This is a genomic window from Olleya sp. Ti.3.14 (assembly GCF_038154885.1).
Lineage (GTDB): Bacteria > Bacteroidota > Bacteroidia > Flavobacteriales > Flavobacteriaceae > Olleya.
In genome coordinates, this window is the sequence record NZ_JBAKAO010000005.1 from 1 (window position 1) to 209,044 (window position 209,044).

At 31.4% G+C, this 209,044-nt stretch carries 197 protein-coding genes, 3 tRNA genes and 1 rRNA gene; 78 read left to right on the forward strand and 123 right to left on the reverse strand.

Going from position 1 to position 209,044, the window contains the following annotated elements:
• A 16S ribosomal RNA gene (locus V6251_RS08370) occupies positions 1 to 83 on the reverse strand; the annotation flags it as partial.
• A gap of 753 nt (positions 84 to 836) precedes the next feature.
• On the opposite strand from V6251_RS08370, the gene thrS reads away from it, so the two are divergent.
• The 5 genes from thrS to V6251_RS08395 all read left to right on the forward strand — a co-directional run bounded on the left by thrS (position 837) and on the right by V6251_RS08395 (position 5,025).
• A complete protein-coding gene (gene thrS / locus V6251_RS08375; RefSeq protein WP_341587855.1) occupies positions 837 to 2,771 on the forward strand; it encodes a threonine--tRNA ligase in 1,935 nt (644 codons plus the stop codon).
• A 70-nt stretch (positions 2,772 to 2,841) separates the two neighbouring features.
• A complete protein-coding gene (gene infC, locus V6251_RS08380) occupies positions 2,842 to 3,351 on the forward strand; it encodes a translation initiation factor IF-3 (protein WP_261375276.1) in 510 nt (169 codons plus the stop codon).
• A 61-nt stretch (positions 3,352 to 3,412) separates the two neighbouring features.
• Positions 3,413 to 3,610 carry a 50S ribosomal protein L35 gene (rpmI, locus tag V6251_RS08385; protein WP_090839495.1) on the forward strand — a complete coding sequence of 66 codons (198 nt, stop codon included), beginning with the start codon at positions 3,413 to 3,415 and terminating at the stop codon, positions 3,608 to 3,610.
• A gap of 100 nt (positions 3,611 to 3,710) precedes the next feature.
• Entirely contained in the window at positions 3,711 to 4,055 is a 345-nt protein-coding gene (rplT, locus tag V6251_RS08390; protein ID WP_028282920.1) for a 50S ribosomal protein L20, read from the forward strand.
• A gap of 163 nt (positions 4,056 to 4,218) precedes the next feature.
• Positions 4,219 to 5,025 carry an HAD family hydrolase gene (locus V6251_RS08395; protein WP_341587856.1) on the forward strand — a complete coding sequence of 269 codons (807 nt, stop codon included), beginning with the start codon at positions 4,219 to 4,221 and terminating at the stop codon, positions 5,023 to 5,025.
• Here V6251_RS08395 and V6251_RS08400 read toward each other — a convergent pair.
• The 12 genes from V6251_RS08400 to tgt all read right to left on the reverse strand — a co-directional run bounded on the left by V6251_RS08400 (position 5,018) and on the right by tgt (position 20,337).
• On the reverse strand, positions 5,018 to 6,100 hold the full coding sequence (locus V6251_RS08400) for an adenylate/guanylate cyclase domain-containing protein (protein ID WP_341587857.1): 1,083 nt from the start codon (positions 6,098 to 6,100) through the stop codon (positions 5,018 to 5,020). The genes V6251_RS08395 and V6251_RS08400 overlap by 8 nt on opposite strands.
• Positions 6,101 to 6,113: 13 nt before the next feature.
• A complete protein-coding gene (locus V6251_RS08405) occupies positions 6,114 to 6,383 on the reverse strand; it encodes an EF-hand domain-containing protein (RefSeq protein WP_341587858.1) in 270 nt (89 codons plus the stop codon).
• Positions 6,384 to 6,557: 174 nt separating this feature from the next.
• Positions 6,558 to 9,536, reverse strand: coding sequence for a LamG-like jellyroll fold domain-containing protein (locus tag V6251_RS08410; protein ID WP_341587859.1), 2,979 nt, complete (start codon positions 9,534 to 9,536; stop codon positions 6,558 to 6,560).
• 102 nt (positions 9,537 to 9,638) lie between these two features.
• Positions 9,639 to 10,307, reverse strand: a complete 669-nt coding sequence (locus V6251_RS08415; RefSeq protein ID WP_341587860.1) for a LytR/AlgR family response regulator transcription factor — start codon at positions 10,305 to 10,307, stop codon at positions 9,639 to 9,641.
• Entirely contained in the window at positions 10,300 to 12,000 is a 1,701-nt protein-coding gene (locus V6251_RS08420) for a tetratricopeptide repeat-containing sensor histidine kinase (RefSeq protein WP_341587861.1), read from the reverse strand. The genes V6251_RS08415 and V6251_RS08420 overlap by 8 nt, the downstream gene beginning before the upstream one ends.
• 1 nt (position 12,001) lies before the next feature.
• Positions 12,002 to 13,186 (reverse strand): asparagine synthetase B, encoded by a 1,185-nt coding sequence (locus tag V6251_RS08425; protein ID WP_341588009.1) that lies wholly within the window; start codon positions 13,184 to 13,186, stop codon positions 12,002 to 12,004.
• 144 nt (positions 13,187 to 13,330) lie between these two features.
• Entirely contained in the window at positions 13,331 to 14,365 is a 1,035-nt protein-coding gene (locus V6251_RS08430) for an AI-2E family transporter (RefSeq protein WP_341587862.1), read from the reverse strand.
• An 18-nt stretch (positions 14,366 to 14,383) separates the two neighbouring features.
• Positions 14,384 to 15,919 carry a replicative DNA helicase gene (gene dnaB / locus V6251_RS08435; protein ID WP_145000028.1) on the reverse strand — a complete coding sequence of 512 codons (1,536 nt, stop codon included), beginning with the start codon at positions 15,917 to 15,919 and terminating at the stop codon, positions 14,384 to 14,386.
• 255 nt (positions 15,920 to 16,174) lie between these two features.
• Entirely contained in the window at positions 16,175 to 17,128 is a 954-nt protein-coding gene (locus V6251_RS08440) for an acetyl-CoA carboxylase carboxyltransferase subunit alpha (protein WP_341587863.1), read from the reverse strand.
• Positions 17,129 to 17,237: 109 nt separating this feature from the next.
• Positions 17,238 to 18,146 carry a DMT family transporter gene (locus V6251_RS08445; RefSeq protein WP_341587864.1) on the reverse strand — a complete coding sequence of 303 codons (909 nt, stop codon included), beginning with the start codon at positions 18,144 to 18,146 and terminating at the stop codon, positions 17,238 to 17,240.
• Positions 18,133 to 19,206 carry an LptF/LptG family permease gene (locus V6251_RS08450; protein ID WP_292944291.1) on the reverse strand — a complete coding sequence of 358 codons (1,074 nt, stop codon included), beginning with the start codon at positions 19,204 to 19,206 and terminating at the stop codon, positions 18,133 to 18,135. The genes V6251_RS08445 and V6251_RS08450 overlap by 14 nt, the downstream gene beginning before the upstream one ends.
• Positions 19,207 to 20,337: a tRNA guanosine(34) transglycosylase Tgt gene (tgt, locus tag V6251_RS08455; protein WP_292944288.1), complete on the reverse strand. Its 1,131-nt coding sequence runs from the start codon at positions 20,335 to 20,337 to the stop codon at positions 19,207 to 19,209.
• A 211-nt stretch (positions 20,338 to 20,548) separates the two neighbouring features.
• Between tgt and V6251_RS08460 the strand changes: the two genes are divergently transcribed.
• The 3 genes from V6251_RS08460 to V6251_RS08470 all read left to right on the forward strand — a co-directional run bounded on the left by V6251_RS08460 (position 20,549) and on the right by V6251_RS08470 (position 23,152).
• A complete protein-coding gene (locus V6251_RS08460) occupies positions 20,549 to 21,394 on the forward strand; it encodes a transketolase (RefSeq protein WP_341587865.1) in 846 nt (281 codons plus the stop codon).
• A 20-nt stretch (positions 21,395 to 21,414) separates the two neighbouring features.
• Positions 21,415 to 22,368: a transketolase family protein gene (locus V6251_RS08465; RefSeq protein ID WP_145000041.1), complete on the forward strand. Its 954-nt coding sequence runs from the start codon at positions 21,415 to 21,417 to the stop codon at positions 22,366 to 22,368.
• A gap of 142 nt (positions 22,369 to 22,510) precedes the next feature.
• Entirely contained in the window at positions 22,511 to 23,152 is a 642-nt protein-coding gene (locus V6251_RS08470) for an outer membrane beta-barrel protein (protein WP_341587866.1), read from the forward strand.
• A gap of 66 nt (positions 23,153 to 23,218) precedes the next feature.
• On the opposite strand, the gene V6251_RS08475 is transcribed toward V6251_RS08470, so the two are convergent.
• The gene (locus V6251_RS08475) at positions 23,219 to 24,160 is read right to left on the reverse strand and encodes an FKBP-type peptidyl-prolyl cis-trans isomerase (RefSeq protein WP_145000044.1); all 942 of its coding nucleotides are present in this window, start codon (positions 24,158 to 24,160) and stop codon (positions 23,219 to 23,221) included.
• A gap of 79 nt (positions 24,161 to 24,239) precedes the next feature.
• Between V6251_RS08475 and V6251_RS08480 the strand changes: the two genes are divergently transcribed.
• Positions 24,240 to 24,614 (forward strand): RNA-binding S4 domain-containing protein, encoded by a 375-nt coding sequence (locus V6251_RS08480; protein ID WP_145000046.1) that lies wholly within the window; start codon positions 24,240 to 24,242, stop codon positions 24,612 to 24,614.
• 4 nt (positions 24,615 to 24,618) lie between these two features.
• A complete protein-coding gene (locus V6251_RS08485; RefSeq protein WP_145000048.1) occupies positions 24,619 to 25,122 on the forward strand; it encodes a phosphoribosyltransferase family protein in 504 nt (167 codons plus the stop codon).
• Here the strand turns inward: V6251_RS08485 and V6251_RS08490 are convergent.
• The gene (locus tag V6251_RS08490) at positions 25,114 to 25,629 is read right to left on the reverse strand and encodes a shikimate kinase (protein WP_341587867.1); all 516 of its coding nucleotides are present in this window, start codon (positions 25,627 to 25,629) and stop codon (positions 25,114 to 25,116) included. The two genes, V6251_RS08485 and V6251_RS08490, sit on opposite strands and share 9 nt — an antisense overlap.
• 125 nt (positions 25,630 to 25,754) lie before the next feature.
• Here V6251_RS08490 and V6251_RS08495 point away from each other — a divergent pair.
• The 7 genes from V6251_RS08495 (at position 25,755) to V6251_RS08525 (ending at position 30,989) form a co-directional block, all read left to right on the forward strand.
• A tRNA-Lys gene (locus V6251_RS08495) sits at positions 25,755 to 25,827 on the forward strand.
• A 65-nt stretch (positions 25,828 to 25,892) separates the two neighbouring features.
• Positions 25,893 to 25,965: transfer RNA gene (locus V6251_RS08500), tRNA-Lys, on the forward strand.
• Between the two features lie 187 nt (positions 25,966 to 26,152).
• Entirely contained in the window at positions 26,153 to 27,067 is a 915-nt protein-coding gene (locus V6251_RS08505) for a MerR family transcriptional regulator (RefSeq protein ID WP_341587868.1), read from the forward strand.
• Positions 27,068 to 28,531: a phytoene desaturase family protein gene (locus V6251_RS08510; RefSeq protein WP_341587869.1), complete on the forward strand. Its 1,464-nt coding sequence runs from the start codon at positions 27,068 to 27,070 to the stop codon at positions 28,529 to 28,531.
• A gap of 1 nt (position 28,532) precedes the next feature.
• Positions 28,533 to 29,372: a phytoene/squalene synthase family protein gene (locus tag V6251_RS08515; protein ID WP_341587870.1), complete on the forward strand. Its 840-nt coding sequence runs from the start codon at positions 28,533 to 28,535 to the stop codon at positions 29,370 to 29,372.
• A gap of 2 nt (positions 29,373 to 29,374) precedes the next feature.
• Positions 29,375 to 29,824 (forward strand): beta-carotene hydroxylase, encoded by a 450-nt coding sequence (locus tag V6251_RS08520; protein WP_341587871.1) that lies wholly within the window; start codon positions 29,375 to 29,377, stop codon positions 29,822 to 29,824.
• Between the two features lie 22 nt (positions 29,825 to 29,846).
• On the forward strand, positions 29,847 to 30,989 hold the full coding sequence (locus V6251_RS08525; RefSeq protein ID WP_341587872.1) for a lycopene cyclase family protein: 1,143 nt from the start codon (positions 29,847 to 29,849) through the stop codon (positions 30,987 to 30,989).
• Here the strand turns inward: V6251_RS08525 and V6251_RS08530 are convergent.
• The 9 genes from V6251_RS08530 to V6251_RS08570 form a co-directional block, all read right to left on the reverse strand.
• Entirely contained in the window at positions 30,986 to 31,552 is a 567-nt protein-coding gene (locus V6251_RS08530; RefSeq protein WP_341587873.1) for a TlpA family protein disulfide reductase, read from the reverse strand. The genes V6251_RS08525 and V6251_RS08530 overlap by 4 nt on opposite strands.
• 64 nt (positions 31,553 to 31,616) lie before the next feature.
• Positions 31,617 to 32,495: an anti-sigma factor gene (locus V6251_RS08535; protein WP_341587874.1), complete on the reverse strand. Its 879-nt coding sequence runs from the start codon at positions 32,493 to 32,495 to the stop codon at positions 31,617 to 31,619.
• Positions 32,496 to 32,784: 289 nt separating this feature from the next.
• Positions 32,785 to 35,055, reverse strand: a complete 2,271-nt coding sequence (locus V6251_RS08540; protein ID WP_341587875.1) for an aconitate hydratase — start codon at positions 35,053 to 35,055, stop codon at positions 32,785 to 32,787.
• Positions 35,056 to 35,245: 190 nt separating this feature from the next.
• Positions 35,246 to 36,391, reverse strand: coding sequence for an acyltransferase family protein (locus tag V6251_RS08545; RefSeq protein WP_341587876.1), 1,146 nt, complete (start codon positions 36,389 to 36,391; stop codon positions 35,246 to 35,248).
• Positions 36,392 to 36,409: 18 nt separating this feature from the next.
• The gene (locus tag V6251_RS08550; RefSeq protein WP_292944242.1) at positions 36,410 to 36,598 is read right to left on the reverse strand and encodes a GldL-related protein; all 189 of its coding nucleotides are present in this window, start codon (positions 36,596 to 36,598) and stop codon (positions 36,410 to 36,412) included.
• A gap of 1 nt (position 36,599) precedes the next feature.
• Positions 36,600 to 37,553: an AAA family ATPase gene (locus V6251_RS08555; protein ID WP_341587877.1), complete on the reverse strand. Its 954-nt coding sequence runs from the start codon at positions 37,551 to 37,553 to the stop codon at positions 36,600 to 36,602.
• 9 nt (positions 37,554 to 37,562) lie between these two features.
• Positions 37,563 to 39,011 (reverse strand): peptidylprolyl isomerase, encoded by a 1,449-nt coding sequence (locus V6251_RS08560; RefSeq protein WP_292944238.1) that lies wholly within the window; start codon positions 39,009 to 39,011, stop codon positions 37,563 to 37,565.
• Positions 38,974 to 39,825, reverse strand: a complete 852-nt coding sequence (locus tag V6251_RS08565) for a peptidyl-prolyl cis-trans isomerase (protein ID WP_292944235.1) — start codon at positions 39,823 to 39,825, stop codon at positions 38,974 to 38,976. The genes V6251_RS08560 and V6251_RS08565 overlap by 38 nt, the downstream gene beginning before the upstream one ends.
• Before the next feature lies 1 nt (position 39,826).
• Entirely contained in the window at positions 39,827 to 41,767 is a 1,941-nt protein-coding gene (locus V6251_RS08570) for a peptidylprolyl isomerase (protein ID WP_341587878.1), read from the reverse strand.
• 265 nt (positions 41,768 to 42,032) lie between these two features.
• Here V6251_RS08570 and V6251_RS08575 point away from each other — a divergent pair, with 265 nt between their 5' ends.
• The 6 genes from V6251_RS08575 to V6251_RS08600 all read left to right on the forward strand — a co-directional run bounded on the left by V6251_RS08575 (position 42,033) and on the right by V6251_RS08600 (position 46,911).
• Complete coding sequence (locus V6251_RS08575) at positions 42,033 to 42,485, forward strand: SRPBCC family protein (RefSeq protein ID WP_341587879.1); 453 nt, start codon at positions 42,033 to 42,035, stop codon at positions 42,483 to 42,485.
• Positions 42,486 to 42,487: 2 nt separating this feature from the next.
• A complete protein-coding gene (locus V6251_RS08580; protein ID WP_145000078.1) occupies positions 42,488 to 42,724 on the forward strand; it encodes a hypothetical protein in 237 nt (78 codons plus the stop codon).
• 215 nt (positions 42,725 to 42,939) lie between these two features.
• Positions 42,940 to 44,784 carry a cystathionine beta-synthase gene (locus tag V6251_RS08585; RefSeq protein ID WP_341587880.1) on the forward strand — a complete coding sequence of 615 codons (1,845 nt, stop codon included), beginning with the start codon at positions 42,940 to 42,942 and terminating at the stop codon, positions 44,782 to 44,784.
• 116 nt (positions 44,785 to 44,900) lie between these two features.
• Entirely contained in the window at positions 44,901 to 45,221 is a 321-nt protein-coding gene (locus V6251_RS08590) for a hypothetical protein (protein WP_341587881.1), read from the forward strand.
• 102 nt (positions 45,222 to 45,323) lie between these two features.
• The gene (locus V6251_RS08595) at positions 45,324 to 46,169 is read left to right on the forward strand and encodes an aldo/keto reductase (RefSeq protein WP_341587882.1); all 846 of its coding nucleotides are present in this window, start codon (positions 45,324 to 45,326) and stop codon (positions 46,167 to 46,169) included.
• A 166-nt stretch (positions 46,170 to 46,335) separates the two neighbouring features.
• Entirely contained in the window at positions 46,336 to 46,911 is a 576-nt protein-coding gene (locus V6251_RS08600) for a hypothetical protein (protein ID WP_341587883.1), read from the forward strand.
• Here the strand turns inward: V6251_RS08600 and V6251_RS08605 are convergent.
• From V6251_RS08605 to V6251_RS08645, 9 genes are all read right to left on the reverse strand, one after another.
• Positions 46,908 to 48,431 carry a GH3 family domain-containing protein gene (locus V6251_RS08605; protein WP_341587884.1) on the reverse strand — a complete coding sequence of 508 codons (1,524 nt, stop codon included), beginning with the start codon at positions 48,429 to 48,431 and terminating at the stop codon, positions 46,908 to 46,910. The genes V6251_RS08600 and V6251_RS08605 overlap by 4 nt on opposite strands.
• 199 nt (positions 48,432 to 48,630) lie before the next feature.
• Entirely contained in the window at positions 48,631 to 50,100 is a 1,470-nt protein-coding gene (guaB, locus tag V6251_RS08610; protein WP_341587885.1) for an IMP dehydrogenase, read from the reverse strand.
• Between the two features lie 73 nt (positions 50,101 to 50,173).
• Positions 50,174 to 52,600 carry a TonB-dependent receptor domain-containing protein gene (locus V6251_RS08615; protein WP_341587886.1) on the reverse strand — a complete coding sequence of 809 codons (2,427 nt, stop codon included), beginning with the start codon at positions 52,598 to 52,600 and terminating at the stop codon, positions 50,174 to 50,176.
• Positions 52,581 to 53,945 carry an HTTM domain-containing protein gene (locus V6251_RS08620; RefSeq protein ID WP_341587887.1) on the reverse strand — a complete coding sequence of 455 codons (1,365 nt, stop codon included), beginning with the start codon at positions 53,943 to 53,945 and terminating at the stop codon, positions 52,581 to 52,583. The genes V6251_RS08615 and V6251_RS08620 overlap by 20 nt, the downstream gene beginning before the upstream one ends.
• 59 nt (positions 53,946 to 54,004) lie before the next feature.
• Positions 54,005 to 55,102 carry an imelysin family protein gene (locus V6251_RS08625; protein ID WP_341587888.1) on the reverse strand — a complete coding sequence of 366 codons (1,098 nt, stop codon included), beginning with the start codon at positions 55,100 to 55,102 and terminating at the stop codon, positions 54,005 to 54,007.
• 85 nt (positions 55,103 to 55,187) lie between these two features.
• On the reverse strand, positions 55,188 to 56,396 hold the full coding sequence (locus V6251_RS08630; RefSeq protein ID WP_341587889.1) for a DUF4856 domain-containing protein: 1,209 nt from the start codon (positions 56,394 to 56,396) through the stop codon (positions 55,188 to 55,190).
• A 216-nt stretch (positions 56,397 to 56,612) separates the two neighbouring features.
• The gene (locus V6251_RS08635) at positions 56,613 to 57,476 is read right to left on the reverse strand and encodes a hydroxymethylglutaryl-CoA lyase (RefSeq protein WP_145000099.1); all 864 of its coding nucleotides are present in this window, start codon (positions 57,474 to 57,476) and stop codon (positions 56,613 to 56,615) included.
• A gap of 29 nt (positions 57,477 to 57,505) precedes the next feature.
• Entirely contained in the window at positions 57,506 to 58,132 is a 627-nt protein-coding gene (locus tag V6251_RS08640) for a LysE family translocator (protein ID WP_341587890.1), read from the reverse strand.
• Positions 58,133 to 59,167 carry a quinone-dependent dihydroorotate dehydrogenase gene (locus tag V6251_RS08645; RefSeq protein WP_341587891.1) on the reverse strand — a complete coding sequence of 345 codons (1,035 nt, stop codon included), beginning with the start codon at positions 59,165 to 59,167 and terminating at the stop codon, positions 58,133 to 58,135.
• Between the two features lie 107 nt (positions 59,168 to 59,274).
• Between V6251_RS08645 and pepT the strand changes: the two genes are divergently transcribed.
• The 5 genes from pepT (at position 59,275) to V6251_RS08670 (ending at position 64,070) form a co-directional block, all read left to right on the forward strand.
• Entirely contained in the window at positions 59,275 to 60,516 is a 1,242-nt protein-coding gene (gene pepT, locus V6251_RS08650) for a peptidase T (RefSeq protein WP_341587892.1), read from the forward strand.
• 11 nt (positions 60,517 to 60,527) lie between these two features.
• A complete protein-coding gene (locus V6251_RS08655) occupies positions 60,528 to 61,607 on the forward strand; it encodes an SMP-30/gluconolactonase/LRE family protein (protein ID WP_341587893.1) in 1,080 nt (359 codons plus the stop codon).
• Positions 61,608 to 61,777: 170 nt separating this feature from the next.
• Complete coding sequence (locus V6251_RS08660; RefSeq protein ID WP_341587894.1) at positions 61,778 to 62,998, forward strand: autotransporter outer membrane beta-barrel domain-containing protein; 1,221 nt, start codon at positions 61,778 to 61,780, stop codon at positions 62,996 to 62,998.
• Between the two features lie 212 nt (positions 62,999 to 63,210).
• Complete coding sequence (locus V6251_RS08665) at positions 63,211 to 63,570, forward strand: SET domain-containing protein (RefSeq protein WP_341588010.1); 360 nt, start codon at positions 63,211 to 63,213, stop codon at positions 63,568 to 63,570.
• Between the two features lie 122 nt (positions 63,571 to 63,692).
• Complete coding sequence (locus V6251_RS08670) at positions 63,693 to 64,070, forward strand: hypothetical protein (RefSeq protein WP_341587895.1); 378 nt, start codon at positions 63,693 to 63,695, stop codon at positions 64,068 to 64,070.
• Between the two features lie 175 nt (positions 64,071 to 64,245).
• On the opposite strand, the gene V6251_RS08675 is transcribed toward V6251_RS08670, so the two are convergent.
• Positions 64,246 to 64,327 (reverse strand) — tRNA-Tyr (locus V6251_RS08675).
• A 184-nt stretch (positions 64,328 to 64,511) separates the two neighbouring features.
• Positions 64,512 to 66,890 carry a TonB-dependent receptor gene (locus V6251_RS08680; protein WP_341587896.1) on the reverse strand — a complete coding sequence of 793 codons (2,379 nt, stop codon included), beginning with the start codon at positions 66,888 to 66,890 and terminating at the stop codon, positions 64,512 to 64,514.
• A 163-nt stretch (positions 66,891 to 67,053) separates the two neighbouring features.
• On the opposite strand from V6251_RS08680, the gene V6251_RS08685 reads away from it, so the two are divergent.
• On the forward strand, positions 67,054 to 67,656 hold the full coding sequence (locus V6251_RS08685) for a YdeI/OmpD-associated family protein (protein ID WP_341587897.1): 603 nt from the start codon (positions 67,054 to 67,056) through the stop codon (positions 67,654 to 67,656).
• Between the two features lie 51 nt (positions 67,657 to 67,707).
• Here the strand turns inward: V6251_RS08685 and yajC are convergent, their stop codons facing one another.
• From yajC to V6251_RS08705, 4 genes are all read right to left on the reverse strand, one after another.
• Entirely contained in the window at positions 67,708 to 68,004 is a 297-nt protein-coding gene (gene yajC / locus V6251_RS08690; RefSeq protein ID WP_145000117.1) for a preprotein translocase subunit YajC, read from the reverse strand.
• Complete coding sequence (locus V6251_RS08695) at positions 68,004 to 68,519, reverse strand: DUF1573 domain-containing protein (RefSeq protein WP_145000119.1); 516 nt, start codon at positions 68,517 to 68,519, stop codon at positions 68,004 to 68,006. Before V6251_RS08695 ends, yajC begins: the two co-directional genes overlap by 1 nt.
• Positions 68,520 to 68,605: 86 nt before the next feature.
• Positions 68,606 to 69,550 carry a transcription antitermination factor NusB gene (nusB, locus tag V6251_RS08700; RefSeq protein WP_341587898.1) on the reverse strand — a complete coding sequence of 315 codons (945 nt, stop codon included), beginning with the start codon at positions 69,548 to 69,550 and terminating at the stop codon, positions 68,606 to 68,608.
• A 112-nt stretch (positions 69,551 to 69,662) separates the two neighbouring features.
• Positions 69,663 to 70,766: a Glu/Leu/Phe/Val family dehydrogenase gene (locus tag V6251_RS08705; RefSeq protein ID WP_292944162.1), complete on the reverse strand. Its 1,104-nt coding sequence runs from the start codon at positions 70,764 to 70,766 to the stop codon at positions 69,663 to 69,665.
• Between the two features lie 145 nt (positions 70,767 to 70,911).
• Between V6251_RS08705 and V6251_RS08710 the strand changes: the two genes are divergently transcribed.
• Together V6251_RS08710 and V6251_RS08715 are read left to right on the forward strand one after the other, a co-directional pair.
• A complete protein-coding gene (locus V6251_RS08710) occupies positions 70,912 to 72,654 on the forward strand; it encodes an ABC transporter ATP-binding protein (RefSeq protein ID WP_341587899.1) in 1,743 nt (580 codons plus the stop codon).
• 86 nt (positions 72,655 to 72,740) lie between these two features.
• Positions 72,741 to 73,145, forward strand: coding sequence for a PUR family DNA/RNA-binding protein (locus tag V6251_RS08715; RefSeq protein ID WP_341587900.1), 405 nt, complete (start codon positions 72,741 to 72,743; stop codon positions 73,143 to 73,145).
• A 55-nt stretch (positions 73,146 to 73,200) separates the two neighbouring features.
• Here the strand turns inward: V6251_RS08715 and V6251_RS08720 are convergent, their stop codons facing one another.
• From V6251_RS08720 to V6251_RS08735, 4 genes are all read right to left on the reverse strand, one after another.
• Positions 73,201 to 74,229 carry a 1-acyl-sn-glycerol-3-phosphate acyltransferase gene (locus V6251_RS08720; protein ID WP_341587901.1) on the reverse strand — a complete coding sequence of 343 codons (1,029 nt, stop codon included), beginning with the start codon at positions 74,227 to 74,229 and terminating at the stop codon, positions 73,201 to 73,203.
• Positions 74,230 to 74,246: 17 nt separating this feature from the next.
• Positions 74,247 to 74,579, reverse strand: a complete 333-nt coding sequence (locus V6251_RS08725; RefSeq protein WP_445933618.1) for a tRNA-binding protein — start codon at positions 74,577 to 74,579, stop codon at positions 74,247 to 74,249.
• A 75-nt stretch (positions 74,580 to 74,654) separates the two neighbouring features.
• Positions 74,655 to 75,197: a YfiT family bacillithiol transferase gene (locus tag V6251_RS08730; protein WP_341587902.1), complete on the reverse strand. Its 543-nt coding sequence runs from the start codon at positions 75,195 to 75,197 to the stop codon at positions 74,655 to 74,657.
• Between the two features lie 107 nt (positions 75,198 to 75,304).
• Positions 75,305 to 76,237 (reverse strand): peptidylprolyl isomerase, encoded by a 933-nt coding sequence (locus tag V6251_RS08735; RefSeq protein ID WP_341587903.1) that lies wholly within the window; start codon positions 76,235 to 76,237, stop codon positions 75,305 to 75,307.
• A 126-nt stretch (positions 76,238 to 76,363) separates the two neighbouring features.
• Between V6251_RS08735 and V6251_RS08740 the strand changes: the two genes are divergently transcribed.
• A complete protein-coding gene (locus V6251_RS08740; protein WP_341587904.1) occupies positions 76,364 to 76,858 on the forward strand; it encodes a hypothetical protein in 495 nt (164 codons plus the stop codon).
• A gap of 39 nt (positions 76,859 to 76,897) precedes the next feature.
• On the opposite strand, the gene V6251_RS08745 is transcribed toward V6251_RS08740, so the two are convergent.
• Positions 76,898 to 79,078 (reverse strand): RecQ family ATP-dependent DNA helicase, encoded by a 2,181-nt coding sequence (locus tag V6251_RS08745; protein WP_261375214.1) that lies wholly within the window; start codon positions 79,076 to 79,078, stop codon positions 76,898 to 76,900.
• A 207-nt stretch (positions 79,079 to 79,285) separates the two neighbouring features.
• Here V6251_RS08745 and V6251_RS08750 point away from each other — a divergent pair, with 207 nt between their 5' ends.
• The 4 genes from V6251_RS08750 to lptB all read left to right on the forward strand — a co-directional run bounded on the left by V6251_RS08750 (position 79,286) and on the right by lptB (position 82,249).
• Positions 79,286 to 80,251 carry a KpsF/GutQ family sugar-phosphate isomerase gene (locus V6251_RS08750; protein ID WP_341587905.1) on the forward strand — a complete coding sequence of 322 codons (966 nt, stop codon included), beginning with the start codon at positions 79,286 to 79,288 and terminating at the stop codon, positions 80,249 to 80,251.
• On the forward strand, positions 80,251 to 81,087 hold the full coding sequence (gene tatC, locus V6251_RS08755) for a twin-arginine translocase subunit TatC (protein WP_145000147.1): 837 nt from the start codon (positions 80,251 to 80,253) through the stop codon (positions 81,085 to 81,087). Before V6251_RS08750 ends, tatC begins: the two co-directional genes overlap by 1 nt.
• A complete protein-coding gene (locus tag V6251_RS08760; protein WP_341587906.1) occupies positions 81,071 to 81,433 on the forward strand; it encodes a carboxymuconolactone decarboxylase family protein in 363 nt (120 codons plus the stop codon). The genes tatC and V6251_RS08760 overlap by 17 nt, the downstream gene beginning before the upstream one ends.
• 75 nt (positions 81,434 to 81,508) lie before the next feature.
• Positions 81,509 to 82,249: an LPS export ABC transporter ATP-binding protein gene (gene lptB, locus V6251_RS08765; protein WP_028282850.1), complete on the forward strand. Its 741-nt coding sequence runs from the start codon at positions 81,509 to 81,511 to the stop codon at positions 82,247 to 82,249.
• Positions 82,250 to 82,325: 76 nt separating this feature from the next.
• Here the strand turns inward: lptB and V6251_RS08770 are convergent, their stop codons facing one another.
• Entirely contained in the window at positions 82,326 to 83,150 is an 825-nt protein-coding gene (locus V6251_RS08770) for a TerC family protein (protein WP_341587907.1), read from the reverse strand.
• A gap of 8 nt (positions 83,151 to 83,158) precedes the next feature.
• The gene (locus V6251_RS08775) at positions 83,159 to 83,908 is read right to left on the reverse strand and encodes a CDP-alcohol phosphatidyltransferase family protein (RefSeq protein WP_341587908.1); all 750 of its coding nucleotides are present in this window, start codon (positions 83,906 to 83,908) and stop codon (positions 83,159 to 83,161) included.
• Between the two features lie 123 nt (positions 83,909 to 84,031).
• On the opposite strand from V6251_RS08775, the gene V6251_RS08780 reads away from it, so the two are divergent.
• On the forward strand, positions 84,032 to 85,099 hold the full coding sequence (locus V6251_RS08780; RefSeq protein WP_414692209.1) for a putative type IX sorting system protein PorV2: 1,068 nt from the start codon (positions 84,032 to 84,034) through the stop codon (positions 85,097 to 85,099).
• Between the two features lie 14 nt (positions 85,100 to 85,113).
• On the forward strand, positions 85,114 to 86,295 hold the full coding sequence (locus V6251_RS08785; RefSeq protein WP_341587909.1) for a lipoprotein N-acyltransferase Lnb domain-containing protein: 1,182 nt from the start codon (positions 85,114 to 85,116) through the stop codon (positions 86,293 to 86,295).
• On the opposite strand, the gene V6251_RS08790 is transcribed toward V6251_RS08785, so the two are convergent.
• From V6251_RS08790 to V6251_RS08955, 34 genes are all read right to left on the reverse strand, one after another.
• A complete protein-coding gene (locus V6251_RS08790; RefSeq protein ID WP_341587910.1) occupies positions 86,296 to 87,690 on the reverse strand; it encodes a sugar transferase in 1,395 nt (464 codons plus the stop codon).
• Positions 87,691 to 87,749: 59 nt separating this feature from the next.
• A complete protein-coding gene (locus V6251_RS08795) occupies positions 87,750 to 88,760 on the reverse strand; it encodes a glycosyltransferase family 4 protein (protein ID WP_341587911.1) in 1,011 nt (336 codons plus the stop codon).
• A gap of 6 nt (positions 88,761 to 88,766) precedes the next feature.
• Positions 88,767 to 90,356, reverse strand: a complete 1,590-nt coding sequence (locus V6251_RS08800; protein WP_341587912.1) for a hypothetical protein — start codon at positions 90,354 to 90,356, stop codon at positions 88,767 to 88,769.
• Complete coding sequence (locus V6251_RS08805) at positions 90,357 to 91,295, reverse strand: glycosyltransferase family 2 protein (protein WP_341587913.1); 939 nt, start codon at positions 91,293 to 91,295, stop codon at positions 90,357 to 90,359. It lies immediately after the preceding gene.
• On the reverse strand, positions 91,279 to 92,610 hold the full coding sequence (locus V6251_RS08810) for an O-antigen ligase family protein (protein WP_341587914.1): 1,332 nt from the start codon (positions 92,608 to 92,610) through the stop codon (positions 91,279 to 91,281). The genes V6251_RS08805 and V6251_RS08810 overlap by 17 nt, the downstream gene beginning before the upstream one ends.
• Positions 92,610 to 93,701, reverse strand: coding sequence for a glycosyltransferase (locus tag V6251_RS08815; RefSeq protein ID WP_341587915.1), 1,092 nt, complete (start codon positions 93,699 to 93,701; stop codon positions 92,610 to 92,612). Before V6251_RS08815 ends, V6251_RS08810 begins: the two co-directional genes overlap by 1 nt.
• 4 nt (positions 93,702 to 93,705) lie before the next feature.
• Positions 93,706 to 94,407, reverse strand: coding sequence for a class I SAM-dependent methyltransferase (locus tag V6251_RS08820; RefSeq protein WP_341587916.1), 702 nt, complete (start codon positions 94,405 to 94,407; stop codon positions 93,706 to 93,708).
• A gap of 3 nt (positions 94,408 to 94,410) precedes the next feature.
• Positions 94,411 to 95,541, reverse strand: coding sequence for a glycosyltransferase (locus V6251_RS08825; protein ID WP_341587917.1), 1,131 nt, complete (start codon positions 95,539 to 95,541; stop codon positions 94,411 to 94,413).
• Positions 95,541 to 96,539, reverse strand: a complete 999-nt coding sequence (locus V6251_RS08830; RefSeq protein WP_341587918.1) for a glycosyltransferase family 2 protein — start codon at positions 96,537 to 96,539, stop codon at positions 95,541 to 95,543. Before V6251_RS08830 ends, V6251_RS08825 begins: the two co-directional genes overlap by 1 nt.
• Positions 96,540 to 96,542: 3 nt before the next feature.
• Positions 96,543 to 97,571, reverse strand: coding sequence for a hypothetical protein (locus tag V6251_RS08835; RefSeq protein WP_341587919.1), 1,029 nt, complete (start codon positions 97,569 to 97,571; stop codon positions 96,543 to 96,545).
• A gap of 7 nt (positions 97,572 to 97,578) precedes the next feature.
• On the reverse strand, positions 97,579 to 99,117 hold the full coding sequence (locus tag V6251_RS08840; RefSeq protein ID WP_341587920.1) for a glycosyltransferase family 2 protein: 1,539 nt from the start codon (positions 99,115 to 99,117) through the stop codon (positions 97,579 to 97,581).
• Positions 99,114 to 99,986 carry a hypothetical protein gene (locus V6251_RS08845; protein WP_341587921.1) on the reverse strand — a complete coding sequence of 291 codons (873 nt, stop codon included), beginning with the start codon at positions 99,984 to 99,986 and terminating at the stop codon, positions 99,114 to 99,116. The genes V6251_RS08840 and V6251_RS08845 overlap by 4 nt, the downstream gene beginning before the upstream one ends.
• Positions 99,987 to 100,069: 83 nt before the next feature.
• Positions 100,070 to 101,227: a glycosyltransferase family 4 protein gene (locus V6251_RS08850; RefSeq protein WP_341587922.1), complete on the reverse strand. Its 1,158-nt coding sequence runs from the start codon at positions 101,225 to 101,227 to the stop codon at positions 100,070 to 100,072.
• Positions 101,228 to 101,234: 7 nt separating this feature from the next.
• Positions 101,235 to 102,314 (reverse strand): acyltransferase family protein, encoded by a 1,080-nt coding sequence (locus tag V6251_RS08855; RefSeq protein WP_341587923.1) that lies wholly within the window; start codon positions 102,312 to 102,314, stop codon positions 101,235 to 101,237.
• On the reverse strand, positions 102,314 to 102,985 hold the full coding sequence (locus V6251_RS08860; protein WP_341587924.1) for an FkbM family methyltransferase: 672 nt from the start codon (positions 102,983 to 102,985) through the stop codon (positions 102,314 to 102,316). Before V6251_RS08860 ends, V6251_RS08855 begins: the two co-directional genes overlap by 1 nt.
• 3 nt (positions 102,986 to 102,988) lie before the next feature.
• The gene (locus V6251_RS08865; RefSeq protein WP_341587925.1) at positions 102,989 to 104,383 is read right to left on the reverse strand and encodes a UDP-glycosyltransferase; all 1,395 of its coding nucleotides are present in this window, start codon (positions 104,381 to 104,383) and stop codon (positions 102,989 to 102,991) included.
• A 15-nt stretch (positions 104,384 to 104,398) separates the two neighbouring features.
• A complete protein-coding gene (locus V6251_RS08870) occupies positions 104,399 to 105,274 on the reverse strand; it encodes an N-acetylneuraminate synthase family protein (RefSeq protein ID WP_341587926.1) in 876 nt (291 codons plus the stop codon).
• Between the two features lie 8 nt (positions 105,275 to 105,282).
• Entirely contained in the window at positions 105,283 to 106,437 is a 1,155-nt protein-coding gene (locus V6251_RS08875; protein ID WP_341587927.1) for an acylneuraminate cytidylyltransferase, read from the reverse strand.
• Positions 106,438 to 106,531: 94 nt separating this feature from the next.
• Positions 106,532 to 107,386: a hypothetical protein gene (locus tag V6251_RS08880; protein ID WP_341587928.1), complete on the reverse strand. Its 855-nt coding sequence runs from the start codon at positions 107,384 to 107,386 to the stop codon at positions 106,532 to 106,534.
• Positions 107,387 to 107,436: 50 nt separating this feature from the next.
• Positions 107,437 to 108,876 carry an MBOAT family O-acyltransferase gene (locus V6251_RS08885; protein ID WP_341587929.1) on the reverse strand — a complete coding sequence of 480 codons (1,440 nt, stop codon included), beginning with the start codon at positions 108,874 to 108,876 and terminating at the stop codon, positions 107,437 to 107,439.
• Complete coding sequence (locus V6251_RS08890) at positions 108,877 to 109,761, reverse strand: glycosyltransferase family 2 protein (protein ID WP_341587930.1); 885 nt, start codon at positions 109,759 to 109,761, stop codon at positions 108,877 to 108,879.
• A complete protein-coding gene (locus tag V6251_RS08895) occupies positions 109,762 to 110,913 on the reverse strand; it encodes a glycosyltransferase family 4 protein (protein ID WP_341587931.1) in 1,152 nt (383 codons plus the stop codon). It abuts the gene before it with no gap.
• Positions 110,913 to 111,860, reverse strand: coding sequence for a glycosyltransferase family 2 protein (locus V6251_RS08900; RefSeq protein WP_341587932.1), 948 nt, complete (start codon positions 111,858 to 111,860; stop codon positions 110,913 to 110,915). Before V6251_RS08900 ends, V6251_RS08895 begins: the two co-directional genes overlap by 1 nt.
• Complete coding sequence (locus tag V6251_RS08905; protein WP_341587933.1) at positions 111,857 to 112,999, reverse strand: glycosyltransferase; 1,143 nt, start codon at positions 112,997 to 112,999, stop codon at positions 111,857 to 111,859. The genes V6251_RS08900 and V6251_RS08905 overlap by 4 nt, the downstream gene beginning before the upstream one ends.
• 30 nt (positions 113,000 to 113,029) lie before the next feature.
• Positions 113,030 to 114,070: a glycosyltransferase family 2 protein gene (locus V6251_RS08910; protein ID WP_341587934.1), complete on the reverse strand. Its 1,041-nt coding sequence runs from the start codon at positions 114,068 to 114,070 to the stop codon at positions 113,030 to 113,032.
• A 1-nt stretch (position 114,071) separates the two neighbouring features.
• Positions 114,072 to 114,998 carry an NAD-dependent epimerase/dehydratase family protein gene (locus V6251_RS08915; protein WP_341587935.1) on the reverse strand — a complete coding sequence of 309 codons (927 nt, stop codon included), beginning with the start codon at positions 114,996 to 114,998 and terminating at the stop codon, positions 114,072 to 114,074.
• 28 nt (positions 114,999 to 115,026) lie between these two features.
• Positions 115,027 to 116,142 (reverse strand): glycosyltransferase family 4 protein, encoded by a 1,116-nt coding sequence (locus V6251_RS08920; protein WP_341587936.1) that lies wholly within the window; start codon positions 116,140 to 116,142, stop codon positions 115,027 to 115,029.
• A 1-nt stretch (position 116,143) separates the two neighbouring features.
• A complete protein-coding gene (locus tag V6251_RS08925; RefSeq protein WP_341587937.1) occupies positions 116,144 to 117,031 on the reverse strand; it encodes a glycosyltransferase family 2 protein in 888 nt (295 codons plus the stop codon).
• A gap of 2 nt (positions 117,032 to 117,033) precedes the next feature.
• Positions 117,034 to 118,134 carry a glycosyltransferase family 4 protein gene (locus tag V6251_RS08930; RefSeq protein WP_341587938.1) on the reverse strand — a complete coding sequence of 367 codons (1,101 nt, stop codon included), beginning with the start codon at positions 118,132 to 118,134 and terminating at the stop codon, positions 117,034 to 117,036.
• Positions 118,135 to 118,839 carry a class I SAM-dependent methyltransferase gene (locus V6251_RS08935; RefSeq protein ID WP_341587939.1) on the reverse strand — a complete coding sequence of 235 codons (705 nt, stop codon included), beginning with the start codon at positions 118,837 to 118,839 and terminating at the stop codon, positions 118,135 to 118,137. It lies immediately after the preceding gene.
• 4 nt (positions 118,840 to 118,843) lie between these two features.
• On the reverse strand, positions 118,844 to 119,560 hold the full coding sequence (locus V6251_RS08940; RefSeq protein WP_341587940.1) for a TylF/MycF/NovP-related O-methyltransferase: 717 nt from the start codon (positions 119,558 to 119,560) through the stop codon (positions 118,844 to 118,846).
• Positions 119,561 to 119,608: 48 nt separating this feature from the next.
• Entirely contained in the window at positions 119,609 to 120,883 is a 1,275-nt protein-coding gene (locus V6251_RS08945) for an ABC transporter ATP-binding protein (protein ID WP_341587941.1), read from the reverse strand.
• 1 nt (position 120,884) lies between these two features.
• Positions 120,885 to 121,763 carry an ABC transporter permease gene (locus V6251_RS08950; RefSeq protein WP_341587942.1) on the reverse strand — a complete coding sequence of 293 codons (879 nt, stop codon included), beginning with the start codon at positions 121,761 to 121,763 and terminating at the stop codon, positions 120,885 to 120,887.
• Positions 121,764 to 121,910: 147 nt separating this feature from the next.
• Positions 121,911 to 122,168, reverse strand: coding sequence for a hypothetical protein (locus V6251_RS08955; RefSeq protein WP_341587943.1), 258 nt, complete (start codon positions 122,166 to 122,168; stop codon positions 121,911 to 121,913).
• Positions 122,169 to 123,020: 852 nt separating this feature from the next.
• Between V6251_RS08955 and V6251_RS08960 the strand changes: the two genes are divergently transcribed.
• Positions 123,021 to 123,770, forward strand: coding sequence for a hypothetical protein (locus tag V6251_RS08960; protein WP_341587944.1), 750 nt, complete (start codon positions 123,021 to 123,023; stop codon positions 123,768 to 123,770).
• 154 nt (positions 123,771 to 123,924) lie between these two features.
• Here V6251_RS08960 and V6251_RS08965 read toward each other — a convergent pair whose 3' ends face one another.
• Both V6251_RS08965 and V6251_RS08970 read right to left on the reverse strand, forming a co-directional pair.
• The gene (locus V6251_RS08965; protein ID WP_341587945.1) at positions 123,925 to 126,369 is read right to left on the reverse strand and encodes an exopolysaccharide transport family protein; all 2,445 of its coding nucleotides are present in this window, start codon (positions 126,367 to 126,369) and stop codon (positions 123,925 to 123,927) included.
• Between the two features lie 9 nt (positions 126,370 to 126,378).
• Positions 126,379 to 127,179 carry a polysaccharide biosynthesis/export family protein gene (locus V6251_RS08970; RefSeq protein WP_341587946.1) on the reverse strand — a complete coding sequence of 267 codons (801 nt, stop codon included), beginning with the start codon at positions 127,177 to 127,179 and terminating at the stop codon, positions 126,379 to 126,381.
• 217 nt (positions 127,180 to 127,396) lie between these two features.
• Here V6251_RS08970 and V6251_RS08975 point away from each other — a divergent pair, with 217 nt between their 5' ends.
• From V6251_RS08975 to V6251_RS09000, 6 genes are all read left to right on the forward strand, one after another.
• The gene (locus tag V6251_RS08975; protein WP_341587947.1) at positions 127,397 to 129,265 is read left to right on the forward strand and encodes an ABC-F family ATP-binding cassette domain-containing protein; all 1,869 of its coding nucleotides are present in this window, start codon (positions 127,397 to 127,399) and stop codon (positions 129,263 to 129,265) included.
• 334 nt (positions 129,266 to 129,599) lie between these two features.
• A complete protein-coding gene (locus tag V6251_RS08980) occupies positions 129,600 to 130,379 on the forward strand; it encodes an O-methyltransferase (protein ID WP_341587948.1) in 780 nt (259 codons plus the stop codon).
• A gap of 69 nt (positions 130,380 to 130,448) precedes the next feature.
• Entirely contained in the window at positions 130,449 to 131,021 is a 573-nt protein-coding gene (locus V6251_RS08985; RefSeq protein ID WP_341587949.1) for a cob(I)yrinic acid a,c-diamide adenosyltransferase, read from the forward strand.
• Positions 131,022 to 131,184: 163 nt separating this feature from the next.
• Positions 131,185 to 131,406, forward strand: a complete 222-nt coding sequence (locus V6251_RS08990; RefSeq protein WP_006989959.1) for a DUF2795 domain-containing protein — start codon at positions 131,185 to 131,187, stop codon at positions 131,404 to 131,406.
• 174 nt (positions 131,407 to 131,580) lie between these two features.
• Positions 131,581 to 134,937 (forward strand): preprotein translocase subunit SecA, encoded by a 3,357-nt coding sequence (gene secA, locus V6251_RS08995; protein ID WP_341587950.1) that lies wholly within the window; start codon positions 131,581 to 131,583, stop codon positions 134,935 to 134,937.
• Between the two features lie 104 nt (positions 134,938 to 135,041).
• Entirely contained in the window at positions 135,042 to 135,458 is a 417-nt protein-coding gene (locus tag V6251_RS09000) for a hypothetical protein (protein WP_341587951.1), read from the forward strand.
• 31 nt (positions 135,459 to 135,489) lie between these two features.
• On the opposite strand, the gene V6251_RS09005 is transcribed toward V6251_RS09000, so the two are convergent.
• Positions 135,490 to 136,965: a helix-turn-helix domain-containing protein gene (locus V6251_RS09005; protein ID WP_341587952.1), complete on the reverse strand. Its 1,476-nt coding sequence runs from the start codon at positions 136,963 to 136,965 to the stop codon at positions 135,490 to 135,492.
• A gap of 119 nt (positions 136,966 to 137,084) precedes the next feature.
• On the opposite strand from V6251_RS09005, the gene aceB reads away from it, so the two are divergent.
• The 3 genes from aceB (at position 137,085) to V6251_RS09020 (ending at position 140,975) form a co-directional block, all read left to right on the forward strand.
• Complete coding sequence (gene aceB / locus V6251_RS09010; protein WP_341587953.1) at positions 137,085 to 138,683, forward strand: malate synthase A; 1,599 nt, start codon at positions 137,085 to 137,087, stop codon at positions 138,681 to 138,683.
• A 73-nt stretch (positions 138,684 to 138,756) separates the two neighbouring features.
• On the forward strand, positions 138,757 to 140,388 hold the full coding sequence (locus V6251_RS09015) for an isocitrate lyase (RefSeq protein ID WP_341587954.1): 1,632 nt from the start codon (positions 138,757 to 138,759) through the stop codon (positions 140,386 to 140,388).
• Between the two features lie 176 nt (positions 140,389 to 140,564).
• Positions 140,565 to 140,975: an MFS transporter gene (locus tag V6251_RS09020; protein WP_341587955.1), complete on the forward strand. Its 411-nt coding sequence runs from the start codon at positions 140,565 to 140,567 to the stop codon at positions 140,973 to 140,975.
• Positions 140,976 to 140,978: 3 nt separating this feature from the next.
• Here V6251_RS09020 and V6251_RS09025 read toward each other — a convergent pair whose 3' ends face one another.
• From V6251_RS09025 to V6251_RS09040, 4 genes are read right to left on the reverse strand one after another with little or no spacing between them, the layout of a single operon-like run.
• The gene (locus tag V6251_RS09025; RefSeq protein ID WP_341587956.1) at positions 140,979 to 141,668 is read right to left on the reverse strand and encodes a peptidoglycan DD-metalloendopeptidase family protein; all 690 of its coding nucleotides are present in this window, start codon (positions 141,666 to 141,668) and stop codon (positions 140,979 to 140,981) included.
• A gap of 33 nt (positions 141,669 to 141,701) precedes the next feature.
• Positions 141,702 to 143,240 carry a hypothetical protein gene (locus tag V6251_RS09030; protein WP_341587957.1) on the reverse strand — a complete coding sequence of 513 codons (1,539 nt, stop codon included), beginning with the start codon at positions 143,238 to 143,240 and terminating at the stop codon, positions 141,702 to 141,704.
• A 19-nt stretch (positions 143,241 to 143,259) separates the two neighbouring features.
• Positions 143,260 to 143,841 (reverse strand): hypothetical protein, encoded by a 582-nt coding sequence (locus V6251_RS09035; protein WP_341587958.1) that lies wholly within the window; start codon positions 143,839 to 143,841, stop codon positions 143,260 to 143,262.
• On the reverse strand, positions 143,825 to 144,382 hold the full coding sequence (locus tag V6251_RS09040; RefSeq protein ID WP_145000263.1) for an RNA polymerase sigma factor: 558 nt from the start codon (positions 144,380 to 144,382) through the stop codon (positions 143,825 to 143,827). The genes V6251_RS09035 and V6251_RS09040 overlap by 17 nt, the downstream gene beginning before the upstream one ends.
• Before the next feature lie 184 nt (positions 144,383 to 144,566).
• Here V6251_RS09040 and V6251_RS09045 point away from each other — a divergent pair, with 184 nt between their 5' ends.
• Positions 144,567 to 145,115: a DUF2911 domain-containing protein gene (locus V6251_RS09045; RefSeq protein WP_339808227.1), complete on the forward strand. Its 549-nt coding sequence runs from the start codon at positions 144,567 to 144,569 to the stop codon at positions 145,113 to 145,115.
• A 51-nt stretch (positions 145,116 to 145,166) separates the two neighbouring features.
• Positions 145,167 to 146,237: a methylmalonyl Co-A mutase-associated GTPase MeaB gene (meaB, locus tag V6251_RS09050; RefSeq protein WP_341587959.1), complete on the forward strand. Its 1,071-nt coding sequence runs from the start codon at positions 145,167 to 145,169 to the stop codon at positions 146,235 to 146,237.
• A 94-nt stretch (positions 146,238 to 146,331) separates the two neighbouring features.
• Here meaB and V6251_RS09055 read toward each other — a convergent pair whose 3' ends face one another.
• A complete protein-coding gene (locus tag V6251_RS09055; RefSeq protein WP_341587960.1) occupies positions 146,332 to 147,273 on the reverse strand; it encodes an NAD-dependent epimerase/dehydratase family protein in 942 nt (313 codons plus the stop codon).
• Between the two features lie 94 nt (positions 147,274 to 147,367).
• On the opposite strand from V6251_RS09055, the gene V6251_RS09060 reads away from it, so the two are divergent.
• The 3 genes from V6251_RS09060 to V6251_RS09070 are packed head-to-tail and all read left to right on the forward strand — an operon-like array spanning position 147,368 to position 150,331.
• Entirely contained in the window at positions 147,368 to 148,081 is a 714-nt protein-coding gene (locus V6251_RS09060) for a glycosyltransferase family 2 protein (RefSeq protein ID WP_028282802.1), read from the forward strand.
• Positions 148,081 to 148,704 carry a lipid-A-disaccharide synthase N-terminal domain-containing protein gene (locus V6251_RS09065; protein ID WP_341587961.1) on the forward strand — a complete coding sequence of 208 codons (624 nt, stop codon included), beginning with the start codon at positions 148,081 to 148,083 and terminating at the stop codon, positions 148,702 to 148,704. Before V6251_RS09060 ends, V6251_RS09065 begins: the two co-directional genes overlap by 1 nt.
• Positions 148,697 to 150,331 (forward strand): ArnT family glycosyltransferase, encoded by a 1,635-nt coding sequence (locus tag V6251_RS09070; protein ID WP_341587962.1) that lies wholly within the window; start codon positions 148,697 to 148,699, stop codon positions 150,329 to 150,331. The genes V6251_RS09065 and V6251_RS09070 overlap by 8 nt, the downstream gene beginning before the upstream one ends.
• On the opposite strand, the gene V6251_RS09075 is transcribed toward V6251_RS09070, so the two are convergent.
• The 7 genes from V6251_RS09075 to mnmA all read right to left on the reverse strand — a co-directional run bounded on the left by V6251_RS09075 (position 150,332) and on the right by mnmA (position 157,286).
• On the reverse strand, positions 150,332 to 150,907 hold the full coding sequence (locus V6251_RS09075; RefSeq protein ID WP_145000283.1) for a phosphatase PAP2 family protein: 576 nt from the start codon (positions 150,905 to 150,907) through the stop codon (positions 150,332 to 150,334).
• A gap of 63 nt (positions 150,908 to 150,970) precedes the next feature.
• Entirely contained in the window at positions 150,971 to 151,198 is a 228-nt protein-coding gene (locus V6251_RS09080) for a hypothetical protein (RefSeq protein WP_145000286.1), read from the reverse strand.
• 28 nt (positions 151,199 to 151,226) lie between these two features.
• Complete coding sequence (locus V6251_RS09085; protein ID WP_341587963.1) at positions 151,227 to 152,609, reverse strand: MATE family efflux transporter; 1,383 nt, start codon at positions 152,607 to 152,609, stop codon at positions 151,227 to 151,229.
• A gap of 36 nt (positions 152,610 to 152,645) precedes the next feature.
• Positions 152,646 to 153,410, reverse strand: coding sequence for an FkbM family methyltransferase (locus tag V6251_RS09090; RefSeq protein ID WP_341587964.1), 765 nt, complete (start codon positions 153,408 to 153,410; stop codon positions 152,646 to 152,648).
• 24 nt (positions 153,411 to 153,434) lie between these two features.
• Positions 153,435 to 154,376, reverse strand: a complete 942-nt coding sequence (locus V6251_RS09095) for an NAD(P)H-dependent flavin oxidoreductase (RefSeq protein WP_341587965.1) — start codon at positions 154,374 to 154,376, stop codon at positions 153,435 to 153,437.
• Between the two features lie 63 nt (positions 154,377 to 154,439).
• Entirely contained in the window at positions 154,440 to 156,071 is a 1,632-nt protein-coding gene (locus V6251_RS09100; protein ID WP_341587966.1) for a S8 family serine peptidase, read from the reverse strand.
• A 24-nt stretch (positions 156,072 to 156,095) separates the two neighbouring features.
• Entirely contained in the window at positions 156,096 to 157,286 is a 1,191-nt protein-coding gene (gene mnmA, locus V6251_RS09105) for a tRNA 2-thiouridine(34) synthase MnmA (RefSeq protein WP_341587967.1), read from the reverse strand.
• Between the two features lie 181 nt (positions 157,287 to 157,467).
• Here mnmA and V6251_RS09110 point away from each other — a divergent pair, with 181 nt between their 5' ends.
• Positions 157,468 to 158,874, forward strand: a complete 1,407-nt coding sequence (locus V6251_RS09110) for a fasciclin domain-containing protein (RefSeq protein ID WP_341587968.1) — start codon at positions 157,468 to 157,470, stop codon at positions 158,872 to 158,874.
• A 104-nt stretch (positions 158,875 to 158,978) separates the two neighbouring features.
• Here V6251_RS09110 and V6251_RS09115 read toward each other — a convergent pair whose 3' ends face one another.
• From V6251_RS09115 to V6251_RS09125, 3 genes are all read right to left on the reverse strand, one after another.
• The gene (locus V6251_RS09115) at positions 158,979 to 159,668 is read right to left on the reverse strand and encodes a toxin-antitoxin system YwqK family antitoxin (RefSeq protein WP_341587969.1); all 690 of its coding nucleotides are present in this window, start codon (positions 159,666 to 159,668) and stop codon (positions 158,979 to 158,981) included.
• A gap of 141 nt (positions 159,669 to 159,809) precedes the next feature.
• Complete coding sequence (gene yidC / locus V6251_RS09120) at positions 159,810 to 161,714, reverse strand: membrane protein insertase YidC (RefSeq protein ID WP_341587970.1); 1,905 nt, start codon at positions 161,712 to 161,714, stop codon at positions 159,810 to 159,812.
• An 84-nt stretch (positions 161,715 to 161,798) separates the two neighbouring features.
• Positions 161,799 to 163,415 carry a CTP synthase gene (locus V6251_RS09125; protein WP_341587971.1) on the reverse strand — a complete coding sequence of 539 codons (1,617 nt, stop codon included), beginning with the start codon at positions 163,413 to 163,415 and terminating at the stop codon, positions 161,799 to 161,801.
• A gap of 302 nt (positions 163,416 to 163,717) precedes the next feature.
• Here V6251_RS09125 and V6251_RS09130 point away from each other — a divergent pair, with 302 nt between their 5' ends.
• The 3 genes from V6251_RS09130 to V6251_RS09140 all read left to right on the forward strand — a co-directional run bounded on the left by V6251_RS09130 (position 163,718) and on the right by V6251_RS09140 (position 165,716).
• The gene (locus V6251_RS09130; protein WP_051437470.1) at positions 163,718 to 164,236 is read left to right on the forward strand and encodes a Crp/Fnr family transcriptional regulator; all 519 of its coding nucleotides are present in this window, start codon (positions 163,718 to 163,720) and stop codon (positions 164,234 to 164,236) included.
• An 82-nt stretch (positions 164,237 to 164,318) separates the two neighbouring features.
• A complete protein-coding gene (locus tag V6251_RS09135) occupies positions 164,319 to 164,729 on the forward strand; it encodes a DoxX family protein (protein WP_341587972.1) in 411 nt (136 codons plus the stop codon).
• Between the two features lie 117 nt (positions 164,730 to 164,846).
• Entirely contained in the window at positions 164,847 to 165,716 is an 870-nt protein-coding gene (locus tag V6251_RS09140) for a cation diffusion facilitator family transporter (RefSeq protein WP_341587973.1), read from the forward strand.
• 33 nt (positions 165,717 to 165,749) lie between these two features.
• On the opposite strand, the gene V6251_RS09145 is transcribed toward V6251_RS09140, so the two are convergent.
• From V6251_RS09145 to bshC, 6 genes are all read right to left on the reverse strand, one after another.
• Positions 165,750 to 165,980 carry a DUF3820 family protein gene (locus V6251_RS09145; protein WP_145000324.1) on the reverse strand — a complete coding sequence of 77 codons (231 nt, stop codon included), beginning with the start codon at positions 165,978 to 165,980 and terminating at the stop codon, positions 165,750 to 165,752.
• A 1-nt stretch (position 165,981) separates the two neighbouring features.
• The gene (locus tag V6251_RS09150; protein ID WP_341587974.1) at positions 165,982 to 166,524 is read right to left on the reverse strand and encodes a DUF922 domain-containing protein; all 543 of its coding nucleotides are present in this window, start codon (positions 166,522 to 166,524) and stop codon (positions 165,982 to 165,984) included.
• Positions 166,525 to 166,545: 21 nt separating this feature from the next.
• Positions 166,546 to 168,489: an amino acid ABC transporter substrate-binding protein gene (locus V6251_RS09155; protein WP_341587975.1), complete on the reverse strand. Its 1,944-nt coding sequence runs from the start codon at positions 168,487 to 168,489 to the stop codon at positions 166,546 to 166,548.
• Between the two features lie 146 nt (positions 168,490 to 168,635).
• Positions 168,636 to 170,168 (reverse strand): glutamine-hydrolyzing GMP synthase, encoded by a 1,533-nt coding sequence (gene guaA / locus V6251_RS09160; protein ID WP_341588012.1) that lies wholly within the window; start codon positions 170,166 to 170,168, stop codon positions 168,636 to 168,638.
• An 80-nt stretch (positions 170,169 to 170,248) separates the two neighbouring features.
• A complete protein-coding gene (locus tag V6251_RS09165) occupies positions 170,249 to 171,622 on the reverse strand; it encodes a pyridoxal phosphate-dependent decarboxylase family protein (RefSeq protein ID WP_341587976.1) in 1,374 nt (457 codons plus the stop codon).
• Between the two features lie 3 nt (positions 171,623 to 171,625).
• Positions 171,626 to 173,227 carry a bacillithiol biosynthesis cysteine-adding enzyme BshC gene (bshC, locus tag V6251_RS09170; protein ID WP_341587977.1) on the reverse strand — a complete coding sequence of 534 codons (1,602 nt, stop codon included), beginning with the start codon at positions 173,225 to 173,227 and terminating at the stop codon, positions 171,626 to 171,628.
• Positions 173,228 to 173,357: 130 nt separating this feature from the next.
• Between bshC and V6251_RS09175 the strand changes: the two genes are divergently transcribed.
• Positions 173,358 to 174,617 (forward strand): carboxypeptidase-like regulatory domain-containing protein, encoded by a 1,260-nt coding sequence (locus V6251_RS09175; RefSeq protein ID WP_341587978.1) that lies wholly within the window; start codon positions 173,358 to 173,360, stop codon positions 174,615 to 174,617.
• 6 nt (positions 174,618 to 174,623) lie between these two features.
• Here V6251_RS09175 and V6251_RS09180 read toward each other — a convergent pair whose 3' ends face one another.
• The 3 genes from V6251_RS09180 to rimO form a co-directional block, all read right to left on the reverse strand.
• Complete coding sequence (locus tag V6251_RS09180) at positions 174,624 to 175,259, reverse strand: YiiX/YebB-like N1pC/P60 family cysteine hydrolase (RefSeq protein ID WP_341587979.1); 636 nt, start codon at positions 175,257 to 175,259, stop codon at positions 174,624 to 174,626.
• Positions 175,260 to 175,757 carry a DUF4878 domain-containing protein gene (locus V6251_RS09185; RefSeq protein WP_145000339.1) on the reverse strand — a complete coding sequence of 166 codons (498 nt, stop codon included), beginning with the start codon at positions 175,755 to 175,757 and terminating at the stop codon, positions 175,260 to 175,262.
• Positions 175,758 to 175,833: 76 nt separating this feature from the next.
• On the reverse strand, positions 175,834 to 177,141 hold the full coding sequence (gene rimO / locus V6251_RS09190; protein ID WP_341587980.1) for a 30S ribosomal protein S12 methylthiotransferase RimO: 1,308 nt from the start codon (positions 177,139 to 177,141) through the stop codon (positions 175,834 to 175,836).
• Between the two features lie 203 nt (positions 177,142 to 177,344).
• On the opposite strand from rimO, the gene V6251_RS09195 reads away from it, so the two are divergent.
• On the forward strand, positions 177,345 to 178,346 hold the full coding sequence (locus V6251_RS09195) for a fibronectin type III domain-containing protein (RefSeq protein ID WP_341587981.1): 1,002 nt from the start codon (positions 177,345 to 177,347) through the stop codon (positions 178,344 to 178,346).
• A gap of 111 nt (positions 178,347 to 178,457) precedes the next feature.
• On the forward strand, positions 178,458 to 179,534 hold the full coding sequence (locus tag V6251_RS09200; RefSeq protein ID WP_341587982.1) for a serine hydrolase domain-containing protein: 1,077 nt from the start codon (positions 178,458 to 178,460) through the stop codon (positions 179,532 to 179,534).
• A gap of 50 nt (positions 179,535 to 179,584) precedes the next feature.
• Here V6251_RS09200 and ftsY read toward each other — a convergent pair whose 3' ends face one another.
• The 8 genes from ftsY to V6251_RS09240 form a co-directional block, all read right to left on the reverse strand.
• Positions 179,585 to 180,559: a signal recognition particle-docking protein FtsY gene (gene ftsY / locus V6251_RS09205; RefSeq protein WP_341587983.1), complete on the reverse strand. Its 975-nt coding sequence runs from the start codon at positions 180,557 to 180,559 to the stop codon at positions 179,585 to 179,587.
• A 293-nt stretch (positions 180,560 to 180,852) separates the two neighbouring features.
• A complete protein-coding gene (locus V6251_RS09210) occupies positions 180,853 to 181,005 on the reverse strand; it encodes a DUF4295 domain-containing protein (RefSeq protein WP_145000347.1) in 153 nt (50 codons plus the stop codon).
• A gap of 34 nt (positions 181,006 to 181,039) precedes the next feature.
• The gene (gene rpmG / locus V6251_RS09215) at positions 181,040 to 181,222 is read right to left on the reverse strand and encodes a 50S ribosomal protein L33 (protein WP_028282775.1); all 183 of its coding nucleotides are present in this window, start codon (positions 181,220 to 181,222) and stop codon (positions 181,040 to 181,042) included.
• 27 nt (positions 181,223 to 181,249) lie between these two features.
• Positions 181,250 to 181,486, reverse strand: a complete 237-nt coding sequence (rpmB, locus tag V6251_RS09220; protein ID WP_028282774.1) for a 50S ribosomal protein L28 — start codon at positions 181,484 to 181,486, stop codon at positions 181,250 to 181,252.
• A gap of 82 nt (positions 181,487 to 181,568) precedes the next feature.
• A complete protein-coding gene (locus V6251_RS09225; RefSeq protein WP_341587984.1) occupies positions 181,569 to 182,819 on the reverse strand; it encodes a competence/damage-inducible protein A in 1,251 nt (416 codons plus the stop codon).
• Complete coding sequence (locus V6251_RS09230) at positions 182,819 to 183,160, reverse strand: Hpt domain-containing protein (protein ID WP_145000351.1); 342 nt, start codon at positions 183,158 to 183,160, stop codon at positions 182,819 to 182,821. Before V6251_RS09230 ends, V6251_RS09225 begins: the two co-directional genes overlap by 1 nt.
• Positions 183,161 to 183,163: 3 nt before the next feature.
• Positions 183,164 to 183,775 carry a fumarylacetoacetate hydrolase family protein gene (locus V6251_RS09235; protein WP_145000353.1) on the reverse strand — a complete coding sequence of 204 codons (612 nt, stop codon included), beginning with the start codon at positions 183,773 to 183,775 and terminating at the stop codon, positions 183,164 to 183,166.
• Positions 183,776 to 183,778: 3 nt separating this feature from the next.
• The gene (locus tag V6251_RS09240; RefSeq protein WP_341587985.1) at positions 183,779 to 184,552 is read right to left on the reverse strand and encodes a 3'-5' exonuclease; all 774 of its coding nucleotides are present in this window, start codon (positions 184,550 to 184,552) and stop codon (positions 183,779 to 183,781) included.
• Positions 184,553 to 184,624: 72 nt separating this feature from the next.
• Here V6251_RS09240 and V6251_RS09245 point away from each other — a divergent pair, with 72 nt between their 5' ends.
• The 3 genes from V6251_RS09245 to V6251_RS09255 are packed head-to-tail and all read left to right on the forward strand — an operon-like array spanning position 184,625 to position 186,040.
• Complete coding sequence (locus V6251_RS09245) at positions 184,625 to 185,263, forward strand: glutaredoxin family protein (protein WP_341587986.1); 639 nt, start codon at positions 184,625 to 184,627, stop codon at positions 185,261 to 185,263.
• A 48-nt stretch (positions 185,264 to 185,311) separates the two neighbouring features.
• Complete coding sequence (locus V6251_RS09250; protein WP_341587987.1) at positions 185,312 to 185,737, forward strand: hypothetical protein; 426 nt, start codon at positions 185,312 to 185,314, stop codon at positions 185,735 to 185,737.
• Between the two features lie 3 nt (positions 185,738 to 185,740).
• Positions 185,741 to 186,040 carry a hypothetical protein gene (locus V6251_RS09255; RefSeq protein WP_341587988.1) on the forward strand — a complete coding sequence of 100 codons (300 nt, stop codon included), beginning with the start codon at positions 185,741 to 185,743 and terminating at the stop codon, positions 186,038 to 186,040.
• Between the two features lie 87 nt (positions 186,041 to 186,127).
• Here the strand turns inward: V6251_RS09255 and V6251_RS09260 are convergent, their stop codons facing one another.
• The 5 genes from V6251_RS09260 to recR form a co-directional block, all read right to left on the reverse strand.
• Positions 186,128 to 187,441 (reverse strand): dihydrolipoamide acetyltransferase family protein, encoded by a 1,314-nt coding sequence (locus V6251_RS09260; RefSeq protein ID WP_341587989.1) that lies wholly within the window; start codon positions 187,439 to 187,441, stop codon positions 186,128 to 186,130.
• A gap of 112 nt (positions 187,442 to 187,553) precedes the next feature.
• The gene (locus tag V6251_RS09265) at positions 187,554 to 187,994 is read right to left on the reverse strand and encodes a hypothetical protein (RefSeq protein WP_341587990.1); all 441 of its coding nucleotides are present in this window, start codon (positions 187,992 to 187,994) and stop codon (positions 187,554 to 187,556) included.
• A 178-nt stretch (positions 187,995 to 188,172) separates the two neighbouring features.
• On the reverse strand, positions 188,173 to 188,751 hold the full coding sequence (locus V6251_RS09270) for a phosphoribosyltransferase (protein ID WP_341587991.1): 579 nt from the start codon (positions 188,749 to 188,751) through the stop codon (positions 188,173 to 188,175).
• Complete coding sequence (locus V6251_RS09275; protein WP_341587992.1) at positions 188,752 to 189,558, reverse strand: glycosyltransferase; 807 nt, start codon at positions 189,556 to 189,558, stop codon at positions 188,752 to 188,754.
• A gap of 8 nt (positions 189,559 to 189,566) precedes the next feature.
• On the reverse strand, positions 189,567 to 190,184 hold the full coding sequence (gene recR / locus V6251_RS09280) for a recombination mediator RecR (protein WP_191100004.1): 618 nt from the start codon (positions 190,182 to 190,184) through the stop codon (positions 189,567 to 189,569).
• Positions 190,185 to 190,353: 169 nt separating this feature from the next.
• On the opposite strand from recR, the gene V6251_RS09285 reads away from it, so the two are divergent.
• Positions 190,354 to 191,841: a sodium:solute symporter gene (locus V6251_RS09285; protein WP_341587993.1), complete on the forward strand. Its 1,488-nt coding sequence runs from the start codon at positions 190,354 to 190,356 to the stop codon at positions 191,839 to 191,841.
• Here the strand turns inward: V6251_RS09285 and V6251_RS09290 are convergent.
• A complete protein-coding gene (locus V6251_RS09290) occupies positions 191,825 to 192,187 on the reverse strand; it encodes a CoA-binding protein (protein ID WP_341587994.1) in 363 nt (120 codons plus the stop codon). The genes V6251_RS09285 and V6251_RS09290 overlap by 17 nt on opposite strands.
• A gap of 100 nt (positions 192,188 to 192,287) precedes the next feature.
• On the opposite strand from V6251_RS09290, the gene V6251_RS09295 reads away from it, so the two are divergent.
• On the forward strand, positions 192,288 to 194,732 hold the full coding sequence (locus tag V6251_RS09295; RefSeq protein ID WP_341587995.1) for an outer membrane beta-barrel family protein: 2,445 nt from the start codon (positions 192,288 to 192,290) through the stop codon (positions 194,730 to 194,732).
• 402 nt (positions 194,733 to 195,134) lie between these two features.
• Here V6251_RS09295 and V6251_RS09300 read toward each other — a convergent pair whose 3' ends face one another.
• Complete coding sequence (locus V6251_RS09300) at positions 195,135 to 196,145, reverse strand: 3-oxoacyl-ACP synthase III family protein (protein WP_341587996.1); 1,011 nt, start codon at positions 196,143 to 196,145, stop codon at positions 195,135 to 195,137.
• A 246-nt stretch (positions 196,146 to 196,391) separates the two neighbouring features.
• On the opposite strand from V6251_RS09300, the gene htpG reads away from it, so the two are divergent.
• The 13 genes from htpG to V6251_RS09365 all read left to right on the forward strand — a co-directional run bounded on the left by htpG (position 196,392) and on the right by V6251_RS09365 (position 208,729).
• Positions 196,392 to 198,308 (forward strand): molecular chaperone HtpG, encoded by a 1,917-nt coding sequence (htpG, locus tag V6251_RS09305; RefSeq protein ID WP_341587997.1) that lies wholly within the window; start codon positions 196,392 to 196,394, stop codon positions 198,306 to 198,308.
• Positions 198,309 to 198,449: 141 nt separating this feature from the next.
• Entirely contained in the window at positions 198,450 to 199,319 is an 870-nt protein-coding gene (locus V6251_RS09310; protein WP_341587998.1) for a DUF5694 domain-containing protein, read from the forward strand.
• Between the two features lie 111 nt (positions 199,320 to 199,430).
• Positions 199,431 to 199,769, forward strand: a complete 339-nt coding sequence (locus tag V6251_RS09315) for a PadR family transcriptional regulator (protein ID WP_028282756.1) — start codon at positions 199,431 to 199,433, stop codon at positions 199,767 to 199,769.
• Positions 199,766 to 200,197 (forward strand): GldL-related protein, encoded by a 432-nt coding sequence (locus V6251_RS09320; protein WP_145000387.1) that lies wholly within the window; start codon positions 199,766 to 199,768, stop codon positions 200,195 to 200,197. Before V6251_RS09315 ends, V6251_RS09320 begins: the two co-directional genes overlap by 4 nt.
• Before the next feature lie 22 nt (positions 200,198 to 200,219).
• A complete protein-coding gene (locus V6251_RS09325) occupies positions 200,220 to 200,405 on the forward strand; it encodes a hypothetical protein (RefSeq protein ID WP_341587999.1) in 186 nt (61 codons plus the stop codon).
• Positions 200,406 to 200,741: 336 nt separating this feature from the next.
• Positions 200,742 to 202,895 (forward strand): T9SS type B sorting domain-containing protein, encoded by a 2,154-nt coding sequence (locus V6251_RS09330; RefSeq protein ID WP_341588000.1) that lies wholly within the window; start codon positions 200,742 to 200,744, stop codon positions 202,893 to 202,895.
• A 364-nt stretch (positions 202,896 to 203,259) separates the two neighbouring features.
• The gene (locus V6251_RS09335) at positions 203,260 to 203,691 is read left to right on the forward strand and encodes a hypothetical protein (RefSeq protein WP_341588001.1); all 432 of its coding nucleotides are present in this window, start codon (positions 203,260 to 203,262) and stop codon (positions 203,689 to 203,691) included.
• A 270-nt stretch (positions 203,692 to 203,961) separates the two neighbouring features.
• Positions 203,962 to 204,579 carry an SIMPL domain-containing protein gene (locus tag V6251_RS09340; protein WP_341588002.1) on the forward strand — a complete coding sequence of 206 codons (618 nt, stop codon included), beginning with the start codon at positions 203,962 to 203,964 and terminating at the stop codon, positions 204,577 to 204,579.
• Entirely contained in the window at positions 204,580 to 205,230 is a 651-nt protein-coding gene (locus tag V6251_RS09345; RefSeq protein WP_341588003.1) for a hypothetical protein, read from the forward strand.
• Positions 205,231 to 205,471: 241 nt separating this feature from the next.
• Complete coding sequence (locus V6251_RS09350) at positions 205,472 to 205,867, forward strand: hypothetical protein (RefSeq protein ID WP_341588004.1); 396 nt, start codon at positions 205,472 to 205,474, stop codon at positions 205,865 to 205,867.
• Positions 205,868 to 205,873: 6 nt separating this feature from the next.
• The gene (locus V6251_RS09355; RefSeq protein ID WP_341588005.1) at positions 205,874 to 206,764 is read left to right on the forward strand and encodes a hypothetical protein; all 891 of its coding nucleotides are present in this window, start codon (positions 205,874 to 205,876) and stop codon (positions 206,762 to 206,764) included.
• Positions 206,765 to 207,023: 259 nt separating this feature from the next.
• Positions 207,024 to 207,458, forward strand: coding sequence for a hypothetical protein (locus V6251_RS09360; protein ID WP_341588006.1), 435 nt, complete (start codon positions 207,024 to 207,026; stop codon positions 207,456 to 207,458).
• Positions 207,458 to 208,729, forward strand: coding sequence for a DUF6575 domain-containing protein (locus V6251_RS09365; protein ID WP_341588007.1), 1,272 nt, complete (start codon positions 207,458 to 207,460; stop codon positions 208,727 to 208,729). The genes V6251_RS09360 and V6251_RS09365 overlap by 1 nt, the downstream gene beginning before the upstream one ends.
• A 42-nt stretch (positions 208,730 to 208,771) precedes the next feature.
• Here V6251_RS09365 and V6251_RS09370 read toward each other — a convergent pair.
• Positions 208,772 to 209,044 (reverse strand): transposase (locus V6251_RS09370; protein ID WP_341588008.1); only part of this gene is annotated, 273 nt, incomplete at its 5' end.

The following is a 209,044-nucleotide window of genomic DNA, read 5'->3' on the forward strand; positions in this document are numbered from 1 at the left end:
CAAGCTCCCTGCTACCCCTCGACTTGCATGTGTTAAGCCTGCCGCTAGCGTTCATCCTGAGCCAGGATCAAACTCTTCATCGTTAAATTTTAAGTCTTACGACTATGTTTTAACAATTAATAATGTTCTCAGTACTCAAAATGGTTTATTCTCGTTTGTTTAAATTAATCGTTTCCAATTAATTCTTACGCTGTCAATTCAATATGTTTATGAACTTTTTTCTTTATCTCTTAAGATGTTATTTCCTTAAGCGGGTGCAAATATAATTCGCTTTTTTTAATCCCACAAGCTTTATTTGAAAAAAAGTTTTTTTCTTTTTTTTAAACTTCACTTTCAATATATCTTAGAACGTTTTCCTTTACTCTCAGTAACATCAGTTACGTCGTTTTCGGGGTGCAAATATACAAGCCTTTTTGGTTCCCGCAACCCTTTTTTTTAATCTTTTTTTAATTTACAGGTAACATACGCCTTTAATCCTTTGTAATTAGCGTGTTACAGTATTATATTTTTTATTTTTATTTTAGGATTGAATTACCTCAAGATTACAAATGTTAGCTGTATCGAATATTGTTTATTGATTTGCAACACGTTAGGGATAGAACGGTCTGTTTGAGCTCTTTTTTTTATATACCCTATAGTATTATGACTTTTGATTATTTTAAATACTATAACATATATAAGGTATATGGTTTGTAAAAAAAAGCGAGTAGTGATAGCCCGACCCTTTGGGTAACGCCCTAATTATTTTAAAATGGCAGAATTTATTTAGTATTACTTAATACTTGTATTGCCAGTCTATTATTATCCTATTATATTTGTAGCTTAATTTGATATTGATGATAAAAATTACTTTACCTGATGGTAGTGTAAAATCTTTTGAAAAAGATTCTACACCTATGGATGTTGCTAAGAGTATTAGCGAGGGATTGGCAAGAAATGTTATTTCGGCAAGTTTTAATGGAACAACCGTTGAAACATCTACGAAATTAACAACGGATGGATCTTTGGTACTTTACACTTGGACTAATGATGAAGGAAAGAAAGCATTTTGGCATAGTTCTGCCCACGTATTAGCTCAGGCGATTGAGGAGTTATACCCTAATAGTAAATTAACTATTGGTCCTGCTATTGATAATGGTTTTTATTATGATGTTGATTTTGGTAATGACACCATTACTGATAAGGATTTTAAGACTATTGAAACTAAAATGTTAGAGATCGCAAGAGGCAAACATGAGTTTGCTATGCGATCTGTTACTAAAGCCGATGCTTTGTCTTTATATAAAGACAATGAATATAAGACTGAATTAATTGAAAATTTTGAGGATGGGACTATTACTTTTTGTGACCATTCTACTTTTACTGATTTGTGTCGTGGTGGACATATCCCAAACACAGGGATTATTAAAGCTGTAAAAATATTATCTGTTGCAGGTGCTTATTGGAGAGGTGATGAAAATAAACCTCAATTAACACGTGTTTACGGAACATCTTTTCCAAAACAAAAAGAATTAACTGAATACTTAGCATTATTAGAAGAAGCTAAAAAACGTGACCATAGAAAGTTAGGTAAAGAGCTTGAGCTTTTTACTTTTTCTCAAAAAGTTGGAGCAGGTTTACCTTTATGGCTACCAAAGGGTGCTGCTTTACGTGAGCGTTTAGAAGATTTTTTAAAGGCTGCTCAGAAAAAAGCAGGTTATGAAATGGTTGTTACTCCGCATATTGGACAAAAAGAACTTTATGTTACTTCCGGTCACTATGCTAAATATGGCGAAGACAGCTTCCAACCTATTACTACGCCAAAAGAAGGTGAAGAATTTTTACTAAAACCTATGAACTGCCCACATCACTGTGAAATATATAACAGTATGCAATGGTCTTACAAAGATTTACCGAAACGTTTTGCTGAATTTGGCACTGTTTATAGATATGAACAAAGTGGCGAATTACATGGTTTAACGAGAGTTAGAGGTTTTACGCAGGATGATGCACACATTTTTTGTACTCCAGATCAATTAGATCAAGAGTTTAAAAATGTTATTGATTTAGTGTTGTATGTATTTGGATCTTTAGGATTTGAAAACTTTACTGCACAAGTCTCTTTACGTGATCCAGAAAAGCCAGAAAAATATATTGGAAGTTTAGAAAACTGGGAAAAAGCAGAACAAGCTATTATAAATGCTGCCAAGGATAAAAATTTAAATTATGTTATAGAAACTGGCGAAGCTGCTTTTTACGGACCTAAATTAGACTTTATGGTTAAGGATGCTTTAGGTAGACAATGGCAATTAGGAACTATTCAGGTTGATTATAATTTACCAGAACGTTTTGAATTATCTTATAAAGGTAGTGATAATGAAACACACAAACCTGTAATGATCCATCGCGCTCCTTTTGGAAGTATGGAACGTTTTATAGCTATTTTACTGGAACATACAGGAGGAAATTTCCCGCTTTGGTTAATGCCAAATCAAGTTTCTATATTAACTCTTAGTGAGAAATACGAGAAATACGGCGAAAAAGTTTTAACTTTGCTAGAAAATCACGAAATTCGCGCACTTGTAGATAACAGAAGCGAGACCATTGGTAAGAAAATTAGAGAGGCTGAAATGAGTAAAACGCCTTATATGATTATCATTGGGGAACAAGAGGAAGCAGAAAACAAGATATCTGTACGACAACATGGTGGTGAAGATTTAGGCACGATTAGTGTAGATACCTTTGCAGAAATTGTTAAAACAGAGATAAATAAAACAAAAAGACAATTTTAAAATTAAGTTTAACTAAAATATATAAGTCATAGCAATACGTAGAAAAAGATCAAGAGGTCCGGCAAGAATCATTAAGGAAGATCAGCACAACATTAACGGTAAGATTAGAGCAGAGAAAGTGCGTCTAGTTGGAGAAAATGTTGAAGTAGGAATTTACACCACTAAAGAAGCAAGAGAATTTGCAAGAGAGCAAGAACTTGACTTGGTAGAAATTTCGCCTAAAGCAGATCCACCTGTATGTAAAATAATGGATTACAAGAAGTTTCTTTATGAACAGAAGAAGCGGGAAAAAGCATTAAAATCCAAGGCTACAAAAGTTGTTATCAAAGAAATTCGATTTGGTCCTCAAACAGATGACCATGATTACGAGTTTAAAAAGAAACACGCCGAGAAATTCTTAAAAGAAGGTGCAAAGCTAAAAGCTTTTGTTTTCTTTAAAGGGAGATCAATTGTGTTTAAAGAGCAAGGACAAATATTATTATTACGTTTAGCTCAAGATTTGGAAGAATTTGGAAAAGTAGAACAAATGCCAAGACTTGAAGGAAAGCGTATGACTATGTTTATTGCTCCTAAAAAGTAAATAGTATCCTTTATTAAGGACAAAAATATTATAAGCGAAATAATTAAAACTAGGAAACAAAATGCCTAAAATGAAAACAAAATCTAGTGCTAAAAAGCGTTTCAAGCTTACTGGTACTGGTAAAATTAAAAGAAAGCACGCTTTTAAAAGTCACATCTTAACAAAGAAGTCTAAAAAACGTAAGCTTAAGTTAACTCATGACGGTTTAGTACATAAAGCGGATGAGAACAATATTAAAGTAATGATGCGTTTAAAGTAACATTACCTTAATTGGTTACAAATTATTTATAAACCCTGGAGTTAGGCCTTTACAAAGTGTTAATTAATTAACCGCCTACTACAAAAAAACAATTTAAATTATGCCTAGATCAGTAAATTCTGTTGCCAAAAGAGCCAGAAGAAAAAAGGTGCTTAAACAAGCAAAAGGTTACTTTGGACGTCGTAAAAACGTTTGGACAGTAGCAAAAAACGCGGTTGACAAAGCTATGCAATATGCATACAGAGACCGTAGAAACAAAAAGAGAACTTTCCGTGCATTATGGATCACGCGTATTAACGCTGGAGCAAGATTACATGGAATGTCTTACTCACAATTTATGGGTAAAGTAAAAGCTAATAATATCGAATTAAACCGTAAGGTTTTAGCTGATTTAGCAATGAACAATCCAGATGCTTTTGAAGCAATTGTGAACAAAGTAAAATAAAGGGCATTTTGCCATTTGTATAACAATACTTCGCTTATAAAATAGAAAATCCGATTCTTAATTGAATCGGATTTTTTTATGCTATTTAATTATAACTTAACTATAATAATTGTTTTATAACAAACTTATCCACTAGCTTTACATTTTAAATATTGAATTGCACATGTCTTTAAGTCAAATTAAATTAATAGTATCCGATTTAGATGGAACTTTATTAAACACTAATCATCAAGTAAGTGATGAGTTTTTTGAATTATTTAAAATCTTAAAAGAAAAAAACATATTGTTTGTAGCTGCTAGCGGAAGACCTTATTATAGCATGCTTGAAAAATTAAAAGTTATTAAAGATGATATTATTATAGTATCAGAAAATGGTGGACTAGCAATAAAACAAGATCATTTACTAATTTCAAATACTTTTAAAAAAAACAGCTTAATTACAATTTCTAAATTAGTAGTTGGATTACAAGATACTCATCCTGTATTTTGTACAAAAAATAAAGCTTACGTAGTAAGTAAATCTGAAAAATTGTTATCACTTTTAAGTGAGTATTACTCAAATTACGACCTTATTGATGATGTGTCTGAAATTACAGAAGACGTTTATAAAATAGCATTATATCATGAAGAAAGCTCTGAAAAGTACATCTACCCTTCCGTTAAACATTTGGAACATAAATTTAAAGTAAAGGTATCTGCCAATCACTGGGTTGATATTTCAGAAAATATAGCTAATAAAGGCTATGCCATTAAACATATTCAAGAGCTATATAATATTACTGAATCTGAAACTATGGTTTTTGGAGATTATAATAATGATATAGAGATGCTAAAGTTAGGACACTATAGTTACGCTATGGATAATGCACATCCAAATGTAAAAACCATTGCTAACTACTTAACTAAATCAAATAATGAAAAAGGGGTAGAAATTGTAATCAAGCAGTTAATTGATAGTTTGATTAATTAAGTTTATTAATTGAAAATAACTTAAGTGTGCTTTCTTTACCTTTTAAAGTAATGTCACCCATTGATGTTAGCTTATATTTATGTAATTTAAGTTTTTGAAGTAATGATTCAGATATAAGAAGCGTTTCATCATACTTATTACACTCTCCTTGTATTCTTGCAGATGTATTTATAACATCTCCATGATAAGCAATTTCTTTTTTAATAGTCCCAACTTCTGTCACTATTAATGTTCCTCCATGCAATCCAGCTTTAAACTTAGGTATTAAACCAAACTGTTTGAGGTATAATTTTTCTTTTTTAACTAACTTATCTTGAAATTTATAAAATAATTCGACACAATTATTTTGTTTTACACCTTTATCAAAAGTCCAACTAATCACAGCCTCATCACCAACATATTGATATATATTTGCATCAAAATTATTTATTACCGAGTTAAGATCATAAAAGCATTGTTGAATCAATTGACTGTATTTATAGTGGCCTAATTGCTCTGCAATTGTGGTAGAAGATTGAAGATCTAGAAACATAAAAATACGACGTTCTTCTCTTGGTCTTTTATATTTTCCAATTAACTGATTTAATAAAACGCCATGACCAAAGTTTTCTATCGCAATTTTTAAAAAAGAAAATATTAAGGAGCATATATTAAAATACACAACTATTAGCCAAAACACTTTATTTTCCATCCACCAACCAGGTTCATTTGGAAGGTTTCTGTCTATTTGAACTTCTATTAAACCAACCACAAAACTTGTTGAAAGTATTAATAAAAGTAAATAAACTATTGTTTTAAGTAATATTAGTAAACCAGTAGAAAATTTGTACAGCAATAATTTATCAGAAATAAACTCGATTATCCCATAAAAAAAACCAACAACCACACCTATTAAAATGCTAAATTGTAACCATTGTGTTATTGGTATTACTTGGTCGTAGTTAGTTACAAATGCCTTTCCTCCTTCCGTGCCTATTTCAAAATAACGGATAGTAATAAATAAGCAAAACGATAATACCCAAAAAAGTATTGTAATGATTTGTAATTTTAGGAATTGAAGTATTGATTGTTTCAAAAAAAGAAAGAATTTAAAGTGCTATTTCGTCAATTGCAGTTTTAAATTCTGACCAACTTATTTGTTGATCTCCATCTAAATCATAACCTTCTATTAATTTTGAAGCGACTATACCTCTAATAAAACCACTAATTTCTGCTTCTTGCAATAGGTTTTTAATTTCTGATTTTGATAATTTTTTATCACCATCTTCGTCAAAAAAATCAAATGCATTTTTTGGAGATTCGAAGTGGTTGGTGATTAATATTTCAATTTTTTTTAAGATTTGATCTTTTGTTGACATTTTAAGACTGTTTTAGATTAACTGTAATGTAGTAAAAATAATATTCTTATATAATATTGTTTAGTTAAACAACTCTAAAAATTAATAATTTGCTATTAGTATCCGCTAATTATAAAGCAAAAAAAAGCAGTGTTGTAAATTACAACACTGCTTCTCGAACTTTACTAAACTTCCTTAGTGTTTAATAACTCGATTAATAGCTTCTTTTTGATTAATCTTAGTCTTAATAATATATATACCATTTTGATAATCTGTTAAATCTAATAAAAAAGCATCACTTCTGTTTTTTGTGTTTAAAAGTAATCTTCCGTTTAAGTCGTATACTGATATTTCAAAATCTTGTACTTTAGATAAAGTAACCTTAACGTTATCTGTTGTTGGATTTGGAAATACCTTTACTTCATTAATTAAAAAATTAGACACTGACAGTGTTTCATCTGTTACAGTAACTTCATTTGAAATAACATTACAACTAGCAGTACCATTCATTACAACTCTAAATTGTAAACCAACGATAAATGAAACATTATCTCCTGAAATTGTTAGCGTATTAGTTGTAGAACCCGAAACATCCGGATCTGTAAATGAATCGTCTAAAGGCATCCATGCACCACCTTCACCATCTTCGAAAAACACTTCCCATTGGTACGAGGTGACATTAGATGCTGAAACAGTAAAAACAACAGCAGTATCTGTTTCTGTAATAGTTTGATCCTGAGGTTGCATTGTAACTATAGGTGCTTCTCCAATAGGAGAACCAGCTAACCAATTACTAGTATTACCTGTTAAACTAAAGTTTATCAAATTACCATTGTATGCATTTGTTGTCGCATCTATTAAAGTTGTTACTGATGTATTATCTGTAGCATCTGTTCCTTGATTGAATTGATAGTATGCTAATAGGTTAGCTTCGTCACCTTGCAATTGACAATTACCTGTTGCATTAACATCGTCAATAGCTAAGGCTGTATTCCAAATTCTAACTTCATCTATTTCTCCTTCAAAATAAACTCCTGGAGTTAAATTACTTGCTCCTAGAACCATATATCCAAAATTTTGGTTAGAAAAACTAGTATCTGTTCCTATTAATGTACCATCCACATAAAGACGTCTTTCTGAAAAAGTAACAATCTCTGTAACATGATGCCAATTATTATCATTAAAAGTGGCTGTTGATGTGATATAATTTTCTGTATTGTTATAAACATAAGACACTAAGTTTCCGTTTTGTAAATAAATGGTTTTATTAAAACCTCCAGAGTTAGGCATTCCTGTATCGGAAAAGTTAAAAATTGTACTGTTAGCACTTGTAGTTTTAAACCAAAACTCATGTGTGTAGTTAAAGTTTTGAGTAGTAAATGTTCCTATGTTTATATTAACATAGTCGTCAATACCATCAAAATTTAAGTGTGTTGCTGGCTCTAATACATTTACGACAATTTCAGTTCTTTCACTTTCACATCCATTGGCATTTGTACTTGTTACCCAATATGAAGTAGCTCCAATAGTTGTAGTACTTGGTGTAGGTGCGGTTGTTGATCCAACTTGTCCAGTTTCTGCTGTATACCATACTAATTCTGATCCATTGGCTCCTAAAGTAGCAGTTAATGGCATTGCACTATCATTTTGAAAATAAATTACTGGACTACTAACAATTGCTTCAGAAGGAACAATTGATCCACTTACAACTGGAGAACCTGCTAACCAATTAGAGGTATTTCCTGTTAAAGCAAAATTATTTAACGACCCATTATTAGCATTGATAGTTGCATCATTTAGAGTTGTGAAAGCTGCATTTTCATTAGCATCAAGACCTTCATTAAATTGATAATAAGCAATAAGACCTGCTTCATCACCTTGTAACTCGCAATTTTTACTACCATTAATTTGTTCTTCTGTTCTTACGACATTCCAAATACGAACTTCATCAATAGATCCATTAAATAAGTTACTTGCATCATTATAAGAACCTATATGAATATCATTACCATTATTTGGTGCTGGAACATTATTATTTAAATCTATCAAAATTCCGTCTTTATATAATTTTAAAGTTTGAGTAGCGTAATCATAACTAACCACTACATGATACCAAGTATTTAGTGATAATACATTTGTATCTTCGACAGTATTCCAAGTACCATTATGACCAGCAGATAACACTCCATTAGGTACCCAAAAAGCATTTTGTCCAGAACTGTCTGAGCCTGAAATTATATTACTTGTCTGATTAATTGCATCTATAGAAATCCATGCCTCTTTTGTGTATGACTCTGGCAATATATTACCACAATCAATAAAATCATCCACTCCATCAAAATTTAAGTGTGTTGCTACTTGTGGTTGACCTATAGTACCAAAGCTTTGCCAAACTGACTCTGATTGATAAAGTGCCTCAGTGCCAACAGGAACATAAAGGGTTGCGCTTCCAATATTTACATTTTGAAAAACATTAGCATTTATAGCTAGTGGTGTTGACCAATTAACAGTAACTGTATTTAAATTAGAACAGTCTTGAAATACAGTATTAGAAATACTTGTCACTGAACTAGGAATTGTTACCGAAGTTAAACTTGAACAAGCTCTTATGGCATCTTGTCCAATACTAGTTACTGAGTTTGGAATATTTAATGACGTTAAACTAGTACAACCTGCAAATACATTAACTGACAAACTAGTTAACGAATTAGAAATTGTTAGAGAAGTTAAACCTGAACAACCAGCAAATCCATCAATACCAATAGAAGTAACTGAATCAGGTATTACAACAGAAGTTAAACTAGTACATGCGCCAAATGCCAATTGTCCTATACTTGTAACAGAATTAGGTATTATAACAGAAGTTAAATTAGTACAAAATCGAAATGCTCCATTACTTATAAAAGTTACAGTATTAGGGATTTCTATTGAAGTTAACGTTGTACTATTTTCAAAAGCACTATCTAAAATAGCAATTACAGTATAGTCAACACTTGCATTATTAACGGTTGGAGGTACTACTAATGCACCTTCAAAACTTGCAGATGACACCACACCAACAGTGCTGTCAGCTGCTGAAATGACATAATAATTAACGCCTCCTTCTTGAAAGGTTTGGGCTGAGAGAATACCAAAAAATAGGACAGCAAAAAAAGTAAAATAATTTTGTTTCATAAATAATAGATTAGATAGATTTGTTAAGGACGCCAAATCTAACTTTTAATCTATTATTTTTTACTGATATGGGACAAAGCGCATCACTTTGTATGTAAACTGCTATTTAAATTGTTTAGCATACGTCCTTGATAATGGAATATCCAAACCATTTATAACTACTGCGTTTGAAGTGACACGTTCTATCTTATTTTTGTTAACTATATAAGAGCGATGCGTTTGTTTAAAACTATCTGTAGGAAGTTTATCCATAACAGCCATTAATGATTGTCTAATAGTAAATCTTTTAGTTAGCGTATAAATATTTACATAATTACCTTCTGCAACAAAATATCTTATATCCGAAAAATTTAAATTAATAATATCGTATCCATCTTTAAATTGAAAGATTTGCGATTGCTTTTTATAAATCGCTAAATTTATGGTAGCTAAAAGGTCCAGTCTTTTAATTGGTTTAGTTAAGTAAGCTGCTGGATTAGATTTTAGTGCTTCATTCATTAATACTAAGTCATTTTGACCTGTAATAAAAACAACTGTTGCGTTGTTATTTTTAGATTTAGCTAACTGAATGCCCTCATTTTTCCCTTGTAAATTAATATCCATTAAAATAATATCAGGTAAAAAAACAGTCATTTTATTTAAAGCTGCTTCTTTATTATTCGAAATAGCTATGTTTGTAAATTGCTCTTCAAGTAATAACTCCTCTATGTAATCTGCTATAATAATCTCGTCCTCTACGATTAGGATTTTTGTGTCCTGTAACTTATTCATTATTTATTTTTTTAGACATCAAAAAATTAAAACCATTATCTGTATTTATATTATAATCCATTTCTAATTGACGACAAATTTTATCTACTAGTTTAGGTTTTATTGATTTATTAGCCAAGCTTATACCATTATCACTATATATAAATAATAGCAACCCATTATAAACCCTTAATGTAAAATCTATCACCTTATAATCTTGTTCATTAAAGGCATGTTTGATAGAATTAATTAATAACTCAGTTAGTAATAATCCAAAATACATTGCTTGATCTGTGGCTATTTCTAAAGAATTGACATCAAAATTAGTAGTAATATCATTTTCTTTAAACACATCAAAAAAACTAGTTTTTACATCTTTTAAGTAATTAGCAATATCTATAGTTTGTTTGTCTTCGTTTTTATATAAATGTTTATGTAAAGTAGAAATAGCTTCTACCTTTATTAAAATATTTTTTAGTTGAATTTTTTCTGTCTCTGAGGCTTTTTTTAGTTGATTATTAATAAGTATTACTACTAATTGTAAGTTATTATTAATCCTGTGGTTTGCTTCACTTAATAAAAATTCGTTTTCCGAAGACAGTATTTGTAATTGCTTATTGCTTTTTTTTGAGCGCTTAAGAAAATAAGCTATTAGGACTGCCACTGCAATTGAAAACACAAACAATACTAGTGCAATATATAAGTTAACCTTATTGGAGGCTAATGCTTTTTTTTGATTTATAATTTCCAAATTATTAATCTTAATCTGACTCTCCTTATCTGCTAACTTGTATTGTGTTTCTAGATTAAATAATAATTCTTCTTTTTTTATTTCATCATATTTTGTTGTTAACTCTAATCTTTGTTTTAAATACTCGTATGCTTTTTCGATATTATTTAGTCTAAAATATAAATTTTGAATATTTTGATAGAAGATAATCTCATTGTATAAAAACTTATTTTTTTTAGAAAAATCTGCAGCATAAAGTGACGCTTTTAATGCTTTTTCTAATTGATTGCTTCGTGCCAATACCATTACATAACTAATGTAAGCATCTGCTTCTTGCTGCTTCATATTATTGCTTTTAGCAAAATCTATAATTTCATCCAAATATTTTAGAGAAGTTTTATAATCCTTTTTACGCTCATAAACCCCAGAAATCTCTAATAATGAATAAAATATAGCATCATTATCCTTTATTTTTTTTGCAAGTAATAAGGATTTATTTGAATAATAAAGCGTGGAATCATTCAACTGGTAATGTTCTGTAAAAAGTGCGGCTTTACGATTGTAATACTTGGATAAGTATAAATCATTTATAGGCGTATTTTTTAATATAACTAACGCCTTATCTAACTCTTTTACTGCATCAATATGCATCGCTCTTTTTCTAAAAAACTCTGCTTTTTTTACATAGTACAAAAACTCTAATTGCTTGTCTTTAATTTTGCTTATCGTAATAAAAGACTGGTTGTAGTTTTCATTAGCATTAGTATAATCTAATTTTAATTTATAAGCATCTGCCAATCCAAAAAGTAAGTGTACCTGTTGTTTTTGACTGCTTGGTCTAAGCAAGTGCTTTTTGTAGTAAATTATGGCTGTATCTAATTTATTTTGATCAATTAAATTTTGACCGTAATCTTGAATGCTATCTGATTGAGCAAACGAAATTTGGAGAAAAAAGATAGAAATACATAGAAATAAATATTTCATATTACGTTTTCTGCTTTTTCTTTTTAGCAGCAGGAAATAAGACATTATTTAAAATAAGTCTATAACCAGGTGATGTTGGATGCAAGGATAACTCGGTTTTTGGATCACCAACTTGGTGCGTATAATCTTCTGGATCATGTCCACCATAAAAAGTAAAAAAGCCTTTTCCTTTTATACCATGAATGTATTTAGCTTCACCATTTGTTTTGTTTTCTCCCATAACTAAAACATTTGACTTAATTTGGTCTCTAGTAAAAGAGGTTGTTTGTCCCATAAAACCTTTTACTAAAGCTGTATGATTTTGACAAAGCATAGTTGGTATTGGATCCCATTTTGCGGAAAAATCCATTAATGAAAAATAATCTGTCTCTTTAGGGATTTTACGTTTCATAGTCATATCTATGCTAGAAAACTCATACACTAAAGGACTACGCTCTAAAGTATAATCTTTAAAAGCAAATGTTTTATCAAAATCAATTTTAGCTTGATAGTTACCATCACTTGAATCTCCATCAAACATAGGTTCGCAAATATCAATTCCATCTGCAGACAAGGCAATATCAAAGCTTTCTGTTGCGCTACACATGGCAAACATAAAGCCACCACCAACAACATAATCTCTTATTTTTAATGAAACGTCACGTTTCTCTTCAGATACTTTAGTGTAACCTAATTTAGTAGCTAATGCCTCTGCGTCTTTTTTTTCTTGAATATACCATGCTGCTTGGCGATATCTTCCATAAAATTTCCCAAATTGTCCTGTAAAATCCTCATGGTGAAGATGCAACCAATCGTACAACAGTAATTCGTCCTTTAATACTTCTTCATCGTAAATGGTTTCGTAAGGTATTTCGGCATAACTTAATACCATAGTTACTGCATCATCCCAAGGTAATTTACCTTGAGGTGTGTACACAGCTATTTTGGGTGCTTTTTCCAATACTACAGCTTCCATATTTTTACTTGGACTTGCTATTTCTTTTAAAATTTGCTCTGTCTTTAAGTCAGAAATAATTTCGAAACTAACACCTCTAATTTTACACTCACGCTGGATTGACTCACTATCAGGTAATAAAAAAGAACCACCTCTATAATTAAGTAACCACTTAACTTTAACGTCTTTTTCTAAACTCCAATACGTAATTCCGTAAGCTTTTAAATGATTTTTTTGGGTGTCAGCATCCATTGGTATTAAAATATAGGATGCAAACCCTTTAGAAACAAACAGAAAAAAGAATAGAAAGACTGTAAATTTATTCATTTAAAAATACTTTTTTATAACTTGAAAGATACTTAAAAAAGCAACTGTTATAAAAGGATTAATAATAAATTAACTGGTAGAGCCTGAGAGTAATTCTGAAATAATTTTTGTTCGAGGAAATTGTTCAAAAATAATTTTAAGAAATACTGTAATTGGAATAGCCATAATTAAACCAGGAATACCCCAAATATAACCCCAAAACATTAACATCACTAAAACAGCAATAACATTAATAGAAAAGGATTTACCCATAAATATGGGTTCTAGAATACTACCATATAATACTTGTGTTCCTGTTATTGAAATTATAAAAAATAATAATTTACTAGATGTTTCTAACTCGACAAATGCAAAAATAGATAGCAAGATTACTGTAATAAACGAACCTACCATTTGAACAAAATTAATTAAAAACGCAAATAAACCCCAAAATATTGGGAAACTTACATCAAAAAAGTAACATGCCACACCTGTAAAAACACCAGTTAAAAAACTTACTAAAAACTTAACTTTAATAAATTTAATCAAGTCTTTTTCTATTTTCATAAACGTTTTAATAGACGTATGCTTTTTTCTTAAAATGGTCCTATTAATTAATTTTTCCACATTAATAGACTCTGCTAACCATAAGACCACAAAAAACGTCGTCATTAATAAAGCTGTCAAAAATTTACTAATAAAACTAATTGTTGGTGATAAATTATCTAGCAAGGCTTCTTTATTAACTAACCTAGTTAAAGACCTGCTACCTTCTACTTTTTCTACACCAAAAAAAGCTTCGACATTATCAACTAGTGTGTTGATTTTTGTTTCTGCTTTAGCAAAAAATTGAGAATCTGATGCTAAAATTTCTCTACTTGATAGCTTTACTAATTCTACCCCAAGCTTTACACCTAAGGCTATAACTACTAATACAATAAAAACACTGACCGCTTTAGGCAATTTGCGTTTACGTAAAAAACGCATTAATGGTAAAAACAACAATGCTATAAACATTGAAAAAACCAGAGGTACAAATATAAATGACAGCACTTTTAATAAGTAAAATATTATAGGAATTACTATTATTAAAAGTAGGTAGTTAGTTGTTTTTATTTTATCCATTTAAATAGTTACTTATTATTAAAAAGGCACGTCGTTATCATCCTCTTCTGGTGCACCAAAAGCATCATTAGCTGACGGGAAATTGTCTGGAGCAAATGTATTATCATTTGCAGCAGCATTCATTTTACTATGAAATTCTTGACCAAATGGTGTATCAAAATCATCAAGATTATCAAACTTACCTAAATGACCGATAAATTTAAGTCTAATACTTTCCAATCCACCATTACGGTGTTTTGCAACTATAAACTCACCTTGACCTTCTGTAGGAGAGCGTTCTTCATCATCCCATTCGTCAATTTTATAATATTCTGGTCTGTAAATAAAACTTACAATATCGGCATCTTGCTCAATCGCACCAGATTCACGTAAATCTGATAGTAAAGGACGTTTACTTCCTCCACGTGTTTCTACCGCACGCGATAATTGCGACAGTGCAATTACAGGCAAACTTAACTCTTTAGCCAATGCTTTTAAGTTACGAGAAATAGTCGATATTTCTTGTTCACGGTTACCTCCAGATCCTGCAGCTGTCATTAACTGTAAATAATCAATCATGATCATTCTAATACCATGCTGTGAAGCTAAACGTCTAGCTTTTGCACGTAAATCAAAAATAGAAAGCGAAGGTGTATCATCAATAAAAAGTGGTGCTTTTTCTAACGCTTTTACTTTGACGTTAAGCTGTTCCCACTCGTGTTTTTCAAGTTTTCCAGTTCTTAATTTTTCTGAAGACAGTCCTGTCTCACTAGAAATTAAACGTGTAATTAACTGTACCGATGCCATCTCTAAAGAGAAAAAAGCTACTGGAATATTTGAGTTTACTGCAACGTTTCTAGCCATTGTTAAAGTAAAGGCTGTTTTACCCATACCTGGACGTGCTGCAATAATAATTAAATCACTTTCTTGCCAACCAGAGGTTAACTTATCTAGTTTATTAAAACCAGATGGCACACCACTCATTCCCTCTTTTTTGGAGATTTCTTCAATTTTTTTCTTAGCTTGAATTACTAAGTCTTGTGCAGTTTCACTGGATTTTTTTATGTTTCCTTGTGTGACTTCGTATAATCTAGATTCTGCTTTATCTAAAAGGTCAAATACATCTTGAGTTTCGTCGTAAGCTTCTTCAATTATTTCAGAAGAAATTTTAATTAAACTTCTTTGGATAAACTTTTGCAGAATTATACGAGCATGAAACTCGATATGGGCAGAAGAGGATACTTTTTGTGTTAAAGAAATTAAATAAAAATCTCCTCCTGCTAAATCTAATTTTGAATTTGTTTTTAATTGTGTCGAAACTGTTAATAAGTCAATTGGTTGACTTTCTTGAAACAACATAAATATCGCTTCAAAAATGTGTTGATGTGCTTCTTTATAAAAGGCATCAGCACTTAAAATGTCAATCACTTCATCAACCCCTTTCTTGTCAATCATCATTGCACCAAGTACTACTTCTTCCAGATCCAACGCTTGTGGTGGAATCTTACCTTTTTCAAGGTTTATAATAGTGCTCCTGTCAACTTGATAGCCTTTTATTTGATTGGGTTGCTTCATTTATTGAATATAGTTTTGAGTTATAACTCAGTAATTTATTGATTAAAAATTTTTAAAAAACCAGATGAAAATTCACCTAATTCTTGACTTAGCGAAAGTAAATAAATTGTTAAGAAATATTAGGATACAAAGTTACTCAATCTTAACAGGTCGTCAACATTTATACTGTTAATAAGTCTGTTTTTTTGTTAATAAGCATAAAAAAAACCTGAAGCATTACACTTCAGATTTTGTTAGCAAATGGTTTTATAAGGTCTACCCTTTAAAAACACCCATATCACAATATTTTTCTATACGCTTATTTACTAAATCTTTTGGTGATAAGTTTTTAAACTCGTCGTATGCACCAAGAATAGCTTCTGTTACAGATTTAAAAGTTGTTTCTCTATCAGAATGTGCACCTCCTAAAGGTTCTTTAATGATATCATCTACAATCTTCATTTTTTTCATGTCTGTAGCTGTTAACTTTAAAGCTTCAGCAGCTAATTCTTTATATTCCCAGCTTCTCCATAAAATTGAAGAACAAGATTCTGGAGATATAACAGAGTACCATGTGTTTTCTAACATCATAATCTTATCTCCTACACCTATACCTAAAGCTCCACCTGAAGCACCTTCACCTATTACTATTGTAATAATTGGCACTTTTAAGCGTGTCATCTCTAAAATATTTCTAGCAATAGCCTCACCTTGTCCACGCTCTTCAGCTTCTAAACCAGGATAAGCACCAGGCGTATCTAATAATGTTACTACTGGTATTCCAAATTTTTCAGCAGACTTCATTAATCTTAAAGCTTTACGGTAGCCTTCTGGATTAGCCATACCAAAATTACGGTATTGTCTAGTTTTTGTATTAAACCCTTTTTGTTGACCAATAAACATAAAGCTTTGGTCACCTATTTTACCTAGTCCACCAATCATGGCTTTATCATCTTTAAAGTTTCTGTCTCCATGCAACTCTAAAAACGACTCTCCACATATGGCTTTAATATAATCTAAAGTATAAGGTCTATCAGGATGACGTGACATTTGTACTCTTTGCCAAGGCGTCAGGTTTTTATATATATCTTTTTTGGTAGCAACAAGCTTTTTCTCGATTTGCTTGCAAGTTTGTGTCACATCTACATCACTCTCTTCTCCAATAACTTGACACTTTTCTAATTGCTCTTCCAGTTCTTTAATTGGTAATTCAAATTCTAAATATTCCATAGGGAACGATAGTTTTGTTTATATGTTAGCATGCAAAATTACATTTTTTTTACATCAAATTTTAGGATTATGATTAAAATACACAGATTTTAACGTTAAAATTTGATAATCAATTAGTTTGTTGAATTTTATTCTTTTTGAATTTTTTTAAATTTTTAAGGACTCCATTAAGTAATACAACCCCTAAAATTATAAATGCACCTATGTAAAATGAAGAGGACATGGTTTCTGATTCTGGAAATAGCATCAATGCCAAAATGATTCCGTAAATAGGCTCTAAATTATACGTTAATACTACTGTGTAAGGACTAATATATCGCATTACATAAACTGATGCAATAAAGGCATATGCTGTACAAACCGATGCTAATACAAATAACCACAAACCATCTGACAATGAGATATTAAAGTGATTTAGATTAAATCCTTCTCCAAAACATAAAATATACAGTGATATAAAAAACACACCACTTAAAAACTCGTAAAATGAAATTTTGGTTGCAGAATGCTCCTCTAAAAACTTTCCGTTTAGGACTGCAAATAATGAGGACAAAAATGCAGAAATAATTCCTAAAATCATTCCGTCAATATATTTAAACTCACTTTTCACAATTAAATACACACCTAAAATCACGATAAGACCAAAAACAATCTCATAAGCAATAATTTTACGTTTATATATTATAGGTTCTATAAAGGATGCAAAAAAAGCACCTGTAGAGAACATTGCTAAAGCAATAGAAGCATTAGCTACTTGTATGGCTCCAAAAAAAGTAATCCAATGTAACGCTATTATTACTCCTGCAATGGATAATTTAATCAATGATTTTTTGGTAATAGAAATATCGACTTTAGCAATCTTGATGTAAACAAACATTAAAACCGTAGCCATTAACATCCTATACCACACTAAACTAACAGCATTGATAGTTATTAATTTACCAATAATAGCAGTAAATCCAGCTATAAAAACTAGGACATGTAAGTGAAGGTAATTTTTTAATTTATCGTTTTGCATTGCGTAACAGGAAAAAAGCTAAAACCCCAAAAATTATATTAGGAAACCAAACTGCTAGCAATGGTGAAAAGTTAGACTGAGAGGCTAGTGTACCAAATATCTTATCAAAAAAGACAAAAACCATGGCTATGCAAATCCCAAACGCTAAATTGACTCCCATTCCGCCTCGACGTTTTCTAGAAGATACAGCTACTGCAATAATTGTAAGTATAAATACTGAAACTGGTAAACTCCATTTTTGATATTTAGCTAATTTGTAACGACCTATATATTTAGAGCCTCGTTTTTCTTCTCTATCAATAAATCTAACTAGCTCATCGTACCTTAAGGTTTCAGCTATGTAACTCTCAGGTGTTAAATCTTCTAAATCAAATGAAAAAATTGTGTCTTTTTTTCTTTGAATGTCCAACACATCATCGTTATCTCCAATGGTTCTTTTAAAGTAATTACGGAGTATGTAAGCTGAATCCTCTTCGATATATCTTAGGTTAGATGCACTAATTTTATAGGTCATTTTACCTTCTTCAAAATGCTCTAAAGTAAAATTCACTCCTGTTTTATTTTTTGTATCAAAGCTAGTAACGTAAATAATATCGTTATCATTAATCTGCTTTAATACATTGGTATTATTATTTTCTTTTTTACCTGAGAGGTATTTATATTTAAAATTATTAAACCCTTTACTAGCGTTAGGTGCTAGATATAATCCTAAAACAATGGATAATAAAGCAACAATTACGCCTCCAATTAAGTAAGGTCTTAAAAATCGTGTAAACGATACACCTGAGCTTAAAAACGCTACAACCTCTGTATTATTTGCTAATTTTGATGTAAACCAAATAACTGATAAGAATAAAAATAACGGAAAAAGTAAATGTGCAAAGTATATTGTAAAGTCTAACAAGTACTGCATGACTTCGCCGAAAGGCACATTGTTTTCTAGTATTTTACCAATTTTTTCTGCTAAATGCACTGTAATACCAATTGGTATAAACAACAGTAGCATGACCGCAAAAGTCATTAGATAACGTTTTAATATGTACCAGTCTAATATTTTCACTTATAGACGATTATTCATTTGTTTTACCATTTTATCTTTCCAAGCTCTAAAGTCGCCTGCTAAGATATGCTTTCTTGCTTCTCTAGTCAACCATAAATAAAAACCTAAATTATGTATGGTTGCGATTTGCTTACCTAATAATTCATTTGTATTAAATAAGTGACGTAAGTATGCCTTGCTATATTCCGTGTCTACGTAAGTAATGCCCATCTCGTCAATTGGCGAAAAATCGTCGCGCCATTTAAGGTTTTTAATATTTATCGATCCGTAGGCAGTAAATAACATTCCGTTTCTTGCATTTCGTGTTGGCATTACACAGTCAAACATATCTACACCTAATGCAATATTTTCTAGTATATTAATTGGTGTACCAACACCCATTAGATAACGTGGTTTATCCCATGGTAGTATATCTGTTACAACCTCTGTCATAGCATACATTTCTTCTGCTGGCTCACCTACTGACAAACCACCAATTGCGTTACCTTCTGCTCCAACACCTGCAATATACTCGGCTGATTGCTTACGTAAATCTTTATACGTACTACCTTGAACAATCGGAAAAAAGGATTGTGAGTAGTCGTACTTTAAAGGTGTTTTATCAAGATGTGTTAGGCAACGCTCTAACCAACGATGCGTCATGTGCATGGATCGTCTAGCATAGTTATATTCACATGGATAAGGTGTACACTCGTCAAATGCCATAATAATATCTGCTCCAATACTACGTTGGATTTCCATTACGTTTTCTGGCGTAAAAGTGTGGTAGCTACCATCAATATGAGACTTAAACTTAACACCTTCTTCTTTAATCTTGTTATTTCCTGATAAAGAGTAGACTTGATAACCTCCAGAATCCGTAAGTATATTACGATCCCAGTTCATAAATTTATGTAATCCACCTGCTTTTTCTAAAACATCTATTTGAGGTTTTAAATATAAGTGATAGGTATTACCTAAAATAATATCTGGATTAATATCGTTTTTTAATTCTCTTTGATGCACACCTTTTACAGTTCCAGCAGTACCAACAGGCATAAAAATTGGTGTTTCAATTACACCATGATCTGTAGTTATTACTCCTGCTCTAGCGTTACTTTGTGTGTCTTTTGCTTTTAAATCGAAAGTCATTATATCTCTTTAATCTTCAGCTAGCAAATATATGTAAGAAAAATGCAAAGGGTATTAAATACTTCCTAAAATTGAAAATTTTGTTAATACTTTTTTTAAAATGAATGAATTGTTAAGAAATCTAGCCATTTGGTTAATAAGTGTCCTCAATAATCTTGGTTGTGGGCTATTAAAATCCTAATTTTGGAACAAAATATTTAACCCATAAAACATGGCAAGCACACAACAATTAGAAGATTTAACCACACAGGTACGTAGAGACATTTTACGTATGGTACACAAAGTAAATTCTGGACATCCAGGAGGATCATTAGGTTGCGCAGAATTTTTAGTAGCTCTTTATGATAACATCATGGATAGAAAAGAAGGTTTTGATATGGATGGCATTGGAGAAGATCTTTTCTTTTTATCAAATGGACATATTTCACCTGTATTTTATAGTGTACTTTCTAGAACGGGTTATTTTCCTGTAGAAGAATTAAACACCTTTAGATTAATTAACACAAGACTACAAGGTCACCCAACAACACATGAAAAACTACCAGGTGTTAGGATTGCATCAGGATCTTTAGGTCAAGGTTTAAGTGTTGCTTTAGGTGCTGCCCAAGCAAAAAAATTAAATGGAGACAAACATTTAGTATATAGCTTACATGGAGATGGCGAAATGCAAGAAGGTCAAAACTGGGAAGCGATTATGTATGCATCTGCTAAAAAAGTAGATAACATTATTGCAACTATTGATCTAAATGGACAGCAAATTGATGGATCAACAGATACTGTATTACCAATGGGAAGTTTTAGAGCTAAATTTGAAGCTTTTGGATGGACAGTTATAGACATTGAAGCTGGTAATAATATTGATGCTATTTTAAAAGGAATGGCAGAAGCAAAAAGTGTAACAGGTAAAGGAAAACCTGTTTGTGTATTACTAAAAACAATAATGGGTAATGGTGTAGATTTTATGATGCATACACATGCTTGGCATGGTAAAGCTCCTAATGACGAGCAATTAGCTATTGGATTAGAGCAAAACCCTGAAACTTTAGGCGACTATTAATCAACTTGAATTAAGACAACATGAAAACATATACAAATACAGGAAGTAAAGATACAAGATCAGGTTTTGGAGACGGATTAACAGAGTTAGGAAGAACAAATCCAAATGTTGTAGCACTTTGCGCAGATTTAATTGGGTCTTTAAAAATGGATCAGTTTATTGAAGAAAACCCAGAACGTTTTTTTCAGATTGGAATTGCAGAAGCTAATATGATGGGTATTGCTGCAGGTTTAACTATTGGAGGCAAAATTCCTTTTACAGGTACATTTGCTAACTTTTCTACAGGTCGTGTTTATGATCAAATTAGACAAAGTATTGCATATTCTGACAAAAACGTTAAAATATGTGCATCTCACGCAGGTTTAACTTTAGGAGAAGATGGTGCAACACACCAAATACTTGAAGATATTGGATTAATGAAAATGTTACCAGGTATGACTGTAATAAACACTTGTGATTACAATCAAACCAAAGCTGCTACTATAGCAATTGCAAGTCATGAAGGACCAGTTTACCTACGTTTTGGACGTCCAAAAGTAGCTAACTTTACTCCAGAAGATCAAACTTTTGAAATTGGTAAAGCTGTACAATTACAAACAGGTACTGATGTAACAATTGTTGCTACTGGACATTTAGTTTGGGAAGCTTTAGAAGCTGCAAAAACCTTAAATGATAAGGGTATTTCTGCTGAAGTAATAAACATACATACTATAAAGCCATTAGATGCTAATGCTATTATAGAGTCTGTTAAAAAGACTAAATGTGTTGTTACTGCTGAAGAGCATAACCACTTAGGAGGATTAGGAGAAAGTGTTGCACGTGTTTTATCACAACATCAACCTACACCACAAGAGTTTATTGCTACAAACGATACTTTTGGTGAGTCAGGGACACCAGCGCAATTAATGGAAAAGTATGGTTTAAATGCTGATGCTATTGTTAAAGCAGCAGAAAAAGTGATTACAAGAAAGTAAAAATATTATCTCATTACATAGTAAAGCGTTTAAAACATAAGGTTTTAAACGCTTTTTTATTTTGTAAAACCCTGTCTATTAACCATTCAAATAATTTGGCATAATTATCGTTATAACTAGTGTTAATCAAAAAACGACAATTATGAACATTTTACAAAAATTTCAGAATGGCTTAGGTTATAATTCAAACGTAAGTAAAAAAGTAATTTTAGCATCTATTGGAATACTTATATTTTCAGCTTTAGGTTATGCTCAAAATGGAAATGGATTTGGTTTTAAAGGTGGTGTAAATTACAATGGTAATGGAGATTACTTTGAGTCTATTTCTAATAGTTACCAAAATCCAGACAGAAGCGTTGGCTACCACGTTGGTGTTTTTGGAAAAATAGGCACCAAAATATACTTTAGACCAGAATTGGTTTATACTACTACAAAAAGCGATTATACTGCTGGCGAATTTGAATTACAAAAATTAGACGCTCCATTGTTAATTGGCTTAAAAGTTTTAGGTCCTATACATGTTTTTGCAGGTCCATCTTTACAATATATAATGGATAGCGAATTTGAAAATGCTACAATTGACACTATACAAGATGACTTTTCTGTAGGATTAAATTTTGGAATAGGATTAAGCTTGGATAAGATTGGTATAGATTTAAGATACGAGAGAGGCTTTAATAATAACGAAGCGACTATTATTAATAATAATGCATCAGTATTAAATCCTAATAGATTAGATACGCGACCAGAACAACTAATACTTAGTATATCTGTTATGTTATAAATTTCAAACAATCATAAAAAAAAAGCCACTTTATAAAGTGGCTCTTTTTTTTGTAATATTTAATTTTTAGTTTGATAAATTAGTATCAAAATCTAAATAGTTTGGTATTCCGTCTCCATCAGTATCATCATTAGTTGGGTCTCCATCTTGATCGATATCTTCATCAATAGTTAATACACCATCATTATCATCGTCATTATCAATAAAGTTAGCCACACCATCACCATCAGTATCTTCATTTAAACCATCACCATCACCATCTAAATCTTCTAAATGTGAAGGGATTGAATCTAAATCATAATCGGTATCAATTCTAGTTAGTAATCCAAATGTAAAATTAATAGGAGAATAACTTGGTATAGATGTCGTTCCTGTTGAAAAATAACCTAACCCAGAAGGAATAAAAGCTGCTCCAATACCATAATTATGGTTTGTTGTAGTTCCATCACCATTTTCAGTATAGCCATCACGCATTCTAAATTCAACTAAAGCTTCTCTAAAACCATCAACTACTCCAAAAGAAGAACCTACAGATGATAAATTAAAAGTAAGACCATCAACATCTGCTCCATCAAACTCTGTCCCATCCAATAAAGTACCGTTATATGTTACATTTACTGCATCCAAAGGGTGTGTTGCTTGTCCTAAACCTTCTCTAACACTTAAATAATATAGTTTATAATCTACATCACCTTGAGTAACCGTTTTAAATAATAACTCTGGTCTATCTAGTAATGCTATCGCATCTAAATTGTTATTTGCTTCACTAATTGTATCAAAAACAATTTTAAACGTATCGTTAGCTAATGAGTATGGATTAGCAAAATCAAATTCATCATAATTATATGTATGTGTTGCTAAAAATGCCTCTATCTCAACAATGTTCTCATCATAAACCTCTTGGCTATCTCTAGGCACAAAAGTAAATGTATCTCCATCATCTGTACCACATGAAAATGCAGTAACTAACACAACTAATAACGCAAAAGTGATTTTTCTTAAATTCATTATTCTTATTTTTGATGTGCAAGATACATTTTAATATAATTTTGCACAATAACCTTAACGTCAATTTTAGATAATTTGTATGCGAGTAGATAAGTATTTATGGTGTGTTAGACATTTTAAAACAAGAAACATAGCAACGACTGCATGTAAAAAAGGCCACATTAAGGTAAATGGTAGTGTAGCTAAAGCTAGTAGAGAAGTTTATCCAACAGATATAATTGAACTTAGAAAAGACCAGGTTAACTATAAATTGACCGTTTTGGATATTCCTCCAAACAGGGTTGGTGCTAAACTTGTAGATATTTATCGTGTAGATAACACTCCAAAGTCCGCTTTTGAAGCACAAGAAATGCTTAAATTAGCCAAGGATTATTACAGAAAAAAAGGTGTTGGAAGACCAACAAAAAAAGACAGAAGAGATTTAGACAATTTAAACGCGGAAAACGAGCAATAGTATTATGAGTGTTTTAAAAGATGTAATATTAGATAATAGTGCCATTAACAATAAGTTAAGACGAATTGCTTTTCAAATATATGAGGCAAATATAAACGAGGAAGAAGTTGTCTTAGCTGGTATAGATGCAAATGGTTATATTTTAGCAAAAAAACTGAAAACCATTTTAGCAAAAATATCTCCAATCCAACCAACGCTTTGTAAAATATCCATAGACAAGAAAAACCCAAGAGACCTAATAAAGACCTCTCTGAAACCGGAACAATATCAAAACAAATCGGTTGTTTTAATTGATGACGTATTAAATTCAGGTACTACTTTAATTTACTGTGTAAAACACTTTTTAGAAGTCCCTTTAAAACAATTTAAAACTGCTGTTTTAGTAAACCGAAATCATAAAAAATTTCCGGTTAAAGCAGATTATAAGGGTATATCGTTGTCAACCTCGTTAAATGAGCATGTTCAGGTGGATCTAGAAGGTAAAGAGTGGAAAGCTTATTTAAATTAACTTTTTTAAAATATTATTTATTGTCTCTTCTTCATTATTAGTAGCTTCAACAACTACACTTGCCTGATTATAAAAATAAGAGCGCTCAAATAAATGTTTAGCAATAAAGTCTTTTAAAGCAACTTTAGTCTCTAGATGACTAATTAATGGTCTTGTTTTATTTAAAAATAAACGGTCTGTCAAAATATCTAAATTAGTTCTTAAATATACGGTCTTAAAATTATCTAGTTTATTTAACCATTCCATAGTATTGTAAAAACAAGGTGTACCTCCTCCTAACGCAATTATTGTTTGATCTGTATTGGAGGTTATTTGTTTTAAATAGGTCTGCTCAAGTTTTCTAAAATGTATTTCTCCTTTAGTTTTAAATATATCAGAAACACTCATTTTTTCACACGCCTCAATATAATCATCTAAATCAATAAATTTAAATCCCATTTTTTCTGCCATTTTCTGACCAATTGTTGACTTTCCGGAAGCCATATATCCAATAAAAATTAAATTCATTTTTAAGCTTATAAATTGATTATTAAAACCATACATATTTGAGAAACAAAAAAACAAAAAAAAAATCAAAAATAGCCTTGTATTATTAATAAAAGCTATTATATTTGCACCCTCGTAAAACAAATGACCAGATAGCTCAGTTGGTAGAGCATCTCCCTTTTAAGGAGATGGTCCTGGGTTCGAGCCCCAGTCTGGTCACTTATTTTCAAGCTATAGTTTGAATTTATTTTGTGACTATTACAAAATATAAAAATTGTTTTACTGACCAGATAGCTCAGTTGGTAGAGCATCTCCCTTTTAAGGAGATGGTCCTGGGTTCGAGCCCCAGTCTGGTCACAAAAAGCTAAGCATCTTGCTTAGCTTTTTTTTTTGCTTCACACCTAACTTTAGGAACCTATATACATTCTATTTCTTAAAAACATTTAATCTAAAACCGTGTTAAAAGATGCAGTTTGTTAATTATTTCAAAATGTTCACGTTTTTATAGCTAAAATTCATTTTGTTTAATTAATTTAGCTAAACAATGAACAATATAAAAACTAAATTTAGTATTAAAGATCTTGAGAATCTCTCAGGTATCAAAGCGCACACCATCAGAATATGGGAAAAGCGCTACAATCTATTTGAACCTAACAGAACAGAAACTAATATTAGATATTACAGCTTATCTAGTCTTCAAAAAATATTAAACATTAGCTATCTAAACAATAATGGTTACAAAATATCTAAAATAGCTAATTTGGATAGCAAAGATATACCAACTATTGTAAGACAAATTGCCGAGAAAAAAGAGGGTAATAACCATTACATTAATGCTTTAAAATTGGCTATGTTCAATTTTGATCAATCGTTATTTTTTACTACTTACGAAGATTTAAAAACAGAGTTAAGCTTTAGTGATATTTTCTATAAAGTATTTGTACCATTATTAGATGAAATTGGTATGTTATGGCAAACAGACACCATAACGCCTGCTCATGAGCATTTTATAGTAGAACTTATTAAACAAAAGATTGTTTATAACATTGAGACCTCTTTAAACAAAAAGAATCTAGTAGACAGTAGTGAAGTGTATGTGTTATTTTTACCAGATAACGAAGTACATGAATTAGGTTTATTATTTACCAATTACGAATTAATTAACAAAGGATTTCACTCAATATATCTAGGACAAAGTGTCCCTTTAGACAGTTTAGAGTTTTTAAAATCACAATACGATAGCATCACTTTTATTTCGTGTTTTACGGTTAAGCCCGAAAAAGACGACATAAACCAATATTTGGCTGATTTTAATTCCAAAATATTGAAAAACACAAACAACAAATTAATAATTTCAGGAAGAATGACTGCTTTTATAGACAATTCTTTTAACCCTAAAATAGCATCGTATCAATCCACTAAAGAGGTTCTTGAATCTTTACAACACGTTTTAGCATAAATGGGTAAAAATATCGCAATTATTGGATCTGGATTTTCAGCACTTTCAGCCTCTTGTTACTTAGCGCAATCTGGACATAACGTAACTATTTTTGAAAAAAATAGTACTGTTGGTGGTCGTTGTAGACAGTTAAAAAAAGAAGGCTTTACCTTTGACATTGGTCCAAGTTGGTATTGGATGCCAGATATTTTTGACAAGTTTTTTGCAGAATTCAATAAAAAGACATCTGACTTTTATCAATTAGATAAACTCTCGCCTGCATATAAAATATTTTTTAAAGATGACGAAATTACTATTGGTGATACCCTAGAAAAAATATGTGCCGAATTTGAACGTATAGAAAAAGGTAGTTCCGTTCCGTTAAAAAAGTTTATTAATAAAGCTGCCACTAATTATGATATCGCTATTAATAAAGTCGTATTAAAGCCTGGAATATCACCTTTAGAATTAGTTACACCAGAAACTATAATGCGTGTTGACCAATTTTTTAAAACCATTAGCAGAGATGTTAGAAAAAACTTTAAAAACCCTAAATTAATTTCAACTTTAGAGTTTCCGGTTTTATTTCTTGGTGCCAAACCAAACAAAACACCATCGTTTTATAATTTTATGAATTATGCCGATTTTGGTTTAGGTACATGGCATCCTAAAGGCGGAATGTATGAGATTATCAAAGCCATGTCATCATTGGCTAAAAGCTTAGGCGTTACTATAAAAACCGATAGTCCAGTAACTAAAATTAATGTGTTAAACAAAAAAGCAACAGCAATAATTGTTGGCAACCAAACACTTCAATTTGATGTAGTTTTAAGTGGTGCAGATTATCACCATTCCGAAACATTGTTAGACATACAACACAGACAATACTCAGAAAAATATTGGAGCAAAAAGACATTTGCGCCTTCATCTTTACTTTTTTACATCGGTTTTGACAAAAAATTAAACAATGTACAGCATCACAATTTGTTTTTTGATACAAATTTTGAGACACACGCTGAAGAAATTTACGACAATCCAAGTTGGCCAAAAGACCCTTTGTTTTATGCTAATTTTCCATCCATAACGGATCACAGTATGGCACCAAACGGTTGTGAGACTGGCTTCTTTTTAATACCAATAGCTCCAGGAATTGAAGATACTACTGAGATAAGAGAAAAATATCTAAATATTATTTTAAAACGTTTTGAGAAATTAACAAAACAAGATGTTAAAAATAATATTATCTTTAAAGAGTCCTTTTGTGTTAAAGACTTTATAAAAGAATACAATTCATATAAAGGTAATGCCTACGGAATGGCAAATACATTACTACAAACTGCCTTTTTAAGGCCTAATTTAAAAAGTAATAAACTGAAAAATCTCTACTTTACAGGACAATTAACAGTTCCTGGACCAGGTGTCCCTCCTGCTCTTATTTCGGGTAAACTAGTAGCAGAATTAATTAATAAACATCATAACGTTTAAAATGAAAACATTATTCGATTCTGTATCATACGACTGTAGCAAGATTGTTACGCAATCTTACAGTACCTCTTTTTCTTTAGCTACAAAAATGCTTGCCAATACTATAAGACAAGATATTTATAATATTTATGGCTTTGTAAGATTTGCTGATGAAATTGTAGACACTTTTCATGAGTACAATAAAAAAGAGCTTTTTAAGCGCTTTGAAGACGATTTAGAATTTGCACTTAGAGATAAGATAAGCTTAAATCCTATACTTAACGCTTTTCAACATACCTACCATAAATGTAATATTGACAAGCATATGGTTGACTCTTTCATGAAAAGTATGAGACTAGACCTGTCCAAAACTAAATATACTACTGATCAAGAGTATAAGGATTATATTTATGGATCAGCAGATGTTGTTGGGTTAATGTGCTTAAAAGTATTTGTAAAAGGAGATAACGAAAAATATGAAGCCTTAAAAAGCACAGCAATGTCCTTGGGTTCTGCTTTTCAAAAGGTAAATTTTTTAAGAGATTTAAAAGCTGACCACGAATTATTGGATAGAACCTATTTTCCAAACACAGACTTAACCAATTTAACTGAAGCGGATAAGCTATACATAATCAATGATATAGAGAACGATTTTAATGAAGGCTTAAAAGGTATAAAACAATTACCTATTGAAGCTAAGTTTGGAGTTTTTATGGCTTACCGTTATTACAATCAATTATTAAAAAAATTAAAGAAAACACCAGCTTTAGAAATCAAAAACACACGTATAAGAGTGCCAAATTATAAAAAAGCAGAACTCTTAACACGAAGCTATGTTAAATATCAATTAAACTTATTATAATAATGCATGCAATATATTGGATATTAGTTTTTATAGGAACTTTCACTGCAATGGAGTTTATGGCGTGGTTTACACATAAATATATCATGCATGGTTTTTTATGGAGTCTACACAAAGACCATCACCACAAAGATCATGACAGTTGGTTTGAGCGTAATGATGCCTTTTTTATATTTTATGCTATTGTAAGTATGACCTGTTTTTATCTGTGGAATTACGAAAACGTTTGGTATTGTTTACCAATTGGATTAGGTATCATGGCATACGGTGCAGCCTATTTTTTAGTTCATGACATTTTTATACACCAACGTTTTAAAATATTTAGAAACGCTAATAATTGGTACGCAAAAGGTGTAAGACGTGCGCACAAAATTCATCATAAACATCTAGGTAAAGGTGATGGTGAATGTTTCGGGATGTTATTTGTACCGTTTAAGTATTTCAAAAGATAAATTATTATATACTTTTTAAATAATGCCTAAAAACCATTATGACTATATTATTATTGGTAATGGTTTAGCAGGCTTACAACTTGCTTTAGCATTTAACAATGATAGCCATTTTACAAATAAACGCATCGCTTTAATAGACCCATCCACTAAAACAAGTAATGATAAAACTTGGAGTTTCTGGGAGCAAAATACAGGTTTATGGGAAGATATTATTCATCAAAAATGGTCAAAAGCCACTATTTTTGCGTCAAACAAAACTATTGATTTAAAGCTTAATCCTTACAGTTACAAAACCATTCGTGCTATTGATTTTTATTCGCATGCTTTAGCAATTCTTAAACAGAATAAAAATATAACATTTATAACCGAAACCGTAAACTCTGTAACGGATGACAGTATTATTACGGTTAATACTAATAAAAATTCGTATACTGCCAATCATGTATTTGATAGTCGCATAGCTAATGATGCATTATCAAGATTGGATCAATACACAACTATAACACAACATTTTAAAGGTTGGATAATAAAAACTAACACAGACGCTTTTGATCCTGACACTATTACAATGATGGATTATAGATTAAAGGATGGTGATCAAACCACTTTTAATTATGTATTACCTTTTACTAAACGTGAAGCTTTAGTAGAGTTTACTTACTTTACTGAACATACAGTAGAAGAACATGTTTATGATAGTTATATTAAAAAATACATAAAAGACTTTTTAAAAATTGAAGATTACCAAATTATTGAAACCGAAATGGGTCAAATACCAATGACCAATTTCCCTTTTGAGCAATCTAACACCAAAAACATTACTAAAATAGGAACAGCTGGTGGTTGGGTAAAAGGTAGTACAGGTTATTCTTTTAAGCTAACAGAAAAAAAAGTTGCGACAATAATTGCTAATATTAAAGCAAACAGTACACCATCAACAGACTTATTTACAGCAAAATATAAGTTTTATGATAAAATATTTTTAAAAGTTTTAAAGGACGAAAACCATAAAGGTGAATGGATTTTTGAAAAATTTTACTCTAAAAACTCAATACAAACTATGTTTAGATTTTTAGATGAAGACTCGTCGTTTAAAGAAGAATTACAAATTATGACCTCGTTATTTTCTTGGAGCTTTATAAAAGCATTTATTAAAACACTTTAGTCTTTAAGCAATTTATTAATAATTAATTTAACCGAATCACTATTCCAATTTGCTGCACCATTTTTATCGATTACAACTTCTCCCTTTTGATTAATTAAAAATGTTCTTGGAATGCTATTTACATTAAATAATTCTATGTTAGGTGCATCTAACGGACTAAAAACCTTAAAAGAATAATTGTTTTTTTTCATGAAGGCTTTAATGGTTTCAGGTTTTTCATTGGAAACAAAAACAAATTCAATTTTATCTTTATAGGTTTCATATAATTGTTGCATACTTGGTAGTTCTGCTATACAAGGTGGGCACCATGTAGCCCAAAAGCTGATCAACACGATTTTATTTTCCGCTCGACGGAAATTGTATACCTTATTATCTAAATCTATTAAATTCCAATTGTAATTAATAATTTGTACTCTATCTGTTTCATTTTCTACGTTTGGAGCAAACAAAGCTAACCCTTTGTGGATTTGAATTTGTACAAACTGTCTACTTGACGGAATTACTAATATTAAAACTATAGCTAAGTAAACTATATTTTTAAGCGAAAACAACGGTTTTTTCATGACTATAAAATAAAAAAAGCACCTAATAATTTAGGTGCTTCAAAAGTATCAAAACTATTTGTTTTTATCTGTTTACTGTTCCTGATAATGATTGTACAGGTCCTGTTCCCATTGCTATAGAGGTATGCACAGTTGCATCTGTTGCTACCGTTTTTAATAATGGTTTTAGCGTAAAAGGTGCTGTACTATTATCTGGACTAGGCTCTACTGAAATTACAATAGTTTTTCCTCTTAAATCAGTTGGAAACGTAAATCCTGTAGGTGCATTTTGTAAATAATCTTCACCTGGATAACCTGGTCCATTTCCTAAATCGCCTTTATAAGGTGATGATGCAGCGTTAGCATCAGCCATAGCAGGATCTGTAAATGTACCAGTACTTATTGGTGTACCATTAATTACAGCCCAACCTTCATAAACCCAACCGTCAGATAATGCTGGTAAATCTAATCCAGCAACAGCTGTTCCTGTAGTATTATCTAAAAACCAAACACCACTTTCTTCATTAGTATTATCAGCATCTGTAGGCGTTGCTAAAATAAATGTACCTGCTGCTGCAGAGAAATCTGCTACTAAATTAGAATTTACATTGGCTGAACTATCCACAAAGTCTCCTGCTAAAATTTTTGTTGCTGCTGGAGCTGGATCTAAATCTAAAGCTGGCTCGATGGACAACACAAATGTTGACGCTGATGCTAATTGAGCACTTAATACTTGAAAGGTTTTTGGAAACGTAACATCGCTAAATGTTCCTGTGGATACTGGAGATCCATCAACAATAATCCAACCTTCATACACAAAATCGTTACCCAACGCTTCTAAATCAGATAGGTTTAATGTTAACGTAGACGTTTCTGGTTGTTGTGCAGTTGCGTCGTCATCACTACTGCATGATACGCTTAATACTCCTAAAGCTAATACTGCTAAATACATTTTTCTAATCATAATCTTGGTTTTAATTAATTAATTTTTCTTTTAAAAGTCGATTAACAAATCAAAACCTTACGTTTTAATTAAAAAAACTGCAAATTACTTAGTAATTGTTTAAAATATCATAGCAATGCGCTAACTAATACTTAATAAACAAAGTAATTATTATCAAATGTACAAAACAACAAATCATCACTCTAAACCATTAATAATCAACGCTATATACAATAATACGCATTAAATTATGTTCATAAAAAAACTCCTGATAAAAATCAGGAGTTTTAAATTTATAAAAAATCAAAAATTATGCGTTATTCTCTTTTTTAATTAAGTTTAGCGCACTTCCTTCGTTATACCAAGCTATTTGAGCTTCATTATAAGTATGGTTTAATACAATTGTATCCTTGCTACCATCTGCATGCACTAACTCTAAAGTTAATGGTTTATTTGGCGCAAATTCATTTAAATCTATAAAGTTAAATGTATCATCTTCTTGGATTAAATCATAATCAGCTTCATTTGCAAAAGTTAATCCTAACATACCTTGTTTTTTAAGGTTTGTTTCATGGATACGAGCAAAAGATTTAACTATTACCGCTGCAACACCTAAGTGTCTAGGCTCCATAGCTGCATGTTCACGAGAAGAACCTTCACCATAGTTATGGTCTCCTACTACTACAGTTTTAATTCCTGCTGCTTTATATGCTCTTGCTGTGTCTGGCACTCCTCCAAACTCTCCTGTTAATTGATTTTTAACAAAGTTAGTTTTCATTCCAAATGCATTAACAGCTCCAATTAAACAGTTGTTAGAGATATTATCTAAATGACCTCTAAAACGTAACCATGGTCCAGCCATACTAATATGGTCTGTTGTACATTTTCCGAAAGCTTTAATTAATAATTTAGCACCAGAAATATCGTTACCAATTGGAGTAAATGGTGTTAATAATTGTAATCTTTCAGAGTCTGAAGCAACTTTAACTTCTACTCCACTTCCATCTTCATCAGGAGCTAAGTAACCGTTATCTTTAACTTCAAATCCTTTAGGTGGTAATTCCCATCCTGTTGGTTCATCAAACATCACTTCTTCTCCATTTTCGTTTAATAACGAATCTGTTAAAGGGTTAAAGTCTAAACGACCAGCAATAGCAATTGCTGCAGTAATCTCTGGAGAGGCAACAAAAGCGTGTGTATTAGGGTTACCGTCTGCACGCTTAGCAAAGTTTCTGTTAAACGAGTGTACTATACTATTTTTAGGTGCATTTTTAGGATCGCTATATCTTGCCCATTGTCCAATACATGGACCACAAGCATTAGTAAATATTTTAGCATCTAATTTTTCAAATATTCCTAAAATACCATCTCTATCTGCTGTATAACGTACTTGTTCAGAACCTGGATTAATTCCTAATTCTGCTTTCATTTTTATACCTTTATCTAAGGCTTGTTGAGCGATTGAAGAAGCACGAGATAAATCTTCGTAAGACGAGTTAGTACAAGAACCAATAAGTCCCCATTCTACTTGTATAGGCCATTCATTTTCAGTTGCTTTTTCTGTCATTGTTTTACCAACTGGAGTTGATAAATCTGGAGTAAAAGGTCCGTTTAATAATGGTCCTAATTCTGATAAATTAATATCAATTACTTGATCAAAATATTGTTCTGGATTTGCATAAACTTCTTCATCTGCTGTTAAATACTCTTTAACTTGATTAGCAGCATCTGCAACATCTGCTCTGTCTGTAGCACGTAAATAACGTTCCATAGACTCATCATAACCAAAAGTTGAAGTTGTTGCTCCAATTTCTGCTCCCATGTTACAAATTGTTCCTTTACCAGTACAAGACATAGCTTTGGCACCTTCACCAAAATATTCAACAATTGCACCTGTTCCTCCTTTTGCAGAAACAATTCCAGCAACTTTTAAAATAACGTCTTTTGGTGCAGTCCATCCAGATAATTTACCTGTTAATCTTACACCTATTAATTTAGGAAATTTAAGTTCCCAAGCCATACCAGCCATAACATCTACAGCATCTGCACCACCAACACCAATAGCTACCATACCTAAACCACCAGCATTTACTGTGTGAGAGTCGGTACCAATCATCATTCCTCCTGGAAATGCATAATTTTCTAAAACTACTTGGTGAATAATTCCTGCACCTGGCTTCCAGAAACCAATACCGTATTTATTAGAAACAGATTCTAAAAAATCAAATACTTCACTACTTACACTATTAGCGTGTTTTAAGTCAGTTGCTGCACCATCTTTAGCTTGGATTAAGTGATCACAGTGTACTGTTGTTGGTACAGCTACTTTATCTTTACCAGCTTGCATAAATTGCAATAAAGCCATTTGTGCAGTAGCATCTTGACATGCTATTCTATCTGGAGCAAAATCCACATAGTCTTTACCTCTTGTGAAGGCTGTATTAGGTGTTCCGTCCCAAAGGTGAGAATACAAGATCTTTTCAGAAAGTGTTAAAGGTTTACCTACAACTTTGCGTGCTGCGTCAACACGTTCTGTCATTTGGCTGTATACCTTTTTTATCATGTCAATATCAAATGCCATATAGTATGAATTTTAAGGGTTGTTAATTTGTTTTAAAGTCTTGCGAATTTACGAAAAATTGAAGCATTTTAAAAATATATAAGGAAATTGAATATTCATTGAATTAAATTCAATAAAAAAGAATAATAACTACTTAAATGTAGTAAAGTGATAAAATAAGATGCTATAAAATAATAAATTAACAAGAAATCTAATTTTCAAACCATCGCTTGTACCTTTTAGAATCTCTAAATTTTAGAATTGGATATTCAAAAAAGGTAAATAGTAGGTAGGAAAGCACAAAAGTAATAACTAAATATAAAAATAAAAGACCAAACTTACCTACATAAGTTAGTTCTAAGTTTTTAGTAAAATGTTGGATACTTAACAATACAATAGAGTAATTGATTAAATATATTGAATACGACCACAAACTAATATTAGTTATAGTTTTTGATAAAAATTTACTTGATTGCCAATTGGAAAACATAGGAAATGTAAGCAGTATACTTATGGATAAGAGCGATAAATAATAAACATTAAAAAACGTACTAAAACTATCTGGATTTAATTGATTAAATAGTATTGATAGATGAATTCCAATAAATAATAAGACACCAATTATAAAACTTATGTACTTGTAACGCATCCAAGTACTACTGTAATAAAAAGAAAAAAAAGCACCAATAAAGCCATAATAAATGCTATCTATCCTGTAAACCACGACTTTACGTAGCGACTTACTCCATGAAAAATCTTGAATAGCTATTGATGCTATATTATCAAACAAAAACCTGTGATAAATAGCACTTGCTATAATGATTAATGCAGTTAATAAAAACATCCATTTAGTCACCTTTTTAAAAATTACTCCTAATATAATAAGACAAAATGGTCCTATTATATAAGCAAATTCCTCGATTGTCAAACTCCAAGATTCAGTGAAAAAATCAGGTTGTTTTTGAGATAAATTTTGAAGAAAAAAGAAATATTTATATAATTGATTTGGAGGCTCCAAATTAAACAGGAATAACAACCCAATATTTATAATTAAAACCAGATAATAATTTGGCAATGTCCTTAACCAACGTCGTAACCAGAAATTAATAAAATCTTTAATAGAAGTTTTATTACGTGCTATATACTTTATTAAGATGGTACCAATTAAAAAACCACTTAAAACAAAAAATAAATCAACACCAATAGTTCCAAAAAACTGTATAGTTTTTATGATACTGGATTGAGAATCCGGAAATAATAGCAACGTGGCATGAGAGCAGATAATTAAAATAATAGCCAATGCTCTAACGACATCTAAACCAAATATTCTTTGTTTATATGTTGTTATAGTTTCCAATAAATAAAGGGTAAATAACTATTGTCTAGCTACTTTAATTAATTTAATAATACCTAAAAATATAGCGCAAAATTCTATAAAAGTACCTGCTGTTAATAATATACTACCATAAGGTTTATGTTGTATTTTAAACATGGCTCCTACTATGGTTAATATTATACCAATAACTAAAAGCACCAACGGAACTTTAAATTGCTTCAAACTCATATTAAAAAAGGCTTTTAATAATATGTTCGATGGTTACACCTTCGGCTTCAGCCTTATAGTTTTTAATCATTCTGTGACGCAATATACTTGTTGCTACAGCTTGAACATTTTCTATATCTGGAGAAAATTTACCGTTAATAGCAGCATGTGTTTTAGCTGCTAAAATTAAGTTTTGCGAAGCTCTAGGACCTGCTCCCCAATCTACATACTGTTTAACTAGGTCTGAAGCAGCTTCACTAAGAGGTCTTGTTTTTCCAACAATAGTTACAGCATACTCTATTACATTATCTGCCACAGGAATACGTCTAATTAGTTGCTGGAAATCTGTGATTTCTTGAGCTGTAAATAACGCATTAACTTTAGGTTTATGATCTGATGTAGTTGCTTTAACCACATCTACTTCTTCTTGAAAAGTAGGATAATCTAGGTTTATAGCAAACATAAAACGGTCTAATTGGGCTTCTGGAAGTGGATAAGTCCCTTCCTGCTCTATTGGGTTTTGTGTTGCTAAAACAAAATATGGTAAATCTAATTTATAATGATGTCCAGAAACGGTTACTGCACGCTCTTGCATAGCTTCTAGCAAAGCAGCTTGTGTTTTAGGAGGTGTACGGTTAATCTCATCTGCCAATATAATATTAGAAAATATTGGTCCTTTTATAAATTTAAATTGTCTGCTTTCATCTAGGATTTCGCTTCCTAAAATATCACTAGGCATTAAATCTGGTGTAAACTGTATGCGTTTAAAGTCTAGGCCTAGTGCTTGTGAAATTGTATTAACCATTAACGTTTTAGCTAATCCTGGAACACCTATTAATAAGGCATGACCACCAGAAAAAATAGAAATTAAAATCTGATTAACAACATCATCTTGACCTATAATAACTTTTGCTACTTCTTGTCTTAATGCGTTATATTTTGTTACCAGAGATTTTACTGCTGCAACGTCTGACATATGTTTTACTTATTTTTTTAACCAGTTACTACTAAAGTCACAATCTCTGTGAGATTCGCTAATTTTAATGTAAGTATCTAATATTTTTTCGTTTTGCCATTTACCGATAGCATCAAATTGCTTTTCGTTTAAAGCTAATTCTTTAATTTTCAAATAGTCACGTGCATAATCAGCATCATGCTCATCAATTCTATCCGTTACTGTTACTAACTTAAACTTGATATTACCTTGTCTGTCAGTATCTGTTAACACCTCACTAATTGTGTTGTTTTCTAGACCTTGTAATTGACCATATAATTCTGGATCCATTCTAGTTAGTTCAAAATTATAATCCTGAGTTTGTGGATTAATTAATTGACCTCCTTGGTATTTAGTTTCTTTTTCGTCACTAAACTCTCTTGCTGCGTCAGCAAAAGTATAATCACCTTTAGCTATGTCTGCTTTTATTTTTTCAATTTTTTCTTTGGCTTCTAAAATTTCTTCGTCAGATATTTCAGGAACTAATAAAATGTGACTTACATCATATTCTTGACCTCTAATTTTTTCTAAATAGATAATGTGGTATCCATAATCTGTAGCAAAAGGTTCTGATATTTCTCCTTCTTGTAAAGAAAACGCAACATCTCTAAACTCTTTAACCATTCTTGGTTTAGATCTATTCATTGGAGGTAATTTTCCTCCTGCTTTTTTAGAACCTGGATCTGCAGAATAAAAAGCTGCTCTAGATCTAAAACTTTTACCGTCTTCTTCTATTTCTCTCTTAAATTCTTTTAATCGATCTATAACACGTTGTTTTTCCTCATCGCTTACTTTAGGCTCCACAATAATTTGTGCTACTTTTAATTCTGTTCCAAATCTTGGACGTTCTTCCTTTGGTATTTTATTGAAAAACTGACGTACTTCTTCTGGAGTAACTTCTATATCTGCAATAATTTTCTTTTGCATCTCAGAAGCTAACTTATTGCTTTTGTTAATTTCAAACATTTCTTCTCTAAAACTAACTTCGTCTTCTTTTTTATAAAACTTAAGTAACTCATCCATGTTACCATTAGTTTGTTGTAAAAATTGTTGAACTTGTTGGTCTACGTATGAACGAATTTCGGCATCACTAATAACAATACTATCTTGGATGGCGTGATGTGCATATAATTTATCTTCTAATAATTTACCAAATAATTGACAACGTGATACACCTTGTATAGATGCACCTTGTGCTTTAAGTTGTAAAATCATTTTGTCAATATCACTATCTAAAACAATGTAATCACCTACTACTGCAGCAACACCATCTACTTTAAGTGCTCCACCTGTATTAGTGGTATCTTTAACTTGCTCTTGTGCTGTTTCGTCAATTATTTCTTGAGCCGAAGTAGCAAACGTTGCTAATAATATAAACGCTAAGGCATTTAACGTTTTACTTTTAATTGTAAATTTCAAATTGTTTGTTTTTAATGGCATCTTTAGTAATGTCCTTTTCTAATTGTTTTATTAATTCCAATTTTCGTTTGTTAACAACGATTTGGTTAATGGTTGGTCTAACGTACTCCAATGGAGCCGTATCGTTTCGTAACAACACATTATTTATTTGCATCAAATATAATCCTAATGAGTCTTTGAGTTGTATAAAATTAGATTTTTTTAACAATTCATTTTTGTTATCTAATGTCACGACAGGTATTTTATTAATAGCCTGATCAACCCTTATCCATAACGAATCTTTTAATGAATAAGATTTAAATTGTATTGAAATTGAATCTAACTCTTTTTTATCTGACTTATTAAAGCGTTTAAATTTGGTTTTAATTTTTTCTAAATCTAAGCGATTTGCTTCTACATTAATATATCTAAACTGAATTAAATCTTCATTTAACTTAAAGGCGTCTTTATTTAAATCATAATATGCAGCAGCTTCTGTTACAGATACTGTGGTGTCTAAGTTTTTAGATACCAAGGCTTCCACATAGGCTTTACTATACAAATCATTTTTGTATTGTTGTATTAACCTATCAAACTTTTCCAATTTTGCATCAGACAAATTAACTTGCGCATTTTGCACAAATAGTTGTTGTGTTGCCCATTTATTAATAAAGTTATTAGCAAAAATAGTACTGTCTGATTGGCTTAAATTTTCTGGCAAGGCCTTTTTTAAATCACTTGAATATAAAAAAACTTCTTCTACTCTAGCAATAGCATTTTCTTGTTGTGCAGGTTTAAAATAGTCACAAGACCATAAAACACCTAACATTATTAATATGTAGCTTAGTTTTTTCAATTTATTTTAGTTCTTCTTTTACTTGTTTTAATGCGTCCTTGCTTATTGTAACCTTATACTTTTTAGTTAATTCTAAAAGCCAGTCTTTTTCTTTTTGCTCCTGAAAATCTGATACTACGCTACCTTTAGCTTGCTCAAATGTTTTTTGAGTTTTAGGCAATATACTATTTACTTTAACGACACTGTAAGCATCATTATGCTTAAAGACTTTAGAAACTCCAGTTTTTAGACTCAACCCTTTTGGTAATGCTTGATGTGTTGTATCTAATGTATCGATGATAAAACTAACATTTATTTGGTTGTCCGCGTTAATTTGTTTTTTAATATTATCTGTAGCTATATTTTGCTCTAGTAATTTTGATACTTGTTTAATCACACTTTTTTTAGCAGAAGAGGCCACAATCGCATCAACTCTGGTGTCATAATAGTAATTAAATTTGTGTTGATTATAATAGTCTAACAGTCCTACTGAATCTTGTTTTGCAGCATTCCAAATTTGGTTTTCCATCAAATCAAACAACAACAATCCATCACGATATTCGCTTAACACTTGTGCATATTCTTGGTTTTCAGACTCTAGGTTTTCTTCTTGATACGCTTTTAAATTACTTTCAACAAAAACTTTAAAATTATCTTCTGCCAATTGTTTTAATGACACTTTAGCTTGTCGTCTACGTTGACTTTTAAATAAAAATTGAGCAAATTCAATTTCTGGTATTTGCTTTGTTCCTATAGTTAATAGTGTTTTTTCACCTTTAAATGTTGCAGGAATAGTCCAATTACTTGCAAAATAATCATCCGATAGGATATTAATAATAGGCGTTAAGTCTACTGTTGTCAAATCAACATTATATGTTTGTAACAAATTTTCAATACGCTTATCACTAATGACTTTAGATCTAGAATCACGTTTAATTTTATTTTTTAATTCCAATTCTAAAGCCTCAAAAGGTTGTATTCCATTTTTTTCTATCAGTTTAATAATATGGTAACCAAACTCTGATTTAAAAGGTTTAGACACATCACCAACGTTAGTTAAGCCAAATGCTTGTTCTTCAAATATTTTTGAACTTAATTGACCAGCTGAAAACGCATTTAATTTCCCACCATTACTACTTGAACTTTTATCATCAGAAAACTGTTTAGCTAAAGCACTAAAGTCTTCTCCTTGCTTTAGTCTTTTATAGATTTCGTTTATACTATTCTGGGCTGTTTGCTCTGCTTTATCATCCGTTAACATAATGTGTGCAACGGTAACATCACCTCTGTTTTTACGTTTGTTATTTACAAAAACTACATGGTAACCAAACTGCGTTCTAAAGGGTTGTGACCATTCTCCAACCGCTGTATTATATGCAGCATTTTCAAATGGATATACCATTTTAAAAGCGGTAAAAAAGCCCAACTCTTCTGCAAATAAAGTTTGACCATTATGTATGTCTTTTTTTACTGGCTCAAAGCCTTCTTTTATAGTTCGATCTCTTAGTTTTTTAATTTCTTGATAGGCTAACAATGTATCTTTTGGGCTTGCGTTTTCATCTATTTTAACCAAAATATGATTGGCATCCACTTCTGTTAAAAGTCTTTGGTAACCTTCTTCAATTAACTGATCTGTTACCTTACTATCATTTAAATAATTTTTAGCCAATTGGCTTTTATAGCTTGAAAACTCTCTTAAATAAGCTGGTTTTTGATCCATTCCTAAAGCCTTAGCTTCAGCAATTTTAAGTTTATACTTAACAAATAAATCTAAGTAATTATCAATATCCTTTTGAGAGTCGTCTTTGACTAAATCTAAGTTTTTGCTATATACACGCTTAAACTCTGTAGTGTAAACTGGCACATCATCTACTGTAAATAAAACGGTATTTGTTTGCGCATTTGCAAATAAACAGGTAAAGAAAAAAGAGAGGAATGTAATACGTAAAATATTCATTTTCATAATTAAGCCACATTTGTTAGCAATGTCTGCAAAAATAGTAATATTACACTATTAAACAATGACTTTTAAAACGATACTTTAAAGTAATTATTATAGTTATTATATTAGTTATTTTATAAAAAACTAAGTCCTCAAATTATTTAAAATTTTAGACTTTCTTTAAAAATTAATTTACAACAAAAAACTTATATTTACCATCAAACACATATTTATAGATTGTAATTATACAATTGCTTTTATTTAAGCTTACGTGTTATTTTTTTATATGAAATATACAATTACAGTATTAATAAGAAAACCTATTGAAGAATGCTTTAGGCTTTTACAAGACCATGAATCCAGAAAACATTGGCATCCTGGTTTAACTAGTTTTGAGCATTTAAGCGGTTTACCTAATGAAGTAGGTGTACAAATGAAACTAAACTACACTTTTGGCAAACGAAAATTGAGTGTTATAGAAACTGTAACTTATATAGAAAACAATAAAACGGTTCATTACAACTTTGATTCTGCAGGCATGCATAACATCCAAGAAAACCAATTTAAAGTCGTTGATGATAATAGCACATTATGGACATGTAACAACGAGTTTATACCAACTACGTTTTCTAAACGTCTAATGTTACTTTTAATGCCAAAAGCAATAAAGTTACAATCGGAAAAATATTTATACGATTTTAAAAATTATATAGAAATAGGAAAGTCTGTTAAAAATTAAACATGAGAAAACTTAAATTAATTTGGGACTTTAGAGGTCCTGATGCTTTAAAAATTGCCCAACACCACGAAATACATCTTAAAGAGTATATAACTTTAGAAAAAACTGAATTAAATATTACAGGTTTTGAAACACTTAGCGATATGCATAGCATTGCTTTTATGGTGGTTAATGAAACAGAAATGAAACCCATACGTGATGCATTAAAACCACATCGTGGACAAGTTTACGCAGAATAGTTATAAAATTAGTAATAGTACACCATAGTTTTAAGCTATTTAAAACATATTATATTAGTTAAATATTTATTAATTATAATGTTTCCTTTTTGATAGACAAAATACGCTTAAATCACCTATCATTACTTATGTATGCTAGGTAACAACACTGGCTATTCTTCTTTTAAAACAAATCTAATTATTGTACCTTGCACTCCTATTTTAAAGGAGAAATTATGAACAATAATAAAATGATAAATTATCTTAAAGATGTACTTCAAAACATGCCAACTGGCTGGTTGAATTTAACAACGCATCGCTTAGATATCTATAACGAAAAATTAGCTAAAACTGAATTTTTAAATCAATTTGAGAGTTTATATAATAACAATAATGCTGAAGCTTCCGCTTTAAACCAATTACCAACTGCTTACGATTATATTAGACTTGGTCATCCACTATCTTGTGTATTAGAATGGGTTATTGCTGATTTAAATAATTTAAAACCTGAAGCGGTTATAAGTTTTTCATCTAAAACAACTCCAATATTATCTGTTTTAAGAAAAAATCTTTTAGCGGATAAAAAAACACAAATCAACTACATTGGTCAATTACCAAGTATTTTTGATGCTGAAGTATTACGTAGTGTTTATGGTTATAATTTTGAATTAAAGCAAGTAGATTCTACTCAAGACATAACTGATTTTAATGGTAGTACCATCTTTATCAATCAACAAAACGATATATGTCATGCAAATTTAACCAGTAACATAGACTTTACGGTTAACTTACATAGTGATTTAGGAAGTGTATTATTAGTAAATGGTGCAAAAAACGAAGCTTATATTTCTGACATACAACATGTAAGACGACGAGAAACCATTGCAATGACACCTATTAATTGCTTAGCTGCTTTACAGGATTTAATTAACACAACAACATCAGACTATACAAGTAGCACACTACAGACAGATAAAGCTAAGGTCCTGGAAACTATTAAAGCCATTACAGGATCACCTTCTAAACCGTTAGTAGGCTCTAGTGGATTATCAATCCAGTATGCTATCATGATGGGACTTATACATGATGCGTTAATTAACCACAAAGGAAAAGACATTAAGTTTATTGTTCCTCCAAACTGTTATGGTGGTACTAACGATCAAGCTAGACGTGTTGCTGCATGTATTAACAATGTAGAAGTAGTAGATTTACCTGTGGATGGTGACAATGACATGGTAACAAGTATTGATACCGTTTTAAACACTATTGCAAGTCAAGATGCAGTACCTTATATTATTGCAGAAATTCCGACAAATCCTAGAGTTGAAGTTCCAGATCTTTTACAATTAAAAGCTGCATTAAGTAAAGTTAGACACACACCAAATGGTGATATAGCAATAGACCCAGTTTTTATTTTAGATCAAACCTTTTGTCCAAATGTTTTATTTTTAGGTGAAGATAAAATACTATCTAGCGTACGAACAATATCTTATGCAAGCGGATCAAAATTTCCTAGTGGTGGACATTGTACTGCTGGGTATTGTGTAGGTAATACTAAAACGCAAGATTTAATGGTTCACATAGAAAACCATTTAACCCTTTGCGATAATGAAGCGACTAATCTTCAATATGAAATTTTAGCAAAGCAATTACCTTCAATGAATCAAAGAATAAAAGACGCTTACAGCAATACACGTGAATTTGTTAATTTTATACACGATACGCTACCAGAAGCTAAAATCAATTTTGTATCAGAAGCACTTGCTGAGCAAGATTTTACACCTTCTGTTTTCTCGTTAGACCTTCCAACAAAAGGAAACACAGCACAAGAAAAAGAAGACTATAAACGCGCTTTAAACTTAAAATTAATTAACCTAATGATTACTCAAATTCCAGATGAGAGTAAATATTGCGTTAGTTATGGTCAATTAAATGGTTGCTACTGGACTATTCCTGCAACCTCAACACAAGGCACTACTAAAGAAGGTGATAAAGATTACATCGTACGTGCCTCTTTATCTCCAAATCTAGATTTAGAACTTCATAAAAAAGTTTTTCTAGACTTTGTAAAAAGTATGTAAACTCTTTTTCTTAAATAAAAAAAAGCACGACCTATAATCGTGCTTTTTTTTATACCAATTTTAAACTTTACTAAAATAGATTAACTTAGTATTAATCTAATTTAAAATTCCAATGTATGTCTCAAAATAAAAACAACATAATTTTACTTTTAAGCTTAATACTATTAACCTGGTCCTGTGCCAATACCAAAAACGACACTTCTAATTGCTTAAACAGTGTAAAAGGTACATTAGTTAATAAGACTGGTTTAGATGGTTGTGGTTGGATGATTGCATTAAAAGATGGTAAAACAGTAAATCCAACTAACCTAAATAGCTTTGATATAAAATTAATAGATAATACCAAAATCAAGTTTAGTTATATAGAAAAAAACGACCTATTTGATACTTGTATGTCTGGTAAAATTATTGAAATAACATGTTTAACCATAGACTAGCTAGTAAGGCTAAAACCTTGTTAAAACAGTATAAATAGTTTAAAAAAAACAACATTAATCTTACCTTTAAATAGTACTATTTAAAACATTAAAACTATTATTATGAAACAAATCCCCTTAAACGATGGTAATCAAATTCCACTAGTTGGATTTGGAACTTATAAATGCACAGAACAAGAAGGTATTAAATCCGTTTCTACTGCTTTAGCTAAAGGTTATCGGTTGCTTGATACAGCTGCTATTTATGGAAATGAAGAAGCAGTTGGAAAAGGCATTAAAGTTAGTGGTATTGACAGAAAAGACATTTACATTACCACCAAGCTTTGGCGAGAAAACTTAAGCTATCAATCGGCTAAAGACCAATTTAATAAATCGTTACAACGGTTAAATGTAGACTATATTGATTTATATTTAATCCATTGGCCTGCTAACGCTAAAAACTACGATAATTGGCAACACGCTAATGCAGAAAGCTGGCGCGCAATGGAAGAATTACAAGCTGAAGGTAAAATTAAATCCATAGGAGTTAGTAATTTTTTTCAAGAATATTTGGAAGCGTTATTTAAAACTGCAAAGGTTATTCCTGCTGTTAATCAAATCGAGTTTCATCCTGGGTATTGGCAACAAGAATTAACCGAATATTGTCAATCTAAAAATATAACTGTTGAGTCTTGGTCTCCTTTAGCACGAGGAAAAGTATTTGAAAATCAAACTTTAAACGACATTGCCAAAACACATCAAAAATCGGTTTCGCAAATATGTCTACGTTGGATTATTCAACATAACGTGGTAATTATTCCTAAATCTAATTCGCCAGAAAGAATTGAAGAGAATATTAATATTTTTGACTTTGAACTGTCTGAGGACGAAATGAAACAAATAAACAACCTACCAAAAATGGGGTTTAGTGGAGAGCATCCTAATTTTTGGCCTGACCGTATTAGTTAATTAAGATTAATGTGATGCTATACTATTTAAAGCACAATCTAAGCATTGTGCTTTTTTTTATCGTAATGTGTTAAAAAACATTAGTAAAAAGTTAAATCATTTTGACTTAAATTATTATCTGTTATCTTATTTAAATAAGATTAATTAACCCATTTTAATAATACTAATGACAAGCCTATTATATCCTAAAGCCATAATACCAAAAACAATAATAAATGAAGTAGAAACTGCTTTATCATACTATCCTGAATTAAAAAACACAGCAATAAACTTTGAATTTAAAAAGAATATAAAAAAATCTACTATGCAAGCACAACCAACTGCAAGTAGTTTTTTAAAAAGAAAAGGACAACGATCTTATAATATTTTTATAAGTGAAACTGTAAAAATTTCTGGTGAAGTTTTATACACAATAGATATGCCACAAGAGGTTTTAATTGGCTGGATTGGTCATGAGCTAGGTCATGTTATGGATTACAAAAACCGAAGCAACCTCAACCTGATTTGGTTTGGTGTAAAGTATTTATTATCCGACAATCATATTGCAACTGCAGAGCGTGCTGCTGACACATACGCTGTGCAATCAGGAATGGAACAATACATTTTAAAAACAAAGGACTTTATATTAAGTCAAGCAAATTTAGAGCAATCTTACATTGCACGAATTAAAAAATATTATTTATCTCCAGAAGAAATCATGGACATTATTAATCAAAGAGATGCAAAACTTTCTGAGTCTTAATTTTTAGCAACAAAGGCTTCCCAATCTTTAAACTTATCCTCTCCCATAACACGTTCCATTTTAACCTGACCTCCTTTTTTCTTATTAGCACCACTCCATTCTGCAAAAATCTCTGGACTAATTACTTCTACTTTTACGCCTTCTAAAGCTTTACCTCTTGCAACTTTGTAGTTTTTATTAGCATTTTTTAAAAACTCATCTAAAGCGTTTACAATACTACTATTTGTTTGGTTTAAACCTTCAGAACCTAAATACCAACTATGGTAAAAACCATCTTCAAAACGTTTAGCACATAAAGTATATTCTGGGATTGTAGTATTAAATTTTTCTTCTAAGTGCCCAATAGCATCATCCAATTTATTTACTGATAATTGCGATCCTACAGTGTTTAAAAAGAATTTAGTACGACCAGTAATTTTGATTTCAGCACGCTCAACATCAGTAAACTCAATAGTATCTCCAATTAAATAACGCCAAGCACCACTTACTGTACTAATAACGACTACATAATCTTGATCTAATTGCACGTCTTTTAAAGTCACACTTGGTGCTTCGTTTTTTAAAGATCCATCTGGATTAATATATTCTGGTTTAAATGGTACAAACTCAAAATAAATTCCACCATCAGTAACCAATTGCATCGCATCAGTCTCTGGTCTAGCTTGAAATGCTAAAAAACCTTCTGAGGCTAAATAAGTGTCAATCACAGTTACTGGTTTTCCTAATAAAGCATTAAAACTTTTTTGATAAGGTCCAAAAGCAACACCTCCAGAAGTATACACTTGAAGGTTTGGCCAAACCTCGTGAATGTTGTCTACTTTATGATAGTCGATAACCGTTTTTAACATTAGTTCCATCCAAGACGGAATTCCGCTTAAAGCACCAATATCCCATTGCTTAGCTCGTTTTGCTATGGTCTGAACACGCTTATCCCAATCTTCAATTTTAGCTATATCTTCTCCTGGTTTATAAAACCCTTTAAACCATGATGGAATATTACTAGCTGTAATACCACTTATTTCTCCTTCTAAATGATCATCTTTTTCTTTTAAATCTGTAGAGCTTCCCAACATCATCGCTTCTTTGCTAAAAAACTCGGCAGGCAAATCAAAATTACTTAATGCTGTGACTTGGTCTATTCCTGCTTGCTTAATTGCAGATAACATATCATCACTCACAGGAATACGCTTACTAGTTTTTCCTGTGGTACCAGAACTTAATGCAAAATAAGACGGTTTTCCAGGCCAAGTGACATCCTCTAACCCTTCATGTAGTTTAGACCACCATTTGTCATTGATTTGGTTGTAATCAAAATAAGGAACGCTATTGGCAAAAGCTACTTCTGGATCCTCTATATTGCTTATTGCCTCAAAGTCATAGGCTTTACCAAACATGGTGTCTTTAGCAGTAGTCAATAATTTATGTAACACTTTGCGTTGCGCTTCTACAGGATTAACCTCAGGCGTTAATGCCTCTTTAATATTTATGGCACCTTTAATAATGTTTCCTATAATTTCCATGTTATTTGATGTTGATTGTTTTAATATATTCTAAAAGAATACCATTAATAGATTTATAATTTGAAATTAGAAAGATTTGCGCACTTCTCAAGTGTTGTTATAGTAAAATTAACACTTAGTTTGGTTGAGAATTTTTAATATAAAAAACTAAAAGCACAACCAATGGTTGTGCTTTTTTATAAAATATTTACTTTAAAATCTATCTAGAATAGTTAGGCGATTCTTTAGTAATGGTAACATCATGTGGATGACTCTCGTTAATACCTGAAGCGGTAATTTTAACAAAGCGTCCTGTGTCTTGTAAAGTAGCTACGTCTATAGCACCACAATAACCCATTCCTGCTCTTAGACCACCTATAAATTGGTGTAAGCTTTCATATAATTCTCCTTTATAAGGTACGCGTCCAACAATACCTTCTGGTACTAGTTTTTTAATATCGTCCTCTACATCTTGGAAGTAACGGTCTTTGCTACCTTGCTTCATAGCTTCAACAGATCCCATACCTCTATACGATTTAAACTTACGACCTTCGTAAATAATAGTTTCTCCTGGACTTTCTTTTGTTCCTGCTAGTAAGGATCCTAACATAACTGTATCTGCTCCTGCAGCTAATGCTTTAGGAATATCTCCTGTATATCTAATTCCTCCATCTGCAATTACTGGTACTCCACTTCCTTTTATAGCAGCTGCTACTTCTAGTACTGCACTAAATTGAGGAAAACCAACACCTGCAACGACACGAGTTGTACAAATAGAACCTGGTCCAATACCAACTTTTACCGCATCTGCTCCAGCTTCTACTAAATACTTAGCAGCTTCTGCTGTAGCTATGTTACCTACTATTACCTCTAGTTCGGGGAATTTTTTCTTAATCTCTTTTAACACATTTACCACACCTTTAGTGTGTCCATGTGCTGTATCTATTACTATTGCATCTACTCCTGCATTAACTAAAGCTTCTGCACGATCTACAGCATCTCCTGTTACACCTATTGCAGCTGCAACACGTAAACGACCAAAAGTATCTTTGTTTGCAATTGGCTTTTGTGTTAGTTTAGTAATGTCTCTAAAGGTTATTAAACCTGCTAGCTTATTTCCTTCAACTATTAAAAGCTTTTCAATTTTATGTTGTTGTAATATTTTTTCGGCATCTTTTAATGACGTTCCAACAGGAGCTGTCACTAGATTTTCGCTTGTCATTACCTCAACAATTGGTCTGTTTTTTTCATGCTCAAAACGCAGGTCACGATTCGTCACAATTCCTTTTAATAGTCCATTGTCATCGACTATTGGGATACCACCAATACCATGCTCTCGCATTGCATTGTTAGCGTCAGAAACTACTGCAGTCATTGGTAAGGTTACAGGATCTATGATCATACCACTTTCGGCACGTTTTACTTTACGTACTTTAGTAGCTTGCTGCTCTATAGTCATGTTTTTATGTAATACACCAATACCACCTTCTCTAGCCATAGCTATAGCCATTTGGCTTTCTGTAACGGTATCCATAGCTGCAGAAACTATTGGAACGTTAATAGTAATGTTACGTGTAAATTTTGTTTGAATGTTGACTTCGCGAGGAAGAACTTCAGAAAAAGCAGGTACTAAAAGGACGTCGTCGTAAGTTAATCCTTCTCCTACTATTTTATTTTCGTGTGCTGTCATTGCAATTAGAATTAATTGCGAGTAAAGATACGTTTTATAAATTAATCTAACCTTATAATTAACGGATTGTTGGTTAAAATTTAACCTCTAAGGTTGTATAAAAATTTCGGTTAGCCGAAGGAATGATTCCTGGTCCTGGATATCCTGTTGCACGTCGCGTAAAATAAGCATTATCCAATAGGTTGTTTACACCTGCTTCTAATTTAAATTGTTTGTACTTATACGACAAAGACACATCTAACACATCGTATGCAGGAATCTCTCCAATTACACCACTTAAATTTCCCTCTGTCGCATTAGTCGCATCTGTAAATTGAGAGGACAAATAGGTATATTGAATATTAGATAAAAAGTCTTTATAACCTAATCTAACACCTGTTTTAAAGTTATAGTTTGGTATAAATTCCACCTTATTACCTTCTACTCCAACCTCTTCAGATTTTGTATACTCTGAGTCAACATATGAAAAGTTAACATAGTAATTAAAGATGTAATCTTCGTTTTTTAGCAGCAGGTTTTCTAAATTAAATTCTACTAAACTCTCAATACCATACATCATGGCATCTCCAACGTTTCCTCTTTCACTTTTAATATTTCCGTCTGCAAGTACACGTTGCACAAATCCTATTCTGTCATTATAAAATAAGCTAAAAGCACTAACGTCGTAAGATATATTGTTAGACCATTTACCTCTTAATCCTGCATCCACAGTAAACCCACTTTCGTCGTCAATATCTGGACTAATAATAAATGCTGGATTATTAATACTTATATCAGAAAATGTTACTGATCTGTAGTTTTGCGAAATATTTCCGTAGACCTCAAACGTTGTACTTGGTTTATAACTAGCACCTAAACCTAACAACACAAATGAGCGTTCTTTGGTTAAGTCATCTTCAATTTTTTCGTTTAAAATAACATTACCTGCAGCATCTGTATTTATACGTCTAAAAAAACCATCACTTTGGGTGTTAATATATTCAAATCTAAAACCTGGTGTAATGGATAGCTTATCGTTTAAATACACAATGTTTTCTCCAAAAACAGCAACATTTAAATTAGGGTAAGTAAAATTAGATTGGTTACTGTAATTTGGAAATGCATCATACTGAAAATCAAAATTTGGATCTGAACCATCACTTCCAGGACCTTGCTCAGAGGTGTTTTCTGCTTTATAAAACTTAGCACCAAGTAACCCAATGGACTTTTTATTAAACAGATTATAATTGGTTAATACTCTGGTTTCAAAACCAAAATTATCAAATTCTCCTTTTATTAAATCTCTTTCTGTATTAGCATCAGGTTGATCCACACGGTTAGTTCTAAATCCTAAAGCGTCTCTAGATGCATTTAATCCAAATGCATTAAATGTAAAGTTTGTGTTTTCAGAAAACTTATGAGACAGTTTTAAATTATACAGCAACCAATCCACCTGAAACCAGTTTCTAGAACGATTACTTTGGTATGGATCTGCTTCAAACTGATAATCGTTTAATCCTCCACCTTGTTTAGCTAAGTATCTTAAATAAGTTACCTCTCCTTCCAACTTAGTATTATCATTAAACTGATATCCTAAATGCGCGTAAAAATTTTTAGATTCAAAATTAGAGTTTGGTCTAAATCCATCTCCTTTTTTATAGTTAAAAAACGTGTAATAACTAAACTTACCTTTGGTACCACTTGCGCTAGTAAAGTTGGTGTATAGTCCATTACTTCCAACCGTGTTTCTTGAAATCAGTTCTAATGGTTTTTCAGTATTTGGCGTTTTCATTTTAAAATTAACCAAACCACCAAATTGTGTTCCGTATTGCAATGAGGCTGCACCTCTAACAATTTGTATTTCTTGTAATGCCTCTGCAGTAGGTGTGTAATAACTCTCAGGATAACCTAATACATCTGCACTAATATCGTATCCATTTTGACGTGTATTAAAATTAGCAGTACGGTTTGGATCCAAACCACGTCCACCAATATTTAACTGTAAACCAGCGTCATCGTTTTGATAAATGTTTAAACCTGCTACTTGACTGTATAATTGTCTGGCATTATTAGCACCAAGATTAGCCATAGATTGGTCTATTAAAACCACTTCTGTCTTTTTTCCTGCGTAAATAGCAGTGTCTTCAACGTCTGCTAATTGTTTTAAGCTAAATAATTTTGCTTTTCTAACAGTAATTTCTACCTCAGATAGTGTTGTTTCACTTAATGGTAATAATATTATTTTTAAGTTTTTAGCTTCGGTTGACGACACTGTTTGCTCTAAAACTTGATATTCGTAATTAAAAAAGGTTAAATCAAGTGTTGCTTTTTCGGTTTCAAAATTAAAATTACCGTTAGCATCAGACTTGGTTATCAAACCCTTAACTGTATCATAAACGCCAACATCGCTTAATGCTTCGCCATTTTGATTAGTAATTGTACCAGAAATTTGCTGTTGTGCTAACATGCTAAAAGCAGATAACATCAATAATAGTAATAGGTTATAGTCCTTTAATTTCATCTGTAAATGGTAAAATCCAGTGTTTATGTTTAAACGATTCTTTTTCTTGGTACAAATTTACGCTTTCGTCAATAAATAATTGGCTTAAACGTCCATTTAAAGCCACATAACTTTTAGCATAAACTTGCACACCTTTATAACCTTGTTTGGTAAAATGATCGCCTAAGTAATGTGCATATTCTAAAATAAAATCAGGCTGAAAACTCATTTGTTTTTCCTGTAAAGGGGTTAAAAAATCGGCATTATTGACTAAAAACGCATTCCCTTGTTCGTCCTTAATTTTAAAGGTTGTGTTTCCCATTTTTTCCATTAACATGACTCGCCATGAGAAGCGATAACCTTCTTCTGTCCAAAACAATTCGCTTGGATACAACAGATATCTAAACGGAAGTAACAGTTGTAACGCAAAAAACATTCCCAGAATTGATAGTACTAATTTACGATGACTTACTATGTAGACTGATTTAAATGTTATGGGTTGCGCTTTCGCGGAAATAAAGCCAAGCAGCGATTTTATTTTGTGTATTACTTTATGATGAAACGAGGCATCAAAAAAGATTAATGCACTTACTATCATGACAAACGGAAACATTCCAATAGGAAACAAAACACGTGTGAATACATGGAAAAACATGACCATTATAAAAGCTACAAATCGTGTACGTTTGTACAATAAAAAAAACGGAATTAGTAAATCATATAACATACCTGACCAGCTCATAGCATAATGAAACCAATCTTGCTGCATAATAGTTTCGCCAATAAATGGTAAGTCGTATTTAGAGCGTAACCAAATTTTTAAGGGTTGGGCTTTTAATAACCAATCGCTGTTTATTTTGGCTAATCCTGCGTAAAAATAAACAATACCTAACAGTAGTTTTATAGCGTCTATACTCCATTTAGGAATACTTTTATAGCTAATTTTTGATGTATAGTTATCTAATGAAAAATAAGCATTAGCTGGTAAAAACAACATTAAAAAGCTAAGAATACTTATAAAATAGTAATGATTTAAATAGGTGGTTTTTTCGATTAACTCTATATAAGTAAAACTAATAAAAAAGGTAATTATGGCTAATCTGTATTTATAACCAATAGCGACAAATAAAGCTGACAAACCACAAATAAAAAATAGTAAATAGGTATACTCACCTAAGGATTTAACCCATTCAAAACCGTAATACTTAAAATGAAATTGAGGTTGTACATAAACCTTATCAATCCATCCTTTTAACCAATAACGAATCATGCCATAACACATCATTAATCCAAAACCAATCCTGAACACAGCCAAAGGAGCTGCATCTGTGGTTTTGTTTAGATATGTTTTTAGGTTTAATTCCATAATATAAAAAAAGGTTGACTCTTTTAAATCAACCTTTTATTTATTATTGTTACTTGATATTAATCTCCATCTGCATCAACATAATCTACGCTTACATTAAAAGCTTGTAACATATCTACTTTTAAAGATATAACTACTAGTTGTAAGGCGTCATACGCTTCAGTCATTTTTACACTATCAACTTCAACTTGTGTTTTTAAATCCGCATTTAAATTTTGTATTTTTTGTCTAGCATCATCAATTCTTGTATTAATTAATGTTGCTAAATCTGTTCTGTCCAATGCTACTAAATACTTATAAAAACCTTCTCCAGTTGGAGTTGTACTAGATGCTTTACCATTAAAGATATTTTGTACATTATCTAAAGCTATAATTGCTAAATCTCTGGAGATTGTCCCATTATAAATAGCTTCTGCTTTGTCTGATAGTGAGGTTGCAGAAAATACACCTGCAGGAATACCAAACTTATTAGCACGTAATCCTTTTTCGAAATAAAAAATATAGTCGTTTATAAATTTATTTACTGCACTTGATGCTGTATTTTCTGTACTGTTAATAAATACAGTTCTGTAATTTGTTGTCCAATCTGTTAACACGTTTTGTGTTGAGCTATTCATTTGTGCAATTAAATCTGTTAAGTATGTTACGTAGTTTGCGTTTGCATACTTATTTAAAATGTCTGCATCTGTTGCTGCTATACCATGTAACATATAGTCTATAGCAGGAAAACCTACAGCATCATTATTTGCAGCTGCTAATAAATCGTAGTTTCCGTTGGCGATATTAGCTTCAATGTCTGCTACTGTTGTAGGATAGACATTCATTTTAAAGTTATATTGTAATATTTCGGCTTGACCGATATTAAAAGGCTCTACTAATTGCCAATCTTTATATGCACTTACAAAAGCAGCTCTAATATTATCCAAATTAGCTTGGTTTGGCGTTGCTGTAAACGTATTATTTACATCAGATAACGTTTGTAAAGCTGATTTTAAATTTTGAATCCTTGGTATAATTATATTGTCTGCTAAGTTGGTTTGCATAGCAACCCTATTATAATTATCAGTCGTAGCACTAGTGCTGCTTCCTGTGTCATCAGACTCTGAACATGCTACTATTACTAACATAATAGCAAAGATGTAAACTAATTTTTTCATAATTAAAATTTTTTTCTTTTTCAGTGTGCAAAAATAAAACATAGCAGTCGTTTAAATAAACGACTGCTGTAATAAATTATATATTTTATAAACTACTAGCCTGACCTGCAGTAAAATAAAACTGAGCAGCTATAGTATTAGAAATGGCATCTAATGAAGACGCTGTTACATCCCAAAATCCATCTCCTAACATTAACTGATCTAACATTTGTTGTACCTCGTCTTTAGTAAAGTAAGGATCATTAGTACCTGGTTGTCTTGTAAATTGTAAGCTATAGATAAATCCGTAAGCTTCTGACAATGCATGAAATGCTGATGCCTTATCTAAATCTAAATTAGCTTTACCTTGTTGTAAATAATAGATGGCTCTAATACCAATAACTGCAGATATTTTTCCTCTAATTACTTGTGCTTGTACATCACGTAATTCATAATCTTTAGCAACGATTGCTGCACGACCTAATTTAAAGGCGTTATAGATATCTAATGCTATACCTTCAAAATCAGGATCTTCATTTACCTTAGCAACATATTCACTTAAAAATTTATCTGCTTCGTATACTGGTACAGCTGGATTGTCTTCATTACCATATAAGTAACCGTAAGCCTCATCCCATTTGTGCTCCATTGTAGTGTAGTTATTTGTACCATCTAATACACCAGCCGAATTATTAGCTTTGTTATCAGCTTCGTCTAAAACAGATAGACTTAAATAATTATTTAACATTTGGTCTACCATCAATGCACCAATTACACCTTTTGCAAATGCTTGATTGTACTCTAAACCTCTGTCATTTACATAACGTATTGCTCCACCACCTACTTGTTGTAATTGCCCAGCAACTCCTGCTGTTGCTGTTGTTGACCAATTAGGGAATACTGTATTTACTTGTTCTTCAATAAAAAAATCAAAAGTCGCTTTGATATTATTGGCATCTGTTGTGTTTGCAGAATAAAAATCTGTAGATGCTGCAATTTTACTTCTTACGCTTTTATCTGATGCGTTTAAGTTTGCGTCTGAAAAATCGTTAGCATCTTGCACGTGTGCAAACATATTATCTAGAATAGCTTCCGTATTAGAAGGATCTACCATACCTGAAACAATTTCTTGTGCCATTTGGATACGTGTTGTTTGACCACCAAAGCTAACTGTCGAGTTTCCATCTCTTTCAAACGTATACGTATCTGGAGCTGTTACATTGTTAGTAAAAACTTGATTGTTGTCATCGTCACTGCTACAAGACGTTAGTGCTAACGTGGCAAATGCAGCTAATCCTAATGCGATTTTTTTCATTTTTTTGTGTTATATTAAGTTTAATTGTTATTTAGACTAATTACAAATAGATTTGCAATTTGACTGCAAAAATAAAAACGAAAAGCATTTCATGCAAGTTTATTTAGAATAAATTTAAATTAAAAACACACTAAGCTATTAACAGTATGTAAATCAAAAAGTTACAGCTGTTAAAGTTCTTTCATTTTTAATGAAAGTTAATGAGTTATAGGATGGTTAGTGGTAGGCTTTAAATATTTTAGAGGCCTCATTGTAAGCACTTTCAAAAGACATCGCATTTAAATTATTGACCTTTTTTGAAGTTAAATAGGATAACACTTTTTCGGTTGGCATATTACCAGTTAAATCGTCTTTAGCCATAGGACAACCACCAAAACCTTGGATGGCACCATCAAAACGTTTACAGCCTGCTTTGTAAGCAGCGTCAATTTTTTCAAACCAAGAATCTGGTGTGGTGTGTAAATGTGCACCAAACTCGATATCCTTATAATGCGGAATTAAATTAGAGAAGAGGTACTCTATATTTTCTGGATTTGAGGTTCCGACAGTATCACTTAATGATAAAATTTTTACTCCCATTTTACTTAAACGCTCAGTCCACTCTCCTACTATTTCCACATTCCATGGATCTCCATAAGGATTACCAAATCCCATGGATATATAAACTACAACTTGTTTATTAGCTGCATCTGCTTGATTTAAAATATCCTGAAGTAATACGATTGATTGCGCTATAGTCTTATGCGTGTTACGCATTTGAAAATTTTCTGAGATAGAAAACGGATAACCTAAATAGTCTATTTCTGGGTGTTTACAAGCGTCTGCTGCACCTCTAGAGTTTGCTATAATAGATAACAATTTACTACTAGTAGTACTTAAATCTAGTTTAGATAATACCTCTGCAGTATCCACCATTTGCGGAATTGCTTTTGGAGATACAAAGCTACCAAAATCAATTGTATCAAAACCAACACGAAGCAACGATTGTATGTATTGCACTTTTTGATCTGTAGGTATAAACTGTTTAATGCCTTGCATGGCATCTCTTGGACATTCTATAACTTTTACTTGATTTGACATGTTGTATATAATTCTTCTATAAAAATAGTTTAATTTTCTGAAAGGAATATAAAAACAGCTATACCAATAAACACAACAATCTGTAACCACTTTAAAACCAACCCAATATTTTTACTTTGTTTTAAATAATCCGAAATAAATCCTGCTAAAATTGCGATTAATGCAAAAACTATAAAAGACGTAGCCATAAATAATAAACCTAACACATAAAATTGCGTAACAGTATTAATAGTATCACTATATAAATACGCTGGAAAAAATGCCAAAAAGAAAATAGATACTTTAGGATTTAGCACATTCATGATCACACCTTGTTTAAACAACTGCATCAAGCTTTTTTTTGGAGCAGCATCATTACTTAAGCTCACAGTTGCATCACTTTTAAAAACTTTAAAAGCCAAGTATAGTAGGTATATTGCACCTAAGCTCTTGATTATAAAAAACAACGTATCACTTTCTTTTATAATAGCAGACACTCCAAAAGCAACTAAAGTAGTATGCACTAAACAACCAGAAATTAAACCGCAAACGGTCGCTATACCATATTTACGTCCATTAGTAATGCTTTGCATTAAAACGTAAATATTATCAGGTCCAGGTGATAAAGCTAATGCTGTTGTGGCTAAAATAAATCCGAAAAGTATTTCGTAATTCATTTACCCTTTGTTTAAAATAGCTTTATTAATTTTTTTAATAAGACTTGGTCCTTCATAAATAAAACCTGTATAAATTTGGACTAAGTCCGCTCCTGCTTGAATCTTATCTAAAGCATCTTGTCCAGAATGGATACCTCCTACGCCAATAATTGGGAAGGCTTTATTGCTTTTATCTGCAAGGTATTTAATCACTTTAGTAGATTTATCTTTAACTGGTTGTCCGCTAACACCACCATTACCTATTTCGGCTAGCCTTTCTGCGGAAGCTTTTAAATTAGTGCGATCCACAGACGTATTACTTGCAATTACACCATCTAAATTAGTTTCGGCAATTAGCTCTATAATTTCATCTAATTGAATAGTATTTAAATCTGGTGCAATTTTAAGTAAGATGGGCTTCTGTTTATCAAAAGTTTTGTTAGCCTTTTGTACATTACTAATTAATTCTAATAAATAATCTTTATCATTTAACTTAGCATGACTGCCCACATTTGGACAACTTACATTAAGTACAAAATAATCTACATATGGATGTAAACCATTAAAACACTCTAAATAATCCTTGGTATAATCCTCAGGCTTAGTTTGTGTGTTTTTTCCAATATTACCACCAATAATAAGTTTGCCTTTATTTTTTTTAAGCTGAACGATAGCTTGCTCTAAACCTTCGTTATTAAAGCCCATTCTGTTTATAATCCCTTGGTCGTCTTTTAATCTAAAGAGACGTTTTTTAGGATTACCCTCTTGGCCTTTTGGAGTCACAGTACCAATTTCAATAAACCCAAAACCAAAATTTGCCAATTCGTTATACAAAACCGCATTTTTATCAAAACCTGCTGCTAATCCTACTGGGTTTTTAAAGGTTAAACCGAAAAGTTTTCGTTCTAATTTAGAATCTTCAATAGTATACAAACGTCTGTACAATGACGCCATACCTGGAATCTTAGACGTTACTTTTACTAATGAAAATGTGAAATGATGAATTTTTTCAGGATCGAAACTAAAAAATAAAGGTCTTAGAAGGGATTTGTACATCTTAATAGGTTTGCACAAAAGTAATTCTAATTAAAAAAATGAGCAATTCAAAAGCTAAAAAACTTAATAATTGTAACTTTATACCCTGAATTAAAAGTTAAAGAAAAATGATTTCAAAAGAAGATATAATTAAAAGATTTGTAGGTTACGTAACTGTAGATACTGAGTCTGATCCAGCAAGCGACACAACACCTAGTACTGCTAAACAATGGGATTTAGCAAATGCATTAGTAGACGAGCTAAAAGCTATTGGTCTAGAAGAGGTCACTATAGATAAGCACGCTTATATCATGGCAACTTTACCTAGTAATGTGGATCATGATGTGCCAACTATTGGATTTATCTCTCATTTTGATACAACTCCAGATTTTACAGGTGCTAATGTAAAGCCTCAAATTATTGATAAATACGATGGAAAAGATATTGTTTTAAATGCAGCAGAAAACATTGTATTATCTCCTGATTATTTTGAAGACTTACTATTATACAAAGGTCAAACATTAATTACTACAGACGGAACAACACTTTTAGGTGCAGATGACAAGGCTGGAATTACAGAGATTATTTCGGCAATGGAATATCTTGTGGCTAATCCACAAATCAAACACGGAAAAATTAGAGTTGGTTTTACACCTGACGAAGAAATTGGTCGTGGTGCACATAAATTTGATGTTGAAAAATTTGGTGCAGATTGGGCTTACACAATGGATGGTAGCCAAATTGGAGAATTAGAATACGAAAACTTTAATGCTGCAGGAGCGGTTGTAAAAGTAAAAGGAAAAATTGTACACCCTGGTTATGCTAAAGGAAAAATGGTCAACTCCATGTACATCGCTACAGAGTTTATCAACTCGTTACCAAGATTAGAAACACCGGAACATACTGAAGGTTACCAAGGATTTTTCCACCTGTACTCTATCTCTGGAGAAGTTGAAGAAACTGTTTTAGAATACATAATTAGAGATCACGATTTAGGTCATTTTGAAGCTAGAAAAGAAATGATGCAAAAACTAACCGATGAGCTTAATGAGCAATATGAAAGAGAAGTTGTGACTATTGAGATTAAGGATCAATACTTTAATATGAAAGAAAAAGTAGAACCTGTAATGCATATTGTTGATATTGCAGAAGAAGCTATGAAGCAATTAAATATCAAACCGCTTATCAAAGCAATACGTGGTGGTACAGATGGATCGCAATTAAGTTATATGGGCTTACCTTGTCCAAACATCTTTGCTGGAGGACATAATTTTCATGGTCGTTATGAGTATGTTCCTGTGGAAAGTATGATTAAAGCAACGGAAGTGATTTGTAAAATTGCCGAAATTACTGCAGAACAAAACAAATAAAATAAACAACTATGAAAAAGTTATTTCTTTTATCCTTTATTACGTTTAGTCTTATTGCCTGTAAAACAGATAAAACTAAAACAACATTAGATACCGTAAATAAAACTGTGAAGCAAGATAGCATTAAAGTTACTAAAGTAGCGGAGTTTACAGGTCAACAAGTTACAGGTGTTACAGTAAGCGATTCTGGTCGTATTTTTGTTAACTTCCCACGATGGAGACCTACAGTTAAACATGCTGTTACAGAAGTAATAGGTCAACAATCGATCGCTTATCCAAATCAAAAATGGAACAGTTGGACCACTGATGCTAAAATAACAGATTCGGTTTTTGTAGCTGTGCAATCTGTTGTAGCTTCTAAAAATCAATTATTTGTAGTAGATACTAGAAATCCATTTTTTAAAGGTGTGTTATCAAACACAAAGCTATTTGTTTTTAATTTAGACAATAACAGTTTGCAAAAGGTCTACACCTTTACTGATACTGTATTTTTTAAAGACTCTTACATAAATGATGTTCGTATTGATAGAGAAAATAACATGGCTTATTTTACAGATTCTGGACATGCAGGTTTATTAATTTTAAATTTAGAAAGCGGACTTTTTAAACGTGTATTAACAGACCACAGCTCTACAACCTCTGAGACAGACCATCTAACTATTAATGGTACACAGTGGAAAAATACCGTTCACTCTGATGGTATAGCGTTAAATCCTTTAGACAACAAACTTTACTATCATGCTTTAACTGGTTATACTTTATATGCTATACCAACAACCTTGTTGATTAATGGAACTGATAAAGAGATTGAAGCTGGTGTAGAAACTATCGCTAAAACAGCTGCTCCTGACGGAATGATATTTGACAAATATGCCAATTTATATTACGCAGATTTAGAAAATAATGCTATTATAAAAAGAACTCCAGATGGTCAAACAACAACAGTAGTTGAAGGCGATTTAGTCCGTTGGGCAGATACTTTTAGTATTTTTAATAATGAGTTATATTACACTAATTCCAGGATAAACGAAATCACAGGACCAATACCTACCATGACGTTTCAAGTAAATAAAATAGCTTTAGAGGAGTAGAAAAAAAACACTTATTATAGTAATAAAAAGCCAAAACAAATGTTTTGGCTTTTTGTTTTGTAACCCTTTGGTGTTCTAATAATTTAATATATTTTAGTTTAAATTAAAAATAAAATATCATCAAAATCAATTCGCTTTAAATCAAATAATTAAAATTAACAACCAAACCAATGAAAAAACATTTACTACTTTTTTTGACCATTATTTTAAGCCTAAGTAGCTATTCACAAATCACTTTTAATAATGGCTACTACATTAATAATGCTAATCAAAAAATTAATTGCCAAATTAAAAATATTGACTGGAAAAATAATCCAACTGAATTTGAATATAGATTATCAGAAAATAGTGATTATCAAACAGCTTCAATAACAACAGTTAAGGAGTTTAGTATTAATGACGATATAAAATACATTAGAGCAAAAGTAGGTATTGATAGATCTAGTAGTAAACTAGAAAAATTAAGCAATAATAAAAGACCTAGTTTTAAAGAGGAAGAACTTTTTTTAAAAGTATTAGTTGAAGGTGAATACATATTATATCAATATGTAGATAACAATCTATCACGATATTTTTATAGTAAAAATGACAGCGATATTGAACAGTTAATTTATAAATCTTATAAATCTGATTACAATAAAGTTAACACTAACAATAGGTTTAGACAACAGTTATGGAATGATTTAAAATGTCCATCATTTGAATTAAATGACATTGAAAATTTAAAATACAAAAAACAATCGTTAGTTAACTTTTTTGTAAAATATAACACTTGCAACAACTTAGAGTATAAAGTCTTTGATCAAAGTGAAAAGGACATGTTTAATTTAAATATTAGACCTCAATTAAGAAATACATCTCTTGCTTTTCAACACGACAATACTGACAATAAAGACACTGACTTTGGTAGTAAAACAGGTTTTGCGATTGGATTAGAAGCAGAATTTATACTTCCTTACAACAAAAACAAATGGGCTGTAATAGTTGAGCCAACATACCAAAATTTTAATGTAGAAAAAACCTCAAATGTAAGAGAAGTTTCTGGAGGCATTTTAATTACATCAATTAAATATAGCTCTATTGAAATTCCATTAGGGTTAAGACATTATTTCTTTTTAAATAATGATTCTAAGATATTTTTGAACGCCTCTTACGTTATTGATTTAGGAACAAATTCCATAATAGAATTTGAAAGAAAAGATGGCTCTAAATTATCACCTTTAGAAATTGAAACTAGACCAAATGCAGCTTTTGGATTAGGCTACAAACATAATGACAAATATAGTTTAGAAATAAGATACCAAACTAACAGACAGTTTTTTGGTAATGACCTTTCGTGGACTTCTGATTATAAATCACTAGCTGTAATATTTGGGTATACCCTATTCTAAATAGTAATACAGTGATAAAACAATATAAACCTAAGCTATATTTTTATAGCTTAGGTTTTTCCAAAGCCTTATTTTTAATGACTATTAATTTATAAGTTGTTTTTATCCAAAACAATTTAAATTAACAATACTTACTTATCAAAACATCAATTACACAAAATAATACTATTGAAGCTTCAGAAGCAGACTATTTATACGTCAAAACCTCTCAGATACCTAAAGCAGGTCATGGATTATTTACAGCAATAGATATTTACAAGCATGAAATTATTGCTCTTTTTAAAGGCGAAATAATTGATGCTACAGAAGCAAAATATAGAGCACAACAAAAACAAGATCGTTATTTTATTAATTTACTAGATGGTCGTATCATGGACAGCATGCATACTAACTGTTTTGCTAAATATGCCAATGATACTAAAGGAACAACAGATGATAGTCCATATAAAAACAATGCAAAAATAGGCTTAGACGATAATGATAACGTGTGCATTATTGCAACAAAAAAAATTAGGTCAGGTGAAGAAGTGTTTTGTGGTTACGGTAAACGTTATTGGAAAAAACATCTGTAAACTAAAACCCATCAAAGATTTATTAATAATTTTAAAATAAACATCTATAATAGATTTTTTGTAAGCAAAGAAAAAATTAAATTTGCAACAAAAAGCAACTAACCCTATTTTAATCTTACCCTTTGGAAAATAAACAAGCCATTACAGTAATAGACCGTATTCTAAAAAACTTAGACGCTACAGGTATTAATACAGATACATTAATAGACGATATTAAAACTTTAAGAACTTATACTATTGAGGTAGAAAACCCTTTAGCTGTAAAAGTACTTCGTTACACTTACGAGCATATCGAAAATAACGACTCTTTTCTTATTCCAATACCAGAGGATACACCAATAGAGGATGAAGCATTAGAAGCTGATACAGAATATTTTATAGAAACAGAATTAAATCCAATAGAGAGTTTAAAGTATGTGATTTCATTAATTAGAAATCTTGACAATGCGTCTAACATTTCAGATTTAAAATATTACAAAAAAGCTTTAGTAGATTTTTAATTTATAAAAAGCAATTATAAGTTTAATAGACTTATTTATATAAATAAAAGCCTTTATCAGTATATCTGTTAAAGGCTTTTATTATTTTGAAATTATATTCAGACATATCTTAGAATAAATAAATTTATAACGCATAAAAAAACCTTCTTAAATTTAAGAAGGTTTTTTTTTAATGTGGGGAGAGCAGGATTCGAACCTGCGAAGACGTAGTCAGCAGATTTACAGTCTGCCCTCGTTGGCCGCTTGAGTATCTCCCCAAAACTGATTGCAAATATATTTAAGTTTTACTATTAAACAAACAAAAAAGTACTGTTTTTTGATGTCATTTTTTTCGGTATTGATTTTTAATAAGTTAGCTTCAAATTATTTTTAATTAAAAATAATAAACTAAAAAAAGCGTAACATTTTTAGTGTTACGCTTTAAAGACTAACTCAATTTATTTAAAATTTGTAGGTCAAAATTCCTGCAAAATTTCTTGGGTCTGTTTGATTAATATAGCTTGTTCTATAAGCGTTGTAACCTATTGAATCAAATACATTATTAACCAACACCCTAAAATTCCAATGGTTATTTAAAGTATAAGCAACTTGAGCATTGACCTGTGTATAAGCTTCAACATTAAAAGGCTCTTGATTTGGAACAATACCTTGGTGTGTAACTGCACCTGAGCTCCAATCATTAATAGGACGCTCTCCAGTATAATAAACTCCTGCTCCAACAGACAAACCTTGAAGTTGCTGTTTAAAACTGTAATTTGCATAAACGTTAAAAGTGTGTTTTGGTGTATTTAAAGGTGCAGAGCCATAAACATAAGAAGTATGTTCTTTATATTGAGCATCAATATATGAATATCCTGTAATAACCTCTAAATTGTCTAAAATACGACCTGTAAGTTCTACTTCAATTCCTTTTCTTTCATCATTTCCTCCTTTTGCATAATAACCCGTTTCTTCCCAATTAACATCATAAACAGGTAGATTAATATCTTTATTATTAATTTTAAAGTAGGTTAAATTAAAACGTAATCTGCTATTTAACCAATTAGTTTTAATACCTGCTTCAAATTGGTCATATCGCTCATTACCTAAATCATTACCATTAACATCTAACCTAGTGGCTGTTCTTGGATAAGAGCTATTTGTATATGATGCAAATACATTTACATTTTCTAATGGCGAAATGATTATACCTCCTAATGGATTAAAAGCATCACTTTCAGTAGTTTCAGTTGCTGTTATAGTTCTGGTTTTACTGTAACGTAATCCAAAAAATGCTTTTAAGTATTTATTAAATGTCACAACGTCTTGAGCCACAAACCCTATTGCTTTGGATTTAGCTCCTTGAACTGTAAGTGCTGAATAGTCTAAATCACTTGGTAAAGCACTAGTATTACTTGTAAAAACATCAATTGTATCCACAGTAGTAACACGTTGCGATGTTGTATTGTAATTATTTGTACGATAGTCAAAACCTACTTGAAAAGTATGAGAAATATTTCCCGTTTTTAATTGATCACCTATTAAGTCAAATTGTATGACACTATTGTTATCTTCTCTTGTACTAATGGAGTGTCCTCTTAATCTTTGATTATAAATTGGATTACCATCTACATCATTTATTACACCACCTAAACTTGCGCCTTTATCATCAAGCTCTAAATTAGATGTATAGTACGCTCCTTTTAGACTTAATTTGTTTGATAGTTCTCTATCAAATCTAACAGCATACGTTGTATTAGTTGTTAATGCTTTATCATCTTCAAAACCTAAAAATTGATCATATGGTAAATCATATATTAGATTCTGATTATTTTCGCCAAGATTAACCGTTCCTAAATCAGGTGATCTGCTGTCTTCAAAATAATCTAATTCTAAAGTAACTGTAGTTTTATCGTCAGCTTTCCATTGAAACGAAGGATTGATATAAAATCTATCAGAAGTAATTCCGTCTCTAAAACTATCAGCACGCTCTAAAGCACCATTTAATCTGAAAGCTGTCGTTTCAGTTTTAGCTAAAGGTCCATAAACATCAAAAGTTGTTCTAGCTTGACCAAAGCTACCACCTCGTAATGATACATTTCCACCAAATTCATATTTAGGCGTTTTAGTTACAAGATTTATTATTCCTCCAGGACTTCCTAAATCAGTTGCAACACCTTGTGTGATTGACGCAGCTCCTTTTAAAACCTGAATATTATCCACACCTTGCATATCTGTCAAAATACCTTGACCTCTAAAATCTGAATGCACTCTAACGCCATTTTTCAAAATTGGAATACCTCTAAAACCACGAGAAGACATACTTTCTCTTTTATTACCATAAGTAGCAAATGTATAAACACCCGGAACGTTTTTTGTAGCATCAGAAATTGTTAAATTTCCTTGTTGCATTATCAATTTATCCGAAATTATTGATATACTTTGAATTTGCTCATAAGGCGCTAAAGGCAATCTGGTTAAAGCCTCAATTTTATCTGGATGTGTAAAACGATTACCAAAAACTTCAACTTCCTCTAGGTTACCATCAAATTGTAACTTAAAGGTTAAAGCTTTTGTTTCATTATCATTAATACTTACTGTTTGGGTTATCGTGGTGTAACCTACTGATGAAACTTTAATGGTATAATTTCCTTTTTTAATAGTATCTAAAGTAAAAAAACCATCAATATCAGCAGATACACCTGTATTTAATTCTTCTAAAAAGATGGTTGCAAAAGGAATTTTTTCGTTTGAATTATTAATTACACTTCCAGTAATCATTGACTGAGAAAATGATAGCTGAGCTATTAAAATTAGGATAAAACTTATTTTTTTATACATGATGCTATTTAGATTTATTATAAATAAAGCGCAAATATAAATCTCATTTTAATAATCACAAAGTTTATTTAGACTAAATATAAATAAAAAGTTGTACTTATTTGATATAGAATTAAATACCCTTTTAAAAAATATTATCTTTAAAATTTAACTTAAACAGCAAATGAAGAAAATATCATCCATAGAAGAGTATATACAAGATCATCCCAAGTTTATAGATTCCCTCAACTATTTAAGACTCTTACTTTTAAAGGCTGGATTAAAAGAAACTATAAAATGGAATGCTCCTGTTTATATGATTGAAGGGAAAAATGTGATTGGTTTAGGTGCTTTTAAACACCATTTTTGTTTGTGGTTTTTTAATGGTGTTTTATTATCTGATACACATAGTTTATTACATAATGCACAAGAAGGAAAAACAAAAGCTTTAAGGCAATTACGCTTTACTAATAAAAATGAAATAAATAATGCTATTATATTAGAGTATATTAAGGAAGCAATAACAAATCAAGAGTTAGGCAAAGAGGTTAAGCCTACTAAAACAAAGCTTAAGGTTATAATTGTACCTATAAAGTTGCAAACTGCATTTAACAACAATAGTGCATTACACAGTTCTTTTAAGCTATTATCACTGTCTAAACAACGTGAATACTGCAATTACATTACTGAAGCCAAAAGAGAAGCTACAAAGTTATCTAGGATAGAAAAGATAACACCTATGATTATTGAAAATAAGGGTTTACATGATAAGTATAAAAATTGCTAAATAAAAAAGGCGACCAATTGGTCGCCTTTTATTATATAATCTAGCTGTAAATTACTTTTTTAATTCAACAGCTGGCTTGTTTAAAGATTTACTCATTTCCATAGAAATAGCAGAACGATCAAACTTTAATTTTCCAGACATAGTTTCTATAACGCAACTATTATCCTTATCATTAAGCTGTGCAATTTTTCCATGCATTCCGCTTTTAGTAATTACCTTATCACCTGCTTTTAAATCCGAAGCAAAACGCTTTTCTTGTTTAGCACGTTTCATTTGTGGTGCAATCATAAAGAAGTACACTACAGCAAACATTGCTATTATAGGTAAAAATCCGCTAATTCCTTCCATTATTGTGTAAGTGGTCCTGGGTTAGCATTTGGATTTGTTCTAAGTGGTGCCTGCTTAACAGGTGCGTTAGGGTCTGGAGTAATAAAAGCTGATATTTTTACAGACTCTTTACCAGTAGCTGTGTTAGCTGTGATGTTAATTACTTTAGATGTTTTATTAGCTCCTTTTCCGTTAAATTTAACAGTAAAAGAATCAGACTCTCCAACAGCTAAAGGTGCTCTAGACCAGTCTTGAGGAACTGTACATCCACAAGTACTTTTAATATCTGTAATAACTAATGGCGCTTCTCCTTTGTTTGTGTAAGTAAATACTGTCTCTTGAGGTGTACCTGATACTATTTGACCAAAATCATGTTCTTTTTTATCAAACTCGATTACTGGTAACTTACCTGATTGTGCATCTCTCTCTGAAGCTGCTACTACATTGTTTGCATCAATTTTTGCTGCTGCATCTTGCTTACAAGATGATAAAGATATTAAGCATACTGCACTTAATAGAATCATTACTTTTTTCATAATACTTATTTTAGAATTTGTGTAGTTTATTTTTAAACTGCCACTTAAATTAATTTTTGGTTTGTAAAAATAATAATATTTTTTGACTACATCAATCCTCGACCAACTTTATTTAATTTTCCTTCTTCTTGATATTCTTTTAACAATTTGTCTAGAATTCCGTTAATAAAAATACTGCTTTTAGGCGTTGAGTATTCTTTAGCTATTTCTAGGTATTCATTAATTGTTACTTTAGTGGGAATTGAAGGAAAACTAGTTAACTCGCAAATAGCCATTTTTAATAAAACCATGTCTATAGTTGCGATACGTTCTGTATCCCAATTTTTAGTTTTATTAGCTATTTCTTCGCTTAATTTGGATTGGTTTAACATTGTTTTTTTAAACAAGTTAATTGCGTATTGTTTATCCTCGATATCTTTGTACAACTTAGGGGTAAGGAAACGCTCGTCTGATGTTTCTTTAATTTTTCTAAGTAATTTTAAAATAGCTGTATTTACTGTTGGAAGATCATCTAACCAAGTAAGGTTTTTATCTTCAATATAATCGTAAAGTTTCTCGTTAGGAGCAATTATTTCTTTAAATACATCTACTATAAAATTTCTATCCTCTTTAAAGGTCGAGGTTTTAGTTTGCATGTATTCTTTATATAAATCACTAGCAATTATTTCTTTATAGATAATATCTACATACTCATTATCTAGTTGCCAATTTTTAATATTGTTGACTTCAAAAGCTGTTTTTAAAGCCACGTTATTAGAAATTAACTCTAAAACTTGATTATTTATAAATTTTTTGTTGGGATTTTTTTCTTCTGCTGTAGCTAAATGCTTTTTCTGAATAGTTTCTAACTGCGTTTTAGATTTTTTACCGACCTCTATCATTAGGGACAGTGTCATTAAATATAAATTATACATATTATCTATACTGTATAATAAAAATTTTTGGTCTTTAGAAAAATCATCACTTTCTGTACCATCAAATGCATATAAAACTTGCATTACTTTAACACGAATATGTCTTCTACTTAGCATACTTACAAAGAACTTTAGATTTCAATTATATTGAAATACTTTTAAATTATTAATTAAAAAAGGCGAAAGCTTTCGCTTTCGCCTTGCAAAAATAGTCTATTTTATAAGATATCTATTGCTGATTTTCTTTTTTTCTAGCTTCAATTCTGCTTAAAGCTATATTTAATGCTGCTTGATGTGTTGTTATATCATTAGTTTCAGCATTACTTAAAATCTCCAAGGTTGTATTGTAGATGTTTTCTGTCTTTCGCATTATTTCTTGTTTACCGTAGTTTTCTAATTCTGCGTAAACATTAATAATTCCTCCTGCATTAATTAAAAAGTCTGGTGCGTATACAATACCTTTTTCTTGTAATATACGACCATGCTTAAGCTCGTCTGCTAATTGATTATTTGCTGCTCCAGCAATAACTTTAGCTTGGATACTGTTAATTGTAGCATCGTTAATTGTTGCTCCTAAAGCACAAGGTGCGTAAATATCTACAGCCTCTGCATAAACATTACTTCCTTTGTATATAGATGCTCCGTATTTTTTACTGATTGCCTCTAAACGCTCTTGATTAATATCGTCGATAATTACTTTTGCACCATCATTAGTTAGGTGCTCCACTAAAGATTCTCCAACATGTCCAATACCTTGTACAATTACTGTTTTATCTTCTAGGACGTCTGTACCAAATTTGAATTTAGCAGCTGCTTTCATTCCCATAAAAACACCATAAGCTGTAATTGGAGATGGATTACCTGCTCCACCTTTGTCTTCAGAAATACCAGTAACATAAGGTGTTACTTCTCTAACTAAATCCATATCTGCAGTTTCCATTCCTACATCTTCTGCAGTAATATACTTTCCGCTTAAGCTATGCACAAACTCTCCAAAACGCTTCATTAATTCTGGCGTTTTTTGTGTTTTTGCATCACCAATAATTACCGCTTTACCACCACCAAGGTTTAAACCTGTAATTGCTGACTTAAAGGTCATTCCTCTAGACAAACGTAAAACATCATTAACAGCTTCCCATTCGTTAGCATATTGCCACATTCTAGTACCTCCTAAAGCAGGTCCTAAAACTGTGTTATGTATTCCAATTATTGCTTTTAATCCTGTATCTTTGTCGTTGCAAAAAACGACTTGTTCGTGATTATCAAATGATAATTGTCCAAAAACAGGATCTGCTTTTGATAATTGATTAGTGTTGATTACTTCTGAAACCATTTAGTTGACATTTAATTAATGTATTGAAATTACACTATTTGTAATTTCAGCATGCAAAATTAGCTTATAATTAATATTAAAACAATAATTAGCATGTTAAAATGTGAAATTGTTAAAAACTTTTTAAACTTAGGTTTTCATTTAAATGAAAGAATTACAACATCTTAACAAATACTTTTACAAATATAGAACACAAATTATAATTGGTGTTTTAATTACCATCGTTTCTAAACTATTTACTGTATTTGTTCCCAAATTTATAGGTTCTATTATAGACGTGGTTAACGATCAATTACAAAATCCGGAAAGTAGTGAGGTTGCTTACAAAGCCAAACTATTAAAATACATTTTATTTTTGGTAGGTTCTGCAATATTGTCTGGAATATTAACCTTCTGGATGCGTCAAACAATAATTAATGTATCGCGTTATATTGAATATGATTTAAAAAACGAAATCTACCAACAATACCAAAAACTATCTTTAAATTTTTATAAAAAAAATAGGACTGGTGATTTAATGAATCGTATAAGTGAGGACGTGACCAAAGTACGTATGTATACTGGTCCTGCAATTATGTATAGTATTAATACCTTAACATTATTTATTGTAGCTCTAGTTTTTATGTTTAGACAAGCGCCAATGTTGACGCTTTACACAATTATTCCGCTTCCAATTTTATCCATAATTATTTATAAAATTAGCTCAGAAATACATAAACGTAGTACCATTGTACAACAATACTTATCCAAACTATCCACGTTTTCTCAAGAAACCTTTAGTGGCATTTCTGTAATTAAGGCTTATGGTATAGAGCCACAAACCTCAGCTAATTTTGATGAATTATCAGAAACTAACAAAGAGAAACAATTAAGTTTAGTACGTATACAAGCCTTGTTTTTTCCGATGATGATTTTGCTTATTGGGTTAAGCAACGTGTTAGTTATATATATTGGAGGTAAACAATATATGAATGGCGAAATTAGCTTAGGTACAATTTCAGAATTTATTATGTACGTTAACCTTCTAACTTGGCCAGTTGCAACTGTAGGTTGGGTAACCTCTATAGTACAGGAAGCAGAAGCTTCTCAAAATAGAATTAATGAGTTTTTAAAAACCGAACCAGAAATACAAAATAACAACGCTGAATTATCAGAAATTAATGGCGAAATAGAATTTAAAAATGTGTCTTTTACTTATGATGACACCAACATACAAGCCTTAAAAAATGTTAGTTTTAAAGTAAATACAGGTCAAACTTTGGCTGTTATAGGAAAAACAGGATCCGGAAAATCTACAATCTTAGATTTAGTTGGACGTTTGTACGACGTAGATTCAGGCACTATTTTAATAGATCAAAAACCTATAGAAACCCTAAACTTATATAGTCTAAGGGATGCCACAGGTTATGTACCACAAGATGCCTTTTTATTTAGCGACTCCATTAATAACAACATTAAGTTTGGTAAAGAAAACGCTACAGATCAAGAGGTTATAGATGCTGCTAAATTAGCACAAGTACATAAAAACATAATCAAATTTAACAAACAATACGACACTGTTTTAGGTGAGCGAGGCATCACACTATCTGGAGGACAAAAGCAACGTGTATCCATTGCTAGAGCTATTATTAAAAAGCCTCAAATCATGTTATTTGATGACTGTTTATCTGCAGTTGATACTGAAACTGAAGAGAAGATTTTAAATAACTTAAAAACAATTACTAAAGGAAAAACAACTATAATTGTAAGTCACAGAATCTCTTCTGCTAAAAATGCAGATCAAATTATAGTTTTAGACGATGGTCAAATTGTGCAATCAGGCACACATGAAAACCTTATAAACACTGATGGTTATTACAAAGAGCTGTATTTAAAAACAACTAAGTAAAAAGATTTACACTAAAATGTTGTTTCATTCAACTTTTTTTTTGACTTTTGAGTTTACGAATTAACTAACAACACAAATCAAGGATTATGCATAATAACGAGATGATGGAGAAGGAAGAAATTTTTTCGAAAGTATTAAGAGCAGGAAGACGAACTTATTTTTTTGATGTAAGAGCTACTAAAGCAGATGATTACTACCTGACTATTACAGAAAGTAAAAAGTTTACAAATGACGATGGATCATTTCATTATAAAAAACATAAAATTTACTTATATAAAGAAGACTTTAGTGAGTTTAATGACATCCTAAAAGAAATGACAGATTACATCATCAACGAAAAAGGAGATGAAGTTATTAGCGAGCGTCACCAAAAAGATTTCAAAAAAGAATATGACACTCCAGCTACTCCTACTTCTGAAGTTAAGACTGAAACGTCCGAAACACCAACTGCTGAAAGTAGATTTACAGATGTAGATTTTGACGATATTTAATATAAAAATCACCTTATATCAAAAAAACCTTTTCTAAATTTAGAGAAGGTTTTTTTTATGCTTTATTGTAAATCAAAATTAAAATTAGACTTCCCAAAATAAATATAAGACTTGCAACAAAATTAAAGGCAAGCCAAATAATAGCAGATATTACAAATAACCAAAGTGGTACTAAAGTTATACTTATGGCAAACCTAAAGGTAGATAAAAACTCAGCTTCCTTAATTTTTGGTTTTATGTTATGTCTCCAAACCAGAATAGGCACACATAATAACAAATAAAGGATTGGCTTTATTAAGACCTTAAAATTAAATTGTTTTACACGTTTAACTTGACACGTTTTAAACTGACTTACAATACAATGATTAACACTATTGGGATTGGTAAAATCCACATTTAACTTATTAAGTTTTTTTATTATAGAAGCATAATTACTTTGTGGTATGTGAGTCGTTAAACTTATTAACGAATTAAATACATCCTGTTTCATTTGTTTAGTCGCAATAAAATCGTCTAAATGATTATAAGATTTAGACGCTAAAGCTTCTCCAAAACAAATAGAAACAGTACTACCCATTGCTTTAGGCTCTTGATAATTTAAACCCACCGGAATTAAATATATTGACTGCTTAGGATACGTTTGCCTGTGTTTTAAAATAATTCTGGTAAACCCTTTACTTAATGGTCTAACTCGTCTTTCTAAATTGTGATTTCCTTCCGGAAAAATAGTCACTACTTTGTTATCATGTAACAAATTAACAGTATTACTAAAAACAGATTTATTTTTAGCAATCGTGCTCCAGCCATCTCTAACACGATAAATTGGTCGCATATTCAAGCTATGCAATAACCTACTTACAAATGGTTTTTTAAAAACACCAGCTCTAGTTAAAAAATAACTTAAGCGTCCTGACTTTGTAGCCAATAGCAAAGCATCTATTAACGCATTTTGATGATTGGATAAAAATAAAACGGTTTGGTCTTTTGGGATGCTTTTTTTTCCGTTTATAATTATTTTTTTATAGTAAAAAAACAATCCTAATTGAATATAAATCCTAACGGTATGTAATCCTATTTTATTCAAAAATATTAACCAGACTACTATGATACAGAAGTACCGTTAGGAACTTTGCTTTCTGGATTTAACAAAATAACATCCTTAGCATTAACCGCTCCCAATACTAAACACTCACTCATAAATTTTGCAATCTGCTTACGCGGAAAATTTACCACTGCGACAATTTGCCTATTTAGTAAGTCTTCTTTTGTATAAAGCGTTGTGATTTGCGCACTAGTTTTTTTAACTCCCAAACCTCCAAAATCTATGGTTAATTGATACGCAGGTTTTTTGGCTTCTGGAAAATCATTAACTTCTAAAATGGTACCTACACGTAAATCTACTTTGGTAAAATCTTCAAATTGAATAGTGCTCATAATTACCCTTGGTTATAATTTAATTTAGGACTTTAAAATAAAACTAATTTTAAGCCAAAACAAACAATTATTAATCTAAATCCAGCCTTTACTTTTTAAAACACCTTCTATATGCGCGTAATGATGATTACTATGCCAAGCATAATTACCTAAATTTTTATCTAAAGCTATCATTTGATTGTTTTCTGGATGAATAAAGGTACGTTGCAATTGTTCTGCTGTTAAGCCTTTTAAATAATACACCAATTTAGCATGTACTACTTTAATATGTAATAGAGATAGCGCTATTGGCTGATTATAATCATGCTGAGAAGCCCAAGTGTTTTCATCATAGGCTTTAATTACTGGGTTATCTTCTGTCATTGCCCATTTAAATCTTATATAACTATGATGGTGACTGTCTGCAATGTGGTGTATTACTTGTCTAATAGTCCAGCCTCCTAACCTATAAGATGTATCTAATTGCTTGTCTGACAAGTTAATCACCAACTGCTCCAACCTATTTGGAAAATGTTTTAGTATAGATAACCAAGCATCAATAGTCGCTTCCGTTATTGTTGTTGGACATTCAAATTTTCCGATAGGATACTTTAACCTTTCTAATTTTTGATCTAACATGGGATTAATTTAATTAAAAAACCTCAAAAGATATAACTCTTTTGAGGTTTTAAATATTTATAATTTTTGTTTTAGAATATCTAAATAGAACAATAAATAATTAATTATTATTTAACGTCTACAAGTTCTACATCAAATACAAGTACAGCATCTGGTGGAATTGCTCCTCCTGCACCTCTTGATCCATAACCTAAATCTGAAGGTATAACAAAACGGGCTTTATCACCAACTTGTAATAATTGAATCCCTTCATCCCATCCAGAAATAACTTGACCTACTCCTACCTGAAAATCTAGAGGTTGATTACGCTTGTAAGAACTATCAAAGACAGTTCCGTCTGCTAATTGTCCTTTGTAGTGTACAGAAACTTGGTTACCTTTTTCAGCTTTTTTACCAGTTCCTTTTTGGATAATTTGGTAACGTAAACCACTTTTAGTTTCTTCAAAACCTGCAGCTAATTTATCTAATTCTGCACGTTTAGCTTCACGTTCTGCAGCTACACGTTTTTCTCTTGCACCTTCAAATGTTCTAAAGGCTTCAATTGCATTAAAGTTTTCTGCATCTGCACCAACTCTAACAATTTCTAAAGTTTCAATCTTATCTCCTTGTGCAATAGCATCAACGATGTCTTGTCCTTTTACTACGTTTCCAAAAACAGTATGGTTACCATCTAACCAATCTGTAGCAACATGAGTAATAAAAAACTGACTTCCGTTAGTACCAGGTCCAGCATTTGCCATACTTAATATTCCAGGTCCACTATGCTTTAAATCTGGGTGAAACTCGTCATCAAACTTATATCCTGGATTACCTGATCCGCTACCTTGTGGACAACCACCTTGGATCATAAAGTTATCAATTACTCTATGAAACTTTAGTCCATCGTAATAAGGTGTCCCTTGTGGTTTAACATCGTTTTCCATGTTACCTTCAGCTAAAGCAACAAAGTTACCAACTGTTCCAGGAGTTTTCTCAAATTCTAAAGCGACTAAAATTTCGCCTTTATTCGTATTAAATTTTGCGTATAAACCGTCTTGCATTACATTGTTTTTTAATGAACTGCAAAGATATAAAGAAGTTAAAAGTAATAAGTAATGACAGATGATTTTTTTTATCCAATCCTGTTTTACTAAATTTTGTTAGATTTGAAAAAATAAAAAATTATTATGGGTGTATTTAATAAGCTATTTGGAGGTAATGATAAAAAATCAAAAAACAATCAATTAGCTGATTCCAATTATATTGAAGCTATTTTAAAGCATAGTAAAGACCAACCTGTAGGTATTGCAGATCAAAATGTGATTTATGCAGGTTATGCAGAGCTTGGTGGTTATTATTTTTTACAAACTTTTATTGTCGGAAAATTAAATATTAAAGCAAAAAAAGGCGCTAGACTTTTAATGGTTAACAACAATCATACTTTAGATTTAAAATCAGACATGGATGAGTTTGAGTCTGAAAACATGGGTGTTTTTGATGGTTATGTTACTAGAATAGATTTTGAAATTGAAAAAGAAGCTGCCGAAAATATCAAACGATCTGCAATTAAAAATATAACACTACAAGTAAAAAAACACACCATTACTTTTACGCCTCTAACGTTAGACGGATTAGATGAATTACAAATAGCAGAAGAAAACAAAAAAGACCTAACAAATTAACTTGTTAGGCCATTAATACAGTGCTATTTGGTATTATAATTAGTTTGCAACTTCACTTATAAATTTAATACGATATAATCGTAACTCTTCATCATCATAATCTCCATCAAACTCATCTATTGCTACGTCAATCTTATCTGTTTGTGACTCCATAAAATAATCATGGATTTCTTCTTGCTGGTCTTCATCTAGAATATCATTAATCCAATAATCAATATTTAATTTTGTTCCAGAAAAAACAATAGCTTCCATTTCTTTAATAAATGCAGACATTTCCATTCCTTTAGCAGATGCAATATCTGTTAATGGTAATTTTCTGTCCACATTTTGTATGATATATAATTTAAGTGCAGAGTTGCTACCTGTAGATTTAACTACTAAATCATCTGGTCTTACAACGTCGTTATCTTCTACATATCTAGCAATAAGCGCGACAAAATCTTTACCATACTTTTTAGCTTTTCCTTCTCCAACACCATGAACGTTAGATAACTCTTCCACAGATACTGGATATTTTAAAGCCATATCCTCTAAGGATGGGTCTTGAAATATAACAAAAGGAGGTACACCTAATTTTTTAGCATTAGTTTTTCTTAAGTCTTTAAGCATTTTCATTAATGCCTCATCCACTACTGCTCCACCACCACTTTCTGCAGTGATTATAGTATTGTCTGACTCGTCACCAAACTCATGATCTTTAGTCATCATGAAAGATTCAGGATTTTTTATAAACTCTTTTCCTTTATCTGTAAGCTTAATGACACCATAGGTTTCAATATCCTTTTTTAAAGATCCTGACACTAATATTTGTCGTGTTAAAGCCATCCAATAGGATTTATCTTTATCTTTTCCTTTACCAAAAAAGGGCTGATCGTCTGTTTTATGAGAGCTGATTAACGCGTTAGATTTACCTACAATAACGTTTACTAACTCTTTAGCCTTATATTTCTCATTGGTAGCATCGACAATTTCTAGGACAAGTTTTACATCATCTTTAGCTTCTTGTTTTTCCTTTGGATGACGCATATTATCATCCATATCTCCACCTTCACCTGTTTTGTTATCAAATGATTCACCAAAATAGTGCAATATAAATTTACGTCTTGATATTGAAGTTTCCGCGAAAGCGACAACCTCTTGCAATAGTGCTTGACCAATTTCTTGCTCTGCTACAGGTTTACCTGACATAAACTTCTCTAACTTTTCTATATCCTTATAAGCGTAATACGCTAAACAATGACCTTCTCCTCCATCTCGTCCTGCACGACCAGTCTCTTGGTAATAGCTTTCTATACTTTTAGGAATATCGTGATGAATTACAAATCTTACATCTGGTTTGTCTATTCCCATACCAAAAGCTATGGTTGCAACTACCACGTCAATATCTTCCATTAAAAACATATCTTGGTGATTGGATCTTTTTTTGGCATCCAAACCTGCGTGATATGGTACCGCTTTAATACCATTAACTTGTAAGACTTGAGACAACTCCTCTACACGTTTACGACTTAAACAATATATGATTCCGGATTTACCTTCGTTTTGCTTTACAAAGCGAATAATATCAGCGTCTACGTTTTTAGTTTTTGGACGTATCTCGTAATATAAATTAGGTCTATTAAATGAGGCTTTAAAAGTGTTAGCGTCATTCATCCCTAAGTTTTTCAGGATATCCTCTTGTACCTTAGGTGTTGCTGTAGCTGTTAGACCAATTATAGGAATATTATCTCCTATACGTCTAATTATAGATCTTAAATTACGGTATTCTGGTCTAAAATCGTGACCCCATTCACTAATACAATGGGCTTCATCCACTGCCATGAAAGAGATTTTTACGGTGCGCAAAAACTCTACATTTTCTTCTTTAGTTAAGGATTCTGGTGCTACATATAATAATTTTGTAATCCCATTAGTAATGTCTTCTTTGACTTGTTTAATTTCAGTCTTATTTAAAGACGAATTTAAAACATGAGCCACACCGTTTTCATTGGAGACACCTCTAATGGCATCAACCTGATTTTTCATTAATGCAATTAAAGGAGACACAACTATAGCTGTACCTTCTTGCATTAATGCAGGTAATTGGTAGCATAAACTTTTACCACCACCTGTAGGCATTATTACAAATGTATTTTTTTGTTCTAGGATACTTTTAATGACTTGTTCTTGAAGTCCTTTAAACTCGCCAAAGCCAAAGTATTTTTTTAGTGCTGAATGCAAATCGCTTTTCACTATGTATAACTTTCGTATTTAATTAATTATTTACACTTACATACTTTTGACAAACTATAAATAGTTGCTAAGAATTGAATTCCCCTCTCAATTTTTTCGCTAAATTTGTCGAAATTATTAATCTAATAATCTTAAGGTGATTTAGATTAAGACTAAAGATAGTAAAATCTTTATAAACCAAAAAAAATAAACACATTGAAAACAAAAGCTTCCATTATTAGTAGTGCCAAAGAAACTATTAAACTTGAAGGACAGTCCATATTAAATTTATCAAATTTAATTGATAACGACTTTGCTGAAGCTGTGGAATTGATTTATAATTCTAAGGGTAGAGTCATAATTACTGGAATAGGAAAAAGTGCTATTATAGCAACAAAAATAGTGGCTACGCTAAACTCGACTGGTACTCCTGCTGTATTTATGCATGCTGCAGATGCTATCCATGGTGACTTAGGATTAATACTTCAGGATGATGTGGTGATTTGCATTTCTAAAAGTGGAAACACACCAGAAATTAAAGTTTTGGTACCATTAATTAAAAATGCAAAAAATAAAATGATTGCTATAACTGGTAATAAAGATTCATTTTTAGGCCAGCAAGCGGATTTTGTTTTAAATGCATTTGTAGAGAAAGAAGCTTGCCCAAACAATTTAGCACCAACAACCAGTACTACTGCACAACTAGTATTAGGTGACGCATTAGCGGTTAGCCTTTTAGAATTAAGAGGGTTTTCTAGCAAAGATTTTGCTAAATACCATCCAGGTGGTGCATTGGGTAAAAAATTATATTTAAGAGTTCAGGATATTTCTTCTGTTAATCAAAAACCAGAAGTTACTTTAGACACTAACATTAAACAGGTAATTGTTGAAATTTCTGAAAAAATGCTAGGTGTTACAGCTGTCACTGAAAACAATAAAATTGTCGGAATAATTACTGATGGTGATTTAAGACGAATGCTAAGTAAAGTGGATAACTTTAGCGACTTAACTGCTAAAGATATTATGAGTGCCAATCCAAAACGTATCGAAGAAGACGCTATGGCTATTGATGCTATGGAGCTTTTAGAGACCTATGGGATTTCTCAATTACTTGTGCAAAAAGATGGCAAGTACGCTGGTGTTGTGCATATCCATGACTTAATAAGAGAAGGAATTTTATAATGGCAAAAAAAAATGTAAACGAGATGTCTTTTTTAGATCATCTTGAAGATTTAAGATGGCATTTAATTAGGATTGTATCTGCTGTAGTTATTTGTGGTACAATCGCTTTTTGTTTTCCAAGTATACTATTTGATAGCATCCTATTTGCACCTCAAAAAATGACGTTTCCTACTTACCAATGGTTATGTGAAATGTCTAAATTTTTTGGATTGGATGACATGAGTTTTTGTGCAGATTCGTTTCCGTTTATAATACAAAACCGTGAAATGGCTGGACAGTTTTCTATTCATATATGGACGTCCATTTATGCTGGATTTATTGTAGCATTCCCTTATGTAATTTACCAATTATGGCGATTTATTAGTCCAGGTTTAACCTCTAAAGAACGTCGAACATCTACAGGTTTTATCATAATATCTTCTTTACTGTTTTTTATGGGTGTATTATTTGGATACTACATTATAACACCTTTATCCATAAACTTTTTAGGAACCTACTCCGTAAGTACAGAAGTATCCAATGAGATTGATATTTCATCATACGTTGGGTTAATCAGAGCGTCTGTTTTAGCGTCTGGAATAATATTTGAGCTACCAATATTAATCTACTTTTTAACTAAAGTTGGTTTGGTAACGCCTCAGTTTTTAAAAAAATATAGAAAATTTGCTTTAGTTATAGTTCTAATTTTATCTGCAGTAATAACACCTCCAGATGTAGCAAGTCAAATAATTGTAGCGATACCTGTACTAATTTTGTATGAAGTTAGTATTCATATCTCTCGAATTGTAGTGAAAAACGAAAATAAAAAACAAAAAAAAGATGTCAGAACTAGTTAAAGAATTTAACGACTATCGCGAAAAAATGAATGATAAAATTCTAGGCGATAACAACAAAATAATCAAACGTATTTTTAATTTAGATACAAATGCCTTTACAGAAGGTGCATTGGACGTAAAAACTAAAGAACTATTAGGTTTAGTAGCCTCTACCGTCTTACGTTGTGATGATTGTATTAAATACCATTTAGAGTCAAGTTATAAAGAAGGTTTGTCTAAAGAGCAAGTAATGGAAACCCTAAGTATTGCTACATTAATTGGTGGTACTATAGTGATACCACATTTAAGACGTGCGTATGAGTTTTGGGAAGCTTTAGAAGCACAGGATCAAGACCTACAAGGTTAAACTTTATATAAATTAAAGCGCCTTTTTAATAAGTTATATTGAAATGCTTATTTTTAGGACAATTAAACACACCAAATGAAGCTAAGAGCCGAACATTTAATGAAGTCCTACAGTGGACGTAAAGTTGTAAAAGACGTATCTCTTGAAGTTAGTCAAGGCGAAATTGTTGGACTTTTAGGTCCTAATGGTGCAGGAAAAACAACATCATTTTATATGACTGTTGGTTTGGTAAAACCAAATGCTGGAAACATCTATTTGGATGACACTAACATTACCAATTACCCTATGTATAAACGTGCACAAAATGGTATTGGTTATCTAGCACAAGAAGCATCAGTATTTAGAAAACTAAGTATTGAAGACAATATTTTAAGTGTTTTACAAATGACCAAACTGAGCAAAAAAGAACAATTGCACAGGATGGAAGCATTAATTGAAGAGTTTAGTTTAGGTCATATTAGAAAAAGTAGAGGTGATTTATTATCTGGAGGAGAACGTCGTCGTACCGAAATTGCACGTGCCTTAGCAACTAACCCAAGCTTTATTTTATTAGACGAACCCTTTGCTGGAGTAGATCCAGTTGCAGTGGAAGATATACAACGTATTGTAGCGCAATTAACCAAAAAGAACATTGGTATATTAATTACTGACCACAACGTACAAGAAACGTTAGCTATTACAGATAGAACTTATTTAATGTTTGAGGGTAGTATCCTAAAAGCAGGAGAACCTGAAGAATTAGCTAATGACGAAATGGTACGTAAAGTTTACTTAGGTCAGAATTTTGAATTACGTAAGAAGAAGATTAGAGATTAATCTGAAATTAACAGATATATAAAAGCCCAATTGAAAATTCAATTGGGCTTTTAGTATTTAATGACCATTTATGTCACTATATTTTTTCTTCAGACTTAGCTTTAATCCTAGCATTCTCTGCCAATATCTTTTTTTGATAACGACCTTGAACAACATCTACAATAATTAAAATAAACAACACAAAATAGAAGGTTGTTTTACTCATAGACTCAATTGGGTTTCCAAATAACTTTAAGTGTGCTAAATGTCCACCTTCAGTAACTAACATTATACCTACTATAAATAGAATAAATAACCCTAGCACTTCATACATTCGGTTTTTTGCTAAAAACACAGAGATTCGATCTGCCAAAAACAACATTAATAATCCGCTAATTACAATAGCAATAGCCATTACAATAAAGGCTGTCGTAGCGTTTTCAATATCACTTGTTAGACCAATTGCAGCTAAAATAGAATCAAAAGAGAATACTAAATTCATTATTACAATACTAGTTATAACAGCACTTGCAGACTTACCTCGTGTACCATCACCTTCTATATCCTGGTCTAAATCATGAGCACCAATCATGTGCCAAATTTCTTTAATAGCTGTATAAATAATAAAACCTCCTCCAGCTAATACAATTAAACTGTGTCCATTAAAAGCAAAGCTGGCCACATTACCTAATTCACCTGTCATAAACGAAAAAGGCGCTTTAAAAAAATCAATTATCGATACTAACACAAACAATAGTATGATACGTAAAACAATCGCAATTAAAATACCAACTTTTCTAACGCGCTTTTGTTCAGATTCTGGTGCTTTTTTTGACTCTAAAGAGATATATAATAAGTTATCAAATCCTAAAACAGCCTGCAACAAAACAAGCATTAAAAGCGTAAAAATAATTTCTAGCATAGTGGGTATTAATTGATGTTATTAAATAAGGATAGTAAAATGTATAGTATTATTATTAAAGGGATTGCTGCAAAATGCAACACCACTAAAAGCACAATACTTAAGATTATAAAAATGTAACGTACTGCATTTGACTTAAAACTCCAGTTTTTAAATTTTAAAGCAAATAGTTTTACAGATGAATTTAATATGTAACAACTTAAAATAGTTAGCACAATTAAAAACCATTTATTAAGTATAATACTATTTATTAAATCATTATTCTGAAATTCTAAAATTAACGGTAACGATAAAATTAACAAAGCATTAGCTGGTGTTGGCAACCCTTTAAAATAGCTTTGTTGGTCTTCGTCAAGATTAAAACGAGCCAATCTATAAGCAGATGCTAATGTTATAAACAGCCCAATAAATGGTAATAAGTTAAACGTGAAACCAGTCCATTGCATGGTTTCTGACCAATCATCAATTGGTGTTACCGCTTTACTATTACTAGCCAATTCTAATAATTTAAAAACTACTATTCCTGGTACTAATCCACTAGTTACCATGTCTGCCAAACTATCTAATTGCAAGCCTAAATCGCTTTGCACATTTAACTTTCTTGCTAACAAACCATCAAAAAAATCAAAAAAGATGCCTAAAAACACAAAAAAGGCAGCAAATATAAAGTGGTTATTAACAGCAAATATGACTGCCACACTTCCGCTAAATAAATTAAGAAGTGTGATAAAATTTGGTATAAAAGCTTTGATGTTCATCAGTTAGTTTTTTGTAAAAATAACAAAGTATTTGGGTCTATTCCAAACACTATGCAATATAGTATTAAAATTGAAGTTTAATATATAGAAAAATTATAGCATCTTTGTAAAAAAAAATTGAAATTGAAAGTAAGCTTACTAGCCTTTTTATTACTGAGTGTCTCATTATCTTTTGCTCAAACCCGAAAATATTCAAACGAATTTATGAATATTGGTGTGGATGCAGCAGCTTTAGGAATGAGCAATGCTACCGTTGCTAGAACCAACGATGTAAATTCTGGCTATTGGAATCCTGCTGGATTAATTAAACTAGAAGACAATCAATTAGCCTTAATGCACTCTAGTTACTTTGCTAATATTGCAAATTATGACTATGCAGCTTTTGCAATGCCTTTAGATGATAATAGTGCTTTCGGAATCTCTTTAATACGTTTTGCTGTGGATGATATCCTAGATACTACACAGCTTATAGATGAACAAGGTAATGTTAACTATGACCGAATCAGCTTATTTTCTACAGCAGATTACGGTTTAACTTTATCTTACGCTAGAGACTTACCGCTAGAAGGGTTAAGTTATGGTGTTAATGCTAAAATTATTAGACGTATTATAGGAGACTTTGCTTCAAGTTGGGGTTTTGGTTTGGATGCTGCTATTCAATTTGAAAGTGACAATAATTGGAAATTTGGTATCATGGCACGTGACATTACCACAACTTTTAATGCTTGGACTATTAATGAAGATGAATTTGCTAAAGTCCAAAATGCAGTAGAAGGTCAAAATCAAGAATTACCAGAAACTACAGAGATTACAATACCAAAATTACAATTAGGTGTTGCTAAATTATATCGCTTTCATTACGATTATACACTGGAAGCAGAATTAGATTTAAATGTAAGATTTGAACAAAACAATGATGTTATTTCAACCTCTTTTGCAAGTATAAATCCTGCTTTAGGCTTAGAGTTTGGCTATATTGATATGATTTATCTTAGAACAGGTGTTGGTAATTTTCAAAATGAATTACAGATAGACAACTCTGAAGATTTAACCTTTCAACCAAGTTTTGGTGTCGGTTTTAAATATAAAGGCATCCAAGTAGACTACGCGTTTACAGATATTGGTGATCAAAGCGTTGCTTTGTATTCTAATGTATTTTCGTTAAAACTAGATTTTAGCGTTTTTAGATAAGTTATCTTTGTAGCATGAGACTATTTTTATACGTTGTTTTTTTACTTAGTACAACAACAGGATTTACACAATCAACACCTTTATCCCAGGACACCACAGTAAGTGTTATCACATTTGGACCAGGTAGTAACTTAAACGATGCTTTTGGGCATAATGCCATCCGTATTAAGTCCCGATTTGTTGATATTGCATATGACTTTGGTCGGTATAATTTTGACGACCCAAATTTTTATTTAGATTTTGCTAGAGGAAAACTTAACTATCTACAAGGTAAATCCAATTATAAAAATCTTATAGCATTTTATATTAGTGAAAATCGTACAATAAAAGAGCAACAACTGCGCTTAACTCAAGCTGAAACCAAACAATTATATGATTATTTAGAGGCTAATTACAAGAAAGATCAAGGAGCTTACTTGTATGATTTTTTTTATGATAATTGCGCCACTAAAATAAGAGATGTCATTGAAACGACTTTAGATGGAAATCTAGAGTATAACTTACCAGAAGACTATAAACAGCAAACTTTTAGACAATTAATTGACCATAATTTACATTGGAATACTTGGGGAAGCTTTGGGATAGATATTGCACTAGGGTCTATAATTGATAGACAAGCAACGCCAAGAGAACAGCTTTTTTTACCTGAAAAAATTAATCAGTTTTTTGAGCTTGCTACTTTAAAGGATTCAAAAGAAAAATTGGTTACTGCATCTAAAACAATCTTTACTAAAAAAGGAGAAAACGAAAATAAAAACAGCTTTTTTCTAACTAGTCCATTACTGTTAACATTGGTTTTAGCATTAGTTATTATTTACCTAACCTATAGCGATAATAAAAATAACGCTAGAAATAAAGGGTTAGATTTAGCCCTATTTACAGTCACAGGACTAATAGGTGTTTTACTGTTTTTACTATGGTTTGCAACAGATCATACAGGTACCACATACAACTACAATCTATTATGGGCTTTTCCTTTAAGCTTGTTTTGTGTCCTTCAAATTTTGAAGACTAGTCCTAAAAAATGGTTTATAGCTTATATTAAATTTTCAATTTTAATGTTATGCTTGATTGTGATGCATTGGACTATAGGTGTGCAACGCTTTGCTCCTGCTTTGGCACCTTTATTACTAGCGTTAGCAGTTAGATATATATACCTTTTAAGGTTTTATAAATTAACCGAAAATAAAGCCTAATTATTGTCCTCTAAAAAAGATGACAGTACTTAACGTTTTAACTATAATATTGATGTCTAATAAAAAGCCTCTATGCTTAATATAGTACAAATCGTACTGAAGTTTTAATAAACTATCATCAACACTTGAGCCATATCGTGCTTTAACTTGAGCCCATCCTGTTAGTCCTGGTTTAACGATATGTCTAGTTTCGTAAAAAGGAATGACTTGGGACAATTCGTCTACAAAATAAGGACGCTCTGGTCTAGGACCAATTAAACTCATATCTCCTTTTAAAATATTAAAAAACTGTGGTATCTCGTCTAATCTAGTAACTCTTAAAAATTTTCCAAAAGCAGTAATTCTAGTATCATTTTTTGAGGCCCAAACAGCGCCTCCTACTTCTGCATTTTTAACCATAGTCCTATATTTAAAAATCTTGAAAGGCATTCCATTTTGACCAACACGTTCTTGAGTATAAAATAAAGCGCCTCTATTTCCTATTAGATTTCCAATTAAAATAAATGGTAACATTAATAGTCCTAAAAATAAACCAACCAATGATAACACAATATCAAAAAGTCGTCTGTATGCTAAATATAATTTGTTTTTATTGTTTCGGCTAAACGGGAAATATTTATAAAAATCCTTTCCAACAAACTGAACTGGAACACGGTAAGTAATATCTTCATAAACCTGAGTATACTCTTTTATTGGAAACCCTTTTTCCAACAAGGTTATTAAATCGGAATAAATTAAAGAGGTTATATTTTCTGAATTATAACTCGCGATTACAACTTCTGATATGTTTTCTTCTTTAATTATTTGATGTATTTTAGAAGGCTCATATTCTTTTAACCCATTGTATTTTATCGAATCTTTTTTACTTGTTTCGCAATTAATAAATCCAATAATCTTATAATTAGGATCTGCACTAGCAAAAGCGTCAACAATGGTTTTAATGTTAGAAATTTCGCCAACTAAAAGCACTCTTTTAAAAAACCTAGGAGAAGAAATAAAAGTGATATAAGCCCATCTCCAAAAATATAGACCAAACAAAATAGCCAAATAAAAGTAAACTATTTGTAATCTGTTTTCGGGTAATGATGGTGTGTAAAATGGAGTTAAAAGATAAAACAAAACAGTTACTGAGGAGGTAAGCAAAACCGTACCAAGGACAGTATCCAATCGACTTGATTTTTGTAAGTCATATAGCTCTAGGACGGTTCCAAAAACGGTAATATAAATGGCAAGCACAATAAACCAAGTCCAATGTTGGTCATACACTTTAAAATAATCAAAGTCAAAAAAAGAGCTTACTGTAAATAGTGATAAACCTATAAAAAGTAAATCAAATAAACGCAAAAGTATTTTACGCTCAGAAATTTCAAAGTGGATACCACTACTTTTATTCATGTTAACGGATTGGTAGAATGGTTTCAAAGATAATAAGTAATTGTATTAAACCAAGAGATTTAGTTTAAAGTACTAATCCATTTTTGTTTGATGGTGTTCCAATCAAATTGTTCTGCTTTATATCTAGCCATATGAATAATAGCTTTGGTTTTGTCTGGATTTGCCTTGTAATTTAAAATCGCATTCACAAATGACTCAATATCATTAGGTTGCACTAATTGCCCATCTATAGTATTATCAATTAAAAAAGGTAAACCGCCTACATTTGTTGACACAATTGGTAGTCCTAATGCCATAGCTTCAATAATACTTACTGGTGTGTTATCATAATTAGTAGTATTAATAAATACATTGTAATGTTTAGACAATGCAATCCATGCTTGCTTTGTCAATTTTCCTGTAAAGGAGACGTCTAAGCCTAGTTGTTTAGCGTATGTTTTTACTTCCAATAAGCTTCCGTCATTATCAGGACCTACCATACACAGTGATACATGATACCCTTTATTTTTTAACGAATGCATGACATCTACAGCTAATTTTGGATTGTATAAATTAGAAAAAGAACGTACCCAAAGTAAAGCTATATCATCTATAACTCTTTCTTGATAAGGATAGTTATTAATGGCAATACTATTAGGAATGACTTGGATGTTTAAATACCCTTTAGCATTAAATGCTGATTTAATATAATTTGAAGGAGCTATATTTACATATGCCTTTTTAAAAATGGATTGGCTTAATTTAGGACTATTATCTAGACGACTAGGAAGATTCCCTCCATGTAAAATAGGTATATATTTTATATTTAAAAGTTGACTCAATTTACTTACAACATAGGCGTAATAAAAATTTAGCGTACTGTAGGTATCTATTAATACATAGTCGGTGGATTGTCTGTGTTTATAAACGGTCCATAGCATATGGATTAATCTAAAAAAGATATTTTTATAGCTAGAAGCATAAGTTATTTTAAACCCAGAGGCTTCAAGACTCGTACCTAAAGTATCAATGGTGGTTGCTGTTTTACCTTTTAAAGACAACTTATTACCTATGTAAACAATGTTTTTCAAAAATGTTTAAAGTTTATATAAAAATATTAGACCTTCGGTATGCACAAGTGTTGCAGGAACACCTTTATTTCTAGTTACAAAATAATCAACATCAAAATGCTTTAAATAATCAATAACTTCTTGCATGGACTGTAAATTACTGATTTTTTGTTGTCGTAAATGCCACTTAATAAATTGTTCTGGATTCCCTTCAATTAACATAGAAGCTCCTTTACCATCAAAAACTACTGATCGTTTTGTAGCGCCTCTGTAAATATGACTGCCACAAATTAAATCTGACACCTCTGTGTTAGTTTCAATATAATTAGACATCCTATCTATATCTAATTGCGAGTCTTTTACTGTGGAAAAGAAACTTAAATTATGAGGTAAAATTGTGTTAGAAATATCATCTCCTATAAAGGGTACTTCATTCAACCAAGGACTTTGACTAAAACTTAATAATACAAAGTAAAACCCTACCAAATAAGGAAATAATTTAATACTTACCCTATTGGATTCAATTATATCATTTAATAAAAATACTAATGCAAAAAAACCTGGTATAATCGCTACTTTTTGGACACGAATTAATTGAAAGGATAACCTCAAATTCAAACCTAATACAGTATTAACCCATTGCTCAATAGGGACACTAATAGTTGGTATTAGTACTAAAATAAAAGTCAAAATAATTAATACTTTTGCTTTTTGTAATTCTTCTTTTATTTTGAAAGAATATACATAAAACAACCCTAAAGGAAGAATAAAAAATAAGGTTTTAAAATGAATCCATTGTTTTAAAAATAACAAAGGTTGACTAAAATATTCAGGAATTCTGGCGTTGAATGCTGTATTAAATTCAGTTATACTATAAGTAACCTCTGAAGTTGTTTTACCAAAGTAAGTTAAAATAAATGGTAGCATACCTATCAGAATACATATTAAAACTGTAATAGATTTGGTAAAGGTTAACCACGCCTGCTTTTTAAAATAAATTTGACTTAAAGATATAAAAGAAACAAATAATAATATTCCACCAAGTCCTGTTATTGGATGAAAATTAAAAATTAGTCCAATTATAAAAGCAGCAAATAAGACTCTAGTAAAAGTATTGGATAGAAGTATAAAAGGTAATGGCAGTAGACTAATATAAACAGTCCTTGGCATAATAGTCCATAAATCTGAAATACCCCAAATTTCTAGTCCCGGAAGCCAAATAACACCTCGCATTAATATGGAAACAAATAATGCTACCCAAAAACTATTAATGTATTTATAAAGTAGAAAAAACCATAAAATTCCAAATGCTAAATGACAAAATAAACCTAAAACATTAATGGCTTGTACGTAATTATAATGTGTAAACTTAGCAATAAACCTTAATGATTGTACGTAAAATGGAGTGTAATACTTAACATTATTTATGTTATCTAAATATAAATCATGTGTGAATAATTCTGGATTATCAAATTTTTGTGCGACAGGAATTATATTTTGAATATCTGAAGATAACTCACTATAACTAGCGTCTTTATTATCTATAAAATAAGCGACAGCTATTATAATGTTAATAAAAAAAACTAACAAAAACTTGTACTTGCCAAAACGCTTCATTTAGTTAGATTTTGGAGCTTTAGTTATGTCATAATGTACAGCTTGCAACAATAATTGAAAGCCAATTATTATGGTTAAAGTGACTAACATAATAGTCCCTGTAGGCGCAAATATAGATTGACTACTATAAAACCACCATGTATATAATCCATAAATTAATCCAAATAAAAATAATGGAAGTCCAAATAGTATGTAGATTGAAGACATGTTAAAATCGTAAATAAAATAAGATTTTACAATACGCTTTATAAAGGTTTTAAAAAGCTTTGGCAGAAACACAAAAGGCATTTTCCAGACGCTCATACTTGATTTTTCATCACCATAAATAGCAGGCATTGCAATGTCTTTAATTCTTGACTCCTGAAAATAAAGTTCGGCAATTAATGACGTTTCAAAATAATATCTATTAGCAATATTATCAAAATCCAACTTTTCTAGTGTTTCTGTTTTAACAGCAAAAAAACCATTTGTTGGATCAAAATTATTCCAATAACCTGTCGCTGCTTTAGTTAAAAAAGATAAGCCTAAGTTTCCAATCTTACGCGTTATAGGCATTGCTTTTAAGGCTTTAAAATCCCTAAAACGATTCCCTTTAGAATAGTCAGCTTGGTTATTTATTAGTGGTTTAATTAAATCCTCGATATAGCTTGTATCCATTTGGTCATCTGCGTCAACCTTAACAACAATAGCTATCCTATCTGTTATTGCAGCTTTAAAACCTGTTTTTGTAGCACCTCCAACTCCTAAATTTTTATCATGTTTTAGATACACTGCATTTTGAAATCTTGCCAAAACCTCTTTTGGTAAAGCCTCATCACCACAATCATCAATAATGTAAATCACGTCAATAATCTTTGGTAATTTAACCAATACACTAACTATATGCTGTGATGCATTATAATAAGGGATTACAACAGCTATTTTATTTTGATTTAACATTAGTAAAGTAATAACGTGGTGCGATTAACATAACCACAATTAACAAAAAGTAACCTAAAATTGTAAATAATGAACGGTAAATATATAAATGTTCTCCAAAAAACAAGGTCACAAGCATAGCTAATACTAAACCATTTAAAACAGATTTTAAAGACTTAGCTTTGCCAAACTTTAAATATAAATAATTGGTTAGCCATTTAAAATATAAAAACAAGCCTACTAACCCTACTTCATTAATTAAACTTAAATAAATATTATGTGCAGAAAACTGAATTAATAAACGATTATTTAACCCAATACCAAAAGGCATAATCAATGGATTTTCTATTAAATAATAAAAATAACGCACAGATAATTGTTTACGACCTGCACCTAAATCTTCATATAAATCTCCAACATCTAAACTTTCTCCTGTAAAAATCCCTGGATTAGACACTTTATTAACCACTCTATTTTCTATGGTGGTTGTAATGGCTTCAATAAATTCCAAATTCAAGAAAAAAGCAATAATAACACCCAATGAAATAATAATAGACAGTCCAAAAAACTTTTTAGTACTTGAAACAAATAAGTAACAAACAAAGATAATTAAAGCTAAATACGTTGTTCTAGATCCCGAAACACCTATGGTTGCCAAAGAGGCTAGCAAGGCTACAATAACTAATATTCGGTTAACTTTTAAGTGCTTTTGTAATAATAATCCAGTCGCAAAAATAAAAGAGAAAAACATATTCATCCCTAAATTAATTTTATTTGGACCCAAAGCTCCAGATAAAAACCCTCCATAAGACTCAAGGTAGATATCATTCCATAAAAAGGGAACCAATCCAGCATGTTGAGAAAAGACTAAAACAGACTCTGCAATAGCCAAAACTAATATTAAACTTGCTAAGTATTTGTAACGGGATTGTTGTCTTAAATACATGGCTATTAAAACAGCTGTGTAAAAAAAGACTAATAAATGATAATAATATAAGCAGGTTTGGACAAACCACAAGGGTCTACCTTTATAAATACTAAAAGCTGCATTAAATATTAAAGTAAATCCAGCCCACATTATAAAAGTGTTTAAATACTTTAAATACGTTTTAGATTTGACATAAATTGTTATTAATTTAAGGTTATTAAATACAATAAATAGGATTACTAATCCAACCATATCATATAATCGCAATTCATTATTTCCGTTTAAACTATATTTTAAAGCAGGTAAATTATAAAAATACGAAACCACCATTAACACTAAAGCTAACCGTATATATAAAGGTTTAAATAGATTTTCTATTTTTTTATTAATGTATTCGCTTTGTGTCATTAACTGGTAATGGTTTGGAATTCATTTATAAAATTTATATACTTTTTAAGGAAACCACTTGAACCATAATTTTTGTTAATATTATAGCTCAATTTTTCTGCCTTAATTTTAGATATTTCCTTATTCATTAATGATTCTTTTATTGCTATTGCTAGTAGTTCTGGTGATTTAGGTGGAACTAGCCAGCCAAACTCTCCGTCACCTAAAACCTCCCTGCATTGTCCAACATCTGTACACACAACAGGTAAACCAGCTAAACCATACTCTAAAAGAGATACAGGTAATCCTTCACTTACAGAGCTTAAAACACCCAAGTCAGAAAAGCTTAATAACTGTGAAATATCTTCAACAGGTCCTAAAATTTTTACACACTCAACTAAATTTAAATCAATTATTAAATTGTTAACTTTTTCAACCCAAACCTTATCTTCTAACGACCCAGCCAACAATAATTTAAAATCTACATTTTGGTTTTTTAATATTGAACAAGCTTTTAATAAATTTGGATGATCCTTTTGGTCTCTAATGTTAGCTACGCATAAAATAGTTTTCTCTTCAGACTTTTTAAATTCTATTATATTTAATAACGGATAATTAGGTATGTAAATAATAGATTTATCCCTAATCTTTAATTTTGCTGAATTCCATTTTTTAATTTTAACATTCACACAAATCACACCATCTATTAAAAAAGAAAACATTCTAATTATTTTCCTATCAGAGTCGCGTAACAAATCACTAAAACCCCAATGATCATGCCAAATCACTATTAATTTTGGGTAAACTAATTTAATAATTAAAACCCAATAAATTGATGTTTGATGTGCATGAATAATTGAAGGTTTTATTTTTTTTATTAACTTAAATAGTTTGAAAAAGGAAACTAAATCTAGTGCTCTTTTCTTATTTAAAAAACGAACATTTTTTGAATTCTCAATGAATCTACTTAATGGACCATTATTTCTTGTAACTATTAAATAATTTTCAATTTTGTTTTTGGTTAACGTGTTGTAGATATTAACGCTCATTCTTTCAGAGCCCCCAATACTAAGAGAATCAACCACTTGAAAAATCACATGCTTAGTTTCCATACTTTTAATTATTACTTTTCGCTATTACAACCAAACTAATTCCAAAAATTTTAGAATATAAATAAGGATTAATATTTAAAAAAAATTTCTTAAAGGGCTTTGATATTTTTTGTGTGATACTTTTGTTATTAGAAGGTGCATCAAGCGATTTTTTTGAATACTCATAACCTACAACACTTAATCCTGAAAAAGTAATTAAATTAATCGCAGAATTTATATTTAAAAAAATTAAATGACCTGGATTTTTAATTTTCGTTTTTTGCAAATTTCTTAAATTAACTGACAGACAATCTTCTAGTGGAATATGCATTACAACATAGTTTGCACGCTTACCTACTTCCTTTAAAAAATTTATTGGATCTGTTATATGTTCGAAAACATCATTTAAAGTCACCAAATCATAGGTCTCTGACGAAACTGTAAAGTCTTCAAAACAAAATTCTACTATGTCATCCTTTATATCCTTAACATGAGGAGAAACATCATAGCCTTTTAAAACTTTAATTGTTTCAAATTCTTTTTTTAAATCTCTCCCTAAAACCTTAACTATATCTCCAGAACCACAACCAACATCAGCATAAGAATTAATGGTGATATTATTTTCTTTTATAAAACTAAATAGTATTTTTTTTATAGCATTTACTTTATAATTACTATCCTCATTATGCCTATTTGGATTCTTAAAATAATCTCCTTCTATATACATTTATTAAACTTTTATTTTGTTGACTATTAAATTTTTAATTTCGCTTTCAAATAACTCTAAAGTATACTGTTGCGACCATTCAGAAGCTTTTATGGATTGTTCGCGTAACAAGGCTTTATCCAACAAACAATTTTCAATTTTGTTAACTGCAGACTCTAAATCAGGTGCTATCAAGAGGCCTCTTTTTCCATGATCTAACATATTTGGCACACAAGATATGGACGTGGCTATTGGTATGACGCCATAAAACATCGCTTCCGCTAGTGCTTTGGGCCAACCTTCGGACTTTGATGCTAATATTGAAAAATGTGATTGTTTTAATGCTGCTTTTATAGTTTCACTAGTTTGATTTCCGTGTAAAGCGATATAATTACCTAAATTATTTTGATCTATGTATTGCTGTAATTGTTTTTTTAAAACGCCTTCTCCATATAATGCTAAGTAACTTGGCATACCTCTGTTAATTAAAGCTTCAACAATTTGTATGGCCAACAATGGGCGTTTCCCTTCAACCAGACTGCCAACAAAAATAAAATGTAAGTCAGCAGAATAATCTCTAAAAATAATCGCCTCTCGGTCTTCATTTTTAAAGGTTGCTGTAAAAAACGACTTGATATTTTTAGTCTGATTGTGCCACTCACCATAAACTAAAGCAGTCATATTTTTAGTCCAATTGGTATTTGAAAGTATTTTTTTTTGAAGTTTGTAACTTAAGGGTTGCTTCGCATTTGGATCCCAATTACCTGCATATTTTGCGGTTTTTAATTTCTTCGGAAAAAAAACCTGAACCATACAACCTAGTAAACCAATATTTCCTGGACATCTTAAATGGATATGATCTGCACGTTTACAAGCCTGAAATAACTTATAGAAAATAAATGGTATCGCTAATAATGATTTTAACCCACGACTAAAATTAATAAATGCTAGAGATGGTATTGGTGTAAATTTAATTTTGTTATGCTGATAAGCTATATCAATTTCAGAAATTGGTGTATCTGTTGTTGGAGCTACAATTTCAACCTCATCTACATAGTTTAACCACAAATTCATCTCACGCACATAAGGTGCATAAGTAAACCATTGCTGTGCTTTTGGTTTATGAAAAACATGTGTGATAATTAAAAAACGCATTATTGAATTTTAGGTTTGTTAAATATAAGCGAAATCCAACCAATGTTACGACCTAAGGTTTCGGTTAATGCTTTTAATTTTTCTTTAGAAGTGATGATATTTGTAGCTCTAATGGTCATTAATAATAACTCGGTCGCATGAAATTTAAAGCTAGCTTTTAAAGTAGGATTTGGATATTTGACGCGCCACACATACCAACTGTTTCTAACTACCATTTTACCATATTTATACTGGTTTGGTCGTCCAGAACCATCATGAAAATGAGCCAGTTTAGCATTGGTATTAATATATAATGGTCCTAATTTAGCTAATCGTATTGAAAAATCGGCATCTTCATACAAGCCATAACCCTCAAAATAAGTTGAAAATGATAACTGCTTAAAGACTTCTTTTTTATAACTAGAAACGCCACCCATTAGTTGTTCTACTTCATAAACTTTACCAGAAGGTGGTAAAAAACTAACCGAACGTCCATGTGCAAATGTTGGTAAAAATCCAGGATTTGTATCAGGTTGCAAACCAAAAATAGCTCTGATTTTAAATCTAGAGGGCTCATTGCGCATCCAGTTATCAAAATAGAATTTGGATGATTTATTGGCTTTATCTGATACTTCCCATTTTACTTCGTTAGTGATATAACCTCCTACAGCTAGCGCTTGTGGATGCGTTTGATAGGTAGTAATTAATTGCTGAAAATAATCACTTTCTAAAACAACGTCATCATCCAAAAAGCAGACAATATCAATAGATTTATCGACTTTACTAATTCCAAAATTACGTTGTTTGGTCAAGCCTCTATTAGCCTCATCAACCTTAAAATATTTAAGGTTTTTAAAAGTATTTTTATTTAAAACTGTTTCAGTTTCCAAATTGGTAGAGCCATCTATGACAAGAATTTCATTAGGATAAAATGTCTGCAAGGCAACGGACTTTAAAAGCGTAAGGATAGCTTCTGGTCGCATATAGGTGCAAATGACTAATGAAAAAGATAAATTCATAAATTACTCTGTAGTTTTAAACTGTTTATAAATTTCTAAAAAATAAGCGTCGCGTTGCAACATATTAAGCCATAAGTTGCGATTAGAATGTTGGATGTTTTCAAATGCTGATGCAGATAAACTATTATGATATTCTAAAATTTGATCTGCAATTGTAATGTGACTTGATGCATTTATAATTAAACAATGTTTTGTCCAATCAATGTGCGTGTTTAAGGGTAATCTACAATCTGTGTTTAACAAAATAGGAATACGACCTACTGCTAGGGTTTCGTAAAATCTAACCGAAAAATTTCCAACACCTCTAATGCAAAAAGTATAGGCATTGTTAAATAGATTATCATAAAATTGTTGAGTAGTTTTTTGTTGTGTTTCAGGAGAATGCGAGCCTGCTCTATATTTAGTTCTAAGAATAAAATTAGTTTCTAAACCTTCATTTATAGCTAGTGTTTGTAAATAGTTGGCACGCTTGACACTGGATGGATAAAACCTCTGTTTATCTGCCAATATTTTATTAGACTTTCGTTTAAATTGATATTTTAAATGATTGGTATAGTCTTTTAAATATTTTAAAACGCCAGATTGTGCATGACCAACAAAACCAATACTTGGCTTACTTCTTTTTTTTAAAACAGAAAAATCTTGAGTAAAAACGGAAGCATACGGATCGTTTATAAAAGATGGTAAAACATAAGTGTTTTTATCCATTTTACTATCAAAACCACCTAACCTAAAGGTATAACTATTAGGTATGTAATTAGTAAACCCATAGTCTCCTGCAGTATAAATCCATATAGGAAGCTTTGCTGTTTTAGCAGCTTTTAAAAGCTCCATAAAGGGTTTGCTTTGCTTTAAAAACACTGCATAATCTACTGGTAAAACGACAATATTGGCATCTTCAATACTAGAAACGATACTATACTTTTCAAGAAGCTTGTGGTTTTGCTTAAATACCAAATCAAATAACAACGGAAAGACTTGACGTCGATACGCTTCGGTTAAAAAATTAGTATTTGTGTATAGTTTAAGCATCTCGATTTTACTGTAATTTTTTACTCCAAAATTGACTACGCTCCCATTGTTTTTTATACTGTTTTAAATAAGTATAAGGGTTTTTATCAGCGCTACTTTTAAAGCTGCGTAAACCTAATAATAATTTATAACCTAATAATTGTTCAGGCGTAAAATAAGTTTGATATAACAGTTGTATGGTTGGCGATGGTTTTGGAGCAATTTGATCCTCTGACCAAGGATGACTCACTTTAGTGCGATAACCACCAATTGGAGCTTTAAGATGGTCTATTTTTATGTCTGCGAAGTAAACCACATCTTCACCTAAGTGTCGCAACTGCATACCAAAATTAGTGTCTTCTCCATAGTTAAACTCATAGTTTAAATTAAATTTCACCTTTTGGATTAGGCTTGATTTAATAATACTATTACCTGCCCCAAAAATACTAGTTTGTGCAGTTTTTAAATAGGTTTGCACTTCATTTTTCTGCAGATAAACTGTTGTACCTACTTGGATGCCATATTGGTTAATTCGTTTAAATAAAGTCTCTATTAAATTGGAATCAAATCTGTTATCATCATCTCCTAAAAAAGTCCATTCACTGTCTACTTGAGATAAGGCTAAATTACGTGCATTGCAAACACCTGATTGATGCGTAAAGGTGTGTTTAATTCTAAAAGGCCAGTCTTGATTGTTTAAATAATTTAATTCTGACACAGATCCTTTTAAAGGATTTTGCTCTACAATAATCACATTTTTAGGTAATATCGTTTGGGCAGCTAAATCTTTTAAAACATCGTGTAGATATTGTTTTCTACCAATGGTTGGGATGACAACATCAATCTCTTGTTTATTAATTACATTTTTGGTCGACTGAATTTGTATTTCTTCTAAATTAAATTTTGTGCTAAGTTGTTTATAAAACAGGCTTTTGATTAATGGTAATAGCGTTATTTTTTTTTCATAAACAAGATAGGATAGACTTAGAAAAAATACCCAAACCCATTTGTAATGCTGTTTTACGAATATAAAAGTTTCATAAATAGACGCTTGTTTTCTTTCAGCTGTAGCTGAAATATTTTTATTTAATAATTTAGGTTCAGAATAACAGAATAAACCTTCAACCATCGCACGTTTGGCTAACGAATTTATAAAATAATCAAAGTTTATATTAAAATTTAAGTCGTTTGAAAGTGTATTAATTACTGAAGCATGTACACCTCCAACACAACTTGACATCATCCAAGTTGGGTAAGTCACTTTTTTATTGACTTTTATAAAAAACGACCGTTCCACATACCCTATTTGTTTTTGCAAATAAAAGTTAGTATTAGGATTATAACTGGCTAAAATACGTCGATGATGGAATAATGAGGGAATGGCATTAACATCTAAAACATCTAAATAGTCCGCATCACACCAAACAATTAATACATCAGGAAATGTCGTCGATATATCATAAATAGTTTGGGTTATAGAATTACCAATAGCAATTCTTGTAATGGTTTGCATTTTAGCATCCATTACTTGAGTTGTTTTGTATTTATGGTGAACAATAATTATCATGCTTCTAGTACTTCAAAATTAGCTTGACCAACAATTGCAGCATATTTAGAAAAACTACTATTATACATTGGTTTTACATTTAAAAAATAGACCGTATCGCTTTTTGCAATCATAAAAAAATCAATTAATGTTTTTAAATGACCATCTGTATTATTGTTATTATTAAAATTATCCATGTGAAACGGTTGACCCTCTATACTACTAACTTGTCCTTTTTGTTTTGCAAATTTGATAAAATTAATACTATCTGAAAACACAAACGCATTTTTGTTATGCGCTGCCTTAACTCTGTTAATAATAGTTACTAAATTGTTACACAAATCGTCCTGCTCGTCCACAGATAAAACTTTAGTAGTGGTATCTTTAAAATCTCCCATTAATGTTGTAAATCGAGAATGAAATGCAATAAATGGTATCTTTGCAATTGCATTTAATTTGGCTTCCAATAATTCACTTTTTTTAAATAATTGATTAAAATCAGCGCGCCATTTATTCTCTAATTGCTCTGTATTTAAATCCGGAAAAATGGTTTTACTATAATCTATATTTGCATACACATAAAACTGTTTGGCTATGGAGTTTTTAATTAGTTTTAATGGGTTAGCATCAAAATTATTTACTAAATACAAGGTTTTGGTTTTGGTTGGATGCCAACTCATTTTATTTGTATCAATCTGCCAATCCACATTATTGGGTTGCAAAAAGAGGCTTAATTCAAATGGATTATTAAAAATAATTTTAAAATCGTAACCCAACGTTTGTGCTATTTGATAAAAAGAGATGATGCCTTTTAAACGATCAACCAATCCACCATGAGGGAACAAGCCATCAAAGCAAACTATAATTTGTTTTTGCTTGGTTGGCTTCAAACTAAAGTATTTTAAATAGTGTGTAAATACCTTTACCTTTTTGTGCTTTTTACCTAAAAATTGTTTTATTTTTTTTAAAGTCATTAAGCTTTAGCGTCTAATATTACTGATTTATAAAAGGTAATATTTTTATCTGCAATACTATTAATATCAAAAGATAATTCGGTTTTTTTTCTAGCAGCACGACCTATAGTTGCCGATAACTCAGAATCATTAAATAATCTTAATATAGCTTTACTATAACCTTCAATGTTCGAAGGATGCACCAAAAACCCATTGACACCATCATCAATCAACTCTTGTGCCCAACCAATGCTAGTATTTACAACCGGTTTTTGTAAAGCCATACTCTCTATAGTAACCATACCTAAAGTTTCTGCAAAACTCGGAAATGTACAAACATGGACTTTTTTAATATGCGCTTTAACATCGCTGTAAGGTATTTTACCCAAATACGCCACATTTTTTTTTGCTTGATCTGAAAAGATAGATTGCATTAGAGCATAAGTAGATGGTTGTCCTGTGATTATATCAGGAGCATCACTACCTATTAATTTTAGTTTAGCATTAGGTTCTGTTTCTAAAATTGTATTAAATATTTCAGCTAGCTCTAAAACACCTTTTTTTCTGATAATTGTACCGATGTATAAAATGGTTTTTTCTTGGTAAACTTTTGGTGTTTGATTCTCAAAGTGAGTTAATTGCAACCCATTATGTATGGTTTTGATTTTATTTCGGTTTAAACCAAAAATCTTAGCAGTCTCTTCTCCTGCAAAAGTGGTTGGTGCTATGTAAGCAGAAGCTGATTGTAGTGCCAATTTTTCAAAAACAAAATTTTTAAATTTCTGACGTCTTTTCTCTAGCTTGCAAAAGTAGGCATCACTACCATGAAGTCTAATAACTAAAGGTGCTTTTAGTTTCATAAAAGCTGTAATACCTGTCCAATCTGGTGCTTCAATTACATCTATCTTCTGTTGTTCTATTACAGTGTTAATATAGTCCCGAAGTTTCTTTCTATAAAAATACCAGGTAAAAAATGGTGATTTCTTTTTAGGAATCAGGTGGATTGTTACACCTTGATCTTTTATAATTTCTGAGGTATCCTGATGATACACAAAAACAGTAACTTGCTCACCTTTATTAACTAAAGCATCTGCCAGATTTTTTATACTCGTGCCTATTCCTGCAGCGTGAGACACTTTAGGATGTGGATACTCTGATGTTAAAAAAGCGATGTGCATTAATTGGTTAATTTAATTGTTTAATAAACTTTCTACCTAAATTTATAAATGGTTTCTCAATTAAAATATAGGTGATATTTGAAATTACAAATGTCATACTGCATATTACTAGAAAATTTAATAAGAAATTAAATAAATAATCTAGATAATTATCTACTTCTAAATAATTTAAACATCCAAAGTGACTTAACCAGTGTAATATAGCAAAATGCACCAAATAAGAACTATAACTTATATTTCCAATATATATAGTTACTCTATTCACAAATAGCTTTAAATTTTGTTTCGATAACAAATAAATAAAAATTGAAAATAAAAAAGCAAAAGGTAAATTGCTATGTATATAATCTCTTAAAGCAAATAAAGATACTAAAGTTACAATTCCAAGAATCACGTTGTTTTTACTTAATTTGTAATCTTTCCTTATTAATAAATAATACAACAATATTCCAAAGCCAAAAACTGGTAACTGATTTGGGAAATAAAAAAATAAATATTCATTCCATAACCTATTTGAACTTATTAAAAAATTAGTCTTCAACAAGGAAAATAAAATTAATGAAATCATAATTGACACTAAAGTGAAATTTACAGCCTTACTCAAGGTTGTTAATTTCCTTACTAAAAATGGAACTATTAAATAAAAAGTCATTTCAACTCCAATAGACCAACCTCCTGGAACCAAACTTGTGATCCAATATGGATTAAAGTCATTGATAAAAAAAATATTAGACAAAATATTATAAACACTTATGTACTCAAAATCACCTAACCAATATCTTGAGCCAAAACCGTCTTGAAACAAAAAATATAGGATACCTATATAATACATTGGTGCAATTCTAAAAAAACGCCTAATAAAAAAATTTTGATCAATATTATTTTTCTCGTCTACTATTCTATTATTAAATGAAATGAATAAAGTAAAAGCACTTATTATAAAAAATAATTGAACTCCTCTTGCTCCTTGAGATATTATATTGTTAAAAATACCATCAGAAAATGAAGTACTATATTGAAAAGTATGAGTAGCCATGACTAACAATATAGCTATTCCTCGAAGAGCATCAATATACTTTAACTTCATTATTTTTTCCTCTCTAAAGTTATCTCAATACACTTAGGTCTGTCTTTACCATCAAAACCTCCTGATGGATTTATACCTAAATACACTAAATCAAATTGTGTTTGGCATGAGTTTATAAAATCATAAACGCGATCATGATGTTTATGTAAATCATGAAACTCGAAAACTAAAGCTGAAAAGCAATACAAATTGGAAGATACTTCATCTAAAAAATCATATTCACTACCTTCTATATCTAGTTTTAATAAGATATTCTTATTATGATTAAAAGTGGATTCGGCTATTTTTAAAATAGATTCTGGCTGTTTTAACCATAAGTTTAAATGTTTACATCGTGAGCTTCTTATTAGATAATTAAATTGTAATGCATTAAACAAATAACGCAGTTTATTGGGCTTTTTAAAGAACAATCTAGCCAATCCCTTAAAAATTAGTTTAGATCCAGAAACGGTTGGATCAACCATTACAATATTGATACCATCATTAAATCTAAAGGTATCATATTCAAACTCTAAATTAGAAGAAACCCCACCACTAAACAGTAATTGAGAAGTTTTTAATGTGTTAGGTCTAAGATAATAACCACCATCATCAATACTTCCAAATCTAAATAGAGACGTGTCGTTAACTAAAAACTGATTTTTTATGTTTTCGTAGTAGTTTTCAGTCATAAGCTAATTAAGTATTGTACCTATTGCCTTCCAAATATTTTCTGAGGCTTTAGTGGGTGTGTTACCAACAATTATCTCGTACCATCTTTTTCCTTCTGCCACATTTGATAATTGACCATCTAATATTTGTTTTACCAAATAGTCCAAATCGTTTTTATCGGTACAAAACACTGCTGCTTGATCGCTAGGCATACTTCTAAAATGCACGTAGTTATAATTTTGACCTATATCTCTAATCCCTTTTTTAAGTTGGGGTTGCTCATAATTATAATAAATGCATGCTTTGTCATGCGCAACAAAATCAAAAACTGTTGATGAACAAACGTTTGTTACAAACTCTGAATGTTCGCAAACATTATACAACATTTTAAAATCTTCCTTTGCTGGTAATACCTGGTTCCATTGGTCACCTATTGGCTTCCAAATGGGATCTAAAACCTCAATAATATCTTTATTAGCATGGATCACAGCATCATATCTTGATGTAAAATCCACGGGACACTTCCTGTAAATAATACCTAAATTTTCGCCTTTAGCATTTAAACGTCTGACTGTATTTGCTAAATCTTCTAAATAAAATTGATCTAAAGGTGACGTCGTTTCGTCATCACCAGAATAACAAATATATTTTTTATCTACGTCTAAATTGTATTGCTTAAAAAAGTCTGCTCGACTTTGTTTTAAGCTAGTATCATAATGTGGTTCAAACTGTGGTGTACCTGTTACAAACACTTGTTCCGCTTTCACAAATGGATAATATTGTAAGACTTCACGCTTCATGTGGTCACTCCAAACACAATAATAATCAGTCTCCACCACTTGCATCGCCTTGGGTACATTATCCCATGAGTAAACAAAAGCAACCGTAGGAATCCCTAAATCTTTAGCAGCTAATAACGCACTTATAGATTGTGTGGCACGTTGTGTGGTGCAAAATATTAAATCGGGTTTATGTTCTTGTAATTGCGCTTTACAGTAGGCATATTTAGGATTTTGACGCTCTAATGTATTTATTTTTTGTCTGATTTTTTCAACCCCTTTTTCTGAAGAATATAACCCTATCAGTAACTTGGTATATAAACTTTTAAGCGTATTTTTTATACCTTTATAATTAAAAGGAAACTTATAAGTAGGATACACGTCATCATTAAATTTATCCTGAGACACATTCAATTCGGCTCGCTTTCTAGCACGAGAATAAATTGGTGTTAATGGATGGATTTGATGGTTATCTATCTTAACTTCATTAAAACCTAAATGGTCTTTTAACGAAAAAACAGTATTATTCCAATACGTGATATCAAAACCATGCTGTTCTCCAATAGATTTAAAATCAGTGAAAGCAAAATTGCGCAAACCAACACCATCAGGAAAAAAGACAAATACTTTTTTTTTCATTATAATATAAACAGATTATCCTTTTTGATTTTTTAATTTATCACGTTGCACTTGTTCTATAGGTAAAATGTCTTGACTTTTAAATGTTAATGCTTTATGCACTGCATTTAAATCCCTTGATAATTTACGTAAACCCATTGGCTCCAATGACGCAGCATGATCCGTTCCTTTCCAAGTACGATCTAAGGTATAATGACGCTCAATAATTGGTGCTCCTAAGGTGTAAGCTGCAACATCTACTGCAATACCTAAATGGTGTCCAGAAAAACCAATATGCTTAACTTGGTTACCGTAATTTTCAATTAATAAATTAATATCTAATAAACAAACATCTTCAAAGGGTACTGGATAGCCAGAAGTACAGTTATATAATACTAAATCTTTGGCTCTGTTATGTTTACTAAATAATTGTACTAAATCTTCAATTTCAGACTTGGTAGTCATTCCTGTAGAAATATGAAGTTCGCCTTTGTAATGTTCACATAACCATGCTAACATGGTGATATTATTATTACAAGCCGAAGGTATTTTGATAAACTTTGGTTGTAATGAAGCAATCTCTTTTGCTGATGTTAAATCCCAAACAGAGGTTGAATAATCAATCCCAATAGATTCACAAAAAGTCTTAAGCTCCTGATGTTGCGCCACATCAAACTCTAAATACTCTCTATGTGCACCATAAGTATCGCCATACGAGTTGGAAGGATTTGGGTGTGGACTATTATATTGTTCTTCCGTTAACAACTCAATATTATGACGTTTTTGAAACTTGACAGCATCTACATTACAAAATATTTTAGCCATTTGGATTAACTCTTTAGCAATTTGCATATCGCCTTTATGGTTACATCCAATCTCTGCTATGATGTAAGGTTTTTTGTAGGTATTCATGTATTTACTTAATATCTTTTATTATAATTTTTTATAAACTGACAAGCTTCTCTAATAGCGCCTGCTCCAGATGGTTTTGATAATACAACATCTGCTATGCTTTTAATTTCGGTCATAGCATTTTGTGGTGCTAAGGACCAACCAACGCTACAAATATTGGACATATCGTTGACATCATCGCCTACATAAGCCACATTATTTAACGAAAAGCCTTGTTGTTTTGATAAGGTTTTAAGCAAGGTGTATTTATCTTTTACGCCTAAAAACACTTGCTTAATTTGAAGCTTTTGCATGCGTTTTGCTACCAACTCGGATTGCTCACTTGTCATAATCATAACCTCAACGCCAAATTGCCTTAAAATCTCTAATCCCATACCATCACGCATGTCAAAACTTTTAGTATGTTCGCCATCCTTGGTATAGGTTATAGTTCCGTCCGTAAAAACACCATCTACATCTAGGACTAAATGTGTTATTTTCTCAGCTTTTTTTAATTGTTGTTGACGTGCTATTAATAGGTTTTCTACAATAATCCAATCGGATTCCGTATCAATTTCGTGTAAGCTATCCTCTGGCATTTTAACAATACCTATGTTATTTCCTAGTCTATTTTTGTGTGCTTGCAACACCTGCTTAGTACATGTGTAAACTGCGCCATTCTCAATTAACAAGCCTTCAAAATCTTGACGTCTTGGACGCTTGTTCGGATTGTAGTTTATAGCAGTACCATCTGCTTTCCATAAAAAACGATGGGTATTAACGACGGTTAAGGCGGAATCTTTTCCGTTATCCAAAGCAATCAAACAATTGTTAATGTCTTGAGCTGTAGTAAAAGGTGACGTAGCTTGCAACAAACAAAATACATCAAAATCGTAGTGTATTTTTTCTGCAAATTCCAACATAGCACTTTCAGTAGACGCAGTATCAGTCGCACTACTGTCACTTCTTAATAGTCCTTTAATTTTATCTGTATAGTGGTATTCTTTTGTAATAAAATCTAATATGGATTGGTCGTCTGTATACACATAAACCTCATCTAAATTAGAATGTAATGCTTCACCCAAAACCCATGTATACAATGGTCTTCCAACCATTTTACGTTTGTTTTTACCAGGAATACCTTTTGAGCCTTTACGTAAAGGAATAAAACCTATTGCTTTCATATATTGGGTGACTTTAAATCTTTGTAACAAGTGCTAAAATACATAATTTAACAGCGAAAATCTTTCAAAACGTTAATAAAATAAAGCAATCTTATTATTTATTTGAATTTATAAATTCACTGATTTCTGAGGTGAAAATTTTGGCTCCATTTTTAAGAAGGTGAGAAGGATCTCTGTAGTACAAAGGGTTTTTATAAACCATATTAAGCGTATCGTAAACAATCACATTTTTCTCTCTTTTTACCATTTTTATAAAACGATTATAAAAACTAAGATTAAAACATCTTAACCTTGGAGAAAAAACTAATAGTAACTCAATATCATTTAAATCGCAAATATCCTGAATTGATTTAAAAGATTCTATCAGGTTTACATCTTCTGCTTCTTGATTATAATCTTCTTTTTTAACTTCAAATTTATGTGCACTTGATTTACTGTTAATTATACCCATAGATCCAAAACTATCTATTGGGTTAATCTTATTTTCAAATACCTTCCTAAATATTGAATGATAACTATTATATCTACTCAATAATAAAAAGCGAGACAACGAACTAGCTTTTCTTTGAGTAATCAGTTCTTCATTTATATAATTATATTTAGTTAAAGGGAATAATATATCATCTCTAAAATTTAAGGTTTTAGTTTTAACAAATTGATTTTCGTCGTCAATGTTTAATATAATGTATTTTGGTGTTTTATTATATTTTAATAATGTTTCTAATATGAATTCATGAAAATTGACATTAGAACCTTGGTAAGACAGATTAAAAGATGAAAAACCTGTATTCGACTGTAATTGCTCTGCTAAAATATTTCCTGCTCCCTTAGATGAACCTAATACAATAACATCTTTATTAATTTGTCCCTTCAACAAACTCTCTAATCGTTTATCGTACTCTTTTTTTGGTGTTTCATTAAGAATAAACAAAATACTCTTTTCTACCATAAAAAATAATACCCCAAAAAGTAATATATGCTTTAGAAATAATTTCATGCTTAAAATTGAAAATATATAAACTCTTGCTGAGTATCATTGCTAAACACAAAAACCATAGCGATTATAATCATATAAAAAGCCCATCTAATAACCCTAGATTGTTTAAGCAATAACACTTCAATTGCATATTGTTGACGTCTTCCAATCCATTCTATTCCTATAAAAAACAGAATGAGCACTAGTAAATTAGTTGGCCTAATGGTTGGTAAGGATAATAAACTAGAACTAAATAGACCTTTTAAATAGGTTACTGCATGAGTAACGCTTTCTGCCCTAAAAAAGACCCAAGCAATAACGGTTAATCCAAAAGTAAGTCCCATTTGCGCCAGTTCTTTAATACTTGGTAAAATTGAATCTTGAGCGACCACATTTAAATGTGCCCGATTACGTTTAGCCAATAATAATGGTAAAAAATAAAGCGCATTTAAAAATCCCCAAATGATAAACGTCCAATTGGCACCATGCCAAAACCCACTGACTAAAAATATTATAAACGTGTTACGCACTTTCATCCAAGTGCCACCTTGACTGCCTCCTAACGGAATGTATAAATAATCTCGAAACCATGTGGATAAGGATATGTGCCAGCGTCGCCAAAACTCGGCTATATCTCTTGAAAAATAGGGAAAAGCAAAGTTTTGTTTTAAGTCAAAACCAAATAATCTTGAAGTACCAATGGCTATATCAGAATATCCTGAAAAATCACCATAAATCTGAAAGGTAAAAAACAACGCACCCATTAACAATGTGCTTCCTGAATGCTCTGCCGAATTATTAAAGATCTGATTGGCATACTCGGCACAATTGTCGGCAATGACGACTTTTTTAAAAAATCCCCAAAGTATTTGTCGACATCCATCCACAGCTTGACTGTAATGAAATTGGCGCTTTTTATAAAATTGTGGTAATAAATGAGTCGCACGTTCTATTGGTCCTGCCACTAATTGTGGAAAAAAACTAACAAAAGCTAAAAACGAAACGATATCTCTTGTAGGTTCTAGTTTTCGTTTATAAACATCTATGGTATAACTTAAGGTTTGAAAGGTGTAAAAGCTAATACCAACTGGCAAAATAATATCTAACGTATTAGGCTGAATTGGACTCCCGAAAAACGAAAAGGCGTCAACAAAACTATCAACAAAAAAATTGTAATATTTAAAAAAACCTAAAAACCCTAAGTTTACAAGGATACTGGACCACAGCAACAACTTTCTTTTAGAGGGTTGTGCTGCTTTTTTTAATTGTAAACCAATGGTATAATCCACAAGAGAACTAAAAACAATTAAAGATAAAAAACGCCAATCCCACCAACCATAAAACACATAACTAGCAACAACTAATAATGCATTTTGAAGTTTTAAATTTTTATTGGTTACAAACCAATAGAGTATAAATACTACAGGTAAAAATATGGCGAAGTCTAGGGAATTAAAATACATTTATCCAGAATAATTTAGTCCTTTTAGTTTTTTTATAATGTGCAACGTACTAGATTTAACAGGACGTCTATAACTTAAAATCGTTGGTAACTTTAAAAGTGTCGATAAGCAAACATATACAAAAGCTTTAAAATACTTTAAGTCTTTTAAAGCATACTTCTTAAAATTATGCAATAATAATTTAGCTATTTTTACTGCAGGCGACTTATAATACACAAGATATAAACGTATTGTATTTTTTAATTGATGCTCAAATCTAAAATAATTTTTACCTTGTAACTTCCTTTTTACAATATCCACACGATGGTTTACTATTATTTTAGAATTGTAGACTATTTGATAGCCTAAATCTAAAACCTCTAAAGCCAAAGCTGGTTCTTCACCATAAATATCAATCCAAACAGGAAAACCTCTTGAGGCATCATACGCTTCCTTCTTAATAGCAAATCCACAGCCAATAAAATCATTTGTATAATACGGTTCAGTATATTTTGCAAAACTCAAAGCCTCATTATCGGATTTGTATAATCCTCTTATTTCTTGAAAAGCGATTATACCAAGGTTAGCATTAGTTCTAAAATCATCTTCAATAGATTTTATAAAGGCTTCACTTATTGGGTGTGCATCATCATCTAGGCCAATAAAAATTTGTCCTTTCGCTTTTTTGTATAAGCTATTTCTAGCTGGTGAAGCACTGATGCTTTTTTTAGACACGGTCCACTTGACCCAGTCAAAATCATTAATAATGACTTCGGTTTTGGAACAACCATCAATAAACACCAAAACTTCATGAATAGATAAATCCATTAAAGATTTCAACTTTTTTAACGTAAAAGCTAAATCTTTTGGTCTATTTTTTGTAACTATTAAGAATGAAATTTGCATTTATTGGTTTGCGGAATAAACGGTTTGATATAGGGTTTCTATTTTGGATTGCAAGGTAGCACGATTATAATTTTCTTGGATGAAATCGATATTAAAATTTTGAGCTTGTCGTCTTAAAGTATCATTTTGAAGCGCATTTTTTATATGACATGCAATTTCAGTTTCATCTAAAGGATTAGTTATCAAATAGCCATTACTATTATGCGTAATCACTTCTTCTGTAACGTGTCCTGGATTAGATTGAATTGGAAAAGCTCCCATTGACATGGCTTCTAAAAGTGCATTGGGCATTCCGTCGGAAATACTATTCGCTATATGAATACAGCTTTGTCCCATAACAGCCAATAAGTCTGTATTTTGAATAAATTTATGTCTAGAATATACAGTAATATTAAAATCTGTAAGTTGTTTTGAGGCTTTTATTTGTTGCTGAATAACGTCATCTGCGCTGTAAATAACAATATGTTTATTATAAAATAAGTCTTTTGAAACTAAAAGTAAAGCCTCTAAAACTTTAGACGCTTTGCCAACACCATCATCATAACCTTTAATTAAAATAAGCGCTCTTTTATCGAAGGGGTTAATCTTAGATGTTTGGATAGTTAACCCTCCATTACCAGGAAACACGCCTAAAAATTGATTTTTATAACCATTTTTTAAAACTAACTTGTAATCGCGTTTACAATCTGTGATTAAATAATTAGCGCGTGTGTAAAACTGCTGCAATGCTTGTTTTGAGACACCTAATTGCTCAAAATAAAACACATCACTGCCCCAAGATGAATAGATAAATGGTAATGTATTGTCTAACATTATGGGTAAAATAGGCAATCCTGCTAACTGCATTTCAAAACAATGTACAATATCTGGTTGTATACGATCTATAGTACTTTGAAAAGTTTTTAAAACGCTGTTTTCATTAATTTTTTGAATATGCTTATATAAGCCAGGTAACCGTTTTTTAATGGTACTTCTAAACGGAAAATCCCATTTTAACTTCCAGCCTTTTATTTGAGTAACCCACGCTATTTTTGAAGATTTAGGTCCGCCATCAGTCACGTCAAACCAATACACCTCATAGCCAGACTGCTTCAATTGGTTAACCCACTGAAAAAAGTGATGGTTTGGAATGGCTACCATTAAAATCTTCATTATAATTTAAATAGGGGTTTAAATTTAGTATCTCCTTTTTTTACAATTTTAAAAATAGAGTAGAAAAATATAATACGAAACAGTTTTACTTTCAACTTAAAACTATAAGCCAATTTATGGTTTTTAATAAAATTTAAACACTGTTGTGCGGATTTAAAATCACGCTCAGCAAGTGCTAACCTAAAAAAACCTAAAGTCATTTTTAATATAGCCAGTTTTATTGGCTTTGCACTTGATAAATGTAATACGGTCTTTTTGGCTTCAAAATAAGAGGCTAAACCATAAGACACGTTACTATAAAAACTATTGGTGGAAGAGCTTGAACCAACACGATAAAATATTAAAGGTATATTGATTATAGCGTATGTTTTATTTTGTGATAACGCTCTGGCATACAACTCATGATCTTCAAGGATATGCAAATCTTCCCTTATTGGTAAGTATGGTCTTAAACTTGACGCTCTCCATAATGGAGCAACCATTAGCATAGGAAAAGTACCCGTAACAAAATCTTCAAATACATTTTTACTAGGCTCAATATAGGGTTGTTGAGCTGATGAAAATAAATTTGTATCAAATGCTCCAGTAAATTCTTGTAACTGACAAATTACAAAATCATGGGTTTTGATGGCTTCAATTTTTAGCTGAAGGTGATTGGGATGCATGACATCGTCACTATCAAAAAACTGAATATAATTACCTGACATTTTGGTGATAGCAAAGTTTCGGCAACTACTAGGGCCTTTTGCAAAATCTAAAGGACGATTATACAATTGAAAACGATTATCTCCTTTAATTAGATTATTAGTAACATTATAGGTATCATCTGTGCTACCATCATCCACTATAATACACTCCCAATTTGGATAGGTTTGTGCTTTAATAGAGTTAAGAGTCTCTTCTATTAAATGTTGGCGATTGTATATTGGGATTATGATGGATATCATGAGTCTATAAATTGAAAGTATTTATTCATAACGACTTCACTTGATGCATTATTTACATAATACTCTCGCATTTTATTTTTTAAAGCATAAATTTCTGATTCATTTTTCTGTAATAGTGAATGTATGGCATTTGTCAATTCTACTTCTGATTGTCCATTGACAAACAAATCTTTATCTACAAAATTTAACCTTTGCGCCATTGCTCCTACTTTTGTAGAAAGCACAATTTTACCAGCAGCCATAGCCTCTACTCCCACTAATGGACCTCCTTCATGTTTAGACAAAATTAATAATACATCTATCTTATTTAAGAATTCGGGTACATTTTTATAAGGAATAAAATTCTCTTTTTTTATAAGAGGATAATTATTAGTAATATTTACAACCTCTTTATTTAACGGTCCAGAACCCGCAATTCTTAATTCTAATTTATTTTTTTTAAACGAATCAACAATAATTCCAAGTCCTTTTTCGTGACTCATCCTACCCAAATAACCAAATTTTAATGGTTGTTGAAACGACATATTTAATTGTAGCAGTTCTGTTTCTAAGCTACTAGACTGCTCAATACACTTAACATTAGAAAACCCTTCGTTTTTAAGTATTTCAAAATTCTCTAGAGAATGGACTACAATTTTATCAACTTTAACAATGTTGGAATATTTGGTTTCATTTTTTAAAGATCCGGTTACTCTTATTATTAATTTTATATTGTTTTGATGACATAATTCAACGATTAAGTGCAACCATTTATCTGTTAACAAGCCACTGTAAAAAACAATGTCTTTATTGCTTATTTCTTTTTTTAAAATTTGACCATACAACTTATCAAAATCAAAAAAGAGCTTGCTAATTTTATTTTTTACTAAAAACAGATTTTCAATCTGTAATTTATTTTTCCATTTGATAATTTGTGCAAAACGTTTAATAAAAAAATTCTTTAATGCAATTCTTTCAAAAGAATTCATTTTTTTATCTCCTAAATACTCATCTACAATTGAGAATGAAGAAACAGGAATTGTTGAAAAGGCAGATGTATGATATTTTTTTTCAAATTGTTCTAAAAAAAAAATACTATTTATTTCCCTTCCTCCTGATTCGGAGATAGGACCAATAATTAGAATGTTTTTTTTACTCATCTTTTTTATACTTTTCTATAAATAGTAAATTTAATATTGTCTATCCACATAATTAAACACTTGCGTCTTTGTTAATCCTTTTCTTTTTAATAAATATCTTAATAAAGGTTTAATTTTTATAGCACGTTTAAAAAGTTTATTGATTACAAAATACTTAACTACATTTTTCTTTAAAGTTTTTAAATACGAGTAATCAATGTGTTTTTGTTCTCTTGCTTTTAAAGCATCAAAGTTGTCTTGCATCCAGGGTTCAAATACATTCCCTAAATGGTAAGCATTATTTGTATACGTTGATAAACGATAACCATCCACTAACACCACTGGCTTATCCATGTACAAAAACTCGCTATCTCCATCTATTAAATAGGCACTATTGTCTTCTGGAAGCGCTTTAAATACTTCTGATTTATAGGTAGCAACAAAATGAGAGCAGCCTAAAACTGCTAAAGTATTGTCTTTTGCTGTTAAAGTACCAATGCTATCACCAAATTCTTCTGGTAAATGAGTCCAACCTATACTTTTTGCAAAATTCTCTAGGGCATCAACATCTTTTACTTTTTTAAATTTTAATCTATTTGAAAACAAATACTTACTCCAAATATTGGCTGTTAAATCTAAATGCTTTCTGTAAACAGGGACAGGACAGACAGCTCCAGCTTTAGGAAAAGATTTAAAAACAGAAACAACCTCATCCTCCCAATGATCCAAAAATAATACGTCTGCATCTGTAATGGTTACCAAACGCTCTTCTACTGTGCGTAAAGCTTTTAAAAGGCTATTAATTTTCCCAATGCCTTCTTTTTCTATAATAAGCTCATCAACATCATTATCTTGATATAATTGTAAAAGTCTTTGATTAACCTCAAAAGAACATTTATTACTAATAATAGAGACTTTTAATTTAGAACTGGCTGTTTTTAAAACTGAAAATAGACAAAGTTCAAAAATTTTATAGGCATCTTTAAAGTAATCATTTTCATGTGGAATGTGTAAAGGTATTATTATCCTATGGTCACATGGCTCTTTAACAACTAACTTACCGCCTTTAGTAGGGTTATATCCTTTACGCATATTATAATTTACTGTAATGTTTAACTAGTTTTAAAACACCTTCTTCTAACGACATCAAGTCTCGGCCTAAAACTTTTTTCATTTTTGAAGTATCTGGACAACGTCTTGCCATGTCTCCTTCTTCTAATGCTGGTAAGTGAACAATATTACTTTTTGAATTGGTTAACTTAATAATGGTTTGAGCAAGTGACAAAATGGTTTGTTCTAAGTCACTACCAACATTTAAAACTTCATTAATACAAGACTTATCTGAAATTGCTTTTATACAAGTATCAACATTGTCATCAACGTAGCAAAACGATCGTGTTTGCAAGCCATCTCCATAGATGTTAATGTCTTCATCTTGCAGAGCTAATTTTAAAAAACGTGGTAGTACAAAATCTTCACTTTGATTTGGGCCATACGTATTAAAAAACCTAAAAATGGTATACTCTAATCCATATTCTTGATAGTACGATTTAAAAAAAGCTTCGCCAACATTTTTGACGATAGCATATGGTAATCTAGAGTTTAATGGCGTCGTATTCTCATTTTGAGGGATTTCAAAAGGCTCTCCATAAACTTCAGATGAACTTGAATAAAATACACGTTTTACTCCAGAATTTTTTGATAGTGATAGTACATTTTTAATACCCTCGATATCCTCAAGCACACTCATAGGGTTTTCTAACGTACGCTTAACACCAACCATGGCTGCATAATGAAATACATAATCAAAATCATAACGTGCAAAAACTGGAGCCAAATCTTTATAGTTATTAACGTTAGATTTAATAAACTTTACGTTATCCAGTTTTGGCACTTTATTAAGGCTTCCTGTGGATAAATTGTCAACAATAATAATTGTATTTGATTTATCGTTAGCCAAATGTTTTGCTAGTGTACTACCTACATTTCCTGCTCCTCCTGTTATTAAATATGTGGTCATCTATTATTTTTATTTTTCAAATCTAAAATTATAAATACAAACTTAGAGTTTCTAAATAAGCTTTAGCTAAAGTTTCCTTAGAATGATTTGCATTATAAATTTCAATATAATGCTTTTGGATGTGTTTTATCTCTTGAGTGTCATAAGTTGAATATTCTAAAATCCTTTCCGATAACATTTTACTATCTTTTGCTTTAAACCAAATACGTTTATCATTAATAAAACGTTCACGCATTGCACCAACTTTAGTTGATATGATTGGAATACCTAGCAATGCTGCTTCCAATGCATTATAAGGTCCAGCTTCTTCAATAGAGGCTATAATTAGGCAATCAAATTGAGAAATGGTCTTTATCATAATATCATAGTCTAAATGACCATAAAATTTAATATTCAAATTATTAGCTTTCGATTTTAAATAGTCTAACTCTGGTCCATCACCAACGATATGCAATTCTAAGTCTTTGTAAGCTACTAAATTATTGAAAGCTTCTATTACAGTTATTATATCTTTATTTTTATCTAACCTTGATGCACAATAAAACTTTCTTATAGGATTAGTTTTAGTTTTTTGAAAATTTATAATAGCGTTTTCTTTAAAGACACATTGGTCAATTATTTTATAATTATAGTTTCCTTTATCGATAAATACCTTAGAATTTTCTTTTGAGTGATTTATAAATAAACTCACATACTCCAAATAAGAAAAATATGCGTCTTTTAGATTAATTTCAGGAATGGTACCTGTAGTTCTAAAAACAACTTTCTTATTATTTTCTTTGGCTCCTAAAATAATTTCTTTTGTGTAGTTAGATGTTAATTGAGCTATAATTACTATTAAATCCGATTGCTGAATTACTTTTTTTAATGATTTGTTTTTTTTTCCAGCAAGACTTCTAAATTGAAGATTGGCATAATTTACTTTAACACCAAAATAAGCTTTAATTCTATCAATAATTAGTTTTCGTTTTGTGTATATACTAATATTTGGATTAACTAAATACAAATCATTGTTATCAGTAACAGTTTCAGTAGAAAATATCGAAACCTCATACTTTTTCAATAACGTATCTGCAATAAAAGCAGCCTCTATTTCTCTACCTCCTCTAGAGTTAATAGGTCCAAGAATAGCTATTTTTTTCAATTTAATATTTATTTATTTTTTGTTTAAAAAAAGTAATTAATTGTTTTCGGTAAAAAAAAGAGTTTTTAATAATTTCATATTTAAAACTTTCTTTTATTACCCCAAAAGCATAATTTTTACCAAAGGACAAATAATTTTCAAACTTAACTTTATCCGTTTTTTTTAAATACCTTTCTATTAACTTCCAACTCTTAGTTAAGTCTTTAGCTTTATCTAAAGAGTTTAAATCACTAGTTTTATACACATTAGCGAATCTATATTTAACATAGCCTATTTCAGCAAAAACAATTTTATTAGCTTCAATGATTACACGACAAAACAACTCCCCATCTTGATTTATTTTTAATCGTTCATGCCATAAACCAGATTTAAAAAACACTTCTTTTTTCACTAAAAAGACATGGGAAGGAAAAAAGCTTTTTAGAGAACCGTAATCAATTAACAAGTTTTGAGCAGGAACATAATTTCCATACAAAAAAGATTCTTTAATTTTGAAATCGTCTGAATTAGTAAATCTTCCCCATCTACAAGTAATAATATCGGCATCAGTTTTCACAGCTTGTTCAATTTGGCTAGACAACTTTTCACTTGACAATAAATCATCGGAATCTAGAAATTGTATGTATTCTCCCTTACTTAACTCAAAACCGTAGTTCCTACATGCATTCGCTCCTTTTTTTCTATTGCTTGGTCTTTTGAAATATTTAAAACGCTGGTCCTGTTCACAATAATTATTTACAATTATAGACGTATCGTCTGTACTTCCATCGTCTACTACAATACACTCCCAATTAGTATAGGTTTGTGCCAAAATACTATCTAAGGTTTCACTAATTAGATGTGCTCTATTATAGGTTGGTATTATTATGGAAACTAGAGGTAAGGACATGGTTATGGATTTACGCTATCTGATAGAATTATATTCAATTGTTTAATATGTCTATTCATGGAAAAATTGGAAAGAATATTCTGTTTTCCATTATTTCCAAGCGTTTTAGCTAAATCAATGTCATCCAACAAACTAATCATAGCTTCAGTCATACCAGTAACATCATGCTCATCAACTAAGAGACCTGTTTTATTATTTATAACATCCGAAATACCTGCGTGATAAGTAGAGATTACGGGTAAACCAGCTACACTTGCTTCTAAAATGGATAAAGGTGTACCTTCCATATCTCCATTTAAAGCTGTAACAGAATGCTGTACATAAGCTAAACTTTCTTCTAATAACTTGGTATATTCTTGAGGAGTAACAACTCCTAATAGCCTAATATTATCTTGTAAATTATGATAAGCTATTAGATTTTTACACGTATTATATAACTCACCATTTCCACCAATTAAAAGTTGTGCCTTTTTATGGGTTTTAATTACATCTTTAAATGCAAGAATTAAATAATAAGGCGCTTTTTTATCAGTAAACCTTCCTATTGAAATAAATTGTTTTTTAGAAAAAGTAGGTTGTACTTTTTCAAACAATGGATTAGGACCATACACGTTATAAAACAATTTGTCATTAGGGCAACCTAAATCCAAAAGGTTATTAGACATTATTTGTGATACTGAAATTATTTTAGAGGCATATTTAAACACTTCTGAATAATTTTGACATTGCTCAATCACAAAATTAACACTTGCGTCGTACCCATGAAAATGAACTACAAACGGTATTTTAGATAGTTTTAAGACATCTAATATTTTAAATGCATGATTACCATATTCAACTAAAATAACATCTATTTTATTCTTATTAAAAGAGTCTATTAGCTGTTTATTATTTATATAACTGTAAGGTTTTTTAAAAATAGTCCTATATAATTTGTAAAATACTTTTTTTATTGGATGACCTAATTTTTTTTCGGATTCTAGACAAATCCCTCCTTTTTGACCATAGTAGTAATACACTTTGCCTTTCAAAAAGTTTTTATGAGCTTGTATAAAAGTTTCTGAATAAGGGTTTTGACTTGGAGAGAGTATAGCTATATTCATTTATTTAGTTTTTGCAATTCCATATAACCCAGTTATCATCTGTCCATCCACAAAATTTACCTTTATATTTTTATCTAGTTTTATTAAATACTTAATAATAGGTTTTAAAATGAATGATAAAAATTTTCTTTTTTTCTGAGACATCTGACTTCTTCTTACCCATAACCCTAACATCTGTGCCATACTTGCATGCCAACCACCTGTAGCGTTAATTTGAATTGATGAAAATCCTGAATTTTCCAAATGTCTTTTTAGAGCGAAAGGTGTGTACCTATATTCGTCATGAGGGGTTTCGTGCAGATTCCATAAAAAAGGTACTGTAAAGAAAAATACGCCATCAGGCTTTAAAACGCGATTGACTTCTTTTAAAATGACTTCAGGATTTGGACAATGTTCTAAAACTTCAGTACCAAAAGCGCAATCAAAACTATTGTCTTTAAATGGCATAACTTGTCCGTCCCATAAAAAGTCTGGCTTAATGTTTTGGTCATAAACAATTGCAGTATCTATATCTAAACCTACATACTTTGTAACCTCAGAGTTCTCTAAAACATAATCCTTGTAAGGCATTTTACCACAACCGATATCTAGTAAATCACCATTAAACATTGGTAAATGGTGATTTAAATATTTAAAAATAGAAGTCCTAATATAATATGTATCTAAATTATTATAAGTTAACTTAATATCTACAAAATCAGCCATTATATTAAAATGTCTTAACGATTAATCTTCCTGTATAATCTATTCGACTTAAAAAAACAGTTAAATTGTTTTTCTTAATATATTCATCTACTGCTTTTTTACTGCCTTTCCAGTGTCCATAATCGTCAATTATAACAATTCCTCCTTTAACTACTTTTGGGAAAAGTAATTCTAATTCAATTTTAGTAGATTCATACCAATCAGTATCTAGTCTTAAAATCGCAATTTTTTCGGGTTGCTTATCTTGTAATAAGGTATCTTCTACCTTACCTTTTACATAGGTTATTTTAGAAGTGGGATAATTAGACAAACACATTGTTTTTTTCACTTCTTCAAGACCTGAATAAGCCCAAACCCATGACGTTTTTTTATCTTCTTTATTAAGCCTGTCTTTTGCTTTTCTCCCTTGTAAATCTTGATCAACATCTGTTGGCTCACTCATCCCCTCAAAAGTATCATATAACCACAATTGTTTATCCTCTTTTTTTAAACTATGTAATAACGATGCTACAGCTAATGTGCTTCCGCCTTTCCACACACCACATTCAACATAATCACCTTCTAAATCATTATCAACAACATACTTAACAGCATCTAAAAGAACCTTAATTCTTTCTGGAGATGTCATGGTATACGGTTTTACAGCATTTAAAATAGTAATATCTTGTTTGCTAAAGTCTGAATAAATATTAGTTTGCTCTGACAAACTCTCAACCTTCAATATCCTTTTTATTATAGACTTTAATCTATGCTTTATTTTTTTAATCATTTACTGTTTATTAATTGACCAATCAGAATCTTCAATATATTTACATGTATTAGCTCTAAACTCAAACTCTCTGTAAATTTTAAACATTTCAATTTTAAAAGGACAAATATTTTCTATTATATCGTATCTATCTCCACCTGGAGGACCTGTAAAATATACTTTTAAAGAATATTCACCCATATATAATCTAGCTTTTGGAATTATACATTTAAGTTTCCAAATACCAGGTTCTCGACACATTTCTTTCTCAGAATCAAAAGTCCATAAATGAACAATTGGAGTTTCATGTTTATCTATAATTTGAAAACTTAATGAAGCTCCTTTTAAACTGAAAGGAATGTTCAAATCAAAACTAACCTCTAAAGGCTCTCCACAAATATGCACTTGACCTATATTACTAGTCTTTACAGATGCCTTAATTATATTCGGTTTGTCAGTTTTAGGTTTAGCTTCATAAATATACTCTGAATTAATAGTATTATTATTTAAATAAAAATCTATACTATCTGCAGTTTCTCCATCAAAAATTATATTTCCTTTATCCAGAACGATACAACGTTGTGTTAAACTTGATATGGATTGCATATTATGACTGACAAACAAAACTGTTCGTCCATCTCCACGACTAATATCCTGCATTTTTCCTATAGCCTTTTTCTGGAACTCGGCATCTCCAACCGCTAACACCTCATCAATCACCAAAATCTCTGGTTCTAAAAAGGCTGCTACTGCAAACGCTAATCGTACAGTCATACCAGAACTATAACGTTTTACGGGTGTATCTATATAACGCTGACAACCTGAAAACTCAATAATTTCTTCAATTTTAGACGAAATTTCTTTTTTAGTCATTCCTAAAATGGCACCATTAAGATACACATTTTCTCTACCAGTCATTTCACCATGAAATCCTGTTCCTACTTCTAATAAAGACGCTATACGTCCTTTAGTTTTAATCTCGCCTGTTGTTGGTCCTGTGACTTTAGATAAAATTTTAAGCAAAGTTGATTTTCCTGCGCCATTCTTACCTATAATCCCTAAGACTTCTCCACGTTTAACTTCAAAATTAATATCCTGTAAAGCCCATACATATTCTGACTGTCCTTTAGTACTACGATCATTACTCTCGCCTACTTTTAAATAGGGATCTGCTTTACCTCGTACTTTATGCCACCATCTATTTAAATCGTGACTGATGGTTCCTGTACCAACTAAGCCTAAACGGTATTGTTTAGAGATGTGTTCTGCTTTTAAAATAATGTCTTTTTCTTCCATATTACACAGTATCTATAAAAGACTTTTCGGTTTTATTAAATATAACTAATCCTATTAAAAACAAGATAACACTTATAACACCTGCATAAATAAAATTGCTAAACGCAAAGCTTCCAACGCCCAACGTCATCTGTCTAAATAACTCTATAATGGTTGTCATTGGGTTATAGGCTACTAACCATGAATATTCTGGCAATTTTTCTTTAAAATACGATAAGGGATACATCACTGCAGAACCATACATTAACAACTGTACACCAAAACCTACCAAAAAGGTTAAATCACGATATTTAGTGGTCATTGACGATATAATCATCCCTAAACCTAACCCTAATAAACCCATAAATAAAATTAGTATGGGTAATAGTATAATAGTCAGTTGTGGTAAGGCATTACTGGCTGAATCTGTAAATAACACAAAGTAGATATAAAACGAAATAAAGACTAATAGCTGAATTCCAAATTTTATAAGATTAGAAAACACAATAGATAAGGGTGTAATAACTCTAGGAAAGTACACCTTACCAAATATACCTTGATTAGCCTTAAAAGTATCACTTGTTCCTGTTAAGCACGAGCTAAAATAATTCCAAGAGGTGATGCCTGCTAAATTAAATAAAAAGGAAGGAATCCCATTACCTGTAGGGATGGCAGCTAAATTGTTAAATATTAGTGTAAAAATTACTGAGGTAAATAAGGGTTGTATAAAATACCATAAAGGCCCTAATATGGTTTGTTTATACTGTGTAATGATATCACGTTTTACAAATAAAAACAATAAATCACGATACCTCCATATCTCTTTAAAATTGAGATCTATAAGCTTTTTTTTAGGTGAAATGGTGTATAACCAATCTTGAGAAGAGGCTTTAGTAGTCAAGGGTAAATTGCTAATTTGAGTTTGAAAAACAAATAAACGATTTTTTTGATGTTTTACCCTATAAAACAAGCAATTTTGATGCGTTAAGTATAATAATTGTAATTAAAAATTAGAAATGAGTGGGATTTAAAAATCAAAGAGATGTGACTACGCAGATTTAAGCGTATTTGAGGGCACCGACTTTAAAGTGGTGTCACAAGATACTGAAGGCTTAACACTATTAATCATATCAAACACATCCTGATAAGGTAAGTCCATATATTCACAAAACTCTCGTATTGTAATAGGTTGGTGTGACTTTTTTTTATGAACGTCTTTTATAACTCTAACTAACTTTTGAGCATTAGATTGACTTTTTCCTAAAATGATTGCAATCTCTGCGGAATTGATACATAACCGTTTCATTTTTACTTTTGTTTTTAAATGCTACTAGTATAGTGGCACAATTAATTAAATTAGCAATTACCATTGTTATATTATTGATTATTAGCAACGTAAAACTACAAAGGATTTAGTAGTAAAAAAAACAACAATAAATAATATTGATAGCACTTATCAACATTTATTGTTAAAATCTTGAATAACCCTTTATAAGCGCTAGCTAAATAAAATTATAAAGTCAAACCTAATACCACCTGTTCCGCAAATAAAGTCAAGAAGTATGGCTGCAATTATATAGCGATAATTTTAACAACACACCTATCCCAAAACAGTCCGACATAATTGACAAAACATTGACTTGCATTGTTTTACAATGTCCAAGCTAGTAATACTTTTAGTGTAAACCTAGTTCCAATGATCTATTAAAAACAGTAATCGTCACAAAATATTTGCTTCACTCAACAGGCATCGTCAAGACGACATAAAGAATAGATACTTACGCCTTTAAGTATGGTACTGTTAAATAAACTAAAACCTTGCTGTACAGTAAAAAGCACTTTAATCAGTAAAAAACTTCAAAAACAGTAAAAGGTTTCATAAACAGTGAAAGGTTTCATAAACAGTGAAACTGAAAGAAACTGGCAATTAGATGAATTAAAACACGACACGTCTAAATAACTAATATTCAATCATTAAAATATAAAACAACAACTTTTACATATTTCAGTAAAATTGAAAACGACAGTTATATCAGGACCTTAATTTTGAGGTATAAAGAATAAATAGGTTTGGAAAGGTACCGTGAAAAACCTCATTTAACTTTATAAAAATAAATTTTATAACGAGTCTTAAATAGACTCACAACACACAAACATTATGGCAAAATTAAAAAGCCTAATTAAAATAGAAGGCACCTTAGATGGATTAACCTTCTACAAAGGAAAAGACGGATATTTAGTTCGTACTAAAGGAGGAGTTTCTAAAAATAGAATCCAAAATGACCCAGCATTTATTAGAACACGGGAAAATGGAACCGAATTTGGCCATATAGCTAAAAGTGGTAAAATCTTAAGACAAGCAATAACTCCGCTTTTAGCTGACGTTAAAGATAGTCGTGTGTCTAGCCGACTAACTAAAGCGATGGGCTTAGTAAAAAATGCAGACGTATCCTCTGCTAGAGGCCAAAGACAAGTAGGTGTAGGCATTACAACTACCGAAGGTAAAAATGCGCTACAAGCGTTTGACTTTAATAACAATGCGCCTTTAGATAGTGTATTATACGCTGAGTACCAAGTCGACACAACAACCGGAGAAGTAAGCATTTTAAACCTGACCCCTTCACAGGACATTAATGCACCTGGTGGAGCAACGCATGTAAGCTGTATGGCTGGTGTGCTAAATCTTAATTTTATTACTGAAGAAAAAGAATTAATCTTAAGCCCAGAGGCAAACTTACCTTTAAATGGAACAGTTACAAATGTCAATATTACCCCTACAACAATGCCTGTAGGTACAGGTCAGATGTATTACTTTTTGAAACTAGCGTTTTATCAAGAAGTAAACGGAACACAATATGCGTTAAATAATGGCGCGTATAACGTACTACAAATATTGGACATTGTCTAAGTTAAAAAAAAGAGGAAGTAGCGCGACTTCCTCTTTTTTTTATATTTTAATATGAACTGTTTCCATAAGTCACTCACTTATGATAATTAAAGCAGTATGGTATATTTACACGTTTAGCCATTTAACTTATAGTGTAAAAACCCTATAAAAATTATCACTTCTTAAACAACTGTTTTAAACGAGAGAATAACGTCGTTTTTGCCTCATAATCCTCATGATACCCATTACCATATGCACCATAACCATAACCGTAACCGTAGCCATAACCGTATTTACCTTTTTGGTCATAACCATTATATAAAAAGCTAATATTTTTAATTTCTCCTTTTCTATACTTGTCATTGATTAATGTTAACATCTCTTTTTTAGAGTAGTCTTGTCTAACCACATATAAAGAAGCGTCTGCATACTCTAACAGCTCTAAAGCATCTGCTACTAATCCAATTGGAGGTGTGTCTAAGATGATGTAATCATATTGTGTTTTAAGTTGCTCCATCAGCGCATCCATTTTTTCGCTAATCAACAATTCTGATGGGTTTGGAGGAATAGGCCCAGAAGTTATAACATCCAGATTATTAACTTTAGTGTTCTGAATAACCTCATCCAATGTTTTCTGTCCAATAAGATAGTTAACTGCTCCAATATCATTTTGAATATCAAAATCTCCAAAAATCTTAGGTTTACGTAAATCTAATCCTACCAATACGGTTTTCTTTCCGCTTAGCGCAAATACTGTAGCAATATTGATAGAACAAAAGGTTTTTCCTTCTCCACTAACAGAAGAAGTAACCATAACCGTTTTTGTACTGTTTACATCATGTTGCTTATACATGTACTGCAAACTGGATCGAATAGCCCTAAAAGCTTCTGCTACAGCAGACTTAGGCTTTCTATGTACTGCTAGGTTATTATCTAGAGTGTTTTTTCCAACCACACCTAACATAGGTATAGTACTTATATTCTCTAAGGTTTGTGGGTTATGTATTTTAGTATCCAAAAACACGACTAAAAAAGCTAGTAATAATGGTGGTAAGATACCTCCAAATAATGCAAACATATATCTAGAGCTTAACTTTAAGTCTATAGGTTGTGCTCCTGTATTTTTGGCTGGATCAATCCATAAAATATCAGATACTGTCGCTGCTTTTATAATATCTGCTTCACCACGCTTAGACAAAAACAAATTATAGGTTTTCTCGTTTAATAAATATTGTCTTTCAATATCTAATAAATTTTGTTGGTCTTGAGGTAACTTATTAAACTGACCCCTTACCGAACCTATTTTACCGTTTATTACACTTAGTTCTCTGTCAATCCCGATTGTTGCAGAGCTAATATTTTCTAGTAGCACTAACTTGATACTTTCTATTTGACTGTTTAAATCATCAAATATGGAAGCACCTGGTTTAACTGTGGATTCAAACTTAGCTTTTTGTACAGACAACGTATTTATTTTACTAATGTTAGCCAAAATGTTACCATCGTCAATTCCTGCTACAGATGGAGCAGGCAAATCTGTAAAATCTTTACTGGTTAACAAATATTTTTTTAAACTAGAATAGTAGGCTTTTTTACGATTAATATCATCACGTTGTAATTCTAAATCCGACAATTTAGTGGATAACAACTCACTTTCTTGGTCTAAGTTATAAATTCCATTTTTAGATCTATAATTATTCAGTGCATCAGCATTTCCTGTTAGCGAGTCTTTAACACGACTTAATTGACTGTCTATAAATTTAATCGTATTGGTAACAAATAAGTTTTTTCTAGCCAATTGCTCTTTTGTAACAACTCTAACAGTTTCATTTAAATAATCCTCTATCTTCTTAGTGTTATGATCAACCATACTAAGGTTAATGATAGCAGAGTTTCTTGGGTTATTTATAGCTAGCCTATTTCTATATTGCGCTACCACAGCATCAAAAGCCTCCATTCTTAAAAAATAGGTTTCTCCTAACTTAGGCTGACTGCCTTTAACTAATTCAAAATACCCTTTTAAATAAGGTAAATCCAAATAATCACCTAAGACGACACGTTTAGTAATAACTCCTATTGGTACATCGACTACTTTTGATTGAAAATCAGAATACTTTTGGGTACTAACCGTTTCAGATTTAAAATCAAATTCTAATTCAATGTCAGTGCTGTTAATAAATGAAACCTTTATAGGTGAATTTAATAATTGATAACCAGAAGAATCCGGTATAAATCTAAATGGCGCTGCTTTATAAATATCGTCTTTCCTAAACCTAGATTGTTTTAAGTAAGTTACGTAAAACTGTAAATTATCCACCACCTGCTCATGCAAACTTCTTGATTGCAACGTATTAATAAGTGTTTGAACTTTTCCAGAAACACCTCCATAATTAAAGGTTAAGTTAGTATTTGAAGTAAATAATGGATTTTTATCATCTTCTATAGATATCTTGGTCGCTAGTCTAAATGATTGCTGTTTTCTAATATTTTGTTGGTAAACTATAAAAACACCAATACCTACACAGATAACAAACAACTTCCAATAACTAAGCGCTTTAAATAAAAAAGCTTTTATATCGAATGCTGGACTTGAATCTAAAACATCAAATTCGTCGTTCATATTTATCTTTTAAAGGTTTTTGGCTAAAAAGTAAGTAGACACTAAAACTGAAAATATACTAGCAATAGTAGTAAATGTTTGCGTTGCGGTCTGTCCCGCGCCCAAAGCTTTTCGTTTAAGCGGTTTAACTAATATCATATCATTGGGCTGAATATAATAATATGGCGATTTTAAAGCTGCCACATCTGTTAAATCTATATGATGTATTTTCTGTCCATTTGGATATTGCCTAATAACAAGGACATCTTTACGATCTCCAGTATCTGTAATATCTCCTGCATTAGCTAAAGCTTCAATGATATTAACACGATCCTGAAATAAGGTCAATACGCCTCCTCCTCCAACCTCTCCTGTGACAGTATAACGCAATCCTGCTAACTTTACTGTTATAAAAATTTTAGAGACATCTTTTAAATATTTATCTAAAAGTGCTTCTTTAACCTTGTCTTCAATTTCTTCAGCAGTAAATCCTAAAACGTTAACCTTATCTAGGATAGGAAACTCTATATTACCATGCAAATCAACCGTAAAACCACTAAAATATAAGCCTTCTGGTCCATTTGTCCCTCCAATTTGCTCAGTGGGTTGAAAAATCTCAACTAACTTTTTAAGCTCACTATCTGTGGATTTGATACTAATACTTAAAATATCATTGACCTGTACGCGATATGGTGATGCTAAAGCTTGTAATTGAAGAGAATCGTTTATTACAGTACCTTTATCTTGCAAGTAAACAACATCTTTTTGAGTAATACATGAGGTGCTTATAAGACTAAGCAGTATGACAAAACACATTACAATTTGCTTCATTTTTAAAGGTTTGTTAAGTCACAAATATAACCTTTAGCACTGTAAAACAAAACAAGTAACTGGGTTTTTGAATTTTAATCTCAAAATTAAGCAATAACACAAGGTTATATTTTTTAAAAACTTTTTTTAGCCTACATATAACTAACCTACTAACTTTTCACTTTTAAAAATTCTACATTTCACTTATAATAACCATCTTTGCTAAAAATTACACGCATTGAATTATTTAACTGTAGAAAACATTGCCAAATCTTATGGCGAATTAACATTATTTGAAGGCTTATCTTTTAGCGTCCATAAAGACCAAAAGATTGCTTTTGTAGCTAAAAACGGAACAGGAAAAACCTCCATTTTAAAAATGCTTGCTGGTTTTGATGTTCCTGATACTGGTAATATTATTTACAGAAAAGATATTAAGGTTGCTTTTTTACCTCAAGAACCAATTCTAGACCCAGAATTAACCATTGAACAAACCATCTTTAATGCAGACAATCCTGTTTTAGATATTATAAAAAACTACGAAAAAGCATTACAAAACCCTGAAGACGAAGATGTGTATCAAAAAGCGTTTGAACAAATGGACAGACACAACGCATGGGATTTTGAAACACAATACAAACAAATACTTTTTAAGCTAAAATTAGACAATTTAGATCAAAAAGTTAGCGTACTGTCTGGAGGTCAAAAAAAACGTCTTAGCTTAGCTAATGCCCTAATTAATAAACCAGACTTATTAATTTTAGATGAGCCAACCAACCATTTGGATTTAGAAATGATTGAATGGTTAGAAGCTTTTTTTGCCAAAGAAAACATCACTTTATTTATGGTTACTCACGACCGCTTTTTTCTAGAGCGTGTGTGTAACGAAATTATAGAGCTTGATCATGGCGAATTATATAGCTACAAAGGAAACTACTCCTACTACCTTGAAAAAAAAGAAGAACGTATTGCTAGAGAACAAGTAGAAACAGGAAAAGCAAAACAACTTTTTAAAAAAGAATTAGTGTGGATGCGTCGCCAACCAAAAGCACGTACTACTAAATCTAAATCTAGAATTGATGACTTTACCGAAATTAAGCACAAAGCATCCCAACGCAGAAAAGATCATGTTGTAGAGTTGGAACTAAACATGGAACGCTTAGGAAGCAAAATTGTCGAACTTGTTAAACTATCTAAATCCTTTAAGGACAAAGTCATTTTAGACAATTTTGATTACAACTTTCAACGTGGAGAGCGCGTTGGTATTATTGGTAAAAACGGAACAGGAAAATCAACATTCCTAAATATGCTTACCCAAACAACTGCTCCTGATAGCGGAAAAATATTAATTGGTGAAACAGTTAAATTTGGATATTACACCCAAGCAGGTATTACGCCTAAACCAGACCAAAAAGTAATTGATGTAGTTAGAGACTTTGGAGATTACATTCCGTTAAAAAAAGGAAGACAAATTAGCGCACAACAATTATTAGAACGCTTTTTATTTGACAGAAAAAAACAATATGATTTTGTCGAAAAACTAAGTGGAGGCGAGCGTAAACGACTATACCTTTGTACCATTTTAATACAAAACCCTAACTTTTTAATCCTTGATGAGCCTACTAACGACTTAGATATTGTAACCCTAAATGTGTTAGAAGACTTTTTATTAGATTTTCCTGGCTGTTTGATAGTCGTATCTCACGACCGCTATTTTATGGACAAAATTGTGGATCACCTATTAGTTTTTAAAGGCGAAGGTGAAGTAGAAAACTTTCCAGGAAACTACACAGATTATCGTATATATGAAGACAGTAAAGCGCCTGAAAGCGACACTGACGCAGAAGATAAAAAAGAAAAGAAAAACTGGAAAAAAGACAGCAGCAAAGCAGCACTATCATACAACGAACAGAAAGAATACAAAAACTTAGAAAGCAAAATAAAATCTCTAGAATTTGATAAAAAAGAGATTGAACAAAAATTTTTAAATCCAGATTTATCTCAAGATCAAATCACAGAATTATCTGCTAAAATTCAAAAAATCATGGATAGCATTGAAGAAAAAGAAATGCGTTGGTTAGAATTGTCAGAAAAAATGGAAGAATAAAGTAAGACAGAAAAGAACGATTATAACAAAACAAAATAAAGCTAAAAGGGCTACTCCCAAAATCAATTCATAGAATTGAACATTGAAATACAGAAATAATGAACGAAGGAATAAAGCTGCTAAGCGCGGCTTTAAGCACGTAATTCCGAAAGTGAATGATACTTTAGTAATTTCCTCATTTTCAATATGATTTTTTGGCTTGGTTTATCCTGAGCGTAGTCAAAGGGTTTGTATCATGAAAAAATTAACAGAAACAATAAATCACTATCTAAAACGCCTTTCAAGAATAAACATTTGATCTTAAAAAAAGAAAATAATAGCAAACAGCTATCAGATGAGTAAGACTTACCAAATACAATCCTACTTTAATTTTTTAAAACGCTCCACTAATCAACATGGTGTGCACTCCCCTTTTGTTTATGATTTAGTTACCAAGTGTTTTTACGACAAAAAAAAGCACGCTGCTTACCTAGATATTAAATCCTACAGAAAAAAGCTTATAAAAAACACAGCCAGCATTAACGTTACCGACTTAGGCTCTGGCAGTCACGTGTTTCATACTAATAAAAGATCCATTTCTAAAATAGCTAAAGTAGCTGGATCAGATTATAACGAAGCCAAATTACTATTTCGATTAGCCAATTATTTTAAAAGTAATACCATTTTAGAGCTTGGTACATCTCTAGGTATTGCAACTCAAGCTTTAGCTTTGGGCAATCCAAAAGCAACAATTACAACCCTTGAAGGCTGTCCTAATATTTCGGCTGTAGCCGAAACCCAATTTCAAAATTTCGACTTAAAAAACATTACAATAAAAACAGGTGATTTTGCTCAGGTCATAACTAATTTAAATACAAAAACCTTAGACTTAATTTATTGTGATGGCAATCATACTAAGCAGGCTACATTGCAGTATTTTGAAATGCTACTACCTAAAACACACAACGACACAGTACTGATTTTAGATGACATTTACTGGTCAAAAGAAATGACTGACGCTTGGGAAATTATAAAAAATCACCCTCAAGTAACCGTTACTATTGATACTTATAAATTTGGTTTTGTGTTTTTTAGAAAAGAACAAGCTAAAGAGCATTTTACCATTAGACTTTAAATTAATTATTAGTCGCGTGGATTAGTTTTTAACTTTCTACATTTAAACTTTTCCCTTAACTTTACAATTATGAAAATATATACAAAAACAGGAGACAAAGGTACTACTGCTTTATTTGGAGGCACACGTGTCCCGAAACATCATATCAGGATTGATAGCTATGGTACTGTTGACGAGCTAAACTCTTACATAGGTTTAATTAGAGACCAAGAGATTAATCTAATATATAAAGACATTTTAATTGAGATACAGAATAAGTTATTTACTGTAGGTGCAATATTGGCTACAGATCCTGAAAAAGCAATTCTTAAAAACGGAAAAGAACGCTTAAACATTAATAAAATTTCTGATGAAGATATTATCTTGTTAGAACAAGAAATGGATATTATGAACCAGGACTTACCACCAATGACACATTTTGTACTTCCTGGTGGTCATCAAACTGTGTCATTCTGTCACATAGCCAGAACCGTTTGCAGACGTGCAGAGCGCTTAGCATCAGCACTTAACGATTTAGAGCCTTTTGAAGCTAATGCGTTAACATATTTAAACCGTCTTTCTGACTATCTTTTTGTATTGGCACGAAAGTTGTCTCATGACTTACAAGCAGACGAAGTAAAGTGGATACCTGAAAAAAAGTAATCCGCGTTATAAAGCGCTGTGATTAGTAACACTGCAAAATACTTTAGTATCAAGTAGTTTCAGTTTAGAAAACGTTCTTTTTTTTAATGAAAAAATAATTCACTTTTTTCTTGACTATTTAAACTAAAAATTTATTTTTGCAAAAATTAAAACCGCATAAGAAATGTATTGGACATTAGAATTAGCATCTTATTTAAGTGATGCACCTTGGCCAGCAACTAAAGATGAGCTTATTGACTACGCTATTAGAACAGGCGCACCTTTAGAAGTTGTAGAAAATTTACAATCAATAGAAGATGAAGGTGATTCATACGATTCTATAGAAGAAATTTGGCCAGATTATCCAACTGACGAAGATTACCTCTGGAATGAGGACGAGTATTAATAACACACAAATAGTATCAAAAAAGTCTCAATTAGAGACTTTTTTTGTGCTTTTTAATATAGCTAAACGCAGCTAAAAACGTATATTTAAGCCCTTTTTAAAAGCGCACAAAACATAAAGTACTGTTATTCTTTGTAATGCAAAGAATAGCATCTCTAATAAAACACAAAAACTATGAGTTTTTTAAATTCCGTACTAAAAGTATTTGTTGGTGACAAGTCTAAACAAGACGTTAAAGCCATCACACCAATAGTAGACAAAATTAAAACCTTTGAAAAGGCTATGATAGCCTTATCTCACGACCAATTAAGAGCTAAAACTGACGAGTTTAAAGCCATAATTGCAGAAGCGCGTCAACCGTTTTACTCTAAAATTGAAGCACTACAAGCTGAGGCTGAAGCAACAGAAGACATAGATAAACGTGAAGATATTTATCAAGAAATTGATAAAATTAAAGAAGAATCTTATACTGCTACAGAGGATACGTTAAACAAAATATTACCAGAAGCCTTTGCTGTTGTTAAAGAAACTGCTAGACGTTTTAAAGACAATACAACTATAACTGTTACTGCTAACGAGTTTGACAGAAGCCTTTCTGGAGACAAGGACTTTGTTACGTTAGATGGTGACAAAGCCACTTGGGCAAACTCATGGGATGCTGCTGGTAAAGCCATTACTTGGGATATGGTACATTATGACGTCCAATTAATTGGTGGTATTGCAATGCACCAAGGTAAAATTGCAGAAATGCAAACAGGAGAAGGTAAAACTTTAGTAGCAACATTGCCTGTATACTTAAATGCCTTAGCTGGTAAAGGTGTACACTTAGTAACAGTAAATGACTACTTAGCTAAGCGTGATAGTGCTTGGATGGCTCCAATATTTAACTTTCATGGTTTAAGTATTGACTGTATTGATTATCACCAACCTAATAGTGATGCAAGACGCAAAGCATACAACGCAGACATTACTTATGGTACCAATAACGAGTTTGGTTTTGACTACCTACGTGATAACATGGCACATGCTACTGGAGATTTAGTGCAACGTCCTCACCATTACGCCATTGTCGATGAGGTCGATTCTGTATTAATTGATGATGCACGTACACCATTAATTATTTCTGGACCTATACCTAAAGGTGATGAGCATGAGTTTACAGAGCTTAAACCTAAAGTTGATGACATCGTTAATATCCAACGTAAATATTTAACTCAGGTTTTAGTTGAAGCTAAAAAATTAATAGCAGAAGGAGATACTAAAGAAGGTGGATTAAAACTATTAAGAGTTTACAGAGGTATTCCTAAAAACAAAGCATTAATAAAGTTTTTAAGTGAAGAAGGTGTAAAACAAATTCTTCAAAAAACTGAAAACTATTACATCCAAGACAACAATCGCGAGATGCCAAAGGTTGACGCAGAATTGTACTATGTAATAGAAGAAAAAAATAATCAAATTGAATTAACAGATAAAGGTGTTGAGTACCTTTCTGGAAAAGACAATCCTGACTTTTTTGTCATGCCAGAAATTGGTATTGAAATGGCTAAAATCGAAGCAAAAGGGTTATCTACTGAAGAAGAAGCTGAAGCTAAAGAAGATTTATTCCGTGACTTCGGAATCAAATCAGAACGTATCCACACGCTTAATCAATTATTAAAAGCGTATGCTTTATTTGAAAAAGACACACAATACGTGGTCATGGACAATAAAGTAATGATTGTAGACGAGCAAACTGGTCGTATTATGGATGGTCGTCGTTATAGCGATGGACTACACCAAGCAATTGAAGCTAAAGAAAACGTAAAAATTGAAGATGCTACGCAAACTTTTGCAACAGTAACCCTTCAAAATTACTTCAGAATGTACAAAAAACTGTCAGGTATGACAGGTACTGCTGTTACTGAAGCTGGTGAATTCTGGGAAATCTATAAATTAGATGTTGTCGAAATCCCAACAAACAGACCAATTGCTAGAGATGACAGACAAGATTTAGTTTACAAAACTAAACGTGAAAAATACAATGCAGTTATTGATGATGTTACTAAACTATCTGAAGCAGGACGTCCTGTTTTAATTGGTACAACATCTGTAGAAATAAGTGAGTTGCTAGGAAAAATGCTAAGCATTAGAAAAATACCTCACAATGTATTAAATGCAAAACAACATAAAAAGGAAGCTGAAATAGTTGATCAAGCTGGTAAATCTGGACAAGTAACTATTGCAACAAATATGGCTGGTCGTGGTACAGATATCAAATTATCTGACGAAGTAAAAGCAGCTGGTGGACTTGCAATTGTAGGAACAGAACGTCACGATTCACGTCGTGTAGACAGACAGTTACGTGGTCGTGCTGGACGTCAAGGAGATCCAGGAAGCTCTCAGTTTTATGTATCTTTAGAAGACAATTTAATGCGTCTTTTTGGATCAGAGCGTATCGCTAAGATGATGGATAGAATGGGATTACAGGAAGGTGAAGTGATTCAACATTCTATGATTTCTAAGTCTATTGAGCGTGCTCAGAAAAAGGTTGAAGAAAACCAATTTGGAGTTCGTAAGCGTTTATTAGAATATGATGATGTCATGAACTCGCAACGTGAAGTTGTTTACAAGCGTCGTTACAATGCCTTATTTGGAGAGCGTCTACGTGTAGATTTAGCAAACATGATTTATGATACCTCTGAAGGTATTGCAGAATCTAACAAAGCTACGAATGACTTTAAGAATTTTGAATTTGAATTAATCAGATTCTTCTCAATGTCATCTCCAATTACTGAAGCCGAATTTAATAAAATGTCAGCTTTAGATATAGCGCAAACAATTTATAAAGCTGGTTTTACACATTATAAAGAAAAAATGGAACGTAATGCAGATATTGCATTTCCTATTATTGAAAATGTCTACGAAAACCAACGTGATAAATACAAACGTATCGTAGTACCTTTTACTGATGGTGTTAAAAATCTACAAGTTGTAACAGACCTAGAAAAAGCATACTTAACTAAAGGAAAACAATTAGTAACAGACTTTGAGAAAAACATCTCATTAGCTATTATTGATGATGCTTGGAAAACCCATTTACGTAAAATGGACGAACTTAAGCAATCAGTACAATTAGCTGTACACGAGCAAAAAGATCCTTTATTAATTTACAAGTTTGAAGCTTTTGAATTATTTAAGAGCATGATTGACCAGGTTAATAAAGAAGTGATTTCTTTCTTATTTAAAGGAGAATTACCTACCGAAACTACTAATGCTATTAGCGAAGCTAGAGAAGTACGTAAAAAAGAAAATCTTCAGACTCAAAAAGAAGAAATTCCTAATTTAGATGAACGTTCTGCACAAAACAGAGCTGCAGGAAACACACAACCTCAACAGCAAGTTGTAGAGACTATTGTTAGAGATCAGCCTAAGATTGGTCGTAATGACAAAGTAACTATTAAGCATGTTATGTCAGGCGAAAATAAAACGGTCAAGTTTAAACAAGCTGAACCATTAATTGCAAAAGGTGAATGGGTTATTGTTAATGAATAAGCTTAACAAATACTAAATATTAAAAATCCTAAAGTATATACTTTAGGATTTTTTTGTATTTTTAATTACTAACAGATTCCAATTTGGGACCAAAATTTAAGACTATGCTTAAAAATATATTAGCAACAATTTTAGGTTTTATTACTGCAGCAGTTGTAGTATATATAATAGAAACGGTAATTGGTCACACGATTTTTCCATTACCAGAACAAATTAATCCCAACGATATGGCCTCTATAAAAGCTAATATGCATATTATACCAATAGGCTCTAAAGTTTTTGTTGTAATTGCACATTTTACAGGTATAATCTCAGGAATGACAGTTGCAGGAATGGTATCAAAAACTAGCATGATTCCTGCTTATATTGTTGGTGCTTTAATGGTTATTGCCACAGCAGCAACTATTGTTATGTTACCAAAAGCGCTATGGTTTTCGTTAAGTGATGGCTTATTAGCAATTGCTGCTTTCTTTTTTGGAAAATCATTAGCTTCTAGATACGTTTTTGGAGCTTTAGCCTAAACACAAACCAGTTAAAATAATAAGTTACCAATTAAGAAAACTTAGCATTTAATGCTTGAACAATAGACTCTAACTTTTCATTTTTTGCCTTTTTATTTAAAAACACAGGAGCCACTTCCCTAACCTCACAATCCATTATAGCGCAACGCTCACACGTTACACCTACATTTTTAGATTTAATTTTAGGATCATTTAAAAAATTAAGCTTTCGCTGTAATTGCTTATTAATTAACAAACCAACACTTATACTCCTGTACTGATTATCTCTAAAAGGATCTTTAGTAGCAGAGGACAATACTAAATACTTCATCCCATCATTTTCATAATTAGATATCTGCATATCAAAGACATGCTCTGATTTGCTATTACTAATATCTTTAAGCATTTTTATGGATACCCAACGCCTACAATAATGCTCATTAGTTTCATTGGCATGAGGTGACTGTTGATGAGATAAGTGCAATTCTTTTTTAAGATAAAAACGTTCGCTATTAGCGCTATGCGTAAATCTTAAAAAAAACAAATTTTGAATATTATAAGTCTTAGGCAAAATATTAGTTAAGCGTTGATAAAAGGACTCTGGTGACGCATTAAACCCTTCTATAGCATTTAAAAATAAATGTGTATCAAAAATATCTTTTTCAAATATTGTATTTAACTGTGCCTTCATCTTTTCACTAGGTATAATTAATGCGCCTGCAAAATAGGAGGCATAAAAATTATTTAATACCTGATCAAACGTATCAAACTTTATCCATGGAAAAGTGAATAAACGCTCCTTTATATCTAAAAAATTATAGGCTAACTCTTTAGCGTAAATAAAGGTCCTCTGTGCTTCGTCTATCTCATTTGCTAGTAATAGTGTTTTAGTCTTTGGTACAAACATAGAGCGTAAATTACCTAAAGCTTCATATTTACTAAGTTCATTAACGTCTATAGTATAGCCATATTCTTCAACTAAAACTTCCTCTAAATCTTTGGATGTTATGGTTTCATTTAAATCAATGTGATACGCTTCAGCAAATTTTAAAACACTTTGTTCTAAATCTTCAAAATAATTATTATTTGCCTCCTGAAAAGACCTTACAGATGCTAAATAAAAACTTTCACGACTAAAGTTATAATTCTGCGCAATTTCAATAATAGTACTGATAAAAGCATTCACTTTTGCTGGTGCATTAGCTACAATATCGATTAGATTACTTTCTTTAATACCAAACAGCTCTAAAGGGATTTCTTTTAAAATTTTAGACTGTAAAATATCACCAATTGGTGCTAAATTTTTATCCAATTTTAAAGACACCATTTGGTCGTATGGTACATCTAATTTTTCGGATAATATTGCAATTTTATCTGGTTTTGGATATTTTTTTCCGTTTTCTATTTCGTTTAAATAAGACTTAGACAAGCCTGAAAGCTTAGACAATCCTAACAAGGATAAATTCTTATCAGTCCTTATCTGCTTTAGCTTAAGCCCAAAAATTAATTTAATGTAATCTTCTTCCATAATAACAAATATACTCTTTTTTGCGAATATTCAATTTTGGCGAAAAAACATTTTTAGCGAACGTTCGCTTGTTTTTTATAAATCTTTGTTTTAATATTGTTATATAAAATCATAACATCATGGAAGACACACTTTTAAAACAGCCTAAAATTTCGTTTTCAAATAACGTTACTAATTACTATCCTGAAATTTTAACTGATGACGCTTTACTTTTTTTATCCGTATTACATAAAAATTTTAATTCTAGACGCTTAGAATTATTAAATAATCGTGTAAGCCAACAGCAATATTTTGATAAAGGACATTTTCCTAAATTCCCTGAAGAAACAAAAGCGATTAGAGATGGACAATGGACTGCTGGTACTATTCCACATGATTTACAAGATAGACGTGTAGAAATCACAGGTCCAGTTAACCGTAAAATGATAATTAATGCACTAAACTCTGGTGCTAACACATTTATGGCAGATTTGGAGGACAGCAATGCGCCTACTTGGTCAAACACCATTCAAGGTCAACAAAATTTAATAGATGCAAACAATAAAACGATTTCTTTAATAGATTTAAAAAAGGACAAAACCTACAAGCTGAAATCAAAAACAGCGGTTTTATTGGTACGACCAAGAGGTTTACATCTAAACGAACACCACTTAACCTTTAACAACCAAGTAGCTTCTGGTAGTTTAATAGATTTTGGATTATACGTGTATCACAATACCAAAACCTTACTTAAAAACAATACTGCACCTTACTTTTACCTTCCTAAATTAGAACATTATTTAGAGGCTAGATGGTGGAATGACGTTTTTATGTTTGCACAAGATTACTTAAATGTGCCAAACGGAACATTTAAAGCTACTGTTTTAGTAGAGACTATTACTGCTAGTTTTCAGCTTGACGAAATCATATACGAACTAAAAGATCACATAGTAGGTTTAAATTGTGGACGTTGGGATTACATATTTTCTTATATCAAAAAATTTAGAAACCATCCTAATTTTGTAGTGCCAAATCGTGATCAGGTTACTATGACAACACCATTTATGGATGCCTATTCCAAATTAGTAATACAACGTTGTCATAAAAGAGGCATTTTAGCTATTGGCGGAATGGCAGCACAAATACCTATTAAAAACGACGAATATGCAAACATTGCTGCACTAGAAAAAGTTAGAAAAGATAAAGAACGCGAAGTTAAAAATGGTCACGATGGGACTTGGGTAGCGCATCCTGCTTTAGTTAATGTCGCTTTATCAGAATTTAATAAATATATGCCAACGCCAAATCAATTACACGTTAAGCGCGATGATGTTTTTATTACAGAAAAAGATTTAGTCGAAATACCAAAAGGAACCGTAACCGAAGCTGGAATAAGAAAAAACATTAATGTAGGTATTTTATACACCGAAGCTTGGCTGAGAGGTCATGGAGCTGTTGCGCTTTATAATTTAATGGAAGATGCAGCTACTGCAGAAATCTCTAGAACACAAGTTTGGCAATGGTTAAAAAATGAAGTAATCCTAGAAGATGGACAAAAGTTTACAACACAATTATATACCGAGTTTTTTAATGATGAAGTTGAAAAAATTGTAACCGAATATGGCGAATCCGAAATTAAAAATACCAAGTTTGAGTTAGCGATAGAACTGTTTAACCAGTTGGTTACTTCAGAACAATTTGAAGAGTTTTTAACAATTCCTGCATACCAATATCTGTAAAAAAACAATCCTGCGATTGCGGCAACAATCAACAGGATCTAATTATTAATAGTAAATAACGTATCACAAAATTATGAAAAATTTATCACAAACAAATTATGGTTCTGCTTTAGAGACAGTACAACAATTAAAAGCAAAATATGGAGCTACTTGGAATGCTATCAATCCAGAAAGTGCTGCCAGAATGGTTAATCAAAATAGATTTAAAACAGGGTTAGACATTGCAAAATATACAGCTTCTGTCATGAGAGAAGATATGGCTGCATACGATGCCGATTCTAGTAATTACACACAATCATTAGGTTGCTGGCATGGTTTTGTGGCGCAACAAAAAATGATTGCGGTAAAAAAACACCATAAAACAACTAGTAAACGATACTTATATCTTTCTGGTTGGATGGTTGCAGCTTTAAGATCAGAATTTGGTCCTTTACCTGACCAATCTATGCACGAAAAAACTGCTGTCCCAAATTTGATTGCCGAGATTTATGATTTCTTACGCCAAGCAGACGCTATTGAACTGAACGACTTGTTTAGAAGATTACAAAATGGCGAAGATGTTCAATATCAAATTGATAATTTTGAAACACATATAGTCCCAATAATAGCAGATATAGATGCTGGTTTTGGTAATGAAGAAGCGACGTATTTATTAGCAAAAAAAATGATTCAAGCTGGTGCTTGTGCTATCCAAATAGAAAACCAAGTCTCTGACGCTAAACAATGCGGACATCAAGACGGAAAAGTGACTGTACCACATGAGGATTTTATAGCTAAGCTAAATGCAGTTAGATATGCTTTTTTAGAGTTAGGAATTGACGATGGTATAATAGTAGCAAGAACAGACTCGGAAGGTGCAGGATTAACCCAAAAATTACCTGTCAGTCTACAACCTGGTGATTTAGCTTCTCAATATTTAGCTTTTGTAGAAGCTGAAGAAATTGCTATTACAGACGCCAAAGAGGATGATGTGTTACTTAAACGTGATGGTAAATTAGTACGACCAGTTAGATTAGCTAATGGATTATACAAATTTAGAGAAGGTACTAATATTGATCGTGTTGTTTTAGATTGTATTACAAGCTTACAAAATGGTGCAGATTTATTATGGATAGAAACTCCAACGCCTAATGTAAAGCAAATTGCACATATGGTAAATAAAGTAAAAGCAGTAGTACCTAATGCTAAATTAGTGTACAATAACTCGCCATCATTTAATTGGACGCTAAGCTTCCGTAATCAAGCTTATGAAGAAATGCTTACAGAAGGTGAAAACATGACTGCTTATGATCGTAATAACTTAATGGATGCTGAATATGACAATACCGAACTATGTTTTAGAGCTGACCAAAAAATTAAAACGTTTCAAATGGATAGTGCTAAACAAGCTGGTATATTTCATCATTTAATAACACTACCAACTTACCATACCACTGCATTACATATGAATGATCTAACAAAAGGTTATTTTGGTGACCAAGGTATGTTAGCCTACGTTAAAGATGTACAAAGACAAGAAATCCGCAAAAATGTATCATGTGTTAAACACCAACGAATGGCTGGATCTGATCTTGGTGATGACCACAAAACCTTTTTTGCAGGTGACAAAGCTTTAAAAGCTGGTGGAGAAAAAAACACCTCTAACCAATTTGAATTAAAAACAAAAGCAAAAAACATTCAAAATAAAATAGCCGAAGTCGCTTAAATACGATTTTAGTCAAGTTAATCACACAAACCTATTTAAAACTAGCTGTTTGTGTGATTTCTTTTTTATTACAGACACACTTTTATTTTTAGTAAAAAGACTTAATTTAGACCTAGATTTTAAGTAATAAAATCTAATTACATTTACTTAAATAAATCCCTAGTACAATCACTAACATGCAAGAACAATTAAAGATTTTTAAAATCATCCATATAGCATTAGTCGCAGGTCTAATATTTGCTTACTTTTTTTTAGGAAACCTTTCTGATATTACCCAATTAAAGTTACCTAAGATAGATAGCGACAATACAGTATATTTAGCTATTCCAATAGCTGCTTTTATAGTTAGTAATTTTCTATTTAAAATGTTAGTTTCTAAAATTGACAGCAACCTAAGCTTAAAAGAAAAATTAGTGCCTTATCAAAGTGCTTCTGTTGTACGCTATGCCATTATAGAAGGCTCTGCTTTTCTTATATTAATAATAGCACCAGACTTTATTATTTTTGGTGTGCTTTTAATTGTATATTTAATATTACTAATGCCTACAGAATATAGGATTAAAAGAGATTTAAAACTATTAGATTAGCCTTTATAAACCTAAAATTGGTTCAGGATTAATAGTATTGGATTTATAAAATTCAAGATCATTTAAACAACAAACACCTGGATAATCTCCAACTTTATTTTGCATGTCTTTTATTATTTGAAAATGTAGATGTGGTGCATAATCTCCGTTTACAGATGCTTCTCCAAGATAGGCTATTGTTTCGCCTTGAGCGACAGAATCACCAACCTTTAAATTGCCGATTGAAATTTCACTTAAATGACCATATAATGTGTAAAATGTTTGATTATTGATGTCATGTTCCAATATAATGGTTGGTCCATAATCTCCAAAATTAGTGTTGTTTTTAAAACTATGAATAACACCTTCAAAACACGCCAAAACTGCTGTATTAGCTGGACACCATAAATCTAATCCAATATGAATATTACGCTGTTCTGCTTCGGCTTGAGCCGAAAAATAAGCACTTCTGTTATATAGGTTTCTAGTTTCTAAATAACCACCAAATGCCACTTGTTTTTTGTGGGATTTAAGGTATTTGGTAATGTAATCTTCCCAAGCTGAAGAGGATGCGATATCAAAAGTATTTAAGTCTTGATTAGCTTTGGATAAATCTATAGCGATATAATCCGATTTTGGGATAGAAGCGTCAATGACATTTAAATGTTGTCCTGTCCATTGACTTAAAAAGGAAGTAGTTGTAGTAGAATTCATTTTAATTAAAAATTGAATTCAAATTTAAAAATTTTATTTAGCAATTACATTACTAAACTTTGCATTTATAATTATGGTTTTATTGGTATTACTATTGTTATTTGGATAATTTTTAATGGTTTTATTTGATGCTGAAACATTGTTAAATTTAGAGCGATTACCATTAAAAAATAGATTATAATCTGTATTAGGTAGCTTTAAGTTAGCATCACTATTTTCTAAAACGATATTAAGATTATTAAAGTCTGATGCAATATTGTTAACTAACAAATCACCAAAGCTTCCGTTTATAATAGAATTTCCGGACAGATTATTTATCTGAATATCGGAGGACACAGCGTTTAATATAAGGTTTTTGGCATTAGCAATTATAGCATCATCCACATACTTTAATTTTAACTGACCAGACATCCAATCCTTAACTGCGACTTTAGCATAAGACACATTAATGGAGGTGTTACCTCCAATAATGTGATTAGCTATAAATGATCCATGAGCCACGTTGCCTTTAGCGTTTTCTAAAACATTAGCAAGTTTTATCTCGCCATGCCTAACATTTAGTTTTAGCTTAGCCTTTTTTGGCATTTTAATAATAATGGTCTTAGTGGTATTATAGTCTATGTCGTCAAAAATTTTATTTGACTTATTACTACTTTTCTTGCCATCTTGATCAAACTGCGCTTCCATTTTACGTTCAAACTCTTCTCCAAAACGTTTTCCCCAAGCTTCTAATTTAGGCGCCACTTCTTTTTCAAACTGCTCTGCCCAAGCTTCAATTTTTGGTGCGATTTCTTTTTCAAACTTTTTACCAAAATTTTCTCCCCATTCTTCCATGCTTTTTTCAAAATCTTCACCAAACAGTTTTTCAAATTGCTTACCAAAGTTTTTTCCCCAAGCTTCCATTTCTTTTTCAAACTTATCAATATCTTCTTGCTTGATACTTTTTGCCCAAGTACGCATTTCTTGCTCATAGGCTTCACCATACTCTTTGCGGTATTTTTTACTCCAAGCATCTAGATAAGGTTCGCCTTCTTTTTTATATCTGTCATAATCAAAATCCACGTTATAATTTCCATCTGGAGATTTTGGAATACGTAATGTTTTTAAGGCTTCAGGCAACTCGCCTAAAACATCCAAGTTTTCTAACTTTTTTAGTAATGGACCTAAATTAAGCTCTAACTTTTCAGGAAGATTAGCTAAAGCCTCAAGAGACGCTTCATCCAATATCGTAACGCTCATATCATCAGACCAAATACCTCTTGATCCTTTAGACGTTATTTTTACATAATCCGAGTCTCCTGTTAAAGCTACGTCCCAATTGTCCAATGCTTTTTGCATCTCTTGTTTGGTCAACTTTTTACTTTCAATATAAGCTTCAACCTCTATATAATCCTTATTCCAAGTTTCTACAATAATATTGGTATGACTAGTATTTAGGTCTACGGTTACGTCTTTATTTGCCCTAACCGATTGGTCAATTTTACTTAATTTTTGTTGCGCTGTAACACTTACTGTAATAAGCAGCATTAACGCAATAAGATATCTGTATTTTATAGTTTTTAATTGTTTCATTTTGATTGTCTTTTAACGACTACCCTTGGGAAGCCTTCATGTTGTTTAACTGATTAAGTTGTTCTTTAAGACGATACATCAAGTTTAAACGAAATTTTAGATTTTGGATTAGTGCATTTACCGTATGCTCATCTGGACCATTATCGGTCAACTCTGTAGACAAGCTTTTGTATTCTGCATTTAACTCTTCTAACCTTAACACATAACCATCAAACAATTCTTTATTTTCTGGTGTTAGCTTAAGTTTAGACAATTCTAAATTAATATTTGCCACGTAATAATCTTCTACCTTTTTTAAATCTGGAGAGATATCTCCAAGCGTCATGGTTTTTGTAGTCGTATTGGCTTCCGGTTTTGGTTGCTCAATATCTACGACTGTAATAGGATTTACGTCCTGTTTAAAAAACGTATATCCTCCAAAACCTAATCCTAAAATTATCACGATGCTTGCTGCAATGTTTAAAAACGTCCAATTAGATTGCTTTTTTTGTGGCAATGCTTGGTCTAACTTGTCTAAAAATCTAGCTTCATGTCCTTGTGACATTTGCTTATCAGACTGTTGGTTATCATTTTTAAATAATTCTCTAATATCTTTCGCCATAATCGTTTTGTTTTAAAAGGGCTTGCAATTTTACTTTTCCTCTGGATAATTGGGTACGCGAAGCGACTTCGGTAATATTTAAAATTTCTGAAATCTCTTGATGGTCATACCCTTCTATTAAAAATAACATGACTACGTACTTATATTTTTCCGGAAGACTATTAATGGCTTGCTTTATTTGGTCTAAAGTTGTTGTGTCTTCTACTAACCATTTGTCATCAGTATTAGTATCTATTACTTTCAGATGCACCTCATCTAATTCAACTAAGCGTTGTTTTTTAGATTTTAAGTAATCAATACTTTTATTAATAACAATACGTTTTAACCATGCACCAAAAGTAACGTCACCTTTAAATTGATGTAGTTTTGTAAAGGCTTTTATAAAAGCCTCTTGTACGACATCTTCAGCTTCGGCTGTGTGGTTTACAAAACGTAATGCGACATGGTACATGGCATCGCAATATTGCTGATACACTTGTAATTGTGCCTTGCGGTTGTTTTGTTTACACAACTCGATGTTATCTAAAGTAACGACTTTCACTTGTTGGTTTTTGGTTAGTGTTCAGGTTAAAGACGACACAAAAAAAGCAGTGTTGCAAAAAAGTTGTTTTTTTTTTCAATTTAGCACAAATATTTAGAATAATTTAAGGGTAATCCTTCTATATGTACTAAATTTTCAGTTAATTTTGTTGCATTATAAAGTGCTAATATTAAGAAACCCGTACATGAAAAAACTTATATATCTATTAATTATCGTTGTAATTGGCGTTTTAGGCTATCAATTTACCACAAAAACAGGCTTATTTAATCAACCATTAAGTCCAAAGGACACTGCTGGTATAAAAATTAACGACTTAGATTTAAGAGTAGTCTATAATAGACCATCTAAACGTGACAGAGCTATCTTTGGCGCTTTAGTGCCTTTTAATAAAGTTTGGCGTACTGGAGCTAATGAGGCGACCACCTTTGAAACCAATCACGATTTATCTGTAAATGGTGTAAAGCTTCCTAAAGGAAAATATACGCTTTGGACTGTACCTATGCAAAACAATTGGAAAGTTATGTTTAACTCCAAACAATATGATTGGGGAGTTAACGAAAAAATGGAACCAAATTGGGATCCAAATTACGACGTTGTAGAAGTAGAAGTGCCTGCACAAACCTTAGATAAACCAGTCGAGCAGTTTACAGTAGCATTTGACAATAGTACAGACGACTTAAAAATGACTATGGCTTGGGACGTTGTAAAAATTGAAGTGCCTTTAAAAGATTAACCTTAGTCTAAAACTAATTTTAACAACGCTTTCGCGGAAATTAAAGCAACTATGTCCAAAAACAAATCAGCATTAAGCGAGCAAGATGGTGTATCCTCTCCAGAGATGACCAATGCAGATGCTGTTTTAAAAATTAAGGCAAGACGCAAACTGCAACGTACAACACAAGACTTAGTATCCGCTATTTTAAAAGGTAATATAACCGCTTTAAGCCAAGCCATTACTTTAGTAGAAAGCAAAAACCCAAAGCATACAGATCAAGCCAATGCTATTATTAAAGCATGTTTACCACATGCTAATACCTCTGTTAGAATTGGTATTACAGGTGTTCCTGGTGTTGGAAAAAGCACTTTTATTGAAGCGTTTGGAACACATCTAACAACATTAAACAAAAAAGTTGCAGTCTTAGCTGTAGATCCAAGTAGCAGTATTACTAAAGGAAGTATTTTAGGTGACAAAACCCGAATGGAAGAGTTGGTTAAAAACACCAATGCTTTTATACGTCCATCTGCTTCCGGAACCTCTTTAGGTGGTGTTGCCAGAAAAACACGCGAAACCATTATCCTTTGTGAAGCAGCAGGTTTTGATACTATTATTATAGAAACCGTTGGTGTTGGACAAAGCGAAACTGCAGTACACAGTATGGTTGACTTTTTTCTACTTTTAAAATTAGCAGGAGCTGGAGACGAGTTACAAGGTATAAAACGAGGTATTATTGAAATGGCAGACGCAATAGCCATTAATAAAGCAGATGGTGACAATGTTAAACGTGCTAAAATGGCTAAAGTCGAGTTTAACAGAGCTTTACATATGTATCCAATAAAAGATTCTGATTGGCAACCTAAAGTAACGTTATGCAGTGCCTTAACAAACGATGGTATAGATGCGATTTGGGATGTGATTTTGGATTACATAACACTTACCAAACAGAATAACTATTTTAATACCAAGCGCACAGAACAAAATAAATTCTGGCTACTTCAAACTATTGAAGAGCAACTTAAAAGTGTCTTTTTTAATAATCCAGAAATTAAAATAGAACTTAATAAACAACTCGCTTTAATTGAAGCTAATAAAACCACTCCTTTTGCTGCTGCAGATTATTTATTGGGATTAGGGTAATGCTGTAATCTAGTAATTTGTCTTAAAAAACTAACAACAAAAAAAGGACAGTTTTATAACTGTCCTTTTTTTTGAATCTCTATGTATATTTAAATTATAAAAAATTAGCTTTATACCATTCTACTTGCGCCTTAACACCTTCTAGTAAAGTGGTTTGCGGATTATAATCAAGCAATTGTTTAGCTTTATCTATATTTGCTTTAGTACGCAATTGGTCTCCTACTCTAGCTTTAACATGATCTATTTTTATAGATTGTCCAATGACTTGCTCAACCGCTTCAATACCATCTTGTGTGGTATGTTCTACTTCTGTACCAAGGTTAATAATTTCGCCATCTACTTTACTTTCTTTACCTATCACGCTTACAATTCCGTCGACAATATCACCAACATAAGTAAAACTTCTTAAATGGGTTGCGCTACCTTCGTATAACGGAAATGCATCTCCATTAAATGCACAAGCAATTAATTTGGTGTACATTTTTTCTGGACGTTCTCTTGGTCCTATAACAGAGTATAGTCTTAACGAGCAACTTTTAAATAATTGTTCTCTACTTTTTTGTAATACTAACTGCTCGGCAGTTAATTTAGTAACACCATAGTACGATGCAGGTTTAGGCACTTCGGTTTCCGGAAAAGTTGCTTCTAATCCATAAATGGAAGATGTCCCAATATTTACAAATAATTCCAAATTTGGGCATTGTAAAGCATAATCTGTAAGATTTTTAGTCGCAATAATATTGTTAGTAAAATAATCTTCAAAAGTAGAACTTGCAGAAATACCTGGTTGTGCAGCAAAATGAAAAATATAGTTGATGTCTTTTGGTAAAACTTCTGCTAAATCCTGGTTTCTTAAATCGGTAGTAATAACTTTAATACCTTTTTGTAACAGTGCTTTTTCGTTTAAAGTTTTCAGCGCCAAGCTATAATAATTATTAAAATTATCTAAACCAACAACTTCATGACCTAAATCGTGTAAACGCTCACAGGTGTGAGAGCCTATAAAACCTACTGCTCCAGTGACTAATATCTTCATATGTGTTTTTCTGTATTACAAAGAAACAGATTTTTTTTCGATACTAATTTCAATTCTATAAAAAACAATACATTTGTAACACTAAAAAAGGTTTATGAATTACCAATTTACCATCGTCGTTCCTGTTTATAATGAGGAAGATAATTTACTTAGAGTGGAAAAAGAGTTATTAGCTTACACGCAAATAGCAACCAAAACCACTAAAATATTATTTGTTAATGATGGCTCAAAAGATAAAAGTCAAGAATTAATTGAAGCTATTTGTAGCAGACATGATGCTTTTGACTACATATTATTTAAAGATAATCGTGGTTTAAGTGCTGCTATAAAAGCTGGTTTTGACTACACTACCACGCCTTTAGTGGGATATATTGACTCTGATTTACAAACTGCACCAGAAGATTTTAATTTATTACTAGCACATATTGGCGAGTACGATTTAGTTACTGGTGTACGTGCCAACCGTAAAGATAGTTTTGTAAAAAACATGTCGTCTAAAATTGCAAACGGAATTAGACGTGCTTTTACTAAAGACGGAATGGATGATACGGGTTGTCCATTAAAAGTGATTAAAACGGACTATGCTAAACGTATTCCAATGTTTAAAGGATTACACCGTTTTTTACCTGCAATGATTATGTTGCAAAATGGAAAAACTAAGCAAATACCTGTACAACATTTTCCTAGAGTTGCTGGAGAGGCTAAATTTGGCGTTTGGAATAGATTACTAGGACCTTTAATGGATTGCTTTGCGTATTTATGGATGAAGAAAAAATACATTAATTACGAAGTCGCTAAGCAAAAATAATGAGTAATTGGATTATACTTAGCATAGGCTTTTTAGCGCAAACCTTATTTTCTTCTCGGTTAATAATCCAATGGATTACTAGCGAGAAACAAAAACGTGTGATCACGCCTACTCTATTTTGGACGCTTAGTTTAATCGCTTCGTTTTTGCTATTTATTTATGGGTATTTACGGGATGATTTTGCTATTATGCTTGGTCAAGGGTTAACCTATTATATTTATATCAGGAATTTACAATTACAAAACCAATGGAAAACATTTCCGGTTGTTATACGTTATATCCTATTATTAATGCCGGTATTTATAACTGTATTTTATTTTAATAATAATGAAATTGATACCGTTAAGTTATTTAAAAACGAAGCAATCCCGTTTTGGCTACTTATGTTAGGGATTGTCTCTCAGATTGTGTTTACATTACGTTTTGTGTACCAATGGATATATTCTGAAAAAAATAAAGAATCCTCTTTGCCTCTTGGCTTTTGGGCTTTAAGCTTAATAGGGTCGTTATTAATTTTAACCTACGCTATATTTAGGGTCGATTATGTGCTATTGGTAGGTCACTCTTTAGGTGCTATAATTTACTTCAGAAATTTGTTAATCTTAAAAAAGCAAGATGCCTAAACTATTAAAAGATTATCCAATCATCTTTATTTGTTTGCTATTAGCAGTCATGCTATTACCTAACTTAGAAACCATACAAGTAACTATAATGGAAGCACGTAATTTTATTACTGCCAGAGAGATGTTATTGGATGATCATTGGTTATTAACTACCATGAATGGCGAAGCACGTTACGAAAAACCACCTTTACCAACATGGCTTACCGCTATTTCTGGAATTATTTTTGGTGTAAAAAGTGTTTTTGGAATGCGTTTACCTGCTATTATCATGATAATGATTTTGGCTGTTTATAGTTTTAAATTATCCAAAACCATATTAAAAAGCAGAGCACATAGCATGATTAACACGTTAATATTAATAACATCGTTTTATGTTATTGGTATTACTATTGAAGCACCTTGGGATATTTTTACTCATGGCTTTATGATGATTGCAATCTATCATTTATTTAAGTTTTTTAAATCAGAAAACATAGATTGGAAACATACTATTATTGCTGCTTTTTGTATTGGTTTTTCAATATTAAGCAAAGGACCTATTAGCTTTTATGCTTTATTACTTCCTTTTTTACTAGCTTTTAGCTTTAGTTTTAACTATAAAAACATCAAAACTAAAGCGCTACCAATTATTGTTATTTTGATATTATCATTAGTTGTTGGTGGCTGGTGGTACTTTTATGTAAGATTAGAAGATCCAACTACATTTGCTGCTATTACTAGTAAAGAAACTGGAAATTGGACCAGCTATAATGTTAGACCTTTTTATTACTACTGGAACTTTTTTACACAAAGTGGATTATGGACTATTCCTGCTTTTATTAGCTTATTATTTCCGTATTTAAAACGACGTGTAGTACATTACAAAGCCTATAAGTTTACTTTTTTATGGACCCTATTTGCTGTTATTTTGTTATCTATAATTCCAGAGAAAAAATCTAGATATTTGATGCCTGTTTTAATTCCTTTAGCTTTAAATATTGGATTTTATATTGAGTATTTGATTCGTAAGTTTAAAACGCTAAAAGACAAACGCGAAACCATACCTGTCTATTTTAACTTTGGCTTAATTGGTTTGATTGGTATTGTGGCTCCTTTTGTGTTGTATTTTCAGTTTAAAACACAATTAAATAATAGCTTATTCCCTTTTATAATATTTGCAATTATTGTGTTTACTTTAGGCTTGGCTATACTTTTGCAATTAATAAAAAAAGAGATTAAACATGTCTTTTTGTTAACTACTGCTTTTTTTGGAGCTTTATTTTTATTTGGCTTACCTGTTTTCAAAACGTTTACAAGCGACAATTTTAAACCCATAACTACGCTTTTAAAAACAAATAAACAAAAGAACATAAAATTGTATGCTATTGACTACGTTTCGCCAGAAACTATATGGCAATATGGAGCTAAAATACCTCAAATTAAGGAAGGAAACAATGCTTATAAATTTCCGCTTGAAGCTGAATTTGGAGTTCTATCCAACGGAATCAATCCTGAAAATCAAGCTATTCTTTTTGAAAAATATAATATCAAAGAAATGGCTATTTACGATTTAAATGAGAGTGAGCCAGATAGCAAACAATATAAAGATCGATTGATAAATACCTACTATTATTTTACTAAAAAGTAATTATTTTAATTGAAATCTAGATTGTAAGTACTTATCAAGTTTATAAAACATAAATCCTGAAAGTCCACCAAATAGCATTCCGCTTAGAACATCTAAAGGATAATGTACACCTATGTATATTCTACTATATGCCATAGTTATAGACCATACAATTAGTATATAAATTAGATATTTATATTTATATCTTAACATTAAACCAGAAAAAATAGCGACAGCCATACTGTTACTTGCATGTCCAGAAAAGTAGCCATATTTACCACCACACCACGATTTAAGCAATCGCATGGCTTGCACTAAATCGTCCTCATGACATGGTCTAGGACGTTTTACCAAGAAATTTTTAAATAGGTTAGTAATTTGGTCTGTAAATAAAATCATTAAAGCTATGACCACTAATGTTAGTACAAACATTTTAGTATTCAATTTTTTGTACATTAAAAAAGCTAATACAGCGTAAAACGGAATCCAATGTAATTTATCTGTGTAAAACAGCCAAAATCCATCCCAAGACGTTGTTCCTAGGTTATTTAAAAATAAAAAAAGTTCTTTATCGTATTGTACTAATTGGTCTAACATAAAATTGTTTTGCAGTTACCTAAAAATTAGGTTATTTATATCGTTCAATGATTTTATGAGTGCTTAATCTTCATAACGCTCCACTTCTCTATCGTAAAATGCGGTCGCTTCTTTGATTAGGTTTTCTGTCTCCATTTCCAACTCTTTTTCATCATGTTGGTCAAAATCTTCAAACCACTCAACTTCATCATCTTCTAGATTGATTATAAATCTAGGGAATTCTGTATGAATCACAAAGATTGCGTTTGGTAAATCGGTATTATCACCTAAAATGAATTTTGGTAATTCCATAATGTATTTGCTTTTTAAAGGTTAGCGACTAGTTATTTTGAGAGTCCAAAATTAACCTTTTAGTTAGATAATTAAAACGTATAAACAATAAAATAGCAGCAGTAGTTAAGCCAGCTAGTAATCCTAACCAAATTCCAAAACTACCATAAGCATCTGCTTTACCCAAATACCAGCTTATTGGAAAACCAATTAACCAATAGGAAATAAAAGTAATAATTGTTGGTATTTTAACATCCTGAAGTCCACGTAAAGCACCAAGTACAATAACTTGTAAACTATCACTTATCTGAAATATAGCTGCTGCAATTAATAATTGCGAGGCTATTGTGACCACCTCTAGATTATCTTTAAAGTTTACTACATCATCAAAATCTACATATAACCTTGGAAAAAATTGATTAAATATTAAAAATAAAGAAGCAAAAATAACAGCAAATATAAAGCCCATTAAAAATAGCGATACAGCTACACGACGCAATTCTATATATTGATGTAATCCTTTTTGGTTACCTACTCTAATCATAGACGCAACACTTAATCCCATAGCAACCATAAAGGTCATTGAGCTTAAATTTAAGGCTACTTGATTTGCTGCTTGAGGGTTTTTACCTAACAAACCACTTAACCAAATAGCAGCAGTAAAAATTGCAACCTCAAAAAACATTTGCATAGCACTTGGCGTCCCTAATCCTATAATTTTTTTAAGCATTAATTTATCTAACACAAAAAACTTAATGTTAGTTACATAGTCTTTAGACTTTTTACGACCTTTTAACAACCACCATAAATAAGCGACCATAATAACACGCGACACTAAAGTACCATAAGCTGCTCCAACAATACCCATTTCTGGGAAACCAAACTTACCAAAGATTAGTAAATAATTTAAACCAACGTTAACTAGATTAGCTACAATAGTAGCATACATAGGATATTTAGTTAAAGATAACCCATCACTAAACTGTTTTATTCCTTGAAATATTATTAAGGGAATTAAAGATATTGCTACTAAATCTAAATACGGAATAGCTAACTCTACAACCTCAACAGGTTGCTTCATTAAATACATTAAAGGTTTGGCTAATAGCAATAATAAAAAAAGTAACACTCCTAAAACGGTACATAAAAACAAGCCATGTTTAAAAGCCGATTTACCTTTTGCAAAATCATTTGCACTGTCTGCTTCTGCAACCAAAGGTGTTATTGCTGTACTAAAACCTATACCAATAGACATGGCTATAAACATAAAACTATTACCTAAAGATACAGCAGCTAACTCTGCAGTTCCAATTTGACCAACCATAATGTTGTCCACAAAACTAACAAAAGTATGACCCAACATCCCTAACATTACAGGAGCAGCCAATTGCCAATTATATTTAAATTCTTTAGTATAAGTACTTAATACCATTTGCTATTTGTCTTATTTATTTAAAATCCATCGTATTTATATTTTTGAAAACACGACATTTTCACCTGATTTAGAGATATCAAAATTAAATGTTCTTAATCTTAAGTGCACTAAATCTGTGACACCTGGAGCATAAGTTTCATGTAATTCTAAAAAGCCAAATTTAGTCTTAGATAACCAATATTGATAGTTTTGTTCAAAAACTTTTTTTTCAGAGCCTTCAATATCCATTTTTAAAATATCAATAGTTTTTAAATCGTGTTCTAACATTATGCAATCTAGACTATAACCTTTAAACTCTTTTGTATTATCCAACGCTTCTACCACTCTAAAAGCCCATTTACCCGCTTTTTTATCTAAAATTTTTAAGTCCGCATTTACATCCCAAATACCACCTTGTACAATATGAATATCTTTAATTCCTGAAGTGTTTTTTATAATCATTTCTATATTAGACCTATCAGGCTCAATAGCAATAAGCTTTGCATTTTTAAACTTATTTTTAAAATACACTACAGAATATCCACAATTAGAACCAGCGTCAACAATGGTATTAACGTGGTCTGGATAGCGGACGTTATATTCTTCTTCAATAAAAATTTGCTTGAAAATTTTATAATCAGACGTATTTGGTCTTAAATAAATTGGTTGATTATACCCTTTTAACTTTAACGTCAAATAGTTTTTTTTGCTTGTTTTAGAAGTTAATAGTTTAAAATATTGAAACAACCCAAGTACACTTATCCATTTAGGAATCCATTTAATTTGAGCTGTTTTACTTAGCAGTTTATGAAGAATCATTATAAAGTTATACAATAACTACTGTTATAGTTTAGTGACACTACGTTTAGCCTCTTCAAACTCAGAAATCATGTCCTTTACAATTTCTGAAACAGGTTTTATATCGTGAATTAGTCCTGCTATTTGACCAATTTCTAATTCGCCTTCCTCTAAATCTCCTTCAAACATTCCTTTTTTTGCACGCGCACGACCTAATAACTCTTTAAGTTGTTCTAGTGTTGGACCTGATTTGTACAACTCTTGTAACTGATTATAAAATTTATTTTTTACTAGCCTAACAGGCGCTAATTCTTTTAAAGTTAATTGCGTATCACCTTCTTTTGCATCTACTACAACTTGCTTAAATGCTTGATGCGCACTACTTTCTTCACTTGCAACAAATCGGCTTCCTACTTGCACAGCATCTGCACCTAAAACCATACAAGCTAACATTGCTTTTCCTGTAGCAATTCCTCCAGCTGCTATTAATGGAATATGTAGTTGCTCGCTTACCATTGGAATAAGTGTAAGCGTTGTAGTTTCATCACGTCCATTATGTCCTCCAGCCTCAAAACCTTCAGCAACTATAGCATCAACTCCTGCGTCTTGAGCCTTTAATGCAAACTTGACACTACTAACCACATGCACTACTGTAATCCCTTTGTCTTTTAACCATTTAGTCCATGTTTTTGGATTTCCTGCGGAAGTAAAAACGATTTTAACTTCTTCCTCTACAATTATATTCATGATTTCCTCAATGTTAGGATATAACATTGGGACATTAATACCAAAAGGTTTATCTGTTGCTTTTTTACATTTTTGAATGTGCTCCCTTAATACGTCTGGATACATGCTTCCTGCACCAATTAATCCTAAAATTCCAGAATTACTTGCTGCTGAGGCTAACTTCCAGCCACTATTCCAAATCATTCCTGCTTGAATGATTGGATATTGTATATTAAATAGTTGCGTAATTTTATTTGCCATTTACTATAAATATCTTGTAGTTAATATTTTAAAAACGAAAGCGATATACGTTAGTTGTAACCTCTAGTTTTTAATTATCTTTTTAGTGATAGCTAAACCTTCAGATTCAACCTTAACTAAATAAACACCTTTAGACAATGCGCTTGTGTTTATTGTTTTATTGATTGCGGTTATCTTTGTATCAATAATTTTCTTTCCTAAAACGTCATATAGTCTAACTCTAGCTTCTTCATATTGACTAGGAATCTGAATAGTTAATTGATTAGACACTGGATTAGGATATAACTTTAATGTTACGTTTTCATCTTGAAACTCGCTTACAGACAAACCTTGTGCTAAAGCCAAAGATAAATCAGGAATACCATAACCTAAAAAGAAATCTGGAGCATTGTATTGCGAAGCAGATTCACGAACTAACTGCATGATTTCGGCATTTGAAAGATTAGGTAGCGCTTGCCATAAACAAACGATTCCACCTGCCATAATTGGCGAACTGAATGAGGTACCATTAGATGTAGTAACCACATCCGAAGTTGTAATTATATAATTGGCTTGACCTTGGGCCACGACATCTGGTTTTTGAGTTGGTTGTGCACTGCTACCTCTAGAGCTAAAAGATGCATAAGTACCATCTGCCTTTACAGCACCAATACTAAATACACCAGCTGCATCTGCTGGAGCTCCAACAATCTGCCAGCTTCCGCTACCAGAATTACCTGCAGAATTAACAACTAAGATCCCTTTTTGAAAAGCAATATTTGCACCTTTTGTGATGTAGGCTGTGTTTCCATCCATTTCGGCAGGAGTATAACTGTAATTAGGATTATCAAAAGTGGTATATCCTAAAGACGAGTTTATAACATCTACTCCTAAACTATCTGCACGCTCTGCTGCTTCTACCCACAGGCTTTCCTCTAAAGGGGTTTCAGTAGCTGCATCTTCTGTTCTAAATAAATAATAATTTGCATCTGGAGCAGTCCCTACAAATTGATCTTGTAAAAAACCAGCCATATCGCTTAATACCCATGTTCCATGAGAGTTTCCTGTGTAAGCGTATACATCTGTGTTTCTGTCTACAAAATCATAACCTCCTAAAATACCACCATTATCGCGCAAACGCTGAAATCCGTTCATGGTACCAACATTAGTAAATCCTGCATCTATAACTGCGACTGTCATACCAGAACCTGTATAACTATCTGGATGTTGGTGTAAGTCATCTGCACCAATCATCACTGCTTGATTTGCTGCGTTACCATAATTAAAAGTGGTTAGACTAGCTTCAAACTCATGCTTATCTAGATTTTGACTTATTCTGGCGTCAAAATTATCGTCCGCAAAATCTATACTACTAACTATTGCTGTACTATTGACGGTTAAGGTATTTAACGCCATGATGTCTGATGGATTACCTATAACATGCAAGGCATTAAACCATTTTGATTTTGACATTACAGTAACACCTGGTTGAGATTTGATAAGTGAAATGTAACTTTCTTCCACAGGAACGTCTTTAAAATCTACAACAACATTATGAGCTGCTTTACGATCCAGCGCTTTTTGTGTTAAAATTGTATTGGGATTTGCTAATGCTGCTGCGCTATTAGGTTTATCCGATAAATAGACCCAAGCATGCTCTTGTCCAAATGACAATGCAGAATAGGTTAAAACGAAAAAAAGAAGTAGGTTTTTCATAACAGTAACTTTTGTTACTGCAAGTTAAGAAATTACACCTGAACCAACTAATTCTTCCTCTAAATACCAAGCAACAAATTGTCCCTCAGTAATAGCTGATTGTTGGTTTTCAAATTCTACATACATACCACTTTCTACTTTATGTAATGTTGCTTTTTGCAAAACTTGTCTATATCTTATTCTTGCTAACACTTCCATGGTTTGGTCTGTAGCTAATGCTAAGTCCTCTCTAACCCAATGCAACTCTTCATTAGATACAAATAAAACATTTTTATATAATCCTGGGTGTGTTGTCCCTTGACCTGTATAAATAACATTTTCTGTAACGTCTGTATCTATCACAAATAATGGTTCGGCTGTACCTCCTACTGCTAATCCTTTACGTTGTCCTTTAGTAAAATAATGCGCGCCTTGATGCTTTCCTTTTACTACACCTTCGGTTATACTATAGCTAGGTTTTCTAGAACGATATTTTAATTCTTCTAATTTATTATTGAAGCTAGGAAGCGTTTCATTATAAAAAGGGTTATCTCTTGGTATTTCTACAATAACTCCTTCTTTTGGCTTAAGTTGTTGTTGTAAAAAATCGGGTAATCTAACTTTACCAATAAAGCATAATCCTTGAGAGTCTTTTTTATCTGCTGTTATTAAATCCTGAGCTTTAGCAATGTCTCTAACTTCTGGTTTTAATAATTCGCCAACAGGAAACAAAGCTTTAGCCAATTGCTCTTGAGATAATTGACATAAAAAGTAAGATTGATCTTTATTTGGATCCTTACCTGCTAATAATTGGTGAACCTCTTCTCCATTTTTTGTAATGGTTGTTTTTCTGCAATAATGACCTGTAGCCACGTAATCTGCACCTAAATCTAAGGCGATTTTCATGAAGACATCAAACTTAATTTCTCTATTACATAAAACATCTGGATTAGGTGTGCGACCTTTTTCGTATTCGTCAAACATATAATCTACGATGCGCTCCTTATACTGTTCGCTTAAATCTACAGTTTGAAAAGGTATTCCTAGTTTATCTGCGACCAACATAGCATCATTACTATCATCCAACCAAGGACACTCGTCAGAGATTGTCACAGAATCATCATGCCAATTTTTCATAAAAAGACCTATAACCTCATAACCTTGCTCTTTTAATAAATATGCAGCAACACTAGAATCCACTCCTCCTGATAATCCAACAATAACTCTTTTTTTCATGACTAATTTTAATAGACTGCAAAGATAAGTCTTTCTAAAAAAAATCAAACACATATATATAAATGGAATGACATAATAAATGATTGTAAAACAGCCTAATAAATAAATTTAACAAATCTTTAATTCTTTTTGTTTAATCTTTTTATAGATTTGCTAAACAAACCTATTAAAAAATATTATTATGAAAACATTGAAAAAATTATCGTTACTATTTTTAGCAACATTTGTCTTCTGGTCTTGTAGTGACGATGACGACGCGTCAACACCTATGACAACACCAACGTCAACAACTTTAAATATTGTTGAAACAGCACAAGCTACAGCTAGTTTAAGTAGTTTAGTTGCTGCAGTAGTAGAAGCTGATTTAGCCATTACTTTAAGTGGTCCAGGACCTTTTACAGTATTAGCACCAACAAATGAAGCATTTGCAGAATTTATGTCAGCTAACGGATGGGCAACCGTACAAGACATTCCTGATGCTGCTTTAGCACAAACATTATTAAACCATGTTATTAGTGGTACTGTTACATCTACTGATTTAGTAGGTTTAGGTGGTGGATATACAAACACTTTAGCTGATGGTGCAGGCGGAAATAAAGTTAGTTTATTATTTGATACATCAAATGGTGTAATGTTTAACAACATGTCTGAGGTGTTAACTGCTGACGTTACTGCATCTAACGGTATTGTACATATAGTAGATAAAGTAATTGCTTTACCTACAGTGGTTGATCACGCAGTAAATAACAGTAATTTTTCTAGTTTAGTAGCTGCTTTAGGTGCTGCAGATGGCGATTTAGTAAATGTCCTATCAGGAACAGGACCTTTTACAGTATTAGCTCCAGACAATACTGCATTTGCAACATATTTAAACGGAACAGCTTTAGCAGATGTACCAACAGATGCATTATCTGAGTTATTATTAAATCACGTTGTTGGTGGTGCATTATCGTCTACTGACTTAACTACTTTAGTTTCTGGATACACAAACACATCTGCAAGTGGTCCTGGAGGAAACGCTTTAAGTTTATATTTTGACACTACAAATGGTGTTAGCTTTAACGGAATATCTACTGTTACTACTGCTGACGTTGTAGGAACAAACGGAATTATCCATGCGGTAGGTACTGTAATAGATTTACCAACTATAGCAACGTTTGCAACTTCAAATCCTGCATTAAGTAATTTAGTTGCTGCATTACAATACGCAGATTCTGGGACACCAACTGTACCTTATATTACTACTGTGTCTGATGCAACAGCTGGACCATTTACTGTATTTGCTCCAACTGATGCTGCTTTTGGAAGTTTATTAATGGAATTAAACGCAACTGCTTTAACAGATTTAGATACTGCAACAGTTGATGCTGTACTAACGTACCATATTGTAGGAGCGAACGTACAATCTAGTATGTTAATGAGTGGACCAGTAACAACATTAGGTGGAGATATTACTGCAGACGCAACTAACTTTACTTTAACTGATCCTAATGGAAGAGTAAGTAACATTGTTACATCATTGGTAGATATTCAAGCAATTAATGGTGTTGTACACCCAATTGATAACGTAATTTTACCATTACAATAAAAATATAGATTCTTAATTAAATAGTTTATTCCCTTAAAACAAACAATTTAATAGCAAAAACGCCTTAATCTCTTAAGGCGTTTTTTAATTTATAATAGCTAAAGTTATTTTTTTGCTTTTTTATCTAAGTCTTTTTCTTCGACTAACTTTCCATCTTTATAACGTTTCCATACACAACATTTTACGTCGTCCTTATAATAGCCTTCTACAGCTATAACACCATCTTTAGTGTAGGTTTTATAAGCACCTTCAAACTTATTAGCGTTATAAGTTATTAGTTTCATTATGGTACCATTTTCTGCATACCATTTAGATTCGCCATGTAACAATCCGTCCATGTAATATGCTTTTTCGGCTATTTGACCATTTAAATAAAACACCAAACGTTCTCCTTCAAGCTTACCTTTATCGTTATATAATTCTTGCGTCATAACCTGGTCTACATTTTTATGATAAATTACCCATTTACCAATATAATCATGACCACGCATTTTACCTTCACTTATCTTTTTTCCGTTACTAGCATAAAAGGTTACCAAAGCAACATCATTATCTGCATTAAAAACCTTGGTCGCAGTTAATACCGCTTTATTATTTATATTTTTATAAAACTTAAAAGTACCAACCTCTTTTCCGTGGTCAAATTGGCCTTCATATCTGACTACTTTAGTATTATCAAAATTCTTTTTCCATTTACCATGACGCTGTGCATTAGCATCAAACTGATTAAAGCTTTGAGCCATTACTAAACTAGTAGTAATTAAAAAGACTAATAGGAAACTTATTTTTTTCATTGTTTAAATGTATTGTTACGCTTTCGCGGAAACCATGCCTTACGGTTTAACGTTATTATTTACTATTTGTTATAACAAAAAAGCTGCCAAACTAAAATTATAGCAGACAGCTTTTTTTATAAAATTAAAAAATAAATCGACTTATTTACCTTTATTTTTTTGTTGCATTTGTTTTTGCTTTTCAGCTTGTTCCATCATTTCTTTCATTTTTTTCTGGAACTTACTTTCTTTTTTAGGCTTAGCTTTTTGAACCTGAATATTAGCATGAATCTTATCTTCATCTAATATAAAATTCTTAATTACTAATAAAATACCAATACTAATTAAGTTAGAAATAAAGTAATATAAACTTAATCCTGAAGCGTATTGATTAAAGAAAATTAACATCATGATTGGAGCAAAGTATATCATATACTTCATCATCTTAGCCATATCAGGCATCCCTTCTTGTTGTGGTGCTGACATTTGGTTTTGACCAGTCGTTAACTTCATGTAAAAGAAAATAGCGATTGCAGCTAATATTGGAAATAAACTTACGTGATCTCCATATAATGGAATATTAAAAGGCAATTCTGCAACAACATCATAAGAAGATAAATCTTCTGCCCATAAAAACTTTTTCTGTCTTAAAGCAAATGCAGTCGGGAAAAACATAAATAAAGCATAAAATACTGGCATTTGAATAAATGCTGGCAAACATCCTGCTAAAGGACTTGCTCCTGCTTTGTTTTGAAGTGCCATAGTTTCCTGTTGCGCCTTCATTTTGTTGTCTTTATACTTTTCTCTGATAGCATCAAGTTCTGGTTTTAAAACTTTAAGCTTCATTTGCGATAAGTATTGCTTGTATTGTACAAATGACATGGCTAACTTAATAAGTACTGTCATTACAATAATTGCAATTCCGTAAGGTAAAAACGAACTTAATCCGTTAAATAATGGAATAAATAAAAACTTATTAATCCATCCAAAAATTCCCCATCCAAATGGGATACTTTCTACTAAATTATCATCGTAGTTTTTTAAAATTTCGCTATCTGTTGGACCATAATACAACTTTAAATTGTTGTTAATTGAGGCTCCATTTAAAGCTAATGCAGTTTTAGTAGAAAATTGTTTTGTAAATACAGAATCTATCGCTTCGTCTTCTACTAAGTTTTTAGATGTAATTGAAACTTCCTTAAACGCTTTATCAGACACTAGAATAGTACTAAAAAAGTGTTGTCTGTATGATAACCATGATACGTCCTCTTCAACCTCATCATCGTCACCCATTTGAGATAACTTGTCTACATCACCATCTGTTTGGTAAGTTAAACGTGTGTATCTATTCTCGTAACTAATACTTTGGTCATGTCTTATTGTTTTTTGTGTCCAATCTAAATTAATAGGATTTGACGTATTTATAGCAGACTCTAAACCTTGAGATTTAATGGTAAAATCTACCATATAATCGTTTGGCTTAACTACATAATTATACTCTAAAAATTTATCTTCTGCAGTTTTTAACTTCATGGACACTACTGTGTTTTCTCCACTTTTAGTTACTGTAGGCTGAAAATATAAATCTTTAGTATTTAAAGTACGATTATCTGTTGTTTGGAAATTGATATTAAATACAGAATTACCATCCTTTACTAAGTAAATTGGAATAGAATCAAAGTTTACAAAGTTTTTAAGTTTAACCTCTGATAAATGACCACCTTTTGTGTTAAACTTTAATGCTAACAAATCACTTTCAACCAATACCTCACTATCTGTAGCTGTTGTAGTCGCTAAAGAATAAGCAAAATCACCGATTTTTGATTGTAATGCTGCTACTTGAGTAGAGTCCTTTGGTTTAGAAAAATCTACTGCACTAGTAACTTTAGTCTCTGATAGAGCTGTCGCATTTACTTTTTTCTGAGCCTCAATTTGAGCTTGCTTTTCTACCTCTTGCGCTTTAAGCTCTTCAGGAGATGGCTGGTTTTGCCACATCATGAATAATAAGATTCCGAAAATTAATACAAATCCTATTATCGACTTAACGTCTAGTTTTTTTTCTTCCATAATTGTTTGGTTCCTCTAACTTATTCAAGGAATAATTAATTAGTCAAATATACGACCACTTTTAAATTGGTGTCAAATTGACACTTATTTTTTCTTACTGTGCTTTAAACTTGCTTTTACAAATGCCACAAATAAAGGATGTGGATTGGCTACTGTACTTTTATATTCTGGGTGGTATTGCACACCAACAAACCACGGATGAGATGGATTTTCAACAATTTCGACCAATTTTGTATCAGGATTATAACCTGTTGCTTTTAATCCTGCAGCTTCAATTTGAGTTTTAAAATTACTATTAAACTCATATCTATGTCTATGACGCTCTTTAATATCTTGAGATTGGTAGACTTTATAAGCTATAGACTCTTTTTCGATATGGCAATCCCAAGCGCCAAGACGCATTGTTCCTCCTTTGTCTGTGATGGTTTTTTGGTCTTCCATAATATCAATAACTGGATTTGTAGTCTTAGGATCCATTTCTGTAGAGTTAGCGTCTGCTAATCCCATGACGTTACGACAAAACTCAATAACTGCCATTTGCATACCTAAACAAATTCCTAAAAACGGAATGTTATTTTCGCGTACATATTTAATTGCTGTTATTTTTCCTTCTATACCACGCTCTCCAAAACCTGGAGCAACTAGTACACCATCAAGGTGTGATAACTTCATTTTAATATTGTCTGCATTTAAATACTCAGAATGTACAGACTCTACATTTACTTTAACTTCGTTTTCTGCTCCAGCATGAATAAATGCTTCTAATATAGACTTGTAAGAATCTTGTAACTCTACATATTTACCTATTAATCCAATTGTAATTTCAGATTTTGGATTTTTATGTCTTTGTACAAACTTATTCCAAGTTGTTAAATCAGGAGCGTCACTATTTAATGCTAATTTTTTAAGTACCACTTTGTCAAGACCTTCGTCTAACATCATATTTGGTACATCATAAATGGTTGATGCATCGATAGATTGTATGATGGCCTCTTCTCGTACATTGCAAAATAAGGCTAATTTTCTTTTTAAATCTGAAGGCAATTCATGCTCTGTACGACAAACCAATATGTCTGCTTGTACACCACTTTCCATTAGTGTTTTAACACTGTGTTGAGTTGGTTTTGTTTTTAGCTCTCCAGCTGCTGTTAAATAAGGGATTAAAGTTAGGTGAATCACTAATGCGTTATTATCTCCTAAGTCCCATTTTAATTGTCTAACTGCTTCAATGTATGGTAAAGACTCAATATCTCCAACAGTTCCACCAATCTCAGTAATTACTATATCATAATCTCCAGAGTTTCCTAAGATTTGGATTCTGTGTTTAATTTCGTCTGTAATATGAGGGATAACTTGTACTGTTTTTCCTAAAAACTCACCTTTACGTTCTCTGTTAATCACGCTTTGATATATGCGTCCAGTGGTAACGTTGTTAGCTTGACTTGTAGGCACATTTAAAAAACGCTCGTAATGTCCAAGGTCCAAATCGGTTTCTGCACCATCATCTGTAACATAACATTCGCCATGCTCATACGGATTTAGTGTACCTGGATCTACATTAATATAAGGGTCTAATTTTTGGATTGTGGTTCTGTAACCTTGCGCTTGAAGTAGTTTAGCAAGAGATGCTGCTATAATTCCTTTTCCTAAGGAAGATGTTACTCCTCCTGTTACAAATATGTACTTAGTTTCTGATGTCATGTTGCGTTGTTAAACGCGAGCAAATTTACGATTTTATGTTGAAACTATTAGTCTTTACTCTTTTATTTTTGGAAGACATTGGTATTAAATTTTAAAATCTAGTAAACCGCTAACTGCATTATCTTTAGACTTGTAATACTTTTAATACATAACATATTACTTTAATAATTATTATATTTAAATTATCTAAAGTCTTAAACAAAATTATGCTAAAGTAATTAGACGTAAAATAACCTTATGTTTGTTTAAAGATTATGACAGCATAGCATTTTCTGTTAATTAAAAAAATGTAATCCATTATAATGAATATTATTAATTTAAATAAAACCGTTACAATTCCAAAAGGAGATATTTTATTAAAACAAGGGGATATTGCCAAATATGGTTATTTTGTTAAAAGTGGTTGTCTTAAAAGCTACACTATTGATCATTTAGGGAAGGAACACATAATGCAATTTGCGCCAGAAACATGGATGATAACAGACTTGGATAGTTTTTCTAACCAAGTTCCGTCTTTAGTATATATTGAAGCAATTGAAGCGTCTGAAGTATCCATAATATCAAATGCAGATGTAAAGGATATCAATCAATTTGAAAAAGCAGATTTAGTAGAAATGAACACTAAATTTAGAAATAATTTAATTGCAACTAACAAACGTATAATAGGTCTTTTAAGTGCTACAGCAGAGCAACGTTATACAAACTTTACAGATACCTATCCTTCTTTAGTACAACGATTACCTTTAAAACTTATAGCTTCATATATTGGTGTCACACCAGAATATTTAAGTGATATTAGACGTAAGATTGCTAAAAACTAAACTTAACTTATTTCTTAAGGTATCTTATTTTTATTAGTCATGCTTTACTGCAATTTTGCTGTATTAAACTAATATAAATACAATGACAGATCAAAAAAACAACAAAGCAATACATATATCGCTATGGATTGCTCAAGGATTACTAGCTATTATGTTTTTAATGGCAGGTGTAATGAAAATTTCTCAACCTATTGAAACCTTAGCTCAATCACTTCCTTGGGTTAACTCTACTCCTACTGGATTAGTTAGGTTTATAGGTTTAAGTGAATTTTTAGGTGGATTGGGAATAATTTTACCTTCTATACTTCGTATTAAACCTTTTTTAACTATTTGGGCTGCAATTGGCTTAGAAATAGTAATGCTGTTAGCTGCAATTTTCCATGGTGTTAGAGGAGAGTTTTCGGCAATAGGAATGAATTTTGTTTTATTTTTACTAGCTATATTTGTTGCTTGGGGAAGACATAAAAAGTCAATCATTACCGCTAAAACTTAAAAGGGTTAGTTAGTTAAAATTGATGCTTACATTTATAGCTAATACTGATATTATTTATATATTGTGTATAAACGAACCCTAGTAAGGTTATCAGATTTTAAATGCATTAAAAAAACAATGACTAACGAGCAAACTGCAATACGAACAACTTACTTTAGTATTATCGGAAACACACTGCTTGCACTTATTAAAGGACTTGCAGGTGTTTTTGGTAATTCGTATGCATTAATTGCAGATGCAATTGAGTCCACAACAGATATATTTGCTTCACTATTAGTATTATTTGGTTTTAAATATGCAAAACGTCCTGCAGATGATAATCATCCTTATGGTCATGGCAAAATTGAACCTTTAATCACTTTTGCTGTTGTTGCCTTTTTAGTTGTGTCTGCGACTATAATTGCATTAGAAAGTATTCATAACATTTTAACGCCTCATAAAACACCTAAATCATGGACACTAATTGTGTTAGGTGTGATTATTATTTGGAAAGAAATAGCGTTTCAGATTGTAATAAAAAAAAGTAAACAAACCAATAGCTCATCATTAAAAGCCGACGCTTGGCACCATCGTAGTGACGCTATAACATCTATAATGGCTTTTATTGGCATTTCTATAGCAATACTTTTTGGTAAAGGATTTGAAACTGCTGATGATTGGGCAGCATTATTTGCTTCTGCCTTTATTTTATATAACAGCTATTTAATTTTAAGACCTGCTTTAGGCGAAGTCATGGATGAGCAAGTTTATGATGAACTTATTATTGATATTAGAGAACAATCCTTGAAAGTAGAAGGTGTCTTGGGTACCGAAAAATGTTTTATACGTAAAGCTGGTATGAAGTTTAATGTTGATTTACATGCTATTGTGGATGGTAATATTTCAGTAAAACTAGGACACGACATTTCTCACAACTTAAAAGACTATTTGCGAGAACAAATTCCAAATTTGGGACATGTGCTTATTCATATAGAACCCAATGAATAACAATGCTGAGACTCTTGAAAGTATTAGAATACTCTATTTAGGATATTGTTTTTTAATATTTCGGATTAAGTCTTCCAATCCATTTAATTTAACTGTATAAACGGTTTCTAACATTTCGCCTAGTTTTCCTTTAGGAAATCCTTTATTGTGATACCAAACAATATAATACTCTGGTAAGTCTATCAAGAAACGATCTTTATACTTACCAAAAGGCATTTTGGTATGTGCCAATTTTATTAAAAAATCTTTGTCTGGTTGAAGCAAATTATCCTTTAGATTTAAACTTGTTTACAGCCTTTAGACGCACAGCAATACTGTCCTTCCATTTTTTTTGACCATCGACGTTAATAGAATATTCGCTTTGTAAGTCGTAAGTATTTTGCATCTCTGCTAATTGGCTATCAATAGCGCTATGCATATCTTGAAGTGTTTTAGCTAATCCTTCATGTGGTTTTATTGCTGCGATGCGTTGTCTAAATAGCCTTGCATGCAACTCTGTAATATCAAAATGTAATTGCTCGTGTCCTAAAACATGCGTATCTACTTGATCTGATTTACACCAAGAATGTTCTGGATAAAAAAAGGCTTTAACCAATGTTTTAAAACCATAAACTTTATCATCACGCTTGTTGATAGAGTAACTAAAAGTAATACCAGATGCTGTTACTGCAACAGCATCTGTATCCTGATTAGGTTGTCCTTTAAAATCATCCCAATTAAGTTTGTAATTTTCACTCCATGACAGCTCCTCCATTACATCACTGTGTAACAAGAAAAACCCCAAGCAAATAAATACGTACTTAAACATGATTACAAAAACGACTCCTTTTTAATTTTTTACTTCTACTATTTTTAAATCTTGGTATTTAACAATGTATACTGTATTGTTGTAATACCCTCCAAATAATTTCTTTTTGTATGCAAATTTATTTTCTACATAAGTTGTCAATGGAGACTCGTTTACAGAGGTATAAATATCCTCTGAAGTTACTAAACGTAAAACAACATCCATTGTTAAATCAAACCCTCTTACAGCGTATGTATTTGGTGACTCATTATACATTGCTTTGTAACGTTTTGCAAAACTGTTATTTTCATCTTCGCTAAAAGACTTATTAATGGACGCATAGGTAAATCCTAAATTAGACAAATGTGTACTTCTGACCTCATCATCCTCAAACGCATTATTTTTATCTGTAGTTGTTAATACAACAGACATATTTGGTTTAATTTTAGAATTTAAGATACTAGAAACATTTGATACAAATCCTGCATTTTCAGTTTCTAAAAAGACAATATTTTTACCTGGTTTAAGCACATTAACCATATCCTGATCAAATACGTAATAAGCATCTGCTCCTGTCTTAGCAACTTTTCTAGATTTTACCATTGTTGCCTTAGGGAAAGACACTTTTAGTGCATCTGCTGTAGCTTTATTTTTCATATCAGAGACAATTATAAAGTGTGATGTACTATCTGCTTTAAAATAATTTAATAGCTTTTCTTTTAACAATGCCTCGTCAGGTCTAGACTGAAATACATTTTCTTGTAAGTCTACCGTTTTTGTTATTGGAGATACTAATGGTATTTTTTTACTTTTTAGTGTTGCTGCTGCAGTATTAAAAAGTTTTGGCATTACTGGTCCAATCACTACATCTACATCGTCAAAATTATTAGATTGTAATAATGACACAACCTTACTTTCTCTATTTTCTGTATCATATACATCTACTTTAAGATTTATTCCTAAAGTTGCTAAACTATCTATTGCTATTTTAGCTCCTGAGTAAAAATCCAAAGAGGTACTAACATAAGGATCGTTTTTTATTAGCTTTTTAGCGTCGTAAACTGAGTCTGCATCTACCTTACTTAATTTAAAAGGTAGCATAATTGCTATGTGTTTTGTATTTGCATCCAAATTACGTGTTGTTAAATCTGATGTAAACAACTTCTCTCCTGCCAAAGTAATACCTAAACCTTCATTTTTTGCTCTAACATCAGAATCAAATGGTATTTTTAAAACCATACCTTCTTTTAACCCTGTTGTTAAAAGCTCTGGATTTAATTGCTCTAATTGCTCCTGTTCTAATCCGGTTTTAAGTTTTAGTCTGTAAAACCCTTCAGATTTTAAAACTGTATAATAACTGTATTTTTCATCAATTGTTTTTACTTCTTCAGCTTCTAGATTAGGAACATTTATAACTTCTCCTGGTTGTAAAACAGCTGACATATCAGGATTTAAATCTTCCAACTCTTGTACTGTTATACCATATTGATAAGCAATACGCCATTTACCTTCTTTTGGTTTTACAGTATGGCTTTTTGTGGCTAATTTTACCTCAACAATAGCTTTGGTTACTTTGTAAACTGGAATTTTAATTTTATCGCCTTTTCGCAAATTATTAGCATATAATTCTGGATTATGCTTTTTAATTTCCTCTTGCTCTACATCGTATTTTTTAGATAAACTATATAGGGTTTCTTTACGTTTAACTTTATGAGTTTTAAAACCATCTAATGTTTTAACCTCTGTTAATTTAGGTGATGCTTGTGCAGCCTTACTATTTGGAATTATTAATACAGAATTTACTTTTACTTCTTTTCTAGCGTCTGGATTTAATGCATAAATCTGAGATTTTGTAACACTATATTTTGCAGCAATTTGCTCTATAGTTTCTCCTGCATTTACTTTATGCGTTTTGTAATTTTGCGCTTTCGCGGAAGCACAGCCAAACATTACGACTACGCTTAAGATATATATTAATTTTCTCATATGTTATTTATACGTTTCAAACTGCGTTAGCGGTTGTATTGGCATCCTTTTTTTTGCTGCCATATATGGCAAAAAAAAGATATAATGGAAGACGCGACCCTTGTGGTAACGCCCAACTTATTATAAAATTTTTAAAAAAGGAGGTTTTATTCCCACTCTATAGTTGCTGGTGGCTTACTACTTATGTCGTAAACTACCCTGTTAACGCCTTTTACTTTGTTTATTATATCGTTACTTGTTTTTTGTAAAAACTCGTATGGTAAATTTACCCAGTCTGCAGTCATACCATCAGTACTTTCTACAGCTCTTAGTGCTACACATTTCTCGTAAGTACGCTCGTCTCCCATTACACCCACACTATTTACTGGTAGTAAAATAGCACCTGCTTGCCATACTTTATCGTATAATCCTGCGTCGCGTAATCCGTTAATAAAGACAGCATCTACATCTTGTAAAATTTGTACTTTCTCTGCTGTGATGTCTCCTAAAATCCTGATTGCTAAACCTGGTCCTGGAAATGGATGACGTCCTAAAAGGTCTTTATCCATACCCATACTTGCACCAACACGTCTTACTTCGTCCTTAAACAAAGCGCGAAGTGGCTCTACAATTTTTAATTTCATGTAGTCTGGTAATCCACCTACATTATGATGACTTTTTATAGTTGCACTTGGTCCTCCTGTTGCACTTACACTTTCTATCACGTCTGGATAAATTGTCCCTTGTGCTAACCATTTTACATCTTCGATTAGATTTGCTTCTTGATCAAACACCTCGATAAATGCGTTACCTATAGCTTTACGCTTTTTTTCTGGATCACTCAGTCCTGCTAATGCATCCAAAAAGCGTGCCGAAGCGTCTACACCTTTTACGTTTAAGCCCATCCCTTTGTATTGTTCTAATACTTCTGTGAATTCGTTTTTACGTAATAATCCGTTATTTACAAATATGCAGTATAGGTTTTTGCCTATTGCTTTGTGCAATAACATGGCTGCTACTGACGAGTCTACTCCACCTGATAATCCTAGAACAACTTTATCGTCTCCAAGTTTTGCTTGTAAATCCTCAACGGTTTCTTGCACAAATGCATTTGGTGTCCAATCTGGATTTACATTTGCGATTGATACTAAAAAGTTTTCTAGTAATTGTTTACCGTCTTTAGAGTGGTATACTTCTGGATGAAATTGAATCGCGTAAGTCGACTCGCCTTCTATCTTATAAGCTGCATTTTGCACATCGTGCGTGCTTGCTAATAATTTTCCGTTTGTTGGTAGGTGTTTGATGGTGTCACTATGGCTCATCCATACTTGACTACCTACTGATATATTTTTAAAAAAAGCATCCTCTTCTACAAAACTTAAGTTGGCACGACCATACTCGCGTGTGTTTGATTCGGCTACTTCACCTCCAGAAAAATGTGCTAAATATTGTGCACCGTAACAGACAGCTAGCATTGGCTTTTTGCCTCTAATCTCTGATAAGTCAGGATGAAAAGCATCCTTTGATCTTACAGACATTGGGCTTCCAGAAAGTATTACTGCCTTGTAATCGTCTACGTTTTTTGGTGGTTTGTTAAATGGGTGTATTTCGGAATAGATGTTAAGCTCTCTAACTCTGCGCGCAATTAGTTGTGTGTATTGCGATCCGAAATCTAATATAAGTACTTTGTCGTGTTGCATGCACAAAAATAGTAATTGCATTGATAAATACTATTTATGATTTATGAAAATTTGCACTATTTTTTAACAATTAACAAATACTATTTCATGGACTCTAAAATTGCTTTAATATCCTGAGTTGTCGTATCTGGATTTATAAAGCAAAAACGCGAAACGGTTTCAAAACTATCACCTGTTTTCCATTTGGTTGGTGTTACTAATGCAAAGCCTTTATCGTGATTTTTAAAAGTCCAATCTCTGTAGTCATTTGGAGTCCATCCCTTGCGTCTATAAAGTACACATGATAAGCTTGGCTCTCTAACCAGCTCTACATGACCCATATCTTTTATTAATTGTCCAGCTATGGTTGCTAATTCCAAACCACGCTCCACAGCTTCTTTATATCTATCTGTACCATGAGTAGCTAAACTAAACCATAAAGGTAATCCACGTACACGACGTGTTAATTGTATTTGATAATCTGTTGGATTAAAGCCATGTGCTCCTTCGTCTTTGAAAATATCTAAATAGGAACCTTCTTGTGCGTGCGCTTTTTTAGCTAATTCTGGTTGCTTATATATTACTGCACCACAATCGTATGGAGAAAACATCCATTTGTGTGGATCAATGGTAATACTATCCGCTTTTTCAATTCCGTTAAACAGGTGTCTAACAGAGTTTGCTGCTAAAGCACCTCCTCCATATGCAGCATCAACATGAAACCATAGGTTTTCTGCTTGACAGATAGTAGCTACACCATCTAAATCGTCAATAATTCCTGCATTAGTTGTTCCTCCTGTTGCCACAACAGCAAATAGACGTTGTTTTTGTTGTGGTGTTAAATTGTCTATTGTATGTTGTAATGCACTACCTTTTAAACGGTCTTCTGTATCTACCAACAATACATCCACATCCACCACTTTAGCCATAGCTTTGATTGAAGAGTGCGCACCAATTGAGGTGATTATTAAGCCTTTTTGATTTTTGTTGTCATCGTTTAGACTTCTCCAATACTCGCGTGCTGTAACAATTGCAGACAAGTTTGCTGCAGTACCACCACTAGTAAATACACCAAAAGCACCTTGTGGTAATCCTGTTAATGATACAATCCACTTCATGGCTTCGTTTTCGCAAAAAATACCACCTGCTCCTTCCATCCAATACGCACCATGAATACTTGATGCTGAAGTTACCAAATCAAATAAAATCGAGGCTCTGGTTGGAGATGCTGGCACAAATGCTAAATGACGTGGATGATCTATTTTTACGTTAGCATGCATTAAGTGTTGCTTCCATAGATTAAAAGCAGTCTCTCCACCAATACCTTTGTCTGTCACTGTTTCTCCTACAAGCGCTTTTAAAGTTTCGGCTTTTTGAGGTTTACCAATGACGTCTTCAGTTTTTGAAATACGATCTATTGTATATTTCATGACGTCTAGCGTCATTTCAACTAAATCTAAATCTATTTTATGCATGGCTTATAATTCAAGAATTAAAAATTGACCTTGCAAAGGTTTTAAATTTTTAATTAACTGAGGTATTAAATCCGTACCAAATTCTAAATATAATTCTGAAAAATTAGTATTACGTTCTTGCAAACTATAATTAGGAAACAATTGGTATTGTAAATCGGTAATACGCTCTACTTGATCTTTAAGTTTTCTTTTTTGAGCAGTTAACAATCTTTTTTCAAGATGTGCCAACCCATTAATTTGCTTTTTTTCTTGAGAGGCTACTGCACCAACAAAAGACTTATCCGTTGATTCTGCTAGCTTATAAAGTTGTTGAAACTGTGATTTTAGATGTTGAATTTGTTCAGAAAAATCAATATCAATATTAGAAATTTCTCGTACTTTTTTGTTAATAAAACTATCACGTTTTAAAAACAAGTCTTTATCAGATATGCTTAGTTTTTTAAGTTTATCCGCTTGCTGTTTTGTTTTTATTAAAACAGAATTACGTAAAAGTAATATTGGAAAAACCACATTATTAGTTTCAAAATTAGCTTTTAACTGAAACCAGTAAGCTAGCTCACCACCTCCACCAATGTAACATAAATTTGGCAAAATAACTTCTTGATACAATGGACGCATAATTACATTAGGACTAAAACATTCTGGAGCCTGGTCTATATGTTTTGACAACTCTTCTTTAGTCCAAGATATTGACGTGTTTAAAACAGAATATTTTTGATCTTTAAAAACAATACGTTCTCTTACATTTTTAGTGATGTAAAATAAATTTATATCTCTAGGATTTACTTGTATAGCGTAGTTTTCTGATACTTGACTTAATTGATTTGATGTTTCAGTAACTTTTTGAAATGATGTATTATTAAATAACTCTGTTTTAATTTGAGGTATAAATAATGTTTTTAAATCTTTATTATTAGCATCTATAATAACCAAACCATGCTCACCAAATAATGCATTTGCTAAATAATGTGTGGCTTTAGCTAAATTATCATGTTTTAAGTAAGCGTTTTCAAATAGTGTATTTAAAAATTTAGCATTTTGACCAATCCCTAACTCTTTTGCAAAAAGGTCTAATACGTTATCTAAACCTGTAGTGTCTAAATCTCCAACTGCTCCTGAAGCATTTTTGTTCCAACGTATCTTTTTGCCTTTAAAATTGAAATAATTTATTTCTTCAAAATCATGATCCTCTGAAGCCATCCAATAGATAGGCACAAAATTATATTCTGGGTATTGTATTTTTAATTGCTTAGTTAAATTTATTGTAGACACAATTTTATACAAAAAGTATAATGGTCCTGTAAATAAATTAAGCTGATGACCTGTTGTAATTGTAAAGGTTTTATTGTCTGCTAATAATTTAATGTTAGTGTCTGTAGCATCTGAAGTTTCCAGTAGGTTATATTGCTCTTGTAAAGTTTTTACTAAGACCACTCTACCTTCTTGAGAAAAATTATCTTGCTTCTGTTTTATTTGAGCTTCAAAGTTTTTGATATTAGGAAACCTATTATAAAACGGTTTTAGTGATTCAGCTTCAGCTAAATAATCACAAATTAATTGAGAAAAATATCCTGTTTCTTTAAAGGGTATACAGTCTGTTGGCATAGTTACAAATTAATCTGCTGTAAAGATAAGGCAGTTTGCCCTTTAGTATGTCTTAAAATTAACATAAAACCCAAGAGTAAAGTGTTGAAATTTGAGTAACTTTATAAGATAATCTGCAAACACAACACTAGTGAAATCAACCGTACTACCTTTAAACATTAAAAACTTCATAGTCTATTTTACACTACTAACTTGTTTTTTTGGTTTTAGTCAAAATATAACCGAATTTAAAGGAATAGTATTAGATAAAGCTACCAATAATCCTTTAGCATTAGCCGATTTAATTATTACCAACTCCAACGTTAGTACTATAGCTAATAGTGATGGCGAGTTTACGTTAAAAGTCCCAGAAGACCTGTTACAAAACAATGTAACAATATCTTATTTAGGGTATCAAAAATTAGAAGTTGCTTTATCAGAATTTAAACCAACTGATACTAAAATATATTTACAAGAAGCAGCCACAGTATTGGCTGCTATAGATATTGCAGCACCTAAAGATGCAGAAGAACTAGTAAAAAAAGTATTAAACCTAAAAGTAGAAAACTACGCTACTGAAACTGTTTTTATGACAGGTTTTTATAGAGAAACTATTAAAAAACGTAACAGAAATGCATCATTATCTGAAGCCATTGTTAGCATTAATAAATCGTCTTATAACTCTAGCAAAAATGACGATGTTACTTTAATAAAGGCTAGAAAAAACACAGATTACTCAAGGTTAGATACCATAGCACTTAAAATTCAAGGAGGTCCCTTTAGCAGTTTACACACTGACATTATTAAGTATCCTGAATACATTTTTAATGATGAAACCTTGAGTGACTACACGTTTACTTTTGGTAGATCTACTCAGGTTGATAATCAATTAGTTTATGTTGTAAATTTTAAACAAAAAGAAACTATTTATAGACCTTTGTATTATGGCACACTTTATATTGACGCTAATAATTATGCTTTAACTAGTGCTGTTTTTAATTTAAATGTTGAAAATCAAACCGAAGCTACCAAATTATTTGTGAGAAAAAAACCAAGAAAAGCTAATGTATATCCAACTGAAGCTGCTTACAAGGTTAATTACAGAACAAAAGATGGCAAATGGTATTTTGCTTATAGTAATATATTAATCTCTTTTAAAGTTAATTGGGATAACCGATGGTTTAATAGTAGATATACATTACAAAGTGAAATGGCTATAACAGATTGGAATATAAATAAGGATTTATTAACCAATACACAGTCTAAAAAACTTAAACAAAATAGTATTTTGCAAGACCAAGTTTCCGGCTTTAGAGATCCCGATTTTTGGGGTGAATATAATATTATAGAGCCTGAAAAATCTATTGAAACTGCTATTAAGAAAATTAAAAGGCAAGTCGAAAAAAACTAGATTATTTTACTTTTGGTGATTGATTATAATATTAAAATAATTTGGATCGTAAAACGTTTTAAGTGTATTATATTTTTGCTGATCTGTAATACTATCTGCTACTTGCAGAATTTTTAAATTATGCTCATATATACGCCAAATTAACTCAGAGCAATAATGCTCAGTAGTATCTTTATAATTAAAGCTATGATCAAAGGGTAATTGTTTTTTATAATAATAATCAATTTGCTTTACAATTTTACTTTGTTTAATTGTATCTATATTTTTTAATCTAGTGACCAAAATCGTCTTATCATGAGAATTGTGCACAAAAGAATCTATTGCCTGCAAACGTAAACCATCCTGATTAGATACGCTACTTGACAGCGCATGTGCAATTTTTAAATTATCATTTTGCTTGATAACAACACCTAGATGAGTTACATCATAGTCCTCACTCATCATTTTAGAAATCATAGTACTTACAAAACCATAACCACGTCTTAAAATAATATCTCCAGTTTGAAGTTTAGCTTTTTCTATAGGCGATAATTTATACAAAAAAGACGATTCATACGGTCTGTTTGAATCGTCTTTAAAAAATTTATATGCTAAAAAAATAACAGCTAAGACTAGTGATATTTTTATAGTGGTTTTTAACATTTACTCAGCAGCCTCATAATCATCTTCCTCAATCATTTCCTCATCCATATCGTCATCAGACTCCATATCAGGATTTCCTGTTTCTTTATTAGCTTTATCTAAGCCTTCTTTATTCATGGACTCTTTGTCCATACTTACCAACCATTTCCCTTCTTCTTTAATAAGATTCATTGGCATATCTTGATCTTTTTCATCTTGACTACTTGACATTTTTACAGTACATACTGCTTTGTCTCCATCAATTTTAGTATCAACTACTTTAAAAGAAATATCTGCTTCTTTCATCTTATCTGCAAATTGATCTTTTGCGCCAAAAGACTCTAGCATAGACAACATAGATTTTGTGTCTGTAGTTGCGTGTTTTTTAGCTGTTTCAAAATCTCCAGAATACATAGCTTCTAAAAAGCTAATTGTAGCACCTTCTGGTCCTCCACCACCACAAGCTGTTAACATAAAAAAGCAAGCTACTACTACTGTTTTTAATACTGATTTTTTCATTTTTTGGTTTGTTTAGTTTTGTAAATATACTTTTTTAGATTTAACATTCAAATTGTTTTATTTTGAATGCCTTAATTTAAGCTTTTACTAACTCACCATAAAGATCAAAATCTTCAGCTTCAGTCACTTTAATATTGTAATATTCTCCTGTTTTTAAATACGTGTCAGTTGCATCTATTAACACTTCATTATCTACATCTGGACTATCAAACTCAGTACGACCTACAAAATAAATACCTTCTTTACGGTCTATAACCACTTTAAAGGTTTCTCCAATTTTTTCTTGATTTAATTCCCAAGAAATCTGAGATTGAATTTCCATAATTTGGTTAGCTCTGTCTTGCTTTACATCTTGTGGCACATCGTCTTCCAAGTTATAGGCATGTGTGTTTTCTTCATGAGAATAAGTAAAACAACCTAAACGCTCAAAGCGCATATCTTTTACCCACTGTTTTAATTCTTGAAAATGTGCTTCCGTTTCGCCTGGATAACCAACAATTAATGTTGTTCTAATAGTCATCTCTGGGACAATAGCTCTAAACTGCTTAATTAGATTTGTTGTTTTTTCTTTGGTAGTACCACGACGCATACTTTTAAGTAAATCGTCACTAATATGTTGTAATGGAATATCTAGATAATTACAAATTTTTGGCTCTTGCTTCATCAAATCTAACACGTCCATTGGGAAACCTGTTGGAAAAGCATAATGCAATCTAATCCATTCAATACCTTCAACTTTAACTAAGTTTTCAAGTAACTCTGCTAAGTTTCGTTTTTTGTATAAATCTAAACCGTAATACGTTAAATCTTGGGCAATTAAGATTAACTCTTTAACACCATTTGCTGCTAACTTTTCAGCTTCCGTAACTAAGTTTTCAATTGGTGTAGATTTGTGCTTACCTCTCATTAAAGGAATCGCACAAAAACTACATGGTCTATCACAACCTTCTGCAATTTTTAAATAGGCGTAATTTTTAGGTGTTGTAGTTAAACGCTCTCCTATTAACTCATGTTTATAATCTGCACCTAAAGCTTTAAGTAAACCTGGCAGCTCTGTAGTACCAAAATATTGATCTACATTAGGTATATCTTTTTGTAATTCTGGCTTATAACGCTCACTTAAACATCCCGTTACAAATACTTTATCAACCTCTCCATCTTCCTTTTTTTGCATGTACTCTAAAATAGTGTTCACGCTTTCCTCCTTTGCATTATTGATAAAACCACAGGTATTAATAACTACCACGTTACCTTCCTCCTCATGCACAACTTCTTTTCCGTTAGCTTTTAATTGTCCCATTAGGACTTCGCTATCGTAGACATTTTTACTACAACCTAAAGTTATAACATTGATTTTGTTTTTTTTAAGTGACTTTGTTCTCATACCTCATTTTTGGACTGCAAAGATACAAAATGATTTAGGATTTACGTTTATTAAATCTTAACATAAACAACTTATAACAGCATAAACATCTAACATTCAAATTGTTTAACAAACAACTACTCTTATCTAAAAAATTTGCTATTTAGTTTAAAAAATTAATTAATATATTGCGAATATTAACCAACTATTAAATTTTTATTTTAATGAAAAAAATACTATTAATTTTTATCTCAATAGTTCTTTTTAGCTGTTCTAGCGACAGCGATAACGACACAGATAACACAAACAGTTGTGCTAAACCAACAAATCTTTATCTTACAACTATTGCCAATACATTTGCTCAATTAGATTGGACCTCTCAAGTCAATTCATCTTTATATCAAGTTGAGTATGGTAATTTAGGATTTACATTAGGCAGTGGAACATTATATACAGTACCAGATACTTACAAAATTATAGAAGGCTTAGAACCAGAAACTCAATATTCGTTTTATACACGTGTTTATTGTAATGATATCGAAGCTTATAGCAATTGGGCTGGACCTTTTTCTTTTGTTACCACAGATGACAACCCTTATTGTAACGAACCTACAAATTTTAGTTTAGGATACAACACTAATGGTCCTAATGTTGGATCAGATTATGCTAGATTTCTTTGGTCAGATAATGGTGGTGATGAATATGAAATTGAATACGGAGACCAAGGATTTAACCCAGGAAATGGAACAGTTCATGTAACTTCAGAAAACTCTTCAACAACTGTCTCTGGTTTGACCGCTCAAACAACTTATGATTTTTACATAAAAAGCAAATGTACTGAAAATGGTTATAGTGTATGGACAGGTCCATTAACAGTTACAACAACTACTGCTGCTTTTAATCCAAACTGTATAGATCCTTTTAATTTTGAAAATATTGGCACAGGTACAGGAAGTAGTTCTGGTTTTCCAACAAGGTATTTTGATTTTAATTGGGACCATGTAGATTCTCAAAATAATTGGGAAATAACGTATGTTGAAGCAGGCACCTCATTTAATACTTTAAATACAGCAGCTATTCCTATTGTTCCAGTAAGACTTACATATTTTGTAGGTAGTAGCGGACTAACATCAGGACAAGCTTATGACTATTATATTAGATCTAATTGTGGTGGTACAAATGGGTTTAGTGATTGGATAGGTCCTGTAACTGTTACAGTTCCTTAAAATATAAAACACTTAATAAATAAAAGTCTAGTAAATAAATAACTAGGCTTTTTTTTTGCTATAATTATTAAACTAATCTATTTTATATTAGTCCTATTATAAACTATTAGTATGAAACCCATCCGAAGCCTTCTCAGCATTATACTTCTTTTTACATTTGGTTGTTCTTCTGAAAACAAGGACTTTGAAATAGAAAATCCAACTACCGAAGCTATATATTTTCCGCCTATAAATTCTGATACTTGGGAAACCCTTTCGCCTTTAAAATTAAATTGGAATACAAACGCTTTAGACGAATTATCATTATTTTTAGAAACATCAAATACCAAGTCTTTTATTATTTTACATAAAGGAAAAATTGCTTTTGAGCAGTATTTTAATGGACATACAAATACAACTCCATGGTATTGGGCAAGTGCAGGAAAAACATTAACAAGCACCATTACCGGAATTGCACAAGACCAAGGGTTATTGAATATTAACAATAAAGTCTCTGACTATCTAGGAGCTGGATGGACTAGTACCACTTTAGAAAAAGAAAACCTAATTACTTGTAAAAACCTTTTATCTATGACCTCTGGATTAGATGATACTTTAGGCGACGCTGTTTCTTCAAACGACTTACAGTATATTGCAGATGCAAATTCCCGTTGGGCTTATCATAACGTCTACGTAAAATTACAAGATATTGTAGCACAAGCCAGCAACCAAACATGGACTAATTACTTTAATCAAAACTTAAAAAATAAAATTGGTATGACTGGTACTTGGATTCCGGTTGGAGATTTAAGTGTTTATTGGAGCAACACCAGAAGTATGGCTAGATTTGGTTTAATGCTATCTGCAAATGGATTATGGGAAAATACACAAATAGTATCGCAATTTTTTATAGAAGATGCTACAAATACTTCACAAAATATTAATGAAGCTTATGGTTATTTGTGGTGGCTTAATGGTAAGTCAAGTTTCCGTTTACCACAAAGTCAGTTTGAGTTTTCAGGAAAACTAATACCAAATGCACCAAACGATATGTATTGTGCTTTAGGTAAAAATGACCAAAAAATTTATATCGTACCAAGTAAAGACCTTGTTGTTATTAGAATGGGAGATGCAGCAGACGACACAAATTTTGCTTTATCTACTTTTGATAATGACCTTTGGGAAAAAATTAATGCAGTAACTAACTAAAAAAAAGCTTCTAAAAATAGAAGCTTTTGATTATCATTTATTGTCTAAATCTACTTAAAAAAAGAATCTACAAACTCAAACTTATTAAATACTTGCAAGTCTTCAATACCTTCTCCAACACCAATATATTTTACAGGAATTTGAAATTGATCACTAATACCAATTACTACACCACCTTTAGCAGTACCATCTAATTTAGTAACTGCAAGACTTGTAACCTCTGTTGCAGCAGTAAATTGCTTGGCTTGTTCAAAAGCATTTTGACCAGTACTACCATCTAAAACTAATAATACATCGTGTGGTGCATCTCCAACAACTTTTTGCATGACACGTTTAACCTTTGTTAACTCGTTCATTAAATTGATTTTATTATGTAAACGTCCTGCTGTATCAATGATAATGACATCTGCATTTTGATTAACTCCAGATTGTAAAGCATCAAATGCAACTGAAGCTGGATCGCTTCCCATATCTTGACGTACCATAGGTACATCTACACGATCTGCCCAAACTTGTAATTGATTAATAGCTGCAGCTCTAAAAGTATCTGCTGCACCTAAAACTACTTTTAATCCTTGTTTTTTAAATTGATAAGCTAATTTACCAATAGTGGTTGTTTTACCAACTCCATTAACACCAACAACCATTAAAACATAAGGTGTCTTAGATCCATCTTGTTGTTTAGGTAATTGCGGAATTTTATATTCTGTATCTTCACCAGAGTTAGTTTCTGACAGTAAGCCTGCTATTTCCTCTCGTAATATTCTATTAAGCTCATCTGTACCAAGATATTTATCTTTGGATACTCTAGCTTCTATACGTTCTATTATTTTTAAAGTGGTATTAACACCAACATCACTTGAGACTAATACTTCTTCTAAATTATCTAAAACTGCATCATCCACTTTAGACTTTCCAGCGACAGCTTTACTTAATTTACCTAAAAAGCTTGTACTTGATTTTTCTAAGCCTTTATCTAAGGTTTCTTTTTTTTCTGAAGAAAATATTTTTTTAAAAAAACTCATTTCAAATTATTGTTTTTGTTTATATACTGATCCCTAAAAAGAGATCAAGGTTTAATATACTGTAATAATTATAAGTAAATCTAACACTTATAAATGTATATTTTACAACTTTAAATTAATGTTGTATACTATTAATCACTTTATATAATAATCAATATAACAATTATGAAGCCTAATTTGCAGGACTGCTACATTGTCATATTTATATAATGTAAAGTAACGTAATATTTTAAAAACAAAAAAGCCACTTTCCAAAGGTAAGCAGCTTAATACTATATTAAAATAGAGTAAAATTATTTCTTATCTAAGAAATCTTTTACTAATTCAGGTGACATAATTGATTCAACAAACATGTAAGCTCCAGTTTTTGGAGACTTCACCATTTTAATTGCTTTTGATAATCTTTTAGACGATGTCTGTAAAGATGCTACGGTTTTCTTTGCCATGACTTATATGTTTTAGTATTCCTTAAAGGGAATATTATTTAATTTCTTTGTGTACGGTCATTTTCTTCAAGATAGGATTGAATTTTTTAATTTCCATTCTATCAGGAGTGTTCTTTTTGTTCTTCGTTGTAATATAACGAGACGTTCCTGGCTTTCCAGACTCTTTATGCTCTGTGCACTCTAATATTACTTGTACTCTATTACCTTTCTTTGCCATAATACTTTAATTTACCTAATTGGGTAATTATTTTATAAATCCGTTTGCTCTAGCTTTTTTCAAAGCAGCAGCAATACCTATTTTATTGATTGTTTTTAATGCTGATGTAGATACTTTTAAAGTTACCCACTTATCCTCTTCTGGAAGATAAAAACGCTTTTTTATCAAATTAGCATCAAATGTACGCTTTGTTCTATTCATCGCGTGAGACACGTTGTTTCCAACCATTGCCTTCTTTCCTGTAAGTTCACAAACTCTTGACATTACTTTATAACTTTAAAAATATGTTATTAAAAATCGAGGTGCAAATATACTAATTATTTACTATTTGGCAATAGCTAAATAATTAATTTTCAAAAATTTCTTTTTGAAGCAACTCTAAAGCCTTATTTACTGTTTTATTTATGACGCGTTCTCTATGGTTTCCCATATTAAATTTATAAGCCTTTACTCCGTTTTTTGAAGCTATTGCTATAAAAACTGTTCCAACATCTGCGTCAGAGTCTCCTTTTGTTGGTCCAGCGTTACCTGTTGTGGCAACAGCGTAATCTGTTTTAATTATTTTTCTAATATTGGTTGCCATAGCTTCTGCAACCTCTAAACTGACCACAGAATGACGATTAATCAACGCTTCTGAAACACCTAAAAGATCAATTTTAGTCTGTGTGGCATAACTAACAATTGCGCCTTTAAAAAATTCTGAAGCACCAGAATGTGACGTAAATTGCTCTGCTAGTTTTCCGCCTGTACAGCTTTCAGCTAACGCTAAAGTTTGTCCTTTTTTTGTTAATTGTCTTGCAATACTTAGCTCTAAACCTTCATCATTGTCCTGAAATCCGACAAAAACATCTTGAATTAATGGTAATATTTTATCAATTTCAACTTGAATATCTAAAGCTAGATTAGCCTCGTCCTCACCTTTTCCCGATAAACGCAATCTTACTTTACCTAAACTTGGTAAATAGGCTAATTTAATATGTTTTGGAAGTGCGTCTTCTATAGCTTCTATACGTTCTGCAATTACGCTTTCACCTAATCCATAGGTAAGTATGGTTTTATGCAAAATATATGGTCGTTTATACTTTTTGACTAAATTAGGTAGCACTTCATTATCTATCAATGCTTTCATCTCGTATGGCACACCTGGTAAAGAAATAAAAGTTTTATTTCCTTTTTCTAACCACATACCTGGAGCTGTTCCAAACCTATTCATTAGCACTTTTGCTTTAGTTGGCACTAGTGCTTGTTTTTTATTAATTTCGGAAATGGGTTGGTTGATATACTTTTTAAATAACTGCTCTACGTGGAGTAAAACCTCATCATTTTGAACTAAAGTATCTTCAAAATAATCTGCCAAAGTATGCTTTGTAATATCATCTTTGGTTGGACCTAATCCACCTGTTATAATGATAATATCTGCATTGTTTTCTGCTTCAGCAAATGCTTTTAATAAGTGCGCTCTATCGTCTTGAATAGAGGTTATTTGATAAACAGAAACACCAATAGAATTTAGTGCTTTACCTATAAATGCTGAGTTTGTGTCTACTACTTGCCCAATTAGAATCTCGTCACCAATGGTAATTATTTCTGCTTGCATTATAAATTAAAATCTTGAATAATCTCGTTAGTTGCATTATCAATAGCAGCTAAAACGATGTTTAATTTATCAGTGATATCGATCTCTTTTTTTTCAAATTTACCCCAATCTTGCACCTCAATTATATCGTCAAGTATACCTAACTCAAACATATCAACTGTGGGTTTCATTTTGTGTGCTGTTTGATAAGTCAATAGATAATTTTTATTTTCTACTGCTAATTTAAGCACTTTAGCATCACTTGGTACTTCATCTATAAAAGTTGAAGCTAAAGCTAAAATAAACTCTTGATCGTCGTCTGCTAATTCTTTTAGTCTATGTAGTTTGTAATGTTGTTCCATGTATTATTTAACTGTTATAGAAAATAGTTCTTTATCCTCTAGATAACCTTTTAATTTATCATTGGCAACTACCTTGCCAACTCCTGAAGGTGTTCCCGTAAATATAATATCTCCAATCTTTAAAGTAAAATATTTTGACACATATTCAATCAATTCGTCAATTTTCCACAACATTAAGCTTGTGTTTGCGGTTTGAACCACACTTGAATTTTTTTCTAATCTAAAATTTAAACTATCTACATCAGAAAATTCTGACTTATCAATCCATTTACCAATTACTGCAGCTCCATCAAAAGATTTAGCTTTTTCCCATGGTAAACCTTTTTCTTTTAATTGTTTTTGTAAATCACGAGCAGTAAAATCTATTCCTACACTTAATTGATCATAATATTTATGAGCAAATTTTTTATCAATATGTTTTCCTAGTTTGGTAATTTTAACCAAAACCTCTACTTCATGATGCACATCATTAGAAAAATCTGGAATAAAAAAGGGTTGTTTTTTTAAAAGTATGGCATTATCAGACTTAATAAACACTACAGGATCTGTAGGTTTTTCGTTTTCTAACTCTTTGATATGGTCTGTATAATTGCGACCTATGCAAATTAATTTCATGTTTTAAAATTTATTATTTAAAGCTCTTAATTTAATTGCTGTCAGCACTTTTTTAGTGTACAACGGAAAATCTGCATTAAGTAACCATCCAAAATATCCAGGCTCTTTGTCTAAAACCTCTGTTACCAATTTACCTTTATGCTTTCCAAAAGAAAACACTTCTTGTCCTTCCTTGTCATAACTTATAAAACCTGCAAAATCTGCAAATTTTTTGCGAGAACTAAATTCGGCTAAAAATTTTGTATCATTTTCAAGTTCGTCATAACGCTCTACCTGAGCTTTTAAAACCTCGTATGTTGCTAACGTATCCGCTTCTGCAGTGTGTGCATTTTCTAAACTTTTATCGCAATAAAACTTATACGCTGCACCTAAAGTACGTTGTTCCATTTTATGAAAAATTGTTTGCACATCCACAGCAACACGACCTTTCATGTCAAAGTCTAAATCTGCGCGCAGCATTTCTTCCGCTAAAAGCGGAATATCAAAACGGTTAGAATTAAAGCCAGCTAAATCTGCATCTTTAATCATCGCATTAATCTCTGGTGCTAATTCCTTAAATGTAGGCTCGTTGGCAACTCTCTCATCAGTAACACCATGAATTGCAGACACCACAGCTGGAATTGGCATTTCTGGATTAACTAACCAGGTTTTACTTTCTTTATTTCCGTTAGGAAACACTTTTAATATAGAAATCTCTACAACCCTATCGTTGGTAATATTGATTCCTGTAGTTTCTAAATCGAAAAAGCAAATTGGTTTTGTTAAGTTTAATGACATAAAAGATTTTATTGGTATGGTTTATGCAAATATAATTCTAATCTGTTACTTTTACTTTGTAATACTTTGAAAATGATTAGAAACCTTATACTGCTGCTTATAACTTTTACTACCATGACTGTTTATTCCCAGAACAATCATAAACATGTCTCTATAAAAGAAGAGGTAAAAGGAAAACGATATGAGCTTTATATTGAAAATACCGACTCCATATCCTATGATGTTTTTTTAAAAGTTGAAACTAATGATTTTAGACGTAGTAGTGAACGTCCGATTTTAGAGACTATTCCTGGTAATAGCAAAAAACGTGTATTAACCATGGTGAAGCTAAATAATACCGAAGGAAAATACACCTACATTTTAGTGGTTAACGAGGTGTCTTATAGCCTAGAAATTGATAAAGATTTTAAAATTATAGATTTTAAATTAGACAGAGCATTACATAACAAAGAGGTCACACTTTACACTAAGGACGACTGCACGATTTGTCCTGATACTAAACACATATTAACAAAAAACAAGATTAATTACACTGAATATAACCTAGATAAAGACGCGACACATTATGATAAAATAATTAAAGAATTTAAATCCATTAATTCTAAAAGTGATTTTAGCCAAATCCCAATTTTAAAGATTAATGACAAACTTTACAACAATATCACTAGTTTAGACGAGTTTATTCAAGCTTTACGCGAAGGACTAAATTAACAAATACTGCTACCTAATTGGTTTTAAATTAATTATTCTTACCCTAGTATGAAAAAAATATACTTTGACAACCTTTCTAATTTTAAGAATTCGTGGCTACCTAAAACTGTTTTTATAGTGGCATTATTATGCATCTTTTCAGGTTTTATTTTTCAAGCTACTGATGCAATTGATGACGTTTGGATTAAAAGAATACAACGTTTTGGCTACATTCTTTTTGCTCTTTATTTTTTGAATAAAGTTTTTAGAAAAAACTATGTGCAATGGAACAAAGTAGGAATGACTATTCGAATTAATAGTTATTTTAAAGAACACCGATTGACTTTTTCAAAATTTAAATATCATACGTTTGAAAATAATAACTTAACGGTCTACCAAATAGACAACACGTTTACTGTAGACATGAGCAATACTAACACATCTGATACTGATCAATTAATAAAAATTATTACCGACAATACAATTAATAAATAAGGCATGAGGATTAACAGACTGTTTTCTGGCTTAGTCGCGTTATTAAATGTGTATTATATAGGTGCCTGGATATTTGTTTTTAATACTATTAGTAATCAAACAGATAGACAGCTTTCTTTTTTAAACGGTTGGTTTAATCTTTTTAAAAACATTAACCAACTGGACACAACGTTAGTTGTTTTAACACTAACCTCTATAGTTTCTACCATTTGGATACATAAACCAAATTTAAAATGGATTACTAAAATCACATTAATTATCCATCTACTATTTTTAGCGTACATGCTATGGTCACATTTATAAGATGCGTACTATTATAACCTAATGTTATTAAACACAAAAAAGCACAATCAAATGATTGTGCTTTTTTTATAAAATACTTTATGTTTTTTATATCTCTCTGTTTTTATCCCAAGACTCTAAGTAATCTTTAACCGATTTAACAAACTGTCCTCCTAATGCTCCATTTACAACTCTATGGTCATAACTGTGCGATAAATACATTTTGTAACGAATTCCGATAAAATCACCTTCTGGTGTCTCAATAACTGCAGGCACTTTACGAATTGCTCCTAAAGCTAAAATACCAACTTGTGGTTGATTAATAATTGGAGTACCCATGATACTTCCAAACGTACCAACATTAGTTACAGTATAAGTTCCACCTTGGATATCATCTGGTGCTAACTTACCATCTCTAGCGCGTCCAGCTAAGTCGTTTACTTGCTTAGTCATACCCACTAAGTTTAATTGATCTGCATTTTTAATAACAGGAACAATTAAATTACCATCTGGTAAAGCTGCAGCCATACCAAGGTTAATATTTTTCTTTTTGATAATTTTATCTCCTTGAACAGAAATATTCATCATTGGATGATCGCGTAATGCCTTAGCAATAGCTTCCATAAATATTGGAGTAAAGGTTAAGTTTTGACCTTCACGTTTTGCAAAACTATCCTTAACTTTTTTACGCCAATTCCAGATATTAGTAACATCTGCCTCAATAAAACTTTGTACGTGTGCGCTAGTTTGAGTAGACTCTACCATATGATGAGCAATTAATTTACCCATTCTAGTCATTTCAATAACTTCATCTCCTGCAGCAACTTGCATTGGTGCCTGAGGTTTAGCTTGTTGTTTTGGTGCAGGTGCTGAAGTAGTAGGTTGTGCTGCTGCTTTAGCTGGTTGACTACTTCTATTTTCTAGATAAGTAACCATATCGTTTTTTGTAACACGACCATCTTTTCCTGTTCCTGTAATTGCATCTAGTTCTGATTGCGCAATACCTTCTGCTTTAGCCATGTTTTTTACTAATGGCGAATAAAAACGATCATCGTTTGATGCTATTGGAGCTGCTGCTTGTTGCGCCACTTCAACCGTTTTAGAGACTTCTATTACTGCTTCTGTTTCTGGAGCAGGATTATTGTCTTGCTTAACAGCTTCGGTTGTACCATCTACTTCTCCTTCTGTTTCAATTATAGCTATGGTTTGACCAACCTGAACCACATCGTCCACATTAAATAGTACTTCTACTAAAACACCGTCAACCTCACTAGGTACTTCGCTGTCTACCTTATCTGTTGCAATTTCTAAAACTGCCTCATCTGCTTCTATAGTGTCACCAACTTCTTTTAACCATGAGGTAATCGTTGCTTCTGCAACGCTCTCTCCCATTTTTGGTAATTTAAGTTCAAATCTTGCCATATTAATAATCTAATAGTCTTTTTACTGTGTTGAATTGCAAAATTAATAAAAAAATCAATCAAACGATTAAATAAGTTTAAAACATCAACTTAAAAAAACGTTAATAGTATTTTTATGATACAATATTAAAAAATATTTGGTTTTGTTTTAAGATATTTTTAGTCTCTTTATTGGGATTTACTAAAATAACGTGTTGAGCTATCTTAATTAAAGGTAAATCATCAAAATGATCCGTTACTACAGTATCAAAGTGATTATTGCCTAGTGTTTTTAAATAAGTGGTAACTGCCTGCTTTTTAACTTCTCTAATATTTTCAAAATCGGATTTATAGTTTTTTTCTGGTGTATTAGTTGCCAAACAAACATCAAACCCTTCGTTTAAGGCAATGATTTTTGAATAGCAATTTGGCGCTGCAGTTGCTAAAATTTTAATATCAAATGTGGTGTCTTCAATTACTTTTAAATGGTTTTTATAATTTGACAAACTAGACACAAAAGCCTCATAATTTATTTTTTCATTTCCTTTAATTGCCTTTAAAATAATATATTTCATTTTAGAGTGATTAATAAAGCCAAACAACCTTAGAAACATAGCTTTTACAAGATTAAAAAGCAATTTTACATTAAAAGTTTTTAAACTAAAACGCACCAAATATTTGATAAAAAAATGAAAGGTATTAATGTTATACAACGTACCATCCAAGTCCATTACAAGTACTTTTTTATTTGATTTATTGCTGTTTATAATCATTGGACCAAGGGAATCTTAGTAATGTATTTTTATATAAATAATAGTCAGGTTTTACTATTGAACTATCGATAGTCCACGTCAATACTGCTATTTCTATTTTAGCCTCAGGAAACTTTTGCTTCAAATTATTTTTTACAATAAACATAGTTTTCCCTGTATCTATTGCATCATCTACAATAAGAATATTTTTTATTGATTTTGCTTTAGTATTTTCTATTTCAAATTTTAACACAATATTTTGCAACTGTTTTAAATTTAATTTAGAAATTTTGGATGTTACCTGCTTTGACTCTAAAATACGAAGCTTATTTAATATACGATAAGGTAATACAGATAAAAAAGGTTTTAAGTAACGCTGCTTTATTTTGGTAGATTGTCTTTGTAAAGTTATTAACTCAAATAAACCATCGTTAATAGTTGGATGTTTTTTTATTGCTTCTAAAACATAGCTTCCACCTTTAACTATACCTACAACTAAATCTGGTTTAACTTCTAGTTTAGAAATTAATTTGAGACTCTCTTTTTCAAAAGTTTCATTATTTAATGTAAGTACTTTCATTTATTTATAAAAAAAAGTTTTTTTAAAGTATAGTAAAATAGTTTTAGGTATTAGACTAGTCGCAAAAGCTCTGACCAAACCTAAAGTTGCAGTAAATGTATAATTATAATTATCCTTAAGTAGTTTAATTCTGCTTTTAGTTTGCTGCTTTCTTTTTAAATTAGAAATACTATTTGGATTAACCTCATATTCTAGCAATAACTCTGGCAGTACCATTGTTTTAAAATATTTAATTACTTTAAAAAAATAAGCATGATCTTCAAGAGCTGGATAATTTTCTGGATATAACCCAATTGTTTTAACAACTTCCACTTTATACATTACAGCTGGATGTATAAATGGATTGTATTTATATATCGCTTGTTGTAATTTGCTATGAGTTGTAGGTGGTTTAAAATTAAATAAAAATGTGTTATTGACCGTTACAAAGATCACATAACTAGAAACTAAACCTAAACTTGCATTTGCTTGTAATGCTTTGACCTGCTTAGCAAACCTGTTATTAACACACTTATCTCCTGCATCTAATCTTGCTATATATTTAAAATGCGGTTGTTTGAGAATATAACTTAACCCATTATTTAATGCTGCAGTTACACCAAGACATTTTGGTTGCTTTAATAAGGTAATATCCAACTTGGACATAAACGAAGCTATTAATCCCTCTACTTCCGTCTGGTTAGTGCTACCATCATCAATGACAATTAATGTAAACGATTCCGTTTCTGGTAATAGCGACTGTAATGTAGCACGTAATCCTTCAATATTATTGTAGTGAGGCAATAAAATGGCTAATTGATGCTCCATTAATTAGATTATAATTTTAATGAAGACTCAAACGGAATTCTATTAATTATACTGCGTCCTAAGGTAATTTCATCTGCATATTCTAACTCATCACCAACTGAGATTCCTCTAGCAATCGTTGATGTTTCTATACTATAATCCTTAATTTGCTTGTAGATATAAAAGTTGGTTGTATCTCCTTCCATAGTTGGGCTTAAAGCAAAAATCAACTCTTTAACCTGTCCACTTTTTACTTTCTGGATCAAACTAGGGATGTTTAAATCATGTGGACCTACACCATCCATTGGTGAAATTTTACCACCTAAAACGTGATATAATCCTTTATGTGACGCTGTATTTTCAATAGCCATCACATCTCTAATATCCTCCACAACACACACAACATCATCCTTTCTTAATGGATTAGAACAAATATCGCATAGTTCGTTATCACTAATATTATGGCATGATTTACATAGTTTTAAATCATTTACCATATGTAGCAAGGCGTTGCTTAAATTATGTGTATGCTCTTTAGGTTGACGTAATAAATGCAAAGCTAAACGCAAAGCTGTACGCTTACCAATACCTGGTAATTGCGAGATTTCGTTTACTGCGTTTTCAAGAAGTTTTGAAGAAAATTCCATAGCCACAAAATTAAGGCTTTTACTAATGATTCACGAATTTATTTTTGTTAAGAATAGACTAATAATAACTATAAATTTTAAATCAATATTACCAGACTTACAACTTTAAGCATTATATACTAAAGTCCTTTTTAGTAATTTTGTACTTTGGCACTGATAAAACCCTTTTATGACTTCATTACAAATACTATTATTAATAGCAGCCTATTTTGGAGTGCTAATTTTAATCTCTTATTTTACAGGTAAAGACGACTCAAATGACGTGTTTTTTAAAGGTAAAAAACAATCACCTTGGTACGTTGTCGCTTTTGGTATGATTGGCGCATCACTATCTGGTGTAACTTTTATATCTGTTCCTGGTTTGATTGCAGGACAACAGTTTGCCTATATGCAAGGGGTTTTTGGTTTTTTTGTGGGTTATCTAATCGTGTTACTAGTCCTTTTACCTTTGTATTACAGGCTTAACGTAACATCTATTTATCAATATCTAGAACAACGTTTTGGAATAGTAAGCTATAAAACTGGTGCCTTTTTCTTTTTGCTATCTCGTGTTACTGGTGCTGCCTTTAGATTGTTTTTAGTGGCTTTAGCAATGCAATATATTGTCTTTGAAAAATTAGGTGTTCCGTTTTGGATAACCGTAGTTATATCCATTGCTTTAATCTGGTTATATACTAATCGTGGTGGTATTAAAACTATTGTGTGGACAGACACCTTGCAGACCTTAGCTATGTTAACTTCTGTAATTGTGGCTATATTTTTAATTGTAAACAAATTAGACTGGTCTATAACTGAGGTTTTTAGCCAAGCATCCTTTAAATCAAAAAGTCAATTGTTCTTTTTTGATGACGTAAATAGTAGTACTTACTTTTGGAAATATTTTATTGGCGGAATTTTTATTACCATCGCTATGACTGGTTTAGATCAAGATATGATGCAAAAAAACTTAACCTGTAAAAACCCTGAGGATGCTAAAAAAAATATGTTTAGCATGTCTGTACTATTGGTCTTTGTTAATGTTATATTTTTATCATTAGGTGCTTTACTTTTTATTTATTCAGAGCAGTTTGGCGTATCAATACCTGAGGTAGATGGTAAAGTACGTACCGATTTATTGTTTCCTGAAATAGCAATGAATCAAGGGTTAGGTCTAGGATTACAAATCACCTTTTTAATTGGACTTATTGCTGCTGCTTATAGTAGTGCAGATAGTGCGTTAACCTCATTAACAACATCGTTTTCGATAGATTTTTTAAATGTTGAAAAACTGCCAATAGCCCAACAAAAACCTTTACGTAAAAAAGTACATATTGGTGTCTCTTTATTACTGATTATTGTTGTTGTTATTTTTAATGAATTAGAAGGAAGCGTCGTTAATAACCTTTTTAAATTTGCAACTTTTACATATGGTCCTTTATTAGGATTATTTACTTTTGGTATACTTACCAAACGAAGCATTAAAGACAACTATGCTTGGATTGTTGGCTTGGCTTCCATACTAATTACCTATTTTATTACAGAGCTTCCTGCAAACTTTCCGGATAGTTTTATTGGTAAATACGCCTTCCATTGGGAAATCCTTCCATTAAATGGACTTATAACTTGTTTAGGCCTGTATTTAATTTCCGCGAAAGCGAAACCTAATACTGATTTGTAGATAATAATACCAAAGTACAAGCAACCTCATAGTCTATTCCGTTTGCTTTTAATATTTGATATAATTCTGGATTTTCTGTACCAGGATTAAATATTACGCGCTTTGGATTTAGGCTTACTATATAATTGTAGTAGTCTTTTTGTCGTGAAGGATTTAAATATAATGTTACAGTATCTAAAGCGTCATAATGTTGTAATTGCGTATCAATGGTAACTCCAACCACCTCTCCTGCTTTCATCCCGAAAGCCACAGTATCATGATTATACTTAACCAATTTGCGTAACGCAATGTTGCTATATCTATCTAGCTTTAATGAAGCGCCAAGTACTAAAGTTTTCTTATTCATAAATGTTAAATTTTAAAATAAATGTTATTCAAGCGTAACAGATTACTAATTAAGGCGTCTTTATAGCATAACCAAGTTTCATCAATCAATCAAAACAAAAATGAAAAAACTACTCACCATTGCTTTACTATTGGTAGCCTTTAGTATTCAAGCACAAGACAACACAAACGATTCGCCCAAAATAGGAACCATTACTGGTACTGTATTAGACGTAACACTTGACCAACCCTTACCTTATGTAAATGTAATTGTTAAAGACACCAATAACAAATTAATTACTGGTGGTATTACAAATAATGATGGCCAATTTGAAGTTAAGCAAATCCCAGAAGGTACTAACATTGTTACTATTGAATATCTAGGTTTTTTACCTCAAAATAAAACTATTGTTATTAGTAATGACAACAAAATAATAGATTTAGGAACTATAAATTTAGAAGAGGCTGCAACCAATTTGGACGAAGTGACTATTGTTGCAGAAACCTCAACAATACAACAAAAAGTTGACCGAAAAGTCATTACTATTGGTAAAGATTTACAGACTGCTGGAGCAACTGCTAGCGAGATTATGAACAATCTACCATCCGTTAGTGTGGACCAACAAACTGGTTCTATTAGCTTACGTGGCAACCAAAACGTTAGAGTTATGGTGGATGGCAAATTGTCTAATATTCCTGCAGAGCAATTACTTAAGCAAATACCATCGTCTTCTATTAAAAGTATCGAGTTAATTACCAATCCGTCTGCTAAGTATAATCCTGAAGGCATGAGTGGATTAATAAATATTGTACTTCATAAAAACACTAAAATTGGATTTAACGGAAACATAAATATTGGTCTATCGCATGATATTGAAGCTAAATTTAACAGCTCAATAGATGCCAATTACCGTAACGGAAAATTTAACGTCTATGGATCGTACAATAATAGCGTCACTAAAAACTTTAATTTTGGTGAAATAAACCGAATTGAACAGGATATTCAGCAAAAATTTGAAATTTTAAATAATAACAAATCACACTTATTTAAGGTTGGTGTGGATTATTATTTAGATGAAAAAAATACGATTTCAGTCTTTACCAATCAAAACCTATTTGATGGTTGGGTTAACGTAAATTCTGGAATAAACTATTTAGCTAATCCGTCTTTAAACGAATCTCAGTTTACAAGAAACGACAACGATAACGATTCTGAACAATACAACTTTAATTACAAACACGACATAAATGATGAAGGTCATAGTATCGAGCTAGAAGTTGATCATGATACTTACAATGGTTTTGGATATACTAATAATACTTTTTTTAGCTCGCAACGTCCAAATTTTATTGAAGACACAGATACAGACAGACAAAGCACAACTATAAATTTAGATTATAGCAACCCTTTATCTGAAACTGCAAAACTAGAAGTAGGCTTGCAAGCACGATTGTTTAATACCAATATTTTTTATCAATCTGATGCCAGAGAAACTAATCAATTAGGTCAATATATACCTACAACAACAACGTTTGATTACACTAGAGACATCTATTCTGCTTACGCAACATATGGAAAAACTTTAGACAAATGGAGCTACCAATTAGGTTTACGTGCAGAGACTGTTAATGTAGACTCTGAGGCTTACAAAAAAGATTTAGCGTCTAATGAGCAAACTAACATTCCGTTTGAAAATGATTATTTTAGATTATACCCTTCTGGATTTTTAACCTACACACCATCGGAGAAAAACGCGTACCAATTTAATTACAGCAGACGTGTAGATCGTCCTGGTATTAATCAGGTTAATCCACTACCAGAATGGAACACGCCTTTAATCTCTCAGTTTGGTAACCAAGCGTTACGTCCACAGTTTACAAACTCATTTGAAACTAATTACACAAGACAATTAGAAAAAGGAAGCATTACAGCAGGAGTATTTTACAGAATTATTGAAGACGAAATACAACAAGCCATATTAATTGACAGAACAGATACAAATAGATTAATTTTTACAGATTTAAACTTTGATAACTCTACTGCTTATGGTATCGAGTTATCTTCAAACTACAGGCCTACAAAATGGTGGAGTTTAAATGCTAGTTTTGATTTGTTTTCGCAAACTCAAAAAAGTATTGCCGAGTCTTTTGACACCAACCAAAACATTGTTTTAAATACGGTTAAAATTGACAATATCGTTTGGAATGTAAGAGCCTTTAACAACTTTAAAGTTACTAAAGACCTTAGCTTATCTGCTTTTGGAATGTATAGCGGAAAAAACAAAAACATTCAATTTGAAATGAATGATATGCTTATGGTAAACCTAGGTATGCGTTACAGCTTTTTACAAAACAAAGCTAGCTTTAGCTTAAGCTACAATGATATTTTTGATACCATGTATGCACAGTTTGAAGGTGACAGACCTTTTGCACAAGTGGGACGTTTTAATTGGGAAAGCCAACAAATTTCCGGACGTTTATCTTACCGTTTTGGTGGCGGAAATTATAAGGCTAAATCAAGAAAACAAAGAGATGACGACACAAAATCTGGAGGCGGATTTATGTAATACTATAAACAATACCATCTAGAGGTTATTTAGTAGCTAATAAACAGTTAATGGTTAGTGTTTAAGTTAGTTGCTAAATAAAAACCCCAAAGCCTGATCAGCTTTGGGGTTTTGTTTTTAACACGCTTTTTAGTTTATATACTTAACAATGTTAAATACGTGTTAAATACTGATTTTCAGCGTAATAAAATTCACTTTTTGGCGTCTTAATAATAACAAGACAGTAAATCGTTTTTATTTTTTATTTGAATTAGTCTTCACAAAAAAACCAAGACAAAGATTTATAAAGTTAAGTTTAAGTAGTTAGTTAATAGAAAAAGCCAGAAACATAAATATATGTTTCTGGCTTTTCGTTTTATATCATTTAGGTGGCTTCAAAAGTAAATTAAAGCACTTAAATTGTTACCATTTAATAATTGCACTTCCCCAAGTAAATCCACTTCCAAAAGCAGCCAACACAACATTGTCGCCTACTTTTATCTTACCTTCTTCCCAAGCTTCCGTTAAAGCAATTGGTATGGATGCTGCAGTCGTGTTACCATATTTCATAATATTGTTAAACACTTGATCATCCGTCAACCCAAATTTTTTCTGGATAAACTGTGCAATACGTAAATTAGCTTGATGCGGAATTAGCATATCAATAGCCTCTTTATCCATATTGTTTTTAGCTAATCCTTCCATAATTACTTCACTAAAACGGACCACTGCATTTTTAAATACAAACTGACCATTCATATGCGGAAAATAACTTTCGTCATTAGGATCATTATCTGCTATAATATCATTCACCCAACGTTTACCCATTCCTGGCGCAACTAAAACTAGCTCTTCTGCATGCTCACCTTGACTATGTAAATGTGTAGATAATATACCTTTATTAGTGTCTTCTTCTCTAGTTAAAACTGCTGCTCCTGCTCCATCTCCAAAAATTACAGTTACACCACGACCTCTTGTGGTTTTATCTAATCCATGAGAGTGCAGCTCGCTACCAATTACCAATATGTTTTTATACATACCAGTTTTTATAAAATTATCTGCAACAGATAATGCATATACAAAACCAGAACATTGGTTACGTACATCCAAAGCACCAACCGTTTTAATATCTAAAGCGTGTTGTACTTGTACACCTGGTCCAGGAAAATACATGTCAGGACTTAACGTTGCAAAAATGATAAAATCTATATCATCCTTATCTATTCCTGCACGTTCTATTGCTTGTTTGGCAGCTTTTACTCCCATTGTTGCAGTGGTGTCACCAGAGCCTTCTTTTACCCAACGTCTTTCTTTAATTCCAGTACGTTCTGTAATCCACTCATCATTAGTATCCATCATTTTGGATAAATCGGCATTTGTGACGATGTTGTCAGGTACATATTTACCTAAACCAATAATTTTTGAATTGTACATTAATTTTAATTTTATTAATTCTAAGCTATTTTTCAGTTTAAAAAAAATAGTATCGCAATTTACTGCTTTCATAAATAACGAATTCACAATTATTTTTTATTCGTTATGCATGCATAATACTTTTATGGTTATTTTAAATGTCATCTTGTCACCTTTCAGCAATTGGCATTTTTGTTGTCTATTAACTAATCAGAAATTAATAAAAGGGTTTCGCTTAAGCGGAACTAAAAAAACAAACATAAAATCATGGCAAAAGGAAATATTAACGTTTCAGTAGAAAACATTTTTCCGTTAATCAAAAAATTCTTGTACAGTGATCACGAAATCTTTTTACGTGAGCTAATCAGTAACGGAACCGACGCAACATTAAAATTAAAACATTTAACTAGTATTGGTGAGTCTAAGTCTGAGTACGGAAATCCAGTTATCGAAGTTAAAATTGATAAAGAAGGTAAAAAACTTCATATTATCGATCAAGGTTTAGGGATGACAGCAGACGAGGTTGAAAAATACATCAACCAAGTGGCTTTTTCTGGTGCAGAAGAGTTTTTAGACCAATATAAAGATAGCGCTAAAGATTCTGGAATTATCGGACACTTTGGTTTAGGGTTTTACTCAGCATTTATGGTTGCTGAAAAAGTTGAAATCATTACAAAATCTCATAAAGAAGGGACTACTGCTGCACATTGGACGTGTGATGGTTCGCCTGAGTTTACTTTAGAGCCACATGATAAGACTGACAGAGGTACTGAGATTATCTTACATATTGCAGAAGACTCGACTGAGTTTTTAGAAGAAGCACGTATTAGCAGCTTACTATATAAGTATAACAAGTTTATGCCTATTCCAATCAAATTTGGAACTAAAGAAGTAAACGATCCTGACCACAAACCAGAAACAACTACAGATGCTGAAGGTAAAGAAACGACTGAACCTCAGAAAAAAATTACTGTAGACAACATAATCAACAACCCTAATCCAGCTTGGACTAAACAACCAACCGAATTAGAAAACGAGGATTATAATAACTTTTATAGAGAGTTATATCCATCTCAATTTGAAGATCCATTATTCCATATTCACTTAAATGTGGATTATCCGTTCAACTTAACAGGTATTTTATACTTCCCTAAGATGACTCAGGATATGGCTATGCAAAAAGACAAAATTCAGTTATACCAAAACCAAGTTTACGTAACAGATAACGTAGAAGGTATTGTACCTGAGTTTTTAACTATGCTACGTGGTGTGATTGACAGTCCAGATATCCCATTAAACGTATCTAGAAGTTACTTACAAGCAGATGGTGCAGTTAAAAAAATTAGCTCGTACATTACACGTAAAGTAGCAGACAAACTTAAATCACTATTTAATAATAATCGTGAGGAGTTTGAAGCTAAATGGAATGACATTAAAATTGTTATTGAGTACGGAATGTTATCTGAAGACAAGTTTTTTGACAAAGCAGATGCTTTTGCATTATATCCAACTGTAGATGGTAAATATTACACTTACGACGAATTATACAATGCCATTAAAGCAAAACAGACAGATAAAGACGGTAAATTAGTAATCCTTTACACAAGTAACCAAGATGAGCAACACAGCTACATTGAAGCTGCTAAGGACAAAGGTTACGAAGTTTTATTATTAGATAGTCCGATTGTTTCGCATTTAATGCAAAAATTAGAATCTACTAAAGAAAACATCACTTTTTCTCGTGTAGACGCAGATAGTGTTGACAAATTAATTGCTAAAGACGAAACTGTAATCTCTAAGTTAGATGATGACCAAACTAAAGCTTTAGATGCGTTATTAAAAGACGTAATCCCATCAGAAAAGTTTATGGTACAGTTAGAGCCAATGGATAGCAATGCAACACCATTTATGATAACACAACCAGAATTTATGCGTCGTATGAAAGAGATGCAAGCGTCTGGTGGTGGAGGCGGAATGCAAATGTTTGGTAACATGCCAGAAATGTATAACCTTGTGGTTAATACAAACTCTGACTTAGTTAACGAGATTTTAAATACCGAAGCTAAAGACAAACAAGCGCATTTAATTACGCAAAGTTTAGACTTAGCACGTTTATCTCAAGGTCTTTTAAAAGGAAAAGAATTATCAGACTTTATCAAACGTAGCTACGAGTTACTAAAGTAAATCACATAATTATATCGCTTACGCGGAAATTAAAAACCACCTGTAATAGGTGGTTTTTTTATGCTTGAATATCTCGTTTTTAAAAACTAACTTCGTTATGAATCAATAACATAACAATATCAATCAAAAAATCAATCCAACATGAAACAGGTTATCCTATTAGCTTATGTACTTCTTATTGTAAGTTGTAATAACACAAATACACCACCCAAAACATTAAAACAAGACCATAATGTTTCAACTAGTAACGATAAAATTAAAGTCTTAAACTTTGGAAGCTTCCATTTTGGAGAAACCACAGATGCTAACAGTACAGATTTTGATGAGACTAGTCCTGAAGCCCAAAAACAAATAAAACAAATTGCGCAAATGCTAGCTGCATTTAAACCTACCATTATTTGTGTAGAAAATTTACCAAGCTTAAATGACGCATTAAATAAAGACTACCAAGCGTTTCTTAAAAACCCAGACCAACTAGACACAAGTTTTGGCGAAACTAGTATGATTGGTTTTGAAGTAGGACGATTAAATGCAGTTAGCAAATTATACGGAATTGACAATCACATGGGTTATAATTATAGCGTTGGCGATTTTTTTGAATCCAGTCCAGACTATACAAACGCTATAGATCCAAAAACCTATTTACAACTCACTAATCAGCCATTTAAAGATTATCCTGAAATGGCTAAACGTGATCAAAATTATGAGACGTTGTCTGTTTTAGAAAAACTAAAATTAATTAACGAACCTTTACAACTGGACCAATCTATAGTTGCCAATGCAGACAAATTACTATATGTTGGTACTGAGGATAATTTTGAAGGCGCAGATAATGCAGCTAAATTTTATCATAGAAACATGAAAATATATTCTAATCTAAATAGAATACCAATGACTAAAACGGATAGGGTTTTTATAATCATGGGATCTGCGCACACAGCGTTTTTAAGAGAATTTATAAACAGAAGCCCAAAATTTGAAATGGTCAACACCTTAGAGTACTTAAAATAAAGTAATAGCTATTAATTATAAAGCCACCCATTTCTGGTGGTATTTTTTATACTTTCAAAAAAAATAATACATTTTATTAAAATGTATTGTAAAAAAATGTATATTTGACCTATGTATAGCAAAGAACTCACCAAAGGAACATTACAACCTATCATTTTAAAGCTACTAAGTCAGCATGATAAAATGTATGGTTATGAGATTACACAAAAAGTTAAAGACCTGACTAAAGGTAAAATAGACATCTCAGAAGGTGCCTTATACCCTATTTTACACAAGTTAGAAAGCAATAATATTCTCGAGACCGAAAAAGTTTACATTGGCAAACGTGTTCGTAAATACTACTCGGTAACCAAATCTGGTCAACAAGTCATTATAGATCAAAGCAACCAGATTAACGATTTTATTAAAACCTTATCGTTAATATTTAACCCTAAACCAACCGTAAAATGAGACTATCAGACCAAAATATAGACTACATAACGACCAATTTAGAGTTATATGGTTTAAAAAATCAAGACTTAAAGGAAGACATCTTGGACCACATTTGCACCTATCTAGAAAACGAAGAACAGCTTAGTTTTGACGAGGCTTACAAAATAGCAATTCAGCAATTTGGAGGCTACTTATCCATTACCCAAATACAACAAGAAACCAACGCACAACTGTATTTTAAATCTGCAAAAAATAGAAACAGAGTCCTTATTATTTTAGAGTTTATTACTGCGTTTATAATAATTACAGGTAGCTTATTTAAAATCATGCATTGGCCTTATGCAGGCATTTTAATTTTTTCTGGATTTCTATTTTTAATATGCATCACATTGCCTTTATATTTTTATAATAAGTATAAAGAACAAACACTTAAATATCAATCTTAATACGAACATTAAATCAATCAAAATGAAAAAATCAGTTTATGTTTTAGGCTTTTTAGCCTTATTTACACTTAGTACAGCATCATTATTTAAAATTATGCATTGGCCTTATGCAGGCATCCTAATATTTCTAGGCTTCTTGCTATTTAATTTTGGATTTTTACCAACACTATTTTATAAGCTGTACAAAAAAGACGCTATTAAAAATTAAATTATCGCTTTCGCGGAAATCAAAAACCACCTAAAACAGGTGGTTTTTTTAGTATAATACACAACCCAACAACAATAGATATTAATAACCAATACGTTATAGTTCAGAAAAAAACACAGGATTTTGCTAGTTAATAAAAAAGTGTAGATTTGTTACACGTATAAAATCCCTAACTAAAATCGCTTTTACTAACCACGATTTTATGCCAAACGCTAACCAATTATTTAAACCATAATCGCTTAATTAATCTAAATGAAATCACTTCTCAGTTTTCTAATTTTCACTGTATGTATCTCCTTCAGCTATTCACAATGTAACAACAAAGTACTATTTATTGTGGACGATTCAGGCTCTGTTTCTTTTTCAGAACGTCAAGACATGGAAGCCTCAATTCAGCAATTATCTAATCAAATATTTAGTCAAAATCCATTAGCCGAAATTGGTTTAGTGCAATACGGACAACCTGATGCCTCATCAACCTCTCAACCAAGTTACTATCTATCCTACCCTTTTACAGTAAATCCAACCATCAGTATACCTGATAATCCTGGAGGTAATAATTTAATACAAGACGTGTTACCAAACTCGATAAACACCATGATTAATGATGGCTTATTTACCACTGGTGGTGCTTTTGAAAATACTACATCTATATTCATATTTACGGATGCACTAATTGATTCGGGTTGCTCTTCAGTATTAACAAATTGTAGTAGTTGTAACGTACCAGCGTTGTCTTGTGGCTATACTTATCTAACAGACTTAAGTAACAGTTTAGGTGGTATACCAATATCTACCTATCGTGTCATTAGTAGTTTTAATCCAGGAACTGCAGATGGTATTCAACAAGGCGCTGGTGTTTTGATAGAAGGTTCAAACTTTCAGTTAAACAGTACGCAAATTGATTTACTAACAGACAGTTTAATATGTATTGATGCAGATTATGATGTCTTTAATACCTGTATTGGAGACACTACACAATTCACTTTAACAACATCAGATCCAATTACCTCAGCATTATGGGATTTTGGTGATGGTAGCCCAACATCGTCGGATTTAAACCCAACGCATACCTTCCCTGCACTTGGAGACTACGTTATAACCTTAACGTTAACTAGTAATGGTGAGGTCGTTACAACCACTAATACCATAACAATAAGCGACATACCAGTTGCTAACCCAATACCAGATTACATTCTTTGTGATGACTTATCCAACGACCAAACAGAACTGTTTGACTTAACCACAAGAGACGTCTTTATATTAGGATCGCAATCTGCAGCAGACTTTACAATTAGCTATTTTGCAAATTTTACAGATGCAGACAACAATCAAAATGCATTAAGTACCAATTACTTTAACACCTCTAATAACCAGGATATATTTGCAAGAATTTACAATACAAATAATCCAGATTGTTATAGCATTACAGACTTTAAGCTAATTGTGGATGCACAACCTATTGCTAATCCAGTGTCTGATTTTATAGTTTGTGACGACGACACTAACGATGGTATTGCAACTTTTGATTTATCAAACATCGATAATGAGGTGTTAGCAGGACAATCTGCAACGACCTTTACTGTCGTTTACTATTTAACTAATTTAGACGCTATTGGTAATAATAATCCATTACCAAATAATTATACCACCACATCAGCCAATCAAATAATTTACGCTAAGGTATTTAACACTAGTAATACAGACTGTTTTGCAATAACGACCGTAAATCTTATTGTAGATGTTAAACCTGTCGCTAATCCAGTACCAGATTTTATTAATTGCGAAAACGACCCAAGTCTAATCAATTTAAATCAGTTTAATACTACAGTACTTGGCACACAAAATAGTACAAACTTAGTGGTAACTTATCACACCTCAGAAGCTGATGCAATTGCAGGACAAAACGCCTTATCAAACAATTACCAATTAGACCAAACAACAACACTATATATTAAAGTAGAAAACACAAATGGTATTGGCTGTTACGACATTACAACAGTAAACCTATCCATTTTTGAATTCCCATTTTTAGACGCTAAAACTATCGAAGACTGTCTACCAAACAATTACAATATCACTGCAGATATTGGAGTCACTAACGCGACGTATTTATGGGATTCTGGTCAGACTACAGCATCAATTAATGTTAATAGCTTTGGCGAATATAACGTGCAAATTACCATTGGTAATTGTACAAAAAATCAAAACATCACGTTTGTAAAAGCTAATAACTGTAACATACCACAAGGTATATCTCCTAATGACGATACACTTAACGACTTTTTTGATATTAGCTACCTAGATGTAGACAAAATCATAATTTATAACAGATACGGAACCGAAGTGTACAGTAAAGCCAATTACGCTAAAGAGTGGAATGGACAGTCTAACTCTGGACAAGAGCTGCCAACCGGAACATATTACTACGTTATAAAAACCAAAACAGACCCTAAGCCATTAACTGGTTGGGTATATTTAGCTAGATAACATAACGCTTTCGCGGAAATTAAACACCACTTTTTAAAGTGGTGTTTTTTTATGTTTTTATTTAGTTAATCACTCTTACTGCAATACAATATTCCTGAGTACTAATTATTATTTGAAAAAATCTAGTGCTATTTAATTGTAAATGAATACTTAAAAAAAAGCATCCAAAAACAATTATATTTTATAATCATTCTAAACAAACGCAACCTCTTAAATATCAGTACAGATAAGGCATAACGCAGAAAATATACGTAGTTATACGTACAAAAACAATCCAAAAAAAGATATAAGTTTGCTTAACCTTTTTAACTATAAAAAAGGAATATAAACAAACTAATATCAACCAAATTTTAAACAAGAATTTATGAAAAAAAGTACTTTACTAATCATGGCTATTACAGTGTCATCTTCATTTTTATTTTCCAGTTGTGGAGTAATATTTGGAGGTAGCAAGTACAATGCTCAAATTGAAGTAAAAGATCACCCAAACGCATTAATTTATGCTAACGGAGAGAAGATCGGAATGGGTGAAGCACGCTCTCAATTTAAAAGAAACCAACCTTTAAAAATTGAAGTAAAGCAGGACAATTGTGAGCCTAAAACAAAAAATTTCGAGAACAAATTCAGAACTGGTAATTTTATTTTAAGCACAATATCTTTCGGATTAATTGGAGTTGGTGTAGATTTAGGTACTGGAGCAGCATACAAACCAGATCACAAAAATGACACTAGCATTGAAAAGTTATCTACTAAAAACTTCAAGTTTACAGTAGACTATTCAGAATGTAAAGAATAACAATTATAGTAAGTTATCAAAACCACCTTTTCAAGGTGGTTTTTTTATGCTCTAATTTTAGTTTACGGATTACCGTAAAAAACAATGAAACCAGAAAGGTAACTTAGCTTTTGACAAATAAATTTACGTAGTAATACGTATAGACTAATTAAATTAAAAGAACTAAATTGGACTACCGAATGATTTTAAACATTAAAATGCACAACTATTAATTAGAAAAATAACCACACAATCGCTTCAATAAAAAAACAACCCAAAGCATAACCAATTATGAAAAAAACACTTCAAATTTTACTTGTAACCTTAATTTTTTCTACAACCATTTATGGTCAATCTACTGAAAGATTCATTCGTATTATCGGAAACGCAAAAAAAGAACTAACAGCAAATAAAGCCAAAGTACAATTAACGATTACCGAACAAAAAGCAACTAAATACAAAGAGGACTCAAAGGACATCGCGTTTGAAGACGTATATAATACTACCATTGCTGAGCTTTCAAAATACGGAATCGCAGAAAGTGATCTTGAAGTAATCATTCAAAGTAAAACCTACTCTAGAGCCACCAGTAAAAGTTATTATTTTACAACAGACATTAACACCCTAGAAGATATCGCAAACATAATAGTAGATGGTGTAAAAATAACTGACATTAAATACTTATATGATACTTCTGATGAAGACCTAGAAACAGAATTAAGCCTACTAGCTATTAATGATGCTAAGCGAAAAGCAAAAACAATTGGTGACGAGATAAATATGACCATTGGAAAAATTCTTAATATCGAAGTCAAGGAATCTTCCTTTGGAACCGATACTGTAGAAAGCAAGAAAAACGAAATCACAAAATCGTACAGAATAGCAATTACCTTTAAACTAGTTGATTAAATGAAGTTATATATACTAATCCTATGGTTTATAACTTTTGCCTATTACAGTCAAGCGCAAAGTATAACCTTACGTATTTTAGGGCAATCCAACTATACTGAATATGCTGAAAGCAACGTAGTATTACTATCTGTCCAACAACATGATATCACAAAAATAGAAGCTTTAAAAGACTCGCTAACAGCAAACGGATTGGACAACCCAGTCGTTAAAGTAGCCACGTCAAAAAACCAACAAATAACCCATTACAAATTTGAAAATCAAGACCTAAATACATTTGACAACGTATTGGTTTGGTGTAGTGCATTGCAAATTAATGTTTACAAAATCTATTTTAAAATGCCAGAACACCAATTTAAAAACGAGTATGATCATGCTGTTTTGGCACTAAAAAATGCCAATACACAAGCAAAAATATTAGCCAATCACTTAGGATACAAAATTGAAACTATTCTAAATATTGATGACGAAACCACCTATGCAAACCCAATATACGACACCATTGATTTTGATAGTAGTAAAGGACAAAGGATGTTAAGATTTCTTGAGTTATTAAGTAACAGAGACGTAACCTATGACACCAAAAGTAATAGTCCATCAAAATCTGGAGGCTATAATATATGGGTAACGTATAGACTAACAAAAACATAACAACCATTTACAACTAATTATTTATGCTTTTATTTTTAGTTTACGGTTTACCGTAAAAAATAATGAAACAAGTGTTATATCTTAGCTTCTGACAAATAAATTTACGTAGTTGTACGTATATTATAGTTGTAAAAAATAACCTAGCTTTGGCTAGCCTTATTAAAAAATAAAAGGATAGCAAATAGGGATAAATTCCTTTGGGAGTTTATTCTATTGTTGTGGTGCATTAGAAAAACCAATTATGAAAAATAGAAAATTAGGACTTACTTTATCAATTTTTGGTTTTTTGATAGCAATATCCGGAATATATTTTGACAATATTCAAGAAGGATTTACAGTCATTAATGGAATGAAATATTTAGGTATCTTAATGTTGATTTCAGGTTCCTTGATAACTTATTTTTCATCGCAACCGTACACTTTAGAATTCGTGGAAAAGGATTGGAAAAAAACAAACGAAGGATATCAAATTCTTATCAAAAATCGCACTCATAGAAAAAGTAGCCCAATATGTACTATTTTAATGAAAAATGATGAAGGATTTGAAGAAATATTTACAGACATTCAACTAAATCCAAACGCAGTCTTGTTTAAAATATCAGGCTCAACTTTTGACGGAAAATTAATTATAAAATAAAAAAAATTGCAGAAAATAGAATACGGAGATATTAATAAATTTTTAGTTTCAATTGGTCTTGTTCTAATCGGTCTTGCCGTATTGACACCATATTTGTATTTGAAAGAAGACTTTGGATTATTTATAACAACTAAAGAATTTAACGAATATCAAGAACCAATTCAATCACTCATTCTTGATAAGCAGAAAAAAGTTGCATTTATTCAATGTATTATAAATTGGATTCCACTTGTATTAGCCTTGAGTGGTATTGGATTGATTATTTGGGGTCTTCGTAGATGGTTTGAACGACAATCAAAAATCGATGAACGATTTGATAAAGAGATTATGATTTTAGACTTACAAATCGAAAAACAATCTGCGACAGAAAAATTAGAAAACATCAGTAGAGATTTGAATGAAATTCAAATTGGAGAAAGCAAGAAACCGAATGAAATTCAACAAAAAGTATTTAAGAAATATTTAGACGTTGAGAAAAAAGTTGCAGAGTTATTTGAAAATTATAGTAGTCCAAATTTTAGTATTTACACAGATATTAAAATTGACAAAAAATATGATGTCGATATTTTATTACGTTCAAAAAGCAACAAGTTTTCGGACAGAATAATTGAAATAAAATACTTTTCAGATTATTTACAAGCTAATATTTTAGAGTCAGCTCTTAACAGATTAAACAGAACATCAAGCCATTATTTTAAATTGACCAACAAAAAAATAGTTCCTGTTTTTATTGTAGTCTATAATAAAGAAAAGGTTAGTCAAGAATCAATTAAGAAAAGTGAAAAAGAATTGTCTGAATTCGTAAAAGGTATTGATATATTTAAAAGAATAAAGATAGAATTTATTGATGAAAATTTAATTTCAGAGTTTGATATAAAGTCAGTGCTAAAAAAATAACGCACCACAACAACGTGTATAAAACATAGCTATTATAGGCTTTACGAGAGGTTTTTGTATATTTATAAAGTACGCCAAATTTTTTATTTGGTTATATTTATAAAAGAAAATTAAACATAAAAATAAAAAATTTGGCTCGTGCTAAATCCGAAAAGCTAGCGTTTATTTATACGCTACGTTTCATACACCTGACCGTTGTATGCAATGCGGAAAAAAATTGCGGGAATAATTATATATTAGCAATATATTGAAAAATCATATGAATAAAATCTACAAATACCAAACTGATTTTGATGAAATCAAAAATGTCTGTAATTGTCCACAATCAGAATATTTTGAGTATTCAGAAAAAGAATCATTCAGATTTGTTTTTTCAGACAATACACATCCAAACAATTTTCTACCACCAGCAAAGATTAATCCTAAAAGGTATCTTTCAAAATCAGAACTGGAAAGATGCGAAGCATTGGGTTTATCAATGTATGGAAAAAAATCAGGTGCAATTCATAAGTTTAATGATTTGATAACTACCTTTAAGAACTTTAAAAAAGTTATTGGTACACATATTGCAATTGGTATAATAGAAAAAGAAGATGGACACATCACTGACGAAGACGAAATAACTCACTTTGATATGTACGAATTTAAAGATATTGATTTATCAAAGAAGTTTAATATTATCGAAGAACTATAATGGAAAAGGTTAAAGAAACACTCATACCGAAAAATTCTTTACCAAAGATGATTAAGATTCGAGACTTAATCTACTTTGATGGTCCATTATTGTCTCACTTTGAAACAATTTATAATGAAAACTTTTTATTCTATTGGGTTGATACTAATCAAGATTTTAATCGCTGGCTAATATTCAGAACATCAGAAGTGCTTCTTGATAAATATATTGAAAAGAAAAAGTCACTACTGGAATTGATGACTGACGAAAATATTGGTAATTTTTATAAAATAGATATTGATAATGATTTAAATCACAATAATTTATCAATTATAGAATTTAAAGATATTCCAGAATCTTATCTTCCAGAAAAAAATAGTTTTTATAATTTCCAAAGTATTAATTCAGATGACGAATTAAAATACATTTCCGAAAGGCAAAATGTTGGTATTTTACAAGCTTACTATAATGAATCTTCAAAAATTGGAAAAGGAACTATTGAACTCGAAATTTTAGCTGAATCTTTAAATGATTTCAGCAAGATAAATAAAGGTATAAGAAAAGCTTTTATTGTAAAAGAAAGAGCTAATTTCAATAAAACAAAATCAAAAAATAGTCAAATTAAATTTGATGAGCAAGCTGTATTACAAGCTTCTTCTTTTCATTATTTTGGCAATACTTCCAGGTCATTTGGTGCTTTATTCAAACCTACTTCACAACAATCGAATTTCCCTAGTTTAATTAGTTTAGAAGATCGATATGTTGAGTTTTTAGTAAAGTTTTTTCAGAGTTCATCTGACAAAGATGAATTTACTACATATATAAAAGATGTCGATAAAACAGTAATAGATAGTTACAAAAAACTTTTAAGTATAATCAAAAAATCTAAAATTCAGTTTAATTTAAATTATCAAAATAGCACCTCTAATTTCAATACTTCAAAAAAAATAAGCTATTCTTTAGCAGGAGATATATTAAACAACATTAATGATTTGGTTTATGATAATTCTAGAGATGTCTATTTAACAGGTCGATTTACCGCATTAAATCTAAAAACAGGTCATTATACATTTGAAAGTGTAAGTGAAGAACAAAAATTGATTGAAATTTCGACTGGTTATCTTGATAGTGATAGAAGAGAAATGTCTTGGAAAATAAAATGGGAAAAACTATATAATGTAGTTATAACAAGAAAAGAAGAAAAGAAAACTGGACATAAAAAGATTAAAGAAATTGATACTTTAGTTTCATTTAGCGAAATAGAGGGACAAACTTTTAATGAACAAAACTAAGCACTGCATACAACAAAGAACTGAGTTAAAAACCAAGCCATTTTAAGCTAATCTTGAAACAAAATTTTCATCATAAGGTTTCCCTCTTTTAGCAATAGCGAAAGCCTGTTTTAATAACTTATTACCTACTGCTATTAATGCCAGCTTCTTACTTTTTCCTTTAGCGACTAATCGTTCATAAATCTCTCTACAAGCCTTATTGTGCTTACACGCTGAAAAAGAACATAAAAACAATAGATTCCTTAGTTTCTTGTTGCCTACTTTACTTATTCTACTTCGACCTCTTACACTACTCCCTGATTTTCGTATAGTGGG

Excerpts from the sequence above, each read along its gene's own strand:
- thrS (WP_341587855.1), top strand. The coding sequence starts at position 837 with ATGATAAAAATTACTTTACCTGATGGTAGTGTAAAATCTTTTGAAAAA.
- rpmI (WP_090839495.1), top strand. The coding sequence starts at position 3,413 with ATGCCTAAAATGAAAACAAAATCTAGTGCTAAAAAGCGTTTCAAGCTT.
- rplT (WP_028282920.1), top strand. The coding sequence starts at position 3,711 with ATGCCTAGATCAGTAAATTCTGTTGCCAAAAGAGCCAGAAGAAAAAAG.
- V6251_RS08395 (WP_341587856.1), top strand. The coding sequence starts at position 4,219 with ATGTCTTTAAGTCAAATTAAATTAATAGTATCCGATTTAGATGGAACT.
- V6251_RS08405 (WP_341587858.1), bottom strand. The coding sequence starts at position 6,383 with ATGTCAACAAAAGATCAAATCTTAAAAAAAATTGAAATATTAATCACC.
- V6251_RS08410 (WP_341587859.1), bottom strand. The coding sequence starts at position 9,536 with ATGAAACAAAATTATTTTACTTTTTTTGCTGTCCTATTTTTTGGTATT.
- V6251_RS08415 (WP_341587860.1), bottom strand. The coding sequence starts at position 10,307 with ATGAATAAGTTACAGGACACAAAAATCCTAATCGTAGAGGACGAGATT.
- V6251_RS08420 (WP_341587861.1), bottom strand. The coding sequence starts at position 12,000 with ATGAAATATTTATTTCTATGTATTTCTATCTTTTTTCTCCAAATTTCG.
- V6251_RS08425 (WP_341588009.1), bottom strand. The coding sequence starts at position 13,186 with ATGGATGCTGACACCCAAAAAAATCATTTAAAAGCTTACGGAATTACG.
- V6251_RS08430 (WP_341587862.1), bottom strand. The coding sequence starts at position 14,365 with ATGGATAAAATAAAAACAACTAACTACCTACTTTTAATAATAGTAATT.
- dnaB (WP_145000028.1), bottom strand. The coding sequence starts at position 15,919 with ATGAAGCAACCCAATCAAATAAAAGGCTATCAAGTTGACAGGAGCACT.
- V6251_RS08440 (WP_341587863.1), bottom strand. The coding sequence starts at position 17,128 with ATGGAATATTTAGAATTTGAATTACCAATTAAAGAACTGGAAGAGCAA.
- V6251_RS08445 (WP_341587864.1), bottom strand. The coding sequence starts at position 18,146 with ATGCAAAACGATAAATTAAAAAATTACCTTCACTTACATGTCCTAGTT.
- tgt (WP_292944288.1), bottom strand. The coding sequence starts at position 20,337 with ATGACTTTCGATTTAAAAGCAAAAGACACACAAAGTAACGCTAGAGCA.
- V6251_RS08460 (WP_341587865.1), top strand. The coding sequence starts at position 20,549 with ATGGCAAGCACACAACAATTAGAAGATTTAACCACACAGGTACGTAGA.
- V6251_RS08465 (WP_145000041.1), top strand. The coding sequence starts at position 21,415 with ATGAAAACATATACAAATACAGGAAGTAAAGATACAAGATCAGGTTTT.
- V6251_RS08470 (WP_341587866.1), top strand. The coding sequence starts at position 22,511 with ATGAACATTTTACAAAAATTTCAGAATGGCTTAGGTTATAATTCAAAC.
- V6251_RS08475 (WP_145000044.1), bottom strand. The coding sequence starts at position 24,160 with ATGAATTTAAGAAAAATCACTTTTGCGTTATTAGTTGTGTTAGTTACT.
- V6251_RS08480 (WP_145000046.1), top strand. The coding sequence starts at position 24,240 with ATGCGAGTAGATAAGTATTTATGGTGTGTTAGACATTTTAAAACAAGA.
- V6251_RS08485 (WP_145000048.1), top strand. The coding sequence starts at position 24,619 with ATGAGTGTTTTAAAAGATGTAATATTAGATAATAGTGCCATTAACAAT.
- V6251_RS08490 (WP_341587867.1), bottom strand. The coding sequence starts at position 25,629 with ATGAATTTAATTTTTATTGGATATATGGCTTCCGGAAAGTCAACAATT.
- V6251_RS08505 (WP_341587868.1), top strand. The coding sequence starts at position 26,153 with ATGAACAATATAAAAACTAAATTTAGTATTAAAGATCTTGAGAATCTC.
- V6251_RS08510 (WP_341587869.1), top strand. The coding sequence starts at position 27,068 with ATGGGTAAAAATATCGCAATTATTGGATCTGGATTTTCAGCACTTTCA.
- V6251_RS08515 (WP_341587870.1), top strand. The coding sequence starts at position 28,533 with ATGAAAACATTATTCGATTCTGTATCATACGACTGTAGCAAGATTGTT.
- V6251_RS08520 (WP_341587871.1), top strand. The coding sequence starts at position 29,375 with ATGCATGCAATATATTGGATATTAGTTTTTATAGGAACTTTCACTGCA.
- V6251_RS08525 (WP_341587872.1), top strand. The coding sequence starts at position 29,847 with ATGCCTAAAAACCATTATGACTATATTATTATTGGTAATGGTTTAGCA.
- V6251_RS08530 (WP_341587873.1), bottom strand. The coding sequence starts at position 31,552 with ATGAAAAAACCGTTGTTTTCGCTTAAAAATATAGTTTACTTAGCTATA.
- V6251_RS08535 (WP_341587874.1), bottom strand. The coding sequence starts at position 32,495 with ATGATTAGAAAAATGTATTTAGCAGTATTAGCTTTAGGAGTATTAAGC.
- V6251_RS08540 (WP_341587875.1), bottom strand. The coding sequence starts at position 35,055 with ATGGCATTTGATATTGACATGATAAAAAAGGTATACAGCCAAATGACA.
- V6251_RS08550 (WP_292944242.1), bottom strand. The coding sequence starts at position 36,598 with ATGAGTTTGAAGCAATTTAAAGTTCCGTTGGTGCTTTTAGTTATTGGT.
- V6251_RS08555 (WP_341587877.1), bottom strand. The coding sequence starts at position 37,553 with ATGTCAGACGTTGCAGCAGTAAAATCTCTGGTAACAAAATATAACGCA.
- V6251_RS08560 (WP_292944238.1), bottom strand. The coding sequence starts at position 39,011 with ATGCCATTAAAAACAAACAATTTGAAATTTACAATTAAAAGTAAAACG.
- V6251_RS08570 (WP_341587878.1), bottom strand. The coding sequence starts at position 41,767 with ATGAAAATGAATATTTTACGTATTACATTCCTCTCTTTTTTCTTTACC.
- V6251_RS08575 (WP_341587879.1), top strand. The coding sequence starts at position 42,033 with ATGAAATATACAATTACAGTATTAATAAGAAAACCTATTGAAGAATGC.
- V6251_RS08580 (WP_145000078.1), top strand. The coding sequence starts at position 42,488 with ATGAGAAAACTTAAATTAATTTGGGACTTTAGAGGTCCTGATGCTTTA.
- V6251_RS08585 (WP_341587880.1), top strand. The coding sequence starts at position 42,940 with ATGAACAATAATAAAATGATAAATTATCTTAAAGATGTACTTCAAAAC.
- V6251_RS08590 (WP_341587881.1), top strand. The coding sequence starts at position 44,901 with ATGTCTCAAAATAAAAACAACATAATTTTACTTTTAAGCTTAATACTA.
- V6251_RS08595 (WP_341587882.1), top strand. The coding sequence starts at position 45,324 with ATGAAACAAATCCCCTTAAACGATGGTAATCAAATTCCACTAGTTGGA.
- V6251_RS08600 (WP_341587883.1), top strand. The coding sequence starts at position 46,336 with ATGACAAGCCTATTATATCCTAAAGCCATAATACCAAAAACAATAATA.
- V6251_RS08605 (WP_341587884.1), bottom strand. The coding sequence starts at position 48,431 with ATGGAAATTATAGGAAACATTATTAAAGGTGCCATAAATATTAAAGAG.
- guaB (WP_341587885.1), bottom strand. The coding sequence starts at position 50,100 with ATGACAGCACACGAAAATAAAATAGTAGGAGAAGGATTAACTTACGAC.
- V6251_RS08615 (WP_341587886.1), bottom strand. The coding sequence starts at position 52,600 with ATGAAATTAAAGGACTATAACCTATTACTATTATTGATGTTATCTGCT.
- V6251_RS08620 (WP_341587887.1), bottom strand. The coding sequence starts at position 53,945 with ATGGAATTAAACCTAAAAACATATCTAAACAAAACCACAGATGCAGCT.
- V6251_RS08625 (WP_341587888.1), bottom strand. The coding sequence starts at position 55,102 with ATGAAAAAATTAGTTTACATCTTTGCTATTATGTTAGTAATAGTAGCA.
- V6251_RS08630 (WP_341587889.1), bottom strand. The coding sequence starts at position 56,396 with ATGAAAAAAATCGCATTAGGATTAGCTGCATTTGCCACGTTAGCACTA.
- V6251_RS08635 (WP_145000099.1), bottom strand. The coding sequence starts at position 57,476 with ATGTCAAATCAAGTAAAAGTTATAGAATGTCCAAGAGATGCCATGCAA.
- V6251_RS08640 (WP_341587890.1), bottom strand. The coding sequence starts at position 58,132 with ATGAATTACGAAATACTTTTCGGATTTATTTTAGCCACAACAGCATTA.
- V6251_RS08645 (WP_341587891.1), bottom strand. The coding sequence starts at position 59,167 with ATGTACAAATCCCTTCTAAGACCTTTATTTTTTAGTTTCGATCCTGAA.
- pepT (WP_341587892.1), top strand. The coding sequence starts at position 59,275 with ATGATTTCAAAAGAAGATATAATTAAAAGATTTGTAGGTTACGTAACT.
- V6251_RS08655 (WP_341587893.1), top strand. The coding sequence starts at position 60,528 with ATGAAAAAGTTATTTCTTTTATCCTTTATTACGTTTAGTCTTATTGCC.
- V6251_RS08660 (WP_341587894.1), top strand. The coding sequence starts at position 61,778 with ATGAAAAAACATTTACTACTTTTTTTGACCATTATTTTAAGCCTAAGT.
- V6251_RS08680 (WP_341587896.1), bottom strand. The coding sequence starts at position 66,890 with ATGTATAAAAAAATAAGTTTTATCCTAATTTTAATAGCTCAGCTATCA.
- V6251_RS08685 (WP_341587897.1), top strand. The coding sequence starts at position 67,054 with ATGAAGAAAATATCATCCATAGAAGAGTATATACAAGATCATCCCAAG.
- yajC (WP_145000117.1), bottom strand. The coding sequence starts at position 68,004 with ATGGAAGGAATTAGCGGATTTTTACCTATAATAGCAATGTTTGCTGTA.
- V6251_RS08695 (WP_145000119.1), bottom strand. The coding sequence starts at position 68,519 with ATGAAAAAAGTAATGATTCTATTAAGTGCAGTATGCTTAATATCTTTA.
- nusB (WP_341587898.1), bottom strand. The coding sequence starts at position 69,550 with ATGCTAAGTAGAAGACATATTCGTGTTAAAGTAATGCAAGTTTTATAT.
- V6251_RS08705 (WP_292944162.1), bottom strand. The coding sequence starts at position 70,766 with ATGGTTTCAGAAGTAATCAACACTAATCAATTATCAAAAGCAGATCCT.
- V6251_RS08710 (WP_341587899.1), top strand. The coding sequence starts at position 70,912 with ATGAAAGAATTACAACATCTTAACAAATACTTTTACAAATATAGAACA.
- V6251_RS08715 (WP_341587900.1), top strand. The coding sequence starts at position 72,741 with ATGCATAATAACGAGATGATGGAGAAGGAAGAAATTTTTTCGAAAGTA.
- V6251_RS08725 (WP_445933618.1), bottom strand. The coding sequence starts at position 74,579 with ATGAGCACTATTCAATTTGAAGATTTTACCAAAGTAGATTTACGTGTA.
- V6251_RS08730 (WP_341587902.1), bottom strand. The coding sequence starts at position 75,197 with ATGTTAGATCAAAAATTAGAAAGGTTAAAGTATCCTATCGGAAAATTT.
- V6251_RS08735 (WP_341587903.1), bottom strand. The coding sequence starts at position 76,237 with ATGCAAGACGGTTTATACGCAAAATTTAATACGAATAAAGGCGAAATT.
- V6251_RS08740 (WP_341587904.1), top strand. The coding sequence starts at position 76,364 with ATGGGTGTATTTAATAAGCTATTTGGAGGTAATGATAAAAAATCAAAA.
- tatC (WP_145000147.1), top strand. The coding sequence starts at position 80,251 with ATGGCAAAAAAAAATGTAAACGAGATGTCTTTTTTAGATCATCTTGAA.
- V6251_RS08760 (WP_341587906.1), top strand. The coding sequence starts at position 81,071 with ATGTCAGAACTAGTTAAAGAATTTAACGACTATCGCGAAAAAATGAAT.
- lptB (WP_028282850.1), top strand. The coding sequence starts at position 81,509 with ATGAAGCTAAGAGCCGAACATTTAATGAAGTCCTACAGTGGACGTAAA.
- V6251_RS08770 (WP_341587907.1), bottom strand. The coding sequence starts at position 83,150 with ATGCTAGAAATTATTTTTACGCTTTTAATGCTTGTTTTGTTGCAGGCT.
- V6251_RS08775 (WP_341587908.1), bottom strand. The coding sequence starts at position 83,908 with ATGAACATCAAAGCTTTTATACCAAATTTTATCACACTTCTTAATTTA.
- V6251_RS08785 (WP_341587909.1), top strand. The coding sequence starts at position 85,114 with ATGAGACTATTTTTATACGTTGTTTTTTTACTTAGTACAACAACAGGA.
- V6251_RS08790 (WP_341587910.1), bottom strand. The coding sequence starts at position 87,690 with ATGAATAAAAGTAGTGGTATCCACTTTGAAATTTCTGAGCGTAAAATA.
- V6251_RS08800 (WP_341587912.1), bottom strand. The coding sequence starts at position 90,356 with ATGAAGCGTTTTGGCAAGTACAAGTTTTTGTTAGTTTTTTTTATTAAC.
- V6251_RS08805 (WP_341587913.1), bottom strand. The coding sequence starts at position 91,295 with ATGTTAAATCAAAATAAAATAGCTGTTGTAATCCCTTATTATAATGCA.
- V6251_RS08810 (WP_341587914.1), bottom strand. The coding sequence starts at position 92,610 with ATGACACAAAGCGAATACATTAATAAAAAAATAGAAAATCTATTTAAA.
- V6251_RS08815 (WP_341587915.1), bottom strand. The coding sequence starts at position 93,701 with ATGGAAACTAAGCATGTGATTTTTCAAGTGGTTGATTCTCTTAGTATT.
- V6251_RS08820 (WP_341587916.1), bottom strand. The coding sequence starts at position 94,407 with ATGTATATAGAAGGAGATTATTTTAAGAATCCAAATAGGCATAATGAG.
- V6251_RS08825 (WP_341587917.1), bottom strand. The coding sequence starts at position 95,541 with ATGCGTTTTTTAATTATCACACATGTTTTTCATAAACCAAAAGCACAG.
- V6251_RS08830 (WP_341587918.1), bottom strand. The coding sequence starts at position 96,539 with ATGAATTTATCTTTTTCATTAGTCATTTGCACCTATATGCGACCAGAA.
- V6251_RS08835 (WP_341587919.1), bottom strand. The coding sequence starts at position 97,571 with ATGCTTAAACTATACACAAATACTAATTTTTTAACCGAAGCGTATCGA.
- V6251_RS08840 (WP_341587920.1), bottom strand. The coding sequence starts at position 99,117 with ATGATAATTATTGTTCACCATAAATACAAAACAACTCAAGTAATGGAT.
- V6251_RS08850 (WP_341587922.1), bottom strand. The coding sequence starts at position 101,227 with ATGCACATCGCTTTTTTAACATCAGAGTATCCACATCCTAAAGTGTCT.
- V6251_RS08855 (WP_341587923.1), bottom strand. The coding sequence starts at position 102,314 with ATGAAGTTAAAGTATATTGATGCTCTTCGAGGAATAGCTATATTGTTA.
- V6251_RS08860 (WP_341587924.1), bottom strand. The coding sequence starts at position 102,985 with ATGACTGAAAACTACTACGAAAACATAAAAAATCAGTTTTTAGTTAAC.
- V6251_RS08865 (WP_341587925.1), bottom strand. The coding sequence starts at position 104,383 with ATGAAAAAAAAAGTATTTGTCTTTTTTCCTGATGGTGTTGGTTTGCGC.
- V6251_RS08870 (WP_341587926.1), bottom strand. The coding sequence starts at position 105,274 with ATGAATACCTACAAAAAACCTTACATCATAGCAGAGATTGGATGTAAC.
- V6251_RS08875 (WP_341587927.1), bottom strand. The coding sequence starts at position 106,437 with ATGAAAGCAATAGGTTTTATTCCTTTACGTAAAGGCTCAAAAGGTATT.
- V6251_RS08880 (WP_341587928.1), bottom strand. The coding sequence starts at position 107,386 with ATGGTAGAAAAGAGTATTTTGTTTATTCTTAATGAAACACCAAAAAAA.
- V6251_RS08885 (WP_341587929.1), bottom strand. The coding sequence starts at position 108,876 with ATGTATTTTAATTCCCTAGACTTCGCCATATTTTTACCTGTAGTATTT.
- V6251_RS08890 (WP_341587930.1), bottom strand. The coding sequence starts at position 109,761 with ATGCAAATTTCATTCTTAATAGTTACAAAAAATAGACCAAAAGATTTA.
- V6251_RS08895 (WP_341587931.1), bottom strand. The coding sequence starts at position 110,913 with ATGAAGATTTTAATGGTAGCCATTCCAAACCATCACTTTTTTCAGTGG.
- V6251_RS08900 (WP_341587932.1), bottom strand. The coding sequence starts at position 111,860 with ATGATATCCATCATAATCCCAATATACAATCGCCAACATTTAATAGAA.
- V6251_RS08905 (WP_341587933.1), bottom strand. The coding sequence starts at position 112,999 with ATGAGTAAAAAAAACATTCTAATTATTGGTCCTATCTCCGAATCAGGA.
- V6251_RS08910 (WP_341587934.1), bottom strand. The coding sequence starts at position 114,070 with ATGCGTAAAGGATATAACCCTACTAAAGGCGGTAAGTTAGTTGTTAAA.
- V6251_RS08915 (WP_341587935.1), bottom strand. The coding sequence starts at position 114,998 with ATGACCACATATTTAATAACAGGAGGAGCAGGAAATGTAGGTAGTACA.
- V6251_RS08925 (WP_341587937.1), bottom strand. The coding sequence starts at position 117,031 with ATGTCCTTACCTCTAGTTTCCATAATAATACCAACCTATAATAGAGCA.
- V6251_RS08930 (WP_341587938.1), bottom strand. The coding sequence starts at position 118,134 with ATGAATATAGCTATACTCTCTCCAAGTCAAAACCCTTATTCAGAAACT.
- V6251_RS08935 (WP_341587939.1), bottom strand. The coding sequence starts at position 118,839 with ATGGCTGATTTTGTAGATATTAAGTTAACTTATAATAATTTAGATACA.
- V6251_RS08945 (WP_341587941.1), bottom strand. The coding sequence starts at position 120,883 with ATGGAAGAAAAAGACATTATTTTAAAAGCAGAACACATCTCTAAACAA.
- V6251_RS08955 (WP_341587943.1), bottom strand. The coding sequence starts at position 122,168 with ATGAAACGGTTATGTATCAATTCCGCAGAGATTGCAATCATTTTAGGA.
- V6251_RS08960 (WP_341587944.1), top strand. The coding sequence starts at position 123,021 with ATGGCAAAATTAAAAAGCCTAATTAAAATAGAAGGCACCTTAGATGGA.
- V6251_RS08965 (WP_341587945.1), bottom strand. The coding sequence starts at position 126,369 with ATGAACGACGAATTTGATGTTTTAGATTCAAGTCCAGCATTCGATATA.
- V6251_RS08970 (WP_341587946.1), bottom strand. The coding sequence starts at position 127,179 with ATGAAGCAAATTGTAATGTGTTTTGTCATACTGCTTAGTCTTATAAGC.
- V6251_RS08980 (WP_341587948.1), top strand. The coding sequence starts at position 129,600 with ATGAGTAAGACTTACCAAATACAATCCTACTTTAATTTTTTAAAACGC.
- V6251_RS08985 (WP_341587949.1), top strand. The coding sequence starts at position 130,449 with ATGAAAATATATACAAAAACAGGAGACAAAGGTACTACTGCTTTATTT.
- V6251_RS08990 (WP_006989959.1), top strand. The coding sequence starts at position 131,185 with ATGTATTGGACATTAGAATTAGCATCTTATTTAAGTGATGCACCTTGG.
- secA (WP_341587950.1), top strand. The coding sequence starts at position 131,581 with ATGAGTTTTTTAAATTCCGTACTAAAAGTATTTGTTGGTGACAAGTCT.
- V6251_RS09000 (WP_341587951.1), top strand. The coding sequence starts at position 135,042 with ATGCTTAAAAATATATTAGCAACAATTTTAGGTTTTATTACTGCAGCA.
- V6251_RS09005 (WP_341587952.1), bottom strand. The coding sequence starts at position 136,965 with ATGGAAGAAGATTACATTAAATTAATTTTTGGGCTTAAGCTAAAGCAG.
- aceB (WP_341587953.1), top strand. The coding sequence starts at position 137,085 with ATGGAAGACACACTTTTAAAACAGCCTAAAATTTCGTTTTCAAATAAC.
- V6251_RS09015 (WP_341587954.1), top strand. The coding sequence starts at position 138,757 with ATGAAAAATTTATCACAAACAAATTATGGTTCTGCTTTAGAGACAGTA.
- V6251_RS09020 (WP_341587955.1), top strand. The coding sequence starts at position 140,565 with ATGCAAGAACAATTAAAGATTTTTAAAATCATCCATATAGCATTAGTC.
- V6251_RS09025 (WP_341587956.1), bottom strand. The coding sequence starts at position 141,668 with ATGAATTCTACTACAACTACTTCCTTTTTAAGTCAATGGACAGGACAA.
- V6251_RS09030 (WP_341587957.1), bottom strand. The coding sequence starts at position 143,240 with ATGAAACAATTAAAAACTATAAAATACAGATATCTTATTGCGTTAATG.
- V6251_RS09035 (WP_341587958.1), bottom strand. The coding sequence starts at position 143,841 with ATGGCGAAAGATATTAGAGAATTATTTAAAAATGATAACCAACAGTCT.
- V6251_RS09045 (WP_339808227.1), top strand. The coding sequence starts at position 144,567 with ATGAAAAAACTTATATATCTATTAATTATCGTTGTAATTGGCGTTTTA.
- meaB (WP_341587959.1), top strand. The coding sequence starts at position 145,167 with ATGTCCAAAAACAAATCAGCATTAAGCGAGCAAGATGGTGTATCCTCT.
- V6251_RS09055 (WP_341587960.1), bottom strand. The coding sequence starts at position 147,273 with ATGAAGATATTAGTCACTGGAGCAGTAGGTTTTATAGGCTCTCACACC.
- V6251_RS09060 (WP_028282802.1), top strand. The coding sequence starts at position 147,368 with ATGAATTACCAATTTACCATCGTCGTTCCTGTTTATAATGAGGAAGAT.
- V6251_RS09065 (WP_341587961.1), top strand. The coding sequence starts at position 148,081 with ATGAGTAATTGGATTATACTTAGCATAGGCTTTTTAGCGCAAACCTTA.
- V6251_RS09070 (WP_341587962.1), top strand. The coding sequence starts at position 148,697 with ATGCCTAAACTATTAAAAGATTATCCAATCATCTTTATTTGTTTGCTA.
- V6251_RS09075 (WP_145000283.1), bottom strand. The coding sequence starts at position 150,907 with ATGTTAGACCAATTAGTACAATACGATAAAGAACTTTTTTTATTTTTA.
- V6251_RS09080 (WP_145000286.1), bottom strand. The coding sequence starts at position 151,198 with ATGGAATTACCAAAATTCATTTTAGGTGATAATACCGATTTACCAAAC.
- V6251_RS09085 (WP_341587963.1), bottom strand. The coding sequence starts at position 152,609 with ATGGTATTAAGTACTTATACTAAAGAATTTAAATATAATTGGCAATTG.
- V6251_RS09090 (WP_341587964.1), bottom strand. The coding sequence starts at position 153,410 with ATGATTCTTCATAAACTGCTAAGTAAAACAGCTCAAATTAAATGGATT.
- V6251_RS09095 (WP_341587965.1), bottom strand. The coding sequence starts at position 154,376 with ATGGCAAATAAAATTACGCAACTATTTAATATACAATATCCAATCATT.
- V6251_RS09100 (WP_341587966.1), bottom strand. The coding sequence starts at position 156,071 with ATGAAAAACCTACTTCTTTTTTTCGTTTTAACCTATTCTGCATTGTCA.
- mnmA (WP_341587967.1), bottom strand. The coding sequence starts at position 157,286 with ATGAAAAAAAGAGTTATTGTTGGATTATCAGGAGGAGTGGATTCTAGT.
- V6251_RS09110 (WP_341587968.1), top strand. The coding sequence starts at position 157,468 with ATGAAAACATTGAAAAAATTATCGTTACTATTTTTAGCAACATTTGTC.
- V6251_RS09115 (WP_341587969.1), bottom strand. The coding sequence starts at position 159,668 with ATGAAAAAAATAAGTTTCCTATTAGTCTTTTTAATTACTACTAGTTTA.
- yidC (WP_341587970.1), bottom strand. The coding sequence starts at position 161,714 with ATGGAAGAAAAAAAACTAGACGTTAAGTCGATAATAGGATTTGTATTA.
- V6251_RS09125 (WP_341587971.1), bottom strand. The coding sequence starts at position 163,415 with ATGACATCAGAAACTAAGTACATATTTGTAACAGGAGGAGTAACATCT.
- V6251_RS09130 (WP_051437470.1), top strand. The coding sequence starts at position 163,718 with ATGAATATTATTAATTTAAATAAAACCGTTACAATTCCAAAAGGAGAT.
- V6251_RS09135 (WP_341587972.1), top strand. The coding sequence starts at position 164,319 with ATGACAGATCAAAAAAACAACAAAGCAATACATATATCGCTATGGATT.
- V6251_RS09140 (WP_341587973.1), top strand. The coding sequence starts at position 164,847 with ATGACTAACGAGCAAACTGCAATACGAACAACTTACTTTAGTATTATC.
- V6251_RS09150 (WP_341587974.1), bottom strand. The coding sequence starts at position 166,524 with ATGTTTAAGTACGTATTTATTTGCTTGGGGTTTTTCTTGTTACACAGT.
- V6251_RS09155 (WP_341587975.1), bottom strand. The coding sequence starts at position 168,489 with ATGAGAAAATTAATATATATCTTAAGCGTAGTCGTAATGTTTGGCTGT.
- guaA (WP_341588012.1), bottom strand. The coding sequence starts at position 170,168 with ATGCAACACGACAAAGTACTTATATTAGATTTCGGATCGCAATACACA.
- V6251_RS09165 (WP_341587976.1), bottom strand. The coding sequence starts at position 171,622 with ATGCATAAAATAGATTTAGATTTAGTTGAAATGACGCTAGACGTCATG.
- bshC (WP_341587977.1), bottom strand. The coding sequence starts at position 173,227 with ATGCCAACAGACTGTATACCCTTTAAAGAAACAGGATATTTTTCTCAA.
- V6251_RS09180 (WP_341587979.1), bottom strand. The coding sequence starts at position 175,259 with ATGTTAAAAACCACTATAAAAATATCACTAGTCTTAGCTGTTATTTTT.
- V6251_RS09185 (WP_145000339.1), bottom strand. The coding sequence starts at position 175,757 with ATGAAAAAATCAGTATTAAAAACAGTAGTAGTAGCTTGCTTTTTTATG.
- rimO (WP_341587980.1), bottom strand. The coding sequence starts at position 177,141 with ATGAGAACAAAGTCACTTAAAAAAAACAAAATCAATGTTATAACTTTA.
- V6251_RS09195 (WP_341587981.1), top strand. The coding sequence starts at position 177,345 with ATGAAAAAAATACTATTAATTTTTATCTCAATAGTTCTTTTTAGCTGT.
- V6251_RS09200 (WP_341587982.1), top strand. The coding sequence starts at position 178,458 with ATGAAACCCATCCGAAGCCTTCTCAGCATTATACTTCTTTTTACATTT.
- ftsY (WP_341587983.1), bottom strand. The coding sequence starts at position 180,559 with ATGAGTTTTTTTAAAAAAATATTTTCTTCAGAAAAAAAAGAAACCTTA.
- V6251_RS09210 (WP_145000347.1), bottom strand. The coding sequence starts at position 181,005 with ATGGCAAAGAAAACCGTAGCATCTTTACAGACATCGTCTAAAAGATTA.
- rpmG (WP_028282775.1), bottom strand. The coding sequence starts at position 181,222 with ATGGCAAAGAAAGGTAATAGAGTACAAGTAATATTAGAGTGCACAGAG.
- rpmB (WP_028282774.1), bottom strand. The coding sequence starts at position 181,486 with ATGTCAAGAGTTTGTGAACTTACAGGAAAGAAGGCAATGGTTGGAAAC.
- V6251_RS09225 (WP_341587984.1), bottom strand. The coding sequence starts at position 182,819 with ATGCAAGCAGAAATAATTACCATTGGTGACGAGATTCTAATTGGGCAA.
- V6251_RS09230 (WP_145000351.1), bottom strand. The coding sequence starts at position 183,160 with ATGGAACAACATTACAAACTACATAGACTAAAAGAATTAGCAGACGAC.
- V6251_RS09235 (WP_145000353.1), bottom strand. The coding sequence starts at position 183,775 with ATGAAATTAATTTGCATAGGTCGCAATTATACAGACCATATCAAAGAG.
- V6251_RS09240 (WP_341587985.1), bottom strand. The coding sequence starts at position 184,552 with ATGTCATTAAACTTAACAAAACCAATTTGCTTTTTCGATTTAGAAACT.
- V6251_RS09245 (WP_341587986.1), top strand. The coding sequence starts at position 184,625 with ATGATTAGAAACCTTATACTGCTGCTTATAACTTTTACTACCATGACT.
- V6251_RS09250 (WP_341587987.1), top strand. The coding sequence starts at position 185,312 with ATGAAAAAAATATACTTTGACAACCTTTCTAATTTTAAGAATTCGTGG.
- V6251_RS09255 (WP_341587988.1), top strand. The coding sequence starts at position 185,741 with ATGAGGATTAACAGACTGTTTTCTGGCTTAGTCGCGTTATTAAATGTG.
- V6251_RS09260 (WP_341587989.1), bottom strand. The coding sequence starts at position 187,441 with ATGGCAAGATTTGAACTTAAATTACCAAAAATGGGAGAGAGCGTTGCA.
- V6251_RS09265 (WP_341587990.1), bottom strand. The coding sequence starts at position 187,994 with ATGAAATATATTATTTTAAAGGCAATTAAAGGAAATGAAAAAATAAAT.
- V6251_RS09270 (WP_341587991.1), bottom strand. The coding sequence starts at position 188,751 with ATGAAAGTACTTACATTAAATAATGAAACTTTTGAAAAAGAGAGTCTC.
- V6251_RS09275 (WP_341587992.1), bottom strand. The coding sequence starts at position 189,558 with ATGGAGCATCAATTAGCCATTTTATTGCCTCACTACAATAATATTGAA.
- recR (WP_191100004.1), bottom strand. The coding sequence starts at position 190,184 with ATGGAATTTTCTTCAAAACTTCTTGAAAACGCAGTAAACGAAATCTCG.
- V6251_RS09285 (WP_341587993.1), top strand. The coding sequence starts at position 190,354 with ATGACTTCATTACAAATACTATTATTAATAGCAGCCTATTTTGGAGTG.
- V6251_RS09290 (WP_341587994.1), bottom strand. The coding sequence starts at position 192,187 with ATGAATAAGAAAACTTTAGTACTTGGCGCTTCATTAAAGCTAGATAGA.
- V6251_RS09295 (WP_341587995.1), top strand. The coding sequence starts at position 192,288 with ATGAAAAAACTACTCACCATTGCTTTACTATTGGTAGCCTTTAGTATT.
- V6251_RS09300 (WP_341587996.1), bottom strand. The coding sequence starts at position 196,145 with ATGTACAATTCAAAAATTATTGGTTTAGGTAAATATGTACCTGACAAC.
- htpG (WP_341587997.1), top strand. The coding sequence starts at position 196,392 with ATGGCAAAAGGAAATATTAACGTTTCAGTAGAAAACATTTTTCCGTTA.
- V6251_RS09310 (WP_341587998.1), top strand. The coding sequence starts at position 198,450 with ATGAAACAGGTTATCCTATTAGCTTATGTACTTCTTATTGTAAGTTGT.
- V6251_RS09315 (WP_028282756.1), top strand. The coding sequence starts at position 199,431 with ATGTATAGCAAAGAACTCACCAAAGGAACATTACAACCTATCATTTTA.
- V6251_RS09320 (WP_145000387.1), top strand. The coding sequence starts at position 199,766 with ATGAGACTATCAGACCAAAATATAGACTACATAACGACCAATTTAGAG.
- V6251_RS09325 (WP_341587999.1), top strand. The coding sequence starts at position 200,220 with ATGAAAAAATCAGTTTATGTTTTAGGCTTTTTAGCCTTATTTACACTT.
- V6251_RS09335 (WP_341588001.1), top strand. The coding sequence starts at position 203,260 with ATGAAAAAAAGTACTTTACTAATCATGGCTATTACAGTGTCATCTTCA.
- V6251_RS09340 (WP_341588002.1), top strand. The coding sequence starts at position 203,962 with ATGAAAAAAACACTTCAAATTTTACTTGTAACCTTAATTTTTTCTACA.
- V6251_RS09345 (WP_341588003.1), top strand. The coding sequence starts at position 204,580 with ATGAAGTTATATATACTAATCCTATGGTTTATAACTTTTGCCTATTAC.
- V6251_RS09350 (WP_341588004.1), top strand. The coding sequence starts at position 205,472 with ATGAAAAATAGAAAATTAGGACTTACTTTATCAATTTTTGGTTTTTTG.
- V6251_RS09360 (WP_341588006.1), top strand. The coding sequence starts at position 207,024 with ATGAATAAAATCTACAAATACCAAACTGATTTTGATGAAATCAAAAAT.
- V6251_RS09365 (WP_341588007.1), top strand. The coding sequence starts at position 207,458 with ATGGAAAAGGTTAAAGAAACACTCATACCGAAAAATTCTTTACCAAAG.